Origin of the sequence: Actinoplanes aureus (assembly GCF_015704865.1) — a bacterium.
Classification (GTDB): domain Bacteria; phylum Actinomycetota; class Actinomycetes; order Mycobacteriales; family Micromonosporaceae; genus Actinoplanes; species Actinoplanes aureus.
The window spans coordinates 340,686-544,839 of the sequence record NZ_JADQTO010000005.1; the positions used below are offsets into that span (position 1 = coordinate 340,686).

Consider the following 204,154-nt stretch of genomic DNA (forward strand, 5'->3'; position numbering starts at 1 on the left):
CCGCCGAGGTGATCTCCCGCAGCTCTACCGGCGGCGGGCCGGGTAGCGCGGCGGCCACGGTGAGCAGGTCGATCGTGTCCATGACCCGGCCGGTGTGGTTCAGCAGCGCGGTGAGGAAACGCGGGTTCATGGCGGCGGCGAGCGGGTCGCAGCCGGCGGTGGCGAGGGTGGTGTGCACCCACTCGGGGTCCACGTCGGCGAAGATCACCGCGTGGGCGGTGAACGCGATCACCCCGGCGTCGCGGGACCCGCTCTGCGCCAGGACGGTGGTGCCGCCGTCCGCCGGCGGGAACCGGCCGCCGGCGGCGTCGTCCAGGATCTCTGCGAGGCTCTGTCCCATAGGCTCATTCCAGCAGCGGCAGATCCGGGTTGGGCCGCAGGGTGACCTTCACGGCGCCGGCCCGGGGCCCGGCCGACGCCGTGACCAGGGCTTCCCGCCAGCGCGGCAGTTCGAAGACGTGGGTGACCAGGCCGTCGGCCGGGTACGCCGGATCGCCCAGCCACTCCACCACGTGAGCCATCGTCGGGCGGCCGTCGAGTGCCGGCTCCGGCCCGGAGTTGACGGTGCCCTGGACGGTGAGCTGCCGGTTCCAGACCAGCGACCAGTCCACCCGCTGCCGGCCCGCGCTGCCGACCAGCACCAGCATCCCGGTCGGCCGCAGCAGGTGCAGCCCCAGATCGAGGGTCGAGCTGAGGGCGACGCAGTCGAAGACCACGTCGACGCCCTGCTCCAGGATCGGCGTACGGGTCAGCCGCGGCCGGATCACCCGGCCACCGTGCTCACGGGCGAGCGCCTCCACGACCCGTGGCCCGGGTTCCAGGGTGCGGTTCGCCCCGGCGGACATCGCCCGCTCGCGGCTGAACGCGCCGGGGCCGACGACGGTGATGTCGAGGTCCGGGTGGAGCCGGCGCAGCGCGGCGACGAGCAGCAGGCCGATCGTGCCGGGGCCGATGACCACCGCCCGGTCCCCGCGCCGGGTCCAGCGCAGCGCCGCGTGCAGAGCGATCGACGCGGGTTCGGCGAGCACCGCCCGCCGCGACGGGATCGCGCCGACCGGGTGCAGCTGGGTCTGGTGTGCGACGACGTACTCACCCCAGCCGCCGCCGAGTGCGGCGTCGAAGCCCTGGGTGGGCGAGTGGCAGCCGGACCGGCCCGGCTCGTCGAAGCGCTCACAGACGTACGGGAAACCGTCCCGGCACGACCGGCACGGCTCGAACCCGCGGTGCGCGCAGGACAGAACCGGATCCACGGCGACCCGGTCACCGTCGCGCACCGACGTGACGCCCGGCCCGGTCGCGGTCACGACGGCGACGATCTCGTGGCCGAAGATCTGCCGCCGCGCGGAGTAGTAGGCGCTGAGCACCGGCGACGACTTGGCGTGCGCGGCCGCGGTGTCGCTGCCGCAGATCCCGGCGAGCTCGGGGCGCAGCAGCACCCAGCCGGGCGCGTCCGGCAGCACCGGTTCCGGCAGGTCGTCACGGAGCGAGAGCAGGCCCGCCACACCCCAGCCGGCGTTGCGGCCGGCACCGCGCGGCAGGGTCTGCGCCGCCGCGGTGAGCAGGTAGCGGGGGATCGACAGGTCGGTGAGGACGGCGCGCATCGGCCCTCCGCGGCGTCGGGGACTGTGCTGGCATGGTGCCATCGATCACCGTCGGTGGGAACCCGGGCGGGGTGATCATCCGACGGGTGAACGGGCGGTGGTTCCGTGCGGCGGTGCGCGGAAACGGCGCGGGAGCGTGTGACGATCGCGGCGGCCGTAGCCCGTACCGTCGCTGAGGAACCAACCATGCGCCTCGCCCGCGCCTTCGCCGTGGCCGCGCTCGGCGCGACCCTCCTGGTGCCGGGCGTGGCTCGGGCCGCGCCCGCCGGCATCGGGCTGACCGCCGAGCTGGACCGCGTCCTGGCCGATCCCCGGCTGGCCGGCGCGACCGTCGCCGTCGACGTGCGCGACGAGGCGACCGGCGCCACCGTCTACGCCCGCAACCCCGGCCTGCGGGTGCTGCCCGCCTCCAACCAGAAGCTGCTGACCGGGGCCGCCGCGCTGGACGTGCTCGGCCCGGCGTACCGGTTCCGCACCACGGTCCGGCACACCGGCACCGTCGGCGCCGGCGTTCTGCGCGGCGACCTCTACCTGCACGGCCAGGGCGATCCGGCGATGACGTACGCGAGATACGACGCGCTCGCCGCAGCCGTGGCCAGGACCGGGGTCACGCGGGTGACCGGGCGGCTGGTCGCCGACGACTCCTGGTTCGACCGGGTCCCGCTCGGCCTCGACTGGTCCTGGCAGGACGAGCCGTACGCGGACACCGCACCCGTCTCCGCGCTGACCTTCGCCGCGAACGACCGGTACGACACCGCCGCCGTCGAGGTTCGCTACCGTCCCGGTAGCCCGCCGGCCGTCACCCTGTTCCCGCCGACCTCCACGGTGCGGCTCGTCAACCGGACGGTCAGCGGTACGGCCGACGCGGTCACCGTCACCCGGGGCCACGGCAGCCGTACCGTCGTGGTGACCGGCACCGTCGCCTCGGCCGGCACCGAGCTCGTCTCCGTCCTCGATCCGGCGAGCACCGCCGCGGACCTGTTCCGCGTGGCGTTGCGGCGGCACGGTGTGACGCTGTCCGGGCGTACCGCGAAGGGTTTGACACCGCCGGCGGCCCGGACCCTGACCGCGCAGAGCTCGCCACCGCTCAGCCGGTTGTTGCCGCCGCTGCTGAAGTTGTCCAACAACGGCCTCGCCGAACTGCTGGTCAAGGCGATGGGCCGGGTTGCGGCGCCGGGCGTGCCCGGCAGCTGGCCGACCGGCCTGGCGGCGGCCTCGGCCGCCCTCGCCACCCTCGGCGTGGACACCGCCGCGATCACCATGGGTGACGGTTCCGGGCTGAGCCGCCGGAACTGGGTGACCACCCGGCAGCTGACCACCCTGCTGGCAGCGGCCCGGAAGCGCCCGTGGTTCCGCGACTGGTACCCGGCACTGCCGGTGGCCGGCGACCCAGATCCGCTGGTTGGCGGCACTCTGCGTGACCGGATGCGCGGTACCGCCGCGGCCGGGAACGTGCGCGCCAAGACCGGCACGCTGGCCGGCGTCAACGCGCTCTCCGGGTATGTGGGCGGCGTGGTCTTCTCGGTGATCGCGAACAACACCCGGGCCGGGGTGAGCGATCTGCTCGACCGGATCGCCATCGCCCTCGCCCTCGCTCAGCGGACAGAAACTGGCCGCTATCAGCACTACCGTTCGGAGCGTGACCTCCCGAACGCTCGACCGGCGCTCCCTCAACCGCGCGACCCTGGCCCGGCAGATGCTGCTGCGCCGGGAACGCCTCACCGTGCCGGAGGCGCTGACCCGGCTCGCCGGGCTACAGGCACAGACCCCGCACACCTGGTACGTGGGTCTCTGGAGCCGGCTCGAGGACTACACACCGGAGCCGACCGCCGCGCTGCTGAACGACGGCGTGATCCTCCGGATGGCGCTGATGCGCTCCACCATCCACCTGGTCACCGCCGACGACTGCCGGTGGCTGCGGCCCCTGGTCGAGCCGGTGATCATCCGCAGCACCATGGGCGCCTTCGGTAGGCACCTGAAGGGCGTGGACCGGGACCGTCTGGTCGAGGCGGCGCGCAAGGCGATGGCCGAGCAGCCGCTGATCTTCAGCGAGCTGGGCCGGGCACTCGCGCCTTCCTTCCCCGGGCACGACCCGGCGGCGCTGGCCCAGGCGGCCCGGATGTGGATGCCGCTGGTCCAGGTCCCGCCGCGAGGGCTGTGGGGGCGCAGCGGGCGGCCGGCGCACGTACCTCTCGGTCTCGACCTCGTCGCGGCCCCGGTCGACGAGCTGTTCCTGCGCTACCTGGCCGCGTTCGGGCCGGCGACGGTCCGCGACGCCCAGCAGTGGTCCGGACTGACCCGGCTGGCCGAGGTCGCCGACCGGCTGCGGCCCCGGCTGGTCACCTTCCGCGACGAGCACGGTCGCGAGCTGTTCGATCTGCCCGGCGCCCCGCGCCCGGACCCGGACACCCCGGCACCGGTCCGCTACCTGTACGACTTCGACAACCTGCTGCTCTCGCACGCCGACCGCACCCGGGTCGTCACGGTCGACTACACCACCCAGGGCTGGGGCGGCGGCAACATGGAACAGCCGCGGACCCTGCTGGCGGACGGGTTCGCCGCCGCCACCTGGCGGATCGCCGTGGGCAGGAACCTCGCCACCCTCACCATCCGGCCGTTCCGGCCGCTGACCGCCGCCGAGATCGACGGCGCCGAGGCGGAGGGGGCGGCGCTGCTGGCGTTCCACGCGCCGGGCGCCGCCCAGGAGATCGTCGTCGTCTAGTTCTGGCGGTCGCCGACCGCGCTCTCGTCGCTCTCGGTGCCGGCCTCGCCGCCGCCACCGGCGCCGCGCGTCTCGATGCTCGCCTTGAGGGCGTCGATGTCCCGGCACACCGTCTGCACCTTCAGGATCGCCGCGCTGACCTCGGCGAGGATGGCACCCTCGTCCGGAGTGCCGGCCGCGGCCTCGGCGCGCAGGGCCGCGGACTCCAGCACGTTCACCGCGCTGGTGATCAGGGTGCTCTCCGAGGCCTTACCGGCGGAGATGATGTCCTTGGCCGTCGCGACGTCCAGGTCGCGGCCGGCTTCGTTAAGCGTCGCCTGACCGGACAGGACGCAGGCGTTGTGCGTTCCCTGGTCCAGGCCCGCGGTGATGGCCGGGGTGGTGGGTGCGGCGCCGGATTCGGCGTTCTCGCTCGTGGAGGCACAGCCGAAAAGCCCGATGAGGGTGGTCAGGGCGACGGCCGCGGTGGTGAATCTGCGCATGGCGGGCAAGGCTACCGATGCGGACAGCCGGCGCCGCGACGGGCATTTCCTTTTGTGATCTGCGCCCGTCAGCGATCACTCATCGTGTCGGCCCAGATCGCCCGGCCGACGGCGAGGGAGAACGCCGGGCCCGGCCGGTCCGGCCGCCAGCCCTGCTCACGGGCCCGGCGGATGACGGCCGTGACCAGCGACGGGACGACCGGCGCGGCGGCCGCGCCGATCCAGTTGCCCGCAGGCCCGCCCGGCATCGTGGCGATCAGCACCGAACCGCGCCGCTCGGCCTGCTCGACGGCGAACGACAGGGGCGTGGCGGCCAGCGCCTGCGGGTAGGCGGGCCGCTTGCGCACCCGCCACCGGTACACCACGCCGTCCACGGTGATCAGTCGGGAACCCCTCTTCACCAAGACCATGGATGTCTACCTTTCCCCCGCGCGGGCGAGCGCAACCCGCGCAGTCTGCCCGGCATCGATGGCCGGCGCATCATCGGGAGATGACCGAGAGACGACCGGGGACTGAGTGGCGCTGGGACGAGACCCTGTTCGCCGGGACCGCCGCCCACTACCTCACCGGCCGGATGCCGTACTCGCCGGAGCTGGTCGACGCCCTCCGCGAGGAACTCGGCCTCGACGGCACCGGCCGCCTCCTCGACGTCGGCTGCGGCCCCGGCTCGCTGACGTTGCTGCTGGCCCCGCTCTTCGCCGAAGCGATCGGCGTCGATCCCGACCCGGACATGCTGACCGAGGCCTCCCGCCGGCCCGGAGCGGCGAACGTCCGATGGCACCGGGCGCGGGCCGAGGACCTGCCGGCCGGCCTCGGCGTCTTCCGGGTGGTGACGTTCGCCCAGTCGTTCCACTGGATGGACCAGCCGCTGGTGGCCGCGCGTGTTCGCGACCACATGCTGGAGCCGGGCGGCTTCTGGGTGCACGTCGGCGGCACCACCCACCAGGGCGCGGCCACTGCCGGGCAGCCGCCGTGGGACAGCGTCGACGAACTGGTCACCCGCTATCTCGGCCCGGTGCGCCGGGCCGGTCAGGGCCACCTCCCGAACGGCACGCGCTCCGGCGAGGAGGACGTGATGCGGGCCGCCGGCTTCCGCGGCCCCACCCGGCTCACGCTCGGCGGCGGCCGCCCCGTCGCCCGCACGATCGACGACGTCGTGGCGTCGGTCTTCTCCACGTCCGGCGCGGCGCCGCACCTCTTCGCCGACCGCTTGCCGGCCTTCGAGGCCGACCTGCGCGGCCTGCTGGCCTCGGCAGCGGCCGGCGGCCGCTTCACCGAACTGACGCACGACATCGAAGCGGTCATCTGGCGGCTTCATTGAGGGGTACGGGACTCCGCCGTCCCGAGAAGACGGCCCGTCCCACGTCCACCGCGCGACCTGACAGCCCGCTCCCGGCCGCACCGCGACCGCCGGGCCGGGGCACGTGGCCGGCTGTCACCCACCGCCGTTTCGGGGCCGGCTGTCGCTCAGCCTTGTTTCCAGGCCGGTGTGGGCACGCCCCGGCTCACCGGCCGGGCGGACCTGGATCGCGGCGGCCGCGGCGAGCACGAGCAGCCCACCGGCGAGCTGAACCGGCGTGAGGAACTCGTGCAGGGCGAGCGCGGCCAGGACCGCGGTGACGACCGGTTCGAAGGTGGACAGGATCGCCGCGGTGGACGGGCCGGTGCGGCGCAGGCCGGCGAAGAAGGTGAGCATCGCGAGGACCGTGGAGACGGCCGCTATGCACAGCAGCCAGAGCCATCCCCGGAGCCCGAAGTCCAGGTCCGGGCCACCGGTGACCAGGGAGTGTCCGGCGAGCGTGACGAAGGCACCGGCCATCACGAGGGTGGCGAGCGGCACCGGCGGCATCCGGTGCACGACGGTGTCGGCGACCAGGATGTAGACGGTGTAGGTGACCGCCGCACCGAAGGCCAGGACCGCGCCGACCGGGTTGACCGCGCCGCCGCCGGTACCGAGCAGGACCAGCAGGGTCCCGCACGAGGCGATCAGCAGGGCGGCGGCGCGTCCGGCGGTCAGCCGGTCACGGCCGAGCGCGACCGCCGTCACCGTCACCAGCAGCGGGTACGTGTAGAGGATCAGCGACAGCAGTCCGGCGTCCATGATCTCCAGCGCCGCGAAGTACAGGCCGGCCTGCGTCGCGTACCCGATGGCGCCCAGCCCGAGCGCGATGACCAGCGTGCGCGGCCGCACCGGCGCGCGCAGCCCCGGCCGGACCAGCAGCAGCGCCGCCAGGAGGGCGGCGGCCAGGCCGAAGCGCACCAGCAGCAGCGAAGCCGGAGCGACGCCGGCCTGGTACGCGAGCTTCCCGAAGATCGCCATGGCACCGAAGCACGCCGCCGAGAGCAGGCAGAGGAGTGGACCCATGCCTCGAGCATCGTCCGGCGGAACCATCAGGTCCAGTGACGATTCCTGGAGGTGAATGGTTAGGATTTGTGCATGGTGACGTTCGATCTGCGCCGTCTCCGGTTCCTCCGCGAGTTCGAGGAGCGAGGCACCCTGGGCGCTGTCGCCGCGGCCCTGGACTACAGCCCGTCCGCCGTCTCCCAGCAGCTCACCCTCCTGGAGAAGGAGTCCGGCGCCCGGCTCTTCGAGAAGGCGGGACGCGGCGTGCGACTGACCGACGCCGGACGCCTGCTCGCCCGGCACGCGCGGATCCTGCTCACCGCGGCCGAGGCGGCGGCGGCTGACCTGGCCGCGCTGAGCGACGAGGTGCGCGGCACGGTCCGGGCCGGTGGCCTGCAATCCGCCGCCCGCCGCCTGCTGGTGCCCGCCGTGGCCCGGATGGCGGCCGAGCATCCACGGGTCCGTGTCGAGGTCTCCGAACTGGAGCTGGAGCAGGCGCTACCCGGGCTGCGCCTGGGCTCGATCGACATGATCGTCATCGACGAGTACGACGGACATCCCCGCCCCCGCCCGGATGGGCTGCGGTTCACGCTGGTGCACGAGGAGCCGCTGAAAGTGGTGCTGCCGGCGGCGCATCCGCTCGCCGGGAGCGGCGGGCCGGTCCCGATCGCCGCTCTGCGGGCGGACGTCTGGGCCGCCTCGGACGAGGGAACCGGCCACTACGCCATGGTGGTCAGCACCTGCCGGTCCCTCGGCGGCTACGAGCCGGACCTGCGGCACCGCTCCGGTGACGCGGACGTGCAACTCGAGCTGATCCGCGTCGCGGGCGTCGTCGGGCTGCTACCGGCGATGACCCTGCCGCCGGCCGACCCGGCCGTCGCGGTCCGTGATGTCGCCGAGGCGGCTGTGGGCCGCCGCCTGTTCCTGGTCACCCGGGACGGACCGCCCGCCCCGGCGCTCACCGCCTTCCTGGCCGCCGTCACCGACCAGGCAGCGCGATTGACCTGAGCGGATGCGGGCCGGGGACCGATGAGTTCGGAGCACCTGCCAGGTCTGTCTGACATGAGGACAACGGACGAGGACATCCGCGCGGAGATCCGGGCGGAACGCAGCGAACAGGCCGAACTGCTGGCGGCCCTGCGGCCCGAGCAGTGGGACGCCGAGTCCCTCTGCGCGGGCTGGCGGGTACGCGAGGTCGTGGCTCACACGACGATGCCGTTTCGCGTCTCGACGGCGCGGACCCTGTGGGAGCTGGTGCGATCCGGCGGCCGGATGAACCGGATGCTGGACCGGTGCGCCCGCCGCGACGCGGCCCGGCTGACCAGCGAGGAACTGGTGGCGGCGGTCCGTGACAACGCCGGGCACCCGTGGCAGCCGCCGGGGAGCGGGCCGCTCGCACCGCTGTCCCACGACGTCATCCACGGGCTCGACGTCAGCGTGGCCCTGGGTCTCGGGCGGCGCGTGCCGGCGCACCGGACGGACCTGGTCCTCTCCGGGCTGGCGGCGCAGAACATCGCGTTCTTCGGCGCCGATCTCGCCGGGGTGTCGCTGCGGGCGACCGATCGCGACTGGAGTTTCGGCACCGGGACGCCGGTGTTCGGCGAGGCCCAGTACCTGCTGCTGGTCATCTGCGGCCGGCGGCTGCCGCCCGGCCACCTGGAGGGTGATGCGGCCGCCCGGTTCACGGGTACACCGGGGTGATGCTTCGTCTTCAGCCCTTTCACGTCCGGGTGCCGGACGCCGCCCTGACCGACCTGCGCTCCCGGCTGGCGCGGACCCGTTGGCCGGAGCCGGCGCCGGTCCTCGGATGGGCGCAGGGTGTCCCGCTCGACGTGGTGCGGGACCTGTGCCAGTACTGGGCCGAGGACTACCGGTGGCGGGCCGCGGAGGCACGGCTCAACGCGGTCCCGCAGTACCTGGCCCGGCTCGGCGGCCTGGACGTGCACGTGTTGCACGCCCGGTCGCCGCATCCGGGAGCGTTGCCGCTCGTGCTCACCCACGGCTGGCCGGGCTCGGTTCTCGAACTCGTCGACCTGGTCGGGCCGCTGACCGATCCGCCCGATCCGGCCGACGCGTTCGACGTGGTGATCCCGTCGCTACCCGGGTACGGGTTCAGCGCCAAACCGTCCGCGCCGGGCTGGGGCGTCGAGCGGATCGCGGCCGCCTGGGCGGAGCTGATGGCCGGCCTCGGCTACTCCCGGTACGGCGCGGCCGGCAGCGACTGGGGCACCAGCGTCTCCAGCGCCCTCGCGGTGGCCGACGCCGAGCATGTGGCCGGCATCCACCTGATCCCGCCGCTGGCCGGGCCGGCTCCTGCGGACGGGGAGCTCACCGACGCGGAACGGGAGGCCCTCGTCCAGGCGGCGGAGCGTGGACGGTCGTCGTCGGCGTACTCCGAGATGCATCGGACCGCGCCGCAGACCGTCGGCTACGCCCTGGTGGACTCGCCGGCCGGGCTCTGCGCCTGGATGGCCGAGAAGCTGCTGGCCTGGAGCGACACCGGCGGGCTCAGCCGGGATCAGATTCTCGACCAGGTCACGCTCTACTGGCTCACCGGCACCGCGGCCTCGTCGGCGCGCCTCTACGCGGAGAGCATCGAGCGGGTCGCGGCGTGGATCAGCGGAGCGGCGGCCGAGCCGGTCACCGTACCGGTCGGTGCGTCGATCTTCCCGGCCGAGGTGCCGCGGCCGTCCCGGCGCTGGGCGGCCCGCCGGTTCCCGGACATCCGCTACTGGTCAGAGCACGATCGCGGTGGTCACTTCCCAGCGCTGGAGGTCCCGGATCTGCTGGTCCGGGACCTGCGCGCGTTCTTCCGTACCCTGCGTCAGCGTTAGGCGCAGGTGTTCAGCATGCTCTGCAGGGCGGTCTTCTCCGACGACTGGAGCCGCAGCGCCCAGTGGTACTTCACCGCGATCCACATCCGGGCGTAGGTGCACCGGTACGAGCTGACCGACGGCTGCCAGGTCGACGGGTCCTGATCGCCCTTGGACTGGTTCACGTTGTCGGTCACCGCGATCAGCTGCGGCCGGGTCAGGTCGTTCGCGAAGCTCTGCCGCCTGCTGGTGGTCCAGGTGCTGGCACCGGACCGCCATGCCTCGGCGAGCGGCACGACGTGGTCGATGTCGACGTCGGACGCCGCCGTCCAGGTCGCACCGTCGTACGGCGAGTACCAGCGGCCGGAGGTCGCGGCGCACGCGGAGCTGGTCACCACGTTGCTGCCGTCACGCTTGAGGACGGTCTCCCGGGTGTTGCAGGTGCCGGAGATGGTGATCCAGTGCGGGAAGAGGTCCCGGTCGTAGGTGCCGGCGTTCGCCTCCGCACCCACGGTCAGCGAGTTCAGGTAGGTCTGGGCGGTGGCCTTGGACGGGATGCCGGTCGGGGCGGCCTGGGCGGGGGAGGCGACCAGCGCGGCGGCGATCAGGCCGGCGAGCGCGAGAAGGGGACGAGCGGACAGGTGCATGTGGAGCTCCCATCGATAATGGATCGACACATATCTACGGGAGCCCGGCGTCACCGGATGATGATCGACGTGAATTTCTCGTGTCCGAGCCGACAAGATCGAAGTTGCGGTCAGCCGGCCTGGTAGACGAAGCCGGCCCGCTGCGAGGTGCCGGTGATCGCGCCGTACAGCGTGGCGGCGGTGGCCGGGGTGCCGGTGGATCCGCCGGTCCAGGGCGATGCCGTGGCGGCGGGTGCCGGTGCGGCCCAGAGCGGCTCGGACGTGACGGGGGTCAAGGCGACACCGCGGTCGGCGTACCGATGATGGTTTTCGGTCTTGACGGTGGCCGAGCCGACCATGAAGGCCGCCGCCATCGCCGCGCCGCGCAGACGCCGGCGCAACGGCGCGGCGACGGTGACGGAGCACCGGGAGTACGGGATGCGCATCGCCATCTGGGTCATGCCGTTTACGATGCGGGCCACTCTTTGCTGCCTCCCATGAACGATCTGTGGGCTTCCTGTGCGGCGGGTCAGGCGGCCGGCATGGCCGGCTCGTAGTTGCGCCAGCAGTTCTTGCCCTGGTGCTTGGCCGCGTACATGGCCAGGTCGGCCGCGCGCAGCAGCGCGGCGACGTCCTCCTCGCCGGTGGCGCTGGCCACGCCGATGCTGGCGTGGGCACGCACCCGCTCACCGCCGATCAGCACCGGCGTCTCGAAGGCGCGCAGGATGCGCTGGGCGGTGTGCTCGCCGGAGCGGGCGTCACAGTCGCGCAGCAGTACGGCGAACTCGTCCCCACCGAGCCGGGCCACCGTGTCGCCGGCCCGGACCGAGGCGCGCAGGTGATCGGCCACCCCGGCCAGCAGGGCGTCACCGGCGGCGTGGCCGAGGGTGTCGTTCACCGCCTTGAAGCCGTCCAGGTCGATCAGCAGCAGGGACACCGCGCCGGGTTCGCTGCCGTCCAGCGCCTCGGTGAGCTGCTCGTGGAAGAACGTGCGGTTGGCCAGCTCGGTCAGGCCGTCGTAGTGCGCCTGGTGCCGCAGCCGGGTCTCGTGCTCGCGCAGGTCGGCCAGGGTGGTGTCGAGCTCCTTGATGAGCCGGGTGTTGTCGTGGAAGGCGACCAGCTGGCGAACGGCGACCAGGGCGACGATCAAGCCGAGGCCGGCGACGACACCCCAGATCTTCACCCCGGACTCGTCTTCGAGTGCCTTGCGCAGCACGATGATCATCGCGGTGAAGACGACGACGACCGACCCGTAGGGCAGCAGGCTGTACGGCTTGCGCCGGCGCGAGCCGAAGGCGGACTGGTCGAACCGGGCGATGATCTCCTGGTTCCGGGCTCCCATCGCGATCAGCAGCGACGGCAGGAAGCGGATGGCCAGGACGTACGCGGGCAGTTGCTCGGTCTGCCCGAGTGCCACGAAGACGCCGAGGCCGTTCACCGCCGACGAGATGATCATCGGAGTGGCCGCGGCCCGGTGCATCGGCGCGTTGCCGCTGAGCACCATCTTGACCGAGGCGAAGCCCGCGGTGAGGATCACCGCGGCGGTCGCGACCGCGGTCACCCAGTCGCCCTTGTCCGCGGTGATGCACCAGGCGACGACCGCGCCGCCGACCAGTACGGTGGCCGAGTCGAGCCAGAACGCCAGCCGTTCCCGGGCGGAGCGGCTGGGGTGCGGGTGAGCCAGCATCGCGACGATGAGCAGGCCGAGCCCCAAGGCGAAGCAGGTGCTCTGCACGGTGCCGCCGGCGGTGGAACCCGTGCTCGTGCGGTTCAGCAGTTCGGTGATCGCCTGGGTCGCGTCGCCGCAGGTGAACAGCACCCCGCAGACGGTCAGGACCAGCCAGAAGCGGCGGAAGGCACCGGTCGCGATCCGGGCGACCTGCCACGACGAGTACGCGAGCAACGCGTCCAGCGGCACCTGGAAGGCCCAGAAGATCTGAGTCTCCGCCTCGAAGTCCCCGTTGAACGCGAACAACAGGACGATGCCCACCGCCGTCCACCAGGTTGCGGCCGTGAGGACCGGATCCCTCCGGAGGACGGGCGTGAGACTCATGCCCCCGTTATCGGTCGGTGGCCGGGGGTCATGAGAATTCGGGGCGCTGTGTACAGACGTACACATGATATGTACGATCGTACGCATGCCCAGCGCCGCCCCGACCGTCGAACAGCCCACCCGGCAGGCCCGTCTCGCCCGGGCCGCCGTCGCTGCCGTCTTCCTCACCAACGGCGCGTTGTACGCCAACGTCGTACCCCGGTTCCCGCAGCTCAAAGCCGACCTCGACCTCTCCAACGTGGCGCTCGGCGCCGCCATCGCCGCGATGCCGTTCGGCGCGCTGCTGGCCGGCCTGTTCGCCGCCGCCGCGATCCAGCGGTTCCGGTCCTCCCGGGTCGCCGCCCTCGGCATCGTGCTGCTCGCCGTCGCCACCTTCCTGGTCGCCTTCGTGCCGAACGTCTTCGCCCTGGCCGCCGTCATGTTCCTGGCCGGTGCGCTCGACTCGGTCATCGACGTCGCGCAGAACGCGCACGGCCTGCGGGTCCAGCGCCTCTACGGCCGGTCGATCGTCAACTCGTTCCACGGCCTGTGGAGCGTCGGCGCGGTCCTCGGCGGTCTGATGGGCTCCGCGGCGGCCGGGCTGGACCTGCCGCTCGGCGTGCACCTGGGCATCTCCGCCGTACTGTTCAGCGCGGTCGCGCTCGTCGCGTACCGTTTCCTGCTCCCCGGCCCGGACGGCGCCTCGCCTTCTCCGGCCTCCTCGCCCGCCGCCAAACGGGCCTGGCCGGCCACCGCCGTGCGCATGCTCGCGGTGCTCGGCGTGCTCGCCGCCTGCGGTGCGCTCGTCGAGGACGCCGGCGCCTCCTGGGGTGCGATCTACCTGCGTGACGAGCTCGCCACCGGCGCCGCCGCGGCCGGACTGGCCTTCGTGGCGCTCCAGGTGGCGATGACCGCCGGCCGGCTCGCCGGCGACCGCGTGGTCGACCGCTTCGGCCAGCGCACCGTCGTCCGCGCCGGCGGCCTGCTGGCCGCCGCCGGCATGGGCCTGGCCCTCGCCGTACCGTCGCTCTGGACCACCCTGGCCGGGTTCGCCCTGGCCGGCCTCGGCGTCGCCACGCTCGTGCCGGCCGCCATGCACACCGCCGACGAGCTGCCCGGCCTGCCCGCCGGCGTCGGCCTGACCGTGGTCAGCTGGCTGCTGCGGGTCGGCTTCCTGGCGTCGCCGCCGCTTGTCGGTTTCGTCGCCGACCAGACCAGCCTGCGGCTCGGCCTGCTCACCGTGGTGGCCGCGGGCCTGGTCACCGCAGTGTGTGCCCGGGTCCTCGTGGACCGCACCGAGGCCGCACACTGAGATCATGGCGAAAGCGATGAGCGATGCGGAGTGGCGGGCCTTCCTCGAGCACGGCACCCGCACCGGCAAACTGGCCACCACCCGCGCCGACGGGTCACCGCACGTGGTCCCGATCTGGTTCGTCCTGGACGGCGACGACCTGGTCTTCAACACCGGCGCGACGTCGGTGAAAGGCCGGAACCTGGCTCGCGATCCGCGCGCGATGGTCTGTGTGGACGAGGAGGCGGCTCCCTACGCGTTCGTCGCGGTCCGCGGGCCGGTCACCCTCAGTGACAACGTGGCCGGCATGCGGGAGTGGTCTACCCGGATCGCTCACCGGTACATGGGTGCTGAGCTGGCCGATCAGTACGGCGTCCGCAACGCGGCACCGGGGGAGTTGCTGGTGCGTCTGCGGATCGCGCAGGTGACGGCTTTCAGCGGGGTCGCGGACTGAGACGTACCGAATCATCGGCGGAAGCGGGCCGCCCACATCTCGCGGGTGATCTCGTATTCGACCTCGCCCTGCTCGGCGCCGGGCAGCGGATCGTCGAAGTCCGGGTGGAAGGTGCGCACGTAGCGCATCCCGACGGCGGCCATCACACCCCGGGACCCCGCGTTGACCGCCATCGTCTGCGCGATCACCCGTTCCTGGCCGACGGTCTCGAAGGCGTGCCGGAGCAGTTCGCGGGACGCCTCGGTGGCCAGACCCTGCCGCCAGAACCGGCGGACGAGGCGGTAGCCGAGTTCGGCGACCGCCGGGTCGTCCGGCTGGTCCGGGCCGTGCGCCGGCGGCAGCATCATCAGCCCGACGAACTCGCCGGACTCCTCGTCGTGGGGCGCGAACGCCATCCAGTAGCCGAGGCCGTCGACCTTCGCGCCGAAGGCCATCCGCGTCGCGTGGGACTCGGCGACCTCTTCCCGCGTCCGCGCCCGGCCGAACAGGAAGCGCAGCACCTCCGGGTCGGAGTCGAGCTCCACCTCCAGCTCGAAGTGCCGGTCGGCGAGCGGGACGAGCAGCAGGCGGTCGGTGCGCAGGATCGGCTGGGGCATTTCGCCACCCTCACATGCCGGCCCCGGGTGGTGCGAGGCGATTTCAGCGCGAAGGGTGGTAGGGCCCGGTCCCGCACACCCGGATCCCGTGGTCGAGCAGCGCCCGGTGAGTTCGTCGGACGGCGTCCTCGCCGCCGACCGCGATCGGGAAGCCGCCGACCCGGTCCGCGTACATCGTGAGCAGCACCGCTTCGCCGAGCTCGACCCCGGGCAGCGCCCGCCACACCGCGGTGACCGACGAGTCCAGCGAGTGGTCCCGGTCGCTGCCGAGATACACCGCGGCGACCGGGTCGCCGTCCAGCCGGTACGGTTCCGGCGCCTCCAGATCGACCTGGAGCTTCGGCCAGAGCGAGTCGACGAGCCGCGGGATGTCGGCGTGCTCGCGGAAGTCGGCGCCGGCCGGGCGTACCGCGTTGAGCTCGCCGGACGACGTGAACGGCCGGGTGCACGAGGCGCATCGCCCGGCGAGGTGGTTGCCCTGGCGGGCGAGCTCGCCCCGCCGTTCCGCGGCGTGCACCACGTTGGCGAACAGGCCCATCGCGTGCCGGGACCGCACCGAACGCTTCACCCGGCGGGCCGCCTCGAACGCGTCCTCGCCGCTGACCAGCAGTATCTCGGACGGGCCGCCGGTGAGATACCGGTCGAGGAAGGCGCGGGCCAGCACGTGACCGGAATCGGTGTACTCCGACCAGAGGAACCGGGTGTCGTCCGGGGTCAGCTCGACCCGGTGCCGGCAGCGGATCCGCAGGCCGGCCCGGGCGACGGTCCGTTCCACGTCGCCGGTCAGTCCCCGCCGCAGGCAGTCGGGTTTGAGAAGAAGAAACGCAGTGTTCACGAGGCTAACGATGATAGTTCGGCCGGTTCCAGGGACTCCTGCCAGATCGCCCATCGGGTGTCCGGCCCGAGCGACTTGGCCCGGTACATGGCCAGGTCGGCCCGGTGCACCAGCTCGTCGTGGGTCAGCTCGCCGGGACCGGAGACGGCCACCCCGATGCTGGCGGCCAGCGTGATCAGCCGGCCGTCGACGGCCACCGGACCCAGCGCGGCGGCGATGCGCCCGGCCAGCTCGTACGCCTCCTCCGGAAACCCGACGTCCGGAACGATCACCGCGAACTCGTCGCCGCCCAGCCGGGCCGGCAGCGCCGGCCCGGGCACGCAGCGCCGCAGCACCTCGGCGAAGGCCACCAGCACCAGGTCACCGGCCTTGTGGCCGAGGGTGTCGTTGACCTGCTTGAACCCGTTCATGTCGATCATCAAGATGGCGGTGTGCCGGCCGGTGCGGGCGCCGCGGGCCAGCGTCCGGTCCGACGTGGCCTGGAACCGGCTCCGGTTGGCCAGACCGGTCAGCCCGTCGGTGCGGGCCTGCTCGTCGCTCTCCCGCTGCACCAGGGTCTGCCGGTAGAGCACCAGCGCGCTGAGCGCGGCACCGCCGAGAGCCATCCCGCCCCATGGCGAGAACTGGCCTTCGCCGACGGCGGTGGCCAGCATCAGCACGTGCACCACGGCGACCGCACCGAACGGCAGGAACCGGCCGAGCCGGAACTCCTCCCGCGACTCGCGGGCGACCCCGCCCCGAGCCCGGCACTGCGCCACCGCGGCCGCCACGAGCAGCGCGTCCGCGGTGATCCAGCAGACGAACTGCCAGGACGCGTGGGTACCCGGTTCGTGCCCGTTCAGGTAGCCGTGCACCGCGTCACCGAGGAACAGGACCAGCGTGCCGGCGGTGAGCAGGCGCAGCGGGCGCTGCGCGGACTCGTCGGCGCCCCGCAGCAGCGCCCGGGAGGCCACGAAGAGCAGGGCGAGGTCCGCGATCGGGTAGACCGCCGCACTGAAGATCACGCTGGGGGAGAGGCCGTGGCGCTCCACGTACGGGTCGAACGCCGTGTACCAGAGCACCATCGAACCGCCGACCAGCACGGTCAGCGCGTCCAGAACGGTCTTCGAACGGTCCCGGCGGTTCATCGGGGCCAGCGGGAACCGTTGCAACGCGATCAGCAGCGCCACCACGAAGACGACGTGGCTGACGTCCGCGGCGACCGCCGAGCCGGCGGGGTCGAAGAAGAACACCAGCAGCGGCGTGCTGACGACCAGCACGGCGAAGCAGGCGGCCACCGCTCCCCAGGCCTGCCGCAGCCGGGGCCGCAGCGCCGTCTTGCGGGCCGCGTGGACGGCCGCCACCAGGCCGAAGACCCCGAACACGAAGCGGGCCAGCTCGGCCACCTCGTCGTACGAGGTGAATCCGGTCACCAGGGCAGCACTGGAGAGCGCCAGCATCGCGGCGTACAGGCCGCCGAGCAGCAGGTACGCCGAGGCCGAAGCCGGTGCTCGACGGTGCTGCGGCGGCGGCACACGTCGCGTCCAGGTCTGCATGACGCCTTGCATCGGTACCGCGGTGGGGCCACTTGAGAAACGGCCGGTTGCAGGGTGGGATCCAGGGATGGTTGTTCCACACACTCATGACCAGGCCGTCGCAGCCGCCCACCGGCTCGCCGAGCGGCTCGAACCCGGCGCGGCCCAGCGCGACCGCGACGGCGCGGCGGTGATCCCGCACGACGCCCTCGCCGACCTGGACGCCTCCGGCCTGCTGGCGATCACGGTTCCGGCCTCCGACGGTGGGCCGGGGCTCGGGCCGCGTACCCTCGCCGAGGTCGCCCGCGTCCTGGCCGCCGCCGACCCGGCCATCGCCCAGGTGCCGCAGGGCCACTACCTGATGATCGACATCCTGGCCGTGCACGGCACGCCGCAGGCCCGCAAGCGCCTCTACGGCGACGTGCTCGCCGGCCGCCGGCTCGGCAACGGGCTCGCCGAGCGCGGCGGCAAACACGCGCAGGACCTGAAGACCCGGATCGCCGGCGGCCGCCTCGACGGCGTCAAGTACTACACCACCGGCGCGCTCACCAGCGCCTGGATCGCGGTCAGCGCACTCGACGAGGGCGACCGGCTGGTGCTGGCGTTCGTACCGCGCGACGCGGACGGCGTCACCGTCGACACCGACTGGGACATGGTGGGCCAGCGCGCCACGATCAGCGGAACAGCCACGTTCACCCAGGTCACGGTGGACCCGCAGTTGGTGATCGCCTATGCGAGCGCGTTCTCCGTGCCGCAGCAGCTGGGCGCCCGCGCCCAGCTCGTGCACGCCGCGATCGAGGTGGGCATCGCCGGCGCCGCCCTGCGCGACACCCGCGACTACCTGCGCACCAAGGCACGCCCGTCGTCCGAGGCGGTCCGTGCCGGCGCCGCGGCCGCCACCGACGACCCGCACGTCCGGCACCGTTACGGCCGTCTCGCCAGCCGCGTCCGCGCAGCCGAAGCGCTTCTTGACTCCGCCGCGCGTACCCTCGACGAAATCGGCCTGGTCCCGGCCGACGCGGAAGCCGCGGCACGCGGCTCGCTCGCTGTCGCGGCCGCGAAAGCCTTCGGCAGCGAGATCGCGGTGGAGGCCGGGTCCGAGCTGTTCGCTCTCTGCGGCACCAGCTCGGCCGCCGCGAAATACGACCTGGACCGGCACTGGCGCAACGCGCGCACGCACAGCGTGCACGACCCGGTCGATTGGAAATACGCCCATATAGCAGCGTTTGAACTGGCCGGCATTCTGCCGCCCAATCACGGACAGCTTTAGGGGTACGCGCGCCGGCCGCGCCGCCGAAGCCGGACTGTCCCGCCCTGCCCGCGGCGACCACCTGCAACACCGGGCCGCCCGGCCGGCGCCGGGCCCAGGCACGGCTCGGGCTCGCCCTGTCCGCACCCCCGACGCCCATAGGGCGGCTCACGGTTTACCCGGCTGGCTGCCGCTGTTGTTTTGGGTGGTACTTGGGGCGGCGCTGGGTGTCAGCGTGTCTGCTCGGCTGGCTGCCGCTGTTGTTCGGCCGGCTGTGGGGCGCTGGGTGTCAGCCTGTCTGCCCGGCTGGCCGCCGCCGTTGTTCGGGCGGCGGTGCCGGGTGTCCGCCGGGCTGGGTCAGTCCAGGCGCCAGCGGAGTTTCTCGTCCCAGGGCCGGGTCTCGCAGATCACCGGGAAACCGAGGATCGAGACCGCGCGGGCGCCCTCCGGGGAGCAGCTCGAGCCGAGCGTCACCACCGTCGGCGAGCTGCTGGGTGAGGGCTCGGCGGTCGCGGACGGGCGGGGCGCCGGGGAGGTCTGCGCCGGCTTGGCCGCCGGTTTGCGCGATGGTGCGGTGCTCTTCGGCTTGCGGGAGGCTCTGCGGGAGGCATTGCGGGAGATTTTGCGGGACGGCGCGGCTGACGTCGCCGCTGTGGCGGTGCTCGGCGTCTCTCCGGCGGGGGAGCCGCTGGCCTGCGCAGCGACCACCGGTGTGTCGGCGACCTCGCTGGTCGCCCAGGTCGGCTCCGCCGGATGCTCCAGGAGCCCGGCGACGATCATCCCGGTGCCGGCCAGCAGCAGAGCGGCCAGGACCGACAGCGCGACGGGCCGCGAACGGTGGGGCGCGGGCCGGTTCGATGCGGTAGCCGGTTCCAGCGACGAACCCCCGCCGTTGATCATCCCTATAGCCTCCCCCGGCAAAGATGATCTTGGCGACAGGTGTTCGTTCCGGTCCGTCCACCGCTTCGTCCGGTGCGGGTGACCGGAACGGCAGCGATCGGATCCGTCCAGATGTTGTGCGGCCGGCGGAGCCGATCACTCCCAGACGACGGCCTCGAAGGTGACGGTGCCCTCCCGCGAATTGATTTCCCGACGGCCAGCCGGGCGATCCGCTCGTCACTGGTACGCAGGCAGAGCACTTCCCCGGTGGTGACGCCCTTGACCTTGTCGATGCCCCCGGCAGCGGCATCCCGGCACTCCGCGAGTTCCGGCGTCCCATCGCCCGTCCACCGTGCGACGGCCGAGACGCCGAAGGCGGCCTTTCCCACGTCGGCTTCCGTGGCGTCGAGCGATCCGACGCTCAGGTCGGCCTTGCGTCCGGTGTCGTCCATCGAGCGGGGCGGCCGCTGATCCAGGTCGACGGCGTCGGCGAGGCCGAAATCCTGCGCCACGACCGTGCCGGACCATCGGACAGCGGCCCCGGCGGGCGCGACCGGGCTGGGCGCGGCGGTTGTGGTCGCGACCGCAGGAGGTGCGACGGTGGACTGCCGCGTGGGCGTCGGGGTGGCCGACGGCTTGTCCTCGTCGCCGGCGGCGATCAGGGCGAAGATGCCGCCGATGAGCGCCGCCAGAACGGTCCCGGCGAAGGTCACCCAGATGTTGAGCCGGGCGTGGTCGCGCTCCCGCCGCGGGTCACGCTCCTGCCCGGGTTCCATCGCCGCGGCTCACGAGGACGGTTTGCGGGCGACTCCCGCGTACCCGTCGACGTCCGGGCGGTCGTCGCTGACCGGGCGCCACTGCGGGATCGGCACCACGCCCGGCTCGACGAGCTCGAGGCCGTCGAAGAAGGAGGTGAAGTCGTCGACCGAACGCAGGTGGTACGGCACCGCGCCGCTCTCGTTGTACTGCCGGTGCGACTCGATCACGCGCTCGCTGGTGGCGGTGCCGTCGGACATCACCAGGTAACTGCCCGGCGGCAGAGCGGCGACCAGACCGTGGACGATCGTCCGGGCCTCGGCGGGGTCCTCCACGTGCCCCATGACACCCAGCATCATGAGCGCGATCGGCTGCGAGAAGTCCAGGATCGTACGCGCCTCGGCGATCACGCCCGCGGTGTCGCGCAGGTCGCGATCGATGTACCGGGTGACGCCCTCCGGCGTGCTGGTGAGCAGTGCCCGCGCGTGGGTGAGCACCAGCGGGTCGTTGTCGACGTAGGCGATCCGGGCCTCGGGCGCCACCTGCTGGGCCACCTCGTGGGTGTTGTCCGCGGTCGGCAGGCCGGTGCCCACGTCGAGGAACTGCCGGATGCCCGCGTCACCGGCGAGATGGGTGACGGCGCGGTGCAGAAAGGCCCGGGTCTGCCGGGCCGCGTCCACGATCTCCGGAAAGACCGCCCGGACCTGGTCTCCGACCGCCCGGTCGGCGGCGAAGTTGTCCTTGCCGCCGAGCCAGTAGTTCCACACCCGGGCGGAGTGCGGCACGTCGACGTTGAGTTTGTCCGTGATGCTGTCCGTCACGGCAGCAGTGTCCCGTTTACAAGGTCATCTGGCAACCCGGAAGGCGGCGAAGACCACCTCGTTGCTGTGCTCGAAGCCGAGCCGCTCATACAGCCGGATGGCGCTCTCGTTGTCCGAGACCACGTGCAGGAACGGCAGCTCGCCGCGGGCCAGGATGCCGGCCGCGACGGCCATGGTGAGGCGGGCGCCGAGGCCCTGGCCGCGGAACTCGGGGTCGGTGCAGACCGCGCTCACCTCGGTCCAGCCGGGCATCCGGAGCCGCTCGCCGGCCATCGCGATGAGGCGGCCGGCGCCGTCGCGGATGCCGAGGTAGCGGCCCAGGTCGATGGTGCGCTTGCGGAACGGGCCGGGCTGGGAGCGGGCGACGAGCTCCAGCATCTCCGGCACGTCGTGCTCGGTGAGCAGAACGGCCTCCGGGTCCTCGACACCGGTCATGCTCTGGCCGATCATCTGCCGGCCGTGCATCACGGACTCGGTCTCCCAGCCGGCCAGCGGTGTGATCGACGGGCCGGTGAGCAGCGCGAAGTCGGTGAGTGTCGCGAGGTCGCGCCAGCCGGCCGGGTCACCGGGGTCGCGCAGCGCGCAGAACGGGGCGATCTCGGGCAGGTATCGGGCGGCGTCACCGGCGGCCTCGGCGAAGCACGCCTGAGGCCCGGTGAGGGAAGCCCACACGGGATTGTTCAGCACACCTGCGACCCTGCCCGGTCCCGCCGCCCCGCGCCAGTAGATATCCGTCGAACCACCCCCGTGGGGGCGCACGCTGGTCTTCCAGGGCTATCAAAAACTTGTCACACGGTTGCCATTGCCTCCGGTGCGGCGGTCCGGGCCGGGATCTCGGTGGGCCAGAGCGGCTTGGCGAACAGGTAGCCCTGCCCGTACTGGCAGCCCATGACGTCCAGGGCCGCGTGCTGCCCGGCCTCCTCGATGCCTTCGGCGACCACGGCGAGGTCCAGGTTGTGGGCGAGGGTGACGATCGCGTCGACGAGGGCGTGCTGCTGCCGGCTGTGCAGAATGTCGTCGATAAACGACTTGTCCAGCTTTAGCACGTCCACCGGCATCTGCCGCAAGTAACTCAGCGAGGAGTACCCCGTACCGAAATCGTCGATCGCGATGCGCACCCCCATGGCGCGCAGCGCCTTGAGGTCCGCCAGGACCTTGTCGGCGTCCCGCAGTACCAGGCTCTCGGTGATCTCCAGCAGCAGCCATTCCGGCCGGGCACCGGTCTCCTCGAGGGCCTTGCGCACCACGTCGGTGAAGTCCGGTACGCGGAACTGGCGCGCCGAGACGTTGACGCTCACGTACCGCAGCGTCGTCGCCGGGTTCTCCGCCCGCCACTGCGCGAACTGGCGCAGGGCCTCGCGCAGCACCCACGAGCCGATGCCGACGATGGCACCGCTCTCCTCGGCCGCCTCCACGAAGTGGAACGGCCCGAGCAGCCCGCGAGCCGGGTGCTGCCAGCGGACCAGCGCCTCGACGCCGGTGATCCGCTTGTCACCGAGCTCGACGATCGGCTGGAACTGGAGCACGAACTGCTCGTCCTCGATAGCCTCGTGCAGGGCCGACCGCATCTCCAGCCGCTGCACCATCTGGGTGTGCAGGTCGTTCTGGTACCGCTGCCAGGCGCCCTTGCCGAGGCCCTTGGCCAGGTAGAGCGCCAGGTCGGCGTGGCGCAGCAGCTCGGTGGCGTTCTCCGCCTCCCGGCTGGTGGCGACGCCGACGCTGGCGGCACCGCTGACCTGGTGCACCGCACCCGCGGCGTCGGTCACCTCGATCGGTTCGGCCAGCGCGGCCACCAGCCGTGCGGCCACGTCCTCGGCGGCGTCGGCACTGTCACTCTGCTCGACCAGTACGGCGAACTCGTCCCCGCCCATGCGGGCCGCGGTGCTGCCGGCCCCGATGATCGCGGAGATCCGCCGCGCGACGGTGAGCAGCAGCTGATCACCGACGGCGTGCCCGAGCGTGTCGTTGACCTCCTTGAAGTCGTCCAGGTCGACGAAGAGCACGCCGAGGGTGGCGCCGTCCCGCTCGGCGACGCTGAACGCCTGCTCGAGCCGGTTCCGGAACAGCACCCGGTTGGCCAGGCCGGTCAGGGAGTCGTGGAACGCCTGGTGGCTGAGGTCGTCCTCGAGGCGGCGCCGCTCGGTCACGTCGCGAAGGGTGACCACGAGTCCGCGTACGGTCGGATCCTCCCGTAGATCGCGCAGATCGCACTCGATCTCCACGCGCCGCCCGTCGCGGTCCGCCGCGAGGTCGATGCCGTCCAGGTCGCCGGCGCAGCCGACGATCCGGGCCCACACCTCGCGCAGCGCCTCCTGCGAGTCCGGAGCGAGCAAGCCGGCGAACGGTGACCCGGTCGGGTCGCCGCGCCCGAACAGCGTCTCGGCCGACGGGCTGGCGTACCGGATGGTGCCGTCGTCGTCGAGGATCAGGATGACGTCGGCGGCGGCCCGGATCAGCGTGCGGAAGTAGGCCTCGGTGTCCCGCCGGCTGATCTCGGCGGTCAGCGCGATCCGCTCCAGCACCACGGCGACCTGCGCGCCGAGCGTCTCGAAGGCCGGGCGCACGGTGATCAGGACCTCCTCCGGCGCACCGATCACCAGTACGCCGTAACCGCCGCCGGGCATCGGCTGGGTGCCGTAGAGCGCGTGCGTGAAGCCACCGGCCCCGCCGTGCGGAAGCTCCTCGGCGGTCATCAGGCGAACGCTGACCTCCGCGTCGCCGGGGAAGAGCTCGGGGACGATCTCCAGGTGGTATGGCTCGCCGGCCGGCATCAGCCGGGCCGCCGCGCGCCGGATACCGACCGCCACGTCGTCCGCGGTGGTGGCGGCGAACAGGCTCGCACCGGCCTGGCGCAGCGCGCGCTCCCGGATGCCGGCCTGCCGCTGGGCCAGCGCGAGGTCCGCCACTCGGCCCAGGACCAGCAGGAACATCACCGTCGCGGCGGCCGAGATCACCGGCGCGTCGACGACGCCGTCGCGGGCCGCCTCGATCTCGTGGCCCTTCGCGTACTCGACGGCGAGCACGGCCGGCGCGATCATCGCGGCCGCGGCCAGCCAGAAGATCCGGTGCCGGCCCATGTCGGCCGGGGCCCGTTCGGCGGGCCGGGTCAGCGCGCGCATCGACGGCTGGAGCGACGCGAAGGCCATCAGCGAGTAGAAGACGACCCAGCCCAGGTCGACCGGCCCGCCCGGCGCCCAGTCGCTGTTCAGCTGCGACTGGCCGAAGAAGATGTCGGAGACGAGCAGCCCGACCATGGCCAGCCCGATGGTGGTCACCGCGCCGCCACGCTTGCCGGCGCCGGTCAGCATCCGCAGGATCATCGCCAGGACCAGCACGTCGCCGAGCGGATAGCCGATCGAGACCAGCTTCTCCAGCAGGGACAGGTACTCGGAGCGGGTGAACGGGGCGATCCAGTACACCCAGGCGACCAGGCCGAGGCCGACCGTCGGGACCAGTGCGTCGAGCAGCGCGGCGCGGTTGGTGCCGCCGCCCGAGCGGGCCCGCACGAACATCAGCAGGCCGCCGGTGAGCAGCGGGTACACCAGCACGAAGAACAGGTCGGCGACGCCCGGGAAGGCCGGCTCCCGGCCCATCGCCAGGACCAGGTTGTTCCAGCTGTCACCGGTGGTGAAGCAGGCCAGCGCGGCGCTGATCAGATACCAGGGTGCCCGGCGTGCCGGCTGGTTCAGCCGTACGCCGACCAGCACCATGGCGGCGCAGGAGTAGCCGAGCGCCGCCCAGGTGTAGAGGTGGGTGTCCGGCAGGGCGTAGTAGAGCCCGGTGAGCGCCACGATCCAGGCGCCGAAGCACGCGCGAGCCGCTCGCGTCGACAAAGTGCGTACTCCGATCGTCGGTCGGCGGGGTTGCCGACCCGCCGTATCGGAGCCGCCGGCGCCGACCTGAGACCGGTGACCGAGCCGCAACCGCCCGGCAACCGGTGCTCAGCTCGCCAGGGCATCCACCAGCCGGCGCGCGGAGCCGGCCAGATTCCACCGCTCGGCGAGCGCCAGCAGCGCGTCACCGTCGTGCGGCGCCTTCGGCAGCGCCGCCTCGAAGGCGGGCAGCGGCACATCCAGTGCCACCTTGCAGACCGGCAGGGCCTTGGCGAGGTACTCCCGGGCGGCATCGAGTTTGATCCGCACGCCCGGAGCGAACCCGGCGCCCGGATCGTCGAGAGCCGCCAGGATCTGCTCCACCCCGCCGTAGCGCTCGATGAGGCGGGCCGCGGTCTTCTCCCCGACGCCGGGCACCCCGGGCAACCCGTCGCTCGGGTCGCCGCGCATCGCCGCGAAGTCCGCGTACCAGCGGGCCGGCACCCCGTATTTCGCCTGGACCAGGGCCTCGTCGGCGTCGTCCAGCTTGGCCACCCCGCGGCCGCAGTAGAGCAGCCGGGTGCCGCGGGCGTCGTCGACGAGCTGGAACAGGTCGCGGTCGCCGGAGACCACCTCGACCGGGGCGGGCTGGGTCGCGGCGAGCGTGCCGAGCACGTCGTCGGCCTCGTAGCCGTCCACCCCGAACGCCGGGATGCCGATCGCGGCCAGCACCTCCAGCAGGATCGGAACCTGTCGCTCCAGCGAGGCCGGCACCTCCTCGACGTCGCCGTGTGCCACGCGATGCTTCTTGTACGACGGGACGAGCTTCACCCGCCACGCCGGTCGCCAGCTCGCGTCCAGCGCGCAGACCACGCGGTCGGGCTGCCGGGTGCGGATCAGCTGGGCGAGCATGTCCATGAAGCCGCGGATCGCGTTGACCGGCTCACCGGCCGGGGTCTGTGCGGCCTTCTCCGGGATGCCGTGGAACGCACGGAAATACAGGCTCGGGGCGTCGACGGCCAGCAGTGGTCGGTTCACGGCACCACCCTAGTGGCGCTGCTCAGGAATCGCGCCGACCGCCTCCGATGCCGAGCAGGATCCCGCCCGCCGCGAGGAGCACGCTGCCCAGCTGCACCAGGTCCGAGGTGGTCAGCCGGCCCACCGAGTCGTTGGCGAACGCGAGGCCGAGAATGAGCAGGCTCAGCAGGAAGAGCACCGCGGCCGCCCAGTCCAGCAGGGAGCGGCGATGCCGGTCCACGAACCGCAGCCATCGCCGCCCGTGCAAGACGATCCTGTTCCCGTTACCGGCCGGTGGTGCCTGCGTCGGTGTGTTCGTCATGACCTGCCTCCCCACCTCGGCGGATGCGCCGGACCGGGCGTCCGGCAGGTGGAACACGTCCTCGGCGATCCGGTACCAGCGGTCCGCGATGCCGGCGGTCTGAGTGATCTTGATGAGCGCGGTCACCGCGGCAGCTTCGTCGGTAGCGCGCGCTGGGCGCAGACCGAGCAACAGGGTCATCCGGTCGCGCGGCGGTGATGTGGTGCTCCGGGGGCGCGGCCCGTCGGCCAGCCGGAGCGCCACGTATTCGCTCAGCGCCTTGAAGGCCCGGTATCTGCGGTAGTCGAGGAGGCGCTGGTCCGGGTGCTGCGGCCGGTCCACGGAGGTCGGCTGTGCCTTCCAGCTCAGCTCCCGGCCGTCCCGCATCTCCTCGCGCAGCGACTGGGCTCCCTGCCGGAAGGAGGCGAGCAGCAGTTGGTCCCGCTCGCTCGTCGCGTACTCCGCGGCGAGCTTGACTAGGATGGACTCGAATCCGCCCTCAGCGGCCTCGGCGTCGCGGAGCAGGGCCCACGCCTTGTCGTCGGTGACCGGGAAGGACCCGTCCGGCCGAGTGCCGCGGGCACGGACGTAGATGTTCCATGCCTTCCAGGTCGCGAAGAACTTCCCGTAGCAGTCGTAGAACGACCGGAGAGCGGCCAGATCCGACTCGCGTTGCCGTTTCACCTCGTCCCAGCCGAAAGTGACCCGGCTCCCGATGAACCAGGCGAGGGCCGAGCCGGTGACGACGGAGACGACGGCGGCGAGAACGTTCACGGTTGCTCCCGCCGCCCAGAATATTGACGATTGGCTGTCCGCCGTCCGCGGTGACGGAAGGCGGACAGCTCGCACCCGTGCCTCACTCGTTGTGCAGGACCCGGGCGATGGTCAGGCGGGCCGCCCGCCGGGCCGGCAGCAGCGCACCAAGTACCGCGATCAATACGCCGCTGAACACCATCAAGGCGAGGGTCGCCGGGTCCCAGACCGCCAGCACGTAGTCCGGGAGACGGACCTTCGCGGAGTCCGCGGCGAGCGGCACGACCCATCCGTGCGCGGCCATCCCGATCGGCACCCCGATCAGCCCGCCGGCCACGCCGAGCGCCGCCATCGACGTCACCGTCATGGTCACCACCTGGCGCGGGGTCATCCCGATCGATTTGAGCATGCCCAGGTCACGCCGCCGGTCCTGGATGTTGAGGGCGACCGTGTTGAGCACCCCGAGCGCCGCCACCGTGGCCAGCAGCAGGGCCAGCACGGTGGAGAAGGAGGTCACCACCACGGCGAACTCGTTGTTGCCGTTGTTGGCCCAGGCGAACAGCCCGGGGTCGGCGGCCTGCACCGCGGCGGCGTACGCCTCGGCGTCGGTGCCGTCGGTGACCTGCACCTGGTAGAAGAAGTCCCCCGGCCGGGCGTCGGCGAACTCGCGCCAGTGGGCGAACAGGCCTTCCGGGCCGGGGAAGCCGCGAACCGTCTCGCCGACCACGGTGTACGTGCTGCGTACCCCGTCGATCTCGGCGGTGAGCCGGTCACCGATCGCCAGGTTGCGTTCGTTGAGCAGCTGGCTCGGCGCGACCACCTCGTCCGCGGCGGCCATCCAGCGGCCCTCCAGCAGCTGAGCCCGGTACCCCATCTCGGCGACCTCGCCGCGGGCGAAGTTGAACAGGATCGGCTCGCTGTCGCCGAGCACGGTCACCTGCCGCCCGACGGCCACCGCGACCCGTTCGACGCCGGCGATGCCGCGCAGTATCCGCTCGACCTCGGCGTCCGATCGGGTGCTCGCCTGCTGGCCACCGGGCCGGGGATTGGCCCGCACCCCGATGTCGCCGCCGGACTGGGCACCGACCTCGGCGACCCGGATGATCGAGTCGGAGAGGCCGGTCGCGAAGGTCACCGTGACCACCCCGAGCAGCAGGGAGGCCATGGTGAGGGCGGTGCGGCCGGGACGGGCGAACGGTAGGCCCAGCCCGAGGCTGACGGCGCGCGGGAGGCGCGTACCGCTCAGTTTGCGCTGCACTCGCAGCCCGCGGCCGCGCCGCGGCGCGCTGCCCGCGCTGATCGCCTCGGCGGCGGAGAGCCGGCCGGCACGCCGGGCGGGAAGCAGCGCGGCCAGGAAGACCAGTCCCGGTACGCCCAGCAGCGACACGACCCAGACCCAGAGGCGGGCGCTGGTGTCCTGCCCGAAGCCGAGTCCCGCGAACGTGTCGGACAGCATCGGCCGCGCCGCGATCGCGCCGAGCACCGTTCCGGGCACCGCGCCCACCACGGCCGGTACCGACACCATGGTCAGGTAGACGGCGACCACCTGCCGCGGCGTGAAGCCGAGCGACTTGAGCACGCCGATGTGCCGGAACCCGGAGATCACCGCGCCACTCACCACGTTGGCGACGATGATCACCGCGACCAGCAGGCCGAGCACCCCGAAGGTGGCGAGGAACGGCAGATAGGTACCGGGCTGCGCGGCCGCCTGCTCCTTGAGCACCAGGTACGGCTGGGCCGCGAGCAGCGCGCCGCCGGGGAGCCCCGTGGTCACCCCGGCGAGGCGCTGATCGACGGCGGAACGGCTCGACACGTCGCCGTCGAAGCGGTACAGCATCTGCGTACCGGTCGGGTTCAGCGCGGCGACCTGCTCCGGCGTCACCCAGGCGTCGGCCGACCCGCTCATGCTGAACGCCCACCCGACGACGGTGAACGTCTTCCCGTCCGCAGTCACGGTTTTCTGCGCGTCGAGCATGTCGAGCGCCCACCCGTCGAACTGCGGCGTCTCGTCCAGCACGATCTCGCCCGGCGCGGACGGCCACCGCCCCCGCCAGAGATCGATCTGGTCGACGGCCCCACCCGGGTCGGCCCGGCCGACCACGGTGAGCGGCCCGTCGACGCCCGGCGCCGGGCTGTCGTCCGGCTCCAGCACCACCTGGCCGAACGGCCCGTTCGCCGCCTCCACGCCGGTGCGGGCCGCGGCGAGCTGGGCGCCGGTCACCTTCGCCGGGTCGTAGGCGGCCACCGCGTGGGCGCCCTTCTGTTCCGCGAAGGCCCGGTCGAACGGCGCCGACGCGGCGTCCAGCAGGACCAGCGACACCGTCACCGTGGCGGTGCACATCAGCACTACCAGGAAGATCACGAACGTCTGCAGCTTGCGGCGCCGCACCGCGGCCCGGGCGGTTCTCCAGACGGCGTTCATACCCGGTCCAGGGCGGACTCGCGGGCGACCTGGCCGTCGGCCAGCTCGATCAGCCGGCTCGCGCACCGGTGGGCGAGCCGCTCGTCGTGCGTGACGATCAGCAGCGTCTGCCCGATCTGGTTGAGGTCCAGCAGCAGGTCCATCACCTGTTCACCGGCCTTGCTGTCGAGCGCGCCGGTCGGCTCGTCGGCGAGCAGCAGCGCGGGCCGGTTCATCAGCGCCCGGGCCACCGCGACCCGCTGCCGCTCGCCACCGCTGAGCGCCGCCGGGTACACGTCCCGGCGGTCGGCGATGCCGAGCTCGTCGAGCAGTTCCATCGCGCGCTTGCGGGCCACCCCGGCCGACGTGCCGGTGAGCTGGGCGGCGAGCGCGACATTGTCCAGCGCCGGCAGGTCGTCGAGGAGGTTGAAGAACTGGAAGATCATGCCGAGGTGGTGGCGGCGGAACAGGGCGAGGCCCTTCTCGTTCATCGTGTCCAGCCGCTCGCCGTGCACCGTGACCTCTCCGGCGGTCGGCCGGTCCAGGCCGGCGATCATGTTGAGCAGCGTGGACTTGCCGCAGCCGGAAGGCCCCATCACGGCCACCGCCTCACCGGCGTGGATCTCCAGCGAGACGCCGTCCAGTGCCACCGTGTCCCCGTATTCCTTGCGGACGCCGTCCAGGCGTACCACTCGGCTGTCTGTCGTCATGGGAAGGACGCTACGGAGGGCGTACCCCGTCGGTCATCCACCGGCGGATGCAACCCGCCGCCGCTCTCATCCCGGAGATGTATGGCCCTCGGCGCCCGGGATGATGTGCCCGGCGCGCGCTTCTGACAGGGTGTCCGTCGTGGGGACGGTGTTGCTCGGTATCGGTTTGGTGGCGGCGTCGCTCGCCGCCGCCGGGTTCGGCGTGGCCCTGCTGCGCGTCCGGCGCCGGCACGAGCGGTCCATGGGGGAGCGCGGCTGGCTGCTGGAACGCGAGCGTCAGGTGGCCGCTCGGACCGCTGTGGACGAGGAGCGCGCCCGGATCGCCCGCGAGCTGCACGACATCGTCAGCCACAACGTCAGCGTCATGATCGTGCAGGCGGGCGCGGCCCGCGAGGTCCTGACCACGATGCCGGACGAGGCGGTGGGCGCCCTGGAGGCGGTGGAGAAGGCCGGCCGGACCACCATGACCGAGCTGCGGCATCTGCTCGGCCTGCTGGCGCCGGCCGCCGACGGAGAAGAAGACCACGAGGGTACGGATCTCGCGCCCCAGCCGACGCTGAGCAGCCTGAGCCGGTTGATCGACCGGATCGCGTTCGCCGGCCTGCCGGTCGAGGTGCGCGTCTCCGGCGAACCGCGGCCGCTGCCGTCCGGGATCGACGTCACCGCGTACCGGATCGTGCAGGAGGCCCTGACCAACGCGCTCAAGCACGGCGCCGGCGGCAAGGCCGAGGTCACCATCCGGTACGCCGACCACGCCCTGCGCGTGGAGGTGCTGACCACCGGCCCGAGCGTGCTCACCGGCGGTGCGCCGTCGTCGGCCGGCCACGGTGACGGCGCCGGCCGCGGCCTGCTCGGGCTGCGGCAGCGGGTCGCCGTCTACGGCGGCGACCTGGACGCCCGCCGCCGGCTCGGCGGTGGCTACCGGGTCCGCGCCCGCATCCCCCTGGAGGCCTCGTCATGACCTCTACGAGGGGGCCGCGAGTGCTCATCGTCGACGACCAGGAGCTGATCCGGGCCGGATTCCGCCTGATCCTCACCGCGCGCGGCATCGAGGTCGCCGGGGAGGCCGCCGACGGCGCCGCAGCCGTCGCCGCCGAACGCCGCCTGCGTCCCGACGTGGTGCTGATGGACATCCGGATGCCCGGCATGGACGGCCTGGAGGCCACCCGGCGCATCCTGGCCCAGAACTCCGCCTGCCGGGTGCTGATGCTGACCACCTTCGACCTGGACCGGTACGTCTACGCGGCCCTCGCCATCGGCGCCAGCGGCTTCCTGCTCAAGGACGTGACCGCCGACCATCTGGCCAACGCGGTACGCCTGGTCGGCACCGGCGACGCCCTGCTCGCGCCGTCGATCACCCGCCGCCTGGTGCAGCGCTTCGCCTCGGCCGGCGACGGTCCGCCCGCCGTGCACCGCGACCTGGCCGCGCTCACCCCGCGCGAGCTGGAGGTGCTCACCCTGCTCGGACGCGGTCTGTCGAACACCGAACTGGCCGACACGCTGACACTGAGCGAGGCCACGGTGAAGACTCATGTGGCACGCATCTTCGCCAAGCTGGACCTGCGCGACCGTGCCCAGGCGGTGGTCCTCGCCTACGAGACCGGGCTGGTCACGCCGTCGGGTTAACGAGCGTTAAGCTCGTCACATGACCGTGGACCGACTGCTTCCCACCCCTGAAGCACACGACCTCCTCGACCTCACCCGCGAGCTCATCACCCGCGAGCTCGCCGGGAAGGCCGACGACTTCGAGGCGCGCGGCGAGTTCCCGCGCGAGATCCTGCGCACCCTGGGACACTCCGGGCTGCTCGGGCTGCCGTACCCGGAGGCCGACGGCGGCGCGGCCCAGCCGTACGAGGTCTATCTCCAGGTCCTGGAACTGCTGGCCGGCAGCTGGCTGTCGATCGCCGAAGCGGTCAGCGTGCATACGCTGTCCTGCTTTCCGGTGGCCGCCTTCGGCACCGAGCGGCAGCGCAAGATGCTGCCGGACATGCTCGGCGGGGATCTGCTCGGCGCCTACTGCCTGTCCGAGCCGCAGGGCGGTTCGGACGCCGCGAGCCTCGCCACCCGGGCGGTCGCCGACGGCGACGAGTGGGTGGTCAACGGGACCAAGGCGTGGATCACGCACGGCGGCACGGCCGACTTCTACAACCTGTTCTGCCGCACCGGCGGGCCCGGCGCCCGCGGCATCTCCTGCCTGCTGGCCGACGCCGCCACGCCCGGGCTGCTGCCGCAGCCGCGGGAACGCCTGATGGGTCTGCGTGCCGCGGCGCCGGCGCAGATCGTCCTGGAGAACGCCCGGGTGCCGCGCGACCGGCTGGTCGGTGCGGAGGGCGAAGGCTTCGCCATCGCCATGCAGGCCCTCGACGCGGGGCGTCTCGGCATCGCAGCCTGCGCGGTCGGCCTGGCACAGGCCGCGATCGACTACGCGACGGGGTACGCGAAAGAGCGTGACCAGTTCGGCCGGCCGATCGGGCGGTTCCAGGGCGTCGGTTTCATGCTCGCCGACATGGCCACCCAGGTGTCGGCGGCCCGCGCGCTGCTGCTCGCGGCGGCCCGGCTCAAGGACGCAGGCCGGCCGTTCTCCATCGAGGCGGCGAAGGCGAAACTGTTCGCCACCGACGCGGCGATGCGGGTCACCACCGACGCGGTCCAGGTCCTCGGTGGGTACGGCTACGTCGCCGACCACCCGGTGGAGCGCTGGTTCCGGGAGGCGAAGCTGCTGCAGATCGTCGAGGGCACCAACCAGATCCAGCGGTTGGTGATCGCCCGCTCGATGACCGGCTGATCCGCCGCCTTCCTGCCGGGCCGGTCGCCGACCGGTCCGGCCCTACGGGCAAGTAGTGTGACGGCCGTGGAAGAGATCGACCGGGCGATCGTGTCGGCCCTCACCGCGGACGGCCGGTTGTCCTACACCGACCTGGCCGAGCGGGTGGGGCTGAGTGTCTCCGCCGTGCACCAGCGGGTCCGCCGCCTCGAACAGCGCGGTGTGATCGCCGGCTACGCCGCCCGGGTGTCCTACGAGGCGCTCGATCTGCCGCTGACGGCGTTCGTGGCGATCCGCCCGTTCGACCCGTCGCAGCCGGACGACGCTCCCGACCGGCTCGCTCACCTCACTGAGATCGACTCGTGCTACTCGGTCGCCGGTGAGGACTTCTACATGCTGCTGGTCCGGGTGAAGAGCCCCGCCGACCTGGAACGGCTGCTCCAGGAGATCCGTACCGGGGCGAACGTCACCACGCGGACGACGGTGGTGCTCTCCACGCCGTACGAGAACCGCCCACCCCGCATCGCCGACTGATCAGGACGCCGACCAGGCGGTCCACTTCTCCACATGGATACGCAGGAACGGGCCGGGCGGTGGCACCTCGGCGTACTGCGGGTAGCGGCCCAGCAGCGCCGGCTCCGGCTCCTCCTCGATGGTGGCGAGGCCGTCCGCCCGAACCCACCAGAGCATCGACCAGTCCTCGTCGTAGTGATCGGCCAGCACACTGACCCGCGGCTCGTGCGCGATGTTGGCCAGCCGCCGCAGCCGCCGGTGCCGCTTCGGCTTCCCGTCGACCGCCGTACTGATCACATCCCCGACCAGGGCGAACACGATCGGTACGAGATGCGGGGCGCCCTCCGGGGTGACCGTCGCCAGACGCGCCACCCGGGCCGTGGCGAACCGCTCGGCCGGAGTCATCGGCCGTTGAACTCGGCGATCGCGCTCTCCCACCGGATCAGCTTGGCTTCGACCACGCTCCACGGCCCCGACGGCAGCCACGTCGACGCCCGGTGCACCCCGGCTTCCGCCAGCTGCTCCAGGACGCGCGGATCCGCCGGGGCGGTGATCACCTGCACCTGGAGGGGCCGGTCCGCGCGGGCCCGCAACTCCGCGATCCGGCCCGGTACCGACGCACTGTAGTTGGGGAACCAGCCATCCCCGTACGCGAGCACCCGGTCCAGCACCGTCGGCCCCTCCCCACCGACGAGCACCGGCGGCCACGGCTTCTGCGCCGGCTTAGGCCACGACCAGATCCGGTCGAACTTGACGAACTCGGAACTGTAGGACGCCTCGTCCTGCGTCCAGATGGCCTGCATGGCCCGGACCCGGTCGCTCATCAGCCGCATCCGGGTACGCGGATCGGTGCCATGATTGGCCATCTCCTCCCGGTTCCACCCGGCGCCCACCCCGAACTCGAACCGCCCCCCGCTGAGGTGGTCGATCGAGGCCACCTCCTTGGCGGTGACGATCGGATCCCGTTCGGTGACCAGGCAGATGCCGCTGCCCACGCGCAGCCGCGAGGTAGCCGCCGCCGCAGCGGTCAGCGCGACGAACAGGTCATAGGTGTGCCAGTACTTGCGCGGCAGCTGCCCGCCACCCGGATAGACCGTCTCCCGGGACGCCGGGATGTGGGTGTGCTCGGCGAAGAAGATCGCATCCTGCCCACGCTCCTCAACCCGCCGGGCAACCTCACCGGGCCGCATCGCGTCATGAGTGGGAAAGTAACCAACACCAAACTCCACGCCGCGAGTCTATGTCCCACCCGCGCCCCGCTCCCGCCCCTCAGACTCCCAGGCCGCCACTTACCCCCGCGCCAGCCCTCGCCCGCTGCGGCCCCGCGCTGCCGACGCGCTTGTGCCGCACGTGGCCCGGCCCGGCACGCTGGCCGCCCGCGTGCCTCGGCGCGCCGCGTGCCTGCCCGCTCGGGGTCGCGTGTGGCTCGGCCCCGCGCCTGCGCGCTCGTGTGCGCATGGCCCGGTCCGGTGCGTGCCTGCCTCCGGGTCGCGCTTGCCTCGGTGCGGCGCCTGCCATGCTGTCAGCGATGAATGCCGATCATGTGGAAGCGGCGAAGACCGCGATGCTGGCCGCGCTGACTCCGGCGGCCGAGGCCGATTGGGGCGTGGCGGCGGGAACGCTGGAGTGGAGCTGCCGGGAGACGGCCGCCCACATCGCGCACGACCTTCTCGCCTACGCCACCCAGCTCACCGCCCGGGCCGACGACGCCTACCTGCCCCTCGACCTGACCGTCCGTCCCGAGGCGACGCCGCCGCAGATCCTCCAGATCGCCGCCGCGAGCGCCGACCTGCTCGGCGTCGCGCTGCGCGCCGCCGGCCCGGACGCCCGGGCATGGCACTGGGGCCCCACCGACCCCTCCGGTTTCGCCGCGCTCGGGGTCAACGAGATCCTGCTGCACACCTACGACATAGCCAACGGCCTCCACCTCGCCTGGCAGCCGCCGCCCCCGCTATGCGCCGCCGTCCTCACCCGCCTCTTCCCGAACGCACCCGGCGGCGACCCGGTGCACGCACTGCTCTGGTGCACCGGCCGGATCTCGCTGCCCGACCGCCCCCGCCTCACGTCCTGGACCTTGCGAGCAGCCGTCGACTAACGACGCGCCCGAGCCGCTCACCCGCGCGTCTGCCGAGGCCGGTCACGGCTTGCGGGGGCGGCTGGCCGGGCCGTCCGGCGGCGCGTTCGCTAATCCCGGCCGGGGCGTGAGGGCTGCGGTTTTCTGCGCGGCACGCGCGGCGCGACCATCTGCCTGGGCCCGGCGGGCGCCGATCGGCCTTGAGTGGCAGGTGGTCGCGGGGTGGCTTGGGGACCTTTCGTGGCCCGTACCGATGATGGGGTTAAAGGCCGTAAGTCTTTCCGATGATGTCGCGCTGGATTTCGCTGGTGCCGCCGTAGATGGTGGAGACCAGGGTGGCGCGGACGTGGCGCTCCATGTCGTATTCGCTGGCGTAGCCGTAGCCGCCCATCATCTGCATGCCTGCGAGGGCTGTCTCGCGCGCGACCTCGGTGGTCTTCAGCTTGACCATCGAGCTCTCGCGGGGCAGCACCTTCGCCGGGTCGCGGTCGACCAGCTGGGCGGTGCGGTGCACGAGTAGCTTGCAGCACTCGATCTCGGTGGCCAGGTCGGCGATGCGGTGGCGCAGGACCTGGAAGCTGCCGATCGGGCGGCCGAACTGTTTGCGCTGCTTGATGTAGTCGAGGGTGTCGTCGAAGGCGCGCTGGGCCGTGCCGAGCATCAGGCCGGCTAGGATGAGCCGCTCCACGTTGAGGCCGGCCATCAGCTGCCACCAGCCGCCGCCGACCGTGCCCACGACTGAGTCGGCGGGTAGTGCGCACTCGGTGAAGTACAGGTCGTTGACCTCCTTGCCGCCCATCGTCTGGATGCCGGAGACGCGCAGGCCTGGGGTGTCGGCCGGGACCAGGAACATGGTCAGGCCGTCGTGGTCGCCGGCGGCACCGCCGGTGCGGGCGACCAGGAGGATCGCGTCGGCGAAGTGGGCGTTGGAGCACCAGGTCTTCTGGCCGTTGATCACATAGCCGCCGTCTGGGCCGGGTGCCGCGCGGCAGGCCAGCGCGGCGACGTCGGAACCGGCCTCGGGCTCGGACATGGCGATGGAGAACGTGCGGCCGGACGTCAGGCCGCCGAGCACCGTCTTCTTCTGCGCCTCGGAGCCGGAGCGTTGCACGGCGGACGCGACGATCGCGGAGGTGGCGAAGCCGCCGACGGGCAGCAGGCCGTAGCCGATCCGCTCCAGGAACAGACAGGTGTCGACCATGCCGCCGCCGGCTCCGCCGAACTGCTCGGGGATGGCCACGCCGAGATAGCCGAGATCGGCGAGTTTCTGGTACGTGTCCTGGTGATGGGCGTGGCGACCGTGGTCGGTGAGGGCGTCCCGCTGCGCGCGGGTGCCGGCCTCGCGGCGGCAGAAGTCGTCGACGGCGGCCGCGAAGGCGCGCTGCTCATCGGTCAGGTCCAGAATCATGTCGATCCCTTCTGCGGATACGCCCAGTTCGGAGCGGGTATTGACAGCCACCGTAGCATATCAAATATCAAATCTGGGAGGCGTGATGAGCCGGCTGCGTTCCCTTTCTCCAGCCACCGAGGAGCTGCTGGGGGAGTACGAGATCTCGGGTACCGAAGCGGTCCGGGAGGCGGTCACCCGGGCCCGGGCGGCCGCGACCTGGTGGGCCGGGCTCAGCTACCGGGCACGCCGGGATCGGCTGCTGAGCTGGAAACGGGCGATCGCCGCGGGCGTCGACGAGCTCGCCTCGCTGATCCGCGCGGAGACCGGCAAGCCGCAGGGTGACGCCGTCCTCGAGGTGATGCTCGCCGTCGAGCACCTGGACTGGGCGGCCCGCAACGCCGGGCGGGTGCTGCGCCGCCGCAAGGTGCGCAGCGGCCTGCTCGCCGCCGATCAGGGCGCCGCGCTGGAGTATCGGCCGCTCGGCGTGATCGGCGTGATCGGCCCGTGGAACTATCCGGTGTACACACCGCTCGGCTCGGTGTCCTACGCCCTCGCCGCCGGCAACGCGGTGGTCTTCAAACCCAGTGAGTACACGCCGGGCGTGGGGGCCTGGCTGGCCGGCGCGTGGGCCCGGGCGGTGCCGGAGCACCCGGTGCTCCAGGCGGTGTTCGGCGCCGGGGAGACCGGTGCGGCACTGGTCGACGCGGGTGTGGACAAGGTGGCCTTCACCGGCTCGGCCGCCACCGCCCGCCTCGTGATGGCGGCCTGCGCCCGCCGGCTCACCCCGATCGTCGTCGAGGGTGGCGGCAAGGACGCGATGATCGTGGCGGCGGACGCGGACCTGGACGCGGCCGCCCGGGCTGCGGCGTTCGGCGGGTTCGGCAACGCGGGCCAGACCTGTGCGGGCGTCGAGCGTGTCTTTGTGGTTCAGGCCGTTCACGCCGACTTCCTGGACCGGCTGGCCACCCTGGCGAAACAGATCGAGCCCGGGCTGGCGTACGGGCCGATGACCACACCGGAGCAGATCAAGGTGGTCCGCGCCCACGTGACGGAGGCCCTCGCGAGCGGCGGCCGGGCGGTCGTCGGCGGGCCGGATTCGGTGCAGGCGCCGTTCGTGCATCCGGTCGTCCTCACCGATGTGCCACCACGGAGCGCGGCGGCGACCGAGGAGACCTTCGGTCCGGTGCTCGTGGTCGACCCGGTGGCCGACCTGGACGAGGCCGTCGAGCGTGCCAACGCCACCCGCTACGGCCTCGCTGCCTCGATCTTCTCCGCCGACCGGCAGGCCGCGGCGGCGCTGGCCCGCCGCCTGCGCGTGGGTGCCGTCTCGATCAACTCGGTGCTCGGGTTCGCGGCGGTTCCGTCCCTGCCGTTCGGCGGAGTGGGTGACTCCGGGTTCGGGCGTATTCACGGTGCTGACGGGCTGCGCGAGTTCAGCCGGGCGCAGTCGGTCACCTGGAAGCGGTTCTCGGCGCCGATCGACCTGATGCGGCTGGATCGCGATCCCGCGGCGCTGGAGCGGGCTCGCCGCCTCTTCCGCTTCCGGCACGCCCGGGGCGCGGGGTGAGGGCGGCCGGTGTCAGTCCCAGATGCCCAGGTCGTCCAGGTGCTTGATCAGCAGCTGTGCGCCGTCGGTGAAGTGCCGGGTCATCACCGCGCGAGCCGTCGCCGGATCGGGCGCGGCGAACGCCGCCAGCAGTTCCGCGTGGTCGTCGCGCACCCCGGCGCGCCAACCCGGGTCGGCGGCGTAGAAACGGGCCGGGGTGTAACGGGTCGCCACGTGCAGGAACCAGCTCAGCTTCCGAGCCTGCGCGATCAGGTTGATGCCGCGGTGGAAGGCGAACTCCAGATGCTCGATGTCGACCGTCCGGCGGGCCCGGATGGCCCGCAGCAGCAGCTGGTTGGTCATGGTCAGCTCGGCGAGCTGCCCCTCGGTGATCTGCTCGGCGACCCGGGCGGCCAGCTCTCCGGCGATGTTGCCCTGCAACTGGAACAGGTCGACCACGTCCTGCTTGGAGAGCGGCGCGACCACGTACCCCTTGCGCGGCTCCAACTCGACCATGTCCTCACCGCGCAGGGTGAGCAGTGCCTCGCGGACCGGGGTGATGCTGACGCCGAGTTGTGCGGCGACCTCCTCGAGGCGGATCCGGGTGCCCGGGCGCAGCTCGCCGGACATGATCCGGCCGCGCAGCGCGGCGGCCACCTCTTCGGACAGTTGCGGGCGCTCGACCGGCAACGCCATCTTCACCTCCGACGATTCAGCGGCTTACGGTATCAAATATCAAATAGGGGGCAAGAGTGATGCGGCTCGGCACGTCTTTGATGTACGCCGGAGACCCGCGCGCCGTCGCGGACGAGGTGGCCGGGTGGGAGAACGCCGGGCTCGACGTCGTGTGGGTCTCCGAGGCGTACGGGTTCGACGCGCCGACCGTGATGGGTTACCTGGCCGCCCGTACCGAACGGGTGGAGATCGGGTCGTCGATCCTGCCGTTGTACTCGCGTACCCCCGCGTTGCTCGCCCAGACCGCCGCCGGCCTGGACGCGCTGTCCCGGGGCCGGGCCATCCTGGGCCTGGGCGCCTCCGGCCCGCAGGTGATCGAGGGGTGGCACGGTGTGCCCTACGATCGGCCGCTCGCGCGTACCCGGGAGACGATCGAGATCTGCCGGGCCGCCTGGCGTCGTGAGGTCCTGGAGTTCGACGGCATCTACCGGTTGCCGCTGCCACCGGACCAGGGCACCGGCCTCGGCAAGCCGCTGAAGATGCTGACCAGGCCGGTCCGCGAGCGCATTCCGATCCACGTGGCCGCCCTCGGCGACCGTAACGTCAAGATGACCGCCGAGCTGGCCGACGGCTGGCACCCGTTCCTGTACATGCCGGAGAAGGCCACCGGGATCTGGGGCGGCGCCCTGGCCGCCGGCACCGCGCGCCGGTCCACCGAGCTCGGTCCGCTCGACGTGGTGGCCGGGGGACCGGTGGCGATCGGCGACGACGTGACCGGCCTTCGTGACCTGGCCCGCCCGATGATCGCCCTCTACGTCGGCGGGATGGGCGCCCGCGGCCGCAACTTCTACCACGACCTGGTCAGCCGGTACGGTTATGCCGCCGAGGCCGACAAGATCCAGGAGCTGTATCTGTCGGGCCGGAAGGCGGAGGCGGCCGCCGCGGTCCCCGCCGAGTTGCTGGAGCGGACCAGCCTGATCGGCCCGGAGTCGTATGTGCGGGAGCGCATCGCCGCCTACGCCGAATCGGGTGTCACCATTCTCAACGTGACCCCGATCGGCGAGGATCCGGCCCGCCTGCTGGCCCGGGTGAAGGAGCTGTTGTGACACGTCACCTGGACCGCATCGCCCGCCTCGACCCGGTTCGCGACCACCTGGAGATCTACCAGATCTCGGCAGGGCTGGAGTTCCCCTGGGACTACACGCGTGCGCTGGAGTTCGCGCTGTTCCGCACCTACTGCGTGCCGAGCATCTCGCGGCTGCTCGCCGCCACCGGCGAGTTCCGGGACCGGCCGCAGAAACGCTACGACGACACCGCCCTGCTGATGGCCGAGGTCGCCGCGCACGGGTACGACTCGCCGCGCGGCAAGGAGGCGCTGCGGGTGATCAACCATGCCCACGGCCGGTATGCGATCAGCAACGACGACATGCTCTATGTGCTCTCCACGTTCGTCTACGACCCGATCGACTGGCTCGACCGGTACGGCTGGCGGCCCCTGCACGAGAACGAGCGACTGGCCGCCTTCCACTACTACAGCGAGGTCGGCAAGCGGATGGGCATCCGCGACATCCCCGGCGACTTCGCGGCCTACCGCGACTTCAAGCAGGAGTACGAGCGGCGCGAATTCGTCTTCTCCGAGACCAACCGGGAGATCGGCCAGTACACCGTCGAGCTGTTCGCGCGCTGGTTCCCGGCTTTTCTGCGCCCGGTCGTGCGATTGGGCGTACGCGGCATGCTGGACGAGCCGGTGCTGCGCGCCTTCGGGTTCCAGCCCGCGCCGCGCTGGGTCTCCGCGCTGGCGAGCGCCGGGCTGAAGGCGCGGTCGCGGGCGTTGCGGTGGTTCCCGCCGCGCCGTGCATCGGTGCTCGGCGTCGCGCCGGGCAACCGCACCTATCCCGGCTATCCGGGCGGCCGCGGCCCGGCCGACCTCGGCGCGCCGGCCGCCCCCGCGGACCTGCCCGCCGAGTACCTGCGCCGGGGTTGACCGGCTCCGCTGCGCCGCGAATCGGCCGGGTCCGCGGCGCAGCGGACGTCGCGGACCGGAGGCTCCCGGCGTGGTGTACCGCGTGGCCGCTACCAGGGCACCGGGCCGCTCTCGCTGAAGAACTGGCCGGTGGGTCCGTCTCCGTCGAGCGTGGCCAGGCGCACCACGACCGCGGCGCCCTGCGCCGGGGTGAGGAACCCGGTGTGGTTGTTGATGTCGGTGTCGACGTAGCCGGGATCGGCGGCGTTGACCAGGATGCCGTCCTTGCGCAATTCGTTGGCGTACTGCACGGTCAGTGCGTTCAGCGCGGTCTTCGACGGCGAGTACGCGGCCGACGCCAGCAGCCCCGCCAGCGGCCCGTCGGGGTCGGCGGCGATGGTCAGCGACCCGGCAGTGCTGCTGACGTTGACGATGCGCGCGGCCGGCGAGCGTCGCAGCAGCGGCAGCACGGCATTGGTCACCGCGATCACCCCGAAGACGTTCGTCTCGAACACCGCCCGGACCATGTCCAGGCGAACCGTGCTCGGAACCTGGTCGTGGGCGTTCTCCGGCGAGACCTGCCCGGAACCGGTGATCGCCGCGTTGTTGACCAGCACGTCGAGGTGGTCGAAGCGGTCCTCGACCCACCGCACGGCCTGCTGAATGGTGGCCGGGTCGGTGACGTCCAGGATGACCGGATGGGCGTCGCCGCCTGCCGCACGCACCTCCGCGGCCGCCTGCTCACCGCGCTGCGGGTTTCTGGCGCCGATCAGGATCGTCACGCCGGCTGCGGCGAGCTGCTCGGCGGTCGCGCGGCCGATTCCCTTGTTCGCGCCGGTGATCAGCGCCACCTTCTGGCGGGTGGTGTCGTCGTTCATGACCAAGCTCCTGTGTCCGGGTGGATCTGTCCAACCCGGGACGAGGCAGCCGGGCCGTTCTGTGACATGCGACCGGCGGTCACCTCCGATGTCACAGGCGGCCCGGCTGTCTCGTCCCGGGTAGTGACGGCAGGGCCAACGACGGCACGGCCAACGAAGGCAGACAGACGCAGACGTCGAGAGGGTGCTTGTTATGCGGGTGTTCGTGGCGGGCGGGACCGGAGTACTGGGCCGGCGCCTGGTGCCACAGCTGACTGCGCGTGGTCACGAGGTGACCGCGACGACAAGGAGCGCGGCCAGGCTCGAGCCGCTGAAGCGGCTGGGCGCCGAGGCGGTGGTGATGGACGGGCTGGACGCCCGGTCGGTGGGCGAGGTGGTGGCGCGGGCACGGCCGGAGGTGATCGTGCACCAGATGACCGCGATCTCCGGCAAGCCTGACATCAAGCACTTCGACCGCTGGTTCGCCACCACCAACCGGCTGCGTACCGAGGGGACCGACCACCTGCTGGCCGCCGCCGAGGCCACCGGCGTGTCCCATGTCGTCGCGCAGAGCTACGGCTCGTGGAACGGCATCCGCGAGGGTGGCTGGGTGAAGACGGAGGAGGACCCGCTGGACCCGACGAGCACGGGCAAGGGGGCGGCCGCGATCCGCCACCTCGAGGACGTGGTCGTCAAGGCGGGAGGCGCGGTCCTGCGGTACGGCGCCTTCTATGGCCCGGGGGCCACCGACGATCAGGTCGAGCTGGTACGCAAGCGGCAGTACCCGGTCATCGGAGACGGCGCCGGCTACAGCTCGTGGGTGCATCTGGACGACGCCGCGGCCGCCACCGTCCTGGTCGTGGAGCAGAAGGCGACCGGCGTGTTCAACATCGTCGACGACGAGCCGGCCCCGGCCCGTGAGTGGCTGCCGTACCTGGCCCGGTGCGCGGGTGCCGGGAAGCCGATGCGGGTCCCGGTCTGGCTGGCCCGGCCGCTGGCCGGAGAGGTGGCGGTGACGATGATGACCGAGGGGCGTGGCTTCTCCAACGCCAAGGCCAAGCGGGAACTCGGCTGGCGGCTTCGATACCCGTCGTGGCGGCAGGGTTTCCGGGCGGAGCTGGCGTGAGGCGGGCCGAGGAGTTCGTACGGCTGCGGCCACTGCTGTTCGCCATCGCCTACCGGATCCTGGGCAGCGTGAGCGAGGCCGAGGACGCGGTCCAGGAGACGTGGCTGCGGTACGAGGCGTCGCCGACCCGGCCCGCGTCGGTCAAGGCGTTCCTGTCCGCCACGGTGTCGAGGATCGCGATCGACGTGCTGCGCTCGGCACGCGTACGGCGGGAGGAGTATGCCGGGCGATGGTTCCCGGAACCGCTGCTGGACGACCCGTACGAGGATCCGCAGCGATCCGCGGAGCTGGCCGACTCGGTGTCGATGGCGGCACTGCTTCTGCTGGAGCGGCTCAGCCCTCTCGAACGCGCGGTCTTCGTGCTGCGGGAGGTGTTCGCGTTCGGCTTCCCGGAGATCGCGTCGGCGGTGGGGCGCTCGGAGGCGGCGTGCCGCCAGCTCGCGGTGCGGGCACGCCGCCACATGGACGCCGGACGCCCCCGCTTCCAGGCCGACCGGAGGGAGCGGGCCGAACTCGCCGACCGTTTCTTCGGCGCCTTCCGGGACGGGGACCTCGGCGGACTGCGCGAGCTGCTCGCGGCCGACGTGCGGATGGTCGGCGACAGCGGCGGCAAGGCCCCGTTGTGGGGCACGGGCGTTTTCGGCGCCGGCAACGTGGCCCGTGTGCTCACCTCGATCGTCGCGCCGTTCCTCCGGATCGGCGGCACCGTCGAGTCACGCGAGGTGAACGGCCAGCCGGGCGCGATCTTCCGCGACCGGGACGGCAGGGTCGTCAACACCTTGGCGCTGGACATCCTCGACGGGCGGATCCAGACGATCCGCGCGGTGATCAACCCGGACAAGCTGCGGCACCTGGGCCCGGTGGCCGACGCCTGGGCGGTCGTACGCGAGGCGAACCAGGCCCGCCGGGCCACCGCCTAGCCGGCGGCGAGCGGTTTGCGGCGGCGGGCCAGGCGCTTGCGGAAGTCGCGCAGGTAGAGGTCCTTCGGGGCGTGCCGGACGCGGGCCGGCAGTCGCGGATAGACGGTGGCCGTGCCGCTCAGCACCCGGTCGAGGAGCTGCTGCCGGCGCGGTGACCAAGGGTAGCCGTAGCCGTCGCGGATCGGCTCCGGGAGCAGGCCGATGGTGACGAACCGGTTGATCGGGACGGCCGGCCGCAGCGCGACGGGCAGACCCTCCGGCCAGAGCAGGGTGTTGGCGATCCGCCGGGCGGTGTCGTTGACCTCGACGGTGGCGGTCATCCGGTTCCAGTACCGCGTGAAGGCGTCCCGGTCGGCCGGCCAGGCGGACTCGGGGCAGCCGATGGCGGTGGCGAGCACGCTGTACTGCCGGTAGCAGGCGTCGGCCTCGGCCGGGGCCAGCGGGCCGAAGACGCGCTCGTAGAGCAGCATCGCGGTGTCGAAGAGGGTGGCGTTGACCCAGACCTGCAGGTCGGGATCGTTCGCGGTGTAGCCGGGGCCGATGACCCGGGCGTGCATGGCACTGACCGCGCGGCTGACGGCGCCGGCCTCTTCGCGGGTGCCGTAGAGGACGCCGTAGACGTAACTCATCGTGGTGCGCAGCCGGTCCAGGGGGCGGGCGGCGAAGGAGCTGTGGTCGTGCACGCCCTGGGCGACACCGGGGTGGGCGATCTGGAGGAGGGTGGCGCGTCCGCCGCCGGTCAGCAGCAGCCCCTCACCGGCCACCCGGCGGATGACAGCGGAGTCGTCGAAGAGGCCTTCATCCATGGCAGTCACTGTAATCCTGGATTAACTTACGACGAGGACCGGCTTGACGGCACGGCCGGCTGTGGCGTCGCGGGCGGCGGTTTCGATCTCCGCGAACGGGTACTCGGTGATGATCTTCTCGATCGGGAGCAGGCCGCGGCGGTGCAGGTCGATCAGCTGCGGGATGAAGGACGCGGGCACCGCGTCGCCCTCGATGACGCCGCGGACGCGCAGGCCGTTGGTCATCACGGTCATGATGTCGATCTCGGCCTTGGCGCCGATGCCGACCAGTGCCAGCGTGCCCTGCCGGCGCAGCGCGCGCAGCGCCCGGTCGATGACGTCCGGGCGTCCGGTGGTGTCGATGGCGTAGTCGGCGCGACTGTTGAGCAGGTCGGGCACCGCCTCGGCGGCGCCGAACGAGGAGGCGAGTTCACGGCGGGCGGGCACCGGGTCGACGGCGATCACCGTGCAGCCACGAGCGACCGCGGCCATCACAGCGCTCAGGCCGACGCTGCCGGCACCCAGGACGAGCACCGTCGAGCCGGGCGCAGGGTCCAGGACGTTGAGCACGGTGCCGGCGCCGGTCTGCACGCCGCAGCCGAGCGGGGCGGCCAGCACGGGGGAGAGGTCGCTCGGGACCTTCACGGTGTTGCTCGCATGGGCGAGGGCGTACGTGGCGAAGCTCGACTGGCCGAAGAAGTTGCCATGGACGACCGATCCGCCGCGTGACAGCGGGCTGCTGCCGTCGGCCCGCGTGCCACGGGAATTCAGGCCGCTGTGCAGGCAGTACGCGGGAGACGCGGCCAGGCACTGTGGGCATTCGCCGCAGCTGCGGTAGCTGAGGCAGACGGTGTCGCCGGGCGCGACAGTCGTGACGCCGGAGCCGACCGCCTCGACGACGCCGGCGCCCTCGTGTCCGAAGACCATCGGCGTCAGCGGCCAGGAGCGCCGCATGATCAGGTCGGTGTGGCAGATGCCCGCCGCGGTGATCCGGACCAGGATCTCGTCCGGGCGCGGCTCCTCGATCTCGACGTCGTGCAGCGTGAACGGTTCGCCGGGTGCCTCCACCAGCGCTGCTACCGCCCGCATCAGTCGCGTTCGAGGAAGAAGTAGTAGAACCGGTCGCCGTCCTGTACGCCCTTGCCGTTCATCACGCCCAGCACGGTGCGTTCGTCGACCCGCTTGAAGTGGTCGAGCACCGGCTTGCCGTCGTAGACCATGGTGGCCGTCACCTCGCCGCGGAACTCCACCATCCACAGCGAGGCGCCGCCGCCGGCGAGTTCGCTGTTCACATACAGCTCGCCGGAAGCGTCGCGGCAGACCAGCGGGGCCACCTCGGCGAGCGAGGTGAACGTCTTGCCGTACCACCCGATCTCGGCAAGCGTGCCCTCGAAGCGGTGGCCGGTGACGAACTCGCCGCCCTTCCAGGTGCCGATGAGCTCCGACGTCGGGACGGCCGGAAGGGCCGCCCAGATCTGGTCGAGTTCGTCCGGGTCCGCCTTGCCGCCGTCCCGGCGGATCTCAGCGATGCGCGTACGGGGATCCATCTGACAACAATTGCAAAAAGTGTCAGCGAAGGCCAGGGGTGCCGTGCACCACCACGTCGGTGAGCCGGCGCAGCAGCCGCAACGCCTCGGCGCGGTCGTCGAGTTGCAGGGCGATCCCCTTCGCCCCGTAGAAGAGCACCTGCGCCACGTCGCCGAGCGGCCGGTCCAGCACGGACAGCAGGGCGGCGATCATCGTCTGCTCGAACGACGCCCAGTGGTCGCCGGCCCGCGCCCGGGTCTCGTCGATGAGCTCGGCGTCGAACCGGGCGCCGTCGCGAGCGCGGCGCGGCAGGTGCATGTCGATCACGACGCCGAGCACGGCGGCCAGCCGCTCGGTGATCTCACCGGGCTTGCCGGCCTCGGCGCGGGCCCGCCGGGCCAGGTCGTCGAGTCCCCACTGGACGGCCGCCCGGAAGACCTCCTCCTTGTTGCGGTAGTACTGGTACAGAGCGGGCCGTGACACGTCCGCGGCCTGGGCGATGGTGTCCATCGAGGTGCGGCGGTAGCCGTACCGGGCGAAGCAGACGATCGCGGCCCGCATGAAGTGATCCCGCCGCACTTCGGTGAGCTCTGGCACGGTCACCAAGATATAAGCCGCCCGGCACGGCGCGTGAGACGGCAACGAGCACCGCGTCGTGGTCCGGGCAGGCCGGCGTGGCGATCGGTCAGAGATCGGCGCGGGTGCACTCCGTGACGTACGGCAGGTCGTAGGAGGCCCGGCCGAGCAACGCCGGGTGGGTCGTCATCAGCTGGCGGACCTGGGCGAGCACCGCGGCCCGCTCGTCGGCCGGGAGCAGGATGATCCGGCTGCGGGAGGCGACCAGATCGAGCAACTCGTCCGGTTTGACGGTGTGCGTCCAGTCGAAGGTGGTGGTCTCGGCCGGCCCGAACGGCGCGGTAATCCGGGGACCGCGGCCGGTTTCGGCACCGCCGATGATCACACCGAGCCGCCGCACCCAGTCGGCGCGTTCATCGCGGTGGTTCCAGATCAGGCCGAGCCGGCCGCCGGGGGTCAGCACGCGGCTGATCTCCGGAAGGGCGCGTTCGCCGTCCACCCAGTGCCAGGCCTGGGCGACGAGCACGACGTCCACCGAGTGGCCGGGCAGCGGGATGCTTTCCGCGGTGCCCAGGTGGGCGGGCACGCCGGGCAGGACCCGGCGCAGCTCGGCGAGCATCTCCCGGGACGGGTCGACGGCGATCACGTCGAGGCCGCGGTCGCGGACCTGCCGGGTCAGCTTGCCGGTGCCGGCACCGAGGTCCAGCACCCGCGGTGCGCCGCCGGGCAGCAGCCAGTCGAGGGCCTCTCCGGGGTACGGGGGACGGCCGCGCTCGTACGCGCCGGCGGCCGCGCCGAAAGAGGAGGCGTGCTCGTTCACGGTGGTCCAGCGTATCCCGGATCCGTTCCCGCACTTCGTTTCAAAGCTGCCCGGAACGGGCACTTGATCATCCGTAAGCCCCACGAAGGAGGTATGACGATGAGCATCACCGACAAGGCCAAGAACAAGGCCGAGGAGCTCGCCGGCAAGGCGAAGCAGGGCGTCGGCGAGGCGACCGGCAACGACCGCCTCTTCGCCGAGGGCCAGGCGCAGGAGACCGCGGCGCACGCCAAGCAGGCGGGCGAGCACGTCAAGGACGCCGGTCGCGACGTCCGCGACGCCTTCAGCTGAGTCAGACGAGGAAAGGGCCCGGCATCCGCCGGGCCCTTTCTCATGCCTCCTGCTTGCGCCACCAGTCCTGGCCGGACTGCGGCAGCGTGTCGATCGGGTCGTAGTACGCGTACTGCTTGCTGAGCGCCTCGGTGTCCTCGGCCTCGATCGAGGTCCGGTAGTTCTTGGTCCAGTACGAGATGCCATGCTCCCGGTCGTAGTCGGCGATCATGTGCACCCACCGCTTGCCGACGAACGGGACGTCACAGACGATTCGCGGCGTCGCGTACCCGGGCAGGTAGCCCATCATGTCGTGCTGCAACTGCTGGGCGTGCCAGACCGGCACCCGCCAATGCTCCGCGTTCGGGATCATGTCGCACATGTAGAAGTAGTAGGGCAGGATGCCCGCTTCGCCCTGCAAGGCGAAGCACAGGTCCAGCAGGTCCGCGGTGTCCGCGTTGACACCCCGCATCAGCACACCCTGGTTGCGCACGTCCCGCACGCCGACTTCGAGCAGCGTACGCACAGCGCGCGCGACCAGCGGTGTCAGCGAGTTCACGTGGTTGACGTGGGTGTGCACGGCCAGGTTCACCCCGCGCCGCTCGGCGGTCACCGCGACCCGGTGCATGCCCTCCACCACGTCGTCCTGGAGCCAGTGCTGGGGCAGGCCCATCAGCGCCTTGGTGGCCAGCCGGATGTCACGCACGGTGGGCACCGAGAGCAACCCCATGAGGTATGCCTCGAGCTGCTTCCACGGCACGTTCGCCACGTCGCCGCCGGAGACCACGACGTCGCGTACCCCGGGGTGGGCCTTGAGGTAGTCCATGTGGGCCGCGTAGCGGTCCACCGGCTTCTGCAGGAGCTTGAGCTTCGACACCGCCGGCGTGCTGTTGCCGACCAGGTCCATCCGGGTGCAGTGCCCGCAGTACTGCGGGCAGGTGGCGAGCAGCTCGGCGAGCACCTTGGTGGGGTAGCGGTGGGTGAGGCCCTCGGCGACCCACATGTCGTGCTCGTGCAGCGAGTCGCGGCTGGCGTTGGGGTGTGACGCCCAGTCCTGCCGGCGGTCGGAGGCGACCGGGAGCATGTAGTTGCGGATCGGATCCGCCAGGAACGACGCCGTGTCCGGGGCCCGGTCGGGAACCATGGTGTTGAGCATCTGCGGCGGGATCAGCATCGACATGGTGGCCAGGTGCTGCTGGTCGGCCTCCAAGTCGGCGTAGAAGGTCTCGTCGAGCAGGTCGCCCATGACGGCGCGCAGCTGCTTGACGTTCTTCACGCAGTTGACCCGCTGCCACTGGGCGGACTGCCACTGGGCGGCGGTGACGTCCCGCCAGCCGGGGAACCGGGTCCAATCCGGCTCGATCAGCTCACGCCGCTGGTACTCGTAGGGCTGCACCGGTCCTCCTCAGGTAGCTTGTGGCCTCGATCAACGTACCGGAGAATTTCCGGTCTAGAAACTATGGCTGCGTAACATTTACGGTATAGCCGCCATGCGCGGGAGATGTTTCGAACGAGGGGGTTGGGAATGGCGGGGTCCGTGGGCCTGACGAGGGTGCTGGAGCCGGCCGGGGTGCTGCCCCAGGCGGCCTGGCGGCTGGACGCCTCGCCCGAGATCGGCCCGGACGAGGTGCGGATCCGGGTGCAGCGGCTCAACCTCGACGCCGCCAGCTATCGGCAGCTGGCCGAGAAGCATGAGGGTGACGGCGCGGCGATCCGGGCCGAGGTGCTCGAGATCGTCGGCACGCGCGGCAAGATGCACAACCCGGTCACCGGTTCGGGCGGCATGCTGATCGGCGTCGTCGACGAGGTGGGGCCGCAGTCACCGCTGCCGGTGAAGCCGGGCGATCGGGTGGCCACCCTGGTGTCGCTGACGCTGACCCCGCTGCGGATCACCGACGGGCTGGCCGGGTGGGACGGGCTCAGCGAGCAGGTCCCGGCCGAGGGCACCGCGATCCTGTTCGGCCGCTCGATCGTCGGGGTGCTGCCCGGCGATCTGCCCGCGGAACTGGCCCTCGCCGTCTACGACGTGTGCGGAGCGCCGGCGCTGGTCGACCGCGTTGTCGGTAAATATCAGGATCCGATGGTGCTGGTTCTGGGTGGTGCGGGCAAGAGCGGGTCGCTCTCCCTTGCGGCGGCCAAGCGCGCGGGTGCGCGTACCAAAGCGATCGTCGTCTCGGAAACGGAGCGCGACGCGCTCGAAGCAACCGGGCTCGCTGATGAGATCGCGATCGCGGACGCGCGTGACCCGATTGCGGTGGCCGTCGGTGAACCGGCGGACGTCACCGTGGTCTGCGTGGACGTGCCGGGCTGCGAGCACGGCGCGATCCTGGCCACCGCGCCCGGCGGCACGGTGATCTTCTTCTCCATGGCGACCAGCTTCTCGGCGGCCGCGCTCGGCGCGGAAGGCCTCGCTGCCGACGTGACCATGCTGGTCGGCAACGGGTACGTGCCCGGCCACGCCGACTTCGCGGTCGGGCTGCTTCGCGAGGTGCCCGCGGTGCGTGCGCTCTTCGAGGCCCGGATCGCGGCAGACTGACCGGCATGACTGTGTCTACCCGCGGCGGAAAACCGATGCAAAATCAAATGGCGGTCCGTTTCGTCAACGGTCGCTTCTACTCACCGGCCGACCCCCGTGCCACCGCCATGGTCACCACCGGCGACAAAATAGCCTGGCTGGGCCAGACCGCCGACGCGCCCGCCGCCGACCGCACCGTCGACCTGGACGGCGGCCTGGTCACGCCCGCTTTCGTGGACGCGCACCTGCACGCCACCGACACCGGCCTGGCGTTCGACGGCCTCGACCTGTCCGGCGTGCGTTCGGCGGGCGAACTGCTGGACGCGGTGGCGGCGTTCGCGGCCACCCGGCCGGCCGACGGTGTGGTGCACGGGCACGGCTGGGACGAGTCGACCTGGACCGAGCAGACCCCGCCGACCGCGGGCGAGCTGGAACGCGCCGGCGGCGGCCGGCGGGTCTACCTGTCCCAGGCGTCGGTGCACTCCGCTCTCGCCTCGGCGTCGCTGCTGCCGGCCGCGCGGGAGGTGGACGGCTACGACGAGTCCGGCTGGGTGCGCGAGCAGGCGCATCACGCGGTCCGGGCGGTCGCTCTGGGCTCGCTGACCGCGCAGCAGTGCGAAGCGGCCCAGCGCACGGCGCTGTCCAAGGCGGCGTCGATGGGCATCGCCGCGGTGCACGAGTGCGGTGGTCCGGGCACCTCCAGCGAGGCCGACTTCCGCTCGGTGCTCCGGCTCTCCGGCCGCGGCCTGCCCCAGGTGTTCGGCTACTGGGGCGAGCTGGGCGGCGTGCAACGGGCACGCGAGCTGGGCGCGCACGGCGCGGCCGGAGATCTGTACGCCGACGGCGCACTCGGTTCCCGCACGGCGTCGGTCCGCGCGCCCTACCTCGACGGCGACCACGGCTGCGGTGAGGCGTTCCTGACCGCCGAACAGGCCGCCGAGCACCTGCTCGACTGCGTCGGGGCCGGTTTCCAGGGCGGTTTCCACGCGATCGGCGACGCCGCGATCGAGACTGTCCTGGAGGGCTTCGCGTTGGCCGCCAAGCAGGTCGGTGTGGACAGGTTGCGCGAGGGGCACCACCGGATCGAGCACGTCGAGCTGATCGACAAGGCGATGATCGCTCGGATGGTCGAGTTCGGCGTGGTCGCCTCGGTGCAGCCGGTCTTCGACGCCCTCTGGGGTGGCGCCGACCGGATGTACGCCCAGCGCCTCGGCGTCGAACGTGCCCTGGCCAGCAACCCGATCGGCCAGATGCACGCCACCGGGGTGGCCCTGGCGTTCGGCTCCGACTCGCCGGTGACCGCCCTGGACCCGTGGGCGATGGTGCTCGCGGCCGCCGCGCCCCGCAACCCGGTCTACCGGATGACCGTGCGCTCGGCGTTCGCGGCGAGCAGCCGCGGTGGCTGGCGGGCCGCCGGTATCAGCGGCGCCGGGACCCTCGTCCCGGGCGCGTCGGCGACCTTCGCGGTGTGGGAGACGCCGGGCGGCGTCAGTGAAGGACTCCCGGCCCTGCTGCCGGACATCGAAGGTGCGGTGCCGGAACGGCCGATCTGCCGGCGCACCGTACTGCACGGCGACACGATATTCGAGTAAGGAGCACAACGACGTTGGCCGGGAAACTAGACCTCGATCCGCGGGTCGTGGCGCGCGCCAGAAAGCTGGCGGCACGGGCGGGACAGCCCGTCGTCGACCTGGCGCGCTCGCACACCACCGTCTCGGTGGAGCGTGCGGTGCTGCGCCTGGCCGGTGTGCGCGGCGCCGACGCGGACGGCATCCCCTGGGTGAACCGCCTGGTGGACGCGGTCCGCGAGGACGTCGGACTCGGCCACGGGGTGGCCGTCCCGGTGTTCCACGCGCTCGCTTCGACCGGCGTCGAGGATGTGACCGTGCTGGCGCAGAAGGCGGCGGCGGGCGCGGTGCGGTTCGCCGTCCCCGACAAGAAGGGCGAGATCACCGCGGCCCGCCGGGCCGCTTCCCGGGCCGCCCGCGCGGGCCTCAAACAGGTGGACCGGCGCCGCGCCGAGCGGGATCGGCTGATCAAGAGGTACGGCGACCCGAAGCAGCGCCCGTGGATCTACCTGATCGTCGCGACCGGCGACATCTACGAGGACATCCCCCAGGCGCAGGCCGCCGCCCGGGCCGGCGCCGACGTCATCGCGGTGATCCGGTCCACCGGGCAGTCGCTGCTGGACTACGTGCCGGAGGGCGCCACCCGGGAGGGGTTCGCCGGCACCTACGCCACCCAGGAGAACTTCCGGCTGATGCGGGCCGCGCTCGACGAGACGTCGAAGGAGCTGGGCCGCTACATCCGGCTCACCAACTACGCGTCCGGGCTGTGCATGCCGGAGATCGCCGCGCTGGCCGGCCTGGAACGGCTCGACATGATGCTCAACGACTCGATGTACGGCATCCTGTTCCGCGACATCAACCCGATCCGCACCTTCGTCGACCAGCGGTTCTCCCGGCAGGTGCACGCCCGCGCCGGGATCATCATCAACACCGGCGAGGACAACTACCTGACCACCGCGGACGCGGTCGAGGCCGCGCACACGGTGACCGTGTCGCAGCTGCTCAACGAGTTCTTCGCGCACGAGGCCGGTCTGGAGAACTGGCAGCTCGGCCTCGGGCACGCCTTCGAGATCAATCCGGACCTGCCGGACTCGTTCCGGCTGGAGCTGGCACACGCCCTGCTCGCCCGGGAACTGTTCCCGGACGCGCCACTGAAGTGGATGCCGCCGACCAAGCACATGACCGGCGACGTGTTCCGCGGCAACCTGCTCGACGGCTTCTTCAACCTGGCCGGCGCGCTGACCGGCCAGGGCATCCTGCTGGTCGGCATGATGACCGAGGCCGTGGTCACCCCGTGGCTCTCCGACCGCGACATCGCCCTGCAGAACGTGCGCTACGTGCTCAACGGAGCCGGGAATCTGCACGAGGACTTCACGCCCGGCCCGTTCATCCGCGGCCGCGCCGAGCAGGTCCTCACCGAGGCCATCGACCTGCTCGAACGCATCGTCGACGACACCCTGCTGGACGCGATCGCCGACGGGACCTTCGGGATCATGAAGCGCCCGGCGGACCGCGGCAAGGGCCTGGACGGCGTCGCCAAGCAGGACGAGGACTACTACAACCCGGTGACGGAGGGTCTTGAATGAGCATCGTCCGGCCGTACGGGGACGCGACCGGGGACGGGATGGTGCAGCTCTCCTTCACCCTGCCGATCCCGCACGACAAGCGCGCCGAGGGTGCCGCCGTCCAGCTCGCCGGCAAGATGGGCATGGACCCGGCGATGCTGGTGCACGCCAAGCAGATGGGCGACGGCTTCACCTTCTTCGTCGTCTACGGCAAGGTCAACCACCTGGTCGACACCGACAAGGTGCAGGTCGTCGAGCGTGACTTCCCGCTGCTCAGCGCCAAGGAGGTGAACGCCGTGATCAAGCGGCGGCTGCGGCGGCGGCTGAACGTGGTGGGCGCCTGCATCGGCACCGACGCGCACACCGTCGGCATCGACGCGATCCTCAACCTCAAGGGCATCGCGGGGGAGAAGGGCCTGGAGTACTACTCCGAGCTGTCGGTCACCAACATGGGCGCCCAGGTGTCGGTGCCCGACCTGGTCGAGACGGCCCGGGAGAAGAAGGCCGACGCGGTGCTGGTCTCCCAGGTGGTCACCCAGCGCGACGCGCACCTGCTGAACACCCGGGCCATGTCGGCGGCGTTCCGTGAGGCGCTGCCGGCCGGGAAACGGCCGCTGCTGATCGTCGGCGGGCCCCGGTTCGACGAGCTGATGGCCGGCGACCTCGGTGTCGACCGGATCTTCAGCCGCGGCACCACGCCACGGGAGGTCGCCTCCTACCTCGTACACGCCCTCGTCGGGAGCTCCTCATGATCACCGTGACCCACCGCCGCTACGTGCCCTACTCGCACGCCCACTACGCCGGGAACCTGGTCGACGGGGCGTACTCGCTCGGCCTGTTCGGCGACGTGGCCACCGAGCTCTGCATCCGGCTCGACGGTGACGAGGGTCTGTTCGCGTCCTACGACGACGTGCAGTTCAAGGCGCCGATCCGGGCCGGTGACGTCCTGGAGATCACCGCGGCCGTGGTGAAGATGGGCACCCGGTCCCGGAAGATCGAGTTCACGGTGACCGTGGTCTGCCGGGGCACCGAGGGGTCGGCGGCGCAGGTGCTGGAGGAGCCGATCGTGGCGACCACCGCGGTCGGGACCGTCGTCGTGCCGACCAAGCCGCAATGAACAGCGCGGTGTGCGTCGACGTCGGTTCGACGTACACCAAAGCCGCCAAGATCGACCTGCGCGACGCGCGACTGATCAGCCGGGCCGAAGTGCCCACCACGTCCGGAACGGACGTGCTGCACGGCCTGGACGCGGCGATCGCCGCCGTCGGCGGCGGAGACGAGCTGTATGTCTGCTCGTCCGCCGGCGGCGGGCTGCGGCTCGCCGTGATCGGGTACGAGGCCCTGGTCACCGCCGAGGCCGGCCACCGGGTCGGCCTCTCCGCCGGCGCGCAGGTGGTGCACGTGGCCTCCGGCCCGCTGAGCGGCCCGGACCTGACCGCGTTACGTGCCGCCCGCCCGGACGTGCTGCTGCTGGTCGGCGGCACCGACGGCGGCGACGCCGAGGTGCTGCTGCACAACGCGCGCCGGCTGGGGAAGGCGCGGATCCGGATCCCGGTCGTGCTGGCCGGCAACGCCGACGCCCGGGGTGACGCGCTCGCCGAGCTGGCGGGCGTGCCGGTGACCGCGGCGAGCAACGTGCTGCCCCGAATCGGCGTCCTCGATCCGGCGCCGGCCCGCGCGGCGATCCGCGAGGTGTTCCTGCGCCACGTGATCGGCGGTAAACGGCTGTCCAAAGGGCGGCGGTTCGCCTCGCTGGTGCGCGCCGCCACCCCGGACGCGGTCCTCGCCGGGGTCGAGCTGCTCGCCGACCTGACCGGCACCGGGGTCCTGGTGGTCGACGTCGGCGGGGCGACCACCGACGTCTACTCGGCCCTGGTGCCGGACGCGGAGAGCGAGAGCGGGCCGCGTCGCGACGTGGCCGGCACGCTGTGGCGCGCCCGTACCGTCGAGGGCGACCTGGGCGTGGCGGTGGGCGCCGCCGGGACGCGGGCGGCCGCTGCCGCCGAGAAGCTGCCGTCGCCGACAGATGATCTCGAGCTCGCGGCCGCCGCGGCGGTGATCGCGTTGCGACGGCACGCCCGCGGCCACTCGCCCGGGCCCGGGCTGCCGCGCACCGCCGGGCGTGATCTTCGTGACGTCCGCCTCGTCGTGGGTTCCGGCGGAGTGCTGCGGCACGGCGGTGGTGATGACGTGCTCGGCGCCGTCCTCGCCGACGTGGGCGGCGGCTGGGCGCCACCGGAACGTGCCAAGACTGTGGTGGACGAGAAATACGTGCTCGCGGCCGCCGGGCTGCTCGCCGTGGATCATCCGCAGGTCGCGGCCGGTCTGCTCGGTAGCTCGATCCGGTACGGGTCATGACACGCCGATGAACGCGACACGCCGGAGCACGGAACTCCCGGTTGACAGGACGCCGGTACCTGGACGTACCGTCTTCAGGTCGTGTTCACGGCGAGCGGTTGTGATCCGCTTCGTCCCTCCACCCACTGGCCGCAGTCCTCGCTGGGGTCGCGCGTTCAGCCAGGTCCAGGGGGTGGAGGTGCGCGGGGCGGCGCGGACCGGGTCGCGTTCAGGTGGTCCCTCTGGGGTCCGATCATGGCCAGTAGACAACGGCACGGCGCGGGCATCCGGCGCGCGGCGAGTCGGTCCGAAGGTCATTGTGAGGTCACCGGAACCACCGGCCGGGGACAGACGGAAGCACCCGAGGGGCGTGGCTGAAACGTGGCCGCGCCCCTCCGTCGTCGCAGGCCACAGGCGGGTAGCCTGCGAGCCGTGGAAATGACGATGCCGCCGCCCGCCCTCGCCGACCCCGGCAGCACCCCCGCCGCGCCGCCCCGGCGGCCGCTGCGCCTGCCGGTGGCCGTGGCGCTGGCGGTGGCCGCGGGTCTGTCGCTGCTGCTGGCGCTGCCGCCGTACGACCTGTGGTGGCTCGCCCCGGCCGGGGTGGCCCTGCTCGCGGCGGCGACCCACCGCCGGCGCCTGCGGGCCGGGTTCGGCCTCGGGTTCCTCGCCGGGCTGGTGCTGTTCGTCCCCTTGCTGGAGTGGACCACGATCGGCGCCGGCTGGCTGCCGTGGATCATTCTCTCGCTCGCCCAGGCCGTCTTCCTCGGGCTGCTCGGCCTGACCGGGGCGTGGCTGTCGCCGCTGCCCGACCGGTGGCCGGCGCTGTGGCCGCTGCTCACCGGGCTGCTCTGGACCACCCAGGAGGCGCTGCGCGACCGGGCCCCGTTCGGCGGGTTCCCGTGGGGCCGGCTGGCGTTCAGCCAGGGCGACGCGCCGTCCCTGCGGCTGGCCGCGTACGGCGGGGCCCCGCTCGTGACGTTCGCCGTGGCGGCGGCCGGTGGCGCCCTGCTGGCGCTCGTCTGGCGGCACTGGAGGGCGGCCCCGGACCGGGCGCCCGGCACGCCGGACGGGCCACGACGGCGGGCCGCCGTGCTGCTCGCCGCGGGCGGGTTCGCGGCGATCGCGGCGGTCCTGATGGCCGGGCCGGCCGCGCTGCCGGTGGCCCGGCCGAACGCCGCGACCAGCACGATCGCCCTGGTGCAGGGCAACGTGCCCCGCCTCGGCCTGGACTTCAACGCCCAGCGCCGGGCGGTCCTGGACAACCACGTCAACGCCACCAAGCAGCTGGCCGCCGAGGTGGCCGCCGGCCGGCAGAAGCAGCCCGACCTGGTGGTGTGGCCGGAGAACTCGAGCGACATCGACCCGCTGCGCAACTCCGACGCCGCTGACCTCATCCAGTCCGCGGCCGACGCCATCGGCGCACCCGTCCTGGTCGGCACCCTGCAACGCACCGACGTGCCCGGCGACATCTACAACGTCGGCATCCTGTGGCGCCCGGGCACCGGCCCCGACCTGGACCAGCAGTACGAGAAGCGGCATCCGGTCCCGTTCGCCGAGTACATGCCGCTGCGCTCGATCGCCCGGCTGGTCACCGACAAGGTCGACCTGGTCCGCAACATGCTGCCCGGCGACGCCCCGGGCGTCATCGACACCGGGGCCGGCGGGGTGCTCGGTGACGTGATCTGCTTCGAGGTCGCCTACGACGGGGTCGTCCGCGACACCGTGACCGGCGGGGCCGAACTGCTCGCCGTGCAGACCAACAACGCCACCTTCAACGAGGCCGAGGCCCGCCAGCAGCTCGCCATGGTACGGCTGCGCGCCGTCGAACACGGCCGCGACGCTCTGATGGTGTCCACCGTTGGAGTGTCCGCTTTCGTCGGCACCGATGGAGATGTGCACGGTTCAACCGGTTTCAACACTGCTGCGGTGGTGGTCCGTGACATCCACCTAGGTGGACCGCGTACGCTGGCGACTCGTTCGGGCATCTGGCCCGAGGTGGTGGCCGTCCTCCTGACGGCTGTCGCGCTCGCCGGCGTGCTGCCCCTGCGCCGTCGGCGCGACAATGAAGGCAGCAACGGCGAGCAGGTTACGGAGGAACGGTGAGCGCGGCGGAAGGCTACCCCGGAGTCGGACGTGTCCTCGTGATCATCCCGACGTACAACGAGTCGGACAATCTCCGGGCGATCACCGAGCGGGTGCGTGAGTCGGTTCCCGAGGTGGACATCCTGGTCGCCGACGACAACTCGCCGGACGGCACCGGCGCCATCGCCGACGAGCTCGCCGTTCAGGACGACCACATCTTCGTGCTGCACCGGGCCGGCAAGGAAGGGCTGGGCGCGGCGTACAAGGCCGGCTTCGCGTGGGCCAAGGACAAGGGGTACGACGCGGTCGTCGAGATGGACGCGGACGGCTCGCACGCTCCGGAGGAGCTGTCGCAGCTGCTGGACGCGCTCGGTGACCACGACGTGGTGCTGGGCACCCGCTACATCCCCGGCGGCAGCGTGCACAACTGGCCGGTCCACCGGCTGCTGCTCTCGCGCGGCGGCAACATCTACATCCGGACCGCGCTGGGCATGCCGTTCAAGGACGCGACCGGGGGCTACCGGGCGTACCGGATCGGGGTGCTCGACGAGATCGACGTGGCGACCATCGCCTCCACCGGGTACTCGTTCCAGGTGGAGATGGCCTGGCGGGCGTACCGGCAGGGATTCCGGATGATCGAGGTGCCGATCACGTTCACCGAACGCGAACACGGCGTCAGCAAGATGAGCGGCAACATCTTCAAGGAACAGCTGCTCAGGGTCACTCTGTGGGGCGCGCAGGCACGCAAGGACAGCCTGCTGTCGCTGCTCAACCGCAAACCGCGACAGGGTTCCACCTGGCCGTGAGGTGGCATGCTTGACCCGGGCCTGGTCTCGTCTTGCGGGCCCGGGATTTCGGAGGACTAACAAATGCGGCGAAGCAGACTGGCCTACCTACCGATCGCGTTCCCGCTGCTGGCGTTCGCGGAGATCATGACCTTCCTGCTGGTGGCGTCCGCCATCGGCACCGGCTGGGCGCTGCTGATCGTCATCGCCTGCACCGTCGCCGGGTTCGCCCTGCTGCGCCGCGAGGGCATCCGCGGCTGGCACGCCTTCCAGGAGGCGGCCCGTACCGGCCGTCCACCGGGCTCCGAGGTGACCAACTCCCTGGTCGGCCTGGGCGGCGCCATGCTGCTGGCGGTCCCCGGCTTCATCACCGGCGTCGCCGGCCTGCTCCTGCTGCTCCCGCCCGGCCGCGTCCTGGCCCGCCGCGGGGTCGAGCGTTTCGCCCAGCGCAACCTCGGCGGCGCGGTCACCGGCGACCTGTTCGGCCCCCGCAAGGTCCGCGTCTACAGCGGCGACCCGGTCACCGTCGTCGTACCGGACGACGACCCGCGCCCGCCGGCCGGCGCCATCGAGGGGGAGATCGTCCGCTGAGGCGTACGCCGTCCCCACAGCATGCGAAAGGGCCGCCCCGGTGACCGGGGCGGCCCTTTTCGATGATTGCTCAGCGACCGCGGCGGGTGCGGACTTCCTGGAGCCGCTCGTTGAGAATGTCCTCGAGCTCGGCGATCGAACGCCGCTCGAGCAGCATGTCCCAGTGGGTCCGCGGCGGCTTCGCCTTCTTCTGCTCCGGCTCGCTGCCGTCGATCAGACGGGCCACGCTGCCGTCGAACTTGCACTCCCAGGTGGTGGGCACCTCGGCGTCGACGGCGAACGGAACCTCGAACTGGTGACCCTTGACGCAGAGGTACTCACGGGTCTGTCGGGGCGCAAGCTCGGTGTTACGGTCGGACTCGTAGCTGACTGCGCCTAGACGGCTGCCGCGCAGCATGCGTTCGCCCATGATCGGCTTTCCCCTCGCTCGTGGTGCTGCTCTCGTTGGTGTAACGAAAGGGGCGGCCGCTGGATTCCTGCGCCGCCAACTCTGCCTGGCCCGGAACCGCCGGTATCGGCGGTGTTAACGCTATGAGCGTAACCGGCCACACCCGTTACCCGGCAAACCGAACCGGCGTTCGAGCGGACCTTGGTCCACTTTACGGTCATTTGCCACATGTACGGGTAGTGCGATGTCGGTCACTCACTCTGATTCATCGGTAATTAACTCACCCATCGGTTAGCGGTCGGTCAGCAGCCGGTAGCGATCTGGTAGCGGATGACGCCCCGATATGCCCGTCCCGTCCGCACTTGCCGGGCGGTATACGTGAGAAATCTCGCCCTGTCGAGAGTCAGACGCGCCACTCGATCAACTGTCCCCGGAAGGCGTGGCCTGGGCGGGAGCCGCCGGGCGTCCCGCGCCCAGCGAGGCGAGCGCCGACGCCAGGTCGCTGACCTGCGAAGTCAGCTGGGCGGCGCGAGTCTGGGCGGCCTCCGCGTCGGCCCGCGCCGACGCCAGCCGGCGTTCCAGATCGGCGTGGTCGCGCGCGGCGCGTTCCAGATCCTCGACGGTACGGCGCAGCTCGTCCCGCGAAGCCAGCACGCCCGCCAGCTCCGCCCGCACGGCGGTCACCTCGGCGCGGGCCGACCGCACCGACTCCACCGCCTCGTCGCGCTCCCGGACGGCGGCGTCCGCACGCTTGCCGGCCGCCGTGGCCTCGGTGCGCGCCTGCTCCGCCGTGACCCGGAGCTCGTCCGCCTGCTGCCGGGCGGCCGACAGATCCTCTTTCGCGCGTTGCTGGGCGGCTTCCGCCGTACGCCGGAAATCGGACGCGTCCTTGAGCGCCGCCGCCAGGTCCCGCTCGGCGGCGTCGCGCTGCCCGCGCACCTCCTGGAGATCGCGGCGCGCTTCGGCCAGTTCCTCGGTCGCGGTGTCGCGTTCGGCCTCGGCCCGCTCGCGCAGCGCGGCGGCCGCGGTAGCCGCGCGCACCGCCTCGTCCCGCGCCGACGTCGCCTCCTGTGCGCGTTTGCCGGCCTCCTCGGCCGCGCGTTCCGCCTCCGCCGCCCGCTGCCGCGCCTCGTCGCGCTCCGCGGTCGCCGCCACGGCGATCTGCTGGGCCGCGGCAGTCGCGACGGCCGCCTGCTCCGCGTCGCGGCGCGCGTCGTCCCGCTCCGCGTGCGCGGCCGCCACCTGCCCGGACGTCTCCGCGCGTACCTCGGCCACCTGTCGCTCGACGCCGGCCGGCGACATCTCCGAATGCAGCGCCTCGGTGAGCGTGCCGACCAGGGTGTCCAGGCGGTCCACCACCTCCCAGGCCCGCGCCACCGACCCGGCCAGGCCGGGGGAGGAGCGGTGCCGCATCCGCACGTTGCGGGAGGCTCGCTGGCACTCGCCGTCGTTGTCACGGCAGTAGCGGAACGGGCGCCCGGCGGAGGCGCGTTGCGGGACGGGGCGACCGCAGTGCGCGCAGGGGCGGCTCTCGGTCTCGGATTCAGGCGCGGCAGTCATAGCGACGTCAACCCTAGGCGTGCCGGTGGCTCACGCCCGGCAACCACACCGGCCCGGTGGGAACGGTGTTCGCCATCGCTTTCGCCTACACCATTTGGAGGTACGGGTTCGCGCCGTCACGCCCCCTTTTCGGCCGTCCCCGCCGGCCCGCGCGAGCCGGCTGCCACTTGCGGCCCCAGCGCGACCGCCGGGAAACAGCACCGGCCCGGCGGTCGCGCGGGGGCCGGAAAGCGCCGCGTGGCCGCGGGGGGAGAGCGGGGACGGCGCCGGTTCGGCGGGACGGCCGGTTGCGCGTACCGCGAAGGGTCTGATCGATGAGGGGGTCGCGGCCGCGGCCTCAGCCGCGCACCTGGATCGCGCCGGAGCCGGCGTCCGCGTCGCGCAGGGAGCCGCACAGGCCGGCCAGCTGCGCGATGATCTCGGCGGGATCGCCGTGGCTGTCCAGCAGGCGCACCTCGGCCGGGTCGAGCCCGGGCACCTGGACGTGCGAGATGAGCGGGTGCAGCGGCCGCCGGTCCACCTCGCCGGCACCGAACAGCTCCTCGTGCAGCTTCTCGCCCGGTCGCAGGCTGGAGAACTCGATGTCGACCGGCACCGGCGCCAGCCGGGCCATCTGCCGGGCCACCTCGGCGATGCGCACCGGCTCGCCCATCTGCAGGACCAGCGCCTCGCCGCCCCAGCCGATGGCGGCGGCCTGGATGACCAGGTGGACGGCCTCCTGGGTGGTCATGAAATAGCGGGTCACGTCCGGATGGGTGACCACCAGCGGGCCGCCCGCCGCGATCTGCGCGCTGAACGCGGTCAGCACCGAGCCCCGGCTGCCCAGCACGTTGCCGAACCGCACGCTGAGGAACGTGGCGCCGGTGGCCGCCGCCGTGTACGCGGTGAGCCGTTCGGTGATCCGCTTGGAGTAGCCCAGCACGCTGCACGGGTTGGCTGCCTTGTCGGTGGAGATGTTGACGAACCGCTCCACGCCGGCCGAGGCTTCCAGCACGGTCAGCGTGCCCCAGATGTTGGTCTTCACGGCCTCGCCCGGGAACCGTTCGAGCAGGGGAAGGTGTTTGAGCGCCGCGGCGTGGAACACCACCTGCGGGCGCCGGTCCCGGAAGATCGCCTGGATGGCCGCCGGGTCGCGCAGATCGGCCAGGATCAGCGACGGGTCGTCGAGCAGCGCCCGCCGGTCCAGCGACAGCTGCACGGCGTGCAGCGCCGACTCGTCGCGGTCCAGCATCATCAGCTCGGCCGGCGCGTAGCGGGAGATCTGCCGGCACAACTCCGACCCGATCGAGCCGCCGGCGCCGGTGACCAGTACCCGCTTGCCGGTCAGGTAGCCCGCGATGGAGTCCAGGTCGGTGTCGATCTGGTGGCGTCCGAGCAGGTCGGTGATCTGCACCTCGCGCAGGTCGGTCAGGTGTGAGCCGTCGCTGATCAGCTCGCTGACCGACGGCACCACCCGGAACTCCGCGCCGGCCGCCACGGTGATCGCGCGGATCTCGCGTACCAGGGCGGCGTCGGCGTTGGCGACCGAGAAGATGACCACTCGGGCGCCGGTGCGGGCGAGCTCGGCCGGAATGCTCTCCCGGTGGCCGAGCACCGGCACACCGTGCACCCGTAGCCCCCGCTTGCCCGGGTCGTCGTCGATGACGCCGACCGGCAGGTAGCCGCCACGGCGGTCGGAGAGCAGGGACCGCAGCAGCAGATGCCCGGCGGTCCCGGCGCCGAACAGCAGCACCGGCACGGCGACCCGCGGATCGGGCCGCAGGCTGCGGTCGTGCTGCGCCCGCTGGAGGTAGCGGACGCCGAGCATGACCACCAGCGCGATCAGGCCGCCGATCACCGGCCCGCTCACCGGTACCGGCCGAGGCGTCAACAGCAGGTCGCCGGTGAGCAGCAGCACGGCGGTCACGCAGACGGTCAGGGAGACCGCGCGTACCTCCTCGAAGCTGGCGTACGGGTGCCGGTGGGGGCGCAGGAAGTAGAGGCGGCCCACCACGGCGTGCAGGACGGTGGCGACCAGGATGACCACCAGGGTCGCCGTCAGCTGACGGGCGGTCAGGGCGAACTCGTACCGGGTGAAGACGGCCGCGCTCAGGCCGATGGACCAGGCACTGCCGTCGACGAGGTCCGGCAGCACTCCGCCGGGGCGGATGGTGTCCACGCGGCCACAGTCCCGCTCCGCCACAAGCAGCCTCCTTGCCCGGCAGGTTCGTCCACCTCTCGTCGCTGAGCATAGGAACATCTGTGGATAGGAGCTGACAAAATGTTCATTCCCTCTCTTCTTAGCCTATGCGTGGATATCGTGACGATGTTCACGGCTACAGGAGGCTCGCGTGGATCTGCGCACCTACATCCGCGTCGCCCGTAAGCACTGGTGGATGGTGTTGACCGGCCTGCTGGCCGCGGTCGGCGTCGCGGCGATCATCACGGTGCAGACCGTTCCGCAGTACGCGACGTCCGTGACGTTCTTCATCACCACGCCGAACACCGGTGTGACGGACGCGTACCAGGGTGGCCTCTTCTCCCAGCAGCGGGTGAAGTCGTACCAGAACCTGCTGACCAGCGACCGGCTCGCCCTGCTCATCGCGGAGCGCACCGGTGCCGGGCTCACGCCGGATCAGATCCGTGAACGGATCTCGGCACAGGCGATCCACGAGACGGTGCTGCTCGAGGCGACCGTCACCGACAGCGACCCCGCGCGGTCCAAGCTCATCGCCACGACGCTTGCCACCCGCTTCAAGGCTTTGGTGGAGTCACTGGAGACCCCGCCGGGCAAACGCCTCTCCTCGGTGAAGGTGGAGGTGGCGGCGGGTCCGAAGACGACCGATACGCCGGTGTCGCCCAAGCCGGTGCGCAATCTCCTGTTCGCCGCCCTGCTCGGCGTCATCGCCGGCTGTGGCGCCGCCGCCCTGCGGGAGTTGCTGGACACCACGATCAAGAGCCCGGAGGCGCTGCAGGACCTGGCGGCGGCGCCGGTCCTGGCCGGGGTTCCCTTCGACACCGACGCCAAGTCCGGACCGCTGAACGTGAGCGGCAAAGGACACTCCGCCCGGGCCGAGGCGCTCCGGCAGCTCCGTACGAACCTGCAGTACGTGGACGTCGACAAGCCGGTCAACACGCTCGTGGTGACCAGCGCGGTGCCCGGTGAGGGCAAGTCCTCGACGGCCTGCGGTCTTGCGATGCTCTTCGCCGAGGCCGAGCAGCGCGTGCTCATCATGGACGCGGACCTGCGCCGTCCCCGGATCGCCGACTACCTCGGCCTGGAAGGCGCGGTCGGCCTGACCACCGTGCTCGCCGGCCAGGCGGAGATCGACGACGTGCTGCAGCGTTACGGCACCAATCTCTGGGTGCTGCCGAGCGGGTTCCTCCCGCCCAACCCCAGCGAGATGCTCGGTTCCCGGCACATGGCCGACCTGCTGGGTGAACTCCGCAAGCAGTTCGACATGATCATTGTGGACTGTCCGCCGCTGCTGCCGGTGACCGACGCCGCGGTGGTCGCGGCCCGCGCCGACGGCGCTCTGCTGCTGGCCCGGTCCCGCAAGACGACCAGCGCCCAGGTGACCACGGCGGTCAAGGCACTCCGCTCGGTGGACGCCCGGCTGCTGGGCTGTGTGCTCAACATGGTCGCCTCGAAGGGGCCGGACGCCTATTACTACTACGACGAGTACGCGCCGAAGGGCAGCGCTCTGGCCGATCTCATGAGCGGCGAGAGTCCTGCGGACACGGCGTCGGCCAGGCACGCGGCGTCGGTGCGATGACCGCCGCGATCGCGTCCACCATCCGCTGGAGTTCCGCGGCGCAGCGGCGGAACGCGTCGATCGGCTGGTTCACCGGGTCCGGCAGGTCGTCCTCCTCGGCGTGGGTGACGGGACGCTCACCGCGGATCAGTGGCACCTGGTCGAGCAGCCGGCGCAGCCGTTCCGGTGGTGTCCCGTCGTCCGGTACGGCCTGGGCCGCCGCGGAGGCGTACCGGCCGAACTGCTTGATCGTGAAGGCACGGCGTACCGCCGCGGGCCGGAGCGCGACGCACGCGGCCCGCTGCTGCCGGGTCGCCGTGAGGACCAGGCCGGCGCCGTCGATCAGGCCGGCGGTCAGCCTCCGGCTGCGGAAGCCGCCCGGGTCGGCACCGTGCTCCTGTAGCACCCGTGCTGTGAGCGGGTGGGCCGGCAGATCCTCCCAGGCGTGCGTCCCGGCGCTGCCGACCCGCACCTCAGCGCCCCCGATCGCGTGCCGCAACAGCAGCTCGGCCATCGGTGACCGGCACAGGTTGGCGTGGCAGACGAAGAGTATGTCGGACCGGTCAGTCATGCCGTACGCCTTCCGTCCGCGGTGCTGGTCCGGGCACCGTAACTCGAGATCACGGACGTTGTGCGCATGATCATCCAAAGTCACCGGGTTCTGCTGTCCGGCCCCGACATCGGGAGCCTGGAGGAGGAGTACCTCCTCGCGGCGCTCCGTTCGGGCTGGGTGGCGCCGGTCGGCCCCGACCTCGACCTGTTCGAACGGGAGATCGCCGGCCGGGTGGGAGTTCCGCACGCGGTCGCGGTGAGCTCGGGCACCGCCGCACTGCATCTGGCTCTGCTGGGTATCGGCGCCGGCCCGGGCGACGTCGTCGTGGTGCCGACCCTCACGTTCGCGGCCACGGCGAACGCCGTCGTCTACACCGGTGCGAGGCCGGTCTTCGTCGACTGTTATCCGGCGACCGGCAACATCGACGTCGAGTTGCTGGCCGGCCTGCTCGCCGCCCTGCACCGCGACGGCGTGCCGGTGCGTGCGGTGCTGACCGTCGACCTGTACGGACTCTGTGCCGACTACGAGCGGATCCTTCCGTTGTGCGACCAGTACGGCGTGCCGGTCGTCGAGGACGCCGCGGAGGCGCTCGGTGCCGTCCACCGCGGCCGTCCGGCCGGCTCCTTCGGCCGGGCGGCGGTGCTGTCCTTCAACGGCAACAAGATCATGACGACCTCCGGCGGTGGAATGCTGCTCACCGCCGACGGTGGGCTGGCGAGCCGGGCGAGATACCTGGCCGGCCAGGCCCGGCAGCCGGTGGAGCACTACGAGCATGTCGAGATCGGTTACAACTACCGGCTGAGCAACCTACTGGCCGCGCTGGGGCGGGCCCAGCTGTGCCGTCTGGACGAGATGATCGAGCGTCGCCGGGCGGTGCGCGACGGGTACGCCCAGGTCTTCGCGGGCGTGGACGGCGTGCGTCTGCTGGGCGGCGAGGACTTCTCGGGAAATTGCTGGCTCACCAGCGTCGTCGTCGATCCGGAACGCGCCGGCTGGCGGGCCGGCGACCTGGCCGCGCACCTGAGGGCGAGGGAGGTGGAGACGAGGCCGATCTTCAAACCCATGCATCTCCAGCCGGTCTTCGCGCGAGCCCGTACCTCCTTGAGCGGCGCCGCCGAGCACCTGTACGAGAACGGCCTCGTCCTGCCCAGCGGTTCCGCTCTGGACGAGAACCAGGTCAGGAGGGTCCTCGGCGACGTCATGGAGTTCCTGGACGGCCGCCGGTGAGGTTGTCGCCCCGTACCACTGACGTCGTGCAACGGGTGATCGATGTCGGCGTCGCCGCCGCGGTCCTGGTCGTCACCTCTCCGGTCCTGCTCGCGGTCGGCGCCGTGGTCGCGGTCCGGCTCGGCCGGCCGGTGCTGTTCCGCCAGGAGCGGCCGGGCCTGCACGGCCGGCCGTTCACGCTGGTCAAGTTCCGCACGATGCTGGACGTGGACGAGGAGCGCGGGCTGATCACCGACGCCGACCGGCTCACCGGCCTGGGCCGTGCTCTGCGCGCGAGCAGCCTGGACGAGCTGCCGACGATGTGGAACGTGCTGCGCGGCGAGATGAGCCTGGTGGGGCCGCGGCCGCTGCTGATGAAGTACCTCGATCTGTACACGCCGGAACAGGCACGCCGCCATCTGGTGCGGCCCGGCGTCACCGGACTCGCGCAGGCGAGCGGACGCAACGCGCTGAGCTGGGCGGAACGGCTGGAACTCGACGTCTGGTACGTCGAGAACCGGTCCCTGACCCTGAACGCCCGGATCTGTGCGCGGACCGTCCTGATCCTGTTCCGCAGGCACGGCATCACGGCTCCGGGCGACCCGACGATGCCTGAGTTCCGTGGCACGAAACCGCTCGGCGACAAGGATGGGGACAGTGCGTAGACCCATCGTCATCGTCGGCTGCGGTGGCCACGGCCGGGAGATCTTCGGGATCATCTCGGCCGTCAACCACGCCGAGGGTGACCCCTGGAAGGTCGTGGGCTTCCTCGACGACGCACCGACGGAGTCGAACCTGGGTCGCCTCGACCGGCTCGGCGTGGCTTGGCTGGGCCCGGGTGCCTCGCTGGCACAACTCGACGCGCACTACGTCATCGGCATCGGCGACCCGCGGGTCCGCGCCGTCGTGGCCGCCGAACTCGACCCGCTCGGCCGGCCGGCGGCCCGGCTCGTCCATCCGGCGGCGACGGTGGGACTGGACAACGACCTGGCTGACGGGGTCGTCGTCTTCGCCGGCGCCCGCATCACGACGAACGTGAGCCTGGGCCGGCACGTGCACGTCAATCAGAACGCGACAGTCGGCCACGACTCGGTCCTCGCCGAGTTCGTCCAGGTCAATCCGGTCGCGGCGGTCTCCGGCGACTGCCGGATCGGCCGGGAGGTGCTGATCGGCACGAGTGCGTCGGTGCTTCAGGGCCGGGCGGTCGGCGACCGGTCGACGGTCGGGGCCGGCGCCTGCGTCGTCCGTGACGTGAGCCCGGACAAGATCGTCAAAGGCGTTCCCGCGGCGTAGGTGAGGACGACTTATGGCTGACGGCCGGCGTCCAGGGCGTGGCGTGACGAGCATCCTTCTCGGTGCCGCCGCGGGCCACGGCCTGGTACTGGCGTCGTCGCCGATACTCACCCGTCTGTACGACCCGTCCGACTTCGGGGCTCTCACGGTGTTCACCGCGCTCGCTGGAATCCTGGCCGCGGTATCGACCCTCCGTCTGGAAGCGGCGATTCCGCTGCCCCGCCAGGACGCCGACGCCGCGGCTGTGGCGTGGGCGGCACTCTGCGCGGTCGGCGGCCTGTCCGTCGCCCTGGCCGTCGTGGCCGGCCTGTCCGGGGGCCCGGTCAGCCGGGCGTTGAACGCCGAGGCCCTCCACCGGCTCTGGTGGCTGCTACCGGTGACGGTGCTGGCGATCGGGGTCAGCCAGGTCCTCTCGGCCTGGATGGTGCGGGAGCGCCGGTACTCCGCGCTGGGCGTCCGCAACGCGGCTCAGGGGTTCGGCCAGACACTGGCGCAGACCGTGACGGGAGTGCTGGGCCTGCGGCCGCTGGGCCTGCTGATCGGTGTCGCGGCCGGCCGGCTGGCCGGGTGCGGTGGCCTCGCCTCGCGGCATGGACTGCTGCGTCAGCCGAAGGTCACCGGGCGTCAGATGGCCGAGATCGTCCGCAGATATCGCCGCTTTCCCCTGATGTCGACCTGGTCGGCGCTGTTCAACAGCGTCGGCCTGCACGGGCCGTTGCTGATCCTGGCGGCGGCGTACGGGCAGGTCGCCATCGGACTGGCCGGGCTGACCGTCCGCGTGCTGGCGATGCCGGTCGCGCTGATCGGCCAGGCGGTGGCCACCCACTATCTGGGTGAGGCCAGCGCGCTCGTCCGGGCCGGCACGACGAGTCTGCACCGGACCCTGACTCGCACCGCGGGCCGGCTGCTGCTGGTCGGTGTCGTACCGGCCGGCGTCCTGCTGCTCTTCGGCCCGCCGTTGTTCGGCGCGGTCTTCGGCTCCGCCTGGACCCCGTCCGGAGAGTACGCCCGCGTGCTGGCACTGGGTTGTCTGGCGCAGTTCGTGGTCAATCCCGTTTCACAGACGCTGAACGTGCTGGAGCGGCAGGGCCAGCAGTTGCGCTGGGACGTCGCGCGCTCGGTGCTGACTCTGGGCGGTGTACTGGCGTGCGCGGCGACGGGCGTACCGATCATCGTCGCGCTGCTGCTGCTCTCGGGCAGCCATGTGGTGGCCTACGGATGGCTGTATCTCTACTGCGCGCGGGCGGCCGCCCGGCATGACGCGGCGTGCGCCTCGGCTCCGGAGACGCCGGTCCGCTGCCGCGGTTGACAGGTGGGGCACCGGCTCCACCCGGTGCGCGGCAGGATCGCCAGCACGACGACGGCGAGTCCGAGGCCGTGGGACAGCAGGACGGTGAGCAGACCGCCGTTGGCGAGAGCGATGGTCGGCAACAGCAGGATCGTCGCCGGAACCGCGATCGGCAGGTCGCGCGACGCGTCGTCCACCAGGGCGAGGACCAGCGCGAGGAGGACGCTTGCCGCGGCCACACCCGGCCATCCCGCGTTGGCGAACCCGTCCGCCAGGATGTGGGCGTTCATGGAGACCTCGGAGGATCCGGTGACGTACTCGCCCACCACCCGGGTGTACGGCAGCGCGTACGGGTAGTCCAGCCAGCTCGCGGTGAACGACTGACTGAGGTAGAGCTTCGGATGGTCGTTGAAGAACGTCACGTACGTCGAGGTCAGCATGCCGGAGGTGAGCAGGAGCCGGCGTACGAAGATGGACGTCCAGGTCACCGACCCGGCGAACTGATCGACGACCACCCAGGCGACGGAGAGGAGCGAGGCACCCCAGAGGATGGCGGTTCCCGGGAGGTGAGGCCGCCACGTGAGCCACCATCCGACCGCGATGAGCGCCACCATCGACAGCATGATGGTCTTGTGGCCGGCGGCCGAGAAAATGATCAGCTGCCCCAGCCCGCCGAGGACCACCGGGAGCACCTTGCGCTGGAACAGGCCCCACACGACCATGACCGGGTTCAGGACGTTTCCCTGCCAGACCAGGACGTAGCTCAGGACGCGGCCGACACTGGCGATGTCGGCGCGGTACTCGGAGCGCAGGTCGTAGACGCTCAGCAGGCCGACCAGCCGCACATGCAGTCCTACGGTGATGGCCAGGAAGACGTAGAACGCCACGGAGACCGTGCCGATGAGGACCCACAGGGTGGTCCCGCTGGAGCGGCCGTGCGGCATGACATGCAGTCGCAGGCGCCGGGTCAGGATGGTCGTGGTGAGAAAACCGGCACCGAACCCGAGTGAGGCGGCCGTTCCCATGCCGGGGCTGATGACGCCCGCGTACTGGGGCACCAGGATGGAGGGGCCGGCGGCCAGGATGAACAACAGCCACAGTACGAAGTCGGACGGGCGTCTGATGCGCGGCGGCAGTGCCACCGCCACCGTGACGAAGAGCAGGAGAGCGAGCGTGTAGAAGTGCGCGTCCGGCGTCCGGTAGCTGTAACCGAGGTAGGCGAAGGTCGGCGCGACCTTGACGGCGTAGACCCAGTGCAGGATGACGGCGTAGCCGAGCGCGGCGGGCACCACGACGGCTACCTGGCGAAGGTCCGCACGCAGCGCGGATCTCAGGTCTCCGGCGATCGAGGACATGCGGATCAGGCGGCACCCCGCAGCCGGTCGTAGAGGTGGAGCAGCGCGCGTTCCTCGGTGCTCCAGTTCAGCCGGTGCAGGACGGCCTGCCGGCCGCGTTCACCCATCGCCTGCGCCCGCGCCGGATCCTCGGCGAGTTCCCGCAGCGCCGTCGCGATCGCCTCCGGCTTCGTCGGGTCGACGAGAAGCCCGCAGCCGAGCTCTTCGACGATCGAACGCCACAGCGGGAAGTCCGAGGCGATGACCGGAATCCCGGCCGCCATGTACTCGAAGAGCTTGGTGGGCATCGAGTCGCGGTACGCCGTCGACGGCTGGAGCACCAGCAGTCCGATTTTCGCGGTGGACGTCAGCCGCCGGGCCTCCAACGGGGACACCGTGCCCATCCGGTGCACCCATGACCAGCCGGGCCTGGTGGCCAGCTCATCGGTCAGTGTGGCCGGCCGGAAGGGCCCGACCAGCCGCAGCCGCCACCCGTCGAGCCGCGCCGCGGCCATGGCGTCGACCATCTGCGCCGCGCCGCGCAGCACCCCGAGAGCGCCGGTGTAGACCACCACGTCCTCGCGCGCCTCGTACGGGACCAGCCCGTCGACGTGCGGCAGCAGCTCGGGGTAGTTGTGCACGACGGTGGCCGGCCGTGGCGCGAACCGCGCGGCGATGGTGGGCGTGGCCGTGACCACGTGGTTGCTGGCGCGCCCCACGAACCGGCAGAGCCCGCGGCAGGCCAGGGCGACGGCCCGGCGGCTGACGGCGGGCAGATAGTCCTTGCCGAGCACCTGCTCGGGCAGGTCCTCGTGTGCGTCGTACACGACCTTGCTGCCGCGCAGTCGCAGAAAGGGGGTGAGGAGGATCAGTTCCGGGTCGTGGAGATGGTAGATGTCGGCCTTCAGGTTCCACGCCAGGCCGAACGCGTGGATCACCCCGCCCACCATGCGGCCGAGCCGGGTGCGCGCCTGCGCCGCGGGGATGACGCGTACGCCGTCGCAGTGCTGTGCCTCGTCGGCGACCGCGATGAGAGTGACGTCGTACCCGCTCCGGGCCAGCGTGCGGCACTCACGCCGGAAGACCCGGTTGTCGGTCCACGGATGCACCGTGGAGACGTGAACCACCCGTGGTGCGTTGTCCTGCACAGGTTACACCCCCTTGCCCGGTATCAGATGGTAGGTCGATTACACGGGCTTAGGGGGGCAATGCACGGAGAAAGACCGATAGAAGTGATCTGTGCCTGATTCGCACCTACGCCCCGAGGGCGGATACTTAAAGTGCGCATCTGGGGGGCCTAGTGCGTATTACTTACATACATCAGTATTTCAAAACGCCCGACATGGCCGGTGGCACGCGCTCCTACGAGTTCGCCCGGCGGCTCGTGGAGCGCGGCCATGAGGTGCACGTGATCACCGGCGAGACGAACGGAGGCCGAGCGCGAATCAGCACGGAGTCCGGCATCGTGGTGCACTGGCTCCCGGTGCCGTACGCCAACTCGATGTCCTACAGCCGCCGGATCTGGGCGTTCCTCAGCTTCGTCTGCCGATCGACGGCGGTCGCCGGACGCCTGCGGCATGATCTCGTCTTCGCGACCAGTACGCCCTTGACGGTCGCGATCCCCGGCGTCTTCGCGGCGCTGCGCCGGCGGGTGCCGATGGTGTTCGAGGTCCGGGACCTGTGGCCGGAGGTGCCGATCGCGATGGGCGCGCTGCGCTCGCCGGTCACCCGCTGGGCCGCCCGGCGGCTCGAGGCGTGGGCCTACCGCCGATCGGCGCACGTCATCGCGCTCTCCGTGGGCATGGCCGCCAGCATCCGGCGCCGGTTCCCCGGCGTGCCGGTCACCGTTGTTCCGAACGGTTCCGACCGGGCGTTGTTCGGCGGCGCCGACGCCAAGCAGGCGGCAGCGGCGCTGCGCCGGGCCACGCCGTGGCTCCAGGACCGTCCGCTGATCCTGTACGCCGGAACTCTCGGGGTGGCCAACGGCGTGGACTACCTCGCGCGGATGGCCGTCCCGCTCGCCGGCATCGACCCCGACGTGCGGATCGCGATCCTCGGCGAGGGCCGGATGCGGGAGCAGGTCCGCCGCCTGGCCGCCGAGCTGGGCGTGCTGGACCGGAACCTGTTCCTGCTCGGGCCGGTCCCCAAGACCGACGTGGTGGCCTTCGTCGCCGCCTGTGACCTGGCCACCGCCCTGACCATCGACGTTCCCGGGCTGAGCCCCGACTCCTCGAACAAGCTCATCGACGCCTTCGCCGCCGGGCGGCCGGTCGCGGTCAACCACGGCGGCTGGATCGCCGACCTGATCACCGCGAGCGGTGCCGGTCTGGTGCTGCCACCGGACGATCCGGCCGCCGCGGCCGCCGCGGTGGCCGCCTTCGTGCGTGACCCCGGGGCGACGAGCACCGCGCGGACTGCGGCGGCCGCGCTCGCCCGCGATCGATTCGACCGTGACCTGCTGTTCCAGGAGTTCGAGCGGGTACTGACCGGATCGGTACGCACTACCGAAGGTGTCCGTTGAGGTGCCGGACGGCGCGCCGGGTTCTCCTCGGTGCGCTCGCCGTCCTGATGGCCGGGTCCGCCGGCACCGTCTGGGCCGGGACGCGCGTGTTCAGCTCGCACGACCACCTTCAGGAGGCGGCGGTTCTGGTGCGAGAGCTGGGACGCCAGCTGCGGGCGGTCGATCCGGCCGCGGCGCGGACCCTCACCCGGTTGCAGGGCGAGACCCGGGCGGCCCGGGCCGACGTCGAGGATCCGACCTGGTGGGCCGGCGCCCACCTGCCGGCGGCCGGCGACGACCTGGCCGCCGTCCGGACGATCGCGACCACTCTGGACGATCTCGCCCGCGACGGCCTGCCGCAGCTTGTCGCCACCGCCGGCCTGTTACGGGCCGGATCCCTGCTTCCCCGCGACGGCCGGATCGACCTGACGCCGCTGCAACGCGCCGCTCCGCAACTCGCCGCGGCTGACGCGGCCATGCGGAAGGCCCGCGGCACGGTCGAGGCGATCGCCGTCGACGGTCTCGCCGCGCCGGTTCGGGCGGCCGTCGTCCGGCTCGGGACCGAGCTGGGGGACACCGCCCGGACGGTGACCATGGCGGCGAAGAGCGCCACGCTGCTGCCGCCGATGCTCGGGGCGGACGGCCGGCGTACCTATCTCGTGCTGTTCCAGAATCTCGCCGAGGTCCGGGCCACCGGCGGCATGCCGGGCGCCTACGTGGTGGTCGAGGCCGACCAGGGCAAGATCAAAATAGCGGATCAGGGTACGGCCACCGGCCTCGCGCCGTTCCAGCGGCCGGTCGTCGACCTCACGCCCGCCGACCGGCACCTCTACACCGACAAGCTGGCCACCTACCCGGCCAACGTCAACCTCACCCCGCACTTCCCGACCACCGGTGAGATCGCCCGGGAGATGTACCGGCGCCGCACCGGTGTGACCGTCGACGGGGTGCTCTCCACCGACCCGGTGGCGCTCTCCTATCTGCTGACCGTCCTGGGGCCGGTGCCGGTGCGCGGCGGCGCGCCGCTGACCGCGAGGAACGCCGTGCCGGTCCTGCTGTCCCGGCTCTACCGCGACGACATCTCCTCGGCGCGGCAGGACGCGTACTTCGCCGCCGCGGCCCGGGCCACCTTCCGCGCGCTGCTGGCCCGCCCGCTCGATCCGCGCGATCTGCTGGACGCGCTGGCCCGGGCCGCCGGCGAGCGGCGGCTGCTGGTGTGGAGCACCCGCGCCGAGGAGAACCGGCTGCTGGCGAACACCGTGCTCGCCGGGGTGCTGCCCGCCGGCGACGGCACCGAACCCACGGTGGGGGTGTTCCTGAACGACGGCAGTGGCGCCAAGCTCGGCTACTACCTGACCCACGACGCCGAGGTCGCCGTCACGCCGGTGTGCCGCGGAGACGGCCGCCGTGAGATCACGCTGCGGGTGGTGCTGGGCTCGACCGCGCCGAAGTCGGGACTGCCGGCGTACGTGCTCGGGCTCGGTCTGGCGGGTGATCCGTACACGGTCCGGACCAACGTGTCGGTCTACAGCCCGACCGGGGGAGCGATCGCCGGGATGCGCCTGGACGGCGAGAAGCGCTCGTTCGGCTCCGGCCGGGACCGCCGGCGCGCCGTCGGCATCATCACCGTGGACGTCCGGCCCGGTACCCGCCGGACGCTCGACGTCACGATGCTGACCGGAGTGCCCGCCGGCGGGTACGGCACGACGGTCACGCCCCGGCTGTGGACCACCCCCGGCCTGGTTTCCTGGGACCGAATGATCCATTCCGGGGACGGATGTCGGAACACCCGATAGATTCGCCTCAGCCTAAAAATAACTTTCATGTGCCTATGCCATGGTTGCGAGGGTTCTATGTACTTCCGTCGAATGTTGAGGGTGTTGGTCCTCGTCGGCGCCATGGTGTTCGCGGCGCCGGCTGCCGCGTACGCCGAGCCGTACCCGGTCAGCCCGCCGGACTCCGGTGTCTCCGACGGCACCGTCGAGCCGGGCGGGACCGTGACGTTCTCGGGTGAGGGCTTCCTGCCCTTCGAGCGGATCTCGATCGAGATCGGCTACGAGGGCTCGGACAACAGCGCCGCGTCGTTCGAGCGGGCGCCGCGGTCCGACGGGTTCGTGCTCGCCGCGGCGGCGCTTCCGCAGCGCGTCACCATCACCACCACCGCGGACGAGAACGGCCGCTTCAGCGTCCAGGTGCCCCTGACCGAGGTCGGCAACGCGACGCTAGTGGCGACCGGCCTCACCTCGGGTGTCACGGTCACCACCGTGGTCGAGGTGGTCAGCGAAGGCGGTTCGGGCGGTGGCGACGACGACTCGGGCGACGAGGGCGCGGAGAGCGACGAGGCCGCCCTGCCGACGACCGGTCCGTCCGGTGAACCGCTGCTGATCATCGTGTCCAGCGGTGTCGGTGCCGTGCTGCTCGGTACCGCGCTGATGTGGCTCTTCCGGATCCGGCGTCGCACCGACGGGTGACACCGCCGACAGCACCTGGAACGGCCGGCCCTCGTCGCGAGGGCCGGCCGTTCCGTGTCACAACGCCCGGACCGGTCCGGTGAGGTTCCGGTCGCCACCGCGACACCGCGGTGGCGTCTACTGGTCAGGTGCAGTCCTTCACGCTTCGCGCGCATCCCACCGGCATGGCCTGGGACCAGGCGTACGCGGTGGCCCGCGACACCGCCGGCCCGCTGCCCTCCGAGCCGGCCGCGGTGGCCGCGGCGACCGGACGGGTCCTGGCCGAGGCGGTGCTCGCCGCGGTACCGGTGCCCGCCTTCGACTGCGCGGCGATGGACGGCTACGCCGTGACCGGCGCGGGTCCGTGGACCGTCGTCGGCCGCGTCCTCGCCGGCGCCCGGGCCGGCGACGGGTCGCTGACTTCCGGCATGGCGGTGGAGATCGCCACCGGGGCGCCGGTTCCGGTCGGGGCCGAGGCGGTTCTGCCCTACGAGGACTGCCGGCGCGACGGTGTGACGGTCACCGGCACGCGCGGCCCGCGGGACCACATCCGCCGGGTGGGCGACGACGGCCGGGCGGGCGACACGGTGGCCCCGGCCGGGCGGGTGGTGACCGCGACGCTCGCGGCCGCTGCTGTTCAGGCCGGGGTGGAGCAACTGCGGGCACACCGGCGGCCGGCCGTGTCGTTGCTGGTGACCGGGGATGAGGTGATCATTTCGGGGACGCCGGGGCCGGGTCAGGTACGGGACTCCTTCACCGGGCTGGTCACCGCGGTCACGGTCCGGGCGGGTGGCGAGATGCGGTCGAGCCGCCATCTGCGGGACGACCCGGCGCTGCTGCGGGACGCGCTCGACGTCGCCGGCACCGACGTGGTGGTGGTCAGCGGCTCGTCCTCGGCCGGCGCCGCCGACCACCTGCACGCCGAGCTCGACGCCCGGCGGGCCACCTGGCACGTGCGCGGCGTCGCCTGCCGGCCGGGACACCCGCAGGCGCTGGCCCGCCTGCCGGACGGGCGGTGGGTGGTCAGCCTGCCCGGTAACCCGTACGCCGGTCTGGTCGCGGCGCTGACCCTGCTCGAACCGTTGCTGACCGCCCTCGCCGGCCGGCCTGCGGCACCGCTGGCGCGCATGCCGGTCAGCGGAGTGGCCGAGGTGAGGCAGGGCGTACGTGTCGTACCCGTGCTCTTCGAAGGTGGCCCGGCCCGGATCGCCGCCGCCGGCGGCGCGGCCGGCCTGCGGGCCGCCGCCTCCGCGGACGCCCTCGCCGTGCTGCCCACCGGCTGGGCCGACCGCGAACCGGCGGTGATCCTGGCGCTTCCCTGAGGCATCCGGGGCCCGGCCGGCCACGAATGACAGGCGAGCCCGGGCGCCTGCCCGGCACGTCTGGGAGAGATGCCATGGACACACAGGCGATGCACATCGCCAACGGGATCGTGAACGCGCCGATCTCCGCCCTGTTCCTGGTCGTCGCGGTAGCCGCGCTGGCGTTCTGCGTATGGCGGGCCCGCGCGGACCTCGACGACCGGCTGGCACCGATGGCGGGTCTGGCGGCGGCGTTCATCTTCGCCGCGCAGATGCTGAACTTCCCGGTGGCCGCCGGTGTCTCCGGCCACCTGCTCGGCGGCGCTCTCGCGGCATTGCTGGTCGGTCCCTGGCTGGGCGCGCTGTGCGTGGCGACCGTGCTGATCGTGCAGGCGCTGCTCTTTGCCGACGGCGGGCTGACGGCCATCGGCCTGAACGTCGTCAACATGGCGATCATCGGCACCGGGGTGGGATATCTGCTGGCCGCCGGCCTGTTGCGGGTGCTGCCGCGGACGACGGCCGGGCTCGGCCTGACCGCCCTGGTCGCTTCCATCGTCAGCGTGGTCGCCGCGGCTCAGGGCTTCGTCCTCCAGTACGCCCTGGGCGGCACCACCGAGCTGCCGATCGCCGAGGTGGCGGGTCTGCTGGCGGGTGCCCATCTGCTGATCGGTGTCGGCGAGGGACTGATCGCCGCGGTCACCGTGGTGACGGTGGCCCGGGTCCGGCCCGACCTGGTCTACGCGCTGCGCCGCTCGGCTCGCACGGTCCCGGTCGGAGCATCGGCATGAACCGGGACGACGACCGGGACGCCGGCCTGGACATCCTCGACGGTGTGGGCGCCGCTGACCGCGACAGCGTCCGCCGCAGGCGCCGGCTCGGCTGGTTCCTCGTCGCCGGCCTGCTGGTGGCGCTGGTGCTGGCCGGGGTGGTCAGCAACTTCGCGTCGGAGAGCCCGGACGGGCTGGACCACGCCGCCCGGGTGGGGTGCGTTTTCGACGTCGGTGGCGAGATCATCGCCGGAACGTGCATGGCGCAGGGGGAGACCGGTCACGAGCTGGCCGGCAGCCCGTTCGCCGACTACGCGTTCGGCGCCACCGGGCTGTCCGGCGTGATCGGCGTGCTCGCCACCTTCGTCCTCGGCAGCGGCCTGATCAGGCTCACCCTTGTTGCCAAAAGCTAGCAACCGCAGCATCATGGCATTAGGAGCGGGTGTTGCTTGGCCGTGACCCGTCGTTCCGGTGCAGGGCGTTCCGGCTCGCGATGATCCAGCAGCCGGGGCGCCCTTGCCGTTCCCGGGGATAGCCGGTGATCTCTACGCTGATCGGCGATGCCCATCAAACGCGCGCCCCGCACCGTGGGGGCCGGCCTCGTCGTCGCCTCGGTGGTGATCTTCGCGTGGCGTGCCGCGGCGAACTGGTACCCCGGATGGGCCCTGCTGGCGGCCGCCTCCGTCGTGCTCCTGATCGGCCTGGCTCTGCTCACCCGCCGCGCGTTGCTCCGGAGGCGGGCGGTGGCCTGGGCGGGGGACGCCGGGTGGACCGCCGCCGGCGAGAGCAGCCGGCCGTGGCCCTGGCAGGAGCTGCGGCTGCGTGGCGACATCCGGGTGACGCGCGCCTGGACCCGGGAGGTGGACGGCCTGCCGGTCACCACCGGGGAGATCCACTGGACGGGTGGCGCGCTCGCCGGGCTGGTCCTGGCCCGTGCCGGCCGGGGTGTCTTCGTCGTGGTCGGGCTGCCGAGGCCGGTGCCGGAGATGGGGCTGCGGCTGCCGTACCGGTTCGTCGGCGACTGGCCCCGGCAGACCGATCCGGAGGTGCGCCAGGCCTTCCTGGACGGCCTGATCGCGCCGTGGACCGTACGCGGTGGTGAACTGTTCACGATCGAACCGCAGGGCGGGCTGTTCCTCGATCCGGCGGCCTTCGACCGTACGGTCCGGCGGGCGCTGCGTACCGTCGCGTTGCTGCACCTCACCCAGCCGAATCGATGATCTTGTCGACATTCCGACGCACCGGCCGCGGATAGTGCCCGAATAGTCCGCAAGCGCCGGTCACCCGGTCCTGGTGCCGCTAGCGGCCCTGACCTACCCTGAGCCGGCCGATCGATGATCGGCGACAACGGGGAGGGTACGCGGGTGACGGCGGCGACCGTGGTGTTCCTGGTGATCGGCGGAGTGGGGCTCGCGTTGCTCGCGTTCGCGCTGCTCGGCGGCGAGATCGCACACATCGGGGGTATCGGCGCGGACGGGCTGGTGTCCCTCGAGGCGGTCGCCGGTTTCCTCGGCGCGCTGGGCTTCGGCGGCGCGATCACCGCGGAAGTGCTCGATGCGCGTACCCCCGGTCTCATCGCCGTCTCGACGGCCGTCGCCGCCGTGGCCGCCGTGGTGGCCGCCTGGCTCGCGCTGCGGTTGTCCCGCGCGGCCCGCGACATGCCGACCGACGCCACCCCCACCCGGCAGCACCTGATCGGCACGCTCGGCGTGGTGGTCACCCCGGTGCCCGACGGCGGCGGCTACGGCGAGGTACGGGTCCGGCTCGGCGGCCAGCCGGTCAAACTCAACGCCCGCGCCGACCACGCGCTGCCGGCCGGCACCCAGATCTTCGTGGTGGAAGCACCCACTGACACGTCCGTCGTCGTCGAGGCGACGCCAACCCCCGGAAGGGCATAAATGTCACCACTGCTGTACGCGATCGGCGGCGCGCTGCTGCTGGTCATCCTCCTCGTGCTCTTCGTGCTCTCCCGGATCAAGGTGGCCGGGCCGAACGAGGCCTTCATCATCACCGGCCGCAAGGGCCGGGTGACCCAGTCGGCGGACGGCACCAGCAGCACCGACCTGTCCGGGCAGAAGGTCGTGATGGGCGCCTCGGTGTTCGTCATGCCGGTCGTGCAGCGCCTGCAGTCCCTCGACCTGTCCAGCCGGCGCATCGACGTCAGCATCAAGGGCGCCGTGTCCAAGCAGGGCATCCGGGCCGAGCTGCACGGTGTCGCCATCGTCAAGGTCGGCGGCACCGAGGACGCGATCCGGGCCGCCGCGCAGCGGTTCCTGCACCAGCAGGCCGAGATCGAGGACTTCACCCGTGAGGTGCTCGCCGGCGCGCTGCGCTCGATCGTCGGCCGGCTCACCGTCGAGGAGATCATCCGGGACCGGGCGGCGTTCGCCAGCGCGGTCGCCGAGGAGGCCGAGCACTCGATGACCAACCAGGGTCTGGTGCTCGACACGTTCCAGCTCCAGGACATCCTGGCCGAGGGTTCGTACCTGCAGGACCTGGGCCGTCCCGAGGCCGCTCGCGTGCTCAAGGACGCCGCCATCGCCGAGGCCCGCGCCCGGCAGGCCGCCGAGCAGGAGCGACTGCTCGCCGAGGAGGCGATCGCCGAGGCGAACCGGAACCTGAACCTCAAGCAGGCCGCCATCGCGGCCGAGATCGACGCGGCCAAGGCCAAGTCGGCGGCCGCCGGCCCGCTCGCCCAGGCCGAGCGGGACCAGGCGATCCTCGCCGAGCAGCAGAAGGTGGCCGAGCAGAACGCCGAGCTCAAGCAGCGTCAGCTCGACACCGAGGTGCGCAAGCCGGCCGACGCCGCGCGCTACAAGGTCGAGCAGGAGGCCGAGGCGGCCCGTAACGCGTCGGTCATCGGTGCCGACGCGCAGCGGCAGGCCACCATCGCGGCCGCGCAGGCGCAGGCCGAGCAGGCCCGCCTCACCGGTGAGGGCGAGCGGGCCCGGCGGGCCGCGCTGGCCGAGGCGCACGCCATCGAGGGTGCCAAGGAGGGTGAGGCGGAGCAGCGCCGGCGTACCGCGATCGCGGACGCGATCGAGCGTGAGGGCGCGGCCGAGGCCGCGGCGATCCTCGCGCGTGGGCAGGCGGAGGCCGAGGCGATGGCGCGCAAGGCCGAAGCATTCGCGGCGTACGGCGAAGCGGCCGTCCTGGACCTGCTGGTGAAGGTGCTGCCGCAGGTCGTCGAGGCGGCGAGTGCTCCGATGAGCGCGATCGACAAGATGACCGTGATCTCGACGGACGGCGCTTCCTCGCTGACCAAGTCGGTCGCCAGCAACGTCGCACAGGGCCTCCAGCTGGGCACCGACCTGACCGGCGTCGACCTGACCAACCTGCTGGCCAAGCTCGGTTCCGCCGGGCTGCGCGGCACCGGCACCGGCGACGCCAACGGCCGCACCCTCGAGGCCGAGCGGGAGTAGCTCTTCTCGCGGCCGGCTCGCCTCACCGTGAGCCGGCCGTGCTGCCGGCCGGATAAATTGCGTTGCGGCGCCCTCGCGGGGCGCATATTTTCTTAGACACCACTCAGCAAGCGATCAAGGAGGTGCCGGTCATGTCGCCGTATGCGGTTTCTGAGAACGGCCGTTACCCCGATCGGTGGCGCTGCTAGCAGCCGGCTAGCGACATTCGCGCCGCCCTTTCCGAAATCGGAACCGGGCGGCTTTTTCGTATCCGCCTGAATAAAACTCCACAGTGCACAGCCATGGGCCAGCAGAGCAGTCCGGAGTGCTCGTCGCTCTCTCACAGCGAAGATCGCGGGTTCGATTCCCGCCTGGCCTACGTACGGGTATTGGCGCAGCTTGGTAGCGCGCTCGGCTTGGGACCGAGAGGGCGCAGGTTCGAATCCTGCATACCCGACTTCACGGATGGGCCAGCCGAGGGCAGGCGACGGCCGCGGTCTCGAAAACCGTTGGGGAGCAATCCCGTGTCGGTTCGATCCCGACCCCATCCGCTAGCGGAGTAGAGGAGTTCGGTCGTCCTCGCGGGCCTCATAAGCCCGAAATCGCCGGTTCGAATCCGGCCTCCGCCACCAAGCGAGTGCGCCGACGCGGGAGAGTCGGGGCCGGCTGTAACGCGGTCGCAGATTTGCTCAGGGGGTTCGAATCCCTCCACTCGCACGGATCGCACCGCCGCTCATCCGATCATCGGCCGGATGTATCAATCGCCTTTGACGTTGACCAGCTGGCGGAGGGTGTGGCGGATCTCGACCAGGTCGGCGGCGTCGCGCATGACCACGTCGATCGGCTTGTAAGCCTGCGGGATCTCGTCGAGGAACGCGTCGGTGTCGCGGAACTCGATGCCTTTCATCGCCTCGCGCAGCTGCTGCCGGGTGAAGGTCTTGCGGGCCTTCGACCGCGAGTACGACCGGCCGGCGCCGTGCGGGGACGAGTTCAAAGCCTGTTCGTTGCCCCTGCCGGTCACCACGTAGGAAGCGTCACCCATCGAGCCGGGGATCAACCCGGGCACACCGGCGGCGGCGTTGATCGCGCCCTTGCGGGAGAGCCACACCTGCTTGCCGAAGTGGGTCTCCTGCTCGGTGTAGTTGTGGTGGCACTGCACCCGTTCGAGCTCCTCGACCGGGCCGCCGACAAAGGCGGCGAAGCAGGCGACGACCCGGTCCATCATCTCGTCGCGGTTGGCGAGGGCGAAACTCTGCGCCCAGCGCAGCTCGTGCAGGTACGCCGCGAACTCCTCGGTGCCCTCGGTCAGGTACGCCAGGTCGCGGTCCGGCAGGGTGATCCGGCGTTGCGTCATGATCTCCTGCGCGACCCGGATGTGGTGGCTGGCGATCTTGTTGCCGACGCCCCGGGAGCCGGAGTGCAGGAAGAGCCAGACGGCACCGTTCTCGTCGTGGCACACCTCGATGAAATGGTTGCCCGAGCCCAGCGTGCCGAGCTGGAGCTGCCAGTTCTTCGCGTACCGGCCGGGGTCGAAACCGGCGGCCCCGGCCAGCTGGTCCACCCGCTCGCGGGCCGAATCGGTGAGCCGGGTGTTGTAGACGCCGGCCGACAGCGGCACGGCCCGTTCGATCGCGAGCCGTAACGGGCCCAGGTCGGAGCGGAGATCGTCGCGGTGGTACCGGGTACGGACGGCGGCCATCCCGCAGCCGATGTCGACACCGACCGCGGCGGGAATGAGCGCGCCGAGCGTCGGGATGACCGAACCGACCGTCGCGCCCTTGCCCAGGTGCGCGTCCGGCATCAGGGCGATGTGCGGATGGATGAACGGCAGCCGCGACGCCTTCTCGGCCTGCCGCAGGGTGTCCTCCTCGATCAGGCTGGCCCAGTTCATCAGGCGGTCGTTGACCCGCTGCATCTCCTCGTTCCCTCCGCCGGAGGCGATCTCGCCCGATCCTTCCACCGGGCGCCCTGCGGCGGGCGCCAAAAATCTTTGCCGGGCGGCAACGAAAGCCGGTTTCACAAAGCCCGTCGATGGGTACGCGTCCGGCGCGCTGATCAAGAGCATCCGTCCGGAGGGAAGTGGGTCCATGTCGTTCGACTGCACCATCGAGCGCACCGGCGACAGCCTGGTGGTCTTCCCGGAAGGCGACCTGGACATCAACAACGCGGCCGTGCTCCGCCAGGTGCTGCAACAGGTCCTGGACCGCCGGGACTGCGCGCACGTGGAGGTCGACATGAGCGCGGTGACCTTCCTGGACTCGTCCGGCCTGGGCATGCTGGTGGCCGCCCGCCGGGCCGCGGAGGCCCAGGGCGCCACGTTGCGGCTGCGCGCTCCCGGGCCGATGGTGCGCATGGTGCTCGAGGTGACGAACCTCTACCAGCAGTTCGTCGTCGAGGAACCCGGGGAGGCGGCCGCCCGGACCTCGTAACCGCCGGTCCTTGACTCTCGACCTGGTCGAGGAGGCAGCCTGGCCGGCATGACTGATCTCGAATTGGTGGCCACGATCCTGCGAGCCGCCTGGGGCGCCGACACGTGCGACCCGCACGATCTGCCGGACTGGCGGCCGGAGAACCCGGCCCGCGGCCAGTGCGGGGTGACGGCTCTCGTCGTGCAGGACCTGCTGGGTGGGGACCTGGTGCTCGGCGAGGTGCTCGTCGGCGGGGTCAAGACCGGCCACCACTACTGGAACCGGTTGCCGGACGGGCGGGAGGCCGACCTCACCGCCGACCAGTTCCGGCCCGGCGAGACGGTGACCGGAGGACAGGTGCAGCCGCGTCCCTCCGATGCGCCCCGCCGGTGCCGCGAACAGTACGAACTGCTGCGCCACCGGGTGCTCGACGGTCTGTCCGCGATCGACGCGACGCCGAAAACGCACCTGTCAGGCGGGTGACGTGCCGAGATTGTCCATCGGGCCGTGCCCGGTGACGGCGTCGTCACAGGTGTCGTAGAGATCGAGTATCTGCTCCAGGCTGAGCTGCCGGAAGCACTGCAGGACGAAGGGCTTGAGGGAAGCCAGGCGGAGCCGGCCGTTGTGGGCGCGGACGGTGCGGTGCACGTCGATGAACATGCCGATGCCGGTGGAGTCGCAGAAGGTCATGGCGCCCAGGTCGAACACCAGGTGGGTGCGGCCCCGGTTCAGCAGTGCACTCACCTCGGCGCGGACCCGCTGCTCGGTGCGGATGTCGAGTTCGCCGGCGACGGTGAGCACGGTGATGTCCGCGGTGACGTCGGCGCTGGTGACGCTCAGGTACGGCTGGCTCATGACCGCTGCTCGCCGTCGCCGGGAGACAGTGGCCCGATCAGGGTGCGCTGCGCCGCGGCGGGGGACCACTCGACCAGCACCATCGCGGCGTCGTCGCTCGGTGGCCCGCCGCGGTGCTCGGCGACGGCCAGCGCCAGCCGGCGCAGTGTTTCCGGCGCGGGCAGACGCTCTTTTTCACAGTAGGTGGCCAGTTGGGTGAGCCGTGCGGCGCCGAACGGGCTGCCGTCGGCGGCGCGGGCCTCGGTGACGCCGTCGGTGTGCAGCAGCATCCGGTCGCCCGGTTCCAGCAGTTGCTCGCCGACGTGCGTCGCGACGTCGGCGCGCAGGCCTAGCGGCAGGCGCGCGCCGCCCGTCGGGACACCGAGCAGGTCGGCATTCCGCAAGATCACTGGCAAGGGGTTGCCGGCGTTGATGTAGCGCACGAGTCCGGTCTCCAGGTCGAACTGGGCCAGCAGCCCGGTGACGAACCGGGCCCGGCCGGTCGGCCCGAACTGCTCGACGAGGTTCTCGTCGGCGGCGCGGACCTGCTCGAGCAGGTCGCCGCCGGCTCTGCGGGTGGCCCGGATCGCGGACAGGGCCACCGCGCAGGCCACGGCGGCGCTCAACCCGCGGCCCATCGCGTCGAGCAGCACGAGCCAGGCGGTGTCGCCGTCCACGGCGTAGTCGTAGCCGTCGCCGCCGATGTCGTAGCACGGCTGCATGATCGCGGTCAGCGCCAGCCGTTCGTGGCTCGAGGTGAGTGGCGGCAGCATCTGCCACATCAGTTCGGCCGCGACCGTCATCGGCCGAACCCGCTGGAGTCTGTGCAGGGTGTCACCGCTGGTCAACTTCGAGCTGACCAGGTGTGCGGCCAGCCCGGAGATCAGTGCGCATCGCTGCTGCCACGCCGGGTCATGCGCATCGGCATCGGCGGGCAGGGCGAAGCGCATCACACCGAAGCGTGCCGTGCCGTCGAGCAGCGGTACCCACAGCCGGCCAGGGCGACCCGGGTCCGGCTCCGGTTGGATCAACATGTACGAGCGGCCCGGCAACGACCCGGCCACCGGCAGCGGCGACGGCACCTCCCGCCCGGGCACCGGCAGCGCCCGCAGCAGCAGCTGTTCCTGATCGATCAGGAACATCGTGGCACCCATGCCCAGCCGCGACAGCGCCTGGTCCACCTTCGGCGCCACCTCGTCGGCCTGCATCAGGTGCGACGACGCCGTCATCTCTGCCATGACCTGCAGAAATCGAAGATCTACCTCCTGACCCATCGGGAGACCATATATAACCCCGGCATCCCATCTGGGCGTTATGCGCATTTCGACTTCGCATGGGCGATGGCCCCACCCGCGGTCGTAGCACGAGGCGGCAATGCGGTGGGGCGCCGGCAGCGAGCAACCAGGGCGTGAGCGGCGTGCGGCATGCAGGCCGGGCGGTCAGGCCACCAGCGCCCAGCCGGCGCGGGAGCGGCGTGCACCATACAGCTGGAGGACGACGGCGCGTGCCCAGCGCATGCGGGGTGCGGCGGTCTCGGGATGGTCGCCGTACTCGGCGGCGACGTCGGCCGCACAACCCCGGACACCGCCGTGGGCGCGCACCGCGCGGCGGATCTCGGCGTCGACGACGTCGTAGGACGGGCTGGTGCCGGTCGACAGGTGGCTGGTGAACAGCGCCTCGGCGCGAGCGGCGGTGAGCATGGCGGTCATGGTGATCTCCTCCTCCAGGTGGCGGTGACGCTCTCGAAGGTTGGACCAGCCGGCCGGTGCTGATTCATCGCTAACGCTAGCCCTGGGGTACGACATTTTTTCCGCGCTCAGATCCAGCCGTGCTTGCGGGCGATCCGGGCCGCCTCGTGCCGGTTGGCGGCGCCGACCTTGCCGGCCGCGGAGGAGAGATAGTTGCGCACGGTGCCGGGTGACAATGACGCCCGCCGGGCGATCTCGTCGACCGGCGCGCCCTCGGCGGCCAGTTGCAGCACGTCGGCCTCGCGCGCGGTGAGCGGGCTGTCGCCGGCGCTGATCGCCTCGGCGGCTAGCTGCGGGTCGACGTAGCGGCCGCCGCCGTGCACGGTACGCACGACCATCGCCAGGTCGTCGGCGGAGACCGTTTTCGGCAGGAAACCCCGGACCCCGGCGGCCAGGGCCTGCTTGAGGTGCCCGGGCCGGCCGTGGCTGGTGACGATCATCGTGCGGCAGTCCGGCACCTCGGTCTGCAGCCGGGCCGCGACCGTGACCCCGTCGAGGTCGGGCATCTGCAGGTCGATGACGGCCACGTCGGGGCGCAGCGCCCGGGCGGCGGCGATCGCCTCGGCGCCGGTGGCGGCCTGACCGACGATGGTGAGGTCGTCCTCGAGGGCCAGCAGTGCCGCGAGCGCGCCGCGGATCAGGTGCTCATCGTCGGCCAGGAGAATCCGGATCACGGGTGCGCCACCTCCGGGAGCTCGGCCGCCGCGGGCAGGCGTACCTCGACGCGGAAGCGGTCGGGCGGCTCCCGGTCGGCCGTGACGGTGCCGCCGACCGCGGTGATGCGCTCGGTGAGCCCGGTCAGGCCGTTGCCGTGGCGGGCCCGGCCGCCGGTGGCGCCGTCGTTCCTCATGATCAGGGAGACCGTACCGTCCGCGGCGCGGTCCAGCTCGATCGTGCACTCGCGGGCCTCGCTGTGGCGCAGCACGTTGGTGGTGGCCTCACGGACCGCCCAGCCGAGCGCGGTCTCGGTGCGGGGCCCGAGCCCGCCGGCTTCGCCGATCACCCGGCAGGTGATCCCGGCGGCGGCGAGCAGGGACCTGGCGCCCGCCAGTTCCTCACCCAGCTGGGCGGTACGCAGGCCGCTGACCACAGCACGCAGCTCGGCCATGGATTCCTGGGCGATGCGGCGCACCTCGAGCATCTCGTCGACGGCCTCCGGCCGGCCACGGCTGCCGAGCTTCGCGGCGAGTTCCGCCTTCAGCGCCACCACCGACAGCGCACGTCCGGCCACGTCGTGCAGGTCCCGGGCGAAGCGCAGCCGTTCCTCGGCCACCGCCAGGTCGGCCCGGACGTTCTGGGCGTCGTCGAGCTGCCACACCAGGTCGAGCATCCACGCGGTGGTACGGCTGGTGGAGACCCCCACGCCGATGACGATGAGCAGGCCCAGCTGCGGGAAGAACTCGTCACCGTCCCGCCAGATCGCCGGAGCGGCCGCTACCAGCCAGCCGGCGAAGGACAACGAGGTAACCGCCGTCGTGGACACCATCGGGGCGACCGCGGAGAGCAACGACGTGAGCATCACTGTCACGATGAAGGCGAAGGCGGGCTCAACCTCGTCGTACCCCGGCCACCCGGCCCCGACGGTGAGCACGCTCAGGACCACGACGGTGACCAGCAGCCGGGTCGGCCGGGCGCCGCGGCCCAGACGGTATTCGAGCGCGGCGTTCAGGAGCAGGGCCGCGGCGATCGCCTGTGCCGTTCCGAAGCCCACGCCGATCAGGGCCACCGGGCCGAGCGCCGATCCGAGCGACCCCCCGATCGCGAGCGGAACCGCCAGGTACAGCACGAACATGGAGCCCCGCAGGTACCAGTCCACACGGGACGCCCGGCTCCGCGACGACATCATCGGTCCACCCTCCTCAGCGTCGCGGTTCCCAGCGGAACCGGCGCCGGACCGTCAGCACGCCCACGATGATCCACGCCATCAGGATCCCTGCCGGGACCAGCGCGTCGTCGAGCACCCCCGTGAACCCTTCCGCGGCGGCCGGGCCGGTGGTGCCCAGCCAGCCCAGCCGCATCAGATCGACGACCGGGGTGAGCGGCAGGGCACGCAGCGCCGCGATGACCGCCTCCGGCGCGTCGTCCAGCGCCGTGTACATCATCGAGCCGACCAGACAGGCGATCATCACCGGCAGCGTGGTCACCTGCGCGGCCTCGGTGGTCCGGGTGAACTCGGTGGACATCGCGGCGATCAGCACGAACACCACCACGCCGCCGAGGGCGCCGGCCAGCAGAAGAAGGACATTGACCGGTACGGGCAGCCCGAACAGCACCGCCCCGGCCGCGACGAACACGACCATCTGAGCCAGCGCGACCACGACCATCGGAGTGGCGATGCCGGTGAGGATCTCGGTGTCGGTCAGTTCACCGGCGCGCAGGCGTTTCAGCATCAGTTCCTCGCGCCGGCTCACGTACGTGGTGACCAGGTTGTAGTACACCGCGGCGAGCAGGACGTAGCCGAGCAGCGAGGTGACCACCAAGCCGGCGGCGGACGTCCCGGATTCCTCGACGCCGGCGCCGGCGACGGTGACGGCCAGGATGAGCGGCAGGACGAGCGCGCTGAACAGGGCACTGCGGTTGCGTCCGAACAGCCGCAACTCGGCGGCGCTGACCGAGCGGAACCGGCTGAGGCGGATGGTGCTCATGCGCGTACCTCCATGGGGTTGTCGTGGTCGGCCACCGCGAGGAAGGCCTCTTCGAGCGAGGCCGGCCGGGCCTCCAGGCCGGCCAGTTCGACCTCGTGCCGGTGTGCCCAGCTCAGCAACTCGGTGAGCGTCGCCTGCAAGGCGTCGGTCCGGATGGTCATCGGCTGGCCCGCCGCGACGGCCGTGCTCTCCGGGCGGGCGCCCGGAAGCGGCGGCAGCAGCTCCGGCGTGACGCCGCCGGGCAGCCGGAAGGTGATCCGGGCCGGGTGCCCGGCGACGATCTCGGCGGGGGAGCCGGCGGCCACGACGACGCCCCCGTGCATGATGGCGAGCCGGTCGGCGAGTTCCTGCGCCTCGTGCAGGTAGTGGGTGGTGAGCAGCACGGTCACCCCGTCGGCGAGCAGCGACCGGACCATCGTCCAGGCGTTGCGGCGGCTCTCCGGGTCCAGCCCGGTGGTGGGCTCGTCGAGCAGCAGCACCGCGGGGCGGCCGAGCACGGCGAGGGCGAGGTCCAGGCGGCGGCGCTCGCCGCCGGAGAGCTGCCGGACGCGTACGCTCGCGCGGTCGCTCAGATCGACCAGTTCCAGCGCCTCACCCGCCGGTCGCGGGTCGGTCAGCGTGCCGGCCCACATCGCCACGGTCTCCGCGACGGTCAGGTCGGGCGGGAAGCCGCCCTCCTGGAGCATGATCCCGACCCGCGGGCGGACGGCGGCCCGGTCCCGCTCCGGGTCGTGGCCGAGCACCCGTACCTCGCCGGCCTGCGGGCGGCTGAATCCGGCCACCAGTTCCATCGTGGAGGTCTTGCCCGCGCCGTTCGTGCCGAGCAGGGCGAACAGTTCGCCGCGCCGGACCTCGAACGAGACGCCACGGACCGCCTCGAAACCGTGCGGGCCGCCGTACCGGCGGTGTACCGCGTTCACCTCGACCGCTGCTGAAGTGGCTGATGTGCTCATGGATTCGAGTCTGTTCGAGCCGGCGCGGCCGGGGCAGTGCCGTCGCGCACGAGTTCACATGCGCCGCGCACGGTTCGACCATGACAAATGTCAGTGGCGTACGGTGCTGGGCGTGAACGGGCGCCGGGTGGTGAGCGACGACGAGGTGACGCGTGCCGGGTGTCACTTCTTCCTGCGGCACGGGACCGTCGACATGGATCGGCTGGCCGCCACCATGTGCGTCAGCCGCGCCACCCTCTACCGGGTCACGCACGGGCGCGACCGGCTGCTCGGCGAGGTGCTGTGGCGGCTGGCCGACCGGACGCTCGCCGACGCGCGCCGCCGCCGTACCCGAACCGGTGTGGACGGCGCGCTGGAGATCACCCACCGGTTCACCGGGCGGTTGCTGGCGGCCGAGCCGTTCCGCCGGTTCATCGCGGCCGAACCGGAGGCCGCCGCACGGGTCCTGCTGACCTACGCCGGCGGGCTGACCGACCGGATGGTGACCGCTCAGCAGGAGATCTTCACCGAGGTCGGCCTGGACGGTGCGAGTGCCGACCTGGCCTACCTGTACGTGCGGATCATCGAGTCGGCGCTCTACGCCGAGCTGGTCGCCGGTCGCCCCGCCGACCTGGGCGTGGCCCAGCGTGCCGCGCGGACGCTGTTGCTGGCGGCTTGCTGAGACACCTGTCGCAGCTTTTCCCGCGACCGTGGCTCAACGCATCGACGACTGCATATGGTGCGGCATGGTCAAGCATTCGTGGCGATCCACCGCCGTCGCGATCGCCGTCGTCGCGTCCACCGTGCTCGCCGGCTCGCCGGCCGGCGCCGGCACAGCCGCGGTCCAGCCCGTCGCCGTGCCCTCCGTCAGCGGTCCGTTGCCCGGCACCGCGCCCGGTGACCCGAAGTCACCGGACCTCGCCGACACCTACCCGTTCTTCGCCACTCCCGACGATCTGGCCGCGCGCGGCTACATCGAGCAGGAGTTCCTGATCTCCGGCCGGGCGGACGGCTGGGACACCTCGGGCGTACGAGTCGCCACCGGGGTTCCGTACACCACGCGGATCGTGGTGCGCCGCCCGGCCCGGGCCGCGCGGTTCAACGGCACCGCGCTGGTCGAGTGGCAGAACGTCACCGCCGGCTACGACCTCGACGCGTTGTGGAACGCGGACACCGTGACCCGGGCCGGTTACGCCTGGATCGGCGTCTCGGCGCAGCGGGTCGGCGTGGACCAGCTGCGTGGCTGGAGTCCGGCCCGGTACGGGTCGCTCGACGTCACCGGTGCCGGCGCGTACCTCGGCGACGAGCTCTCGTACGACATCTTCGCCCAGGCCGCGCGGGCGCTCACCGCGACTCGCAAGCCGCTCGGCGGGCTGAAAGCCCGCACCCTGCTCGCCATCGGCGCGTCGCAGTCGGCGGCCCGGATGACCGTCTACTACGACCGGGTGCTGCCGCAGGTGGAGCCGGTCTTCGACGGATACGGGTTCATCGTCGGCAGTGCCCCGGTGCGGCGCGGCCCGGAGCCGGTGTTCCAGGTGCTGTCCGAGACCGATGTGCGCAGCCCGGTGCGTCCGCCGGACACCGACCGGTTCCGCCGCTGGGAGGTGGCCGGCGCCGCCCACTCCGGCCACGCCGGTCAGGTGTACCGGCAACCGATCCAGGAGCGTGACCTCGGCGCCGCACCGGTGTACGACTGCGCGCAGCCACCGTTCAGCCGGGTCCCGCTGCACCACGTGGTCGCCGCGTCGTACGCCCACCTCGACCGGTGGGTACGCCGCGGCACACCCCCGCCGGCCGCCGAGCCCCTCGTGGTGAACGCCGACGGCACGAAGCAGCGCGACGAACTCGGCCTGGCCCGCGGCGGGATCCGGCTCTCCCAGGTCGCGGCGCCGATCGCGCTGAACAGCGGTGACAACAGCGGCGAGTCGTTCTGCCGGCTGTTCGGCACGCACGTCCCGTTCGACCAGGCCGTCCTGGACGAGCTCTATCGCAGCCACGCCGCGTACGTCGGCCGGGTCGTGCACGCCGACCTGCGCAACGTCCGCGCCGGCTACCTGCTGCCCGCCGACGCCGCGCGGAACCTGCGCGACGCGGTCACCGCACCGGTCCCATAGCCCGGCCGATCCGTCCAGCAAACGCGCGGCACGCCCCAGGGCGTGCCGCGCGCCATTGATGAAGGAGCACCATGGCACCACGCGCCCCCCGCTCGCGCCACTGGCAGTGGCTGCTGATCCTGCCGGCCGTCGCACCACTGCTCACCCCGTTCGCCAACCGGATCGAACCGGTTTTGCTGGGTGTGCCGTTCTTCTTCTGGTACCAGTTCGCCTGCGCGCTGTTCGCCATCGTCGTCATCTCCGCGGTGCACCTGGCCACCCGTGACGGCGGCCATGACTGACCGGGACGTCGAGGTCGGCGTCTTCACCGTCCTGATGGCCGTCGTGCTGGTGCTCGGATTCGGCGCGGCACGGTGGCGGGCACCGCAGGACCCGCACACCCTCGAGGAGTGGGGCGCCGGCGGCCGGGCGTTCGGCAACTGGACGATCTGGTTCCTGATCGGCGGGAGCATGTACAGCGCGTACACGTTCGTCGCCGTTCCGGCGCTCACCTACGGCATCGGCGCGATCGGGTACTTCGCCGTGCCGTTCGCGATCATCACGACGCCGCTGACCTTCGTCTTCACCACCCGGGCCTGGTCGGTGGCCCGGCGGCACGGCTTTCTGACGCACAGCGAGTTCGCCAGCGCGAGGTTCGGTTCGCCCGGGCTGGGTGCCGCGGTCGCGGTCACCGGCATCCTGGCCACCATGCCGTACGTCGCGGTGCAGCTCCTGGCGTTGCAGGCGGTGCTGCGTACGGTCGGGTTCGGCGGGGAGTGGCCGCTGCTGGCGGCGGTGACCGTGATGTCGGTCTGCACGTTCCGCTCCGGGTTGCGGGCGCCCGCCCTGCTGTCCGTGGTCAAGGACGTGCTGATGGCGTGGATGCTGCTGACCGCGCTGCTGGTGGTGGCGATGTACGGCGGGTGGGACCGGACCTTCCGTGTCTCCGGGGAGTATTTCGCCGGCACCCCGTCGCCGGTCGACGGTCTGCTGCTGCCGGACACCGGTCATCTCGGCTTCCTCACGCTGGTCATCGGCTCGGCGCTGGCCGTGTTCGCGTACCCCCATGCTCTTGTCGGCATGCTCGCCGCCAAGGACCGCGCGACCGTACGGCGCAACGCCGCCGCCCTGCCGATCTACTGCCTGGCGCTGGCGCTGATGGCCCTGCTGGGGTTCTTCGCGCTGGCCCGCGGGGTCACCCCGGTCGACGGCGACCTCAACACCGTCGTGCCGCGGCTGATCCACGAGTTCTTCCCCAGCTGGTCGGCCGGGATCGCGTACGCCGCACTCAGCGTCGCCGCGCTGATCCCCGCCGCGGTGATGTCGATCGCCGCGGCGAGCGCCTTCACCCGCAGCCTCTACCGCCCCTATCTGCGGCCGGGCGCGTCCCCGGCCACCGAGGCCCGGGTGAGCCGATGGGTGTCGCTGCTCGTCAAGTTCGGTGCGGCCGCGCTGATCCTCGCCGTCGACCCGGCGTTCTCCGTGGACCTCCAGCTGATCGGTGGCGTGATCATCCTGCAGACCATCCCGGCGACCTTCCTGGGGCTGCTCACCGGCTGGTTCCACCGGGCCGCGCTGATCGCCGGCCTGCTCACCGGCCTGACCGCCGGCGTCGCGATGCTCTACGACGTCCCGAAGCTGGACGCCACCGGACGTGTGGTCGCCGAGCACTTCGGCGGGACGAGCTGGTCGCTCGGCAACGGCTCAACCGTGTACGTCGGCATCGTCGCCCTGCTGCTCAACCTCGCCGTCGCCGCGCTGGCCACCGTGCTGCTGCGTGCGGCCGGAGTGCCCGGCGGAGGCGACGCGACACGGCCGGACGACTATCTCGCCGACGCCGGTGACGCGCGGCTCAAGCGCCTGGACGACCTGATCGACGGGCTGCCGCGGCGCCACACGGTGCCGGCCGCTTCCGGATCCACCCCCGGGTTGAGGGGAGGTCATAGGTTGACCCTGTGAGAATTCGTTACGTCCTGCACAACGCGTACGGGGTCGGTGGCACGATCCGTACGGTCTTCAATCAGGCCAACGCGCTGTGCGCCACACACGACGTCGAGATCGCTAGCGTGTTCCGGTCGGCTCAGGCCCCCGCGCTGCCACTCGACCCACGGGTGCGGCTGATCTCATTGACCGATCTCCGCGACGACGGCAAGCCGCGGACCGGCAGTGCCCGGCTCGCGCGCAAGACGCGGCGCTTCCGCAACCCGTTGCCGCACGGCCGGGACTTCCGGTACCGGCGGTGGGATCCGCTCGTCGATCTCAAGGTGATCCGCTACTTCCGGGCGCAGCACGACGCGGTGCTGGTGACCACGCGGCCGGCGCTCAACCTGATGTCGGCCTGGTTCGCGCCCCGGCGGCTGACCCGGATCGGCCAGGACCACATGAACTTCAGCAGCTACAAGCCACGGCTGCAGGCCGCGATCGTCCGCGCCTATCCGCGGCTGGACGCCGTGACCGTGCTGACGCGCGCCGACTTCGCCGCGTACCACCGGGTGTTCGGCGACTCCGTGCATCTGGTGCGCATCCCGAACGGCATTCCGCCCGGCAAGGACATCACCGGCGAGCGCGGCCGGATCGTGGTGGCCGCCGGCCGGCTCACCCGGCAGAAGGGTTTCGACCTGCTCATCGAGGCGTTCGAGCAGGTCCACGCCAAGCACCCGGACTGGCGGCTGAACATCTTCGGCGAGGGCCGGTGGCGGCCGAAGCTGACCGCCCAGATCGAGGAACGCGGCCTCGGCGGCGTGGTGGCCATGCCCGGGCTCACCCGGAATCTGGAGGGTGAGCTGGCCAAGGCGTCGATCTTCGTGCTCAGCTCGCGCCGGGAGGGCCTGCCGATGGTGCTGCTCGAGGCGATGAGCGCCGGACTGCCTGCGGTGTCGTTCGACTGCCCGACCGGCCCGGCCGAGGTGGTGCGGGACGGCGTCAACGGGGTGCTCGTTCCCGCCGAGGACGTGGCCGGCCTGGCCGCCGGGATGTCCCACCTCATCGAGAACCCCAGCGAGCGCGAACGGATGGGGGTCGCTGCCCGGGCGACCGGCGCGAAATACCAGATGCCGGTCATCGCCGCCGAATGGGAGGAGCTGCTGGCCGAGCTGACCAGCCGCTGAACCGGTCAGATCGCCTGGCCATCGGGTGAGATCGCCTGGCCATCGGTCAGATCGCCTGGCCGGAGATGAACGGCAGCCAGCCGGCGTACCAGCCGGAGAGCAGGGCGAGCGGGCCGAGCACGATGGCGGCGTCCCGGTTCGATGCGCGTGCCAGCGCGATGGCGGGCACCAGCAGCACCGGGAAGGCGGGCAGCAGGTGCCGGCCCATCATCGAGATGTGCGCGTGCGAGCCGGCCGCCAGGACCAGGGTCGCGGCGGCGAACACGGTCAGCTGCCACGGCCCGCGGCGGGCCAGCAGGGCGAACAGGATGATGAACCCGCCCAGGAACAGCACGGACAGCAGCCGGATCGGCTTGCTGGAGTCCTCCTCGCCGACGCCGATCATGATGTCGGTGACGACCTTCCAGGTGGACTCGCCGTAGTCCCACCACGCGCCGAAGGTGTTGCTGTGCACGTCGAAGTACTGCGAGACGCCGCCGAGCTTGGCCGAGGCGTAGGCGAGGTAGGCGAGCAGGCCGGCCGGGGCGAGCAGCATCGCGGCGTACGGCCGCCAGCCGCCCCGCCGGGAGAACGCGGCGACCAGCGCGGCCAGGCCGACCGTGCCGATCAGCGCGGCGGCCGTCGGCCGGCTCAGGCCGCTCACCCCGGCGAGCAGGCCGGCGATCAGCCAGCGTTCTTTGAGAAGCGAGTACAGCGTCCAGGCGGAGAGCGCGGTGAACAGCGACTCGGTGAACGCGCCGTTCTGGGTCATGGCCGCGGGGGCCAGGGCCCAGACGGCGGCCAGCATGACGCCGGTGCGGTGGCTGTGCACGTGCCGGCCGATCGCGTACAGGCCCCAGGCGGCGGCGACGGCCGAGATGAAGGAGACGATCAGGCACGCCGTGATCGGGGAGATGAACGGCAGGTACGTCAGCGGGCGGGCCAGCCACGGGTAGAGCGGGAAGAACATCAGGCGCAGCTGGTACGGCACGCCGTCGGCGTCGACCGCGCCGACCGGTCCGCCGAGGCCGCTGCCGGCGATCTTCGCGTACCACCGCGCGTCCCAGGAGACCAGGGCGTCCATGAACGAGGTGAACTGGCGCCACTGGTTGATCGAGCCGTCCGGGTAGACCCACTTGCCGGGGTCCCGGGTGTGTGCGTGCGCGGCCAGGGCGTACATCACCTGGAGGCTGAGCGCGCGCAGGAACAGGTACAGGCCGATCGCGGGCGCCGCGTGGCGCGCCGCGATCCGGAGCCGCTCGAGCGGCCCGCCGGAATCGGTCCGGTCTGGGATGCCGTCCGCCTCTTCGTCCGGGCGGCTCAAGACGACGTGGGAAATGAGGGTGCGCCTTTCCTGAACCGGTACCTGGTGACCGGGTCCGCTGCGCGGCACCCTATCGCATCGGCCCGGTCGCTGACTGCGCCATCGCTTCCTCGGTGTCCAGGACCGCCGGTACGCCACGCAGCGCCACCAGCGCCGCCACCGCCAGTACGCCGACCAGGACCGCGCAGCTGATCACCATGACGTGCAGGCCGTCGATGAACGCCCAGCGGGCCGCCTGGGCGAGCGCACCGGCCAGGTCGCCGGGCAGTTGCGCCGCCACGTGCAGTGCGGTGCCCAGCGACTCCCGGACCGGTGCCTCGGCCTCGGCCGGCAGGCCCGGCGGCAGCTCGAGGTGCTCGCGATACGTCCGGTTGAGCACGCTGCCGAGCACACCCATGCCGACCGCCCCGCCGATTTCCGTCGCCGTCTCCGAGATGGCCGACGCCGCACCGGCCCGTTCCCGCGGCACGCTCGCCAGCACCGTGTCGCTGACCGTGGCGAAGCTGACCCCGATACCCAGACCGAACACCAGCATCGCGGGCAGCAGGGTGGCGTAGCCGGTGTCCCGGCCGATCAGCGTGTAGAGGGCGAAGCCCACCGCGGACAGCCCGAGCCCGCCGGAGACCACCGCGGCCCGGCCGATCCGGTGTACCAGCGTGCCGGCGAGGAAGCCGCCGGCCATCCCGGCCATGCCACCGGGCAGCCCGGCCAGCCCGGCCTTGACCGGCGACCAGCCGAGGACCAGTTGCAGGTACTGGCTGAGGATCAGCGACAGGGCGAGGTTGGCGAACATGCTCACCGTGGTGGCGGCGATCGAGGCGGAGAACGCCCGGTTGCGGAACAGGCGCAGGTCGATCAGCGGGTCGGCGAGCCTGGTCTGGCGTACGCCGAAGACCGTCAGCGCCAGCGCGCCGAGCGCCACGGCGGTGAGCACGCCGGTCTGCCCGAAGCCGCCGTGGAAGCCCTCCTTGATCGCGTAGATGACCGACACGATGCCGACGATGGACAGCAGCGCGCTGAGCACGTCGAGACGGCCCGGCCGCGGGTTGCGCGACTCCGGGATCACCAGCGTGCCGGCGATCACGATGGCGATCACCACCGGCACGTTGATCAGGAAGACCGAGCCCCACCAGAAGAACTCCAGCAGGGTGCCGCCGACGATCGGGCCGAGCGCGAACCCGCCCGCGGTGACACCACCCCAGACGCCGACGGCGCTGGTGCGCTCCCGGGCGTCGGTGAAGACGTTGCGGATGATCGACAGGGTGGACGGCATGATGGTGGCACCCGCCACGCCCAGCAGCGCCCGCGCGGCGATCAGCAGCTCCGGGGTGGGCGCGTACGCGGTCACGACCGAGGCCAGCCCGAACGCCACCGAGCCGATCAGCAGCAGCCGTTTGCGGCCGATCCGGTCGCCGAGGTTGCCCATCAGCACGAGCAGGCCGCCGAGGGTGAACCCGTAGATGTCGGCGATCCAGAGGATCTGGTTGCCGGTCGGGTTCAGGTCGGCGACCAGCTTCGGGATCGCCAGGTGCAGCACGGTCAGGTCGATGGACAGCAACAGCGAGGCGGCGCACAGGATGGCCAGGGTGGCCCAGCGGCGCCGCGAACTGATCTCGGTCATGCCGGCAGGGTCCCGGCGGGCGCTGACCGGTCACTGACCGGACGCTGACGTATCCACACCCGCCTCGGTCAGCGCCTCGCCGACCGGCATCGCGCGGCCCCGCCCGTACGCGTCCTGGTAAGCCTCCGCGCCCAGCGCCGCGCGCGCCTCGGCCGCGGACCCGGGCCACGTCCGGCTGGCCGGCCACCGACCAGCCGCGCACGGCGGCGGCCGCGCCCAGCAGCAGCGCCGCCCGCCCGGCGGCACCGTCGAGCAACGCCGCACCGGCCAGACCCTCGATCCCGCACGCCACCGCCGGCCGATGCTGCCAGCGCAGACCCAGACCGGCGGCGCGCAGATGCCAGGCGCGGGCGGCGTCGGCGTCGCCGGACGCCTCGGCGAGGCGGCCCAGCGTCACCAGGATCTGGCCGCGGGTCTCCTCGGCGCTGAACCAGCCGGCCGGGCAGACGGCCAGGGCCTGCTCGGCCCGCCGATGGGCGTGCGTGAGGTCGCCGCGCAGCCGCTCGACCTCGGCCAGGACCCACAGCGAGTACCCGAGCGTGATCGGCGCGCCGGCGCGCCGGGCGAGGACCGTGGCCCGCTCCGCGTCGGCGTACGCGTCGTCCAGCCGGTCGCCGGTGCCGTGACTCTGGTGGATGCGGGTCAGGACGCGCTGACTGAGCAGGTCGGCCATGTCGTTGCCGGTGCCCAGCTCCTCGGCCAGCGCGATGGCCTCGTCGAAGCAGGACCGTGCCGCCGTCCAGTCGCCGCGCCAGCCGAGCAGCTTGCCGCGTTCGGAGAGGGCCACCGTCATGCCCCACCGGTCGCCGATCGAGCGGAAACTGTCGACGGCCGCCCGCATCCCGGCCTCGGCGGTGCCGGCGTCGCCGCCGTAGAAGGCGGCGAACCCCTCACCCATGCGGAGCAGAGCGACCAGCCAGGGGTCCGGCTCGGCGAGAGCGGCGCCGATGGAGTCCTGGCTGATCCGCTCGCCACCGCCGATGCCGGTCATCATCGACCACGTCACCATGAGGAACGGGTACTTCGGCGCGGCGTGCGCCTGGATCACCAGCGGCTCGAGCTCGGCGAGCAGCCGTGCGCGCCGCCGGCCGTCCAGGTCGCCGAGTGTCGCGGTGGCGAGCGTGACCGCGTACTCCTCGGTCAGGCCGTCCGGCGGCGTCCAGCCGGCCGCCTCCAGCACCTCGAGGCAGAGCAGCGAGCCGGCGCCGCCCCACCCGCGCATGCCCCAGTAGGTGGCCAGCGGCGCGGCCAGCCGCAGCGCCCGGGCCGGATCGTGGCGGGTGGCCCAGCGCAGGGCGTCCACGACGTTGTCGTGCTCGCCGTCGAGCCGCTTCAGCCAGGCCACCTGATCGGCGCCTCGCAGCCGGGGCTCGGCCGCCGCGGCCAGCTCGATCAGGTAGTCGACGTGGGCCCGCCGGACCGTCTCCTCCTCACCGGCCGCCGCCAGCTGCTCGGCGCCGAAGGCGCGCACGGTCTCCAGCATCCGGAACCGCGCGCCGGCCTCGACCAGCGACTTGTCCACCAGCGCGGCGAGCACGTCCTCCAGATCGTCCACCCGGCAGACCCGGTGCGCGGCGTCCAGCGTGGCGCCGCCGGCGAACACGGTCAGGCGGCGGGCCAGCATCCGCTCGCCGGCGTCGAGCAGGTCCCAGCTCCACTCGACCACGGCCCGCAACGTGCGATGCCGCGCGGGCGCGGTGCGGCTGCCCCGCGATAGCAACCGGAACCGGTCGGTCAGCCGGTCGGCGACCTCCCGCGCGTCGAACACCCGGATCCTGGCCGCGGCCAGCTCGATCGCGAGCGGCAGGCCGTCGAGGGCCCGGCAGATGCGTACCACCGCGTCGACGTTGCCGGCGTCGACGGTGAAGCCGGGACGCACCGCGGCGGCTCGCTCGGCGAACAGGCGTACCGCCGCGTATTCCAGTGGCGCCGCCGGGCGTTCCTCCGGCGGCGGCAGGGCCAGCGACGGCACCGGGCACAGCGTCTCGCCGGTGACGCCGAGCGCCTCGCGGCTGGTGGCCAGCACCCGTACCGCCGGGCACCGGGCGAGCAGCCGGGCGGCGAAGTCGGCGACCGCGTCCACCAGGTGCTCGCAGTTGTCGAGCACGAGCAGCATCGGCCGGTCGGCGAGGGCCAGCGCGAGCCGGTCCAGCGGGTCGGGCGCCGGCCGGCCGGCGTCGGCGGAGAGCAGACCGGTGTCGCGCAGGCCCACCGCGGCCAGCACGGCGTGTGCCACGTCGGCGCGGTCGGTCAGCGGGGTCAGCTCGACGAAGCCCACCTCACCGGTACGGCGGCGCACGCCCTCCACCGCCAGGCGCGTCTTGCCGGCGCCGCCCGGCCCGATCAGCGTGACCAGCCGCGCCTCGGCGAGCTGCTTCTCCAGCCGCCGTAACTCGGCGTCGCGCCCGACGAAGGTGGTCAGCTGCGCGGGCACGCCGGTGACCGGACGCGGGCCGGCTGATCCATCCGTGCCGCGCAGCACCGCCAGGTGGACGGCGGCCAGCGCGGGCGACGGGTCGGCGCCTAGCTCGTCGGCGAGCGTACGGCGCGCGTCCTCAAACGCGGCAAGGGCCTCCGCCTGCCGCCCACCGGCGTGCAGTGCCCGGATGAGCAGACCCCGGAGCCGTTCCCGCAGCGGATGCCGGGCCACCAGACCGGACAGTTCGGCGACCGCGTCGGCGTGCCCGCCGAGTGTCAGGCGGGCGTCGATCCGGTCCTCGGTCGCGGCCAGGTGCAGCTCCTCCAGCCGGGCCGCCGCGGCCACGGCCGATTCCAGGTCGGACAGAGCCGGGCCGCGCCACAGGTGCAGCGCCTCGTCGAGCAGCCGGGCAGCGGCGGCCGGATCGCCGCCGGCGAGTTCGCGGCGACCGGCCGCGGCCAGCCGCTCGAACCGATGCGCGTCCACGTCGTCCGGTGCGATGTCCAGGCGGTAGCCGGCCGGCAGGGAGGCGAGGATGGCGTCGTCCGGTCGCAGGGCCTGCCGCAGCCGGGAGACCTGTGCCTGCAACGCGTTCGCCGCGCCGGCCGGTGGCCGGTCGCCGTAGACGTCGTCCACCAGGTGCTGGGCCGGCACCACCCGGCCCGGGTCGAGCAGCAGCCGGGCCAGCAGGGCGCGCTGCCGGGGGCCGCCCAGGCTCACCGGCCGCCCGTCGTCGCGGACGGCCGTCGTCGGGCCCAGGATGCCGAATCGCACGCCTTGGATTATCACCGGGCGTGGTCAGGGAACCGGTACCGCGCTCGCCCCGATCAGTGACGCGTCGATGTGGTCGGCCGGTGCCGGCCGGGCGAAGTGGAAGCCCTGGGCGTAGCGGTAGCCGAGGACGTGCAGCCGGTCGGCCTGGTCCTGGGTCTCGACGCCCTCGGCGACGGCGCTGAGGCCGAGGGTGTCCGCGATCCCGCTGAGCGAGGCGGCGATCGCCTCCTGCTGCGGGCCGCCGTTGAGCTCGTCGATGAACGACTTGTCGACCTTGAGCGTGGTGACCGGGCAGGTGCGCAGCAGGGTCAGCGACGAGTGGCCGGTGCCGAAGTCGTCGAGGGCGATGCCGGCACCGAGCTCACGCAGCGCGTGCACGGTGGCCAGGGCGGGCCCGCCGCCGAACACGGCGGTCTCGGTGATCTCCAGGGTAAGTTGCCGCGGCGTGAGCCCGTGGCGGTGCAGCGTCGCCGCGACGAGGCCGGGCAGCTCCGGGTCGAGCAGCTGCCGTGCGGAGACGTTGATGCTGACGCGGGGCGCGGCGGAGCCGTGCCGCCGTTGCCAGCCGGCGGCGTCGGCGCAGGCCGTGTCGAGGATCCACGCACCCAGGTCGAGGATGAGGCCGGTCTGTTCGGCGACCGGGATGAACTCGGCCGGCGACACCGGCGCCCGGCCGGCGGGATGCCAGCGCACCAGGGCCTCGACGGCCCGGATGGCGCCGTGCGGCAACTCGACGATCGGCTGGTAGACCAGGTGGAACTCGCCGTTGTCGAGGCCGCTGCGCAGTGCCGCGGCGAGATCGGCGTGGTGCTGGGCGCTGGCGTCGAGTGCCGGCGTGTGCGGCAGGTAGCGGTTGGCGCCGATGCGCTGGGCGGCCTGCAGGGCGAGTTCGGCACGGCGCAGCAGATCCGCGGCGGTGTCGTCGCCGCCCACGGCGATGCCGACGGTGACGGTGACCAGCAGGTCGCGGTCGTTGATCGACAGCGGGGCCTGGAAGGCCCGCAGCAGCGCCTCGGCCAGCCGGGCGTCGCCGGCCAGCGGATGATCGCCGGGCAGCAGGATGCCGAACTCGTCACCGGTCAGGCGGGCGACGAGCGCCGTGCCGCCGGCGGTGTGCGCGATCCGGTCGGCCGCCGCACGCAGGACGGCGTCGCCGGCCTCGTCGCCGAGCCGGTCGTTGAGCGCCGCGAAGTCGTCCAGGTCGCAGACGGCCACGGTGACGCCCGTGCCACCCTGCTGGAGCGCGCCGGTGAAGTACCGCCGGTTCGGCAGCCGGGTGAGATCGTCGTAGCGGGCCTGGTCCGCCAGGCGTTCCATCAGCATGGCGTTGTCGGACAGCGCCGCGTGCTGGCGCACGACGACGAGCAGGATCAGCACCACCGCTCCGGCGGCGAGCCGGGCCGGCAGGTAACCGGTGCCCATGGTCACGCTCAGCAGCATGGTCGCGGTCACCCCGACCGCGACGTACGAGATCCGGCTGCCACCGCTGGCCGAGGCGGCGCCGGGGTGTTCCGGGCGGGTTCCGGCAGCCGCCGGGAGGACGTTGGCCCGCGTCTGAACATGAGCGGCGAGAGCCAGCAGCAGTCCGAACGGAGGCAGTACCAGCACGGTGCCGTTCAGATGCGGCCACGGCTGCACGGCCGGTGCGAGCAGCAGCGACGCGGGACCGAGCAGGCCGACCGGGCTGAGCATCCACAGCGCCCGCCCGTACACCTGACCGGTGCCGCTCATACCCACCTTGACCACGGCCACGACCGCCGCGCACGCGGTGGCCAGCACGATGACCCGCAGCGCCGCGGCGAGCGCGCCCTCCGACACCGGCACCGGCATGACCGACAGCACCTGGACCATCACCAGGGCGGCCGCGACCCCGACGATGGCGACATCCAGCCACAGCGCGACGGTGGCGCGCCAGCTGCGCTGCCGGCCGGGCAGCCGCAGCAGCGCCACCACGGCGAGGCCGACCGCGGCCAGGTACAGCAGGCCGGTCAGCGGGCTCATCGCCACGAGCTGGCCGGCGCCGTGCACGGTGTCGACGGCCTGGCTGGCCGTTCCGGCGGCCAGCAGCGCCGCGGCGCCGCCGAGACGCACCCAGAAGAGCCGGCCGGCACCCACTCCGGTGGCCGCGGCCAGCGCACAGCCGGCCACCGACGTGGCCACGGTACCCACCGCCGCCGGCCACAACGCCCAGGCCGGGACGGCGACCACCAGGCCGAGGACCCCGATCAGTACGGCGGCCAGCGCCCACCCGCCGGCGACCGCGACGAGCACTCCCGCCGTACGGGCCGGCCGGGACAGCAGACCCGTCATCGGGATGCCGTAGTCGTCGCGGCCAGCTCGCCGAGGCGCTCGATAGCCGCCGACACCTCGTCGTTGAGGGCGGTCAGCGTGCCGGCCTGCTCGGCCGTCATAGTCTGGGCCTCCGCGGTGGTCCGGTCGATGTCGGTGATCGCCGCGGTCATCGTCTCCATGATCGCGACCACGGCCTCGATGTGCGCGTTGAGCTCCTCGAGGGTGGTGCTGATCGTCTCGGTGGACTCGGCGGTGGTCGAGGCGAGGGACTTGACCTCGTCGGCGACCACGGCGAACCCGACACCGGCCTCGCCGGCACGGGCGGCCTCGATGGTGGCGTTCAGGGCGAGCAGGTTGGTCTGCTTGGCCAGCCCACCGATGAACTGGGCCACCTCGCCGACCTTGCGCAGGCTGGTGTGCAGGGTGCCGACCGCGTCACCGGCCGTGGCGTTGCTGGAGAGCAGCCGGCCGGCGGCCGCGCGTACGTCCTCGACCTGCCGCTCGATGCGTGCCGCCGACGAGCCGACCGTGCCGGCCCGCTCGGAGACGCCGCCCAGCTGGCCGCTCACCATCGTCGACGTGCTGGTCACCAGCTCCCGGGCGGTCTCCTGGGCCTGCCGCTGGGCGGCGGTCTGCTCCTCGTGCGCCGCCCGCAGCTCGCGCTGCCGCTGTTCCTGTTCGGTGCGCAGCTGCTCCTCGTTCGCGCTGATCTTGTCGAGCATGGTGTCGACGGCCTTGCCGAGCGCCGCGATGTCGTCGTCGCCGGTCGCGTTGATCCGCAGGGTGTGGTCACCCGACGCGATGATCTGCTCGGTGGTGTGCCGCAACGGGCGGACCCGGTTGCGCAGCGCCCGCCGGGTGGACCACCGCATCAGCAGGACCAGCAGCACGGTGGCGGCCGCCATCAGGGCGAACAGGCGCTGTGCGGTGCTGGTCGCCGCCTGGTACATCGGCCGGGGCTGCACGGCCTCCAGGGTCAGCGTCGCGCCGTCGACGGTGGCGATGCTGACGTCGACCGCGATCCGGTCCGCGTCGAGTACCGCGGTGTGCACGCTCATCGCGCCGGTGAGGCTGGTCAGCGCCGGCTGGGCGGTGGCGTCCGGGCGGGTTCCGGTGACGGCGGTGATGCTCAGTCCGAGGTCGGCGCCGAGCTTACCGAGACGCTCCGCGGAGAGCTGCTTGAGCAGGATCAGTCCGCCGGACGGGTCGCCCTCGCCGCTGCTCGGGAACGCGCCGAGGCCGCAGAACAGGTATCCGCCGCCGGTCGCCAGCACACCGCAGACCGGGGTGCCGGCCGGTGCGCCGGCGTCGTACAGCCGCTTGAGCAGGGCGGGGTCGGTCAGCTCGGCCGGCGGCGCGGTGAACTCGTCGCCGCCGGCGGTCAGGCCACCGACCCGCAGCGCGCCGTCCGGGCCGACACCGAGGATGCCGTCCAGGTCGTTGTCCTCGTGCTGGCTGGCCGGCGGGAAGTCCTCGGCGAACGCGTCCCGGTCGCCGCGGGCCACGTCGAGGTGGCTGTTGTCCCAGATGCTGTTGGTGACGCCGAACACGCTGAGTAGCCGGGCCTGTCCGTCCAGGCCGATCCGGATCCGGTCGGCGTCCTGCGCCACCTGCCGGGCCTCGAGTTCGTCGAACGCGCCGGTGGCCACCTGGCGCAGCAGCAGGAAGCCGAGAGCGCAGGCGAGGAGCGCCCCGATGATCGGCCACAGCCGCCGTATTGCCAGTCGCATGTGAGTCGGATCGGCAAGCCCGCCATGGGTCTGAGTTTTCGCACTGTGGCGTGGCCGACACCGCTGATCGAGTGATGTGATGATTGCCTGATGACAACTATCGTGCAGGGATGATCGATCGTCTGCGCCTGGGCGACCATGCCTGTGTAGTCGTCGACGACGATGCCATCCGGCTGCGCTACCTGGCCACCTACGTCGCCGCCGGCCTGTGCGACAACCACCGCGTCCTCTACTTCGGCCCGGGCGTCGAGCGGTTGAGCGCCGATCTCGCCGCGCTGGGCCTCGACACCCTGGCGGCCCGGGAGCGCGGGCAGTTGCGGATGGCCACGCCCGAGGACTCGTACCTCGCCTCCGGATCCTTCGACCCGGCGGTGACCATCGCCGGGTGGCGTTCGGAGACCGAGAGTGCGCTGGCCGCCGGCTACCGCGGGATGCGCGCCATCGGCGACATGTCCTGGGCGGCCCGGCCGGTGCCCGGTGCCGAGCTGCTGCCGTGGTACGAGGCGCAGGTCAACCGGGTCTTCGCCGGCGGTGACGCGATGGCGATCTGCCTCTACGACCGGCGGCTGTTCACCGACACCGCCCTGCAACGGATCTGCTGGTCGCACCCGGCGACCGTGGACCACGAGACCGGCACCGATGCCGAGCCCGCGCTGCGTGCCATCCGGACCACCCACCCGCCCGGCATCCGCCTCGAGGGCGACGCCGACCTGTCGAACCGGCACGCGCTGCGCGCCGTGATGGAGCACCTCGTCGAGGACACCCCGGCCTCCGTCGGGTCGCTGACCGTGGACGTCTCCCGCCTGCGTTTCGCCGACGCCGCCGCCATGCGGATCCTGATGCGCACGGCGACGACCGAGGCGCACCGGCTGCGCGTGGTCGGCTGCTCGCCGGCGCTGCGGCGCCTGCTCACCTTCAACGGCGCCGACGCGGTGACCGGGCTGACCGTGGAGCCGGCCGCATGATGCGGGCGGAGTTCGATCATCCCGGTCTGCTCTACCGCGATCTCGACGAGTACCTGGCGGGCACCACCGAGTTCGTGTATTCGGCGGTCGCCGCCGGGGATGCGGTGCTGGTGGCCGTGCCCGGCGGCAATCTCGCCCCGCTGCGGGACAGTCTGGCCGACGTCGCGGACGCGGTGATCTTCGCGGACATGACGGTGGCCGGCCGCAATCCCGGGCGCATCATCCCGGGCGTGCTGCTGGCCTTCGCCGCCGCGCACGCGGGCCGCCGGGTGTCGATCATCGGCGAACCGATCTGGCCCGAGCGTTCCGACGTCGAGTACCCGGCCTGTGCCGCACACGAGGCGCTGATCAACTCGGTGTTCGCCGGTCGTGACGCGGCGATCCTGTGCCCGTACGACGCCGTACGCCTGGACGACGACCGGCTGCGCGACGCGTGGCGTACCCATCCCGTGATGATCACCGGCGGTGACCGGCGGCCCAGCCCGTGGTACACCGATCCGCTGGCCACCGCCGCCCGGTTCAACCAGCCGTTGCCCCCGGTGCCCGCGGGTGCCGCGGTGGTGCGGTTCGCCTCGGTGCGCGACCTGGCCCGGATCCGCAGCTCGGTCGCGGCATACGCGGAGCGGGCCGGCCTGCCGGCGGCGCGCGCCGACGACCTGGTCGCGGCCGTCAACGAGCTGGCCGAGAACACCATCCTGTACACCCCGGCCGGCGGCGTCGTCTCGGTCTGGGCGGAGGCCGGCCATCTCGCCTGCCAGGTCGACGACGACGGCCACCTCGCCGACGTCCTCGCCGGCCGGGTGCCGCCGGCCGCGCACGTCGAGGGCGGTCGCGGGCTGCTGCTCGCCAACCTGCTGTGCGATCTGGTCCGCATCCACACCCGTCCCGGCGGCACCAGCATCCGGCTGCACATGGCCGGTTGAGCCTCCCCGGAACCGTCGTCACCCGGCCGGCGTCGAACCGGCATGATGCTGCGCACCGGCGTGATTCTGGCCGCCGTCGTGATGATCGTGGCGGGATGTGGCGCATCGGAGCCGCCGGGCGACGCGGCGCGCATCGACGCCCGGCTGGTCGCCGACCTCGCTCCGGGCGACGCCCAGGCGGTGAGCCAGGCGGTCAACCAGTTCGCCTTCGACCTGTTCGGCGAGGTGGCCGACGGCCGGGAGAACGCGGTCACCGCGCCGCTGTCGATGACCGTGCTGCTGGCGATGCTGCTGGCCGGCGCGGACGGCCCGACCGCCGCGGAGATCGCCCGCGTGCTGCACCTGAGCGACAGCCGGGACGTACGGGTCAGCGCCCTGCTGCGCGAGCTCGCCGACACCGACGAGGTCACCCTGTCGGTGGCCAACGCGCTCTGGGCCGACCCGAACACGCCGTTCAACGAGGACTACCTGTCATATGTGCGCCGGGTCTTCGGCGCCACCGTGGAGCAGGGCGACCTCGGCTCGCCCGGCACCGCCGAGGAGATCGACGCCTGGGCCGGCGAGAACACCAACGGGCTCATCGACGAGATCGCCGCGGATCTTGAGCTGCCAAACCCGGACGCCGTCCTGGTGCTGCTGAACGCGGTCTACTTCCTCGGCGAGTGGTCCACCCGGTTCGACCCCGCCGCCACCCGGCCGGCCCCGTTCACGCTGTCCTCGGGTGCGGCCGACGTGCCGACCATGCATCTGAACGGGGAGGCGTTCGGCCACACCGAGCGCGACGGCTACCGCATGATCCGGCTGCCCTACGGCGAGAACGGGCGGTACGGCATGGAGATCCTGCTGCCCGATGACGGCAACACCCTGACCGGCCTGCTCGCGAAGCTGGACGCCACCGAGTGGCGTGCCGCCGCCGGCAGCCTCACCGAGCAGACCATCGACGAGCTCGCCCTGCCGCGCTTCGAACTGCGCTGGACGGGCGAGATGGTCGAACCGCTCCAGCGACTCGGCATGAACGCCGCGTTCGGTGCCGGAGCCGGCTTCCGGCCGATGTCCCCGGTGGCCATGTGGGTGTCGGACGTGATGCACAAGACGTACGTCCGGGTGGACGAGAACGGCACCGAGGCCGCCGCCGTGTCCGGCGGGGTGATGATGGAGAGCTCGGCGAAGCTGGACCGGACGGTGTTCCGCGTGGACCGGCCGTTCGCGTTCACCATCTCCGACCAGCAGACCGGGGCCATCCTCTTCCTCGGTGCCGTCACCGATCCGCGGGCCTGACCACCCCCGTCAGGCCCGGATCGCCGCGGTGGCCGGCCCGCGTACGGTCCGGCGGGCGGTGCCCACCATGGCCGTCGCGGTCAGCGCCACCGCCACCGCCACGATGAGCACGTACGCGGCCGGCGTCACGTCCGGCCAGAGCCGGTCCACCCGGGCCGAGCCGAACGGCAGGACGGTGAACAGCGCGGCCACGGTGCCGCCGAGCACCCCGGTCGCCGTCACCAGCAGGACCTCGAAGGACACCATCGCGGTGAGCTGGCCGCGGGTGGCGCCGGCCAGCCGGTGCTGGGCGAACTCGCGCCGCCGGCCGGCGGTCGCCGCGATCAGCGTGTTGACCAGCATCACCGCCACGAACAGGGTGATCATGCCGACCACCACGTAGTTGAGGGTCTTGACGTCCTGCGCGTAGTCCGGCTGGACCTGCCCGGCCGACGCCTTGTCCTCGACGCCCTGCATGTAGACGGTGCCGGTGGCGATCCCGGCGAACAGCAGCACCGGCATCACGGCGCCGGCCAGCTGCCGGATCCGCGAGTGCACCGCGAGGACCGCGAGTTCGCCGGCTACGCCGCCGAGCGCGCGTACCGGTGCGCCCAGCACCGCGGTGACCAGCCGAAGCAGTTCCGGCGCCAGCAGCGCCAGCCCGATCGACGCCCAGATGCCGGCCTGTCCGGCCGTCTGCATGGCGTCGACGCCCTTGCCGTCCATCAGCGTGGCGGTCAGCACCGCGCAGTTGGCGCCGGTCAACAGGAACAGCACCGCGGCGATGCGCCGGGCCCGCGGGCGGGCCGGCCGGGTGCCGGGCGGAGCGGTGGTACGCCGGGCCGTGGCGACGCCGGCGACGATCGAACCGAGCAGCGTCACGCCGAAACCCGTACCGAGGGCGACCGGGCCGAAGGCACCCGGCACCGCTTCGGCGACCTGACCGGTGTTCTGGAGCAGTCGCAGCAGGGCGCCGCCGAGCAGCGCTCCGGCCGGCACGGCGACCGCTGACGCCACGACGGCGACGAGTGCGGCCTCCCCGACGATCATCCGGCGCAGCTGTGGGCCGGTCGCGCCGACCCGGCGCAGCAGGGCGATCTGCTCGGCGCGCCGGCGTACCGCCAGGCTCAGCGTCGACGTGACGGCGAACGCGACGATGATCAGGCACCAGCCGCCGGCCACGCCCGCTGTCGTGGTCAGCGACTCGCTGCTGGCCGGGTCGGCGTCCGCGGCGGTGTCGATCAACGACGCGAACGCCATCAGCAGGGTCGCGCCGAGGAAGGCGGACAGGAAGGTGGCGACGAAGCCGCCGGGCCGGTGGCGCAGGTTGCGCAGCGCGACGGCGATCATGCGACGGCTCCGGACGGGCGCGCGGCGACCAGGTCGCCGAGGTGGGTGAGGCGCTCGGCGACGGCCTCCGCGGTGGGCGCGCTGAGCGCACCGGCGAGGCGTCCGTCGGCGAGGAAGAGGACCGAGTCCGCGTACGCCGCCGCGACCGGGTCGTGGGTGACCATGACGACGGTACGGCCGTGCTCGTGCACCGCCGCCCGCAGCAGGGTCAGGACCTCGCCGGCACTGCGCAGGTCGAGTGCGCCGGTCGGCTCGTCGGCGAAGACCACCGCGGGCTCGGCGACCAGGGCCCGGGCGATGGCGACCCGTTGCCGCTGCCCGCCGGAGAGCCGGTCCGGCAACTCGTGCAGCCGGTCGCCGAGGCCCAGCCGGGTGAGCACGTCCTGGCTGCGCCGCCGGTCCGCGCGGCGTCCGGCCAGGCGCTGGGGGAGCAGCACGTTCTGTTCCACGGTGAGCGACGGCAGCAGGTTGTAGTCCTGGAAGACGAACCCGACCCGGTCGCGCCGGAATTTCGTCATCGCGGTGTCGGTGGTGGCGGTCAGCTCGGTGCCGCCGATGAAGACCCGCCCACCGGTGGGGCGGTCGAGTCCGGCTGCGCAGTGCAACAGCGTGCTCTTGCCGGAGCCGGACGGGCCCATCACCGCGGTGAAGCTGCCCGCGGCGAAAGTGGCGGTGACCCCGTCGAGGGCGGTCACGCCGCCGTCGTAGGTCTTGTACAGCGATTCCAGTCGCACGGCCTCATTCATGACTACACCGTACGAACGCACTACTCACGCTGTCGGTAGGGTTAGCACCCCTATTGTGGCTAGTGCACTGGACCAAGTGCACTAGTGCGGCCCGGCTGACGTACCCTGACCCGGTGCCGTCCACCAGCGCCGAGCCGGTCCACCGGCGGATCGCCGCGCTGATCGCGGCCCGGATCACCTCCGGCGAGCTGGCACCGGGCGACCGGATCCCGTCGACCCGGCAGATCATGGCGGCGCACGGCGTCGCGATGGCCACCGCCTCCAAGGTCATCGCCGCGTTGCGCGAGCAGGGCCTGGTCCAGGCGACGCCCGGCTCCGGCACCGTGGTCAGCCGGGGCGCCGGTGCCGGCCCGGCGGCGCCCGACCGGGACCGGGTGGTCGCGACCGCCGTGACCATCGCCGACGCCGAAGGGCTGCCCGGTCTCTCCATGCGCCGGCTCGCCGGCGAATTGGGCATCCCGACGATGTCGCTGTACCGGCACGTCGCCGACAAGGAGGACCTGGTCCTGCACATGATGGACCGGGTGATGGCGGCACACCCGCCGCCCGGGCTCACCCCGGCCGAGCACGGCTGGCGCGCCTGCGTGCAGGCCCTCGCCCGGATCCAGTGGTCGATGTACCGGCGGCACACCTGGCTCGCACAGGCGATCTCCTTCACCCGGCCGCTGCTGGCGCCGCACGCGATGGCGCACACCGAGTACGTGATGCGCGCCCTCGACGGTCACGGACTCGACCCGAGCACCCAGTTCCGGGCGGCCGTGATGGTCGCCAACTACGTTCGCGGCACGGCGGTCAACCTGGAGGACGAGGCCCAGGCCGAGCAGGAGACCGGGATGAGCGAGGACGAATGGCTGGCGGCCCAGCAGGACCGTCTGGCGGCCGTGCTGGCCACCGGCCGGCTGCCGATGCTCGAGCGCTTCCTGGCCGCCGGCGACCCTTCGTTCAACCTGGACGTGCTGCTGGAGTTCGGCCTGCAACGCCTGCTCGACGGCTTGCAGCCGCTGCTGTCGCCCCGCCCGGGTGAACCCTGATCAAGACCAGGGCAGTCCCGGATGTCTCCGGCGGCGGGCGAGCGGTTGGCTCGGTCCATGAGGCGAGTTCTGATCAGCATGGCGACCGCGCTGGCGGTGCTGGCGGCCCCGGCCGCCGCCGCGACCGCGGCCACGCCGCACGACGAACTGCAACGAGAGCTGGACAGGGTGACCGCGGCCGGCGCGGTCGGCGTTCTGGCGGAGGTACGCGACGAGCACGGCACCTGGCGCGGCAGCAGCGGCTCCGCGATACACGGCACCACGAGGCCGGTCCCGGTCCACGGCCGGTTCCGGGCCGGCAGCATCACCAAGACCTTCGTCGCCACCGTCGTGCTGCAACTGGCCGAGGAGGGCCGGCTGCGACTGGACGACACGATCGAGACCTGGCTGCCCGGCACGGTACCCGGCGGTGACCGGATCACCCTGCGCCGGCTGCTCAACCACACCGGCGGCGTACCCGACGTCCGGCCCACGCTGCCGCTGCCGCCGAGCCCGGAGTTCTTCGCCAACCGCTGGCGTACCCGGACCGCCGGCGAACTGATCCAGCGGGCACTGACCCAGCCCGTCACGTCGCCCGGCTCGTTCAAGTACTCGAACACCGGCTACCTGCTGCTCGGCGAGGTCATCGAGAAGGCCGGCCGCGGTTCGTACGGCGACCAGATCGAGCGGCGGATCATCCGGCCACTGGGGCTGCACGGCACATCGATGCCCGGCACCTCGCCGCGCATCCCCGGCGCGCACTCCCGTGGCTACGTGCCGGGCCCCGACGGTCTCGTCGACTACACCGAGATGAACCCGTCACTGTTCGGCGCCAGCGGCGAACTGATCTCCACCGCGGCGGACCTTCGCCGGTTCTTCGACGCCCTGCTCAGCGGGCGACTGGTGAAGGGCCCATGGTTCGACGAGATGCTGAAGCCGGGCGTCCGGGACGGGCGGTACGGGCTGGGACTGGCCTGGCGCGACACCGACTGCGGGATCCGGGTGTACGGCAACGACGGCGACGCGCTGGCGTACCAGTCCTACGCGTTCACCACCGCGGACCGCCGGCGCCAGGTCACTGTGGCGCTCACCCCGGACTTCACCACCAACCCGGACAACGCCGTCAACGCCTTCCTCAACCACGCGTTCTGCCGCTGAGCCGGACCCGCTGCGGCACCACCGCAGCGGGCCCGTCAACCTCACAGACCGGCCGCGCGCACCCTCTCGTGCAATTCGGCCGCCCGGTCGATCAACTCGTCGACGTCGCGCACCGCCGCCGGAAGCGTCACGTAGACGTGCTCCACGCCCACCTCCACCAGCGCCGCCACGTCCTCCACGAGCTGCGCGACACTACCCGTGTACGGCGCCCGCGGCTGCTCCCGCGACTCCGTCAGGTCCCCGGTGACGATCTGCGCGGTGCAGCTGATCGCCCGCGGATCGCGCCCGGCCTCCTCGGCCAGCTCCCGCAGCCGGCGCAACGTCGCTCCCACCCCGGCCGGCGGAACAGCGGTCGGCAGCCATCCGTCGGCACGCCGCGCCACCCGGGCCAGGGCCCGTTCGGTGCTGCCGGCCAGCAGCACCGGGATCCGCCGGGCCGGCTTCGGCCCGACGTCCGCCGCCGCGGCCTCGTACCGCCGGGTCTTGAACCTGACCGGATTCGGCCCCCACACCTCGGCCGCGATGTCCAGGAAATCGTCCATCGCACGACCACGCTCACTGAGCGGAACCGGCGCCGAAGCGGCGAACTCGTCCGGCGACCACCCCGAGCCGAGACCCGCGATCACCCGGCCACCGCTGGCGGCGTCCAGCGTCGCCAGCTGCTTGGCGAGCCGCAGCGGCAGGTGCAGCGGCACCACCAGGACACCGGTGCCCAGCTCGACGCGCTCGGTCACCGCCGCCGCCATGGCAAGCGTCGTCAGCGGGTCGGTGACACCCCGGTAGGCGTCCGGCCAGGGCAGGTCCGGCACGCCGTACAGCCCGTGCGGTCCACTCTGGTCCTCCGGCACGAGGACCCGCTCGAAGGTCCAGAGGCTGTCGAAGCCGATCTCTTCCAGGGCCTTGGCCGCGGTCACCACGTCCTTGCCCGGGGTGTAGTGCTGGAACTGGGGAAGGCTCACGCCGAGTTTCACCATGGGCACCACAATTCCACGAACGACAGACCTTCAGATGTACGGCCCACGAACAGTTCCGCCCTGCCCCGCGACCAGGCACAACCCCAGGCCCCAGCGCGACCGCCGGGCCCATGCGGGGGGTCGCTCAAGCCCGGTCCGGCGGGACGGACACCCGGGCGGCGAGAAACCTCGGGGCCATCTCGCAGTAGCTGTCGGTGACCAGCTCGGCGATCTCGGTCCAGTCGGTATGGTCACCGAGGAAGGCGCCGGCGACGTTGTGGCCCCAATCCGCACGGAAGAACGGAAAGCCGCTACCGGTCAGGCCGAGCAGATCCTCGGCGGGCACCCGAAATGTCATCAGGGTCGGCGGCTCATCGGCGATCAGATGCCGGGGGTAGAGCAGATTACGCTCAGGGTCCGCCGTGTAGACATGGGCGACCGTCCGCTGCCGGATCCGCCAGCGAACACCGATCCAGGCCGGCTCCTCATATGTCTCCGGCAGCCCCAGACAGATCGGTCGCAGCCGCTCCAGAATCTCCGGCCGCACGTCCCCGGGGGCTGACATGCGCCGACAGTACCGGCCCCCGGCGAACTCCGCCGCCCGCCCACTCGTCGCCCGTTTTCGAGAGCGCGGAGCCACGGTAAGGTGCCGTTTTCCGACGGGAGATCACCGATGCGGTTCACGATCGACGGCGAAGCGATCGACCTCGACGTAGACGCGGTGGCAGCACGCCTACGTGGACTTGCTCCCGAGCAGGTGCAGACGCACTGGGTCGACGTCGAGGGCACACGTTTCCCGGTCAAGCAGGCGCTGGAGGCAGGATCCGGGATCTCCCGCAACAGATTCACCTCGCAGACCGCCCGCTCGGTGCTGATCCGGCTCGGCTTCGTGACCAGCTCATCACCGACCTTGCCAGCCGGCACATCCCGTCCATCGCCACGGACACAGCCGACGCCGCGCATCAGCGCCGAAGAGGCCGGCGCGGCATTCGCCACCCTGGTCACCTTCTTGCGCGGCAGCCCTCTCACCGACGGAGTCAGCACGCTCGAACATCAGCTAGTCGAGGCCGACCGGCACACCGTAGCCGCCGTGACCAACCAGGCCGGTCTCACCGACGACCTGCTGCGCTCCGCGTTGATCGTCCGGCGCGACGTCGGCCGGATCAGCGACGTCATACACGCCGCTGTCATCGCACTCGCTCTGCCAGTCATCCTCGACGAGGGCGAAACCGTGACCAACCGACCATCGCTGGGCCCCGGCAACGACAAATCGCGGCCCTACGACCTGGAGACGAACCGACGTGTCGCCGAGTTCAAGGTCGCCGTCTGGTCCGGCGGCGACATGATGCGCAAACGAACGCTGACCGCCGATCTCGTCCATCTAGCCCTCGACGGATCAGGCCGCCGCCCCGAACTGTGGGTAGCCGGCGAGCAGCCCCTGCGGTTTCTGCGCACCAGCACCACATCGGTCGCCGACCTGCTGTCCCGCTCCTCGAAGCACCTGCGCGCCCGGTTCCAGAACCACTACGGCCCAGACCCGATCCCGCTGCACACTTTCACCGCCGAACATGCCGCCCGGGTCCGCTTGTGCAACCTGGCCGAGGTCCTCCCAGCCGTAGCCTCAGCCCTGCTCTGAAGAGCCGTCGCGGTCAGGGTCCTGTCCGGCCCAACGTGGGTGCTGTCTCAACGGCCTCAAGACAGCACCCACGTTGGGCCGAGACAATCCGGCCGGCGGACCCTGACCGCGAAGGCTCTCTGGACCCTTCGGGGTCAGGGTTGGCAGTCCGCGTTCGGGCGCGAGCTGACTGCCTGCGCGGCAGCCTTACCGCGACCGTCGGGCGGGGAGTCGTGCGCTTGCGGGCCGCGGGACCGGTTGTGGTCGGCGGGTGGTCGCTGGCCAGCGGCGGGGGGCACTTGCTCGCGGTCCGCGGGCCGGTTGTGGTCGGCGGTCGGTTGCTGGCCAGCGGCCGGAGTGTCTGCTCGCGGTGTGTGGGGCCGGTTGCGGTCGGCTGGTGGCTGCTGGCCAACGGCCGGGGTGCCTGCTTGCGGCGTGTGGGGCCGGCCAGCCGGTGGCTGCTGACCGTCCGCCCGGCAGGCGGTCGAGGTGTTGATCAGCGAGACAGCCACTGCTGCTAGCCCAGTGATCGAAAAGGCGCGGTCTTTGCCGCCGGCTGTGCGTCAGGGCTGCTTCGAAGGGCCGGGAAGCAGCCCTGACGCATAGCCGATTGATCAACGAGGCCGAAAAGCGGGCCCGGCTGTGCCTGATGGCTGTCACCGCTCCCGGGGCCGCGCTGTGCCGTGCCGCGCTGTGCCGTGCCGCGCTGCGCCGCGCTGTGCTGGGCCGTGCCGCGCTGTGCTGGGCCGTGCCGCGCTGTGCTGGGCCGGGGGCCGCAAACGGGCTCGCCGCTCGACTGCCGCGACACTCCTGGAGCGGTCACCTACCAGACCTTGCGGCCGGTCTCGCGGATCGTGGTGGATCGGGTGGGTAGGGGCGCACCCGGTCCACCACATTGCCCAAACCACCACGCAACGGCGGCTACCAGCAGTAGGCCCGCGCCGATCGCCTCCCGTGTGGGGCCCTACCACCCGGGCCCGGCACCCAGGGCGCTGGCGAGCAACCACGACGAACCCGCGCCCGGCCCCACAGACCCCAGTAGGCGCCCCGGCCGCTGGCAAGCAACCACCGCGCCCGGCCCCGCGAACCTCGGGCAGGCAGCCTGGCCGCGTGGCGAGCAACCGCCCGCCCGCGGCGCGACGGACTGGTGTTTCCCGGCGGGCGCGCTGGGGCCGGGACGGAAAGCCTGGCTCGCGTGGGGAGGGCGGGCACGCGTCGGCTTCGGCGGGACGCCGGTCACGCGTACCCCGAAAGAGCGGGACCGGCGATGCAAACCTCGGCCAAAGTCTGTACAGCGCAGCAGAATCAGCCGGCTGCGGAGCGTAGGGCGCGGCCGGTGGCGGTGTCCGGGATGTCGGCGACCGGGCCCGCGTAGAGGATGCAGCCTCCGTGCCGGCCCGGGCCTGGGCCGAGGTCGACCAGCCAGTCGGCGTGCCGGATGACTGCCAGGTGGTGTTCGATGACGACCACCGTGTGGCCGTCGTCCACCAGGCGGTCGAGTGCGTGCAGCAGGATGGCGACGTCGTGCAGGTGTAGTCCGGTGGTGGGCTCGTCGAGTACGTAGAGCGTGGGCCCGGCCGCGTCCCGCAGTTCTTTGGCGATCTTCACGCGTTGCGCCTCTCCGCCGGAGAGGGTGGTCATCCGCTGGCCCAGGCGTAGGTAGCCGAGGCCGATGGTGTCGAGGTGCTCGAGTGCTCGCACGATCGCCGGGTCCGGCAGCCGGTGCACGGCCTCAGCGATGGTGATCTCGTCGACGTCCGCGATGGACAGCCCGTCGACGTGGTGGCGCAGCACCTCGGGCTTGAACCGGCGCCCGCCGCACACCTCGCAGATTGTCTCCTGACCGGCCATGAAGGCGAGATCGGTCATGATGACGCCGCGGCCCTGGCAGGCCGGGCAGCCGCCGGCCGAGTTCGGGCTGAACAACGCGGCCGGCACGCCGTTGCGGCGGGCGAACAGCTTGCGGATGGCGGCGGCGATCCCGGTGTACGTGATCGGCGTGGAGCGGCCGTTCGTGCTGACCGGCCGCTGATCGATCACCACGGCGTCGTGCCGGGCGACGAGTTCGGCGGCCAGGCTGGACTTGCCGGAGCCGGCCACGCCGGTGAGCACGGTCAGCACCGACTCCGGCAGGTCGACGCTCAGGTTCCGCAGGTTGTTGCGGGTGGCGCCGGAGACGGTGATGGTGCCGTTCCGCTTCCGGGGAGGGCGGGTGTCCTGTAATGGCTGGGCCAGGGCCTTGCCGGTGGGCGTACCGGCCCGGGTCAGCTCGGCGAACGTGCCCTGGAAGACCAGCTTGCCGCCGTGCTCGCCGGCGCCGGGCCCGATCTCGACGACCTGGTCGGCGGCCGCCATGACGGCCGGATCGTGTTCCACGACGAGCACGGTGTTGCCGGCGTCCCGCAGCCGGACCAGCAGCGTGGTCATCGCGTCGACGTCGGCCGGGTGCAGTCCGGCGGTCGGTTCGTCGAAGACGTAGAGCATCTCGATCAGGCTGCTGCCCAGATGCTTGACGGTCTTGACGCGTTGTGACTCGCCGCCGGACAGCGTGGCGGTTCCCCGGCCCAGGTTCAGGTAGCCGAGTCCGATCGTGTCCATCGCGGTCAGTCGCTCGTGCAGGGCGGTGACCACGGGCAGCGCCCTGGGTTCACGGATGCGGGTCACCAGCGCCGCCAGTTCGGTGATCTCCATGCGGGACATCTCGGCGATGGTGCGGTCCAGGACGGTGGCGCTGCGGGCCTCCTTGTTGAGGCGGTCACCGTGGCAGTCCGGGCAGGTCTGCGACCGGGTGAACCGGGCGAGCACCGCGCGCTTGCGGTCCGACAGGTCGTCGGTGGTGTGCAGGTAGATCCGTTCGAACCGTTCGACGATCCCCTCGTACGCCTTCGCCGGTTTGCCGCCCAGCCGTGCCGCGCGGCGGCCGCCGTACAGCAGGGCCTCGCGCTGCTGCGGGGTCCAGTCCCGCAGCGGGGTGTCCTGGTCGAACTCGCCGATGTCGGCGTACTGGCTGTACCAGTAGCCGCCGTCGCCGAAGCCGGGCAGCCGGACGGCGCCGCCGCGCAGCGACCGGTCCAGGTCGAGCACCCGGTCCACGTCGGTGACCACCCGCTCGCCGAGGCCGGAGCAGGCCGGGCACATGCCGGCCGGGTCGTTGAAGGAGAACCGGCTGGACTCGCCGACGTGCGGTGTGCTCAGCCGGGAGAAGAGCAGCCGCAGGTACGTCCAGGCGTCGGTGACGGTGCCGACCGTGGACCGCGCGTTGCCGCCGAGACGGCGCTGGTCGATCACCACTACCGGGGACAGCCCGTCGATCCGGGCCACGTCGGGTTTCGCCCACTTCGGCAGCCGGTTCCGGGTGAACGGCGGGAACGTCTCGGTGAGCTGGCGGCCGGCCTCCGCCGCGATGGTGTCGAACACGAGCGACGACTTGCCGGAACCGGACACCCCGGCGAACACCACCAACCGGCCGCGCGGTACGTCCAGGTCGAGCGCCCGCAGGTTGTTGGTCCGGGCCTGACGAATGCGGATCATGCGCTGCTGCTGAGCCATGGGCCCGACGCTACGAGCAGATGTGGCCGGAAAATGGCCGCGATTACCGGCAGACTGCGGTGATGGCCGACGTCACGCAACGGGTCCTCGCGCTGCTCGCCACGCTGCAGACCGGCCGGGCGTTCAGCGGTGACGAACTCGCCGGCCGGCTGGACACCAGCCCTCGTACGCTGCGCCGCGACATCGAACGGCTGCGCGGCTACGGGTATCCGGTGGAGACCCAGCCCGGACCGGGCGGCTTCTACCGGCTGGCCCGCGGCGCCGTCATGCCACCGTTGCTGCTCGACGACGACGAGGCCGTGGCGGCGATGCTCGGACTGGCCACCCTGGCCGCGGCGGGCAGTGCCGGCAGCGGCAGCGTCGACGACGCGGCGGCCCGGGCGTACGGCAAACTCGACCAGTTCCTGCCCCGGCGGTTGCGTCATCAGGCGGCCGCGCTGCGGTCCGCACTGGAGACCGGCCGGACGCCCGGCCCCAGCACGAACGCCGCCACCATGAGCCTGCTGGCCGGCGCCATCGCCGGCCGGCACCTGGTGACATTCGGCTACGCCGGCGCGACCGGGGCCGCCACCGTGCGCCGGGTCGAGCCGTACCGGCAGATCCACTTCCGGTTGCGCTGGTATCTGCTGGCCTTCGACACCGGCCGCGACGACTGGCGGGTGTTCCGGATCGACCGGATCGCCGAGCCGCGTGACACCGGCCGGCCGTACGCCGAGCGGCCGCTGCCGGCCCGGACCGGCCTCGACTACCTGCGGGAGGGCCTGGGCAAGGACGGCCAGCGAGTGGAGTTCACCGTCCACGCCCCGATGCTCGCGGTGGCGGACGCCTTGCGGCACCACGAGGCCGACCTCACCGCGCTCGACGGCGATCGCACCCATGCCGTGGTCGTGGTCGACGCCTGGCAGTGGCTGCTGCCGGGTCTGGCCTTCCTGGACGCCGAGATCGTCATCCACGGACCCGCCGAGGTGCGCGCCGCCTGGCAGCGCTTCGCCGCCCGGCTGCGCCCCGGCGGCGGATAGGCCAGATTGCAGTTCGATCACGCCGCGATCGCCGTCCCGCTCGCGGTGTGCGGGCTGATCGGCCTGCTCAACGGCGTGCTGATCGTGTACACCCGGATGGCGCCGTTCATCGTCACCCTGGCCGTCCCCGCTCTCCCGCGCGATCGCCGCGGGCCGCGCGGCCCCAGCGCGGCCGCCGGGAAACAGCGGTCAAACCGCCGCTTTGCGCGTGGCGGCGCGCGGGACGCGCATGGCGCCGGCGCTGGCGGCGACGAACAGCGCCAGGACCACCGGGATCCAGAGCGCGGCGGGAAGGCCGACCACGGTGGCCGCCGCGCCGATCAGGATCGGACCGAGCAGGAAGCCGGCGTAGCCGATGCTGACCACCAGCGACAACGCGCGGCCGGCCCGCTGCGGGTCGAGGTTTCCGGCGGCGGAGAAGACCTGCGGTGCGATGCAGGACAGTCCGATGCCGAGCAGCCCGAAACCGGCGACGCCCGCCACCGGATGGTCCAGCGCGAGCGCCGTGCCGAGGCCGAGGGCCGCGAGGGCGCCGCTGAGCCGGACCAGCAGAACCGGGCCGAGCGCGGTGACCAGGCGGTCGCCGAAGAGCCGGCCAACGGTCATCATGATCGAGAAGGCGGCGTACCCGTACGCGGCGAAGCCGGTGGTGGTCTCCAGGTTGTCGCGCAGGTAGACGGCGCTCCAGTCGGCGGCCGCGCCCTCGCCGACGAGCGTGCAGAGCACCAGCACACCGAAGAAGACCAGCAGCAACGAGCGTCCGGCGGGCTCGGCGGCGTCCGCCCCGGTGACCGCCGCCTCCCGGGCCGGTGCCCCCGGCAGCAGCCATCGGGCCGCCCAGACCGCCACCACCAGCACCGCCACGCCGACGGCGAGGAAGGTGGTGCCGACGCCGACCCCGTTGTGGGCGAACACGCTGCCGGTGATCGCGCCGAGGAACCCGCCGATGCTGTAGGTCGCGTGGAACGACGACATGATCGGGCGGCCCCAGGCGCGCTGCACCTCGATCGCGTTGGCGTTCATCGCGATGTTCAGCGTCCCGTGCGCCGCGCCGAAGGCGAACAACGCGATCGACAGCGTCCAGAGACCCCCGGCGAATCCCGGGGCGATCAGCAGCAGACCCTCCAGGATCGCCGCCGGAATCAGCACCCGGGAACTGCCGAAACGGTCAGTCAGCCGGCCCAGCGCGAGCATGCCGAGAATGCATCCGGCCGCGAAGGCCAGCAGGGCGAAAGTCAGCCGCCCGTCGCTGAGCCCGAGATTCTCCTTGACCGTCGGAATGCGGGCCGTCCACACGCCCAGCGCCGTTCCGAACAGGAGGAAGACCAGCGAAGTCGCGACCCGTGCCCGGCGAATGTCCATGATCCGATCACGCTATCGCCGCCGGGGAGCGGACACCATGGCTCCCGGTTCCGGAACCGCGGGCTACGGTTTGCCGAGCTCCTGCCAGCGACTCTCGGACATCTCGACGCCGAACTTCTTCGCCGCGCGCTGGATCCGGCGGAACGCCTCGTCCCGCTCCTCGTCGGACACGTCCTTGACCTGATCGAAGCGCGCGATCGCGTTGCGTACGTGGCTGGCGTCGTTCAACGGTTCCTTACGGACGCGCGGAAAGGCGAACTCGCGATCGGGCATCGCGTTGCGGTCCTCGGCGTCCAATTCATTGGTGGCCATGGCCCGGATGTACCCGGACCCCGGCCGCTCCATTCCTCAGCGCGTTCGCTGGAACGCCCGGCGGCCGAAGGCCGTCAGCGCGGCGACCGCGACTCCGACCAGCAGAATTCCCGCGGCACCCATGACGAACAGAACGAGCAGGCCGGCTCCGATGTTGGCGCCGATCACCCCCATGGTCATCACCCGCCAGGCCCAGCCGGCGAAGACACCGACCGCGATCAGCGGCACCAGCGCCAGCCACCACCGCGCGTCCAGGCGGCGGGTGGCCGCCGACCGGATCAGCACACCGAGAGCGCCGGCGGCGGCCACGCAGGCGACGATTCCGAGGGTACGATCAGCGGCCGGCCCCAGCGTGCCCGGGCCGAACGATCCGTAGTCGAGCGGAACGCCGTCCGCCTCCAGCTGCCGCAGCGACTCGCTGGTGAGATCGCCGATCAGCCACCAGGACGCCACCGGCACCGCGAGCAGCAGGACGATCGCGGCCAGCGGCAATCGTGACTTCAGCATCTGATCTCCGTCTCTCAGGAGTAGAACGGGCGGTCGGCGGAGCGGTCGGTGGGAACCACGTCGAGGCGCGGGTCGGCGGCGAGCCGCGCGATCAGCCCCGGGTCGCCGCCGATGCCGGCCCAGTGCGGGTCGACGTCGAAGGCGAAACACCAGGCGCGGTCGGCCGGCCAGACGAACGCCGGCTCGGCGTCGTCGAGCCGCACCTCACCGGGCCAGCCGGCGGCCGAGTCCCAGGTGCCCACCTCGGCCAGCGGTCCCCGGAACAGCCAGTAGGCGCGGGCCGGCAGCTGCACCTTCCGGTCGTACCACGGGTCGGGCCGCCACTCGTCGCTCACCACGTCCGACTGGCCGAAGCCGTCCCAGACGCAGAAGTAGCAGTCGCCGGGCGTGGTGGTCTCGGCGGCCAGCAGCTCGAAGAGCCGGGGTAGCTGCTCGGAACGCCAGTCCTCCGCCTCGGCGTCGTTCTCGCTCATGCCGGGGCGTACCGGATCGGGCAGCAACCGCAGCCGCGCGTACGCGTCGAACCCGCCCGGGCCCAGCGTGACGAGATCCTCCCACGGCAGTTCGCTGTCGGCGATCCAGTCGGCGGGCGCGGGGTCGGTGCAGAAGTGGAGTGTCACGGTGACGTTGTATCGCAGGTCAGGCGGCCAGGTTCTTGCGGGCGCGCTTGTTCGCGTACATCCGGGCATCGGCGGTGGCCAGCAGCACGTCCGGGGCGACCTCGCGGCGTTCGGCCCACAGCGTGGTGCCGACCGCCGCGGTGACCCGCAGCCGTTTCCCCTGCCAGGGCAGCGGCTGGGCGACGGCGCCGGCGATCCGGTCGCTCAGCGCGTACGCGGACGCCTCGTCGGTGTCCGGGCAGAAGATCAGGAACTCGTCGCCGCCGATCCGGGCCACCACGTCCCCGGGGCGCACCACCGCGCTGATCCGGTCGGCCGTGGCACGCAGGATCTCGTCGCCGGCCTCGTGGCCGTACCGGTCGTTGACCGGCTTGAAGTCGTTCAGGTCGCAGTAGATCAGCGCCAGGTCGCCGGCGGTGCCGGCGGCGTGCCGGGCGATGGCCCGTTCCATCAGCGTGAACAGCCGGCGCCGGTTGACCAGCCCGGTCAGCTCGTCGTGCGCGGCCTGGTGTGCCAGCGCACGCTGGTCGCGGGCGCGCTGCGCGTTCAGCCGGCTGAGCCGGACCATGACCAGCGGGATGCTGAGCACCGGCGCGAGCGTGAGCAGCAGCCCGTCCGGCGGCTCGCCGAGCAGCTGCCCGATGCCGCCGACCACCGGGACGACCAGCATCGCGGCGCCGAACATCTCCAGCTGCCGGCGCGGGCCCCGGCCGGTGGCCGGGACGCTGGGCTCCATCAGGGCACGCACGCTGGGGTGGAGGCCGGCGGCGCCGAGGCACAGGTAGCCGAGGGCGAAACAGAGCGCCGGCAAGGACCCCTGGTGCCCCGAGGCCGACGGCATCATGTTGACCGCCGCCGTACCGGCGACGGTGCAGCCGAGCGCGGCGAACAGGTAGCCCAGGCACGCCCGGCCGGAGCCGCAGGTGCGGGCCACTCGCAGCAGGGCGCCGCAGATCCCGAACAGCACCAGGAGCTGGGTGAGCACGATCAGCTGCTGACCGATGCCGGCGTGTTCGTGCAGCATCCGGGGGCGGAACACGAACTCCCACACCGGTGCCGCCACCGCGATGCCGGCCACCGCCGCGTCGATGGTGCCGCTGCCGTCGCGCGGGGCGTGCCGCAGCACGATCATCAGGCTGGCGGCGAGCATGAGGGCGTATCCGCCGATCTGCGGCGGCACGACCAGCCAGGGCGGCGGCTCGGCCCACGGCATGGGCAGCACGGCGGTCAGCAGCCAGGCCCCGTTCACCACGCTGAGCGACACCATCGCGATGATCACCAGGAGCCAGGGGCGGCGGTCGCTCACCCGGTTCACGCGCACGCCGATCAGCACGGCCACCGCGGCGATCAGGCCGGAGGCGAACAGCAGGGCGAGGCGTACGGTCGCCGAACCGGTCAGGTGCCCGATCGCGAACGCCGTCGCCAGCACCACGAAACCGGCCGTCACCCCAGCGGGGCGCGGCCGCGAAGACCCTGGCAAGCGCACGACCGCACTATCGCCCGCCGGGACCGCGTCCTGAGGAACCTAGCCGGGGTTGCCGGCGGTGCGCCCGGCCCGGCGGGCGGCGTCGATGACCGGGTCGGTCTCGTCGTCGAACTGGCCGATCACCTGCTCGAGGAGGTCCTCGAGGGTGACCAGGCCGATCACGCGGCCGGCGTCGGCGACCAGTGCGAGGTGGCCGCGCCGCTGGCGCATCGCGGCGATGGCGTCCAGCACGCTGGTGCCGGCCGGCAGTGACAACGGCGCGGACATCAGACTCCCGGCCGTGGCGGACTCGCCGCTGCTGGTGGCCTTCGCGGCGTCGCGGACGTGTACGACGCCGACCAGCGTGCCGCCGGCGCCGGTGACCGGGAGCCGCGACCGGCCGGTCTCGAGGCTGCGCAGCTCGACGGCGCGGCCGTCGGCGCCGGCGTCCACCGAGACGATCCCGGCGATCGGGACCATCACCTCGCGGACCGTGGTCGACTGCACCTCGAGCATGGCGGTGAGCAGCTCGTGTTCCGCGTCGGCGATGGTGCCGTGCTCCTTGGAGGTGTGCAGCAGCATGCGCAGCTGCTCGGGGTTGTGCACCTGGGCCAGCTCGTCCTGCGGTGTCACCTTGACCAGGCGCAGGCAGGCGTTGGCCAGCCCGTTGAGCGCGGCGAGGACCGGGCGCAGGACGGTGGTGAAGCCGACGAACGGGATGGCGAGCAGCTGCGCCGAGGTCTCCGGGTGGCTGATCGCCCACGACTTGGGTGCCATCTCGCCGACCACCACGTGCAGGAAGCCGACCAGGGCGACGGCCAGGACGAAGGCGATGACGTACGCCGCGCCCTCCGGCAGGCCGACCGCGGTGAACACCGGTTCGAGCAGGTGGGCCACGGTCGGTTTGGCCAGCGCGCCGAGGCCCAGCGTGCACAGCGTGATGCCGAGCTGCGCCCCGGCCAGCATCATCGACAGCCGGCGGGTGCCGGCCAGCGCCGCCCGGGCGCCGCGCGAGCCGTCGGCGGCGGCCTGCTCAAGCCGGTGCCGTTTCGCGGCGACCAGCGCGAACTCCGCCGCGACGAAGAACCCGTTGAGGGCCAGCAACAGTACCGAGACGAGCAGCGCCCAGGGTGTGCTCATCCCGGCACCTCCCCGTTCCCGCCGGGGATCAGGGTGAGCGCCACCCGGTCCGGGACGTGCCGGCGTACGGCCAGCACCGTCAGCCGCGCCATCCCCTGCGGCTGCGGCACACCGTCCTCGTCGACCGTCGGCGGCAGCTCGACCTCGACCTGCTCCCGGGCCGTGGGCAGGCGGCCCAGCCGCTCCAGGATCAGCCCGGACACGGTGTCGTACGCGTCGTCGTCGGGCAGCCGCACCCCGGTGGCGTCGGCGATCTCGTCGACCCGGGCCCGGCCGGGGATCGTCCAGGAGTCTTCGCCGGTCCGCTCGATGACCGGCTCCGGCAGGTCGTCCTCGTCGCGGATCTCACCGACCAGCTCCTCGGCGACGTCCTCGAGGGTGATGATCCCGGCGAACCCGCCGTACTCGTCCACGACGATCGCCATCTGCCGGTGCGCCGCCTTCAGCCGATCGAGGACCTCCGGCAGCCGGGCGGACTCCGGCAGGGCGACCGCGTCGGTGGCGAGTCCGCGCACCGCGGTGGTGGCGCGGGCGGCGGGTTCCAGGGTGACCACGTCGGCGATGGTGACCACGCCGACCACGTCGTCCACGTCGTCACCGATCACCGGGAACCGGGAGTGGCCGGTGTCCAGCAGCTCGACCACCCGGGACGCCGGCTCACCGGCCCGGATCGTGGTGACGTCGACCCGTGGCCGCATCGCCTCGGCGGCGGTGTGTACCCGGAAGTCCAGGCCGTGGTCGAGCAGCCGGGCGGCCCGCGCGTCGAGGGCGCCCCGAGTGCTGGCGGTGGCGATGATCCGGTCCAGGTCCTCGGTGGTGGCGCCCTGCGGCAGCTCCTCGACCGGTTCGATGCCGACGGCGCGCAGCAGCCGGGTCGCGGTGCCGTCGAACAGCCGGATCAGCGGGCCGGCCACGGTCAGGTAGATCAGCGTGGAGCGGGACAGCGCCCGGGCCAAGGTCTCCGGCTTGGCGATGGCCAGGTTCTTCGGCGCCAGCTCGCCGAGCACCATCTGCACGACGGTGGCGAACAGCAGCGCGAACACCATCGACACCGACGCGCTGGCCGCCTCGGACAGCCCGGTGGCGCCGAGCAGTTCGGCGGTCCCGCGGCCCAGGTACGGCTCGGCGACGTACCCGGCGAGCAGGGCGGTCACGGTGATGCCCACCTGGGCGCCGGAGAGCACGAACGACAACTTCTGGGTGACCCGCAGCGCCCGCTCCGCGGCGGCGTCACCCTGGTCGGCCAGCGCCCGCAGCTGCTCGCGGTCGACAGCCACGTAGGCGAACTCCTGAGCCACGAAGTAGCCCGTCGCCGCGGTCAGCAGCACGATCGTCAGGACGCCGATGAGGATCAGCATGCCCGGTCCCGGCTGTCGAACACGCACGAAAACTAGCACGCGGTCCGGCGTGCGCGGCCGTCAGCCGCCGCTACCCGGATGCGCCGGTTCAGTCCGCTCATGCCGTCTCGGCGGCGTAATACCGGCCATTACCTCACGGGTAATCGCCAGGCTCCGGCATACGCGTGAGGATCGATGACATGACCGCTTACGCAATCGCGCACCTCCGTCCGAACGGCATGAACGAAGAGATCATCGACTACATCGACCGCATCCAGGACACGATGGACCCGTACGGCGGCCGGTTCCTGGTGCACATGGCCGAGGTCGAGGTCATCGAAGGCGACTGGCCGGGCACCGTGGTGATGCTGGAGTTCCCGGACCTGGACGCGATCCGCACCTGGTACGCGTCCCCGGCCTACCAGGAGATCCTCCCGCTGCGCACCCGCCACATGGACGCCGACATCATCATCGTCGACGGCGTCCCGGCGGGATACGACCCGCGCGAGTCTGCCGCCGCGCTGCGCCGCAGCCTGGCCGAGGCCTGACAGGCTTGCCGGTCCAGCTCCGGGGTACGCGCGGTGTCAGGCGGCTGCGCGCGTGCGGGGCAGGCTGCGCAGGAACGCTTCCAGCCCGGCCAGGTCATCGGTGTTGATGTGGTCGACATCGGCGGCCACCAGCTCCCGCCAGACCGCCTCGCGGGCCGGGCCGGGCAGGTCCGGCGTCGCCCAGAAGCGGACCCGCTGCCCGGCGGCGTGCGCGTCCCGGACGAACTGGTGCAGCTTCGCGCGTTCGGCCTCCGGCATCGGGCCGACGCCCTGCCAGGTGAACAGGTTGTTCCAGTTGTCGCTGATCAGCGGGATGAACGAGGCCGGCACCCCGGAGTTCAGGTCGGCGCTGCGACCGTCGTAGAAGGCGTACCGCACACGCTGCGCCTGCATCAGCTCACGCGGCCGGTCACCGCTGACCACCACGGTGACGGAGTCCCGGTGGACCCGGCCGTAGCGGTACGACGTCAGCATCTTCCGGTACGCGCGCAGCACCCGGTCCAGCTCGGTGTAGGTCGCCGCCCCGGTGTTCTTGATGTCGACCAGCAGCTGCAGCGATCGCACCTTGCCGCTGCGGGTGAGCCGGGCGAGCGGGTCCAGGTAGAGGCTCTGCAGAGTGCGGCCCGGCACCACGTCCTCCGGGTCGTGCGCGACCAGCAGCTCGCCGCCGACCAGGTAGATGTCGGCTTCCACGCTGGTGAAGCCGTGCGACAGCGCGTCGAACAGCGGACGCTCGTGCTCGTAGTCGTTGTGGGCGTGAGCGCGCGCCAGCGGGCGTACCCCGTGGCGGTCGCCCGCCTGCGCGGCGGTGGCGCCGGTGAACAGCAGCGCGCACACCGCGAGGAGCGTGCAGAGAACTCGACGAATCATTCGCTTTCCTCCCGTGGTCGAGGCAGACGCTAAGGAGCCGCCGTGAATCGGCGGTGAAGCTAATGAAGAGTTTCGATGGCAGCTTAACGCGAAAGAAATCCGCGCGGGTGTGTCCATCCCGGGTGGCCTCGTTCGTGGTGATGGCGTAAGGAGAACAACGGGACATCGGAGGAGCCGTCATGAAGTACCTGCTGCTGATCAACGCGGACGCCGTAGACGAGGCCGGAAAGCCGCCGGCGTGCACGCCGGCCGACTGGATGGCGTACGACAAGGAGGTCAAGGAGGCCGGCATCTTCGTCTCCGGCGAGTCCCTGGCCGACCTGGTGACCGCGACCACGGTACGGGTGGATGCCGGAGGCAAACGCACCGTCACCGACGGGCCGTTCGCCGAGACGCGCGAGGTCCTGGGCGGTTTCTACGTCATCGACGTGCCCGACCTGGACGCCGCGCTGGACTGGGCGGCCCGCTGCCCGGGCGCGCGGGACGGGTCGATCACGGTCCGCCCGGTCGCGGATTTCTGAGCCGTGACGGCCCCCGTCGAGGCGGTGTTCCGCGAGGAGTACGGCCGCCTGCTGGCCGCCCTCGTCCGCCGCTTCGGTGACCTGGATCTGGCCGAGGAGGTCACCTCGGAGGCGATCGAGGCGGCGCTGCTGCATTGGCCGTCCGAGGGCGTACCGCCGAAACCCGGGGCCTGGCTGATGACCACCGCCCGCCGCAAGGCCGTCGACCGGTTGCGACGCGACCGGGTGCTGGCCACCCGGCTGGCGGTGCTCCAGGTGGAGGCGGACCGGGCCGGCCCGGTGCCGGCCGTCGAGGCCGGCGCCGACCTGCCGGACGACCGCCTCCAGCTCTTCTTCACCTGCGCGCACCCGGCGCTCGCCGCCGACGACCGGATCGCGCTGACCCTGCGCTGCCTGGGCGGCCTGACCACGCCGGAGGTCGCGCGGGCGTTCCTGGTGCCGGCCGAGACGATGGCCAAGCGCATCACCAGGGCCAAGAAGAAGATCCGCGAGGCGCGGATCCCGTTCCGGGTGCCGGGTCAGGACGAACTGCCGGAACGGCTGCCGGTGGTGCTGCAGGCGATCTACTCGATCTTCACCGAGGGGTACGCGGCACAGCGCCCGGACCTCGCGGAAGAGGCGATCCGGCTCACCCGGATCCTGCACCGGTTGCTGCCCGGCGAGCGGGAGATCCCCGGCCTGCTGGCGCTGATGCTGCTGGTGCACGCCCGGCGGGACGCGCGGGACGGCGGGCTCCTCCTGCTGGCCGAGCAGGATCGGGCCCGCTGGGACCGGCCGATGATCGACGAGGGACGGAACCTGGTGGTGGCCGCGCTGACCGGCGGGCCACCCGGGCCGTACGGGGTGCAGGCGGCCATCGCGGCCCTGCACGACGAGGCGGACGACTTCGCGAGCACCGACTGGCCGCAGATCGTGGCGCTCTACGACGTGCTGCTGGCGATTACCCCGTCCCCGGTGGTCGCGTTGAACCGGGCCGCCGCCGTGGCGATGCGGGACGGGCCGCAGGCCGGGCTGGATCTGCTCGACGAGCTGGCCGGGGAGCCGCTGTTGCGTGGCCATCACCCGTACGCCGCCGCCCGGGCCGACCTGTTGCAGCGCCTGGGCCGGCGCGCCGAGGCCGAGTCCGCCTACCGCGACGCGCTCCACCTGGCCGGCAGCGAAGCGGAGCGCGCGCTGTTGCGCCGCCGGCTCGGCGCGCTATGACCGCTCGGTCGTGTCCCGCCCGACGGCGGCCCGTGAGTTCGGGGCGTCGAGCTGGCAGTGAAACGGCTGCGCCGGCGCCGCCACCGGAGGCCGGGCCTCGTTGCGGATGGTCACCGCGGCCAGCGCGCCGGCGACCAGGCACAACCCGGCGCAGATCATCGAGGCGGTGTGAAAACCTTCGGTGAACTGTGCCGGCTGCATGTAGGCGCCACCGGTGATACCGGCCGCCGTGGGCAGCACCGCGACCGCGATCAGCGCGGCCGCCCGGGCCACGTCGTTGTTGACCGCCGATGCCACGCCGGCGTGCCGGGCCGGGACCGCCGCCAGCACGGTCGCGGTCAGCGGCGCCACGGTCACGGCCAGCCCGAGCCCGAGCACGGTGACGGCGGGCAGCACCTCGGTGAGATACGTGCCGGTCGGCCCGATCCGGCCGAACAGCGCGAAACCGAGCCCGACCAGCACCGGGCCGGCGCTCATCTGGAGTCTCGGGCCGATGCGGGCGGCCAGGGCGCCGGAGCGGGTGGACAGCAGCAGCATGATGACGGTGACCGGCAGCAGCGAGATCCCGGCCTGCAGCGGGGTGTACCCGGAGACCTCCTGCAGTTGCAGCGGCAGCAGGAACAACGCGCCGCCCATCGCGCCGTAGACGATGAAGGTCACCAGGTTGGTGGCGGTGAACTGGGTGGATCGGAACAGGTGCATCGGCAGGATCGGTGCCGGCGTGCGGAGCTCCCAGAGGACGAAGGCGGTCAGCAGCACGACCCCGACGGTCAGCGCGGCCGGTGACGGCCACTGGATCAGCCCGAAGGTGAGACCGACCAGGCCCAGGGTGACCAGGACTCCGCCGATCATGTCGACCCGGCCGGTCGCCAGCGGATCACGCGACTCCGGGATGTGCCGCCGCGAGACGAGGACCACCACGACGGCGATCGGCAGGTTGATCGCGAAGATCCACCGCCAGGACGCCGCCTGGATCAGCCAGCCGCCGAGGAACGGCCCGATCGCGCTGGCCACACCGGTCAGGCCGGACCACGCCCCGATCGCCCGGCCCCGGTCCGCGGGCACGAAGACGGCCTCCAGGATGGCCAGGCTGCCCGGGGTCAGCAGGGCGGCGCCGACACCCTGCAACGCGCGGGCCGCGATCAGCGACTGCGGGTCCCACGCCACACTGCACAGCAGCGACGCGAGCGCGAACCAGACGATGCCGATGTCGAAGACGCGCCGGCGGCCGTACCGGTCGCCCAGCGCGCCGGCCACCAGCAGCAGACCGGCCAGCGTCAGCGTGTAGGCGGTGACCACCCATTGCAGAACCGCGAGGTCGGTGTCGAACTCGCGGCCGATCGCGGGCAGCGCGATGTTCACCGCCGTGGCGTCGATCGACGCGATCGCCGACCCGCCGACGGTCGCGGCCAGCGTCCACCGGCCTCGTGCGCTGCCGTACGTGAGCAGCGATGCCGCCTTCACCATGATCCCCTCACCTCTCGTCGATAGCCGAGACCACGGGCAAGCGCAAGATGTGACCGCCAAACCTCATACGCACACGCGCCGGAACAGCGACAATCGCTGACTATGAGCAAGGTTATGGGACAAAAGCGATGGATCGGCGCCGCCATCGTGGTGGCCGGGGTGCTAGCCGGGGGCATCGTTCTGGCCGTGGCCCATGAGGACCGAACCGAGACCGCGGCGGTCACCACCACGACCGTCGACCGTGGCGAGGTCACCGTCGACGTAGCCACCACCGGCACCGTCGAACCGGCCACCACCCGCAGCCTCTCCTTCGCGGTCGGCGGCACGGTGGAGTCGGTGGCCGCCCAGGCCGGCAACCGGATCAAGGCCGGCCAGACCCTCGCCACGCTCGACGACACCGGCGCGGCCGGGGACGTCAGCGACGCCCAGAGCCGGCTCGCCGAGGCGCAGGCCCGGCTCGCCTCCGCCACTCACGCGGCCGTGACCACCACGAGGAACGCCACCGCCTGCGCCCACGACAGCGCGACGCCGGCCGCGGCCGCCTGCGCCACCCGCGGCTACCCGGACACCGGCTCGGACCAGGTGCTCAGCGCTCAGCAGGCGGTCAACCGGGCGGCGAAGGCGGTCGAGGACGCGCGGGACGCCCTCGACGGCACGGTCATCAAGGCACCCATGGCCGGCACCGTGGTCTCGGTCGCCGCCCGCGTCGGCGACCAGGTGCCGGGCGGATCCACCGTGGTCAGCCTGGCGGACACGTACACGATGCAGGTGCGGGCGGACTTCCCGGAGGCGGACGCGGGCGCCCTCGCCGCGGGACAGCCCGCCACGGTCACGCCGGCCGGCTCCGACGAGGCGTTCGACGCGAAGGTGGTGCGGGTCGATCCGGTCGGCACCTCCGACGGCACCCTGGTCCGGTACGGCGTACTGCTCTCCTTCGCGGACTCGCCGGACGACCTGCTGCTCGGGCAGAGCGCCCAGGTCAAGGTCCGCACCGGCGAGGTCACCTCGGCGGTACGCGTGCCCTCCACCGCGGTACGCGAGGTCTCCGGGGGATCGGGGACGGTCCTCGTGCGTACCGGGAACCGGTCGGAACGACGCGCTGTGGCCGTCGGGCTCCGGGGCGACCGGTACACCGAGATAACCGACGGACTAGCTGAAGGCGAACAAATCGTACGTTTCTGATGATTCAATGACCAGGTGAATGCGCTGCGTCGTCCCAGTACGGCGGTGAACGCCCTGCTGGTGCTCCTGATCGTCGGTGCCGGATTCTGGGGCTGGGCCCTGCTGCGGGACGCCTCCTCGGACACCCAGGCGAACGCGTCCGGCGTGCGTACGGTCACCGCCGCGCAGGGCACCGTCACCAGGACCGTGTCCGCCGGCGGCAGCGTGGCGAGCGCCGCCACCGCGACCGCGACCTTCGGCACCGCCGGGACGGTCAGCAGCATCCGGGTGAAGGTCGGCCAGACCGTCGCCGCCGGCACACTGCTGGCCCGCGTCGACGACACCGCCGCCAAACGCGACCTCGCGCTGGCCCGGGCCAACCTGGACGCCGCCGGAGATGCCCTGGACCGGGCCCAGGACGCCGGCACCGACACCACCACCGCGATGAACGCGGTCACCGCGGCCGAACTCGCCGTCGACAAGGCCGCGGCCGCGGTCGCCGGCACCCGGCTGACCGCGCCGATGACCGGCACCGTCGTCGCGGTGAACGGGAGCCTGGGCGGTTCCTCGCAGACCTCCGGCGCGCATGACGGCGGCTTCGTCGAGCTGGCCGACCTCGGAAAACTCCAGATCACCGCGGCCTTCTCCGAGGCCGACGCCACCGAGCTCACCGAGGGGCAGACCGCGGCGATCACCTGGAACGCGCTGGACGGCGCCGAGACCATGGGCCGGGTGATCGCCGTCGACCCGACCGCCACGACGGAGAAGAACGTGGTCACGTACGGCGTGACGGTGAGCCTGCCCACCCCGCCGAAGGGCGCCCGGCCCGGGCAGACGGTCACCGTCTCGGTGATCACCGGCAACGTGGAGAACGCCGTCCTGGTCAACTCGGCGGCGGTCACCAGGACCGGCGGCCGGCACATGGTGACCGTGCTCGGCCCGGCCGGCCGGCCGGAGACCCGGGAGGTTCAGGTGGGGCTGGAGGGCGATGACGCGTACCAGATCACCACGGGCCTGGTCGCCGGCGAGCGGGTGATCGTGCCGGCCGCCGCGACGGACCGGGGCGGGCGCTGACCATGTCCGCCACCCGGCCGGTACTCGACGTTCGGTCGCTGACCAAGGTGTACGGCGAGGGCGAGACCACGGTACGAGCCCTCGACGGCGTCTCCTTCCAGGTGGAACGCGGCGAGTACCTGGCGATCATGGGGTCCTCGGGGTCCGGCAAGTCCACGCTGATGAACATCCTCGGCTGCCTCGACGCCCCGACGGCCGGCACCTACCTGCTCGACGGCGTGGACGTCAGCCGGCTCAGCGACGTGCAACTCGCCCTGGCCCGCAACCGGCTGATCGGATTCGTCTTCCAGGCGTACAACCTGATCCCGCGGACCAGCGCCGTGGCGAACGTCGAGCTGCCGCTGGCGTACGCCGGCATGCGTGCCACCGAACGCCGGCGCCGCGCCATGTTCGCCCTGGACCTGGTCGGCCTGGCCGACCGGGCCGAGCTCCAGCCCAACCAGCTCTCCGGCGGCCAGCAACAGCGCGTGGCCGTCGCCCGCGCCCTGGTCACCGAGCCGGCCCTGCTGCTCGCCGACGAGCCCACCGGCAACCTGGACAGCCACGCCACCGAGGAGGTGCTGAGCGTGTTGGACGACCTCAACGCGGCCGGACGGACCATCGTGCTGATCAGCCACGAGGAGGAGGTGGGTGCCCGCGCCGACCGGCTGATCAAGCTGTTCGACGGCCGGATCGTCGCCGACTCCCGCCAGGCGCCGGTGGGACGGCACTCGGCCGCCGGGATGGTCCGGTGAGCTTCGCGGAGATCGTCCGGTTCGCGCTGCGCGGCATCGGCGCCAACAAGCTGCGCTCGGCACTCACCATGCTCGGCATCCTGATCGGCGTCGCCGCGGTGATCCTGCTGGTGGCGGTCGGCAACGGGTCCGCGCAGGCGATCACCACCCGGATCGAGGCGCTCGGCACCAACACGCTGACCGTGATGAGCACCAGCCGGGGGAGCGGCGGCCTGACCCCGAGGGTCGCCGAAGCCCTCGACGATCCGGTGCTCGCCCCCGACGTCAGGTCCGTGTCCCCGGTGGTCAGTGCCCCCGCCACGCTCACCTACGAGGGCGCCGAGCACGAGGTGACCTCGTTCGTCGGCACCACACCGGCCTGGTTCACCGCCTCGAACTCCCCGGTCGCCACCGGCTCGGTCTTCAGCGCCGAGGACGAGTCCCAGGCCCGGCGGGTGGTGGTGATCGGCAAGACCGTCGCCGAGGAGATGTTCCCCGGCACCGACCCGGTCGGCGCGCAGGTCACCGTCGGCGGCGCCCTGTTCACCGTGGTCGGCGTGCTCAAGGAGAAGAGCTCGGCCGGCTTCCAGGACGCCGGCGACACCGCGGTCGCCCCGATCAGCGCGGTGCGCCAGGTGCTCGCCGGGTACGGCGGGCTCAGCTCGATCCTGGTCGAGGCGGCGGGCTCCGGCCGGGTGGACGTGGCGCGGAGCGAGGTGGCGACCATCCTCGATGAGCGGCTGGGTGCGGGCGCGTACCGGATCCAGAACGCGTCCCAGCTCCTCGAGACCCGGACCGAGACCGCCGGCACCTTCACCGCGCTGCTCGGCGCGGTCGCCGCGATCAGCCTGCTGGTCGGCGGCATCGGCATCACCAACATCATGCTGGTCACGGTCACCGAACGGACCCGCGAGATCGGTATCCGCAAGGCCCTCGGAGCCCCGCGCCGGGTCATCCTCACCCAGTTCCTGGTCGAGGCGACCCTGCTCAGCGTCATCGGTGGAGGCCTGGGGGTCGCGGCCGCCGTGATCGGCAGCCGCTTCTCGATCGTCGGCGTGCGACCGGTGATCGTGCCGAGCTCGGTGCTGCTCGCGCTTGGTGTCTCCGTGCTCATCGGACTCTTCTTCGGCGGGCTGCCCGCGGCCCGCGCCGCCCGGCTGCGGCCGATCGACGCCCTGCGCTACGAGTGAGGAAACCGTGACCCGTCTCAAGGACAACACCGAGGTGCTCCCGCGCACCGGCGACAGCGACAGCGACACACCGCCGCCGCCGGCCGAGCTGACCGAGGCGCTCGCCGAGGCCGCCCCGCGCCGGTGGTGGAACCGGACCACCCTCGTCCTGGCCGGCGTAGCCCTGCTGATCTGCGGCTTCCTCGGCGGGGTCGGGGCGCGGGAGCGCTGGGGAACCACCTCGGCGGCGCCCGTCACGGCGGGCCCGAGCATGCCGCCGGCGGCCGGCACCGCCGGCAAGGTCAAGCTGGTCGACGGCACCACCCTCTACCTGGAGACCGCCTCCGGGACCACGGTCACCGTACGGACCAGCGACACCACCACGGTGAAGGTGGCCCAGCCGGCCGCGCTGTCCAGCCTGACCGCCGGCCAGCAGGTCACCGTGCAGGGCAGCGCCGACGCGGAAGGCGTGGTCACCGCGACCTCGGTGACCGGCGGCTGACCGCCGTTGTGCCGCCCGCCCATAATCGGGCCGTGACGGCACATTGGACGGAGGTACGCGAGGTCGGGGAGTCCGTCGTCCGGACCGCGTACCCAGCCGAGCTCGAAGACTTCGACGCCGCGGCGGAGTGGTTCCGCACCGCGCCGCGTCCGCTCGCGCACGGCGTGCGACCACCCGTCGGCATGGGCGTCGAGTTCGCCTCCGTCGTCCCGGTCGTCCTCTCCGCGGTGTCGCTGCTGGCCACCGCGGTCCTCGGCAGCGTGGTCGAGGACACCGCGAAATACCTGACCAGCACCACCCGGGAGAAACTCGCCGCCGCCTTCCGCCGCCGCCCGGCCGTCGCCGCGCCCGACTGGCTGACCCCCGAGCAGGAACGCGAGGTGTTCCGGCTGATCCGCGAACGCGCCGCGGACCGGCTGCCCGAGGACGAGGCGCACCGGCTGGCCGAGGCGGTGATCGGCGCGCTGCGGCTGCGCGTCGCCGACGAGACGTGACCACGGCGGTACCGGTCCGCCGCCCGCCGTCCGCCACCCGCGGCCAGTACCTGCTGGTGATCGTGGTGCTGCTCCTGGCCGGTGCGTTCGCCGGGCGGGTCGGTCACCTGCTGCTGGCCGGCGAGGAGTGGATCGCCACGACCTCCGCGTGCCTGTCGTCGGCCGCCGAGATCGTTCCCGACCCCACCGCGATCCCGGAGCGGCAGCGGGTGTTCAACGAGTGCCGGGCAACGGTCGAGCACCGGCTGGCCGGTTACGACGTGGCCGGCGCCCTGCTGACCCTCACGCTGGCGATGGCGTTCGCCTGGCTGCTGCCCCGGCTGATGCTGCGCCGCGTCGGCCCGCGCCGCCCCGTGCCCGGGCCGCTGCGCGACCGGGCCGCCGCGATCGCCGCACAACTCGGCGTCCGCCGGGCGCCGGCGCTCGAGATGGGACCCTGGGACCTTCAAGAGCCTTTCACCGTACGCGCGAACGGCGCGACCCGGATCGTGCTGCCACCCGGTGTGCGGCGCCTGCCGGAGGAGGCGCTCGACGCCGTGCTCCGGCACGAGACCGCCCACGTCGCCGCCGGTGACGTCACCCTGGTCTGGCTGACCCGCTCCACCCTCTGGGCGCTGCCGGTGATGCTGCCGATCCCGCTGGTCGTGGCCACGATCCAGGGCCGGCTGGGCGACGTCCCGTTCTGGCTGGAGTACCTCTCCCGCGGCGCGCTGCTCTGGCTCGCCGCGTACCTCCTCGCCCGTGGCGTGATGCGCACCCGCGAACACGAGGCCGACACCCACGCCGCCCGCGCCGGCTCGGGCCAGGCCCTGGCCGCGCTCCTCACCGCCGCCCCGCCACCCCGGCCCGGCCGTCTGTCCCGGCTGCTCGCCATGCACCCACCCCCGGCCCGCCGGGTGGCGATCCTGCGCGACCCATCGCTGCTGCCCGGCATCCCGGCGGTGACCGCCGCCGTGGCCGCGGCCCTGGCCATGGCCATCTGGTCGTTCGGCGCCACCATCGTCGCCGCCGGCTTGCTCGCCACCCCACTCGAGCCGTACTCGCCATTTCTCGCCGGCCTGCTGGCCGTCGCGCTGCTGGCCACCACCTGGGGTCTCGCTTTATGGTTGCGAGCCGCCACCTCCGGCGCACCGCAGGCCCCCACCCCCGGCCCGCCGCGGGCCGCCATGCTCGGCCTGGCCGCCGGCAGCGCGGCCGGCCTGCTGCTGAGTCTCAACCCGGCGGCCATGCTCACCGTCGCGGGCGCCCCCAACTGGCGGCAACTGATCTTCGTGCCACTGACCCTGGCCGGCGCCGGCGGCTGCACCCTCGCCCTGACCGCCACCCGATCCCGGCCGGGCCCGTGGCGCCGCCAACCAGCCTCCGCGCCGCTCCCTGCGGGGTCGGTCCCAGCTTCCGAGTCCTTCGCACCCATCGAGCCGGTCCCGATCGCCGCACCCGCCGCGCCCGCGGCGCGTGCAATGCCTGCGCGGCATCCCGGCGCCGGCCATCCAGTGCCGCAGTTCCCAGCACCGGGTGCCGGCCGGCGATGGCCGGTCACGGCCGTGCTCAGCGCGGCAGCCTTCGCCGGCGCGATCTGGATCGGTTCGGTCCTGGCCGTGCCGCTGCCGTTTGCCACGTTCGGCCTGCCCGACGGCCTGATCGGGCTGCTGTGGCAGGGCGGCTTCGCCGGTGAGTGGCGGCACGTGATCGCCGTCGGTGTGGTCGCGTTCGCCCTGGCGGCCACCGCTGGGCTCGGCCGCCGCGCCGGACTCGTCGCGGCCGGTGGCCTGCTCGCGGGGCTCGGCGCGCTGGCCGTGCGCTGGCTGGCCCCGCTCGGCCCGGTCGAACCGCACCACGTGGGGGAACGCGACTGGTGGACGGGAGCCGCGGCCGGATTCGCGGTGACGCTGCTGCTTCTCGGTCTGCGGGGCGCCTCCGGCCTCGGCGACGCACTGCTGGCCGCCCCGGTCGCCGCACTCACCGTCAGCGCCGGCGTGCTGCTGCGGTTCCTGCCCGGTTACGAGGACCCGCTCTCCTCGGCGTTGATCTACGCCTCCCGCCCGCTGTCCATGCTCGCCCTGCTCACCCTGGCGGTGGGCGCCGCGGCCGGCCTCCTCCCGTCCCGCCCTCCGGCAACCGGCCGGCGAGCCTGGCTGACCGCCGCCACGGGCGCCGGGCTCGCCGCCGCCCTCACCCTCGCCGTCCTGCTGTCCGGCGACCGCTTCCTGTCCGCCGGGCTGTGAGCTGTCCGATTTTTCCGCAACCCGGCCCCCAATCTGCCGATCTCACTCCCCACGCGCGGGGCAGACCCAAGCCCCGCCGCACGTGGGGAGCACGATGACCACCATCAGCAGCATCACATCGGGCCGGGTCTACATCTCACCGGGCCGCAACGAGAGAGTCGACCCTCTGACCCGGGTCGCCGACGCGCTCGACCTGAGTTCCGGCACGCTCAAGGATCAGCTGGACCTCGGCCGCAGCCTCAACGACATCGCCGCGGCGCGCGGCATCCCGCACGACAAGCTGATCACCGCCATCAGGTCCGGTCTGCCGGTCGCCGCCGCTGACGCCGGCACCACCGCCGCGAAGATCGCGGCCCAGCGCACCGCACCGGATCCGGTCGCGCCGCGCGGCGCGAACGCGGGCTTGCGGGACGAGGCCAAGCTGGCTGAGCTGAGCGAGTTGCTCGGCATGAACTCGTCGGACGTCAGCAGGCGGGCCACCAGCGCTTCCGATCTGGTCGCCCTCTTCAAGGACAAAGGCGTTGATCTGTACGCCCTCCGCGACGTCCTGGACAGCGGCGACCTGCTGGACGTCACCGCTTGACCTGAAGTCAGCTTGAGGTCCGAGCATGGCGGCATGGCAGAGAACATCGCAGTGCTGGGCACCGGTGCCATCGGAACAGCGGTCACCGGCCGCCTGCTCGACGCCGGCCGTGACGTGGCGATCTGGAACCGCACCCCGGAGCGGCTCACCGGCCTGACCGAGGCGGGTGCCCGGCCGGCCCCCTCGGCCGCCGCGGCCGCGTCGTCGAGCGAACTCGTCCTGCTCACCCTCACCGACTATCAGGCGGTCGGCGACGTCCTGGCCACTCTCCCGCCGGATCTGGACGGGCACACCGTGATCGCGCTGTGCACCGGCACCCCGGCGGAGGCGCTTCAAGCCGCCGAGGTGGTCACCGGTCTGGGCGCCCGCTATCTCGACGCGGGCGTCCAGGCCGCACCGGAGGCGATCCGCACCGGCGCGGCCACCCTCCTGTACGGCGGCGACCGCGCCACCTTCGACCGTCACCTGGACACCCTGCGACTTCTCGGGCCACCCCGCTTCGTCGGCGACTCCCCGGCCGCCGCGGCGATCTGGGACCTGGCCCTCTTCGGTGTCTGGTACGACGCCCAGCTCGGCCTGCTCCGAGCCCTCGACACGGTCCGCACCGCCGGCATCGACGTCACCGACTTCGCCGACACGGCCGCCACGCAGCTCGGCCACGTGGTCGACGCCACCTCCGCCACCGCCGCCGAGCTCGTCAGGGGCGACTTCCCGCGCGGCCCGGCGGATCTCGGCGAGCACCTCACCGTGCTGCGCCACCTGATCGAGCTGCGAGCCGGCGGCCCGATCGGCGACGGCGGCCTCGCGGCCGTGGCGGCCCGGATCGAGGCACTCACCGCCCAGGGCCGCTCCACCGACGGCCTCACCGCGGTCATCGCCTGACATCCGCTCGCCGAAGACCCGTCATCGACAGCGGCGGCGGAGCAGCACGATCGCCACGGAGGCGGCGAACAGGTCGAAGGTGATCACCAGGCCGGGCCAGCCGAACAGCAGCATGACCAGCGGAAAGGCGAGGAAAAGCAGGACGCAGAGCACAGGGATGGTGGGGAAGGGGCGCTCCACGGGTTCCTGGAACTCGCGCTCCAGGTCGGCGAGGATGCGCCTCTCGTCATCGTCCAGCATCGATGGACTCCTCGGAGTCTCCGGATGCCGGAGCTTACCCGCGGCCGGTGCGCCGCAAACGCTCACGAACGGGTGAACCGGTCAGCCCCGCGAAACCCCATCGACGCCGGTGAGGAGGGCCGCCAGCAGAGCGGTGCGCCCGGCGATGCTCGCGGCCGACACCCATTCGGTACGCGCATGAGCACCGCCGCCCGCCGGAGCCAGCCCGTCCACCGTCGGGTACCCCAGCGAGCCCGCCGTGTTGGTGTCCGCGGCCCCGTCCGCGGGTCGCCCGTCGAGATCCTCCCCGATTCCCGCCGCGATGTCCTTGATCTGCTGGAGAAGAGCCTCGCCCGCGGGCCCCGGCCGCCAGGTGGGCCGGTGCGAGAGCAGCCGCGCCGACACCTCGGCCCGTTCCCGTACCGGGCGCAGCGACCGGAGTGCCTCCAGGACGGCCCGCTCGTTGTCCGGGTCGCTGAAGCGCAGGCCCAGATCGGCGTGCGCCGCACCGGCGACCACGTTGGTCCGCCCGCCGCCGGCGATCGTCCCGGTGTTGAGCAGCACCGGCCGCTCCGCCACCACGGCCCGGAAACGCAGCAGCTGGTCGATCAGCTCGTCGATGGCGTTCACCCCGGCGTCCGGGTCGAGCGCCGCGTGCGTCTCGATCCCGGTCACCTCGATCCTGGCCCGGGTGCTGCCCCGGCGCCCGGTCTTGAGATCACCATCCGGGTGCGGTGGTTCCAGCCCGAGCACGGCCCGGGCCCGGGCAGCCTCAGCACGCACCAGGTCGCCCGCGGTGGGGGAGCCGATCTCCTCGTCCGCCACCACGATCACCCGGATCTCCGGATGCGGCCGGTCGCCGATCCGCTCGGCCGCTGCCAGCAGCGCGACGATGCCGGACTTGGTGTCGTAGACGCCCGGCCCGCGGATCACGTCGTCCTCCACCGACCACGGCATCTCGGCCAGGGTGCCCACCGGCCAGACGGTGTCGTAGTGGCTGAGCAGCAGGATCGGCTCACCCGCCACCTCCCGGGCGGGCAGCGTCCAGATCAGGTGGTCGCCGGTGGGGTGCGGCACGCGGGCGGTGCTGAACCCGGCCCGGGTGGCGTCGGCCTCGAGCACCTCGGCGAGCGCCGCGAGTGAGCGTGGGTCACCGGTGGGTGACTCCACTGCCACGTACCGGTGCAGGGTCTCGATGAACGACATATGCGAACGCTAAGTCGCCCCTCTTGCGTTGTCAACGAGCCAGAATAGCGGCAGGATGCCGGTTATACGTTCGCTATCTTTGATCGAAGGGGGGTGACCTCGGATGGCTGACGTGGTGGTGCGTGACCTGGACGGGCTCGCCGAGTGGACGGCGGCCTCCGCCCTCTACCGCTCCGTCTTCGGATACCAGGAACCCGAGTGGGGGTTGAGCCCGCGCCTGCTGGCCGCGCTGGGGGAGAACTCCGGCACCGTGATCGGCGCCTTCGACCCGGGCGGCGCGCTTATCGGTTTCTGCTACGGCTTCTGCGCGGTCGAGGGCGGGGAGATCTATCACTACAGTCAGGCCGCGGTGGTGGCGGCGAGCGCGCAGGGCACCGGCGTCGGCCGGTTGCTCAAGCAGGCCCAGGCCGTGGCGGCGCGCCGCACGGGTGCGCGGAGCATGCGGTGGACCTTCGATCCGTACGCGTTGCGCAACGCCCACTTCAACTTCACCGTGCTCGGCGCGATCGGAATCAGGTTCCTGCCCGACTTCTACGGGGCACCCGGGACCGACCGGGTGCTGGTGAGCTGGGACCTGACGGGCGGCGCGCGTACCCGTACCCCGCATGTCGAAGGCCTGGTGGCACCCGCCGGTGACCGATATGCGGCGCCCGGCCCCCTGGATCGGGCGTGGCTGCGCCAGCAGCTGATGAAGCGCTTCGCGGCCGGCGGCCGCCTGGTCGCCGTGACCAGGCCGGCGGATACGGAAGATCGGGTTGTCTACGCGTTCGAGGATGATCAGTCGTGACCACCCGCCGATCCACCCCCGCCGAGCGGTTCGACCGTAACGTGCAGCGACGTTCCGCCCAGGTCCTCAAGCAGCGCGTTCTCGAGCAGCAGCGCGCCGAGTTCGAGAAGGCCCTGGCCCGGGCCGCCGAGCAGGACGCCATCGAGCGCGCCGCCGCCCTGATCGTCTCCGCCCGGCGCCGCTTCCTGCTCGGCTCCGGCAAGTCGCTCAGCTACGCCTCGCTGCTCGCCTCCGACCTCAGCGCCGGCCTCTCCGGCGTGCACCTGGTCGACGGCGCCTCGCTGCGCCCACTCGACGTGCTCAGCGACATCCGCCAGGGCGACCTGCTCATCGCCGTGTCCATGGAGCGCTATCGCCGGGACACCGTCGACGTCGCCGCCGCCTACGCGCGGCACGGCGGCGAACTGGTCCTGATCACCGACGCCGACGACGCTCCGCTGGCCGGTCTCGCCACCACGAGCATCGTGATCGGCTCCGACACCGCGTCGTACGCGAACTCGCCCACCTCGGTCGTGCTCGCCCTGCACCTGCTAGCCACCCTGACCATCGCCAGCTCCAAGGGTGCCGGTCGCCGCCTGCGCGACCGGGACGCCCTCGCCGCCGAGCTGGGTCTCTACACGGAAGAATCATGATTCGGATCGCGAGGGTCGAGTTGCGCCGGGTCCGGCTGCCGCTCGTGCACGAGTTCCAGACCAGCTCACACGCCAAGAAGCACCTGGAGCACATCCTGGTCACGCTGACCAGCACGGACGGTGCCGTCGGGTGGGGTGAGATCGCGTCGCCGAGCGGGCCGTTCTATTCGGCGGAGACCGTGGACAGCTGCTGGGCGATGGCCCGCTCCTTTCTGGCGCCGCTGGTCATGGGCGTGGAGTGGGACCATCCGTCGACGCTTGCCGCGGCGATGGGCAAGGTGCGTGGCAACCACTTCGCCCGCGCCGGCTTCGACATGGCGGCGTGGGCGCTGTGGTCCTCGTCGCGGGGTGTGCCGCTGGCCGCGGCGCTCGGGGGAGAGCGGGCGCGGGTTTCCGCCGGTGTGTCGCTCGGCATCGAGCCCACCATCGACGACCTGCTGGACCAGGTCTCGGCGCGGGTCTCCGAGGGTTACCGCCGGGTAAAGCTGAAGATCGCCCCCGGCTGGGACGTGCAGCCGGTCGGTGCCGTCCGGGCCGCCTTCCCCGACGTCCCCGTCCATGTGGATGCCAACGGCGCTTACGACACATCCGAAATTTCTGTCTTCGAGCATTTGGACGAGCTCGGCTTGCTGATGATCGAGCAGCCATTCGCGCCGCGCGCCCTCGTCGCCCACGCCGAGTTGCAGGCCACGCTGACCACACCCGTCTGCCTGGACGAGTCCATCGAGGACGTCGAAGACCTGGTCACCGCTCTGCGCCTCGATGCCGGCCGGATCCTCAACATCAAGGTCTCCCGGATGGGCGGCCTCACCCACGCGGTCCGCGCCCACGACCTGGCCCGCGCCTCAGACATCCCGGTCTGGTGCGGCGGCATGCACGAATTCGGCATCGGCCGCGCCGCGAACGTCGCTCTGAGCGCCCTCCCCGGCTTCACCCTCCCGTCCGACGTCTCCGGCTCCGACAAGTACTACGCCCGCGACGTCACCACCCGCCCGATCACCTGCACCGACGGCTTCGTCGACGTGCCCGACACGCCCGGCCTCGGCTGGGACCCCGACCCCGACTTCATCGCCGCACACACCGCCAACCACTTCGCGATTTAGACAGCCTTCGCGGTCAGAGTCTTGTCCGGCCCAACGTGGGTGCTGTCTGGCGGTCGCTGAGGCAGCGTTGAGCGTGGGCCAAGCAAGATCACCGCTTGGGGACCCTGACTACGGAAGCCCTCTAGCGCCAACGCCGTTCAGTTAGGCCGGTGACTAGTCCGGCCGGCCGCAACCGGCCTCATCAACCGCGAGTAGGCACTCCGGCTGCTGGCTGGCGGTTTCGCGGCTGGTCACAAGGCGAGAGCAGCAGAGCTCCGGCCGTCGATGCGGCACCGAATCGGGGCCTTCATTGCGTGCCTCAAGGCCAGCCGGAGCCGCCGGGCGGCCGCTCAACGGTCGCCGGGCCCTGTTTCTCAAAGGTGATCTCCGGACAGCGCGCTGATACCCGCCACCAGGATCAACTTCGACCGAACACGTCCGATGTGTCCGGCCGCCGGATAGCGGCACGAGCGACCCAAAGGCCTTTTCCGGAATGCCTGCCTTTCCGGGGCACGAACAAGATCAAATCGGGCAAATACTGAGAAGAACGTCACTATTCCGGGCTGAGAGCTTGGTCTATGCCGACCCGGCGTGGTTACCGTCGGGCCGTCCCGCGATGGCGGGCACCGTGGACGGTCCGCCGAATCCTGCCGCCGCCCACGGACACGAATCCACGGCAGGAGCGGGGGACCCAGGTAACTCGGCGCGCCCAGCAGCGCGCGCCTCGGGGTGAAGCCGCATGAGACGGCCGGGCACCTCTGTCCGAACCCGACAGCTCACCTCGCAGGCGTGGAGGATCTCCCATGTCTCGGATCGGTAGACGAACGCGCCTTGCCCTCGGTCTGGCGACCGCGGGTATGACCGGAGCAGGAGCTCTGCTCTTCGGTCCCGCAGCCCCGGCCCAGGCGGCCCGCCAGGTCAACTGGGATGTGGTCGCCAAGTGCGAGTCCGGCGGCAGGTGGCACATCAACACCGGAAACGGGTACTACGGCGGCCTGCAGTTCAGCCGCAGCACGTGGCTGTCGAACGGCGGCGGCAAGTACGCCCGCACCGCCGACAAGGCCAGCAAGGCGGAGCAGATCGCGATCGCCAACAAGCTGTACAAGAAGCGGGGGCTGAAGCCCTGGCCGACGTGCGGGAAGAAGCCCGGCGTCTACAAGACCACCAAGAACACCGCGAAGAAGAAGACGGTCACCGCGAAGGCGAGCGGCAAGACCTACGTGATCCGCTCCGGCGACACCCTCGCCTCGATCGCGAAGAAGTTCAAGGTCAAGGGCGGCTGGCGAACCCTCTACAAGATCAACAGGGACCGCCTGGACAGCCCCAACCTGATCTTCCCGGGTCAGCGCATCCGCCTCTGACGGCCACACCCGATCGCCCGGCCGGTTTCGCCCTCCCCACCTGATCCCCCGGCCGGGCGATCACGCCGCCGCTCACTCAGGACTGGAGATAGCCGGTGAGGTAGGTGAGGGAGGCGGCCAGGTCCGCGCTCTCCCGATGCGGCCGGCGCAGTTCGCCGGCGTAGACGGCGACGTCGGCGAGTTCCCACCACCGCCGGTACAGGGCGAGCGCGTCCGCTGAGATCGTGTGCCCGGTCAGCTCGCGGTACCGGCCCAGCACCGCCTCGTCGTCACCGGCCGCCTCCACGCCGAGCATGTCGGCGAAGCCGGCGGTGAGCATCCACAGGTCCCGTTCCGGCGGCGCGACCCGCACGGTGTCCCAGTCGATCAGCAGTGTGCCGGTGGCGGTGCGAAGGAAGTTGCCGGGATGTGGTTCACCGTGGGTGACCACCCACCCGGTACGGTCCGCGCCGACGATCGCGGCGAGGCGGTCGAAGTGAGCGAGCCAGTCCTCGACCTTCGAGGCGTGCTCGGCCAGAACCCGGCGGGCGGGCTCGGCGTACGGGCCGTTGTCCCAGGGCCGGCCGGTCTCGCGCAGCACCGCTTCGAGGCGGTCCCGGCCGGGCAGCAGCAGGTCGGCGTGTGGTGCGACCGGCACGGCGGTCCGATGCAGTGCGGCGAGCATGTCGACGACCGCGGGCCGGTCCGCCGGCGGATGCGGTGCGAACTCGCCGGATACGCCGTGGAGCAGCGGGAACACCGAAACCGCGTACCGATCGGTCAGGCGCCGCACGACCTCGCCGCCGGCCGCCGGGATCGGGGCTAGGACGAAGTCGAGCCGCAGCGCCAGCGCGGTCTCGAGGGACCGGCGCAGCCGGTCGAAGGCCGCGTCCGGTCCGTCGAAGCCCAGATCGTCGACCTTGACGAAGCGGTCCGCCACCGCCCAGTGGAAGCTCCCGGCACCCACCGGCAGGAACTCGGCCGTGCCGGACCGGACCGCCCAGCCGGCCCGCAGGGCCGCCAACAGTTCGGGTACGGCCAGGTCCGCCGGTGCCTCACGCATGCCGCAGCATTCTGCCTCTCGGGTTCCCGCGGGTATGACGCCTCAGGCGACCCGCGCCAGCCACTCCAGGGCCGGGACGGCCTCACCCGGCAGCACTGAGATGTGCCCCTCGCCCGGCACGACCCGCAGCTCCGCCTTCGGGATCCGCCCGGCCAACCAGGCGCTGTGCGAGCTCGGCACCACGAGGTCGGCCCCGCCGTGCACGAGCAGCACCGGTGCCGTGATCACCGCCGGGTCGAAGCCCCACGGACCCACGTTGGCCAGGTCGTCGTCGACCAGCGGGGCGGGGCCGGCCGCCATCGCGGGCTCCACCACGCTGCCGAACCAGCCCCAGTCGCCGTCGAGCGCCGCCCAGTCCCCGGGCGTGAAGTCCGGCGCGCCCTCCACCGCGGCCTGCGCCTCTTTCGCCGCCCGCCCGGCCGCCGCCGCGCCCAGCGAGGCGAGGCTGCCCGGACCCATGCCGGCGAACCAGTCCAGCCCGTCCGCGGTGAACGGCGCCAGACCGGAGATGCTGACCGCGGCGGTGACCCGCTCCGGCAGCAGCGCCGCGCACGCGAGCGAATGCGGGCCGCCGCTGGAGTGCCCCATCACCGCGAACCGGTCGACGCCCAGCGCGTCGGCGACCGTGGCGGCCAGGCTCGCCGCCGACGCCATGTCCCGGCCCGGCAGGGGAGTCGATCCGCCGTAGCCGGGCCGGTCGTACGAGATGAACCGCACCCCGAGCCGCTCCGCCGCCGCGAACAACGGCTTGGGCGGTAACCCGATGTTCGGCGTCCCGTGGTGCCACATGACCACCCGGTCGCCGCTGCCCCAGTCGTACGCGTGGAGGGTCTGCCCGCCCGGAGCGGCGACATCAGTTTCGGTCATCACCGGGCCCACTATGGTCCGCGAAGCAGCGTTGCGCGACCCCGGTCGGTGACCGCCGACCTTCAGAGGAGCTCGGCGAGGGCCCGGTCGAAGATCTCGTGATGCCGGGCCACGTCGGCGGCGCTCGTCGTGGGGCACATCAGCGCCATGTTGTGGAACGGGGTGAGCAGCACACCCCGGTTCGCCAGGTAGACGTGCAGGAAGTCCTCCAGTTCGCCGTCCGCGCTGGCCGCCGACTCGGTGCCGTTGCGCGGCGCCGGGTTCGCGAACCGGTACTCGACGCGGGCGCCGAGACGGCTGACCGACCACGGCAACCCGTACCCCTCAATGATCTTTTGAATGCCGTCGGCGAAGGCCGACGCGGTCTCGATCATGTGGGCGAACGCGGCCTCGGTGAGCACTTCTTGCAGCGTGGCGCGCGTCGCGGCCATCGACACCGGATTGCCGGCGAGCGTGCCGCCCACCCCGCCCATGTCCACCAGGTCAAGATCACCGCGCCCGGTGAGTGCCTCCGCGAGCTCGGCACTGAGACCGTACGCGCCGACGGGCACACCGCCACCGATGGCCTTTCCGATCGTCACCACGTCCGGCTTCAGGCCCCAGGCGGCGGTCGCCCCGCCCGGGCCGGCAGAGAAGGTGTGCGTCTCATCGTTGATCAGGTAAGTGCCGTACTTCCGGGTCAGCTCCCGCACCCCGGCCAGGTAGCCGTCCTCCGGCAGCACGATCCCGATGTTCGTCAGTGCCGGCTCCATCAGCACGGCCGCCACATCCCCGTTGGCCAGCTCTCGCTCCAGGCCCACCAGATCGTTGAACTCGGCGACCCGGCTGGTCCGGGTCACGTCCACCGGCGCGCCGACGTTGCCCTCCCGGCTCTGCCCGTTGCCGTCCGGGCCCACCACGATCAGCGACTCGTCCACCGAACCGTGGTAGCAGTAGCTGTTCACCAGGATCTTCGAACGGCCGGTGACCGCGCGCAGCAGCCGGATGGCCCACCGGTTCGCGTCCGTCGCGGTCAACGCGAAACTCCAGGCCGGCAGCCCGAACCGGGCGGCCAGCTCAGCACCCGCGACCGCGGCGTCCTCGGTGGGCAGCATGGTGGCCAGGCCACCCTTGATCCGCTCGGTGACCGCGGCGACCACCGGCTCGGGGGAGTGGCCGGCCATCGCGCCGGTGTCGCCGAGGCAGAGGTCGACGAACTCGTTCCCGTCCACGTCGACGATGCGATTACCCCAGGCTTTGTCCAGATATATCGGGAAACCTGCGGATGTCTTGTTCATCCAGGTCATCGGTACCCGGCCGAACAGGTGGTCGGCCTTCCCGTATGCGGCTCTCGAACGCGGGTGGCGGTCGGCGAAGGTGGCGCGCTCGCGCTCGGCGAGAGTGCGCAGGCGGGCGCGATCGATTCCGGAATCCGTCGACATGGCGCGACGTTACCAGGGAATCATCACTTCTCAGAGGTTCTGAGTACGGTAACCGTACGTCCGCCGCCGTCCGTCACATACAGCCGGAGACCGTCCGGGGACAGCGCGACGACCCGTGGGCTGTCACCGACCGCGACCGTCGACACGACCTTCCCGGCCTTCAGATCGACCACCGACAGATTGTCCGAACCCTCGTTCACCACGTACGCGTGCCTGCCGTCGGTCGACGTGATCACCGCCTGCGGTTCCTTGCCCACCGCGAGCCGGTGCAGCCGCTTCAGGGAGCCCGTGTCGAAGACCTCCACCGTGTCCAGGTCGTAATTCGTGACGATCAGCGTCCGCCCGTCCGGCGTCACCGCGATGCTGTGCGGCGACCGCCCCACCTTGATGTTGCGCAGGACCAGCCCTTCCTTGGCATTGATCACCGAGATCTGGCTGGACTCGTGGTTGGCCGTGTACGCGATGCCGCCGTCCGGGGAGAACGTCACCCAGTGCGGGTTCGGCGGCACCGAGATCCGCCCGGACTCGGTGAGGGACCGAGGGTCGAAGATCTCCACCCGGGCACCGTTGTGAATCGGCACCCAGACCTGCCCGTCCGGCGCCACCGCCGGCTCGAACGGCCGCGGCCCGGTCCGGATCGTCTTCACCACAGTCCGCTTCGCGGTGTCGATGACGGCGAGACCGTTACCGGTGAAGTCGTTCTCGAACATCGAGACGTAGATCCGGCCGCCGTCCTCCGACACCGCCAGGAAGCGGGGCGTGTTCGGCACCTTCACCGCGACGATCTTCCGCGACCCGAGGTCGACGAAGTGCACGTCCTTCGAGTTCTGATCGGCGACGAACACCGTACGGTTGTCCGGCGACACCGCCACGCCCTCCGGCTCACGGCCCAGCCGGAACCGATCAGCCACCACCGGCTTGGCCAGCGACACCGGAACCGGCGCGGCCGGCGCGCCCTCGGTCGGCGCGGCGCTGCCCTGCGGATCCACCGCCACCGATTGCTGCGGCGCGGCACCCGGCGTTGCGTTGTCCCGGTCGTCGCCGCCCAGCGCCAACCGGACCCCCAGGTAGCTGCCGGCCGCCAGCGTCGCTATCGCCAGCAGGATTCCGGCCACCTTGAGCCCGCGCCGGCGAGGCGGCGGTTTGTCAGCGGGGTACGCCGGGCCTGGTCCACCGGGCTGCCCGGGCCCGCCGGGCGGTGCCGGGGCCCAGTCCGTGCTCCCCGGCCAGGCCGCCGCACCCGGCGACGCCGCGGCCTGCCAGCCACCCGCGGCGGCGGCCGGCCATGCGTTGGGCGGGCTGCCGGAGGTGGGCGCGGCGGTGTGCGGCCAGGGCGCGGCCCGGCTGCCGGAGATGGGCGCGGCCTGCTGCCAAGGGTCGGCCGGCGCGCCGGATGCCGGCGTCGTGCCGGGCCAGGGGGCGGCGCCCGAGGTCGGCGTTGTGCCGGGCCAAGGTGAGGCCGGTTGGCCGGATGTCGGTTCTGCGGCGCCGCCCGTGGGCCAGGGCGGGTTGGCTGATGGCGGCGGCGTGCCATGCCAGGGATCGGCCGGGCTGCCGGACGTGGGCACGCTGCCGGCCGGCCAGGCCGCGGTGGCGCCGCCGGATGTGGGTGCGGTGCCGTGCCACGGTGCCGCAGGGCTGCCGGACGTGGGCGCGGTGCCGTGCCATGGTGCCGCAGGGCTGCCGGACGTGGGTGCCGGACCTGCGGGGGCGTCGCCGGTGGCCGTGGGCCGGCCGGGCACAGGTGCTGCCGGGCTGCCGGACGTGGGCGACGCGGCCGGCCATGCCGGGCCGCCGGAGGTCGGCTGCGAGCCGGCGGGAGCGCCTGGGGAGGGCGGGGTGCCACGCCACGGACCGGCCGGGGTGCCTGAGATCGGTGCGGACGGCTGGGCGCCGGACACCGGGCGGTTGGGCGAGGTCAGCCACGGATTGCCCGATGCGGTGTGCTGAGCTGCACCCGGACTGGAGCCCTCGTGACCAGCCGCCGGAAGTTCAGCGGCTTCCGGTGCCTCGCCGGGCCAAAGGCCACCAGCACCGGAAGCGGCCGGCCAGCCGGCGCCCGGTTCACGCTGGCTGGGCATCGAGGCTCTGCCCTGGACCCGTTGCGGCCTCGGAGGACCGCCCGCATCCGGTTCGGCGATCCCATTTGGTGATGCGGTTGCACCAGCTTCCGGGACGTCTCCGGAGCGGGGAGCGTCCGGGACAGGCGCTTGCTCGCCCGGGACATCCTCGTTGGACAGCCTGGCGGCCATCGCCGCGCCCGCGGCGGCGACGGCGGCACCGACGTAGCCTCCCGGCCGGGAGTCGTCGCCGCCGGCACGTGCGGTGGCCGGGGAGTCATCGGCAGCGTCTTGCGGATCGGGGTTCCGGCCGGCAAGCGGCGCGGATCCGGCAACCGGCGTAGCGGCGTCTGCCGTGGTCTCTGGCCGGGACACCTCCGGAGCGGTATCGCTCTGCGGCCCGGCCGTGCCGGGCGTGATCCCAGCTTCTGGCTCGTCGTGGCCACCCGAGCCCACCGGCCCGGCGGTCGCCTGGGGTTTGCGCGGGTCCTGGCTGCTCGATTCGGGCGACCCGGTGGTGGGTTGCGGTTCTCGCGAACTCTGGCTGCTCGATTCGGGCGACCCGGCGGTGGGATGCGGTTCGCGCGGGCCCTGGCCGATCGACTCGGCGGTGGGATGCGACTCGCGCGAACCTTGGTCGATCGGCTCGGCGGTGGGATGCGATTCGCGCGAACCTAGGCCGATCGGCTCCGCGTTGGGATGCGGCTCGCGGACGTCCTGGCCGCCGGAACCGGCTGGCCGGGCTGGCACGTCCGCACCCGGTGCCGACGCCGCGCCGGACTGCGCTGCTTCGGTCTCCTCGGGGCGACGCGGTTCGAACCCGGTTTCATCGCTCCGGGCATCCGGCGCCATGCGATCGGGCGACGACTCGGGGCCAGTCGGCGTGTTCGCCGGTGCGTCGGTCGGGTCCGGAGTGGGGCCGGTTCGGGCCGGGGTGGGTTCCGGCGCGTTGGGCGTACCCGAAATGGCGCCGGACTCCGCAGCTGCCGGCGGCGAGCCGGGGGTTGTAGCGCTCGACCAGCCGAACCCACCCGGCGTCGAACTCGGCCATCCACCACTGCCCGGCCATGACTGTGCTGCCGTGTCACCAGCGGGCGAGATCGGATGCCGCGTCGCGTCACGCTGCCTGGGCACGGCCGGCGAGCTTGCCGCCGGCCCATCCGCAGCCGCGCCGGACGCCTCCGGCGAGTTGACGGCCGCATCGAAGCCGGCCGCCGATGCGTGCGGCCGATCCGTCGTCGCCGGGCCTCCGGTCAGCGCGGCCTCGTCACCGGGCGTGCTCACCCGGCCGGTTTCCTGGCTGGCCGGGGCGTCGGATCGCGCCGGCTCGTCGCCGGACGTGGTCACCGGGTCACCTTCCTGGGCGGGTGCCGGCGGCATCGGGCCGACCGACGCGCGCCCCACGATGCCCGGCGCCCCGGGCTGCAGCACGCCGGGCTGCGGCGCCCCGGGCTGCGGCGGACCAGGCGGGAACGGCCCCCGCCTGGCAGGCGCGGCAGCCGTGCCCGGAGGCATCGGCGCAGCCGGTGCCGTTCCCGGATCGGGCGGCGGAGATCCCGCCGCCTCCTGCCTGCTGAGGTCCGGCGATCCAGCGGGTGGAGCGTCGACCGGAACCGGCGGCCCGCCAGCATTCTCGAGCGACCTGTTCGGCGCGTGCGCGGTGCCGGGCGGAGCCTGCGCACCGGCACCTTGCGGTCCATAGGGTGCGGGCGGAGCTTGCCCACCGGCGCCATGGGGTGTGTATGCGGGCCCACCGGGGCCCTGCGACCCATAGGGCGCGGGCGCGACGCCCGGCGGATAAGGTCCGGGCCGAGCGCTAACCGCAGGCGGCGGACCAGCCGGAACCTGCACCCCAGTCGACCCCTGCGGCACCGCTCCGGGCGGGAAAGCATCGGTCGGGTCCGGCTCCACCCCGTTGACCCCGGCCGCCGGCACCCAGCCACCCGTCGCCACATCGAAGTCCTCGGTTACCTCACCCGTCACCACCAGGCGTGCCGTGCCGGCCGGGCCGTCCAGCGTGATCGCGCCGTCGAGGCGGCCTACCGTCGGGAACCACGAGATCCGCAACAGCCCGCCCTCCAGCCGGGCGTGCAGTCCCTCGGCCGACGTGCTCACCGCCGACGCCGCCGCCAGCGGCGGGCCTTGCACGGGCACACCGGCCGCCAGCTGCCGGGTTCCGGGCGCCACCCGGCCGAAGTCAAGCGCCGGCTCGGCGATCCGGACGGAAGTGCGGCGCAGCGCGGCCGCGGCTGCGGCGGCGACGCGGCCTTCGCCGGTCGCCATCCGGCGCAGCGTCTCGCGCGCCTCGACGGCCCGGGACAGATCTTCACCGGCCGCCGCCGCGGCAAGCTGGGCGATCAGCGTCATCTGGTCACTGCCCTGGCGCCGAACCCGTGAGACGTACGGCTGCCGGCCGGAACCGAAAACCCATTGGCGTACGCTCGGATCGCGTTCTCGCAGGTGATCGTGCAGTTCGCCGATTCCGATGAAACCGTCCCGGTCGCGGTCCGCGGTCCCGCTGCGCACGCCGTCGGCGATCAGCCCGGCGAAGGTCGGCGGTTCGGGGCGAGCGGTCGCGGCGATCACCACCCGGCTCTGCCATTCCGCCGAGCGCGCCGCGCGGAAGTGGTGACCGGCGTCCACCGGCCCACCGGTCCGCCCGTCGAGCAGCACCACGGCCTGCCCGGCGCGGCTGCGTTGCAGCAGTACGGCGACCTGCGCCACGTCCAGCGCGGTGTCCGCGGGCCGGCCCATCGCGGTGTCCGACCCGGCCAGGAAGAGGCCGCCGCCAGGCCCGGTCAGCATGACGCCACGGAAGTAGAACAGGACGCTGTCGTCCTGGTCGCGCCCCTCGAACAGGGACTGCACCTGCTCGAACGCCTCCTGCACCCCGGGATTGCGCAGGAAGGCCACCTCGTAGCCGCCCAGCCCGGAGTCGCCGAGCACCTCGGCGAACGCGGGCACGTCAGCTGACGGCACCGCGAACCTGCTCAGGACCGGATCATCGTGGTGTTCGACGGTCGCCACCACTGCCAGTCGTCGCCCGCTCATCGCATCACCCTGCATCCATGGTGCGATGCCGCGGCCTGCCACGAAACCCCTCGACAATTACGAACCGCCACCCATCGGCGACGCAGCGTTGTTGATCTCGAGGTGGGTGGGTCCTCCGGCCGTATCGCACCCGCCCGGCGAACGGCGATCTACCAGGGATGATGTTGCGGCCACCGCCGGGGCTCAACGATGTCGATCAACGTCGATGGACCAGGAATGCCAACATCGCGATTTCACTGGATCCAGTGGCGGATCTCCCCAGTTCAGGGATCCTCGGCGGCCCATGCCGGCGCGGATTGACGGATAGCCGTCACGTCACGCCCCTTGACTCCGCCGCAGCGTCGCACGCACTCGGGCCAGCCGGCGGCGCCTTCATCACGCGGCTGACCCGGCGGCGGTGCCTAAGGTGCCGAGCGGACATGCCGAATGGTGCGTGGCGGTCAGAGCGCGTTGCCGTGTCAGACCATCAGGTCGAAGGTCTGGCCGGTCGCCTTCAGGTGGGCCATGTCGGCAGCGCGGACGGCTTCGATACGGGCCACCTCGTGTTCGGCGTTGGTGACGGCGGCGCGGTCTGACGTGAGCACGGCGGCGCAGGTGGTCGCGGGGCTGAGATCGTCGCTGAGCTTCTGCCGGGCGGACTGCAAGCGGCTCCAGGCGGCGTGGCTGTTCCAGGTCGAGGCGGTCGCTGCGCTGACGGAGATCGACATTCGGGGAGCTCCTCGGTTGCTGCCGGGTGGGGGACGGCCGCAACCATCGTCCGGGGCGCTCCCGTGCTGCAACTTTTCGAAGTGGCCTGAGCCACACTTCCACCGAAGGCCGGATAAAGAGCGATCCGGTACCCCGTGGGGTACCGGATCAGCGGTGGGACGAGGTCAGCTCTTGACGCCGACCAGTTCGCGGGCGCGCTCCGGCCAGTTCGCCAGGCTCGCCGAGCCGCGCATGCCGGCGGCGGCGACGGCCTGCTTCAGGCTGGTCACGTCGGAGTCGGCCAGCTTCGCGTAAGTGGTGATGCCTGCCGCCGCGAGCGCCATGGCCATCTTGGGTCCGATGCCCGGGATCCGGGTGAGGTCGTCCGGCTCCTCGGCCCCGGCCACCGGCTCGACGATGATCGGCTCGGCGGCGGGCTCGGCTACCGCAACGGGCTCGGCCACGGCAACAGGCTCGGCAACCGGCTCGGTGACGGCGGACGGCGAGGCGGCGATCGGCTCGGTGACGGCGGGCGGCGTGGCTGCGACCGGCTCGGTGACAGCCGGAACGGGCTCGGCGCTCAGCGCCGCCTCGGGCCGCGCAACCGTCTCGGCCGGGGCGTCGACCGGCGCGGAAGCCTCTTCGGACTTCACCGCGCTGTCGGCCGTGGACCCGGCAGGCGCCGGCTTCTCGACCGGCACAGCGTCAACGGCCGGCTCAGTGCCGGCAGCGGGCGAAGCGTCAACAACGGGGGAAGCGTCAGCAGCGGGCGATGCGTCAGCAGCAGGCGAAGCATCAGCAGCAGGCGAAGCATCAACAGCAGGCGAAGCGTCCGCAACGGGCGAAGCGTCAGCAACGGGCGAAGCGTCGGCCGGTTCGGTGACGACGGCGGGCGTGGCTTCGGTCGCCGGCTTCGTCTCGGCGGCGCGCTGGGGCCGCGGGGAGACGAGACGCCAGCCCCAGAGCAGCCAACCGGCTATCACGCCGATCACGAGCCCGGCAACAAAGTAGAGGAATGATGCCATATCGGGCCTCCGGACAGGAGATGGGGGTGCATGTGGTAGCGGGCAGCTTCGCACATCCCGTTGAGCAGCCGAGACCAGGGTGGCGAAGTGCCACCATGCGATCCGACCTCGGCCTACGTGGATTTCCGGAGTGTCACCGACCCATGATCAATCTGCGACGGTCACTCGTTCAGGGACGGGTTATCGCGCCCGGCACGTACTTGTTCGCCGCATATGTGATCGCCCAGAGCACGATGCCGACCACAAGCAGCACGCCCGCGATCCGGTAGTCGGCCGTCGCCCGCCCGGAGAACGGGCTGGCCAGGAAGGCGCAGGCGATCGCTCCGATGATCGGGATCACGGTGGGCGCCTTGAAGTGGTCGTGGTCGACCGGGTCCTTGCGCAGCACCAGCACCGCCACGTTGACCACGGTGAAGACGCAGAGCAGCAGCAGCGCGGTCGTGCCGCCGAGCGCGGCCAGGTCGGCGAACCAGATCAGTCCGAAGGCGATCACGGTGGTGAAGATGATGCCCACCCACGGCGTACGGCGGGTCGGGTGCACCCGTCCGAGCACGGTCGGCAGCACCCGCTCGTTGGCCATGCCGTAGAGCAGCCGGCTCGCCATCATCATGTTGATCAGCGCCGAGTTGGCCACCGCGAACATCGTGATGAACGCGAAGATGGTGAGCGGGAACGCCGGCGCACCGGCCTCGACCACCTTGAGCAGCGGGGTGTCGCCCTCGCCGAGGTCCTCCGGGGTGACCAGCGCGACGGCGGAGATGGCCACGAGCACGTAGATGAGGCCGGTGATGCAGAGGCCGGTGAGCATCACCTTGGGGAAGATCCGGACCGGGTCGCGGGTCTCCTCGGCCATGTTCACCGAGTCCTCGAAGCCGACCATCGCGAAGAACGCGAGCGCCGTGCCGGCGGTGACGGACAGCGCGACCGCGTCGCCCGGCGGGGTGTTGAACTCGGTGAGCCGGGACAGGTCGCCGTTGCCGCCGCCGAGCGCCCACGCGCCGATGCAGATGACGATCAGCAGACCGGTCAGCTCGACGCAGGTCAGCACCACGTTGGCCTTGACGCTCTCACCGACGCCGCGGAAGTTGATCAGCGCGACCAGGGTGATGAAGCCGAGCGCGATGGCGGTGAGCGCGAAGCCGTCGCCGATGGAGAGGTCGAACGCCTCGCCGAAGTTCCCGGCGAACGCCTTGGACGCGCTGGACGCGGAGGTGAGACCGGAGCACATCACCGCGAACGTCACCATGAACGTCAGGAAGTGGATCCCGAACGCCTTGTGCGTGTAGAGCGCCGCGCCGGCCGCCCGGGGGTACTTGGTGACCAGCTCCAGATAGCTGAACGCGGTCAGCAGGGCGACCACGAAGGCCAGCAGGAACGGCAACCAGACCGCGCCGCCGACCTCGTTGGCGACCTTGCCGGTCAGCGCGTACACGCCGGTGCCGAGGATGTCGCCGACCACGAAGAGCAGCAGCAGCGATGGCCCGATGACCCGTTTCAGGGTGGGCTGTTCCGATTCGGTCCTGATCGCATCGGCCATAGCTCGCCCCTCGTCCCGAAGCCACGGAAACACGGAACCTGCGGAACAGTGACGTTACCCGTACCTTGGGTGGCGGGAAACCTGGGAACTACTGGGAGGCCACCATGCGTATCGTGCTCGCCGCCAATCCCGAGGCCGATCAGCCGTGGGTCACCGACGCCGCAGCGGACCTGGTGCGCCAGACCGGGGCGACGGTGACGGTGGTCGCGGTGGACGAGTTGGAGACCGAGCACCTGGCGCCGATGCCGCGCAGCGTCTACACCGAACGCGCCGAGCGGGCCGCGGAGGCCGCGACCCGGCGTCTGGCCGACGCCGGCATCGAGGCGACGCAGGCGGTGCTTCCCGGTCGCCCTGTCGATCAGATCATCCGGTACGCCGAGGAGCAGTCAGCCGACCTGATCGTGGTCGGGTCGAGTGCCCGCCCACTGGTCGCGCAGCGGCTGCTGGGAAGTGTGCCGCTCAGCCTGATCGAGAAGGCGGGGCGGCCGGTGCTGGTGGTCACCCACCCAGGTGCGGGCAAGTGACCACCAGCGGGCACATCTAGGGTGCCGCGGGGTACTGCGTGATGAAGACCGGCTGACCGACCTTCGTGGTGTCCGCGGCCTCGCCGACCCCGTTCACGACGTGGTCGATGATGCCGGCACTGAGGTTGACGGTCATGATGTGGTGCAGCTTCACGCCGGGCGTGTTCGGCACCTCGAAACCGTTCTCGGTGTGGATCGACGGGTTGTTCTGGTTGAAGACGTAGACGCCACCGCCGTACAGCGTGTGGTTCTTGACGCGAGCGCCCACCTTGTATCCGGCGTAGCCCTCGACGTCACCGTTCATCCAGTCCGCCTGCGTCGGCGGGTCGTACGGCAGCTCGTTCTGGTAGAGCACGGTGGTGCCGCGCTCACCGTTCCAGACGGTGTTGTACTTCTGGAAGTGCTCGACGAACAGGCCGGTGGCCGTCACGTCGTCGCCGTTGATGACCGCGCCGTACCGCCCGGTGTTGGTACGCCACCGGTCGGTGTCCCCGTTCACGCCCTCCGTGAAGCCCTCGACGCCGTGGTCCCCGCGCCACACCCAGGTGTGGTCGATGAGCACGTTGTCGCTGTTCACCTCGAGCGCGATGTCGGTCTTGCCGATGTGCGGCCCGCCGACCCGGAAGTAGACGTCGGACAGCGTCGTCGGGTTGGACGGCGAGCTGATGCCGATGCCGTGCTTCTTGCCGACCCGCAGCAGGACCTTCGACTCCTTGGTGCCGGCGTCGATGGTCACGCCGGCGATGATCACGCCGGGCACGTCCGCGACGTCGATCGGGGTGGAGCCGTTGACCGCCGTGAGCGTGGCGTGGCCGAGGCCGAGGACGACCGTGTTGGGCCGCCAGACCTCGATGCTGCGGGCGATGTCGTACACACCCGGGGTGAGCAGCAGGTGCTTGCCGAGGGCGAGCGCCACGTTGATCTTCGTCACCGAGTCGCCCGGCTTGGCGATGTAGAAGTCCGAGAGCGGGATCGTCCGTCCCGGACCGCTCCAGTTGATGCCGCTGGTGTTGCGCTGTGCGGCGGGCACCCGGACCTGGTAGCGACCGGAAGCGTCGACGAACAGGTACGGCTTCTCCCGGCTCACCGGGGTGGTCTCCAGGGTGGTGTACGGCGGGTTCGGGAACGCCGAGTCGTCCGGCGCGCCCTTGACCCCGGCGAAGACCTGGTTCCAGACGGCGTTGGACCAGCTCTCGACCTCGCTGTTACGGGTCAGCCACTGCTGCTGCGAGCCGTTGGTGGTGGCCGGCAGCTTGGAGTTGGCGATGAAGCCGCCGCTGGCGTACTGCGGGCCGGCGGTGCAGTAGTCCATCAGCGACAGGGTGCCGCCGTTGAACTGCGTCCGGCGCATCGAGACCGCCTGCGAGACGGCCCAGAAGTTCGCCGTCTGCCGGCAGCCGTCCTGCCCGGCACCGTTGATGTTGACGGTCAGGTTGGAGATGGTGCGCCAGAAGTTGACCAGCGCGATGCAGTTCGGGTTGGCCGGGTCCGCGCTCAGGCAGCGGTTGTAGACCTCCACCTTGCCGTTGATGACCACGTCACCCGGGTTGGCGCCGAGACCGGTGATCTCGGTGTAGTAGCCGACCTGGAACTGCAGCGGCTGTTCCGCGGTGCCGTAGGTGCCCGGCTTGAACAGGAACGCGTACCGCTGCGTACCCATCTCGTTGTTGACCTGCGCGGCGTGCGTGGCGTCCAGCTTCGCCTGGATCTCGCTCACCGGCATGCTGGGGTCGAAGACGGTCACGTTCGCGCCGAGGTTCGGGGCGCCGGCGCTGGCCGGCGCGGCGGCGGCCGGCGAGGAGCCGGCGCCGGCGGCGGCGAGTGCCAGGCCGAGAGCGAGCGCTCCGGCGGTGGTGCGGCGCAGTGGGGAAAGCCCCATGCGCTCGCGAATTAGGGTCATGCGGAGGATCCCTTCCGGAAACAAGATCGCAATGATCCCGGTCACAGAAGCAATCGGCGAACGCCCATGTCAAGAGCGCCGAACCGGCATATCCGGCCAAGCGCCAGAAGTCCGGCGAGTTCCGGAACCGAGCTGTCCGAAAAGTCCACTGGAACCGGTCCCGGAATCGCTTACGGGGCTCTTCGGGCGAACACGACGACGTTGCTGCGATAGCTTCCCCGGGACCGGTCGAACACCCCGCCGCAGGTGATCAACCGAAGCTCCGGACCGCCCACCGACCCGTACACCTCGTCGCTCGGGAAGTCGTTCTTGGGGTGGGTGGTCACCCGGGTCACCACGAATTCGGCCACGGTCTTGTCGGCACGGCGTACCGCGATGGCGTCGCCGCGCTTCAGCTCGCGCAGCCGGTAGAAGACCGCCGGGCCCTCTCGCGCGGTGTCCACGTGCCCGACCAGCACCGCGGCGCCGACCTGGCCCGGCGAGGGCGCGTGCTGGTACCAGCCGGCGGGCGCGTCCGCGCGCAGCGGCGGCACGTCGATGGTCCCGTCACGGCGCAGGCCGATCGGCACGACAGCGCTGCGCAACTCGATCGCCGGGATGTCCAGCCGCACCGGCTCGGCGTACCCCATCCCGGTCTTGGTCTTGCCCCTGCTGACGGCCCGGCTGGGTGGCGGCGGTGGTGGATTGGTGCCCTCCTCCAGCGGCGAGGACGGCTCCGGTGCGGGCGGGGGCGGCGGCAGCCCGTCCTCGGTGCGCACCCCCATCGCGGTGGTCACCGAGCCGAGAACCGCCAGCACCACGGCGAACGCCGCTGCCCGGCGATCACGCACCCACGTCCGGCGGTCCGGCTCCGGCGTGTACACAGGGTCAGCCGCGGTTCGGCCGGCGGACCGCGTAACCCGCCGTGCCGATCGCCGCCATCAGCAGGAACGTGCCGGTCACCAGCAGCGCCACCCGGCGCCCGGTGATCCCGCTGCCGCCGCCCGCGTCCACCCCGCCGGACGGCGTCCTGGTCGCCACCGGGTCGGTCGTCGGGTCTGGCTCGGGACCGCCCTCGCCGGGTTCCGCCGGCAGCGTGCCGGACGGTGGCCCGGATGACGGGTTCTCCGGCGGCAGGCTCCCGGACGGCGGCGCGGACACCGAGGCGGACGGCGAGGCGACCGGCTGGCCGGTGTTGTCGCCGTCGTCATCCGGCCCGCAGGAGGCCAGCACCACGAACAGGAGGATCAGTCCCAGTAGGATCCCGACGCCGATGGTGGTCAGCTGGTTGCGATTCATGTGGTGCCTCCGGGGGGCGGCGGCGCGGGGTCATCCACGTTAGCGGCCCGGTGGGCGTCCCGCGGATCGGTGTCCGTGATCGGTCACTTCGGACTGTGGTGGACCCTGGAGTACCCACCATGGACACGTTTCATCGCCACCCCGGTGGCGAGAGGCTCAGAGCAGGAAGTACAGCGCTGTCGCGTACCCGATCTGGGTGAGCACGCCGCCCGCGCCCAACGCGACCGCGAACGTGCCGTTCCGGCGGGCCGGGGAGCCGGGCGCCGACTCCCGGATCGCGCGCAGGCCCATCACGATCGCGTACAGCGAGCAGAGCAGCAGCGGATTGATCACCAGGCTGACCGCGCCGACCACCACGGTCCGCTTCTCCGGTCCGGGATCGGTGCGGCCACCGGAGGCGGCGGGCGGCGCTGACGGCGCCGCGGCCGGCATCCCGGCCGGCGTGGTGTAACCGAGCTGCGCGGAGACCGAGTCGACCGGCTGGCTCAGGAAGGCGCCGCCGTGCGCGTACCCCGGGGAAGCCGGCAGCGGCGCCGCCGGCGTGGTGATCGACGGCGCGGTGATCTCCGCGGAGTGCGGCGCGAAGATCTCACCCGAGGACGGTTCGGCGGTGTGCGGGCCGGGCACCGGCTCGCCGGCCGGCTTGGTGGCCAGGCCACCGCGCCAGCCGGCCGAGATGGTGGTCGGCGGCATGGCGGCCCCGCCCGGTTGCAGGTGCGCCGTCCACTCCCGGCCGTCCCACCAGCGCAGGGCGGGCAGGCCACTCGGGTCGGCGTACCATCCGGCGGGCGCGGGGTCGGTCATGCGCGTGCGTCCTTCTCTGCGATCGGAGGGCTGTAGCTTCCGATCGGCTCCGCACGCCCCGGCCTGAGGCTTTCTGGTCTTGTCGGTTCCGCTTCTTCGGGGTACGCGTGACCGGTCGCCCCGCCGAAGCCGACCCGTCCCCGCTCTCCCGGCGCGGGCCAGGCCTTCCGTCCCGGCCCCAGCGCGACCGCCGGGAAACAGCATCACCTACCGGTTACGGCCCAACGTGAATGCTGTCTCAACGGCCGCCAGACAGCATTCACGTTGGGCCGGACAAGGCTCTCCAGGCGCGGCTGCCGGGCCTGGGTTAGGTGGCGCGGTCGGCTGTCTGGCTCGGGCCGCAGGGTGGCGAGATGGTTGCGGGCCGCGGCCGGGACGGCCGGCCGCGGCCCGCGTGGATACCTCAGGAGCGGGTGATCCGCAGGTTGTCGACGGCCGCCTCGACCAGCGAAGCGGTTCCGGCGTCAGCCGCCTCCACCTGGATCCGGATCGTCTGCCCCGCGTACCCCGAAAGGCTCGCGGAAGCGGTCGCCCAGGCCGCCGCCCGGTTGCTCGCCGCGCCGGTCAGGCTCAGCACGGTGGTGGTGGTTGTCCCGGAGACCACCCGGATGCGCAGGTAGTCGGCGCTTGTCGCGTTGTTGAGGTGGGCCAGGTACCAGGACAGGTTCAGCGTGAGCGTGCCGGTGGGCAGGGTGATCGCCGGCGAGAGCAGCGTGGTCACGCCGCCGTCCAGGTCGTTCGCGCCGGCACTGGTGCCGGCGGCCGCGCCGGTGACCAGGGCGTAGCTGCCGCCGGCTGCCGCGTCCAGCTGCGTGGCGACGCCGGAGCTGCTGGTGGCCGCCGGGTTGCCGCGTTCCAGCCGGCCGGCGGTCGCGGTGTCGGACGACAGGGCCGTCCAGGCAGTGGCGGTCTCCAGGTCGTCGGACCAGACCGTGGTGCCCGGCGGGGTGGTGCCGCCGTCGTCGGCGAGGGTCCACACCGCGTACGCGATGGCGTCGGTGTTGCGGTCCAGCGCGGTGTCGCTGATGTTGGTCAGGGTGTCGCAGGACGCGTGGTAGCAGGGGTCGAAACGTCCGGTCGTGCCGCCCCAGAGCTGCACCTGCGCGGCGGTCTTGGTGCCTTCCGCGCCGGTGAAGGTGCCGCCCGCCGGGATGCCGGCCGAGATGAACGGCCCGTAGTCGCTGCGGCCGTCGAAGTCGGTGCCGCGGGTCGGTACGCCGATCGAGCTGAAATACGCGGCCAGGGTCTGCTCGATCTCCGCCGATCCGGCCGGGCCGGGTCCCGCGCCGGTGCCGTCCGAGTTGTCACCGTCGTAGAGGAAGTAGCCGGGGTTCGGCGATCCGACCATGTCGAAGTTCAGGTAACCGCCGATCGCCGCCCGCTGGGCCGTGGTCAGCGAGTTCACGTACGCCCGTGAACCTCGCAGCCCCAGCTCCTCCGCGCCCCACCAGGCGAAACGCAGATGCCGGTCCGGCTGGAAGCCGGAGCGTGCGACCTGCAGCGCGACCTCCAGGATGGCCGCCGACCCGGACCCGTTGTCGTTGATGCCGGGTCCGGCCGTGACGCTGTCCAGGTGCCCGCCGATCATCAGCGTGTCGCTGGTGTCGCCGCCGGGCCAGTCGGCGATCAGGTTGTAGCCGGTGGCGCCGTTGTAGGTGAACGACTGCTGGCTGGTGGTGAAGCCCGCCGCGTCGAGCAGGTTCTTCACGTAGGTGACCGAGGCGAGGTAGCCGGGCCGGCCGTGGGCGCGGTTGCCGCCGTTGGCGGTGGCGATGCTCTGGAACTGGCTGAGGTGGGCTTTGACGTTGGCGACCGGGATGTCCGGTGCGGCGGCGGCCTGGGCCGGGGTGGCGGTCGCCAGGCCGGCGACGAGTGCAGCGACGCCGATGAAGGGGAGTGCTCGCATGGGCCCGAGCATCGCAGAGCGAGCAGGTCGCGCCCTCATACCAATCGATACCTATCGCGTTCGATGAAAAGCAACCGATGATCCGGCAGAAAATTCGCCGGTACGGAAGAGGCGCATCTCCATCTCTGGATGCTTAAGCTGCGGTGATCGACCGATGTGGTTCGACAACGGAAGGCAGAGGATGCGAAGAATTCTGGCGGCTACCGTCGCCGCGTCCGTCGGACTGCTGCTCGGCGCCGGAGTGATCCCGGCCGCAGCGCAGGCCACTGAAAGGACGAGCGGCTACACGCCTCCACCCATCGACTGGGGCACCTGCACGAGGGCGAGCCTGGCGGCTCGTGGCGCGCAGTGTGGCTTCCTGGTCGTTCCGCTGGACTACGCGAAGCCGGGCGGCACCAAGATCAAGGTCGCGGTGTCCCGGATCAAGCACAAGTCCAGTGACGCCGACTACCAGGGCGTCATGCTCACCAACCCGGGCGGCCCCGGCGGGTCGGGTCTGGGCCTCGCCACGCTCGGCGAGGCGATCCCGAACGACGCCGGAAACTACTACGACTGGATCGGCTTCGATCCGCGTGGTGTCGGCTCCAGCGTCCCGGCGCTGAGCTGCGACCCGGACTACACCGGATACAACCGCCCGTTCTACGTGCCGGTGACCCGCTCGCTGGAGAAGACCTGGCTGGCCAAGGCCAAGGGGTACGCCGAGGCGTGCGACCGGGCCGGCGGTGAGCTTCTCGACCACCTGCGGACGACCGACACGATCGCCGACATGGAGAGCCTGCGTAAGGCCCTCGGTGAGCGGCAGATCAACTTCTACGGCTTCTCCTACGGGACGTACCTGGGCCAGGTCTACGCCACCCTGCACCCGGACCGGGTCCGCCGGATGGTCTTCGACGGCGTGGTCAACCCGGAGCGGGTCTGGTACGACGCGAACCTCGACCAGGACATCCAGTTCGACAAGAACATGGACATCTACTTCGCCTGGATCGCGAAGTACGACTCGGTCTACCACCTCGGCACCACCGCCAGGTCGGTGAAGCAGAAGTACTACGCGACGCTGTATTCGCTGATCAAGTCCCCGGCCGCCGGCAAGATCGGCCCGGCCGAGTGGAACGACATCTTCGTCTCGGCCGGCTACTACGTCTACGGCTGGGAGGCGGTCGCCGAGGCGTTCGCCGCCTGGGTCAACGACAAGGACGCGACCGGCCTGCTCGACCTGTTCGGCGAGCCCGGCGGTCCCGGCGCCGACAACGGCTACGCCGTGTACCTGGCCGTCCAGTGCACCGACGTGCAGTGGCCGAAGAAGTGGTCCACCTGGCAGCGGGACAACTGGCGGATCCACGCCAAGTACCCGTTCATCACCTGGAACAACGCCTGGTACAACGCGCCCTGCATCTGGTGGGGTGCCAAGGCCGGCAAGCCGGTCGAGGTGAACGGCAAGAAGGCCCCGCCGATCCTGATGATCGCCGAGACCAACGACGCCGCTACGCCGTACACCGGTGCGCTCGAGGTCCGTCAGCGGTTCCCGAGGTCGGTGCTGATCGAGGGGGTCGGTGGGACCACGCACTCCGGCTCGCTGAGCGGCATCGCCTGCACCGACGACACCATCGCGGCCTACCTGGCCACCGGTGAGCTGCCGGACCGGGTGCGCGGCAACCGGTCCGACAAGCAGTGCGACCCGGTTCCGCAGCCGGACCCGACCGCCGCCGCGGCGACGGCCAAGGTCGCGGCCGCCGGCGGGCAGGACTTCCGCGCGGAGGTTCGTGCGGCGGTCACCACGCGCTGAGCATGACGCGGCCCGGACATCCAGGCGGATGTCCGGGCCGTACTACCTGGCGGCCTTCTTGGCCAGCTGGATCTGCTCGTAGACGCGGGTTCGCAGCTCGACGAAGCGCGGGTCGGCCCGGGTGTGCAGCTGGTCCCGCTCGGCCGGCAGGTCGATGATCAGCTCGTCCTGCACCACGGTCGGTGACGACGACAGCATGACCACCCGCTGCCCCAGGTACACCGACTCGTCGATGTCGTGGGTGACGAACAGGATGGTCACGTTCAGCCGCTTCCACAGCGAGCGGACCAGGTCCTCCAGGTCGGCGCGGGTCTGCGCGTCGACCGCCGCGAACGGCTCGTCCATCAGCAGCGTCTGCGGCTCGTACGCCACCGCGCGGGCGATCGCCACCCGCTGCTGCATGCCGCCGGACAGCTGCCACGGGTACGCCGACTCGGTGCCGGTCAGCCCGACCGCGTCCAGCGCCTCGTCGACCAGCTCCCTGCGGCGGGAACGAGCCACCTTTTTCTGCTTGAGCGGCAGCTCCACGTTGTCCCGCACGCTCATCCAGGGGAACAGGCTGCGCCCGTACTCCTGGAACACCACGGCCATGCCGGGCGGCGGCCCGTCCACCGCCTTGCCGTTGACCCGCACGTCGCCGCCGGTCGGGTCCAGCAGACCGGAGATGCAGCGCAGCAGGGTCGTCTTGCCGCAGCCGGACGGCCCGACCAGGCAGACCATGTCGCCGTTGTCCACGGTGAACGTGAGGTCGCGGAGTGCCTCGACCTCCCGGCTCCCGGACCGGTAGACCTTTCGCAGGCCCTTCACCTCGAGCATCGTCGACCTCCTACCCTTGGCGCTGCGCCGCGCGCAGGCCCTCGTACCACCGCAACGCCCGCTGCTCAGCGAGCCGGAAGAGCAGCGACAGCACGAAGCCGAGCAGGCCGAGCAGGATGATCCCGCTCCACATCTCGGGGATCGCGAAGCTGCGCTGGAACTGGACGATGGTGAAGCCCAGACCGTTGCTGGCCGCGAACATCTCGCTGATCACCATCAGGATGATCGCGATGGACAGCGCCTGGCGCAGTCCGGCCGCGATCTGCGGGCCCGCCGACGGCAGGATCACCTTGGTGAGCCGGGCCGGGCCGGTCACCCCGTACGCGCGGGCGGTGTCCAGCACCACGCTGTCCACCGCGCGCACCCCCTCGACGGTGTTGAGGAGGATCGGCCAGATGCAGCCGAAGACGATCACGATCACCTTCATGCCGTCGCCGATGCCGGCGAAGAGCATGATGACCGGTACGAGCACCGGCGGCGGAATCGCCCGGAAGAACTCCAGAACCGGTTCCACCGTGGCCCGCAGCCGCCGGTTGAGGCCGATCGCCACGCCCAGGGCGACACCGATGACCGCCGCGAGCAGGTAACCGGCGAACAGCCGCAGCAGGCTGGGGACGACGTCGGCGCGAAGCCGGTCGGCCGACCAGGTGTCGCCGAACGCGGTGAGGATGTCGCGCAGCGGCGGCGAGTAGAAGCTCTCGCTGTTGTCGCTGAGCACGAACCACGCCCCGAACAGCACTGCCGGCAGCGCGACGACATAAAGAACACGTTTGATCACGTGGCCACCTCTCCCCGGACCGACTGGTGCCAGGCGAGCAGGCGGCGCTCGCCGGTACGAGCCAGCAGGTTGATCAGCACGCCGAGGATGCCGGTGACGACGATCAGCGCGTACATGGTCGGGACCGCCTCGGAGGCCTGCGCGACCGCGATCTCCTTGCCCAGCCCCGGCGCGCCGATCACCAGCTCGGCCGTGATCGCCAGGACCAGGGCCACCGAGGCGGCGAGCCGGACCCCGGTGAAGACGTACGGCAGGGCGGTGGGCCAGAGCACGTGCCGGATCCGGGCCCACGCGGAGAACCGGAAACTGCGCGCGGTCTCGTAGGCGACCGGGTCGACGTCCGCCACCCCGTACAGCACCTGCACGAACACCTGCCAGAAGGCGGCGTAGCAGACCAGCATCAGGGTGGAGCCGATGTCGGTGCCATAGAGCAGCACGGCCAGGGGGATCAGCGCGACCGACGGGATCGGCCGTAGGAACTCGACGGTCGAGGCGGTCAGGTTCCGCAGCACCGGGATCGAGCCGATCACGATGCCGGCCAGGACGCCGGCACCGACCGCGATGGCCAGGCCCAGCGCCCAGGCGACGAGGGTGTCACCGAGCGAGGCCCAGAACTGTGGGTTGCCCGTCTCGTCGGCCAGGGCGGCCGCGATCCGGCTGGTCGGCGGCAGATACCTGTCGTCGACCAGGCCGAGGCGGGGCAGCATTTCGATGACGAGGAGCAACCCGGCCAGCCCGGCAGCGCCCAGGAGGGCGGGACTGCCGAGCCGGACCGGGCTACCACGGCGTACCGATGTCACGGGAGCAGCTTCTCCAGGTCCGGCGTGCCGGAGAAGATGCCGTCGCCCTCGCCGAGCTTGGCCAGGGTCTGGACCGAGGGCTCGTTGATCTGGGTGGGCCACTTCGGCAGGACCAGCTTGGCGCCGAGCGCGGCGTCGATCTTGGTGTAGGTGCTGAGGACGGTCCGGACCTCTTCCGGGTTCGCGTCGGCGTACGCGAGCGACTCGTTGACCGCCTCGGTGAAGCGCTTGACCAGGTCGGCGTCGTCGGCGAGCAGCTTCGTGGAGGTGAAGTACGCGGCCACGGTCAGGTCGTCCGCGGCGTCCACGAACGTCGAGGCCACCTCCCGGCCGCCGGCCGCCTTGATGGTGGACAGCTGCGGCTCGACCACCCACGCCGCGTCGACGTCGCCCTTCTCCAGCGCCGCCTGCATGTTCGGGAACGGCATCTCGACGAAGTTGACGTTCGCACCGTCGCCGCCGGCCTTGCGCACCGACTCGCGGGTCACCGTGTCACCGATGTTCTTCAGCGTGTTGACCGAGACCTTCTTGCCGACCAGGTCGGCCGCGGTCTTGATCGGGCTGTCCTTGGTCACCACCACGGCGCCGAAGTCCTTGCCCTGCTCACCGGTGGAGGCGACACCGGCGGCCACCGTCTTGATCGGCACGTTCTTGGTCTGCGCGATCATGAGCGAGGTGAAGTTGCTGAAGCCGAACTGGAACTGGCCGCTCACCACACCGGGGACGATCGCCGCGCCGCCCTGCCCGGACTCCATGGTCAGCTCGATGTTCCGGTTCTTGAAGAACCCCTTCTGCTGACCGAGATAGATCGGGGCCACGTCGATGATGGGGATGACCCCGACCTTCACCTTGTCGACGCCGCCCGAGTCGCCCGAGCTGCCCGAGTCGCTGGACGTGCCACATGCCGCCAGTGAACCGGCCAGCGCCAATGCCGCCATCCCCGAGAGAAGACGCCGCATATCTGCTCCTTAGAATTCTGTGCGCTCTACGAACAAGAGTTCTCATGAAGAACGCTATGATGTGCCCCGTGTCACGTCAACGATTGGTCTCGATCATCTGATGCCGCGGGAACCGTACTACGTCCAATCGCTCGAGCGGGGGCTCGCGGTGATCCGTGCATTCGACGCACAACATCGCGAACTGACGCTCAGTGACGTCGCGCGGGCCTGCGGTCTGACCCGCGCCGCGGCGCGGCGATTTCTGCTCACTCTTACCGATCTGGGGTACGTGCGGACCGACGGCCGGCTGTTCTCCCTGGCCCCGCGGGTACTCGAGCTCGGCTACGCGTACCTGTCCAGCCAGTCCCTGCCCGAGGTCGCCGAGCCGCACCTGGAGCGCCTGGTCGCCGAGGTGCGCGAGTCGTCGTCGATGTCGGTGCTCGACGGTGACGACATCGTCTACGTCGCTCGCGTCCCAACCAGCAGGATCATGCGGGTCGCGATCAACGTCGGCACCCGCTTCCCGGCGTACGCGACCGCCATGGGCCGGGTGCTGCTCGCCGCCCTGCCGTGCGAGGAACTTGAGGCGTACCTCACACGCGCCAAGCTGGAGCCGCTCACCGACCGCACCGTCCACTCGCCTGCCGCGCTGCGTGCCGAACTCGACCGGGTACGCGCGGACGGCCACGCCATCGTCGACCAGGAGCTGGAGGAGGGCCTGCGGGCGATCGCCGCGCCGGTCCGGGACCGCAGCGGTGCCGCCGCCGGGGCGGTAAACGTCTCGGTGCACGCCGCCCGGGCCACCGTCGACGAGATCCGCGAACGGCTGCTGCCACCGTTGCTCGCCGCCACCGCCGCCATCGAGGCCGACCTGCGGATCGCCGCCCCGAACCGCTCCGTACTCTGAACCGCCGTGCTCAAGAAGATCGTGGCGGGCACCGCGGTGAGCCTGCTGGTCGCCGCGCTGGTGCTGGCCGGGCTGACCCGGCCATGGCAGCGGCCGCAGCCGGTCGGTGAGGTGGTCCCGGGCGGCCTGACCCTGCCGTACCTGTGGCAGGCCACCGTGCGGATGGACCCGCCCGGCCCGGTGTCGGTGCTGATCGGCGGCGACACCAGCGGCTTCCAGGGCAGCGACATCTACGACTCGGAAGGCAAGATCGCCGCGGTCGGCCGGGACGGTGACTACCGCACCCTGCTCTACGGCGGAAAGAACAGCATCATGGCCGGCGAGGACGTGCTGCTCTCCCCGGACGGCCGCCGCGCCGCCCAGGAGTACCTGATCGGCTCCACCGCGAACCAGACCGGGCTCGACATCGTCGATCTGACCACCGGTCGCAGCACGATCTATCACGGCGGGCAGCCGGAGGGCCGATGCTGCGTGCCGGTCGCCTGGGCGCCGGACGGCCGGTCCATGCTCGTCGAGGTCTACGACGACTACCCCGAGGACGGCGAGGCGACGGTCCGGCCGGCCCTGCTCGACCTCGGCAGCGATCGGGTCACCGTCCTCGGCGCGAGCCACTCCGCCTGGGAGCGTCTGCGGACCGCGTCGCGGGGCGCGTTCTCGCCGGACGGGCAGCGCGTCGTCCTGACCGAGGGCGGCACGGTACGGCTGCTGGACCGTACCGGCCGGGTGGTCTGGAGCACCGAGCTGGAGGGGAACCGGTATCTGGCCGGGGCCGGGGCTTTCAGCCCGGACGGCACCCGGATCGCGATCGCGGATCTGAACGGCTGCCTCACCGAGTGCGACCGGGACGCGCTCGCCGCCCGCGAGTGGAGCTTCAGCTACCTGGACGCCGCCACCGGCCGCCCGGCCGCCGGCCCGCGCCTGCCCGTGGTCACCGGGTCCGCGGTCCGCGCGCTCGGCTGGAGCCGGGGACGCGACCTCGTCGTGCTCCGCCACCAGCCGGAGGACGACGCGTACCGGGCGAGCGACGACGAGTACTGGAACGACACCGGCTGGGAGGAGACCGGGCACATCACGCTGCTCGCGCTGGAACCGGGCGGCGGTACGCGTACCCTGCTCGACCCGCCCGACGGCGTACTGACCATGGACGTCGCCCGCGACCTGCTCGAGGCCGGCCGCTTCGGCGGACCCACCCCGCGGGCAGCTCCGTTCCCCGCCCGCGGCGTCATCGGCGTGGCCCTGGTCCCGATCGTCGCGCTGACCCTCGGCGCCGCGGGGCTCGTCCTGCTCGTCGTACGCCGGGTGCGCCGCCGCAGCTGACTCAGGCCGTGTGCTGGTACGCCGTACCGGGAATCTTCTTGGCGGCGTACATCGCCGCGTCCGCGCGCCGCAGCAGCTCGACCGGATCCTCGCCGGCGACGCCGCAGGCGAGCCCAATGCTGGCCCGGATCGGCCGCACCCGGTCGCGTCGCAGCCGGTCCGCGATCGCCTCGGCGGTCCGGCTCGCCTCGGCGCGGTCCGCGCCCTCCAGCACCAGCACGAACTCGTCGCCGCCGAGCCGGGCCGCGGTGTCACCGGGCCGCACGCACTCGCGCAGCACCCCGGCGACCGTCGCCAGCAGCGCGTCACCGGCCTCGTGCCCGAACGTGTCGTTGACCTGCTTGAAGCCGTCCAGGTCGAGCAGCGCCACGGTCACCGGGCCGGGGCCGGCCAGCGCCTCCGTCAGCCGCCGCTGGAACAGCGCCCGGTTGGCCAGGCCGGTCAGCGCGTCGTGCGACGCCGCGTGGTTCACCTGGGCCAGCAGCCGGCTGTTGTCACGCAGCGCCGAGATCTGCCGGACCACCACCACCGCGGTCAGGGCGACCCCGCAGGACGCCACCACCACGATGTCGTCGCCGCCGGTCCAGGCCTCCCACAGCAGCAACCCGTCCACCCCGGCGACCGCCGCGTACGGCAGCAGGCTGTACGGACGCCGGCGCTTGCGGGCAGCCCGGCCGCGGGCCGCCGCCGGCGAACGCCCTTGCGCCCGGGCCGCCAGTGCCGCCAGGCAGAACACGGCCGGCAGGTGCACCTGCCCCACGTAGAACCGCTCGTCGGCGGCGGCCACCACCGGCTGGAGCATGGGCGCCAGGGCACCGATCAGGACACCGGCCGCGAGCAGGCGCAGACCGCGCTCGTCGATCGCCGAGTAGTCGGCCAGCACCGCCTTGGCGAGCGCGAACACCGCGAGGATCGCCAGCACCGCCAGGGCCAGCGACGCGAGAACCGGAGGGGTGACGCCGGCGGCGATCGCCTGCCGGGTGCCGAAGTGCCAGATGTACACGGCCGCCGCGAGCGCGACGCTGCCGGCGTCCAGGACCACCCGGGCCAGCGCGCCGCGCTGCTCACCGCCGACCGGCAGCCGGCTGAGGGCGTAGCTGAGGCAGAGCAGCGCGACGCCGTCGAAGACCAGCATCAGCGGCCCGGTGTACGAGGCTCGCGAACCAGGATGGGTGAGCACGTCCACGGCCTGTGCGGTCTGCCCGGCGCCGATCAGCAACGGCACCGCCGACAGGTGACGCCAGAACCGCCGGGTCGGCGCCGGCAGCTCCGGCTTGCGCGCGGTCGACCAGAAGATCGCCGCGACCAGCGGACCGTAGAGCGGGATGGTGATCCACAACAGTTCCGGCGGACCGACGGGGTGCACCAGGTTGACCGCGAACCAGGTCGCGGCCATGGCGAAGAGGCCAAGGCAGGCCCGCGTCATCACATCCATCTCGCCGCCCTCTTCGGCAGCCGGCGGGCCGACATGAGGACCAGGCCTCAACTTCGCGGATCACTCGCCGAAAGACAAACTGTGACGGACTTCCGGCTCCGCCCCTGGTGGCGTCTGTGGCTGGCCGCGGGGATCGCCGCCGCGGTGGCCTACGCGCTGCTGCCGTACGGCTGGCTGTCCGTTGCCGTCTCCACGACGGTCTCGGCCGGATCGTGCGCGCTGATGGTGGCCGGCGTTCGCGCGTACCGGCCGGCTTCGCGGAACCTGTGGTACGTCTTCGCCGCCGGAATCGCCCTGTGGGTGCTCGGCGACCTGATCTACGCCTGGCAGCTGCTCGTACTGCGGGATCTGCCGTACCCCTCCTGGGCGGACGCCTGCTACCTGGGCGCCTATCCGTTGCTGACGTTGGCCCTGTTCCGGCTCACCCGCCAGGGCAGCGTCCGGTCCGGCAGTCTGATCGACTCGGCGATCATCGCGGTCGCGGTCGGCATCGCCTACTGGACGTTCCTGATCGAGCCGGTTGTCACGGACACCACGACACCGCCGCTCGTCCGTACGGCGGCCGCGGCCAACCTCATCGTCGGCGTGCTGCTCTGCGCGGTGATCACCCCGATCCTGCTCCGGCGCGGATCCCGTACTCCCAGTCTCTGGCTGCTGACCGCGGGCAGCGCGATCACCCTCGCGTGCAACATCGGGTACGCCCTGCTGCCGGCGGCGCTGTCATACACCGGCCAGCTGGTCTTCGCCGGCTACCTGACCGCGTACGCGTTCTGGGCCGCGGCGGCGCTGCACCCGTCGATGAGCCGCCCAGCGATCGGTACGGGCGAGACCCTCGGCCGCAGCCGCCTCATCGTTCTGACCGCCTCGATGCTGATGGTCCCGGCGATCCTGCTGGTGCAGGGCGAACGGGCGGGCGGCGAGCTGAGCTGGGCCGTCATCGGCGTCGGCTCGATGGCTCTGTTCGTGCTGGTCGCGACCCGGATGTCCGGCTACATCGCCCGGGTCGACACGCAGGCCCGGCAGCTGCGCGAACTCGCGATGCGCGACGACCTGACCGGCCTGCCGAACCGGCGCGACCTGGAACGGCGGGCCGCCGAAGCGGTCGCCGACGGCAACTGCCAGCTCGTCATGATCGATCTGGCCGGGTTCAAGCACGTCAACGACCGGCTCGGCCGCGCGGTCGGTGACCAGGCCCTGATCGCAGTCGCCGGGCTGCTGCACGAATGCGTCCGCGAGGGGGACGTGGTGGCCCGGATGGGCGCCGACGAATTCGCCGTGCTGGTCCGCGACACGCTGCCCGGCGACGGCGACACCGTCTCCACCCGGCTCATGGAGATGCTGCGCCGTCCGGTGCAGGCCGGCGAGCACGAGCTGCTGCTCAACGCGCGGCTCGGCGTCGCCGAGGCCACCGGCGACATCAACGCGATCGAGCTGATCCGCCGGGCCGACACCGCGCGTTACGCGGCGAAGGCCACCGGCGGGCAACTCGTGGCGTACGGCTGCGAGCTCGACGAACGCGCGGAAGCCGCCGAGCGGCTCGGTGCCGACCTGCGGCACAGCCTGGACGACGGCGACTTCCGGGTCTTCTACCAGCCCATCGTCGAACTGCGCGGCGGCCGGATCGCGGCCGTCGAGGCCCTGGTCAGGTGGGACCACCCGGTACGCGGCCCGGTCAGTCCCGCCGCGTTCATCCCGGTCGCCGAGGACAACGGGCTCATCGTCGAGCTGGGGGAGTGGGTGATGCGGACCGCCTGCCGGCAGTTCGCCACCTGGTGCCACGAGCTGGGCGACCGCGCCCCGGAGTACGTCAGCGTCAACGTCTCCGCCCGCCAGCTCAACGAACCCGGCTTCCCGGACGTCGTGATCGGCATCCTGGCCGAGACCGGTGTCGCCCCGAACGCGCTGCTCGTCGAGGTGACCGAGACCGCCCTGTTCGCCGGCCAGACCGCGATCGAGGCGGTGGAGACCCTGCACCGGTCCGGGATCGGGATAGCCCTCGACGACTTCGGCACCGGGCACTCCTCGCTGGGCCTGCTGCGTACCGTGCCGGTCGACGTGCTGAAGGTGGACAAGTCGTTCGTCGACGAGATCACCACGGCCGGCCGCCGCGCCGTCATCGTCGACGCGCTGATCCACGTGAGCAACGGCCTCGGCCTGCGCGCCGTCGCCGAGGGCGTGGAGACCGCCGAACAGGCCGCCTACCTGCGCGACCTCGGCTACCCGTACGCACAGGGCTACCACTTCGGCCGTCCGGTGCCGGAACCCAGCTTCGAGCCGTACGTGGAGCCCGCCGTCCGGCTGTGACCCTGGCGATCAGCGGTGCTGACGCCGTGGCAGCAGCCGGCCGGCCGCGGCGAGGGCCAGGGCGATCCCGGCCTCCGGCCACATCCGGCGCCGGCCCGACCCCTCGGACAAGCGCGCCAGCGTCGTCGAGCTCACCGACAGCGGCCGGGCCGTCAATAGGGCCCGACGACGAACGCGGCGCCGCTGCTGATGATCGACGGATTCGCGCCGACGGCGCCCAGTGAACCGTCCTGCACCACCGTCAGGATGTAGGCGTCCTCGGCTATCGGGACACCCTGCGACCCGCTGGTGGTCGGGTTGAGCTTGCTCGCGGCCAGGTCAAGGTCGCAGACCAGCTGGGTGTCGCTCACCACCATGCCGACGACGCACTCGGCCACGCCTCGATTGGTCGCGGAGTTGTAGGCGCCCTCGACGAGGAAGACATGCGCCAGAGCACTCGTCGGATCGCCGCCGGTCGGTTCGAAGTCGAGCGGCGAGAAGCCCGCGCCGGTGACATCGATGGTGACCATGGTGCCTACGGCGCCGGTGTTCGGCGTGATCGTGATGCCGTTGCTGTAGGAGAACGCGATGGGGGCGTCGGCCGTGGCCGGGTCGCCGTCCTGAGGCAGGCCGTTGTTGTCGGGATCGAGACTGCTCACCGTGCCACCCGGTGCCGTCACGATCAGCGGCAGGCTGCTGTCCGCGGCCCGCGCCCCGGTGGTCGCCGTGAAGCTGTTGCCGTTCGCCGCGACCTTGATGTTCGTGAGCGGGATCCCGCCGGCCGTCGCGGTGATCGGAGTCGTGACCGGGGCGAAGCCGGTGCCGGTGACCGTGATCAGCTGTCCGCCCGCCGCCGGGCTGCTCTTCGGGCTGATCGAGGTGATGGTCGGCTTGAGCGTCAGCGTGTACAGGGCCGTCGCCAGCAGGGTGCTGGTAGTGGTGCTGTCGCTGTCGTAGGCGCAGACGGCCCACTTGGCCTGCGTCTGCGTCCCGGCCAGCACCAGTCCGCTGGTATTGAAGTTCTCAGCCTGGTAGGCCGTGGACGGCACTTTGAATACGATCTTCCAGGACGTGACCCGCTTGACATCGGCCGGCTCGACGGTCAGCACACCGGCGGTCGTCGCCGTACCGGTCGCGGCGATCTGCGCTCTCGCCCTGGCCTTCGCGCTGCAGCTGGTGGATCCCGACCCGATGTACTGGAACTGGACCGCCGGGGCCGTCGGGAACGGTGCCGGCACCGCCGTGTTCGGAGTGACCGAGCCGATGATCGTTCCACCGCCTCCGCTGGGCCCGAAACTGCTGCTCAGTGACATCGGTAAGGCGGCCGCCGAGGCCGGCGTTCCGGCGGCCGCCAGTACCGTGGCGGTCACCGCGATCGAGGCGAGCACGGTCTTCACACATGGCGACATGACTACGCAATCCTCCTGCGGCTCGTTGCGACGCCAGGGGGCCACCAGGCAGCGTAACGTTCAGGTTGGTCCGGAATTGCGAAGAACGTCGAACCGGTCGTTCAGCCGAGGGCTCGGTGCTCGATGAGGCCGACCAGGTTGCCTTCGGTGTCGCGTACGAACGCGTGCACCTCCTCGGTGCCGGACGGGCCGAGCAGGTCGTCGCGGTGGGTGAAGATCACATGCGGTTCGCTCTCGACCGGTGTGCCGGCCGCTCGCAGCCGTTCGACGGTCGCGTCGACGTCGTCGACCAGGTAGTAGTGCAGCGCCGGCGGTGCGCCCCGGTCGAGCAGCAGGCGTTGCCCGTCCAGATCGAAGAAGACCAGCCCCGGCGGATCGAACGAGGCGATGGGCGCCGCCCCGAGCAGGTCGGTGTAGAAGGCGGTGGCGCGCGGCAGGTCCGCGGCGTACTGGGCGATCTGTGCTGCTTTCACGATCAAGGGCCTCCATCGGGCGGGCGTGTCCGCTTCACGGCTACTGTCTCGTGCGGCTCCGCGCCCTGGCGGGACGCACCTCGCCGCTCCACGGCGGATCGGGGACGATCAGGCTCATCGCGGCCCCGACCAGTGCGGCCGGCGTCGGCCCCGGCGGCAGATGAACATGGAACGGCGTGCGTGACCGGCGGACGGGCGGGTCGCCGGCGTGGGTCGTCAGCAGCCGGGTCCGGGCGTCGACCGGCAGCTGCTGTTCCCGCGCCGCGTGATGCTCGGTCAGGACCACGACGAGCTCCATCCCGCAGGCGGCCGCGGTCGATATCGCCGCCGCCAGGTCCGGCCGGTGCAGACCTCGCCCCAGCCACATCGCGAGCAGACTCGTCCGGTCGGTGAGGGGCTGCGCCTGCCCCGGCATGTCGGTGCGAACCAGGCACGCGTGCTGAACCGTCGACGCCAGCAGGTGCCCCACCGAACGCAGCACCGTCTCGATCGGGCCGAACGTCGCCGGTGACGTGTCCAGGACGATGGCGATCGACGGCGGCTCGGTGTCCGACGACGTCACGTGCATCCGGTACAGCAGGTTGTCCTGCGCCAGCTGCATCCGGAACAGGTCGGCTGGCAGGGCCAGCTGGAAGTGCAGCAGCTTCGAGACCGGGCCGTGGCGGCTCGTGCCCGCCAGTTCGCCGAGCGTGCGTGTGGTCAGCGACCGGGTGCCCGACTCGGATACCAGCTCCCCGATGTCCCGGGCGAGGAGCATGCGGGTGTCGAGGTTCAGGTCGGGAAGCGACCCGCCGTGCTGTTCCATCCGCAGCGGGAGTCCCGGGTCGGCGGCGACCGCCTCCGGGCCGAGAATGCTGAGCAGCGTCATGAGGCCGGAATCGATCCGGTCCGCTCCGGCGCGAACCAGGGCCAGCGGTGCCGGCGGTGCCGCCGGCGGCACGGGATCGCCGGAAAGTGCCCTGCTCAACGCGGCCCGCAGCTCGGTCCGTGTGCTGTCGGGCGCGCTGAACGCGGGATCCGGAGGGAGGTCGCGCAGTAGCAGGGCGGCCAAGCCTGCTCGGGCCTCAGGCGGCCAGCCCAGCGAACGAAGCCGGAGAACGCCGGGATGATCGGCGAGGCCCGCCAGCTCGGAGGTGCCGGTGCCGCCGCCGATGAGCTGCGTCGCCTCGTGGAGGAGGCTCAGCGGCGGCTGCAGACCGGTGTCGACCAGACTGACGAGGGCATCGGCGCTCGCCGGAATGTCCTGCCCGGGCGACCAGGCCGTCCCGGTGTCGACGCCGCCGTCCACTCGCAGAGGCTGCTTGATCAGATGCGTTCCGCCGTTGGCCGGAACGACGACCAGGAGGCGGTCACCGTCCACCACCTTCGCGAACATCTTGTCGGGCTGGGACTGGCCGGGCGGTGGCAATTCGATCGACGCCACGATCTTGCCGGTCGGGGCGTGCACCACCTCGAGCACGCCCCCATCGCCGGAGCCACTGGCGAGGATGAAGAGCTCGCCATTTTCCGCCTGGCTGATGTCGCGCGATCCGAAGCCGGCCGTCTCGACCCGGCGCAACCGATCTCCTGATCCGCCGTCCCAGATGTCCACTCCGTGGCTCTGCGCGGTGCCGATCAGTATCTGGTCGTCCGGCATCACGGTGATCGCCACTGAGCTGACACTTTCGTACACGCCGGTAGAAAATCTGGCCAGAGACGTCCTGGTCGTCACGTCGATGACACTGACCTCACCGGTGCTGTCGCCGACGGCGAGGACGGCCTCGCCCGACGGTCGCCTGCCCAATGCCAGCGTCATCGGTTCGGGATGGGAAATCCGAGCCAACAGGCGCCCGGTGTCCGCGTCCCACAATCCCACACCGAAATAGGTGCCGGCCGCGGCGACCAAGGGGACTCCCTCGGGTGTTTCGATGAAATCGACCGCGTAGAAGTCTCCCCAGTTGTCGGAATCGGTCTCCAGGTCGGTGGCCGGGATGCCGTCGAGGTCGTAGAGCCGCACCTGCTGGTAGCCGCCGACGGCGATCCGGACCTCACCGTCACGGGTACGTACGAACTCAAGGCTCCATGCTCGCCCGAGCCCATGTTCGAAGGCGGCGATCCGGTCCCCGGTGATGCCGTTCCAAACCTCGACCGGACCCTCGACGGCGGAGGCGGCAACCAGCAGGCTGCCGTCCGCCAGGTGCATCCCGGCCACGGCGTGCAGAGTGTCTTCCGCGTTTCTGCCGCCGAGGGTCGTGCGTTCGGCGGGTCCGGCGGCGTCGAGTGTGCCGACCGGGGGGCGCCGTTCCGGCGACATCCGGATCCGGATGAGTTCGGCTCCGTTGTTTCCGGCTTTCTGTCCCGCCAGGAGAAGGGAGTCACCCGCCATCGCGATTCCTATGTCGAGTGGCGGCTCGCCGCTACCCGGGCTTTCCGCCAGGATCGTGTCGGCGGTGACATCCCAGAGGAAATACCGTCCTGACTTGGAGGCGATCAGGAGAACGGCTCGGCCGGCGAGGACGTCGACGAAACTCAGGCTGGAGATACTCGATCCGGGCTCGAAAACGCGCTCGCTGATCAGCTCGTTCCGGTCGAGATCCCGCAACGTCACGGCGCCGTCCCCATCGCCCAGCGCCAGACAGGAGCGGCCGTCCGGCAGGAGCGCCCAGGCCTGTGCCACGTCGTCGCGCGGGAAATTGAAAGTCCTCGGCGTTGTGTTGTCGTCCGGCTCCCACATTTCAACTGTTCCCCCTGCGCCGCTGGAGAGGACGAGGAGTGGGTCAGCGTCCGGGCGGGAAATCCAGAATCCTCGCTCGGTGGTCGATGCCGCTGAGTACACCACGGAGATCTGGCGGCCGGACGGAATCTCGATGATGGGCACTTCGGAGTCACCGATCAGGGCGACAACAGATCTTCCATCGGCCAGAACAGAGTCCGGCAGGCCGAGGAGGTCGATCTCATGGGGAACAGAGCACAGCTGTTCTCCCGACAGTGCGTCGATCACTGTGAACGGCGAATAATCCGAAGCGATCAGGGCGACCGGTCGTTCGTCAAGATGGGTCAACGAGATCAAGCAGAACGGCAGCCCCATGTCTCCTGACGGGTTGATGTCTGATTGAGCCAGGAGCAGGCGATGATCGAGATCCCAGATCTCGTAACGACCACTCTTGCCGCTGATACCCAATAGGGTCGGATGGTGAGGTGAGGTCAGGAGTGAGGTGCTCCAGACGTCCGTGACATCGCTCTCGAAGGGCAGATCCTCGCGCTCCGCCGTGAAGAGAACGTCATCTCCGACCGGCACTTTCGGTACTTCCGGTTCTTCGCTCTCCTCGCTCCAGATGTCCCAGAGGTGGAGTGCCTCGCCATAGCGGTCGGTGACCACCATGAGCCGGCCGTCGACCTCGGCGAACACCATCTCGTAGAGGCCGTAGTTGACATCGATCTCGGCGAGACATCGGCCGGTCCCGAGGCTCCACAGGTTGTAACCGTTTCCGGTGGCGACCGCGATCAGCGTATCGCCGGCTCGGTTGACGATCGCCGCTCCGCCGAAGGAGATCGACGTCGAGCCCTCGAGCTCGGTGACCTGGGTGAAGTCGATCAGGTCCCACGCCTTCACCGCCGACGTAGCGATGCCGACGGTGACCAGGATCGGTCTGCCACTGGGACTTCGGACGGCCGCCATCTCGATGATGCGTTCCTGATCGGACTGGAACGAGTGCACGAGCTCGCCGGTACGGACGTCGCGGATGGAGATCCCGCCTCTCTGGTCGGCCACGATCAACCACAGACCGTTGGCCGTATCGGCGAAGATCGTCTTTCCCAGGGGCCTGTGCGTACGCCCGTCTTCGAGGAAACTCGTCCCGTCGGCCGTGATCACCCGCATGCCGCGACTGGTGTCTCCCAATGCGATCCAGAGCAGGTCGTCCCGGCGATACGCGGACAGTGAGAACGGCTCGTCGTCGGTGGTCGCGATCGTCTCGCGCGGTACCCCCGAGGCGGGATCACGGATCTGGACCACCCCGTCCGTCGATCCCGTGATCAATACGGGATCGTCGCCGGGCATCGAGGCGAACACCGCTTCGGTGACCGAATCGTTCCGATCGCACAGGACCTCACCGGTACCGGCGTCCCAGATCCGGAGATTCCCCCGGTAGTCCAGGCCGGCGAGCAGAGTCCGGCCGTCCGGCATGGACGTGGACAGGAGGGCGGAGAGATTGAGTTCCGCGTCGATGGTCCGGATGATCCGCGGCTCCGGGTCACGGTCGGGCAGGCGGGATGCCGGCGCCCGTCGCGGTTGGCCGCCGGCCGCGGAACCCGCCCGGCCGACCGTCCGCGCGTGCGCCTCCGCCCACGCCCGTACCCCGTCGGCGGATCCCGGCGCCGTCACAGCTCGGCGCTCAACAGGACCGGCGTCGCCGACCGCGACCGATATCTGAACAACTGCCGCTCACGCACCGTGGCCCGCACCGAGACGACCGCCTGCACGGAGTGGCCGACCGGCGCCCGTACGATCGCCACCAGCGGCTCCGGCAGCCCGCTCAGCGGGCGCTGCTTCGTCCGCCGGAATTCCCAGGCCGCGTCCGGCCGCAACAGGCGGACGGCCTCCAGATAGACGGCGCCCTCGGTCGTCCTGCGTTCGCGGCCGATGTTCCCGACGTTCGCCGTGACGTCGGCCAGCCCGAGTTCCGGCCCCAGCTGCCATCGCCGGACCACCTCGACGTCGTCGCTCAGCAGGCGCGGTGCCATCGACCAGGTGATCGGCGGATCGGCGTGTTCCTGCCGGGACGCCAGGTCCAGCTGCACGGCCGCCGCCTCGAACGGCGGATCGCCGTCGCGGGTCTGGAAGGTCACCTCCAGGTGCATCCGCCAGAACCGGTACCGCTGCTCCTGTGCCTTCAGCCAGCGAACCAGGCCGGCGTCGTCAGCGTCAGCGGCCGTGATCGGCAGCGACACCGGACCGCCGAGAAACACCCGGCCGGAGAGATCCGGCGAGTCGGAAACCTCCTCGTCCTTCCCCCGGACGGTGGTGGCCTCGAGGTCGAGGTCCAGCGGCTGTGCCTCCAGAGCGGGCGCGGTGAGTGGGGTCATGGGGGTCCCTCCGGGAGTCGGGGATCGGGCGGCCCACCGGGGCGTTCGGCGTCACGCTCCAACGCGAGCCGTTCGAGGAGCCTCGCGGCCTGCAGCGGCTGGTGGTGTGCCCGGTGCAGGGCCGCGGCCTGGGCCAGGTCGCCATTGCGTTCCGCTTGCCAGGCCTGCTCACGCCAGTCGTCGGGCGACGTGGCCGGGCGCGACGGGAACGGCTGCGGCAGGGGTACGAGCGGTGCCTCCGGCCGCGGGATGTCCTGCTCACGGGTCAGTTCGGTAAGGGCCTCGGCGGTCGCGGGCGGCAGTTGCAGGTCGATGCGCGGCCGTTCCGGGGCCCACAGTTCCCAGACCGGTCGCCGTCCGGCGATCGGGAAGTGCAGGGCCGCGCCGTCGAGGATCACCACGATGTGCCGGTCGTCCGGGAGGAACAGGCGACGGCGGGCGGCCGGCGGCAGTTCGGGGCTGAGCGCCGACCCGATCGGGAGGAACAGCGGCCCGGGGCCGAGGCAGGTGAGCGGTGTGCCGATGCCGACGTCGACCAGCAGGCCACCGGCGGCGACGAGCAGGTGGCGATCGCGGCCACGAATGATCAGCGCGGCTTCGGCGAGCGGGTGACCTTCCAGCATCAGCGGCACCAGCACGAGGTCGGTGTCGTCGAGGAGAACCGCGTCGACCCGCTGGCCGGGGCTCCGGCGGGGTATTACCCGCAGTGGTGCGTTCGTGGTCGTACCGTGGTCGCCGAGTGGCTCCTGGTGCTGGCGCTCGAAGCCGGTGGCCACCCGGATCAGGGAGGCGGCCGGCTGATGCCCGCCCAGCGGTTCGACACGCCAGGCGCCGAACGCCTCGTCGGCCAGCGCCCACCCACCGGCCGGCAGCAGCGCGGAGAGCTGGTAGTCCGCGATCGGCAGGCCGGCGCCGTGCTGGACGAGCAGGCCGCCCTGTTCGCCGGCGCGCCGGAACGCGGTGGTCAGCGGGAGGCGGTCGGCGACCGCGAACAGCCCGGCCGGGATGGTACGGGCGCCGCCGGCGCGCACGGTCACCTCCAGCATCACCGTCTCACCCTCGTCGTGGGCGCCGAGCGGGCTCAGCCGGACCGGTCGCTGCCAGACGTCCAGGTCGAGCTCGAGGGCCCGGTGCACCATCTCCTCCGTGGTCACGCCGGGAGTGAGCACGGCGGCGTCGTGCAGCGGCGCCTTCCGGACGGGCGCCAGCGGGGCGTGCCGGACCAGTTCGGTGATGTCGCTGGGTTCGAGGACGCTCACCGCGATGCCGTCGCTGCCGGACACCGGGCCGCCGAACGGGCGGTGGAGGAACAGCAGGTCGTCGTGCCGGGCATAGATGCGGCCACCGGCGCCGTACGCGGCCGTCCGGACCAGGTCGAGGTCGGCCTCGGTGTGCAGCCACCACGTGCTGCCGCGCTGGTAGATCCGGTCTTCCGAGCCGCCGAGCAGGGAGAGGCAGCGCAGCGCCCGGCTCGCGTCGGGCAGGCAAACGAAGACTTCGTCCGATGCCGGGACCGGCGCCGGAGGTGACGGCTGAAGAAGCGGTGGGGGAGTGACCGCCGGTAGCGGCGGTGGTGGGTCGGGTGGGAGGCGTTCGATCGGGCCACCCGCGCGGTGGGTGCGCGGCGGCGGCACGCTCGGCGGGGCCGGCGGCGACGTGGGTTCGGCGGAGGGGCGCCGGCGGAACCAGTTCACCCTGCCGCCCTCGGGATCACGATCGTCTGCCCGTATCGGTCCAGGGCCCATCGGCGCCACCGCTCGGCGGCGGCCGGGTCACCACCGCGAACCGCGGCCGCGAACGTCAGGGCGACCTGGTCGAATCGTTTCGCGGCCTCGGCGACGGCGATCGCCCAGTCCTGGAGCGCCGCCACGCGGACGACCAAGGCGGCCATCGCGACCAGGTGGTTCTGAACGTCGGTGAGGACCGGCAGGACGATGTCGGCCGGCGCGTCCTCGGCGAGGGCGCAGCGAGTCTCCACGAGGCGCCGCCGCAGGTCGATGGTGGACCCGTCCTCGGTCCAGTCTCTCCGGGTGTCAGGGAGCCGCAGCGACATCCGGGCGGCGTCGAGGTCACCCAGCTCGTGCACATAGGTCCAGGCCGCGAACGTGTGCCGGCCCGCCTCGTTCTCCATCCGGGCCGCGGCCCGCAGGTTGCCGTCGGCCCGGTAGGCGCGGGCGGCCAGCGAGAAGTTGCCGGCGTTGGCGTAGCAGCGACCGGCGTTCCCGTACTGGCCGGCCTGCTCGTAGCACTGGGCGGCCTGGGACCAGGCCGAATTCGGGGGGTACGGCCTAGTCACGCATCGGCTCCGATCGGCGCTGTTCGTCGTCGGGCGGCAGGGTGAGCGGGGGAACGGCGGCCGGCGCCGCGCCGCCCACCTCGTGGATCGACGCGTACGGGTCGACCACCCGGGCCACCTCGCGGGTGGCCGCGTCGTGCCGGGCGTCGTGGTCGGCGGCCCGGGGACCACCCTCCACGTCGTCGACGGTGAAGACCTCCACCTCGCCGGTGTCGGCGCGATAACGGAATCGGACGCGTAGCCGCATCGGGGACCTCCTCAGGCCTGGATCTCGAACTCGATCTCCAGCACGCCGTCCGACTCGACGACGTGGACGGAGTCGGCGCCGCGGACCCGGGCGTAGGCGAGGACCGCTTCCCGGTAGGCCTCGGCGAGCACGCGGTGGAACTCGTTGCGTCCCCGTACGCCGATCGCCGCCAGCGACTCGGCGGCGGCCTCGTTCAGCTGGGCCGAGCGTTCCCCGACCAGCCGGTCGAGTTCGGCGGTGGCGGCGGCCCGGGCGGACGCGTCCAGGTCGGCGAGATGTTCCGCCGCCGCCGCGGTCTGTGCCGCGGAGAGCGCCTCCTCGCGGGCGGCCGAGAGGTTGCGTTGCGCCTGGCGCTCCGCTTCGCGGCGGGCGTCGTCCTCGGTGATGCCGCCCCAGTTGTCGTCGTAGTGGATGCCCGAGCCGGACGCCTCGATGTCCCGGTCGACTTCGCCGCTGACGGTCCGGGACGCCTCGCCCGTGGCGCTGAGCTCCTCGGCCAGCACAGCGACGATCTCCAGCTCACAGGTGTCGGTGTGGTACGCGACGTACCCGCCCGCCATCTCGTAGCGGTAGACGTCGCCGTCCAGCACCCACCCGTCGGCCCGGTCCAGCGTCTGGGCCAGCGCGGCGAGTGTCGGTGCGCCGAGCGTGGTGTCCAGCGACTCGACGATCCGGGCCCGCCCGGTCGCCGCACCGCTGATCGTCGCCGCCCGCCGGACCTCGTGTTCCCATGCCTCCCGCAGGTGCTGCGTCGCGGTGACGTCGATGCGCCGGGGATTGCACATGGCTAGCCGTCCCTTCTGAGCTGCTGGAGCTTCTCGATGACGTCGAGCTGCACACCCCGCAACAGGGCGAGCGAGTCGCCGGCGTCGAGCTGGCCGGTCCGGATCTCCCGGAGGAGCCGGGCGGTCCGCCGCTGCGCCTCGTTGAGCTCCTCCATCCCGGTGATGGCCGGAACCGCGCGGGCCAGCTCCTTGATGTCGGCGACCACCTCGGTGACGTGCCGGGCCGGCCGATCGGTGTACATCGGTACGTCGTGCGCCGCCACGACCTGACGGATGATCTTCTCGTCGTACTCGGTGCTCCAGAGGTGGACGAGCACCGAGAGGTCGTCCAGCTCGGCCCGGGGCCGGCCGTGGAGCAGGGCGTTCGCCGCGATCGCCTTCTGGGCCTTGACCGCCCGGCGGTCCGAGAAGGTGATCCGGTCCTCGCGCATCGACCGGAGGATCGCGGCCAGGTGCGGGCGCACCCGGCTGAGGTCGACCGCGGCCACCGCCGCCTGCAGCTCGAGCAGGTCCTGGCGGGGGAACCGCCCTTCTCCGGCGGCCTGGGTCTGACCGGCGAGCAGCGTACGCTCGGCGTCCCATCCGCTGCCCAGCATCTCCTCGAGCGACTCGTCGGGCACGTAGTCGAGCCGGCAGCGGAACAGGAACCGGTCGGAGAAGGCCTGCAGCACCGGGTCGTCGACGAGTTCGTTGGCCGCGCCGAACAGCGAGATGAGGTTGGCCTGCTCACGGTGCGAGCCGTTGACGAACGTCCGCTCGTGCACCAGCGTCAGCAGCGTGTTCAGGATCGCGCTGCTGCCGTTGAAGATCTCGTCGAGGAAAGCGATGTCGACTTTGGGCAGCATGCCGTCGGTCTTGATGCGGTAGACGTTCTCCTGCTGGAAGGCCTCCACGTCGATCGCGCCGAACAGCTCGGCGGGCTCGGTGAAGCGGGTCAGCAGGTAACCGAAGTAGGACGTGTCGAGCAGTTTGCTGAAGCGCTCGATGAGGGAGGTCTTCGCGGTGCCGGGCGGGCCGATCAGGAGCACGTGCTCCCGGCACAGCACGGCCAGCGCGATCACGTCCACCGCGACGTCGCGGTCGACGTACTCGCTCTTGAAGTCCTCCATCGCCTGGGCGAACACACGTCCCTTGCGGAGGGCGTCCGGGCTGGGTGCAGTCATGGCTGGGCTGGTTCCTCGGGCGTCTGGGGAATCATGGCGGGGTCGCCGGTGGCGCGGCCGCCCCCGGCGTTCGAGGGTCGGCGGACCGAGCGCTGGCTGCGGTCGGCGTCGCGTTCCTGGATCGTCCGGCGCAGGCGGCCCACCAACTGCCCGAGCCGGTACGGGTCCTTCACCGGATCCATCCGTTTGACCGCGGCCTCGCCGCGGGCGGTGGTGAAGATCGAGCGGATGTCGTCTCCGTTCATCAGGTTCGTGGCGGTGGCGATGCGGTTCAGCAGGGCCTCGGTGACCGGGATCCCGAAGTGCGCGGCGTGGACTTCGGCGATCCGCCGGCGAGCCTCCAGATCGGGCAGATCGATCCGGATCGGACGGAACCGGCTCGGCCGCAGCAGGGCCTCGTCGATGATGTCCAGCCGGTTCGTCGTCCCGACGATCAGTACGGGTACGGCGGGCCGGAACCCGTCCATCTCGGTCAGCAACTGCGCGACGATGGCGTTGCCGGCCCGGCTGCCGCCGTCCTCACGACCCGACCGCCGGCTCGCGATCGAGTCGAACTCGTCGAAGACGACCACCGCGGGCGCGTTGCGGCGGGCCTCGGCGAAGATCTCGCGGACCTTGCGTTCGCTCTCCCCGACGTACATGTCGGTCACCTCGGGCCCGGACACCACGTTGATGGTGGCCTGGAACGCGGTCGCCAGCGCCTTGGCGAACAGCGTCTTACCGGTGCCGGGCGGCCCGTGGAAGATGAAGCCGCGCGGAATCAGCTCCCGGTGCAGGTGCTCGGGCAGCCCGGCCCCGCCGTTGATCAGGTCGATGGCGTGCTGCAGTTCGTCCTTGACCGGCTGATAGCCGCCGATCTGGTCGAACGTCACGTCCGGCAGGTCGAAGTCGTTCGAGGTGGTCGCCTTGAAGATGCGCAGCTCGTCGAGCAGGTCGGTGAAGGTTCCGCCGTCCCGGTGCTGGTGCTGGGCGTACCGCATGGCGTGCCGGAAGCGCACCGCGTTCATGCCGGCGATGTGTTTGTAGAGGCCCACCTCGTCGAAGCCGGAGAACATCGCGGCCTCGCTCTCGGTGACCAGGGCGGTGCCCACCGGCGCCCGCCCGTCGTCCCGGCGGACCTCGCGCGGGAGGATGTCGATCGAGATCCGGACGGCGAACCGGTTGGCCAGCACCTCCGGGATCACCAGGGACGGGTCCACGAAGGCCAGCAGGACGCACGAGCTCCGGTCGTACAGGACATCGGTCAGCTCCCGCGCCTCACTGTTCAGCGCCGCATCGCTGCCGCCGGCAAGGAGATCCAGGTGTGGTACGACGACCACGTCGTTCTCCTTGGCATGCCGCACCGCCTCCTGCAGGGCGTGCAGGGACTGCTGACGCCGGCCGGCCTGCATCCCGCCGAATTCCCCGGGCCCGGCGGTCGTCTCCGGCCGGACGATCGTCGGCTTCCGGCCGGACCGCGTCGTGATCTCCTTGGCGAGGTACTCGACCAGCAGTTTCTCGCACTGGACCACGACCGACAGACCGGCGTCGAGGTACTGCGCGGCCTTCTCGATGTCCGGCTTGTGCGCGATCTTGACGGCCTCCGCCTCGTCGATCCGCTTCGGGTGGCGGGAGTCGACCTGCGCCGTGACGCGGGGCGGCTCGACGACGGCGTCCGGCACCGGGGCCGGCGCACCGCCCTGTGCCCCGGCCACCGTCATCCCCGGCGGCCAGTAGAGCGGCGTCTCGGCCGCCGGCGCCGGAAAAGTGAGGCTGAACCGGTGGAGCGGAATCTCCAGCATCTCGGGGGAGAGCGGTGCGGTGGACAGTGCCGGCGTGTCGGCCAGCGCCTGCCCGAGCGTGAGTTCGGGCTCGCGGTCCTGGGCCATCAGCCAGCGGTCGCTCAGCGACTGGGAATCGCCGAGCGCGACCAGGGCCACCCGGGTCCGTTTGCTGGTCACGGCCGGTCTCCGATCGTGAGGACGTCGCGGTGCCGATCGAAGAGCCGCACGGCGCGGCCGTACTCGGCGTAGGTCAGATAGGTACGGGCGCGGATCGAGGCCGCCGGATCGACCGTCACGCCCTTGATCCGGCCGGCGATCGTGTCCGCCTCGATCTCGACGCGTTCGGTGTCGGCGAGCGGTCCCCAGAAACGGACCGTGGCGAGTGCCAGCGGATCCGGGCCCTCGACGCGGGTCATGGCGGCGTCCGCGGCGGCGATCTGCGCGTTCCATGCGGCTCCGTGCCGCAGCCGGGCGGCCAGGTAGACGTCGAGCATCAGGGCCGGCCGCCGCTCGCGGAGGGTACGCAGCAGCCTGGTCCGCCAGTCCAGCACCAGCGGATCCGGGCTCGGCCGGGCCAGCGCCGCGGTCAGCGAGGCGGCGCCGCGCGGCTGGTCCAGCAGCAGCATGCTCAGGCTGAGTGCGGCGGTACGGCCGGACACCGTGCTGGGCGGCCGGAGGAACACCGCGGTGAGCGGGGACAGCGCCCGGAGCCGGTCGGCCAGGTCGGCCGGGACGCCGCTGCCGGTGGCGCCCAGCACCGGGGCGATCAGGGCGTGCCGGGCCAGCGCCTCGGCCCAGCGTCCGTCCCGGCGGGGCGAGACGTCCGGGACGTGCCCGAGCACGTCGGCGCTGCGTGGGTCCACCCGGCCGCCGACAGCGGCGGCGATCAGGACGACGCCCGCCCCGACCGGCGTGCCGTCGCCCCAGGGTGGATCTCCGGCGGCGAGCAGGGCACCGGTCGTCGCCACCAGCCGGCGTACCTCCGGAGCGCACCCGCCGGCGTCGGCGAGCGACCCGGCCAGGCGCAGCGGCCCGGACGGTAGCGGGCCGGCCGGTGCCGCCGCCCACCTCAGCACTCGCTGAGCCGTGGTCAGGGCGTTCATTCGCCGTCCACCACCCAGTGCGGCAGGCGCCTCATCCGGCGCCCGTTCCATCCATACGCCCGCAGCACCCGTTCGCCACCGTCCAGGTTGAGCAGTCCGGCGATCTGCCACCGGCGCCGGAACGTACGGCTGTGCAGATCGACGTCGCTGCTGGACAGCCCGAGCCGGTCGGACGCCGGGAACAGGTGGGTGTGGTACCAACCGACCAGCTGGAGATCACCGCCGAGCCGCTGTACGGCGTCGTTGGCCCGCAGGAAGCTCTCACCGGTGAACGTGAACTGCAACATCGAGGCGCCGGTACGCTCGGCCGGCAGCGCGTGCACGACCTCGACCAGGTACCGCTCGGGATGGTCGGCGTCCCGGCGTACCAGGCCGACCAGGAAGCCGCCCTCCTCGACCTCCTCGGACAACGGCAGGTCGTGGCGTAGCGCCCGCGCCGCCTCCGGCCCGAACACGACCGCGACCTCGTCCGCCGGCTCCAGGACGGTGGACTTCCTGTCGCTCTCCGGCACGCCGAGGTCGGCGAGGCGGGCCGGCGGCGGCTCGGGCTCGGCGACCTCCTCCAGGTTCAGCCGGCTGGTGCGGCCACGGCGGGGCCGGACGTCGATCGTCCCCTCCAACCGCGGTGCCGGGCGCTCCAGAGCGATCTTCTCGAGCCCGGGACCCGCGAGGGCGTACCCCCAATGGTCCTCGTCCGGGAAGTCGGCGGCGAGCAGCCGCTGCAGCGGCTTCGCGACGACCTCCCGGACCGAATGCGGATGGCGGTAGATCAGGCGGTCGCCGACCAGGATCCGGATCGTGAGGTAACTGTGGCTGGGCCGCAGGCTCACCATCTCCGGGTGACCGCCGTTGTCGCGCTGGTCGGACACCTGGTGGAAGCTCAGCGCGAACAGCGCGTCGTCCAGCGGCCGGCCCAGCGCCTCGCGGAACACACCGCGCAGGAGCGGGTACAGGTCGGCGCGCCCGTGGAACACGTAGTCGTCGGTCCGGTAGAGGTCGATGCCGACCGTCTTGCGGTCCTCAGTCCACGCGATCGATGACACTTCGCGGCGCCCGAGGTCGGAGGGCAGCGGACCGGACAATCGGGACTCCTCCCCTGTCCATGATCAGTTGTTGGTTGCGCAGGGCCCACAGCGCGGCCCGTTCGTCGAAGAAGTTCTGCCGCAGCGCCGGCTCGCCGCCGTCGTGCGTGACGTGGAAGAGGTCGTAGTTGCGGTACCCGGCGATCTCCACGAGCATCTGGCAGACCTCGCCCATGTCCATCCCCGGATACCAGGTGTCGTCCAGTTCGCCCAGGCAGACCAGGCCGCGCAGTTCCTGCTTGTGGTGCGTCTCCGGGGTGTCGTACATCGGGAAGACGTTCGGGTGGAAGATCGGGCTGAGGAAGAACACGTCGGGGTGCCGCTCGGGGAAGTCCGGCCCCAGTTCGATGCGGATCTGGTGGTGCCGGATCAGGGTCGGCTCGCCGTCGGCGCCGGGTGGCCCGAAGCTGTCCTCCTCGAACTCCAGGTCGTAGACGGTCGGGAGCGTCTCGGCGTTGGCCGTGAGGCGCATGCCCGGGTGCTCGCCCACGTAGTCCCTGATCTGCTTGTGCACCCGCTGCAGCGCGTCCTCGCGGAGCACCGGGTTGACCGCGCCGGCCCGTCCCTCGAAACCGATGCGCATCTGCTCACCGTCCTGCACGCCCGCGTCGTGCAGTGTCTCGTCGGGGTTGGCCCGGCGCCGGTCGCCGCCCAGTCCGATCCGGTCGACGATCGCGTTGTTGACGGTGTCACCGGTCACCGCGCCGGGATAGTGCTCGCTGATCACGTCCTCCGCGACGTCCCGGAAGGTCCGCACCGACGGCGTGTCCCGGGCGATGAACCGGGAGCCGTCCGGGCCCTGCAGCGTGAGCGCCGAGTAGACGTAGTCCGGCTGGCCCGGCCCGGCGACCGTCCAGCCCAGTTCGGTGCGGTCCAGCAGCGCCGAGACCTGCGGGACGCTCGGGTTGTTCACCATGAACGACGTCTGGTACGTGGACGCCCAGCTGAACTGCGGTTCCAGGCCCAGTTCGCGCAGCTGCCGCTCGGCTTCGGCCCGCTCGGCGTCGGATCGTACGGTCACCATGACCCGGCAGGTGGCCTCCTGGACGGCCCGCTGAACCACGGTGTTGTCAGGCGGCGCCTCGGTCTCCGCCACATAGCGTTCGTAGAGGCGGGTGACCCCCTCGTTGTACGGGAACTCGGTGTGGACGAACCGGAGCAGTCGTGAGTAGGGGCGCTGCACCCGGCCGAGGTCGAGCTGATCGAACGCCAGCCACCACCAGCTCTCCGCGTCCTCGGCCGGCTGCGGGATGTGATCCTGCGGGAAACCGAGCCGGCGCAGCCATCTGGCGCCCGCCTCACGGTTCTGCGCCAGCTGGGTCATCACCTGGATGAACGCGTCCCGGTCCTCCGGCGTCAGCCGCGCGTCCGGGCGCTCGCCGCCGGCCTCGTCCTCGCCCCGGCCACCCGCCGTCATCCGAGCCTGAGCCATGAGTACCTCCCCTCTGCTGATCGGACGGCAAGAACCTCGTGGGGCGCGATGCCGAGCTCGGCCAGCTTCGTCCCGGCCGAGGCCTCCCCGATACGGGTGGTCCGGCGCAGCCGGAACCGGTTGCCGCAATGCGGGCACGTGATGGTCGGCTCGCGGTACCCGTAGCCCGGGTCGCAGGAGCCGTGACACCGGTAGCACTCCTGTGGCACCGGGAACTCGGCCCAGGCCAGCGCCTCCGAGCCGGGCGCCAGCACGGCGAGCAACTCGCCCACCGTGTCGTCGCGGGACACCGGCACCCGGGGCACCGCACCGCTCGCCGTGTGGTGCGGACAGCCCGGGTCGCGGTCGACCGTCACCGCGGCGGTGTCGGAGGCGGCGATGTCGATGGAGAGGAACCGCCAGGGCAGCGGCGTACCCAGTACCTGGCGCGCCGCGGCCGCCGCCATCCAGCCGGCCACCAGCGACGACGAGAGGATGGACGCGGCCAGCGGGCGGTCGCCGAGCTCCGCACAACTCGCCGGCACCTCCGAGCTCCAGCGTTCGGCCGGGGTGAGTGTGCAGCCGTAGCAGGGCTCCTCGGCGTCGACGCGCAGCCGTACCTCGCCGCCCCATGGATGGGTGCCGCCGTCCACCAGCGCGGCGCCGGCCAGCGTGCAGCGCTCGAGCAGCTGCAACCGCGCCCACCGGGTGTCCAGGCAGCCCAGCACCACGTCGGCGTCGGCGAGCTCGCCCATGCCGACGCCGCGCACGAGGTCGTCGACTCGGGCGTCGACGACCGTGCCGGGTGCGATCCGGGCCAGCGACCGGGCCGCGGCCTCCGCCTTCGGCCGATCCAGATCGGACGAGTCGAACAGGACGGTACGGCTGAGGTTGTGTGCCGCCACGGTGTCCGGATCACAGAGGATCAGCCGGCCGATGCCGAGCATGCCGAGGTTCTTGGCCACCTCGTTGCCGAGCGCGCCGACCCCGGCCACGACCGCGGTCGCGCCGGCGACGCGGGACTGATCCCAGCCGGGCATCTGCCGCTGGCGCTCGTGCCGGTCCGGATCCGTCGTCATCGGCCCAGACTCCGCGTCATGACCGGGCAGGCCGGTAGCTCGCTGGCCGGCAGCCAGGTCTCCCAGCACACCAGACCCTGCGCCGGGTCCCGGTGCACCGCCGCCCGGCACCGCGGGTCGGCGGGTGCGCACGGGCAGATGATCACCATTTCGGCCGGGCGGAACGAATGTGCGCAGACCAGGCAGGAGCGCCGGCGGAAGCCGCCGTCCGGTGGCCGGCACAGGTACGGCACCTCGTCCGTACTGATCACCTGGACGTCCCCGGTCACCGGCCAGGCGGCCAGCAGCCCGGCGACGAACGCGCTCGCGTCCGTGTCGTCGGTGCCGGACTTCGCCTCGACCGCGCAGGACAGCACCGGATCGAGGTGGGTGACCTCCCGGGTGCGACTGTCGACGTGAACCAGATCTCCCCGGCGGAACGTGTGCCCGCACCGGGAGCAGCGGCCGGTGTGCCACCAGGAGGTCACTCCGGTGATGGCGTCCCCGTCACGCGCCTCGTCCCGGTCCGGTGGCGGCTCGCTGGCATCGTCCAGCCCGACGCCGAACAGTTCGTCCTCGTCCACGGTCACCCGCACAGCATCTGCTGGACCGGGCCGCCGCCGAGTTGCTCCATCAGCCGCTCGACCTCGAGCGGCCGGAAACCGTCGGCCAGCACGGACACGCCGTTCTCGTCCACCGTGATCCGCAACCGGACGAGCCGGCCCTCCGGATGATCCGGATACTCGCCGGCGTCGATCAGGTCCGGCAGGTCCTGGACGAACTCGCGGTCAGGCATCGAGCTGCTCCCATCGGCCGGGAATGTCGGTCCCGCAACGCGGACAGGAGCCGGCCACGACGGCCGACTCCATCGTGCGCCAGATGCCGCGTTCCACGGCGGTTGCGTCACATCCAGGACACCGGGTACGCCGTCCGTGTGCACCGAGCGCGCGCTCCACGTACACGAATCGCAGGCCGGCCTCGCCCCCGGCCGCGGCGGCGCCGGCCAGCAGAGCCGGCGGTGTCGGCGCGAAGCGCCCCATCCGGAAGTCCGGGCTGAACCGGACGAGATGCCACGGGATGTTGCGATCGATCTCGGCCAGCGCACCGGCCACGGTGTGCCAATGACGCGGCTCGTCGCTGATGCCGGGGATGATCGGAGTGGACACCTCGATCCAGACGCCGAGCCGGTGGAAACGCTCGATCGCCTCGAACACCGGCGCCAGCGCCGCGCCGGTCAGCCGGCGGTGCGCGCTCTCGTCCGCCGCCTTGACGTCCACGTTCACCGCCAGCAGGTGCGGGGCGATCAGGTCGATCGCCTCCGGCGTCAGGAACCCGTTCGTCTTCCAGACCAACGACACCGCCGGGCCGCCGGCCAGGGCCAGCGACAGCTCCAGGGCGAGAGCGGCTTCGGCGTACGAGAACCCGATCGCGGCGTGCTCGGCCGTGGCGCGTGCCCGCAACCCGGCGACGTCGGCCGGCCGCGCCGTCCACGGCACCGACTCCTCCCGGCCGTACTGGGAGAGCGCGTGGTTGAGGCAGTAGTTGCACCGGAACGTGCAGCCCGGAGCGGCAAGCGTCAGCACCCGGGACCCCGGGCGCACGTGATAGAGCGGCTTGCGCTCGATGGGGTCGAGGTGCGCCACGCTCGTCGCGAACGAGGCCGTCTCCAGCCGCCCGCCCCGATTGCGCCGGACGTGACAGGCGCCGGCCGCGCCGTCGGCCAGCTCGCACCGGTGCGGGCACAGGTCGCACCGCACCCGGTCACCGTCCAGCGGCGTGGACATGATCGCCGGCACCCAGGTCGGCGCGGTCACGTCGTGGACCCCAGCACCACCACGACACCCTCGGCCATCGCGCGCTTGTCACCGTGCTCGACGATCAGCTCCCGCCGTGCCAGGTCGGCCGCGCCGGCGAGATCACGGGTGCGGCCGAGCGCGTCGTACAGATATCCGGCCCACAGCCCGGCGTCCTCGTCGACCAGCTCGTCCCGGTGTGCGACCGTGACGTCCGCGACCGCCCGCAGGATCGTCGCTGCCGCCTCGCTGGTGCAGGCGTTGAGGACGATGCCGCGAAGCCGGCCCGGCCGGATCAGGTCGGCGAGGTCGCCGGCCCGCACCACCAGCGTCCGGCCGGAGCGGTCGGTGAAGAACAGTTCGTCGGCGCGGGCGTGGCAGGCCAGATGCAACAGGTGGTACTTGCCGTCGCGCAGCTCGGAGACATCCCGGACGGTCGCGATCGGACGGTAGTCCGGCCGCAGGTGCGGGCCGGCGTCGACCAGCCGGCGGAACTCACCGTCGAACTGCAGCGGGTCCAGCCCGGGCGGCGACGATCCGAGGAACAGGACCTGCCACACCCCCGGCGGCTCCGCGCCGAAAAGCACCTCATTGTACGGAGCGCGCTTGCCCGCGGCCCGGAGCACCGCCTCGCGGCCGCCGGCGACCTCCCCGGTGCAGATCTTCTCGTTGATCAGCAGCCAGTACTCGAACGCGTTGTCGACGGCCTGGATGTTGGGCAGCGTGTCGCGGTCGAACCCGAGGCGGACCAGGGTCAGTGGCGTGGCGCGAGCGAGGGGGAAGATCCGTGCGAGCTCGCTCAGCTCGCGGTCGGTGAAGCCGGCCGCCACTTGATCACCACCCGTCCTGGTGCGTGTTCAACGAGTTATATCGCCGGGTGCCGGGAGTGTCCATCACCCGCTGGGCGATGACGCGCGACCGACCGGGTGATCGACTCCCGTTGATCGGTGGTTGCGGTGGTGTGCCCGTACCTCCGGGTAGCGGTTCGGCGACAGCCGGGCGGCCGCTCTAGTGATCAACCCGGATAGCAAATACGGTCATCGATGAATCTTGATGAAGAGGGGACGAGTACTGACAGGGAGGTCAGCACATGAGAACGAGCAGCACGCCACGGATGATCGCCACGTTCGCCGCCGTCTCTCTCATCGCCGCCTGTTCCGGCAACGGCAACGGCGGCGCCGAGGGCGGCGACGCCGCGGGATACCCGGAACAGAACATCACCGTCGTCGTGCCGTTCAGCGCCGGCGGCCCGACCGACACCGTGACCCGGATGATCGCCGATCCGATGGCCAAGGCGCTCGGCGGCAAGATCGTCGTCCAGAACGTCGAGGGTGCCGGCGGCACGGTCGCGGCCGGCCAGGTCGCGCAGGCCCGGCCGGACGGCTACACCGTGCTCATGCACCACATCGGCATGTCGACCGCGCCCGCCCTGTACAAGGACCTGGGCTATCAGCCGCTCGAGGACTTCGCGACGGTCGGGCTCGTCACCGAGGTGCCGATGACCGTCGTCGCCCGCAAGGACTTCCCGCCGACGACGCTGGCGGACCTGACGACGTACGTGAAGGCGAACTCGGCCAAGGTCACCCTGGCCAACGCCGGCATCGGCGCCGCGTCGCACCTGTGCGGCCTGTTGTTCCAGGCCGCGGCCGGCGTGAAGCTCCAGGAGGTGCCGTACCAGGGCACCGGTCCGGCGCTGACCGACCTGGTCGGCGGCCAGGTCGACTTCATGTGCGACCAGACGACCAACACCACCGGCCAGATCTCCGCGGGCAAGGTGAAGGCGTACGCGGTCACCACCCCGGAGCGGGTGAAGAGCCTGCCCGACGTGCCCACCACGGCCGAGGCCGGGATGCCCCAGCTGGCGGTCAGCGTGTGGCACGGCCTCTACGTGCCGACCGGCACACCGCCGGAGATCGTGCAGAAGCTGTCCGGCGCGCTCAAGACGGCGCTGGCCGATCAGGCGGTCATCGACCAGATGGCCAAGCTAGGCACCGCGCCGGTCGCGGCCGCGGACGCGACTCCGGAAGCGCACCGGGCACATCTCGAGGAGCAGCTCACGACCTGGGCGAAGGTCATCTCCGACGCCGGCGTGAAGGCCTCCTAGGTGCAGCGGCGGCGGTCCCTCCCGGACGTCCTCGCCGGGGGAATCTTCGTCCTGATCGGTGGCGTGTTCGTGGTGGGTGCCCTCGGCTACGACCGGGGGACCCCACTGCGGATGGGCCCCGGCTACTTCCCGCTGATGGTCGGCGCGATCGTGGCCGTCCTGGGCCTGGCGATCATCGTCAAGGGGCTGGTCGCCGGCGAGGTGATCCCGTCCGAGGCGGTTCCGTGGCGTGCGGTCGTACTGATCGTGCTCGCGGTCGTGTTCTTCGGGTTCTTCATCGGAAGCCTGGGGTTCGTGCCGACCTCGGCGGTGACCGCCCTGCTCACCACCCTGGCCAGCCGGCGCGTCCGGCTGCTCACGGCGTTGGCGGTGTCCGCTGGGCTGACCGTGGCCGCCACGCTCATCTTCGTCGTCGGGCTCCAGTTACGGATCCCGCTGTGGGGGCCGGGGTTCGTGTTCTGACATGGATCTCTTCGACAATCTCGTGCTGGGCTTCTCGACCGCTCTACTGGTCCAGAACGTCCTCTACTGCTTCGTGGGAGTGCTGCTCGGGACGGCTGTCGGCGTACTGCCCGGCATCGGGCCGACCGCGACGGTGGCGATGCTGCTGCCGATCACCTTCAACTTCGAGCCGGTGACCGCGCTGATCATGCTGGCCGGCATCTACTACGGCGCTCAGTACGGCGGTTCGACGACGGCCATCCTGATCAACCTGCCCGGCGAGTCGTCGGCGGCGGTCACCGCGCTCGACGGCCACGAGATGGCCCGGCAGGGGCGGGCCGGTCCGGCCCTGGCCGCCGCCGCCATCGGCTCCTTCATCGCGGGCACGGTAGCCACCGTCGTGCTGGCCGTCGCCGCACCGCCGCTGGCCGCCGTCGCGTTGAAGTTCGGCCCGGCCGACTACTTCGCGCTCGTGCTGTTCGGCCTGATCGTGTCGATCGCGCTGGCGCGGGGCTCGGCGCTCAAGGCACTCGCGATGATCGCGCTCGGCATCCTGCTCGGCACGGTCGGCCAGGACATCTACACCGGTACGCCCCGGTTCGTGCTCGGCCAGCGCGAACTGTACGGCGGCATCGACTTCGTGTCCGTCGCCGTCGGCATGTTCGGCATCGCCGAGATTCTGCGCAACCTGGAGAACGAGCGGGACCGCCCGTCGGTCCTGGACCGGGTGACGAGTCTCTGGCCGACCAGAGAGGACCGGCGCCGGATCGTCGGCCCGATCGCACGCGGCACCGGACTCGGTGCCGCGCTCGGAGTTCTGCCCGGCGGCGGCCACGTGCTGGCCTCGTTCACCTCGTATGCCGTAGAGAAGCGCATCTCGAAGCGGCGGTCGGAGTTCGGGCACGGCGCGATCGAGGGCGTCGCCGGGCCCGAGTCGGCCAACAACGCGGCCGCGCAGACGTCGTTCATCCCGCTGCTCACCCTGGGCCTGCCGGCCCACCCGGTGATGGCGCTGATGGTCGGGGCGTTCATCGTGCACGGCATCACCCCGGGCCCGAACGTGATAACCGACGAACCGGCGCTCGTCTGGGGCCTGATCGCGTCCATGTGGATCGGCAACGTGCTGCTCGTACTCCTGAATCTGCCGTTGATCGGCATCTGGGTGCGCATGCTGCGCATCCCTTATCAGGTGCTCTTCCCGATGATCGTGCTGTTCGCCGTGATCGGCACCTATTCGCTGGGGTCCAACGAGTACGACGTCTACGCGATCGCCTTCTTCGGGATCCTCGGATATGTACTGATCAAGTGCGGCTGCGAACCGGCGCCGCTGCTGCTCGGCTTCGTCCTCGGACCCCTGCTGGAGGAGAACCTGCGGCGGGCGCTCATCATCTCGCGCGGCGACGCGACGGTCTTCCTCACCCGGCCGATCTCCGCGACGCTGCTGGCGCTGACCGTGGCGGCGCTGGCCATCGCCGCCTTCCCGGCGATCCGCAAGCGGCGCGAGGTGGTCTTCGCCGAAGAGGATTGATCAGCGGTGCGGCCCCTGACTTTGTTCGGCGTGATGCCTCACACAAATCGCTGACCTGCGTGAACAAGGTCCTTTGTGCGAGATCGGCGAACACCCGTTCCGGGCTGGCGCCGCAGTCGGGACCCTCCGACGTAACGGCCGCATCCGCCGGCCGAACTCGGGGGAGGAGCCGCCGGATGCTGGGCGCATTTGTTTCAGTCGCCCTGATCGGGACGCTGCTGGCGGCTCCAGCGAGGCCGGCGGATGCTGGTCCGGCCTGCGTCAGCGTCGCGGACGGCGAAGCCCGGGCGGTGACCATGGCCGCGGCGTGCCGGCGGGCCGTCGTGGTCGCCGGGTCGCGAACCGAACTGACGCAGGTCGTCGCCCAGCCGGACGGCCGGATGAGGTTCGAGTCGGCCGTGGTGCCGCAGCGGGCGCGGACCCGCGACGGCGGCTGGGCCGACGTCGATCTCCGCCTGGCGTGCGGCGCGGACGGGCGGCTGCGGCCGGCGGCGGCGGCCGACCCGGCGGTACGGACGACGCGCCTGACCGTCGGCGGCGGTGTGGACCTGAGCCAGCGCCGGGACGGGACGTTGCGGGCCACGGCCGGCGGCACGTCGGTGGCCGAGGCCGCGCCCGCGCTGATGTGGGACTCGCGGGGCGCGACCGGCCCGAAGACCCGGTCGTCGGCGGCGACCACGGGTGACGGCGCGAAGGTGGCGCCGGTGCGTGCCGAGGTGGCCGGGAAGAACCTCCTGCTCCGCGCGGATCCGAAGTTGCTGGACGCGAAGGACCGGGTCTTCCCGATCTTTATCGATCCGGACTGGTCAGTGTTCAAGAACAAATGGGCGTACGCGACCAACAACGGCGCGAGCAACGACCTGAGCTCCGCCCGCGTGGGTCTCAACCCGGACTCCGGTGCGCTCTACCGCTCCTGCTTCGCGTTCCCGACCACCGCCAACGGCGTGTTCCTGGGTGGCAAGCACATCCAGTCGGCCCGCGTGGAGATGAAGCTCGACCACTCCTGGGGCTGTAGCCCGACACCGGCGTCGCTCTACTGGACCTCGGTGATCAACGCGGTGCCCAAGGCGAGCTGGTCCGCGATGGGGCTGGCGACGCACCTGGGTGAGGCGTGGGGCAGCGCGAACGAGGCGGGCGGCTGCAACCCGCCGCGGCCGGACATGTACATGAACTTCCAGAGCGCCAACCTGACCGCGCTCATCCAGCAGGGCGCGAACGACCGATGGGGGGACGTGACGGTCGCGGTGACCGCCCGCGACAGCGGCCACGGCGGCGAATCGATCCAGGCGCGGTGGAAGCGATTCTTCCCGAACGAGACCAAGCTGATCGTCGACTACGACTCCGTCCCGACGCCGCCGACCGCGCTTCAGGTCGCCGGCGTGGCGTGCCCGGAGACCGGAGTGCTGTCGGTCGGCACGCTGACGCCGACCCTGTGACCCGGACGGAACAGCTCAAGGACTGGACGCCCGGCACCGGGACCGTCTGGCACACCGTCGAACAGAGCACCTATCAGGCGGACGGCCGCGTCCGCACGACCACCGACGTCAGAGGCAACGTGACCACCACCGGGTACACACCCCGGGTCGGCGGACCGGTCACCAGCGTGACGACCACCGGGCCCATGCCGGGCTGGACCTCGCGGCGCGACCTCACTCCGTACTGGGGGTCGGCGGTGAAGATTGTCGACGTCAATGACCGGGTCACCGGCGAGCTGGCCTACGACCCGCTGGGGCGCACGGCGAAGGTGTGGCGGCTCGGCTGGTCACGGTCAGGGCACGAGAGCAAGCCGTCGAGCGAGTACACGTACCACTTCGCGGCCGAGCGGGACGGCTACCCGTACGTCCGGGTCACGACGCTCAACGCCACCGGGAACCCGGTCAGCTCGTACCAGATCGTCGACGGCCTGCTGCGACCGCGGCAGACTCAGACCCCGTCGGCGGCCGGCGACGGCAACCGCGTCGTCACCGACACCATCCATGACCAGTACGGCAGGGCCACCGTCGCGTACGGCCCGCACGTGGAGCCGGGCGCGGCGTCCGAGACGCTGTGGACCGAGCCGCAGTGGTCCGTGCCGGCCGTCTCCCGGACCGACCTGGACCTGGCCGGACGGGTCGAGGCCGAGGTGTTCCTGTCCGGCGACGACCGGGAGAACCTCGTCGAGAAGTGGCGGACCACCACCGCCCACGAGGGTGACATCCTGACGACGACACCGCCGGCCGGTGGGATCGCGACCTCGACGGTCACCGACATCGAGGGCCGCACGATCGCACTGCGTCAGCACACCACGACCGCCGGCGTGGCCGGCGCCTACCAGGAGACCCGCTACCGGTTCGACCGCAAGGGCAACCAGGTCAAGGTCATCGACCCGGCGGGCAACGAATGGACCTCGCAGTTCGACGCGCGTGGCCGCAAGACGCAGGCCACCGACCCGGACCACGGGATCACGCGGACGACCTACAACGACGCCGGTGAGGTCGTCACGGTCACCGATGCCCGCGACGAGGTGCTCTGGTACGGCTACGACCGGATCGGCCGCAAGACCGAGACGCGCGACGACTCGCCGGCCGGTGCGCTGCGGGCCCAGTGGAGGTACGACACCCTCTACAGCGGCCAGGCGGGCTTCCGCGGCCACCTGACCGAGTCCGTCCGGTACGAGCCGGCCGGCTCCGCCAGCGCCTACCGCTGGCAGGTCCGCCAGTTCGACGCCCGCTATCAGCCCACCGGCATCAACCATGTCATTCCCGCCACCCTCCCGGCCGGTGACGACAAGCTGAGCGGCACCTACGTCTACAGCTACGGGTACGCGGCACCGAACGGTGAACCGCTGACGACCACCTACCCCGCCGGTCCGGCCGGCAGCGGGCTGGTGACCGAGCAGCTGACCACCGGCTACGACGGCGCGACCGGGCTGCCGGTCCGCGTCGACACCAGCCTCACCGGGTCGGCCGGAACCCTGGCGACCACGAGCTACACCGCGTACGGGGAGGTCAACGGCTCCGTGCGCAGCGTGGCGGGCACGCCGGCCGTCGAAGACGTGATCTACCGCGACGAGGCGACCCGCCGGATCTCGCGGACCTCAGCGGTCGGCGTGACCGAGCGCGGCTACACCTACGACCCGGCCGGCAACATCACGGAGCTCGCCGAGCCGGACGACCGGCAGTGCTTCCGCTACGACCGGCTGGCCCAGCTCACCCGGGCCTGGACGCCCAAGCAGGGCATGACCTGCGCCGCCGAGCCAGCCGTCGCCGACCTGGGCGGACCCGCGCCGTACTGGACCGACTGGACGATCAACTCCACCGGCAGCCGGGTCACCGAGGTGTCGCACGGCACGGCTGGGAACACCACCCGGACATACCGGGTGCCGGCCGGCGGCGCGGGCGTCACCCGGCCGCACGCCCTAACCGAGATGACGACAGCCGAGCCCGGCAAGGCACCGGTCACCAACAAGTACGCCTACGACGCGTCCGGCAACACCGTCTGCCGGCCCGCCGGCACAGCCGCCAACGACTGCGACGACGGCAGCGGCAGCCAGGTCCTCACGTGGGACGCCGAGGGCCGGGTGGCCGCGATCGCAGCCGCCGGAAAGACCGAGCAAGCCAACGTCTACGACGCCGATGGCGCACGCCTGATCCGCCGGGACAGCACCGGCCGGACGCTCTACCTGCCCGGCCAGGAGATCCGCCAGGAAGGAAACACCGTCACCGGTACGCGCTACTACTCCTTCGCCGGCGGCGTCATCGCGTCCCGCACGGGCGGTTCGGCATCGGCGAACCTGACCTGGCTCTACACCGACCACCAGGGAACGCAGCAGACCGCGGTGAACGCCGCCAGCCACGCGGTGACGGTTCGGCGGCAGACCCCGTACGGCGGTCCGCGCGGCCCGCGGTCAGCGTGGCCGACCGGCAAGGGCTTCGTCGGCGGCGACAACGACCCGACCGGCCTGGTCCACCTCGGCGCCCGCGAGTACGACGCGGTCACGGGCCGCTTCATCTCGGTCGACCCACTGATGGACATGGCCGACCCGCACCAGTGGAACGGATACTCGTACGCCGGCAACAGCCCGGTAACCCGGTCCGACCCGGACGGTCTCAAGCCGATCACTGACGACCAGTGGTTCAACACGGGTATGTGGGACGGCTCCGGCGCCTCCCCCGGCGGAGGAAGCAGCGGCGGCGGCAGCACTGTCCAGAACACCAACCACGCCGCTGCCGACCACGCCCACGACACCAGGCCGCCGACGAACAAACAGGACGCCGAACGCCGCATTCCCACGCCGTTCCTGCCCAGCGACCACGTCAGCGGGCGCGGCAAGGGATACCAGAACCAGATCGGCGGCTTCCAGTACACCGACGGTCCGGATCCGGTCGAACTGGCGCGTGCCGCCGACAAGTACTACGCACGCTATTACGCGGAGACCGGCGACTGGTACTACGCCAACGTCCTCGCCATCCGGGCCGTCTGCGAGAAGGGCGAGGTCCAGTGCGGCGCGGCGCTGCGGGACCAGCTCGCGACCGAGGACAACCTCCTCAACAACATGCGCGACCCGGACTGCGGAAAACGGTGCATCGATCTGTCTCGCCAGGTCGGCGAGTACGGCGACATCGTCTCCGACTTCGGCGGCGTGCCGCACATCCCGCCGATACCGTGCCACAGCTTCGACCCGGACACGCCCGTCTTGATGGCCGACGGAAGCACCAAGCCGATCGAAGACGTGAAGGTCGGCGACGCGGTGCTGGCCACCGACCCGGCCACCGGGAGATCCGCGTCGAAGGTCGTCACGAACACCATTACCGGCCATGGGCGCAAGGACCTGGTGGAGATCACGGTCGACCTCGACGGGGCGAAGGGTGCGGCCACGGCGACGGTGACCTCGACGGCCGGACACCCGTTTCTGGACCGAGAACCGGCGTGCCTGGACGCTTGCGGCCGATCTCGAGCCGGGCGACCGGGTCCGGACCTCCTCGGGGGCCGGGGTGGCGATCGCCGGTGTCCGCGAATACAGCGCTGTCCGAGCGGTCGACAACCTCACCGTCGCGGATATTCGCACGTACTATGTGATCGCCGGCAACAGCCCGGTACTCGTACACAACAACGACTTCGACGAGCGGCTTGCCTCCTGCCCGGTAAACTACACGGACAAATCGCACACAAATTCAGCTGGCGATAAGGTAGTGCGCTACCTCGTGGATGACCTCAAAGATCTAGACAGCGTCGCTGAGCACTTTGGCTTCTTGCATTTGGATCACGACAAGGATGACTACTATTCTGGGCAGCTCCCGGACGGTCGCTTCCAGAAGATCGAGCTCAATCCGGTCGGGCATCCGCACACTAATGAGGGTCCGCACGTCAAGATCATGGAACCGGAAGATGCGTTCTCTCCCGTTCAGAAGCCCGGAGCAGGAGGGAAGGGTAATAGATGGCGGACGCTGGCCTATTTCTTCGTCAAGGGGCATGAGCAGTATAAGAAGAGATGGGATGGGGGTTCTTGATGCGTCAGCCGGCGCCGCATCCCAACTGGGATTTTGCGATAAAGCTACTGGCGTCGATCGTTCCGGGGTCGACGGGATATTCGCCGGACGGTATTCGTGGTCATTCGGAAGAAGATTGGTCGCCATTCGACGTGGAGCATCGCGACATGGACGAAGTGGAGGATGAACTTCTCGGATACTGTTCCGACCTAGTTGGGCCCCTGGTCGTGGTCAATGACACCAGCTATGCTTCTTATTCTTATCGGAGGGGGCCATATTTCGTCGACTCCTCTGAGCTGCGAGACTTCGTTAAGGATTTTGGGAGTCGGGTTGGCTCATACATGATGGATGGACACGTGATAATTGTGTCACCCGTGACAGGGATTGTGGTCATGGTGCAGGATGATGGCTTCATTGCCAAGATTCAGGGGCGGCCGGTCATGCAGGTAGATTATTGATCAGGCTGGCTGCACCGAGCGATCGTTGCGGATACGCAGCGTGGCGGTTGCTCGCGCGGGGGTGCGGTAGTCAGCCCGCGTTGCCGTCACGGTTGACGTCAGGTGTAGCGATCAATCGAATTCAGCCGATGACCTTCCCGGTGTCGTGGCAAGGCTTGAGGACGCCGGTGGCGCAGTGTCTGATCCCGAGGTATTTCCCTGGGCTCCGTGGTCGTGCGATCGTCATGGCCTCGGCGCAGAATCGGTGGCGGCTCGGGTGGGCGGGCGTGCGCGCGGGGCCGTAGGTCTCTAGCTGTAGTGACCAGGACCGTTGTTGACGCGGTTGATGGGTGGCTGGCCTCCGAGCGCGGTGTGGGCTCGATGGTAGTTGTAGGTGTGGAGCCAGCCGGGTAGGGCGTCGGCGCGGTCCTGGTTGCTGGT

At 71.7% G+C, this 204,154-nt stretch carries 185 protein-coding genes, 5 tRNA genes, 4 pseudogenes and 1 riboswitch (1 of these 195 running past the window's edge); of the genes and pseudogenes, 92 read left to right on the forward strand and 102 right to left on the reverse strand.

Annotated elements, in window-relative coordinates; translation table 11 throughout:
* A protein-coding gene (locus tag I4J89_RS13050) for a GNAT family N-acetyltransferase (RefSeq protein ID WP_196414170.1) crosses the window boundary here: on the reverse strand, positions 1 to 340 show its 5' portion. Its footprint begins 326 nt before the window's first position; 340 of the gene's 666 nt are visible here — the first part of the coding sequence; it begins with the start codon at positions 338 to 340; the stop codon falls past the left edge of the window.
* Between the two features lie 4 nt (positions 341 to 344).
* Positions 345 to 1,601: a zinc-dependent alcohol dehydrogenase gene (locus I4J89_RS13055; protein ID WP_196414171.1), complete on the reverse strand. Its 1,257-nt coding sequence runs from the start codon at positions 1,599 to 1,601 to the stop codon at positions 345 to 347.
* A 186-nt stretch (positions 1,602 to 1,787) separates the two neighbouring features.
* On the opposite strand from I4J89_RS13055, the pseudogene dacB reads away from it, so the two are divergent.
* A pseudogene (gene dacB, locus I4J89_RS49490) lies at positions 1,788 to 3,137 on the forward strand (D-alanyl-D-alanine carboxypeptidase/D-alanyl-D-alanine endopeptidase); the annotation flags it as partial.
* A 160-nt stretch (positions 3,138 to 3,297) separates the two neighbouring features.
* Positions 3,298 to 4,323, forward strand: a complete 1,026-nt coding sequence (locus I4J89_RS13060; protein ID WP_196414172.1) for a winged helix DNA-binding domain-containing protein — start codon at positions 3,298 to 3,300, stop codon at positions 4,321 to 4,323.
* Here I4J89_RS13060 and I4J89_RS13065 read toward each other — a convergent pair.
* Positions 4,320 to 4,805, reverse strand: coding sequence for a hypothetical protein (locus tag I4J89_RS13065; protein WP_196414173.1), 486 nt, complete (start codon positions 4,803 to 4,805; stop codon positions 4,320 to 4,322). The genes I4J89_RS13060 and I4J89_RS13065 overlap by 4 nt on opposite strands.
* 68 nt (positions 4,806 to 4,873) lie before the next feature.
* Positions 4,874 to 5,215, reverse strand: a complete 342-nt coding sequence (locus I4J89_RS13070) for a hypothetical protein (protein ID WP_196414174.1) — start codon at positions 5,213 to 5,215, stop codon at positions 4,874 to 4,876.
* 80 nt (positions 5,216 to 5,295) lie between these two features.
* Between I4J89_RS13070 and I4J89_RS13075 the strand changes: the two genes are divergently transcribed.
* A complete protein-coding gene (locus tag I4J89_RS13075) occupies positions 5,296 to 6,126 on the forward strand; it encodes a class I SAM-dependent methyltransferase (RefSeq protein ID WP_196414175.1) in 831 nt (276 codons plus the stop codon).
* 114 nt (positions 6,127 to 6,240) lie between these two features.
* Here I4J89_RS13075 and I4J89_RS13080 read toward each other — a convergent pair whose 3' ends face one another.
* Positions 6,241 to 7,170: a DMT family transporter gene (locus I4J89_RS13080; protein WP_196414176.1), complete on the reverse strand. Its 930-nt coding sequence runs from the start codon at positions 7,168 to 7,170 to the stop codon at positions 6,241 to 6,243.
* Between the two features lie 72 nt (positions 7,171 to 7,242).
* Here I4J89_RS13080 and I4J89_RS13085 point away from each other — a divergent pair, with 72 nt between their 5' ends.
* From I4J89_RS13085 to I4J89_RS13095, 3 genes are read left to right on the forward strand one after another with little or no spacing between them, the layout of a single operon-like run.
* The gene (locus I4J89_RS13085; RefSeq protein WP_196414177.1) at positions 7,243 to 8,157 is read left to right on the forward strand and encodes a LysR family transcriptional regulator; all 915 of its coding nucleotides are present in this window, start codon (positions 7,243 to 7,245) and stop codon (positions 8,155 to 8,157) included.
* Between the two features lie 54 nt (positions 8,158 to 8,211).
* Positions 8,212 to 8,850 carry a maleylpyruvate isomerase family mycothiol-dependent enzyme gene (locus I4J89_RS13090; RefSeq protein WP_196414178.1) on the forward strand — a complete coding sequence of 213 codons (639 nt, stop codon included), beginning with the start codon at positions 8,212 to 8,214 and terminating at the stop codon, positions 8,848 to 8,850.
* Positions 8,850 to 9,983, forward strand: coding sequence for an epoxide hydrolase family protein (locus I4J89_RS13095; RefSeq protein WP_196414179.1), 1,134 nt, complete (start codon positions 8,850 to 8,852; stop codon positions 9,981 to 9,983). The genes I4J89_RS13090 and I4J89_RS13095 overlap by 1 nt, the downstream gene beginning before the upstream one ends.
* Here the strand turns inward: I4J89_RS13095 and I4J89_RS13100 are convergent.
* The 3 genes from I4J89_RS13100 to I4J89_RS13110 all read right to left on the reverse strand — a co-directional run bounded on the left by I4J89_RS13100 (position 9,980) and on the right by I4J89_RS13110 (position 12,641).
* Positions 9,980 to 10,609 (reverse strand): HNH endonuclease family protein, encoded by a 630-nt coding sequence (locus I4J89_RS13100; RefSeq protein ID WP_196414180.1) that lies wholly within the window; start codon positions 10,607 to 10,609, stop codon positions 9,980 to 9,982. The genes I4J89_RS13095 and I4J89_RS13100 overlap by 4 nt on opposite strands.
* Positions 10,610 to 10,719: 110 nt before the next feature.
* Complete coding sequence (locus tag I4J89_RS13105; RefSeq protein WP_196414181.1) at positions 10,720 to 11,070, reverse strand: hypothetical protein; 351 nt, start codon at positions 11,068 to 11,070, stop codon at positions 10,720 to 10,722.
* A 47-nt stretch (positions 11,071 to 11,117) separates the two neighbouring features.
* Positions 11,118 to 12,641, reverse strand: a complete 1,524-nt coding sequence (locus I4J89_RS13110; RefSeq protein WP_196414182.1) for a GGDEF domain-containing protein — start codon at positions 12,639 to 12,641, stop codon at positions 11,118 to 11,120.
* An 85-nt stretch (positions 12,642 to 12,726) separates the two neighbouring features.
* On the opposite strand from I4J89_RS13110, the gene I4J89_RS13115 reads away from it, so the two are divergent.
* Both I4J89_RS13115 and I4J89_RS13120 read left to right on the forward strand, forming a co-directional pair.
* Entirely contained in the window at positions 12,727 to 13,932 is a 1,206-nt protein-coding gene (locus I4J89_RS13115) for an MFS transporter (protein ID WP_196414183.1), read from the forward strand.
* 4 nt (positions 13,933 to 13,936) lie between these two features.
* Positions 13,937 to 14,365 carry a PPOX class F420-dependent oxidoreductase gene (locus I4J89_RS13120; protein ID WP_196414184.1) on the forward strand — a complete coding sequence of 143 codons (429 nt, stop codon included), beginning with the start codon at positions 13,937 to 13,939 and terminating at the stop codon, positions 14,363 to 14,365.
* Positions 14,366 to 14,376: 11 nt separating this feature from the next.
* Here the strand turns inward: I4J89_RS13120 and I4J89_RS13125 are convergent, their stop codons facing one another.
* The 3 genes from I4J89_RS13125 to I4J89_RS13135 are packed head-to-tail and all read right to left on the reverse strand — an operon-like array spanning position 14,377 to position 17,331.
* The gene (locus I4J89_RS13125) at positions 14,377 to 14,961 is read right to left on the reverse strand and encodes a GNAT family N-acetyltransferase (protein WP_196414185.1); all 585 of its coding nucleotides are present in this window, start codon (positions 14,959 to 14,961) and stop codon (positions 14,377 to 14,379) included.
* 43 nt (positions 14,962 to 15,004) lie between these two features.
* Complete coding sequence (locus I4J89_RS13130; RefSeq protein ID WP_196414186.1) at positions 15,005 to 15,796, reverse strand: nucleoside-diphosphate kinase; 792 nt, start codon at positions 15,794 to 15,796, stop codon at positions 15,005 to 15,007.
* Complete coding sequence (locus I4J89_RS13135) at positions 15,793 to 17,331, reverse strand: GGDEF domain-containing protein (protein WP_196414187.1); 1,539 nt, start codon at positions 17,329 to 17,331, stop codon at positions 15,793 to 15,795. Before I4J89_RS13135 ends, I4J89_RS13130 begins: the two co-directional genes overlap by 4 nt.
* A gap of 67 nt (positions 17,332 to 17,398) precedes the next feature.
* Here I4J89_RS13135 and I4J89_RS13140 point away from each other — a divergent pair, with 67 nt between their 5' ends.
* On the forward strand, positions 17,399 to 18,580 hold the full coding sequence (locus I4J89_RS13140; RefSeq protein ID WP_196414188.1) for an acyl-CoA dehydrogenase family protein: 1,182 nt from the start codon (positions 17,399 to 17,401) through the stop codon (positions 18,578 to 18,580).
* A gap of 336 nt (positions 18,581 to 18,916) precedes the next feature.
* Here the strand turns inward: I4J89_RS13140 and I4J89_RS13145 are convergent, their stop codons facing one another.
* The 9 genes from I4J89_RS13145 to I4J89_RS13185 all read right to left on the reverse strand — a co-directional run bounded on the left by I4J89_RS13145 (position 18,917) and on the right by I4J89_RS13185 (position 30,009).
* The gene (locus I4J89_RS13145) at positions 18,917 to 19,459 is read right to left on the reverse strand and encodes a hypothetical protein (protein ID WP_196414189.1); all 543 of its coding nucleotides are present in this window, start codon (positions 19,457 to 19,459) and stop codon (positions 18,917 to 18,919) included.
* 2 nt (positions 19,460 to 19,461) lie between these two features.
* Positions 19,462 to 20,214 carry a hypothetical protein gene (locus I4J89_RS13150; protein WP_196414190.1) on the reverse strand — a complete coding sequence of 251 codons (753 nt, stop codon included), beginning with the start codon at positions 20,212 to 20,214 and terminating at the stop codon, positions 19,462 to 19,464.
* A 9-nt stretch (positions 20,215 to 20,223) separates the two neighbouring features.
* Positions 20,224 to 21,015: an SAM-dependent methyltransferase gene (locus I4J89_RS13155; protein ID WP_196414191.1), complete on the reverse strand. Its 792-nt coding sequence runs from the start codon at positions 21,013 to 21,015 to the stop codon at positions 20,224 to 20,226.
* 24 nt (positions 21,016 to 21,039) lie between these two features.
* Positions 21,040 to 21,702 carry a GNAT family N-acetyltransferase gene (locus I4J89_RS13160; RefSeq protein ID WP_196414192.1) on the reverse strand — a complete coding sequence of 221 codons (663 nt, stop codon included), beginning with the start codon at positions 21,700 to 21,702 and terminating at the stop codon, positions 21,040 to 21,042.
* A 101-nt stretch (positions 21,703 to 21,803) separates the two neighbouring features.
* The gene (locus I4J89_RS13165) at positions 21,804 to 24,848 is read right to left on the reverse strand and encodes a putative bifunctional diguanylate cyclase/phosphodiesterase (RefSeq protein WP_230858841.1); all 3,045 of its coding nucleotides are present in this window, start codon (positions 24,846 to 24,848) and stop codon (positions 21,804 to 21,806) included.
* Positions 24,849 to 24,956: 108 nt separating this feature from the next.
* Positions 24,957 to 25,865 carry a 5'-3' exonuclease gene (locus tag I4J89_RS13170; RefSeq protein WP_196414193.1) on the reverse strand — a complete coding sequence of 303 codons (909 nt, stop codon included), beginning with the start codon at positions 25,863 to 25,865 and terminating at the stop codon, positions 24,957 to 24,959.
* Positions 25,866 to 25,887: 22 nt separating this feature from the next.
* Positions 25,888 to 26,919, reverse strand: a complete 1,032-nt coding sequence (locus I4J89_RS13175) for a hypothetical protein (RefSeq protein WP_196414194.1) — start codon at positions 26,917 to 26,919, stop codon at positions 25,888 to 25,890.
* An 82-nt stretch (positions 26,920 to 27,001) separates the two neighbouring features.
* The gene (locus I4J89_RS13180; protein ID WP_196414195.1) at positions 27,002 to 29,320 is read right to left on the reverse strand and encodes an ABC transporter permease; all 2,319 of its coding nucleotides are present in this window, start codon (positions 29,318 to 29,320) and stop codon (positions 27,002 to 27,004) included.
* Positions 29,317 to 30,009, reverse strand: a complete 693-nt coding sequence (locus I4J89_RS13185) for an ABC transporter ATP-binding protein (RefSeq protein ID WP_196414196.1) — start codon at positions 30,007 to 30,009, stop codon at positions 29,317 to 29,319. Before I4J89_RS13185 ends, I4J89_RS13180 begins: the two co-directional genes overlap by 4 nt.
* 241 nt (positions 30,010 to 30,250) lie before the next feature.
* Here I4J89_RS13185 and I4J89_RS13190 point away from each other — a divergent pair, with 241 nt between their 5' ends.
* The 4 genes from I4J89_RS13190 (at position 30,251) to I4J89_RS13205 (ending at position 33,307) form a co-directional block, all read left to right on the forward strand.
* On the forward strand, positions 30,251 to 30,970 hold the full coding sequence (locus I4J89_RS13190) for a sensor histidine kinase (RefSeq protein ID WP_230858922.1): 720 nt from the start codon (positions 30,251 to 30,253) through the stop codon (positions 30,968 to 30,970).
* Positions 30,967 to 31,635: a response regulator gene (locus tag I4J89_RS13195; protein ID WP_196414197.1), complete on the forward strand. Its 669-nt coding sequence runs from the start codon at positions 30,967 to 30,969 to the stop codon at positions 31,633 to 31,635. The genes I4J89_RS13190 and I4J89_RS13195 overlap by 4 nt, the downstream gene beginning before the upstream one ends.
* A gap of 19 nt (positions 31,636 to 31,654) precedes the next feature.
* A complete protein-coding gene (locus tag I4J89_RS13200) occupies positions 31,655 to 32,794 on the forward strand; it encodes an acyl-CoA dehydrogenase family protein (protein WP_196414198.1) in 1,140 nt (379 codons plus the stop codon).
* 66 nt (positions 32,795 to 32,860) lie between these two features.
* Positions 32,861 to 33,307, forward strand: a complete 447-nt coding sequence (locus I4J89_RS13205; protein ID WP_196414199.1) for an Lrp/AsnC family transcriptional regulator — start codon at positions 32,861 to 32,863, stop codon at positions 33,305 to 33,307.
* On the opposite strand, the gene I4J89_RS13210 is transcribed toward I4J89_RS13205, so the two are convergent.
* Positions 33,308 to 33,691 (reverse strand): TIGR03668 family PPOX class F420-dependent oxidoreductase, encoded by a 384-nt coding sequence (locus tag I4J89_RS13210; protein WP_196414200.1) that lies wholly within the window; start codon positions 33,689 to 33,691, stop codon positions 33,308 to 33,310. It abuts the gene before it with no gap.
* Complete coding sequence (locus I4J89_RS13215) at positions 33,688 to 34,515, reverse strand: LLM class F420-dependent oxidoreductase (protein ID WP_196414201.1); 828 nt, start codon at positions 34,513 to 34,515, stop codon at positions 33,688 to 33,690. Before I4J89_RS13215 ends, I4J89_RS13210 begins: the two co-directional genes overlap by 4 nt.
* Positions 34,516 to 34,814: 299 nt before the next feature.
* On the opposite strand from I4J89_RS13215, the gene I4J89_RS13220 reads away from it, so the two are divergent.
* Positions 34,815 to 35,381 (forward strand): maleylpyruvate isomerase N-terminal domain-containing protein, encoded by a 567-nt coding sequence (locus I4J89_RS13220; RefSeq protein ID WP_196414202.1) that lies wholly within the window; start codon positions 34,815 to 34,817, stop codon positions 35,379 to 35,381.
* A gap of 241 nt (positions 35,382 to 35,622) precedes the next feature.
* On the opposite strand, the gene I4J89_RS13225 is transcribed toward I4J89_RS13220, so the two are convergent.
* A complete protein-coding gene (locus tag I4J89_RS13225; RefSeq protein ID WP_196414203.1) occupies positions 35,623 to 36,768 on the reverse strand; it encodes an acyl-CoA dehydrogenase family protein in 1,146 nt (381 codons plus the stop codon).
* A gap of 85 nt (positions 36,769 to 36,853) precedes the next feature.
* Here I4J89_RS13225 and I4J89_RS13230 point away from each other — a divergent pair, with 85 nt between their 5' ends.
* Complete coding sequence (locus I4J89_RS13230; protein WP_196414204.1) at positions 36,854 to 38,317, forward strand: aldehyde dehydrogenase family protein; 1,464 nt, start codon at positions 36,854 to 36,856, stop codon at positions 38,315 to 38,317.
* Positions 38,318 to 38,329: 12 nt separating this feature from the next.
* Here I4J89_RS13230 and I4J89_RS13235 read toward each other — a convergent pair whose 3' ends face one another.
* Entirely contained in the window at positions 38,330 to 38,992 is a 663-nt protein-coding gene (locus tag I4J89_RS13235; RefSeq protein WP_196414205.1) for a GntR family transcriptional regulator, read from the reverse strand.
* Between the two features lie 59 nt (positions 38,993 to 39,051).
* On the opposite strand from I4J89_RS13235, the gene I4J89_RS13240 reads away from it, so the two are divergent.
* Together I4J89_RS13240 and I4J89_RS13245 are read left to right on the forward strand one after the other, a co-directional pair.
* Positions 39,052 to 40,077 (forward strand): LLM class F420-dependent oxidoreductase, encoded by a 1,026-nt coding sequence (locus I4J89_RS13240; RefSeq protein WP_196414206.1) that lies wholly within the window; start codon positions 39,052 to 39,054, stop codon positions 40,075 to 40,077.
* Positions 40,074 to 40,955, forward strand: coding sequence for an oxygenase MpaB family protein (locus I4J89_RS13245; protein WP_196414207.1), 882 nt, complete (start codon positions 40,074 to 40,076; stop codon positions 40,953 to 40,955). The genes I4J89_RS13240 and I4J89_RS13245 overlap by 4 nt, the downstream gene beginning before the upstream one ends.
* A gap of 89 nt (positions 40,956 to 41,044) precedes the next feature.
* On the opposite strand, the gene I4J89_RS13250 is transcribed toward I4J89_RS13245, so the two are convergent.
* Positions 41,045 to 41,812 carry an SDR family oxidoreductase gene (locus I4J89_RS13250; RefSeq protein WP_196414208.1) on the reverse strand — a complete coding sequence of 256 codons (768 nt, stop codon included), beginning with the start codon at positions 41,810 to 41,812 and terminating at the stop codon, positions 41,045 to 41,047.
* Between the two features lie 193 nt (positions 41,813 to 42,005).
* Here I4J89_RS13250 and I4J89_RS13255 point away from each other — a divergent pair, with 193 nt between their 5' ends.
* Both I4J89_RS13255 and I4J89_RS13260 read left to right on the forward strand, forming a co-directional pair.
* Positions 42,006 to 42,917, forward strand: a complete 912-nt coding sequence (locus I4J89_RS13255) for an NAD-dependent epimerase/dehydratase family protein (protein WP_196414209.1) — start codon at positions 42,006 to 42,008, stop codon at positions 42,915 to 42,917.
* Positions 42,914 to 43,837 (forward strand): RNA polymerase sigma-70 factor, encoded by a 924-nt coding sequence (locus I4J89_RS13260; RefSeq protein ID WP_196414210.1) that lies wholly within the window; start codon positions 42,914 to 42,916, stop codon positions 43,835 to 43,837. Before I4J89_RS13255 ends, I4J89_RS13260 begins: the two co-directional genes overlap by 4 nt.
* On the opposite strand, the gene I4J89_RS13265 is transcribed toward I4J89_RS13260, so the two are convergent.
* From I4J89_RS13265 to I4J89_RS13285, 5 genes are all read right to left on the reverse strand, one after another.
* Entirely contained in the window at positions 43,834 to 44,643 is an 810-nt protein-coding gene (locus tag I4J89_RS13265) for an oxygenase MpaB family protein (protein WP_196414211.1), read from the reverse strand. The genes I4J89_RS13260 and I4J89_RS13265 overlap by 4 nt on opposite strands.
* Before the next feature lie 21 nt (positions 44,644 to 44,664).
* Positions 44,665 to 45,711, reverse strand: coding sequence for an NAD(P)-dependent alcohol dehydrogenase (locus I4J89_RS13270; protein WP_196414212.1), 1,047 nt, complete (start codon positions 45,709 to 45,711; stop codon positions 44,665 to 44,667).
* Complete coding sequence (locus tag I4J89_RS13275; protein WP_196414213.1) at positions 45,711 to 46,169, reverse strand: DUF4334 domain-containing protein; 459 nt, start codon at positions 46,167 to 46,169, stop codon at positions 45,711 to 45,713. The genes I4J89_RS13270 and I4J89_RS13275 overlap by 1 nt, the downstream gene beginning before the upstream one ends.
* 22 nt (positions 46,170 to 46,191) lie before the next feature.
* Complete coding sequence (locus I4J89_RS49495; RefSeq protein WP_309238295.1) at positions 46,192 to 46,746, reverse strand: TetR/AcrR family transcriptional regulator; 555 nt, start codon at positions 46,744 to 46,746, stop codon at positions 46,192 to 46,194.
* An 88-nt stretch (positions 46,747 to 46,834) separates the two neighbouring features.
* On the reverse strand, positions 46,835 to 47,545 hold the full coding sequence (locus I4J89_RS13285; protein WP_196414214.1) for a class I SAM-dependent methyltransferase: 711 nt from the start codon (positions 47,543 to 47,545) through the stop codon (positions 46,835 to 46,837).
* Between the two features lie 99 nt (positions 47,546 to 47,644).
* On the opposite strand from I4J89_RS13285, the gene I4J89_RS13290 reads away from it, so the two are divergent.
* Positions 47,645 to 47,836 carry a CsbD family protein gene (locus I4J89_RS13290; protein ID WP_196414215.1) on the forward strand — a complete coding sequence of 64 codons (192 nt, stop codon included), beginning with the start codon at positions 47,645 to 47,647 and terminating at the stop codon, positions 47,834 to 47,836.
* A 40-nt stretch (positions 47,837 to 47,876) separates the two neighbouring features.
* Here I4J89_RS13290 and I4J89_RS13295 read toward each other — a convergent pair whose 3' ends face one another.
* Positions 47,877 to 49,211 (reverse strand): KamA family radical SAM protein, encoded by a 1,335-nt coding sequence (locus I4J89_RS13295; protein ID WP_196414216.1) that lies wholly within the window; start codon positions 49,209 to 49,211, stop codon positions 47,877 to 47,879.
* A 129-nt stretch (positions 49,212 to 49,340) separates the two neighbouring features.
* Between I4J89_RS13295 and kdd the strand changes: the two genes are divergently transcribed.
* From kdd to I4J89_RS13340, 9 genes are all read left to right on the forward strand, one after another.
* Positions 49,341 to 50,351, forward strand: a complete 1,011-nt coding sequence (gene kdd, locus I4J89_RS13300) for an L-erythro-3,5-diaminohexanoate dehydrogenase (protein ID WP_196414217.1) — start codon at positions 49,341 to 49,343, stop codon at positions 50,349 to 50,351.
* Between the two features lie 47 nt (positions 50,352 to 50,398).
* The gene (locus tag I4J89_RS13305; RefSeq protein ID WP_230858842.1) at positions 50,399 to 51,922 is read left to right on the forward strand and encodes an amidohydrolase; all 1,524 of its coding nucleotides are present in this window, start codon (positions 50,399 to 50,401) and stop codon (positions 51,920 to 51,922) included.
* Positions 51,923 to 51,936: 14 nt separating this feature from the next.
* Positions 51,937 to 53,484: a lysine 5,6-aminomutase subunit alpha gene (kamD, locus tag I4J89_RS13310; protein ID WP_196414219.1), complete on the forward strand. Its 1,548-nt coding sequence runs from the start codon at positions 51,937 to 51,939 to the stop codon at positions 53,482 to 53,484.
* Positions 53,481 to 54,215: a lysine 5,6-aminomutase subunit beta gene (kamE, locus tag I4J89_RS13315; RefSeq protein ID WP_196414220.1), complete on the forward strand. Its 735-nt coding sequence runs from the start codon at positions 53,481 to 53,483 to the stop codon at positions 54,213 to 54,215. Before kamD ends, kamE begins: the two co-directional genes overlap by 4 nt.
* Positions 54,212 to 54,580, forward strand: coding sequence for a 3-aminobutyryl-CoA ammonia lyase (gene kal / locus I4J89_RS13320; protein ID WP_196414221.1), 369 nt, complete (start codon positions 54,212 to 54,214; stop codon positions 54,578 to 54,580). The genes kamE and kal overlap by 4 nt, the downstream gene beginning before the upstream one ends.
* On the forward strand, positions 54,577 to 55,821 hold the full coding sequence (locus I4J89_RS13325) for a glutamate mutase L (RefSeq protein WP_196414222.1): 1,245 nt from the start codon (positions 54,577 to 54,579) through the stop codon (positions 55,819 to 55,821). The genes kal and I4J89_RS13325 overlap by 4 nt, the downstream gene beginning before the upstream one ends.
* Positions 55,822 to 56,238: 417 nt before the next feature.
* Complete coding sequence (gene lnt, locus I4J89_RS13330; RefSeq protein WP_196414375.1) at positions 56,239 to 57,906, forward strand: apolipoprotein N-acyltransferase; 1,668 nt, start codon at positions 56,239 to 56,241, stop codon at positions 57,904 to 57,906.
* The gene (locus tag I4J89_RS13335) at positions 57,903 to 58,691 is read left to right on the forward strand and encodes a polyprenol monophosphomannose synthase (protein ID WP_196414223.1); all 789 of its coding nucleotides are present in this window, start codon (positions 57,903 to 57,905) and stop codon (positions 58,689 to 58,691) included. Before lnt ends, I4J89_RS13335 begins: the two co-directional genes overlap by 4 nt.
* A gap of 63 nt (positions 58,692 to 58,754) precedes the next feature.
* On the forward strand, positions 58,755 to 59,261 hold the full coding sequence (locus I4J89_RS13340; RefSeq protein WP_196414224.1) for an FxsA family protein: 507 nt from the start codon (positions 58,755 to 58,757) through the stop codon (positions 59,259 to 59,261).
* A 70-nt stretch (positions 59,262 to 59,331) separates the two neighbouring features.
* On the opposite strand, the gene I4J89_RS13345 is transcribed toward I4J89_RS13340, so the two are convergent.
* From I4J89_RS13345 to I4J89_RS13355, 3 genes are all read right to left on the reverse strand, one after another.
* Entirely contained in the window at positions 59,332 to 59,670 is a 339-nt protein-coding gene (locus tag I4J89_RS13345; RefSeq protein ID WP_014444861.1) for an RNA polymerase-binding protein RbpA, read from the reverse strand.
* Positions 59,671 to 60,069: 399 nt separating this feature from the next.
* Complete coding sequence (locus tag I4J89_RS13350) at positions 60,070 to 61,209, reverse strand: coiled-coil domain-containing protein (protein WP_196414225.1); 1,140 nt, start codon at positions 61,207 to 61,209, stop codon at positions 60,070 to 60,072.
* A 337-nt stretch (positions 61,210 to 61,546) separates the two neighbouring features.
* Positions 61,547 to 63,367, reverse strand: a complete 1,821-nt coding sequence (locus I4J89_RS13355) for a polysaccharide biosynthesis protein (RefSeq protein WP_309238296.1) — start codon at positions 63,365 to 63,367, stop codon at positions 61,547 to 61,549.
* Positions 63,368 to 63,539: 172 nt separating this feature from the next.
* On the opposite strand from I4J89_RS13355, the gene I4J89_RS13360 reads away from it, so the two are divergent.
* A complete protein-coding gene (locus I4J89_RS13360) occupies positions 63,540 to 64,964 on the forward strand; it encodes a tyrosine-protein kinase domain-containing protein (RefSeq protein WP_309238297.1) in 1,425 nt (474 codons plus the stop codon).
* Here the strand turns inward: I4J89_RS13360 and I4J89_RS13365 are convergent.
* On the reverse strand, positions 64,903 to 65,514 hold the full coding sequence (locus I4J89_RS13365; RefSeq protein WP_196414227.1) for an arsenate reductase/protein-tyrosine-phosphatase family protein: 612 nt from the start codon (positions 65,512 to 65,514) through the stop codon (positions 64,903 to 64,905). The genes I4J89_RS13360 and I4J89_RS13365 overlap by 62 nt on opposite strands.
* 66 nt (positions 65,515 to 65,580) lie before the next feature.
* On the opposite strand from I4J89_RS13365, the gene I4J89_RS13370 reads away from it, so the two are divergent.
* Genes I4J89_RS13370 through I4J89_RS13385 form a run of 4 tightly spaced genes read left to right on the forward strand, consistent with a single transcriptional unit; the run spans position 65,581 to position 69,304 of the window.
* Positions 65,581 to 66,723, forward strand: a complete 1,143-nt coding sequence (locus I4J89_RS13370) for a DegT/DnrJ/EryC1/StrS family aminotransferase (RefSeq protein ID WP_196414228.1) — start codon at positions 65,581 to 65,583, stop codon at positions 66,721 to 66,723.
* Between the two features lie 26 nt (positions 66,724 to 66,749).
* The gene (locus I4J89_RS13375; RefSeq protein ID WP_196414229.1) at positions 66,750 to 67,367 is read left to right on the forward strand and encodes a sugar transferase; all 618 of its coding nucleotides are present in this window, start codon (positions 66,750 to 66,752) and stop codon (positions 67,365 to 67,367) included.
* Positions 67,351 to 67,995, forward strand: a complete 645-nt coding sequence (locus I4J89_RS13380; RefSeq protein ID WP_196414230.1) for a NeuD/PglB/VioB family sugar acetyltransferase — start codon at positions 67,351 to 67,353, stop codon at positions 67,993 to 67,995. Before I4J89_RS13375 ends, I4J89_RS13380 begins: the two co-directional genes overlap by 17 nt.
* A 43-nt stretch (positions 67,996 to 68,038) precedes the next feature.
* Complete coding sequence (locus I4J89_RS13385; protein ID WP_196414231.1) at positions 68,039 to 69,304, forward strand: lipopolysaccharide biosynthesis protein; 1,266 nt, start codon at positions 68,039 to 68,041, stop codon at positions 69,302 to 69,304.
* On the opposite strand, the gene I4J89_RS13390 is transcribed toward I4J89_RS13385, so the two are convergent.
* Positions 69,226 to 70,638, reverse strand: coding sequence for a hypothetical protein (locus I4J89_RS13390; protein WP_196414232.1), 1,413 nt, complete (start codon positions 70,636 to 70,638; stop codon positions 69,226 to 69,228). The two genes, I4J89_RS13385 and I4J89_RS13390, sit on opposite strands and share 79 nt — an antisense overlap.
* 5 nt (positions 70,639 to 70,643) lie before the next feature.
* Positions 70,644 to 71,765: a glycosyltransferase family 4 protein gene (locus tag I4J89_RS51470; protein ID WP_196414233.1), complete on the reverse strand. Its 1,122-nt coding sequence runs from the start codon at positions 71,763 to 71,765 to the stop codon at positions 70,644 to 70,646.
* A gap of 194 nt (positions 71,766 to 71,959) precedes the next feature.
* On the opposite strand from I4J89_RS51470, the gene I4J89_RS13400 reads away from it, so the two are divergent.
* The 14 genes from I4J89_RS13400 to I4J89_RS13465 all read left to right on the forward strand — a co-directional run bounded on the left by I4J89_RS13400 (position 71,960) and on the right by I4J89_RS13465 (position 81,753).
* The gene (locus I4J89_RS13400) at positions 71,960 to 73,138 is read left to right on the forward strand and encodes a glycosyltransferase family 4 protein (protein WP_230858844.1); all 1,179 of its coding nucleotides are present in this window, start codon (positions 71,960 to 71,962) and stop codon (positions 73,136 to 73,138) included.
* Positions 73,135 to 74,913 (forward strand): DUF4012 domain-containing protein, encoded by a 1,779-nt coding sequence (locus tag I4J89_RS13405; RefSeq protein WP_196414235.1) that lies wholly within the window; start codon positions 73,135 to 73,137, stop codon positions 74,911 to 74,913. The genes I4J89_RS13400 and I4J89_RS13405 overlap by 4 nt, the downstream gene beginning before the upstream one ends.
* Before the next feature lie 81 nt (positions 74,914 to 74,994).
* Positions 74,995 to 75,588 (forward strand): hypothetical protein, encoded by a 594-nt coding sequence (locus tag I4J89_RS13410; protein ID WP_196414236.1) that lies wholly within the window; start codon positions 74,995 to 74,997, stop codon positions 75,586 to 75,588.
* Positions 75,589 to 75,716: 128 nt separating this feature from the next.
* The gene (locus tag I4J89_RS13415; protein ID WP_309238299.1) at positions 75,717 to 76,889 is read left to right on the forward strand and encodes a molybdopterin molybdotransferase MoeA; all 1,173 of its coding nucleotides are present in this window, start codon (positions 75,717 to 75,719) and stop codon (positions 76,887 to 76,889) included.
* A gap of 74 nt (positions 76,890 to 76,963) precedes the next feature.
* Positions 76,964 to 77,656 carry an energy-coupling factor ABC transporter permease gene (locus tag I4J89_RS13420; protein WP_196414237.1) on the forward strand — a complete coding sequence of 231 codons (693 nt, stop codon included), beginning with the start codon at positions 76,964 to 76,966 and terminating at the stop codon, positions 77,654 to 77,656.
* Positions 77,653 to 78,048 carry a PDGLE domain-containing protein gene (locus tag I4J89_RS13425; protein ID WP_196414238.1) on the forward strand — a complete coding sequence of 132 codons (396 nt, stop codon included), beginning with the start codon at positions 77,653 to 77,655 and terminating at the stop codon, positions 78,046 to 78,048. The genes I4J89_RS13420 and I4J89_RS13425 overlap by 4 nt, the downstream gene beginning before the upstream one ends.
* Before the next feature lie 147 nt (positions 78,049 to 78,195).
* Positions 78,196 to 78,855: a hypothetical protein gene (locus I4J89_RS13430; protein ID WP_196414239.1), complete on the forward strand. Its 660-nt coding sequence runs from the start codon at positions 78,196 to 78,198 to the stop codon at positions 78,853 to 78,855.
* A gap of 114 nt (positions 78,856 to 78,969) precedes the next feature.
* Positions 78,970 to 79,533 (forward strand): NfeD C-terminal domain-containing protein, encoded by a 564-nt coding sequence (locus I4J89_RS13435; RefSeq protein WP_196414240.1) that lies wholly within the window; start codon positions 78,970 to 78,972, stop codon positions 79,531 to 79,533.
* On the forward strand, positions 79,534 to 81,057 hold the full coding sequence (locus tag I4J89_RS13440) for a flotillin family protein (protein ID WP_196414241.1): 1,524 nt from the start codon (positions 79,534 to 79,536) through the stop codon (positions 81,055 to 81,057). It begins immediately after the preceding gene.
* Between the two features lie 283 nt (positions 81,058 to 81,340).
* Positions 81,341 to 81,415: transfer RNA gene (locus I4J89_RS13445), tRNA-Glu, on the forward strand.
* A gap of 4 nt (positions 81,416 to 81,419) precedes the next feature.
* Positions 81,420 to 81,493 (forward strand) — tRNA-Pro (locus I4J89_RS13450).
* A 6-nt stretch (positions 81,494 to 81,499) separates the two neighbouring features.
* Positions 81,500 to 81,587, forward strand: a tRNA-Ser gene (locus I4J89_RS13455).
* A gap of 2 nt (positions 81,588 to 81,589) precedes the next feature.
* Positions 81,590 to 81,668: transfer RNA gene (locus I4J89_RS13460), tRNA-Met, on the forward strand.
* A gap of 1 nt (position 81,669) precedes the next feature.
* Positions 81,670 to 81,753, forward strand: a tRNA-Tyr gene (locus I4J89_RS13465).
* 40 nt (positions 81,754 to 81,793) lie between these two features.
* Here the strand turns inward: I4J89_RS13465 and I4J89_RS13470 are convergent.
* A complete protein-coding gene (locus I4J89_RS13470; RefSeq protein ID WP_309238300.1) occupies positions 81,794 to 82,996 on the reverse strand; it encodes an RtcB family protein in 1,203 nt (400 codons plus the stop codon).
* 127 nt (positions 82,997 to 83,123) lie between these two features.
* On the opposite strand from I4J89_RS13470, the gene I4J89_RS13475 reads away from it, so the two are divergent.
* A complete protein-coding gene (locus I4J89_RS13475; RefSeq protein WP_196414242.1) occupies positions 83,124 to 83,465 on the forward strand; it encodes an STAS domain-containing protein in 342 nt (113 codons plus the stop codon).
* A 48-nt stretch (positions 83,466 to 83,513) separates the two neighbouring features.
* Positions 83,514 to 83,927, forward strand: a complete 414-nt coding sequence (locus tag I4J89_RS13480) for a YunG family protein (RefSeq protein WP_196414243.1) — start codon at positions 83,514 to 83,516, stop codon at positions 83,925 to 83,927.
* On the opposite strand, the gene I4J89_RS13485 is transcribed toward I4J89_RS13480, so the two are convergent.
* The 7 genes from I4J89_RS13485 to I4J89_RS13515 form a co-directional block, all read right to left on the reverse strand.
* Entirely contained in the window at positions 83,916 to 84,299 is a 384-nt protein-coding gene (locus I4J89_RS13485; RefSeq protein WP_196414244.1) for an STAS domain-containing protein, read from the reverse strand. The two genes, I4J89_RS13480 and I4J89_RS13485, sit on opposite strands and share 12 nt — an antisense overlap.
* Positions 84,296 to 85,552, reverse strand: a complete 1,257-nt coding sequence (locus tag I4J89_RS13490) for a PP2C family protein-serine/threonine phosphatase (RefSeq protein ID WP_196414245.1) — start codon at positions 85,550 to 85,552, stop codon at positions 84,296 to 84,298. Before I4J89_RS13490 ends, I4J89_RS13485 begins: the two co-directional genes overlap by 4 nt.
* A 165-nt stretch (positions 85,553 to 85,717) precedes the next feature.
* Entirely contained in the window at positions 85,718 to 85,987 is a 270-nt protein-coding gene (locus tag I4J89_RS13495; protein ID WP_196414246.1) for a hypothetical protein, read from the reverse strand.
* A 107-nt stretch (positions 85,988 to 86,094) separates the two neighbouring features.
* Positions 86,095 to 86,700, reverse strand: a complete 606-nt coding sequence (locus tag I4J89_RS13500; protein WP_196414247.1) for a response regulator transcription factor — start codon at positions 86,698 to 86,700, stop codon at positions 86,095 to 86,097.
* Entirely contained in the window at positions 86,697 to 87,872 is a 1,176-nt protein-coding gene (locus tag I4J89_RS13505; protein WP_196414248.1) for a sensor histidine kinase, read from the reverse strand. The genes I4J89_RS13500 and I4J89_RS13505 overlap by 4 nt, the downstream gene beginning before the upstream one ends.
* Positions 87,873 to 87,885: 13 nt before the next feature.
* Positions 87,886 to 88,671: an ABC transporter permease gene (locus I4J89_RS13510; protein WP_196414249.1), complete on the reverse strand. Its 786-nt coding sequence runs from the start codon at positions 88,669 to 88,671 to the stop codon at positions 87,886 to 87,888.
* Positions 88,668 to 89,624: an ABC transporter ATP-binding protein gene (locus I4J89_RS13515; RefSeq protein WP_196414250.1), complete on the reverse strand. Its 957-nt coding sequence runs from the start codon at positions 89,622 to 89,624 to the stop codon at positions 88,668 to 88,670. Before I4J89_RS13515 ends, I4J89_RS13510 begins: the two co-directional genes overlap by 4 nt.
* 58 nt (positions 89,625 to 89,682) lie before the next feature.
* Here I4J89_RS13515 and I4J89_RS13520 point away from each other — a divergent pair, with 58 nt between their 5' ends.
* The 5 genes from I4J89_RS13520 to I4J89_RS13540 all read left to right on the forward strand — a co-directional run bounded on the left by I4J89_RS13520 (position 89,683) and on the right by I4J89_RS13540 (position 94,803).
* Positions 89,683 to 90,285: a QsdR family transcriptional regulator gene (locus I4J89_RS13520; protein WP_196414251.1), complete on the forward strand. Its 603-nt coding sequence runs from the start codon at positions 89,683 to 89,685 to the stop codon at positions 90,283 to 90,285.
* A gap of 64 nt (positions 90,286 to 90,349) precedes the next feature.
* Positions 90,350 to 91,717, forward strand: coding sequence for an alpha/beta hydrolase domain-containing protein (locus I4J89_RS13525; RefSeq protein ID WP_230858845.1), 1,368 nt, complete (start codon positions 90,350 to 90,352; stop codon positions 91,715 to 91,717).
* Between the two features lie 71 nt (positions 91,718 to 91,788).
* Positions 91,789 to 91,998 (forward strand): DUF3311 domain-containing protein, encoded by a 210-nt coding sequence (locus I4J89_RS13530; protein WP_196414252.1) that lies wholly within the window; start codon positions 91,789 to 91,791, stop codon positions 91,996 to 91,998.
* Positions 91,991 to 93,655, forward strand: coding sequence for a sodium:solute symporter family protein (locus I4J89_RS13535; RefSeq protein WP_196414253.1), 1,665 nt, complete (start codon positions 91,991 to 91,993; stop codon positions 93,653 to 93,655). Before I4J89_RS13530 ends, I4J89_RS13535 begins: the two co-directional genes overlap by 8 nt.
* Complete coding sequence (locus I4J89_RS13540) at positions 93,652 to 94,803, forward strand: glycosyltransferase family 4 protein (protein ID WP_196414254.1); 1,152 nt, start codon at positions 93,652 to 93,654, stop codon at positions 94,801 to 94,803. The genes I4J89_RS13535 and I4J89_RS13540 overlap by 4 nt, the downstream gene beginning before the upstream one ends.
* A gap of 46 nt (positions 94,804 to 94,849) precedes the next feature.
* Here the strand turns inward: I4J89_RS13540 and I4J89_RS13545 are convergent, their stop codons facing one another.
* From I4J89_RS13545 to I4J89_RS13565, 5 genes and pseudogenes are all read right to left on the reverse strand, one after another.
* Positions 94,850 to 96,106: a glycosyltransferase family 39 protein gene (locus I4J89_RS13545; protein WP_230858846.1), complete on the reverse strand. Its 1,257-nt coding sequence runs from the start codon at positions 96,104 to 96,106 to the stop codon at positions 94,850 to 94,852.
* A gap of 70 nt (positions 96,107 to 96,176) precedes the next feature.
* Positions 96,177 to 97,727: a DHA2 family efflux MFS transporter permease subunit gene (locus tag I4J89_RS13550; protein WP_196414255.1), complete on the reverse strand. Its 1,551-nt coding sequence runs from the start codon at positions 97,725 to 97,727 to the stop codon at positions 96,177 to 96,179.
* A 1,501-nt stretch (positions 97,728 to 99,228) separates the two neighbouring features.
* Positions 99,229 to 100,935: pseudogene (locus I4J89_RS52220) on the reverse strand (AfsR/SARP family transcriptional regulator); the annotation flags it as partial.
* A 9-nt stretch (positions 100,936 to 100,944) separates the two neighbouring features.
* Positions 100,945 to 103,230, reverse strand: coding sequence for a putative bifunctional diguanylate cyclase/phosphodiesterase (locus I4J89_RS13560; RefSeq protein ID WP_196414256.1), 2,286 nt, complete (start codon positions 103,228 to 103,230; stop codon positions 100,945 to 100,947).
* Positions 103,227 to 104,942: a methyl-accepting chemotaxis protein gene (locus I4J89_RS13565; RefSeq protein WP_196414257.1), complete on the reverse strand. Its 1,716-nt coding sequence runs from the start codon at positions 104,940 to 104,942 to the stop codon at positions 103,227 to 103,229. Before I4J89_RS13565 ends, I4J89_RS13560 begins: the two co-directional genes overlap by 4 nt.
* A gap of 110 nt (positions 104,943 to 105,052) precedes the next feature.
* Here I4J89_RS13565 and I4J89_RS13570 point away from each other — a divergent pair, with 110 nt between their 5' ends.
* The 3 genes from I4J89_RS13570 to I4J89_RS13580 are packed head-to-tail and all read left to right on the forward strand — an operon-like array spanning position 105,053 to position 108,108.
* Complete coding sequence (locus I4J89_RS13570; RefSeq protein WP_196414258.1) at positions 105,053 to 105,907, forward strand: MEDS domain-containing protein; 855 nt, start codon at positions 105,053 to 105,055, stop codon at positions 105,905 to 105,907.
* On the forward strand, positions 105,904 to 106,830 hold the full coding sequence (locus I4J89_RS13575; RefSeq protein WP_196414259.1) for an anti-sigma factor RsbA family regulatory protein: 927 nt from the start codon (positions 105,904 to 105,906) through the stop codon (positions 106,828 to 106,830). The genes I4J89_RS13570 and I4J89_RS13575 overlap by 4 nt, the downstream gene beginning before the upstream one ends.
* 42 nt (positions 106,831 to 106,872) lie before the next feature.
* Complete coding sequence (locus I4J89_RS13580; RefSeq protein WP_196414260.1) at positions 106,873 to 108,108, forward strand: serpin family protein; 1,236 nt, start codon at positions 106,873 to 106,875, stop codon at positions 108,106 to 108,108.
* Between the two features lie 9 nt (positions 108,109 to 108,117).
* Here the strand turns inward: I4J89_RS13580 and I4J89_RS13585 are convergent, their stop codons facing one another.
* Together I4J89_RS13585 and I4J89_RS13590 are read right to left on the reverse strand one after the other, a co-directional pair.
* Complete coding sequence (locus I4J89_RS13585; RefSeq protein ID WP_196414261.1) at positions 108,118 to 109,437, reverse strand: FtsX-like permease family protein; 1,320 nt, start codon at positions 109,435 to 109,437, stop codon at positions 108,118 to 108,120.
* Complete coding sequence (locus I4J89_RS13590; RefSeq protein ID WP_196414262.1) at positions 109,434 to 110,183, reverse strand: ABC transporter ATP-binding protein; 750 nt, start codon at positions 110,181 to 110,183, stop codon at positions 109,434 to 109,436. The genes I4J89_RS13585 and I4J89_RS13590 overlap by 4 nt, the downstream gene beginning before the upstream one ends.
* A gap of 113 nt (positions 110,184 to 110,296) precedes the next feature.
* On the opposite strand from I4J89_RS13590, the gene I4J89_RS13595 reads away from it, so the two are divergent.
* Entirely contained in the window at positions 110,297 to 111,214 is a 918-nt protein-coding gene (locus I4J89_RS13595; RefSeq protein WP_196414263.1) for a TetR/AcrR family transcriptional regulator C-terminal domain-containing protein, read from the forward strand.
* A 57-nt stretch (positions 111,215 to 111,271) separates the two neighbouring features.
* The gene (locus I4J89_RS13600; RefSeq protein ID WP_196414264.1) at positions 111,272 to 112,351 is read left to right on the forward strand and encodes a serine hydrolase domain-containing protein; all 1,080 of its coding nucleotides are present in this window, start codon (positions 111,272 to 111,274) and stop codon (positions 112,349 to 112,351) included.
* Positions 112,352 to 112,392: 41 nt separating this feature from the next.
* On the opposite strand, the gene I4J89_RS13605 is transcribed toward I4J89_RS13600, so the two are convergent.
* Together I4J89_RS13605 and I4J89_RS13610 are read right to left on the reverse strand one after the other, a co-directional pair.
* Positions 112,393 to 113,310 (reverse strand): TIGR03619 family F420-dependent LLM class oxidoreductase, encoded by a 918-nt coding sequence (locus I4J89_RS13605; protein WP_309238301.1) that lies wholly within the window; start codon positions 113,308 to 113,310, stop codon positions 112,393 to 112,395.
* 139 nt (positions 113,311 to 113,449) lie between these two features.
* Positions 113,450 to 113,869, reverse strand: a complete 420-nt coding sequence (locus I4J89_RS13610) for an MmcQ/YjbR family DNA-binding protein (protein WP_196414266.1) — start codon at positions 113,867 to 113,869, stop codon at positions 113,450 to 113,452.
* Positions 113,870 to 113,977: 108 nt separating this feature from the next.
* Here I4J89_RS13610 and I4J89_RS13615 point away from each other — a divergent pair, with 108 nt between their 5' ends.
* On the forward strand, positions 113,978 to 114,940 hold the full coding sequence (locus I4J89_RS13615; protein WP_196414267.1) for a PE-PGRS family protein: 963 nt from the start codon (positions 113,978 to 113,980) through the stop codon (positions 114,938 to 114,940).
* 1,284 nt (positions 114,941 to 116,224) lie between these two features.
* Here I4J89_RS13615 and I4J89_RS13620 read toward each other — a convergent pair.
* Complete coding sequence (locus tag I4J89_RS13620) at positions 116,225 to 118,468, reverse strand: ATP-binding cassette domain-containing protein (RefSeq protein WP_196414268.1); 2,244 nt, start codon at positions 118,466 to 118,468, stop codon at positions 116,225 to 116,227.
* A gap of 62 nt (positions 118,469 to 118,530) precedes the next feature.
* On the opposite strand from I4J89_RS13620, the gene I4J89_RS13625 reads away from it, so the two are divergent.
* Positions 118,531 to 119,487, forward strand: coding sequence for a helix-turn-helix transcriptional regulator (locus I4J89_RS13625; protein WP_196414269.1), 957 nt, complete (start codon positions 118,531 to 118,533; stop codon positions 119,485 to 119,487).
* A 189-nt stretch (positions 119,488 to 119,676) separates the two neighbouring features.
* On the opposite strand, the gene I4J89_RS13630 is transcribed toward I4J89_RS13625, so the two are convergent.
* The 7 genes from I4J89_RS13630 to I4J89_RS13660 all read right to left on the reverse strand — a co-directional run bounded on the left by I4J89_RS13630 (position 119,677) and on the right by I4J89_RS13660 (position 126,251).
* Positions 119,677 to 120,849: an MFS transporter gene (locus I4J89_RS13630; RefSeq protein WP_196414270.1), complete on the reverse strand. Its 1,173-nt coding sequence runs from the start codon at positions 120,847 to 120,849 to the stop codon at positions 119,677 to 119,679.
* A 63-nt stretch (positions 120,850 to 120,912) separates the two neighbouring features.
* Positions 120,913 to 121,161, reverse strand: coding sequence for a DUF6582 domain-containing protein (locus tag I4J89_RS13635; RefSeq protein ID WP_196414271.1), 249 nt, complete (start codon positions 121,159 to 121,161; stop codon positions 120,913 to 120,915).
* A gap of 36 nt (positions 121,162 to 121,197) precedes the next feature.
* Entirely contained in the window at positions 121,198 to 121,668 is a 471-nt protein-coding gene (locus tag I4J89_RS13640; protein ID WP_196414272.1) for a hypothetical protein, read from the reverse strand.
* A gap of 14 nt (positions 121,669 to 121,682) precedes the next feature.
* Positions 121,683 to 122,288, reverse strand: coding sequence for a hypothetical protein (locus I4J89_RS13645; protein ID WP_196414273.1), 606 nt, complete (start codon positions 122,286 to 122,288; stop codon positions 121,683 to 121,685).
* A gap of 19 nt (positions 122,289 to 122,307) precedes the next feature.
* The gene (locus tag I4J89_RS13650; RefSeq protein WP_196414274.1) at positions 122,308 to 123,774 is read right to left on the reverse strand and encodes a GGDEF domain-containing protein; all 1,467 of its coding nucleotides are present in this window, start codon (positions 123,772 to 123,774) and stop codon (positions 122,308 to 122,310) included.
* 39 nt (positions 123,775 to 123,813) lie between these two features.
* Positions 123,814 to 124,893, reverse strand: a complete 1,080-nt coding sequence (locus tag I4J89_RS13655; RefSeq protein ID WP_196414275.1) for a hemolysin family protein — start codon at positions 124,891 to 124,893, stop codon at positions 123,814 to 123,816.
* A complete protein-coding gene (locus I4J89_RS13660) occupies positions 124,890 to 126,251 on the reverse strand; it encodes a hemolysin family protein (RefSeq protein WP_196414276.1) in 1,362 nt (453 codons plus the stop codon). Before I4J89_RS13660 ends, I4J89_RS13655 begins: the two co-directional genes overlap by 4 nt.
* A 179-nt stretch (positions 126,252 to 126,430) precedes the next feature.
* Here I4J89_RS13660 and I4J89_RS13665 point away from each other — a divergent pair, with 179 nt between their 5' ends.
* Positions 126,431 to 126,778, forward strand: a complete 348-nt coding sequence (locus I4J89_RS13665) for a DUF1330 domain-containing protein (protein WP_196414277.1) — start codon at positions 126,431 to 126,433, stop codon at positions 126,776 to 126,778.
* Positions 126,779 to 126,814: 36 nt separating this feature from the next.
* On the opposite strand, the gene I4J89_RS13670 is transcribed toward I4J89_RS13665, so the two are convergent.
* Positions 126,815 to 127,648 carry a phosphatidylinositol-specific phospholipase C/glycerophosphodiester phosphodiesterase family protein gene (locus I4J89_RS13670; protein WP_196414278.1) on the reverse strand — a complete coding sequence of 278 codons (834 nt, stop codon included), beginning with the start codon at positions 127,646 to 127,648 and terminating at the stop codon, positions 126,815 to 126,817.
* A gap of 179 nt (positions 127,649 to 127,827) precedes the next feature.
* Here I4J89_RS13670 and I4J89_RS13675 point away from each other — a divergent pair, with 179 nt between their 5' ends.
* Together I4J89_RS13675 and I4J89_RS13680 are read left to right on the forward strand one after the other, a co-directional pair.
* Positions 127,828 to 128,169, forward strand: coding sequence for a YciI family protein (locus I4J89_RS13675; protein ID WP_196414279.1), 342 nt, complete (start codon positions 127,828 to 127,830; stop codon positions 128,167 to 128,169).
* A 3-nt stretch (positions 128,170 to 128,172) separates the two neighbouring features.
* Positions 128,173 to 129,372, forward strand: a complete 1,200-nt coding sequence (locus I4J89_RS13680; protein ID WP_196414280.1) for an RNA polymerase sigma factor — start codon at positions 128,173 to 128,175, stop codon at positions 129,370 to 129,372.
* On the opposite strand, the gene I4J89_RS13685 is transcribed toward I4J89_RS13680, so the two are convergent.
* On the reverse strand, positions 129,367 to 130,839 hold the full coding sequence (locus I4J89_RS13685) for an MFS transporter (protein WP_196414281.1): 1,473 nt from the start codon (positions 130,837 to 130,839) through the stop codon (positions 129,367 to 129,369). The genes I4J89_RS13680 and I4J89_RS13685 overlap by 6 nt on opposite strands.
* Positions 130,840 to 130,941: 102 nt before the next feature.
* Here I4J89_RS13685 and I4J89_RS13690 point away from each other — a divergent pair, with 102 nt between their 5' ends.
* The 9 genes from I4J89_RS13690 (at position 130,942) to I4J89_RS13730 (ending at position 139,642) form a co-directional block, all read left to right on the forward strand.
* Positions 130,942 to 132,021, forward strand: coding sequence for an efflux RND transporter periplasmic adaptor subunit (locus I4J89_RS13690; RefSeq protein ID WP_196414282.1), 1,080 nt, complete (start codon positions 130,942 to 130,944; stop codon positions 132,019 to 132,021).
* A gap of 15 nt (positions 132,022 to 132,036) precedes the next feature.
* Positions 132,037 to 133,074 carry an efflux RND transporter periplasmic adaptor subunit gene (locus I4J89_RS13695; protein WP_309238302.1) on the forward strand — a complete coding sequence of 346 codons (1,038 nt, stop codon included), beginning with the start codon at positions 132,037 to 132,039 and terminating at the stop codon, positions 133,072 to 133,074.
* A 2-nt stretch (positions 133,075 to 133,076) separates the two neighbouring features.
* Positions 133,077 to 133,808, forward strand: coding sequence for an ABC transporter ATP-binding protein (locus I4J89_RS13700; protein ID WP_196414283.1), 732 nt, complete (start codon positions 133,077 to 133,079; stop codon positions 133,806 to 133,808).
* Positions 133,805 to 134,977, forward strand: a complete 1,173-nt coding sequence (locus tag I4J89_RS13705) for an ABC transporter permease (protein ID WP_196414284.1) — start codon at positions 133,805 to 133,807, stop codon at positions 134,975 to 134,977. The genes I4J89_RS13700 and I4J89_RS13705 overlap by 4 nt, the downstream gene beginning before the upstream one ends.
* A 7-nt stretch (positions 134,978 to 134,984) precedes the next feature.
* Entirely contained in the window at positions 134,985 to 135,458 is a 474-nt protein-coding gene (locus I4J89_RS51475) for a DUF5666 domain-containing protein (protein WP_196414285.1), read from the forward strand.
* Positions 135,459 to 135,490: 32 nt separating this feature from the next.
* On the forward strand, positions 135,491 to 135,952 hold the full coding sequence (locus I4J89_RS13715; RefSeq protein WP_196414286.1) for a hypothetical protein: 462 nt from the start codon (positions 135,491 to 135,493) through the stop codon (positions 135,950 to 135,952).
* On the forward strand, positions 135,949 to 138,177 hold the full coding sequence (locus tag I4J89_RS13720) for a M48 family metalloprotease (RefSeq protein ID WP_196414287.1): 2,229 nt from the start codon (positions 135,949 to 135,951) through the stop codon (positions 138,175 to 138,177). The genes I4J89_RS13715 and I4J89_RS13720 overlap by 4 nt, the downstream gene beginning before the upstream one ends.
* Positions 138,178 to 138,271: 94 nt before the next feature.
* Entirely contained in the window at positions 138,272 to 138,760 is a 489-nt protein-coding gene (locus tag I4J89_RS13725) for a hypothetical protein (RefSeq protein WP_196414288.1), read from the forward strand.
* Positions 138,761 to 138,793: 33 nt separating this feature from the next.
* Positions 138,794 to 139,642, forward strand: a complete 849-nt coding sequence (locus I4J89_RS13730; protein WP_196414289.1) for an NAD(P)-binding domain-containing protein — start codon at positions 138,794 to 138,796, stop codon at positions 139,640 to 139,642.
* A gap of 21 nt (positions 139,643 to 139,663) precedes the next feature.
* Here I4J89_RS13730 and I4J89_RS13735 read toward each other — a convergent pair whose 3' ends face one another.
* Together I4J89_RS13735 and I4J89_RS13740 are read right to left on the reverse strand one after the other, a co-directional pair.
* Complete coding sequence (locus I4J89_RS13735; RefSeq protein WP_196414290.1) at positions 139,664 to 139,882, reverse strand: DUF3040 domain-containing protein; 219 nt, start codon at positions 139,880 to 139,882, stop codon at positions 139,664 to 139,666.
* An 81-nt stretch (positions 139,883 to 139,963) separates the two neighbouring features.
* Positions 139,964 to 141,067, reverse strand: a complete 1,104-nt coding sequence (locus I4J89_RS13740) for a M20/M25/M40 family metallo-hydrolase (protein WP_196414291.1) — start codon at positions 141,065 to 141,067, stop codon at positions 139,964 to 139,966.
* A gap of 103 nt (positions 141,068 to 141,170) precedes the next feature.
* On the opposite strand from I4J89_RS13740, the gene I4J89_RS13745 reads away from it, so the two are divergent.
* From I4J89_RS13745 to I4J89_RS13760, 4 genes are all read left to right on the forward strand, one after another.
* Entirely contained in the window at positions 141,171 to 141,854 is a 684-nt protein-coding gene (locus I4J89_RS13745; RefSeq protein WP_196414292.1) for a GNAT family N-acetyltransferase, read from the forward strand.
* Positions 141,851 to 142,486 (forward strand): MurR/RpiR family transcriptional regulator, encoded by a 636-nt coding sequence (locus I4J89_RS49505; protein ID WP_196414293.1) that lies wholly within the window; start codon positions 141,851 to 141,853, stop codon positions 142,484 to 142,486. Before I4J89_RS13745 ends, I4J89_RS49505 begins: the two co-directional genes overlap by 4 nt.
* A complete protein-coding gene (gene menC / locus I4J89_RS13755) occupies positions 142,483 to 143,589 on the forward strand; it encodes an o-succinylbenzoate synthase (protein WP_196414294.1) in 1,107 nt (368 codons plus the stop codon). The genes I4J89_RS49505 and menC overlap by 4 nt, the downstream gene beginning before the upstream one ends.
* A 607-nt stretch (positions 143,590 to 144,196) precedes the next feature.
* Positions 144,197 to 144,368: riboswitch (cyclic di-AMP (ydaO/yuaA leader) on the forward strand.
* A 57-nt stretch (positions 144,369 to 144,425) separates the two neighbouring features.
* Positions 144,426 to 144,929 (forward strand): LysM peptidoglycan-binding domain-containing protein, encoded by a 504-nt coding sequence (locus I4J89_RS13760; RefSeq protein WP_230858847.1) that lies wholly within the window; start codon positions 144,426 to 144,428, stop codon positions 144,927 to 144,929.
* A gap of 76 nt (positions 144,930 to 145,005) precedes the next feature.
* Here I4J89_RS13760 and I4J89_RS13765 read toward each other — a convergent pair whose 3' ends face one another.
* The 7 genes from I4J89_RS13765 to I4J89_RS13795 form a co-directional block, all read right to left on the reverse strand.
* Complete coding sequence (locus I4J89_RS13765) at positions 145,006 to 145,971, reverse strand: phosphotransferase (protein WP_230858848.1); 966 nt, start codon at positions 145,969 to 145,971, stop codon at positions 145,006 to 145,008.
* Between the two features lie 42 nt (positions 145,972 to 146,013).
* Positions 146,014 to 146,838, reverse strand: coding sequence for an alpha/beta fold hydrolase (locus I4J89_RS13770; RefSeq protein ID WP_196414383.1), 825 nt, complete (start codon positions 146,836 to 146,838; stop codon positions 146,014 to 146,016).
* Positions 146,839 to 146,900: 62 nt separating this feature from the next.
* A complete protein-coding gene (locus I4J89_RS13775) occupies positions 146,901 to 148,259 on the reverse strand; it encodes a transaminase (protein WP_196414296.1) in 1,359 nt (452 codons plus the stop codon).
* Positions 148,260 to 148,282: 23 nt separating this feature from the next.
* Positions 148,283 to 153,370 carry a beta-propeller fold lactonase family protein gene (locus tag I4J89_RS13780; protein ID WP_196414297.1) on the reverse strand — a complete coding sequence of 1,696 codons (5,088 nt, stop codon included), beginning with the start codon at positions 153,368 to 153,370 and terminating at the stop codon, positions 148,283 to 148,285.
* A 458-nt stretch (positions 153,371 to 153,828) separates the two neighbouring features.
* Positions 153,829 to 154,077, reverse strand: a complete 249-nt coding sequence (locus I4J89_RS13785; RefSeq protein ID WP_196414298.1) for a hypothetical protein — start codon at positions 154,075 to 154,077, stop codon at positions 153,829 to 153,831.
* A gap of 165 nt (positions 154,078 to 154,242) precedes the next feature.
* Positions 154,243 to 155,082: a helix-hairpin-helix domain-containing protein gene (locus I4J89_RS13790; RefSeq protein WP_196414299.1), complete on the reverse strand. Its 840-nt coding sequence runs from the start codon at positions 155,080 to 155,082 to the stop codon at positions 154,243 to 154,245.
* A 169-nt stretch (positions 155,083 to 155,251) separates the two neighbouring features.
* Positions 155,252 to 156,619, reverse strand: a complete 1,368-nt coding sequence (locus tag I4J89_RS13795; protein WP_196414300.1) for an APC family permease — start codon at positions 156,617 to 156,619, stop codon at positions 155,252 to 155,254.
* A 104-nt stretch (positions 156,620 to 156,723) separates the two neighbouring features.
* On the opposite strand from I4J89_RS13795, the gene I4J89_RS13800 reads away from it, so the two are divergent.
* Positions 156,724 to 157,143: a universal stress protein gene (locus I4J89_RS13800; RefSeq protein WP_196414301.1), complete on the forward strand. Its 420-nt coding sequence runs from the start codon at positions 156,724 to 156,726 to the stop codon at positions 157,141 to 157,143.
* 16 nt (positions 157,144 to 157,159) lie between these two features.
* Here I4J89_RS13800 and I4J89_RS13805 read toward each other — a convergent pair whose 3' ends face one another.
* The 5 genes from I4J89_RS13805 to I4J89_RS13825 all read right to left on the reverse strand — a co-directional run bounded on the left by I4J89_RS13805 (position 157,160) and on the right by I4J89_RS13825 (position 163,031).
* On the reverse strand, positions 157,160 to 159,022 hold the full coding sequence (locus I4J89_RS13805) for a pectate lyase-like domain-containing protein (RefSeq protein WP_196414384.1): 1,863 nt from the start codon (positions 159,020 to 159,022) through the stop codon (positions 157,160 to 157,162).
* 191 nt (positions 159,023 to 159,213) lie between these two features.
* On the reverse strand, positions 159,214 to 159,906 hold the full coding sequence (locus I4J89_RS13810; protein ID WP_309238303.1) for a class F sortase: 693 nt from the start codon (positions 159,904 to 159,906) through the stop codon (positions 159,214 to 159,216).
* 4 nt (positions 159,907 to 159,910) lie between these two features.
* Positions 159,911 to 160,321, reverse strand: coding sequence for a hypothetical protein (locus I4J89_RS13815; protein WP_196414302.1), 411 nt, complete (start codon positions 160,319 to 160,321; stop codon positions 159,911 to 159,913).
* 156 nt (positions 160,322 to 160,477) lie between these two features.
* A complete protein-coding gene (locus tag I4J89_RS13820) occupies positions 160,478 to 161,125 on the reverse strand; it encodes a DUF2510 domain-containing protein (protein ID WP_196414303.1) in 648 nt (215 codons plus the stop codon).
* Positions 161,126 to 161,528: 403 nt separating this feature from the next.
* Complete coding sequence (locus I4J89_RS13825; protein ID WP_196414304.1) at positions 161,529 to 163,031, reverse strand: M28 family metallopeptidase; 1,503 nt, start codon at positions 163,029 to 163,031, stop codon at positions 161,529 to 161,531.
* A gap of 181 nt (positions 163,032 to 163,212) precedes the next feature.
* Between I4J89_RS13825 and I4J89_RS13830 the strand changes: the two genes are divergently transcribed.
* Positions 163,213 to 164,814, forward strand: a complete 1,602-nt coding sequence (locus tag I4J89_RS13830) for an alpha/beta hydrolase (protein ID WP_196414305.1) — start codon at positions 163,213 to 163,215, stop codon at positions 164,812 to 164,814.
* A 42-nt stretch (positions 164,815 to 164,856) separates the two neighbouring features.
* Here the strand turns inward: I4J89_RS13830 and I4J89_RS13835 are convergent, their stop codons facing one another.
* From I4J89_RS13835 to I4J89_RS13850, 4 genes are read right to left on the reverse strand one after another with little or no spacing between them, the layout of a single operon-like run.
* Entirely contained in the window at positions 164,857 to 165,630 is a 774-nt protein-coding gene (locus I4J89_RS13835) for an ABC transporter ATP-binding protein (RefSeq protein WP_196414306.1), read from the reverse strand.
* Between the two features lie 10 nt (positions 165,631 to 165,640).
* Positions 165,641 to 166,408 (reverse strand): ABC transporter permease, encoded by a 768-nt coding sequence (locus I4J89_RS13840; RefSeq protein WP_309238304.1) that lies wholly within the window; start codon positions 166,406 to 166,408, stop codon positions 165,641 to 165,643.
* The gene (locus I4J89_RS13845) at positions 166,405 to 167,208 is read right to left on the reverse strand and encodes an ABC transporter permease (protein ID WP_309238305.1); all 804 of its coding nucleotides are present in this window, start codon (positions 167,206 to 167,208) and stop codon (positions 166,405 to 166,407) included. Before I4J89_RS13845 ends, I4J89_RS13840 begins: the two co-directional genes overlap by 4 nt.
* A complete protein-coding gene (locus I4J89_RS13850; protein ID WP_196414307.1) occupies positions 167,205 to 168,167 on the reverse strand; it encodes an ABC transporter substrate-binding protein in 963 nt (320 codons plus the stop codon). Before I4J89_RS13850 ends, I4J89_RS13845 begins: the two co-directional genes overlap by 4 nt.
* A gap of 100 nt (positions 168,168 to 168,267) precedes the next feature.
* On the opposite strand from I4J89_RS13850, the gene I4J89_RS13855 reads away from it, so the two are divergent.
* Together I4J89_RS13855 and I4J89_RS13860 are read left to right on the forward strand one after the other, a co-directional pair.
* The gene (locus I4J89_RS13855; RefSeq protein ID WP_196414308.1) at positions 168,268 to 169,053 is read left to right on the forward strand and encodes an IclR family transcriptional regulator domain-containing protein; all 786 of its coding nucleotides are present in this window, start codon (positions 168,268 to 168,270) and stop codon (positions 169,051 to 169,053) included.
* A gap of 6 nt (positions 169,054 to 169,059) precedes the next feature.
* On the forward strand, positions 169,060 to 170,370 hold the full coding sequence (locus I4J89_RS13860; RefSeq protein ID WP_196414309.1) for a WD40 repeat domain-containing protein: 1,311 nt from the start codon (positions 169,060 to 169,062) through the stop codon (positions 170,368 to 170,370).
* Between the two features lies 1 nt (position 170,371).
* Here the strand turns inward: I4J89_RS13860 and I4J89_RS13865 are convergent, their stop codons facing one another.
* Positions 170,372 to 171,805 carry a GGDEF domain-containing protein gene (locus I4J89_RS13865; protein WP_196414310.1) on the reverse strand — a complete coding sequence of 478 codons (1,434 nt, stop codon included), beginning with the start codon at positions 171,803 to 171,805 and terminating at the stop codon, positions 170,372 to 170,374.
* Positions 171,806 to 171,886: 81 nt separating this feature from the next.
* On the opposite strand from I4J89_RS13865, the gene I4J89_RS13870 reads away from it, so the two are divergent.
* Complete coding sequence (locus I4J89_RS13870; RefSeq protein WP_309238306.1) at positions 171,887 to 174,109, forward strand: putative bifunctional diguanylate cyclase/phosphodiesterase; 2,223 nt, start codon at positions 171,887 to 171,889, stop codon at positions 174,107 to 174,109.
* Between the two features lie 152 nt (positions 174,110 to 174,261).
* Here I4J89_RS13870 and I4J89_RS13875 read toward each other — a convergent pair whose 3' ends face one another.
* The gene (locus tag I4J89_RS13875; protein ID WP_196414312.1) at positions 174,262 to 175,137 is read right to left on the reverse strand and encodes an IPT/TIG domain-containing protein; all 876 of its coding nucleotides are present in this window, start codon (positions 175,135 to 175,137) and stop codon (positions 174,262 to 174,264) included.
* 22 nt (positions 175,138 to 175,159) lie between these two features.
* Between I4J89_RS13875 and I4J89_RS13880 the strand changes: the two genes are divergently transcribed.
* Positions 175,160 to 175,624: a hypothetical protein gene (locus tag I4J89_RS13880; RefSeq protein ID WP_196414313.1), complete on the forward strand. Its 465-nt coding sequence runs from the start codon at positions 175,160 to 175,162 to the stop codon at positions 175,622 to 175,624.
* Here the strand turns inward: I4J89_RS13880 and I4J89_RS13885 are convergent.
* On the reverse strand, positions 175,599 to 175,970 hold the full coding sequence (locus I4J89_RS13885; protein ID WP_196414314.1) for a VOC family protein: 372 nt from the start codon (positions 175,968 to 175,970) through the stop codon (positions 175,599 to 175,601). The two genes, I4J89_RS13880 and I4J89_RS13885, sit on opposite strands and share 26 nt — an antisense overlap.
* 40 nt (positions 175,971 to 176,010) lie before the next feature.
* The gene (locus tag I4J89_RS13890) at positions 176,011 to 179,361 is read right to left on the reverse strand and encodes a WD40 repeat domain-containing protein (RefSeq protein WP_196414315.1); all 3,351 of its coding nucleotides are present in this window, start codon (positions 179,359 to 179,361) and stop codon (positions 176,011 to 176,013) included.
* A gap of 112 nt (positions 179,362 to 179,473) precedes the next feature.
* Here I4J89_RS13890 and I4J89_RS13895 point away from each other — a divergent pair, with 112 nt between their 5' ends.
* The gene (locus tag I4J89_RS13895; protein ID WP_196414316.1) at positions 179,474 to 179,647 is read left to right on the forward strand and encodes a hypothetical protein; all 174 of its coding nucleotides are present in this window, start codon (positions 179,474 to 179,476) and stop codon (positions 179,645 to 179,647) included.
* Positions 179,648 to 180,329: 682 nt separating this feature from the next.
* On the opposite strand, the gene I4J89_RS13900 is transcribed toward I4J89_RS13895, so the two are convergent.
* Genes I4J89_RS13900 through I4J89_RS13970 form a run of 15 tightly spaced genes read right to left on the reverse strand, consistent with a single transcriptional unit; the run spans position 180,330 to position 194,565 of the window.
* Complete coding sequence (locus tag I4J89_RS13900) at positions 180,330 to 181,034, reverse strand: hypothetical protein (RefSeq protein ID WP_196414317.1); 705 nt, start codon at positions 181,032 to 181,034, stop codon at positions 180,330 to 180,332.
* Complete coding sequence (locus tag I4J89_RS13905) at positions 181,031 to 182,728, reverse strand: DUF8588 domain-containing protein (protein WP_196414318.1); 1,698 nt, start codon at positions 182,726 to 182,728, stop codon at positions 181,031 to 181,033. The genes I4J89_RS13900 and I4J89_RS13905 overlap by 4 nt, the downstream gene beginning before the upstream one ends.
* On the reverse strand, positions 182,725 to 183,330 hold the full coding sequence (locus tag I4J89_RS13910; protein WP_196414319.1) for a hypothetical protein: 606 nt from the start codon (positions 183,328 to 183,330) through the stop codon (positions 182,725 to 182,727). The genes I4J89_RS13905 and I4J89_RS13910 overlap by 4 nt, the downstream gene beginning before the upstream one ends.
* On the reverse strand, positions 183,323 to 183,577 hold the full coding sequence (locus I4J89_RS13915) for a hypothetical protein (protein WP_196414320.1): 255 nt from the start codon (positions 183,575 to 183,577) through the stop codon (positions 183,323 to 183,325). Before I4J89_RS13915 ends, I4J89_RS13910 begins: the two co-directional genes overlap by 8 nt.
* Before the next feature lie 11 nt (positions 183,578 to 183,588).
* A complete protein-coding gene (locus tag I4J89_RS13920) occupies positions 183,589 to 184,362 on the reverse strand; it encodes a molecular chaperone DnaJ (protein WP_196414321.1) in 774 nt (257 codons plus the stop codon).
* A 2-nt stretch (positions 184,363 to 184,364) separates the two neighbouring features.
* Complete coding sequence (locus I4J89_RS13925; RefSeq protein ID WP_196414322.1) at positions 184,365 to 185,525, reverse strand: AAA family ATPase; 1,161 nt, start codon at positions 185,523 to 185,525, stop codon at positions 184,365 to 184,367.
* Positions 185,522 to 187,465 (reverse strand): ATP-binding protein, encoded by a 1,944-nt coding sequence (locus I4J89_RS51480; protein WP_309238307.1) that lies wholly within the window; start codon positions 187,463 to 187,465, stop codon positions 185,522 to 185,524. Before I4J89_RS51480 ends, I4J89_RS13925 begins: the two co-directional genes overlap by 4 nt.
* Positions 187,462 to 188,391 (reverse strand): hypothetical protein, encoded by a 930-nt coding sequence (locus I4J89_RS13935; protein WP_196414323.1) that lies wholly within the window; start codon positions 188,389 to 188,391, stop codon positions 187,462 to 187,464. The genes I4J89_RS51480 and I4J89_RS13935 overlap by 4 nt, the downstream gene beginning before the upstream one ends.
* Positions 188,388 to 189,434, reverse strand: a complete 1,047-nt coding sequence (locus I4J89_RS13940) for a JAB N-terminal domain-containing protein (RefSeq protein WP_196414324.1) — start codon at positions 189,432 to 189,434, stop codon at positions 188,388 to 188,390. The genes I4J89_RS13935 and I4J89_RS13940 overlap by 4 nt, the downstream gene beginning before the upstream one ends.
* A complete protein-coding gene (locus I4J89_RS13945) occupies positions 189,412 to 190,905 on the reverse strand; it encodes a ubiquitin-conjugating enzyme family protein (RefSeq protein ID WP_196414325.1) in 1,494 nt (497 codons plus the stop codon). The genes I4J89_RS13940 and I4J89_RS13945 overlap by 23 nt, the downstream gene beginning before the upstream one ends.
* Complete coding sequence (locus I4J89_RS13950) at positions 190,887 to 191,963, reverse strand: HesA/MoeB/ThiF family protein (protein WP_196414326.1); 1,077 nt, start codon at positions 191,961 to 191,963, stop codon at positions 190,887 to 190,889. Before I4J89_RS13950 ends, I4J89_RS13945 begins: the two co-directional genes overlap by 19 nt.
* Entirely contained in the window at positions 191,960 to 192,532 is a 573-nt protein-coding gene (locus I4J89_RS13955) for a hypothetical protein (RefSeq protein ID WP_196414327.1), read from the reverse strand. Before I4J89_RS13955 ends, I4J89_RS13950 begins: the two co-directional genes overlap by 4 nt.
* On the reverse strand, positions 192,529 to 192,738 hold the full coding sequence (locus I4J89_RS13960) for a radical SAM-modified peptide, FtsH ternary system-associated (RefSeq protein ID WP_196414328.1): 210 nt from the start codon (positions 192,736 to 192,738) through the stop codon (positions 192,529 to 192,531). The genes I4J89_RS13955 and I4J89_RS13960 overlap by 4 nt, the downstream gene beginning before the upstream one ends.
* On the reverse strand, positions 192,731 to 193,756 hold the full coding sequence (locus I4J89_RS13965; RefSeq protein WP_196414329.1) for a radical SAM protein: 1,026 nt from the start codon (positions 193,754 to 193,756) through the stop codon (positions 192,731 to 192,733). Before I4J89_RS13965 ends, I4J89_RS13960 begins: the two co-directional genes overlap by 8 nt.
* Entirely contained in the window at positions 193,753 to 194,565 is an 813-nt protein-coding gene (locus I4J89_RS13970) for an effector-associated domain EAD1-containing protein (protein ID WP_196414330.1), read from the reverse strand. The genes I4J89_RS13965 and I4J89_RS13970 overlap by 4 nt, the downstream gene beginning before the upstream one ends.
* A 260-nt stretch (positions 194,566 to 194,825) precedes the next feature.
* Here I4J89_RS13970 and I4J89_RS13975 point away from each other — a divergent pair, with 260 nt between their 5' ends.
* From I4J89_RS13975 to I4J89_RS14000, 7 genes and pseudogenes are all read left to right on the forward strand, one after another.
* On the forward strand, positions 194,826 to 195,839 hold the full coding sequence (locus tag I4J89_RS13975; protein WP_230858851.1) for a tripartite tricarboxylate transporter substrate-binding protein: 1,014 nt from the start codon (positions 194,826 to 194,828) through the stop codon (positions 195,837 to 195,839).
* A complete protein-coding gene (locus I4J89_RS13980; protein ID WP_196414331.1) occupies positions 195,840 to 196,301 on the forward strand; it encodes a tripartite tricarboxylate transporter TctB family protein in 462 nt (153 codons plus the stop codon).
* A 1-nt stretch (position 196,302) separates the two neighbouring features.
* A complete protein-coding gene (locus I4J89_RS13985) occupies positions 196,303 to 197,808 on the forward strand; it encodes a tripartite tricarboxylate transporter permease (RefSeq protein WP_196414332.1) in 1,506 nt (501 codons plus the stop codon).
* Between the two features lie 176 nt (positions 197,809 to 197,984).
* Positions 197,985 to 199,244 (forward strand): hypothetical protein, encoded by a 1,260-nt coding sequence (locus tag I4J89_RS49515; RefSeq protein ID WP_230858852.1) that lies wholly within the window; start codon positions 197,985 to 197,987, stop codon positions 199,242 to 199,244.
* Positions 199,154 to 201,898: pseudogene (locus I4J89_RS13990) on the forward strand (RHS repeat-associated core domain-containing protein); the annotation flags it as partial. The gene I4J89_RS49515 and the pseudogene I4J89_RS13990, both read left to right, overlap by 91 nt.
* A 1,093-nt stretch (positions 201,899 to 202,991) precedes the next feature.
* A complete protein-coding gene (locus I4J89_RS13995) occupies positions 202,992 to 203,297 on the forward strand; it encodes a hypothetical protein (protein WP_196414334.1) in 306 nt (101 codons plus the stop codon).
* Complete coding sequence (locus tag I4J89_RS14000) at positions 203,297 to 203,734, forward strand: hypothetical protein (RefSeq protein WP_196414335.1); 438 nt, start codon at positions 203,297 to 203,299, stop codon at positions 203,732 to 203,734. The genes I4J89_RS13995 and I4J89_RS14000 overlap by 1 nt, the downstream gene beginning before the upstream one ends.
* 288 nt (positions 203,735 to 204,022) lie before the next feature.
* On the opposite strand, the pseudogene I4J89_RS14005 reads toward I4J89_RS14000, so the two are convergent.
* Positions 204,023 to 204,154 (reverse strand): annotated as a pseudogene (locus tag I4J89_RS14005) (IS481 family transposase); the annotation flags it as partial.

Coding starts and splice junctions, on each gene's coding strand:
- I4J89_RS13220 (WP_196414202.1), top strand. CDS start 34,815: ATGAATGCCGATCATGTGGAAGCGGCGAAGACCGCGATGCTGGCCGCG.
- I4J89_RS13640 (WP_196414272.1), bottom strand. CDS start 121,668: ATGCTGAAGTCACGATTGCCGCTGGCCGCGATCGTCCTGCTGCTCGCG.
- I4J89_RS13180 (WP_196414195.1), bottom strand. CDS start 29,320: ATGAACGCCGTCTGGAGAACCGCCCGGGCCGCGGTGCGGCGCCGCAAG.
- I4J89_RS13770 (WP_196414383.1), bottom strand. CDS start 146,838: ATGACCGAAACTGATGTCGCCGCTCCGGGCGGGCAGACCCTCCACGCG.
- I4J89_RS13065 (WP_196414173.1), bottom strand. CDS start 4,805: ATGCGCAGATTCACCACCGCGGCCGTCGCCCTGACCACCCTCATCGGG.
- I4J89_RS13550 (WP_196414255.1), bottom strand. CDS start 97,727: ATGACCGAGATCAGTTCGCGGCGCCGCTGGGCCACCCTGGCCATCCTG.
- I4J89_RS13690 (WP_196414282.1), top strand. CDS start 130,942: ATGAGCAAGGTTATGGGACAAAAGCGATGGATCGGCGCCGCCATCGTG.
- I4J89_RS13670 (WP_196414278.1), bottom strand. CDS start 127,648: ATGATTCGTCGAGTTCTCTGCACGCTCCTCGCGGTGTGCGCGCTGCTG.
- I4J89_RS13800 (WP_196414301.1), top strand. CDS start 156,724: ATGCGTATCGTGCTCGCCGCCAATCCCGAGGCCGATCAGCCGTGGGTC.
- I4J89_RS13475 (WP_196414242.1), top strand. CDS start 83,124: ATGTCGTTCGACTGCACCATCGAGCGCACCGGCGACAGCCTGGTGGTC.
- I4J89_RS13070 (WP_196414174.1), bottom strand. CDS start 5,215: ATGGTCTTGGTGAAGAGGGGTTCCCGACTGATCACCGTGGACGGCGTG.
- I4J89_RS13060 (WP_196414172.1), top strand. CDS start 3,298: ATGCTGCTGCGCCGGGAACGCCTCACCGTGCCGGAGGCGCTGACCCGG.
- I4J89_RS13925 (WP_196414322.1), bottom strand. CDS start 185,525: ATGACTGCACCCAGCCCGGACGCCCTCCGCAAGGGACGTGTGTTCGCC.
- I4J89_RS13230 (WP_196414204.1), top strand. CDS start 36,854: ATGAGCCGGCTGCGTTCCCTTTCTCCAGCCACCGAGGAGCTGCTGGGG.
- I4J89_RS13565 (WP_196414257.1), bottom strand. CDS start 104,942: ATGCGACTGGCAATACGGCGGCTGTGGCCGATCATCGGGGCGCTCCTC.
- I4J89_RS13795 (WP_196414300.1), bottom strand. CDS start 156,619: ATGGCCGATGCGATCAGGACCGAATCGGAACAGCCCACCCTGAAACGG.
- I4J89_RS13345 (WP_014444861.1), bottom strand. CDS start 59,670: ATGGGCGAACGCATGCTGCGCGGCAGCCGTCTAGGCGCAGTCAGCTAC.
- I4J89_RS13830 (WP_196414305.1), top strand. CDS start 163,213: ATGCGAAGAATTCTGGCGGCTACCGTCGCCGCGTCCGTCGGACTGCTG.
- kal (WP_196414221.1), top strand. CDS start 54,212: ATGATCACCGTGACCCACCGCCGCTACGTGCCCTACTCGCACGCCCAC.
- I4J89_RS13570 (WP_196414258.1), top strand. CDS start 105,053: ATGATCGATCGTCTGCGCCTGGGCGACCATGCCTGTGTAGTCGTCGAC.
- I4J89_RS13195 (WP_196414197.1), top strand. CDS start 30,967: ATGACCTCTACGAGGGGGCCGCGAGTGCTCATCGTCGACGACCAGGAG.
- I4J89_RS13835 (WP_196414306.1), bottom strand. CDS start 165,630: ATGCTCGAGGTGAAGGGCCTGCGAAAGGTCTACCGGTCCGGGAGCCGG.
- I4J89_RS13325 (WP_196414222.1), top strand. CDS start 54,577: ATGAACAGCGCGGTGTGCGTCGACGTCGGTTCGACGTACACCAAAGCC.
- I4J89_RS13700 (WP_196414283.1), top strand. CDS start 133,077: ATGTCCGCCACCCGGCCGGTACTCGACGTTCGGTCGCTGACCAAGGTG.
- I4J89_RS13950 (WP_196414326.1), bottom strand. CDS start 191,963: ATGACGACGGATCCGGACCGGCACGAGCGCCAGCGGCAGATGCCCGGC.
- I4J89_RS13575 (WP_196414259.1), top strand. CDS start 105,904: ATGATGCGGGCGGAGTTCGATCATCCCGGTCTGCTCTACCGCGATCTC.
- I4J89_RS13250 (WP_196414208.1), bottom strand. CDS start 41,812: ATGAACGACGACACCACCCGCCAGAAGGTGGCGCTGATCACCGGCGCG.
- I4J89_RS13585 (WP_196414261.1), bottom strand. CDS start 109,437: ATGATCGCCGTCGCGCTGCGCAACCTGCGCCACCGGCCCGGCGGCTTC.
- I4J89_RS14000 (WP_196414335.1), top strand. CDS start 203,297: ATGCGTCAGCCGGCGCCGCATCCCAACTGGGATTTTGCGATAAAGCTA.
- I4J89_RS13135 (WP_196414187.1), bottom strand. CDS start 17,331: ATGCAGACCTGGACGCGACGTGTGCCGCCGCCGCAGCACCGTCGAGCA.
- I4J89_RS13920 (WP_196414321.1), bottom strand. CDS start 184,362: ATGTGCAATCCCCGGCGCATCGACGTCACCGCGACGCAGCACCTGCGG.
- I4J89_RS13760 (WP_230858847.1), top strand. CDS start 144,426: ATGACCGGAGCAGGAGCTCTGCTCTTCGGTCCCGCAGCCCCGGCCCAG.
- I4J89_RS13235 (WP_196414205.1), bottom strand. CDS start 38,992: ATGGCGTTGCCGGTCGAGCGCCCGCAACTGTCCGAAGAGGTGGCCGCC.
- I4J89_RS13815 (WP_196414302.1), bottom strand. CDS start 160,321: ATGAATCGCAACCAGCTGACCACCATCGGCGTCGGGATCCTACTGGGA.
- I4J89_RS13240 (WP_196414206.1), top strand. CDS start 39,052: ATGCGGCTCGGCACGTCTTTGATGTACGCCGGAGACCCGCGCGCCGTC.
- I4J89_RS13530 (WP_196414252.1), top strand. CDS start 91,789: ATGGCACCACGCGCCCCCCGCTCGCGCCACTGGCAGTGGCTGCTGATC.
- I4J89_RS13635 (WP_196414271.1), bottom strand. CDS start 121,161: ATGGCCACCAATGAATTGGACGCCGAGGACCGCAACGCGATGCCCGAT.
- I4J89_RS13620 (WP_196414268.1), bottom strand. CDS start 118,468: ATGGCTCAGCAGCAGCGCATGATCCGCATTCGTCAGGCCCGGACCAAC.
- I4J89_RS13525 (WP_230858845.1), top strand. CDS start 90,350: ATGGTCAAGCATTCGTGGCGATCCACCGCCGTCGCGATCGCCGTCGTC.
- I4J89_RS13580 (WP_196414260.1), top strand. CDS start 106,873: ATGATGCTGCGCACCGGCGTGATTCTGGCCGCCGTCGTGATGATCGTG.
- I4J89_RS13200 (WP_196414198.1), top strand. CDS start 31,655: ATGACCGTGGACCGACTGCTTCCCACCCCTGAAGCACACGACCTCCTC.
- I4J89_RS13900 (WP_196414317.1), bottom strand. CDS start 181,034: ATGACCCCACTCACCGCGCCCGCTCTGGAGGCACAGCCGCTGGACCTC.
- I4J89_RS13785 (WP_196414298.1), bottom strand. CDS start 154,077: ATGTCGATCTCCGTCAGCGCAGCGACCGCCTCGACCTGGAACAGCCAC.
- menC (WP_196414294.1), top strand. CDS start 142,483: ATGATTCGGATCGCGAGGGTCGAGTTGCGCCGGGTCCGGCTGCCGCTC.
- I4J89_RS13305 (WP_230858842.1), top strand. CDS start 50,399: ATGGCGGTCCGTTTCGTCAACGGTCGCTTCTACTCACCGGCCGACCCC.
- I4J89_RS13480 (WP_196414243.1), top strand. CDS start 83,514: ATGACTGATCTCGAATTGGTGGCCACGATCCTGCGAGCCGCCTGGGGC.
- I4J89_RS13270 (WP_196414212.1), bottom strand. CDS start 45,711: ATGCGGGCGGTAGCAGCGCTGGTGGAGGCACCCGGCGAACCGTTCACG.
- I4J89_RS13435 (WP_196414240.1), top strand. CDS start 78,970: ATGATCGGCGACAACGGGGAGGGTACGCGGGTGACGGCGGCGACCGTG.
- I4J89_RS13485 (WP_196414244.1), bottom strand. CDS start 84,299: ATGAGCCAGCCGTACCTGAGCGTCACCAGCGCCGACGTCACCGCGGAC.
- I4J89_RS13790 (WP_196414299.1), bottom strand. CDS start 155,082: ATGGCATCATTCCTCTACTTTGTTGCCGGGCTCGTGATCGGCGTGATA.
- I4J89_RS13740 (WP_196414291.1), bottom strand. CDS start 141,067: ATGTCGTTCATCGAGACCCTGCACCGGTACGTGGCAGTGGAGTCACCC.
- I4J89_RS13340 (WP_196414224.1), top strand. CDS start 58,755: ATGCGGCGAAGCAGACTGGCCTACCTACCGATCGCGTTCCCGCTGCTG.
- I4J89_RS13055 (WP_196414171.1), bottom strand. CDS start 1,601: ATGCGCGCCGTCCTCACCGACCTGTCGATCCCCCGCTACCTGCTCACC.
- I4J89_RS13185 (WP_196414196.1), bottom strand. CDS start 30,009: ATGACGACAGACAGCCGAGTGGTACGCCTGGACGGCGTCCGCAAGGAA.
- I4J89_RS49515 (WP_230858852.1), top strand. CDS start 197,985: ATGCTGGGCGCATTTGTTTCAGTCGCCCTGATCGGGACGCTGCTGGCG.
- I4J89_RS13190 (WP_230858922.1), top strand. CDS start 30,251: ATGGGGGAGCGCGGCTGGCTGCTGGAACGCGAGCGTCAGGTGGCCGCT.
- I4J89_RS13625 (WP_196414269.1), top strand. CDS start 118,531: ATGGCCGACGTCACGCAACGGGTCCTCGCGCTGCTCGCCACGCTGCAG.
- I4J89_RS13775 (WP_196414296.1), bottom strand. CDS start 148,259: ATGTCGACGGATTCCGGAATCGATCGCGCCCGCCTGCGCACTCTCGCC.
- I4J89_RS13520 (WP_196414251.1), top strand. CDS start 89,683: ATGCGCCGCGCACGGTTCGACCATGACAAATGTCAGTGGCGTACGGTG.
- I4J89_RS13510 (WP_196414249.1), bottom strand. CDS start 88,671: ATGAGCACCATCCGCCTCAGCCGGTTCCGCTCGGTCAGCGCCGCCGAG.
- I4J89_RS13765 (WP_230858848.1), bottom strand. CDS start 145,971: ATGCGTGAGGCACCGGCGGACCTGGCCGTACCCGAACTGTTGGCGGCC.
- I4J89_RS13850 (WP_196414307.1), bottom strand. CDS start 168,167: ATGCGGCGTCTTCTCTCGGGGATGGCGGCATTGGCGCTGGCCGGTTCA.
- I4J89_RS13430 (WP_196414239.1), top strand. CDS start 78,196: ATGCCCATCAAACGCGCGCCCCGCACCGTGGGGGCCGGCCTCGTCGTC.
- I4J89_RS13935 (WP_196414323.1), bottom strand. CDS start 188,391: ATGAACGCCCTGACCACGGCTCAGCGAGTGCTGAGGTGGGCGGCGGCA.
- I4J89_RS13725 (WP_196414288.1), top strand. CDS start 138,272: ATGACCACCATCAGCAGCATCACATCGGGCCGGGTCTACATCTCACCG.
- I4J89_RS13515 (WP_196414250.1), bottom strand. CDS start 89,624: ATGAGCACATCAGCCACTTCAGCAGCGGTCGAGGTGAACGCGGTACAC.
- lnt (WP_196414375.1), top strand. CDS start 56,239: ATGACGATGCCGCCGCCCGCCCTCGCCGACCCCGGCAGCACCCCCGCC.
- I4J89_RS13095 (WP_196414179.1), top strand. CDS start 8,850: ATGCTTCGTCTTCAGCCCTTTCACGTCCGGGTGCCGGACGCCGCCCTG.
- I4J89_RS13610 (WP_196414266.1), bottom strand. CDS start 113,869: ATGTCAGCCCCCGGGGACGTGCGGCCGGAGATTCTGGAGCGGCTGCGA.
- I4J89_RS13125 (WP_196414185.1), bottom strand. CDS start 14,961: ATGCCCCAGCCGATCCTGCGCACCGACCGCCTGCTGCTCGTCCCGCTC.
- I4J89_RS13080 (WP_196414176.1), bottom strand. CDS start 7,170: ATGGGTCCACTCCTCTGCCTGCTCTCGGCGGCGTGCTTCGGTGCCATG.
- I4J89_RS13370 (WP_196414228.1), top strand. CDS start 65,581: ATGATCATCCAAAGTCACCGGGTTCTGCTGTCCGGCCCCGACATCGGG.
- I4J89_RS13975 (WP_230858851.1), top strand. CDS start 194,826: ATGAGAACGAGCAGCACGCCACGGATGATCGCCACGTTCGCCGCCGTC.
- I4J89_RS13600 (WP_196414264.1), top strand. CDS start 111,272: ATGAGGCGAGTTCTGATCAGCATGGCGACCGCGCTGGCGGTGCTGGCG.
- I4J89_RS13655 (WP_196414275.1), bottom strand. CDS start 124,893: ATGAGCACACCCTGGGCGCTGCTCGTCTCGGTACTGTTGCTGGCCCTC.
- I4J89_RS13390 (WP_196414232.1), bottom strand. CDS start 70,638: ATGTCCTCGATCGCCGGAGACCTGAGATCCGCGCTGCGTGCGGACCTT.
- I4J89_RS13440 (WP_196414241.1), top strand. CDS start 79,534: ATGTCACCACTGCTGTACGCGATCGGCGGCGCGCTGCTGCTGGTCATC.
- I4J89_RS13805 (WP_196414384.1), bottom strand. CDS start 159,022: ATGGGGCTTTCCCCACTGCGCCGCACCACCGCCGGAGCGCTCGCTCTC.
- I4J89_RS13685 (WP_196414281.1), bottom strand. CDS start 130,839: ATGGTGAAGGCGGCATCGCTGCTCACGTACGGCAGCGCACGAGGCCGG.
- I4J89_RS13780 (WP_196414297.1), bottom strand. CDS start 153,370: ATGAGCGGGCGACGACTGGCAGTGGTGGCGACCGTCGAACACCACGAT.
- I4J89_RS13490 (WP_196414245.1), bottom strand. CDS start 85,552: ATGGGTCAGGAGGTAGATCTTCGATTTCTGCAGGTCATGGCAGAGATG.
- I4J89_RS13140 (WP_196414188.1), top strand. CDS start 17,399: ATGGTTGTTCCACACACTCATGACCAGGCCGTCGCAGCCGCCCACCGG.
- I4J89_RS13210 (WP_196414200.1), bottom strand. CDS start 33,691: ATGACTCCGGCCGAGCGGTTCGCCACGGCCCGGGTGGCGCGTCTGGCG.
- I4J89_RS13120 (WP_196414184.1), top strand. CDS start 13,937: ATGGCGAAAGCGATGAGCGATGCGGAGTGGCGGGCCTTCCTCGAGCAC.
- I4J89_RS13615 (WP_196414267.1), top strand. CDS start 113,978: ATGCGGTTCACGATCGACGGCGAAGCGATCGACCTCGACGTAGACGCG.
- I4J89_RS13745 (WP_196414292.1), top strand. CDS start 141,171: ATGGCTGACGTGGTGGTGCGTGACCTGGACGGGCTCGCCGAGTGGACG.
- I4J89_RS13960 (WP_196414328.1), bottom strand. CDS start 192,738: ATGCCTGACCGCGAGTTCGTCCAGGACCTGCCGGACCTGATCGACGCC.
- I4J89_RS13290 (WP_196414215.1), top strand. CDS start 47,645: ATGAGCATCACCGACAAGGCCAAGAACAAGGCCGAGGAGCTCGCCGGC.
- I4J89_RS13150 (WP_196414190.1), bottom strand. CDS start 20,214: ATGGAACCCGGGCAGGAGCGTGACCCGCGGCGGGAGCGCGACCACGCC.
- I4J89_RS13225 (WP_196414203.1), bottom strand. CDS start 36,768: ATGATTCTGGACCTGACCGATGAGCAGCGCGCCTTCGCGGCCGCCGTC.
- I4J89_RS13115 (WP_196414183.1), top strand. CDS start 12,727: ATGCCCAGCGCCGCCCCGACCGTCGAACAGCCCACCCGGCAGGCCCGT.
- I4J89_RS13365 (WP_196414227.1), bottom strand. CDS start 65,514: ATGACTGACCGGTCCGACATACTCTTCGTCTGCCACGCCAACCTGTGC.
- I4J89_RS13590 (WP_196414262.1), bottom strand. CDS start 110,183: ATGAATGAGGCCGTGCGACTGGAATCGCTGTACAAGACCTACGACGGC.
- I4J89_RS13825 (WP_196414304.1), bottom strand. CDS start 163,031: ATGCGAGCACTCCCCTTCATCGGCGTCGCTGCACTCGTCGCCGGCCTG.
- I4J89_RS13110 (WP_196414182.1), bottom strand. CDS start 12,641: ATGAGTCTCACGCCCGTCCTCCGGAGGGATCCGGTCCTCACGGCCGCA.
- I4J89_RS13100 (WP_196414180.1), bottom strand. CDS start 10,609: ATGCACCTGTCCGCTCGTCCCCTTCTCGCGCTCGCCGGCCTGATCGCC.
- I4J89_RS13350 (WP_196414225.1), bottom strand. CDS start 61,209: ATGACTGCCGCGCCTGAATCCGAGACCGAGAGCCGCCCCTGCGCGCAC.
- kamE (WP_196414220.1), top strand. CDS start 53,481: ATGAGCATCGTCCGGCCGTACGGGGACGCGACCGGGGACGGGATGGTG.
- I4J89_RS13265 (WP_196414211.1), bottom strand. CDS start 44,643: ATGGATGAAGGCCTCTTCGACGACTCCGCTGTCATCCGCCGGGTGGCC.
- I4J89_RS13560 (WP_196414256.1), bottom strand. CDS start 103,230: ATGACGGGTCTGCTGTCCCGGCCGGCCCGTACGGCGGGAGTGCTCGTC.
- I4J89_RS13735 (WP_196414290.1), bottom strand. CDS start 139,882: ATGCTGGACGATGACGAGAGGCGCATCCTCGCCGACCTGGAGCGCGAG.
- I4J89_RS13630 (WP_196414270.1), bottom strand. CDS start 120,849: ATGGACATTCGCCGGGCACGGGTCGCGACTTCGCTGGTCTTCCTCCTG.
- I4J89_RS13505 (WP_196414248.1), bottom strand. CDS start 87,872: ATGATGTCGTCGCGGAGCCGGGCGTCCCGTGTGGACTGGTACCTGCGG.
- I4J89_RS13255 (WP_196414209.1), top strand. CDS start 42,006: ATGCGGGTGTTCGTGGCGGGCGGGACCGGAGTACTGGGCCGGCGCCTG.
- I4J89_RS13675 (WP_196414279.1), top strand. CDS start 127,828: ATGAAGTACCTGCTGCTGATCAACGCGGACGCCGTAGACGAGGCCGGA.
- I4J89_RS13275 (WP_196414213.1), bottom strand. CDS start 46,169: ATGGATCCCCGTACGCGCATCGCTGAGATCCGCCGGGACGGCGGCAAG.
- I4J89_RS13865 (WP_196414310.1), bottom strand. CDS start 171,805: ATGGATGTGATGACGCGGGCCTGCCTTGGCCTCTTCGCCATGGCCGCG.
- I4J89_RS13535 (WP_196414253.1), top strand. CDS start 91,991: ATGACTGACCGGGACGTCGAGGTCGGCGTCTTCACCGTCCTGATGGCC.
- I4J89_RS13380 (WP_196414230.1), top strand. CDS start 67,351: ATGGGGACAGTGCGTAGACCCATCGTCATCGTCGGCTGCGGTGGCCAC.
- I4J89_RS13820 (WP_196414303.1), bottom strand. CDS start 161,125: ATGACCGACCCCGCGCCCGCCGGATGGTACGCCGACCCGAGTGGCCTG.
- I4J89_RS13090 (WP_196414178.1), top strand. CDS start 8,212: ATGAGGACAACGGACGAGGACATCCGCGCGGAGATCCGGGCGGAACGC.
- I4J89_RS13665 (WP_196414277.1), top strand. CDS start 126,431: ATGACCGCTTACGCAATCGCGCACCTCCGTCCGAACGGCATGAACGAA.
- I4J89_RS13425 (WP_196414238.1), top strand. CDS start 77,653: ATGAACCGGGACGACGACCGGGACGCCGGCCTGGACATCCTCGACGGT.
- I4J89_RS13660 (WP_196414276.1), bottom strand. CDS start 126,251: ATGCTGATCCTCATCGGCGTCCTGACGATCGTGCTGCTGACCGCGGCG.
- I4J89_RS13890 (WP_196414315.1), bottom strand. CDS start 179,361: ATGGTGTTCGCCGAGGTCGACGGCCGGCTCATGGTGGTCACCGACCGC.
- I4J89_RS13945 (WP_196414325.1), bottom strand. CDS start 190,905: ATGGCTCAGGCTCGGATGACGGCGGGTGGCCGGGGCGAGGACGAGGCC.
- I4J89_RS13855 (WP_196414308.1), top strand. CDS start 168,268: ATGCCGCGGGAACCGTACTACGTCCAATCGCTCGAGCGGGGGCTCGCG.
- I4J89_RS13075 (WP_196414175.1), top strand. CDS start 5,296: ATGACCGAGAGACGACCGGGGACTGAGTGGCGCTGGGACGAGACCCTG.
- I4J89_RS13420 (WP_196414237.1), top strand. CDS start 76,964: ATGGACACACAGGCGATGCACATCGCCAACGGGATCGTGAACGCGCCG.
- I4J89_RS13985 (WP_196414332.1), top strand. CDS start 196,303: ATGGATCTCTTCGACAATCTCGTGCTGGGCTTCTCGACCGCTCTACTG.
- I4J89_RS13915 (WP_196414320.1), bottom strand. CDS start 183,577: ATGCGGCTACGCGTCCGATTCCGTTATCGCGCCGACACCGGCGAGGTG.
- I4J89_RS13400 (WP_230858844.1), top strand. CDS start 71,960: ATGGCCGGTGGCACGCGCTCCTACGAGTTCGCCCGGCGGCTCGTGGAG.
- kdd (WP_196414217.1), top strand. CDS start 49,341: ATGGCGGGGTCCGTGGGCCTGACGAGGGTGCTGGAGCCGGCCGGGGTG.
- I4J89_RS13145 (WP_196414189.1), bottom strand. CDS start 19,459: ATGATCAACGGCGGGGGTTCGTCGCTGGAACCGGCTACCGCATCGAAC.
- I4J89_RS13495 (WP_196414246.1), bottom strand. CDS start 85,987: ATGACCGCCATGCTCACCGCCGCTCGCGCCGAGGCGCTGTTCACCAGC.
- I4J89_RS13085 (WP_196414177.1), top strand. CDS start 7,243: ATGGTGACGTTCGATCTGCGCCGTCTCCGGTTCCTCCGCGAGTTCGAG.
- I4J89_RS13730 (WP_196414289.1), top strand. CDS start 138,794: ATGGCAGAGAACATCGCAGTGCTGGGCACCGGTGCCATCGGAACAGCG.